We start from the raw sequence: 230,686 nt of genomic DNA on the forward strand, positions 1-230,686 counted from the left end.
AGCAGGTTCTCCAGGTCGAGCACCTGGTTCTGGTCGGTGTGGCGTTTGAGCACCACGATTTCTTCGTCGAGCTCGGTGGGGTGCAGGTCGCCACCCTCGTCTTCGGGAATCGTGACCTCCAGCTCCTTGGCGTGGGCGCGAATTCTGTCGGCCTCACCGGTGAAGTCGCCGTCGACGTCGATCGTCGAGGTCACGTAGGCGGCGAAGCCTTCTGCGAAGCCGCCGAAGTTAAACTCCTTTGACTTGATCGTCGCCTCGAGCTCGGTGGGCGTGAATCCTTCGAGGTTCAGCGTGCCGTCGGCGCGCACCCAGCTGTCACCTTCGGCCACATTGAGCTTCTTGATGGCGACTCGCTCGCGAGTGGCCTGAACATTGAGGTCGATGTCCGTAAATCGACGCCCGTAAACGGGCAGGGTCACCGCGCCATCTTCAATCAGCACGTTGCCGAGGATGCGAGGTTGCTCCCAGGTGCCGTTGATGTCGACGTCGATCTCGAGCAGACCTTCAGGGTCACTCACATACTGATCCACGAGCTCCCCGGGCACCAGCGTGGCGAGTTGAATCGGGTCGCTCTTGATTCGAGCCTGAATCTGCCCCTCGTCGAGCACGCTGGCTCCTCGGGCCAGCGCCAGGATATCGGTGGTGATCGGTACGTCCGCCTCGGCGGTCATGACTTGGTTGTACCTTCGGCATACGAAAGCATCGGCTTTGAGCCGGCCGTTTTCGGCGCTGAAGCTCACCGCGATGCTGCCCGTTTGGCCGCGCGCCATCTCCGTGTCGAAGAGCCCGGCGCGCCCGTCGATGTCGGGCTCGCTCAAGGTTCCGCTGACAGTCGCGTAACCTGCGAGCACCCCTTTGTAGCGCGCAAACGAGTAGTCGATGGCCTGCAGCTTGGAAATCGGAACTTTGTTGAGCTGCACGGTCAGGTCGATCGGCAAGTCAGCCAGCGGCTGGTCGCCCACGATGGTCTCGGTGGGCAACGGAAATTTGCCGCTGGCGACGAAGATTTCGTCGGCATCCCATTCGAAGCGGAGCTGATCGATGTGCACCATTTGGTCGCGCAAGCGCAACTCGGTGGCCACATAGATGTCGCGGTACTGCTCCCAGCCGAAGTCGTCGGCGCGAAGCTCGAGGTTGAGGCGCGGGTCCGAAAACGTGCCGGCCCCGTCGATGTCGACCACGATATCGCCCTCGGCGTCGGCCTCGGCGAAGCTCTCGAGGGGGACTTCGCCCAGGTCGAGGTTCGAAACCTCCAACGACAGCTTGAACGGGAGTTGGGCAAGCGCCTTGTCCCAGTCGGGCGTGGGGCGTGTCTCGTCGAGGGTGCGACGCACCCAGTCAGCCAGCGGCATCGGCGTCGACGCGCGCGCTTCGACCACCGGTTCGCCGCGCCACACGAGTCGGTAGCGCGCATCAATGCCGCCCCGGCCTCCGGAGGGAGGGGTGTAATCGGCTTTCAGCGAGGTGGTGACCTGCTCGATCTCCAAGTATTCCCCGCCGATATCACCTGCAAAGCCGATATTATCCCCGGACAATTGCACTTGGATACGCGGATTTTGAATGGTGCCGGCGAGGTACAAGTTTGCGAAGATGGTGCCCGCCGCGTTGTACTCCTCGAGCACGGGCAGTGGCTCGTAGAACTCCTGGAGTGTCAGCGTCGGCACACGCATCTGCAGGTCCATCTTCCGGTTGCGTGGGATGTCGACGTCGCCGCTCAGATTCAGGTCGAGCGGAAGCTCTCCGGAGGCAGCCAGTATCTTGGTGTCATACGCCGTCGCCGACAGTTCGGAGATGTTCAGCAAGCGGTTTCGGTAGGTAGCCAATAGTTTCGCCGACAGCGGTCCGTACCCCTCGTAGTACGCGTTGGTCACGTACAACTCGATATTGATGACGGGGTTGCGCGCGGTGCCTTCGATGCTCAGTTCGCCGTTCACCGTGGCCCGTACGGGAGGAATCATCTTCTCGAGGCCAAACTTCTCGCGAAGCTCGCCCACTTTGACGTTGCCGAGTTCGACGCGCAGGTCTTGCTTGCCGCGAGTGCGGAAGGTGCCCTCGACGGTCAAGAACTGATCGTCGGTCTCGAGTCGCAATTGGTCGAAGCGTACTCCGTCCTCGGTTAGCTCGACTTTGGCGCCCTCGGGGACGCTGAGCGTCGCCTCGGGCGTCTCCAGCTCGAACTGGCGCAGTTCGAATTCTTGGAAGTCGGCATCGGCCTTTCCGGCGGCCTCCAGCGAAATCGGACCCGTCTCCTTGCGTTCGGCGCGGGCGGTGATGTCGAACTGGCGATCCTCTCCGAGCTCGATCTCGGCCTGTAGGGACTCGAGTTGCTCTCCAGCCGCCTCCACTCCGGTGGCGTCGATTCCGACGCTGCCTTCGATCGAGGGCAAGTCACCGCTCAAGTCGAGACGGAGCCTCCCCTGTTGAATTTTGTTGTCACCGGCGCGCAGGTCGGTCACGTCGGCGGTCCCTTTGGCGGAGAACCTGCCGAGCTCGGGGCCTTCGGGCGTCTGGTCGACCTGCGCGGTACCCTCGAGGTCGACCTTGGCGCTGCCGACGCGGTTGTCTTGGAATCGCCCTCCGCGCAGGCTGCCTTGAATATCCCACGAGAAGGGGCTGCCGAGTCCGCGGCGGTCGAGTTCGGCCTGGATGTCGGCTGCCTGAATGTCGATTGACGGGGTGCTCAGTCGGTCGACGCGAACGTCCCAGCTGCTCGAAAGGCTTCGCAACGCACCAAGAAAGTCGTCGACCGGCAGCTGGAGCACGCCTTGGCCTTTGGCATCCACGGCGAGCGATTGCGCTGCAAAGTCGGGCAGGTCGACATTCGCGCCCCGAATATCGGCGCTGAATTCGACGAAGCGCGCATCGGGCTGGCCTTCGACAGGCCCGATGCGGGTAAAGACATCGCCGCGGCTCGAACCGATGGCGTTGTTCTCGAGCTGGAAGTCTTGCAGACGCCAGTCCGCCGTCAATTCTCCCCGCTCGACATATCCGAGGGGCGATTGGGCATCGAGGTCGAGTTTGCCTTCGCTGACGAGCCTGATTCGGGCGAATTTGGTGCTCAATTCTCCCTGTCCGAGCTGCTCGCTCAGTTGTCTCATCTCCTCGTTGGCGTCGACCTCGAGTTGGACGCGGTAGTCCCCGTCGAGCCCGAAAGAACCCGCGATCTCGGCGCGTCCATAAGGCGTAATCGTCTCGAATCGATCGACGCTGTAGGTGCCGTCTTTGGCGGCGGCCTTCAGGTACATCGCGTCGACGCGGTAGTCGTCGACCTGCGAATTCTCGAGCGCCACCCGTGCCTCGGCTGTCAGCTCCTCGGGGTTGATCCCTTCGCCGGCGGCCAAGAGCGCGCCAGTCAAGTCGACATTTCTTCCGCCCAGATCGATGCACCGAGAAGGGCGCAATTGCGAGAATACCGCCGCGGCGTCGTAGCGCGGCTGGGTGAAGTCATCGCCCGCGAATGCCGCCGTGCCCGCCAAGGTGGTCGACGGATCCGAGCCACAGCCGAAGCGCACCAGATAAACGAAGTCTTTGAGGGTGCCACCCACGCTCGCCGAGGCCGTTATCGGGCCGGTGATGGGCGCATCTGGAGCGATCGCGCCTACGAGTTCGTCGTCGACGTCGGCTCGGGCGACCTGGACGAAGAATTCGTCGATGCCCATGACGACTTTGTTGCCCAACTCGTCGGTGCGGGTCTGGAAGTCGACCGCAGCCGTGATGTCTCGAGCCGAAGCGAGCGAGCCGAGGCGGAGTGTGGCGAGTGTCGTCTCCAAGTGCCCCGCGGAACGCTGCAAGTCGAGGTTCTCGGCGACAAACTCGTGCGCCTGTTGGGTCGCGTCGGTGTGGACCTCCGCGGCGAGCCGCTCGAGTTTTCCGCTCAACGCGCTGCCGCCGTACGTGTTGAACGAGCCGCGCAGCTCCAATCCTGTCGCGGCGGCTGCGGAGAGTTGACCTTGTGTCGTCCCCGACAGAATGGACACGATTTGCTTCTGGAGATCCCCGATGCTCGCCTCGGGCTCGTCGAGGCGCTCGAGCCAGGCCTCGAGGTCGGCGCGTCGCTCCTCGGAGAGATTGGTCTCGGTCGCTTGGTCGTCGACCCAGACGAGCAGCCCGTCGTCGATGGCCGCTCGAGCAATGGAGGCCTGAAATTGCGACGGAGGCTTCTTCTCCTCGGGTTGGTCCTTGGTGAGGGTCGCCAGGTTGAGGGTGCCGTCGTCGTAGCGGCGCGCGACGACCAGCGGGCGCTCGACCGAGATTGACTCGATACGCAACTCGCTTTCGAGCAGCTGAAGCAGGTCATAATCGGCGCTGGCTTCGGGCACGCGGGCTGCGACGTTGCCTCGCGCGTCTCGCAGGATAACGCCGTAGAGCTCGGCGCCCCCCAATAGTCCACCTTCGATGCGATCGATCTCGAGTTCGCCTTCGAGTGAGCCGCGCGCCGCCGACAAAATCCGGTCTTTGAGGAAGCTCTTGCCCGCCCCGGTTTGCAAGTAAATCCAGGCACCGAGCAGCACAAGAACCAGGAGCCCGACGATGACGCCGAGTGTGATTCCTAGTCTTTTGAGCCACTTACGCATAAGGCAGAGCGTCGTCCAATAGAGTTACGGCTAGAACGAGTGGCCGATACCGATAAAGAAGCTGTAGTCGAGGTTGAGCTGTTGCTGGACGGGATCCCGCTCCACAGGCAAGAACTCACAATCACTGATCCCCGTTTGGGTCACTTCGTTTTGCACACGACTGGCTGGCCCACATGTGCGAAATCTCGGATCGTTGCTCAAGTCGTTCAAGGTCAGAGCGAAATCCGCGCGCACCGGGCCGACGGGCGTGAGCCAAAAGAATCCGCCGCCCGCAGAGGTGATCAAGGTCGAGGTCAAGTCGCCGAAGTCGGTGGTCTGCGTGCCCAACGCATCGCTGGCCGGGGTCGAATAGAAGAGCTGATCGTTGACGACGGTGGCGACGTCGTAGAACACCACACCCCACAGGGGGCCGATGTCGGCCAGGTTCTTGAACAGGCGAAACCGCGGCTCGAGGGATGCTTCTAGCAGCGTCAGTCCGCCGATGGGGATCACCTCGACCGTTTCGATGTCTCGCGGTCGCGACGGGTCGAAAGCGCCGACGCGAAACAACGACAGGTTGTTGCGCCCCAATCCTCGTAGGCTGTTGGCTCCACCGGCGTACAGTCGGTTTTCGATCGGCACCGGCTCGACACGATCGGTGTCCTCGGCCTCACCCTCGACGGGCTCACGATTGTAGATCGCTCCCACCCGAAACCGCCCCGCCAGTACCCATCTCGTAAACAGGTCGAAGGGGACATAGCCCTCGTTGCCCCACTGGACTTTCACAAATTTGAAGTCGCCGCCGAGCAAGTAGGAGCCGGCGTTCTGGATCGACAAGGCGGTGAAATAGCCTGCCTGCGGGTTGATCGGGCTGTCACGCAGATCGAGCGCGATACGCGGCTCGAGCCACTCGAGGAAGTACTCATCCTCGAAGTCCACCCCCAACTGCGGGGCGGTCAGCAGGGCGCTGCCGACGTTGGAGTACTTGTAGTAGGCGAGGTGGTAGTTCAGCCCGATGGTCAAGTCGTCGAAGAATCGTCGCTCGATCCCCAACGTGCCTTGTGGATTCCATACCGTGTAGCCGACCTCGATGGCGCGGCGGAGCCGCGCGGTTGCCCGCAGCGTGGTCTTCGGCTCGAGGAATTGCGGTTGGCGAAACTCGAGGCGGCTGTCGACGAAGATGCCCTCGTTGTCCGCCTCGGACTGACGGCCACCAAAGAGCAGCGGTCCGGCCGCGGTGGTCACATCACCTGTATTCGAGGCCCACGCATAGCCGAGGCTGTTGAAGTGCTCGAGTCGTCGCAGCCCGCCCAAGAAGTTGCGGCTCGACCAGTTGGCCTGGCCCTGAACGGCAGCGCGATTTGTCTCGATGGACACGCCGGCGCCGAGTTCGACGTTCCACATGCGAGCCTCTTTGAGGCGAATGATGATCGGGACGCTTTGTTCGAGCGCCACACGCGACTCGGCTTGCTCTTGAGCCGACGCCAGGACATCGGAGATGCCCAGTGGGCCGGGCACCTCGGCCTCGGCCTCCTGAATCTCCTCGATATCCTCTTCGACCTCGGGACCGACCTGTTCGAGGGGTTCTTCGACTTGCTGTGGACCCTCACGCGTGTCGTCGGGAATATCGGGGTAGACCTTCTCCGGCGGCTCCTCGTCTTCATCCTCGCCGAGCACGTCGAGCCCTTCGAGCTCTTCGCGGGTCACGCCCGCCTGCTCGAGCACCTCACCAGATGCCTGGTGGGCTGGCAGCACACTGACCAGGCTGAAGACCCCCATGTCGTAGATGTCTTGCTGGGCGTCTTCGAGTTGTTCGCCTGAATAGGCTTCACCCGGCTCGATTTCGATGGTGTTGCGCACGTATTCGGCGTCAATCTCATCGTTGCCGATGATGTAGATCTTGCCGAACTTCGCGCGCGGGCCCGGGTCGAGAAAGTAGAAGACCTGAGCTTCGTTGGTCTGAGGGTTGACCACGGCTCGGCCGCTGATCTCGGCGTAGGCATAACTGCGCTGGCGCAGGCGGTCGACGAGCTCTTTGCGAGTCGTCAGGTACGTCTCCTGGGTGAATACGTCGCCTTCATCGAGCGGCAATGACTTCAAGACCTGCTTTCGCGCCTTCACGTTCAACGGCTCGAGCCCCTCGATCTCGAGATCCTTGACGCGCGTGGGCTGACCTTCGGCAATCCGGATGCTGATACGCACAGCCCCCTTCTCGCGCGATTCGATAATATTCTCGCTGACGATGCGGGCGTTGAAGTAGCCGCGCATCTTATAGAACGTGCGGATGCGCTCGAGGTCGCGGCGCCATTGAATGCGGTTGAAGTACTGGGGCTCGGCCCCCAAAAGCGGCATCCACGAGATGGAAGTACGCCAGCCCGCGTCCTCCTGAGTCGCCAGGCCGTCTTTGATCGTGTCTGCGTCGAATTGCTCGGTGCCGGTGATCTCGAACGAGGCCACCCGCAGCTGAGTTCGTCCGGGGACGACCATGTCGCGCTTTGCCGCTTCGTCTCCCGCGCAACTCGTCACAAGGAGCAGCGCGCACGCAGCTAGCAGCAACCGCCTGAGCAGCGGTCGATACGGTTTGGGACCGGTTGTCACCATTAACGAAATCAATTGGTCAGTCGTGAATTGGCCGCGTCGCCCATCTATTTATCATCATCAAGAGGCAACGCTACGGCGAACCATCATGGTGGAGCCTAAGCACGATATGTCAAAAGTTCACCGACGTCACTTGTGGCTAGCAGGCGTCAAACGTATACAAAAAGGCCACCAACGTCACAGTTTCTTGTGCCGCCTCGATGGGCTATAACAGATGAAGAAGTAGACGTGATAGTGGAACTATTGCTGGAGAAACTGTGGATACTTTAAGCGCTCGTCTCATGGCCCCCTTGCGTTATCTGGCTGCACTTGTCTTGATGGTGGTGGTACTCGCCTCAGCGGCTCCGGCGTATGCCGATGGGCCGATGGGTCGGCAATTTGGACTCGGCTTGGCGTTGGGCAACCCGACGAGCTTCACCGGCAAATACCACCTGGGAGCCAAGCAAGCCTTGGATTTTCACGTGGGTGTCTTTCATGCTTATGGGCGAACCCGTTTCGACGACTCGCTCTTCTTAGGTGGTGATTACCTGTTCGAGGTGTGGAATTTTGTGGAGAACGGCACGGTCAGCGTTCCGTTCTATGCCGGACCCGGCGCGGCGCTCATCTTCGACGTCGATGACGACTATCGCTGCTACGACGAGGGACGCTGGCGCGACTGTGGGGACTACGATTTCGGTCTCGGCCCGCGCATGCCTATCGGGATCGGGGTGGAATTCCAGAAGGCGCCTTTCGAGCTCTTTTTGGAGTTGACCCCGACGATGTTGATCGTATTCCACGACCGATACCACGATGACGACGTCAGTATCGACTTGGATATCCCCAACTTCGCCCTGATCGGTCGGTTTTATTTCTAGGAACTCATGGACGGCGGCGACGACAATCCGAAGGAGCCGCGCTCTCGGACGCACCTGCGCGAGTTGGCGCAGGCGCGTGACTTTCTGACCAAAGTCATCGAGGCGAGCCCCGACGCGATCGTCGCCGCCGAGTGCACCGGCGACATCGTCCTGTTCAACGGCGCGGCCGAAGCCATTTTGGGCTGGAGCGCCGACGAAGCGGTCGGCATGCACGTTCGCAACCTCTACCCGCCGGGCGACGCCGAACGCATCATGGAGATGCTTCGCTCGCAGGAGCACGGCGGGCCCGGGCGCCTCGTGTCGCGTCGCGAGGTCGTCTGCAGCAAAGACGGCCGACAGATCCCCGTCGAGATTTCGGCGGGGATTGTCTATGAGGACGGGCGAGAGAAGGCCACCGTCGGCATCTTTACCGATCTGCGACAGCGCCTGGCGATGGAGGAGCGGCTCGAGGAGGCGACCGCCAGCCTCGAGCGTACCCGTCGCAAGGCGCTCTTGGCCGAGTTGGCCGGCGCGGCAGCTCACGAGCTCAACCAACCCTTGACCAGCTTGCTTGGCTACGCCGAGTTCGTCGCGGAGCGTCTCGCCGAAGACTCGACGCTGCAGCGGCCCGTCCAGATCATCATGCGCGAGGGGCAACGGATCGCCGAAATCGTGCGCAAGATCGGTCGAATCACCAGTTACCGCACCAAAGAGTATGTCGCCGGGGCCAAGATCGTCGACCTCGACGCTTCGCTGTTCGACAGCGATCCTGACTTCGACCCCTCCCTCTGGCTCGACTCCGAGCAAGGGGAGAGCGAAGAACCCTAATTTTCCGTCCGAGGATAACTCAACGAGAAGATGCCTACTGCCACACCCAAATCGGCTCCAGCGGACTCGACAAAGAAGAGCGCGCTGCAGACCGCCGTCGCAGTGATGATGCCTGCCCTCGATCAGGTGGCCGCCATCGTCGTGGTCCACGACGAACAAGGGTTTGTCGTGGCATGTAATCGTGCCTTCGAGCAACATACGGGTCTATCGACAGCGCAACTCGCCGGAGAGCGCCTCGAGGCGATCGGCGAGTTTTCATGCGACGAGCAAAGCCCGGGCGTTCTCGATGCGGTCCTCTTCGACGCGGACGGAGGCGAGGCCCTGGCTTTGAAACTTCGCGAGTGTTCCCTGGGGTTGGAAGCGGGGACCGCGCTCGTCGGGCATCCCGAACAGGCGTCTTTGAGCGAGCTTGAAGATCGTCTGGCTCAGGCTCAACGCTTGATGGACCTCGGACAACTCGCCACCGGAGTCGCTCACGAGCTCAAGAATCCGTTGACCAGCATTCTCAACTACGCTGACTACCTGCTCGACAAGTACCGCGGCCAGTTTTTCGAGAAGCGAGACGGTGAGCGCCTGCAGCGCATCGTCGACGGCGTCGAGCGGATGGATCGGTTCGTGCGCGACTTACTCCAACTGGCGCGTACCGACGAGACGCTGTCCTACGAGAGTGTCTCGGTCCACGAAGCTGTGCACAGTGCGGTGGGGCTCTGTGCGATCACCTTGGACTCGGCCACCATCAGCGTGACGAGCCGGCTCGAAGCCCCAGAGGCGCGTGTCTGCGGGGTGCGAAGTCAGCTCGAACAGGTATTCGTCAATCTGATTACCAACGGAGCCGACGCCATGCCTGCCGGCGGTGGCTCCATCGAAGTCGCTGTCGAAGCGTGCGATGGCACGGTGGTTTGCCGGATCACCGACGACGGGGAGGGGATGTCCGAGTCGACGCGCGAGCGTATCTTCGAGCCATTCTTCACCACCCGTGCGGAGTCTGACGGGACCGGTCTCGGGTTGGCGCTGGTCCGCACGATCGTCGACCGTCACGGCGGCGAGATTTGTGTCGAGTCGACGCCGGGGCAGGGCACCTCGTTCATCGTTACCTTACCACTGGCGGACTGAGGAGTTCTCTGTGATCGGTTGGTTGACAGCAGCAGTCATCATCTTGTTGGCGGCGCTCATCCTATGGGGGCTGCCGCGATTGGCCGCCGGCCGCAAGGTCGCCGCCCAAAGCGGGGAGCTGACCGAGGCGCTGGTCGTGCTCTCTCGAAGCCTCGGCTTGGAGCGCTGCGATCGACGCACCGTCTTTGGTGACATCGTCCATCGGCTCCGCGGGGAGTTCAACCGCCTGCGCGTCGACATGGAAGTGCAGGTGGGTCGAAGCTGTAGCTTCACCCGCATCACCATCGACTTTCCCCAGCCGCTCGACCAAGAATTGACCATCTTGAGCGACCGAAAGCCGGCGGTGCGAAACTGGCTGCTACGTCAAAAAGAGGTCGAGCTGGGCGTCGAGGAGTTCGACCGCGACTTTATCCTGCTCGCCCGTCACGAGCGGCGCCTGGAGGCAATTCTGTCGCCGGCGATCCGATTCCAGCTTCGACGGCTGATGGACAAGGTCGACAAACTCGAGGTCGGAGACCATGCGTTGCACGTGATGGTACTCGAGATGACCGAGCCAGACGCTGTCTCGGCTCTGCTCAAAAAGGCGCTGGAGACCGCCGAGCGTATTTACTCCACGGCCGTTCAGCTGGGCCCTTCGCCGTCGAAGGTCGAAGCGAGCGTCTATTCGCAGGCAGCTGCAGACATCTACAGCCGTGAAGAGGAGCCTGTCTCCGGTGAACCCTCGAGCTCCTCGTCGTCGACCGCCTCAGGCGAGACTTCATCGGGCTCCCGATCGCCCGCTTGATCGGCGTCCTCGGGGTCGTCCGCTTCCTGTGAGGTGACGGCTGCTTGTTTCGTCACTGCTTGCTTCGTCACTGATACGGCCGCCGCGCGCAGTACGCGATCTTCGTGGACGTAGCCGGGCCGGAAGCATTCGGCGACGCTGCCGGCCTCAAAGTCCTCGGTCTCCACGATGGTGACGGCTTCATGAACATTGGGGTCGAATGCGTCCCCGGGGCAGGGGCTCACAACTGCGATGCCGTGTTTTCCGAGCACGGACACGAGCTCCCGGTCGACCATCTCGAGGCCTTCACGCAGCGCGTCGATGTCAGCGGACTCACCCGATTCGGCGAGCGCTTGACCGAGCGCATCGAGGGCGGGCAGCAGATCGGCGGCAAAATCGAGGTGGCCGCGCGCTTCCACGTCGCTAAATTTTCGGCGCATGCGCTCCACGCGCTTTTCGTGCTCCGAGCGCAGTTGGCCGAGTTTTTGCTGACTCTGAGCCTGCAGGTCGGTCTGACGCCGGCGCGCCGTGACGGCGTACCAGGTGAATCCTGCGATGCCGATGGCGATGATTGCGAGCAATACTTCGATCAAGAAATCCTCCGCGGAGGCAGGTCGATGGACGGCGGTGTTTGTAGCTCAAAAAGAGCTGGCATAAAACTCTTGTTGACCTTGTTGACAGCGGTTGAGGGGCGTGCTAGATAATTCCGCCCACGGCGGCGTAGCCAAGTGGTAAGGCAAGGGCCTGCAAAGCCTTGATTCACCGGTTCGAATCCGGTCGCCGCCTCTAATATAAGCAAGTCGGAATGCGTGGTGTCGTCGACGGCATCACGCATTCTTTTTTCTTGCGAAATTCTTTGTGATCCGTCCCTGACGTAATCATTGACCCCGGGGGCGTTCGCATCTATCGTATTCTCGGCTCGCAGTTTGTCTTTACGTAAGCAGTGCAGGAGGCCAGAGCATGGAGCCGACGCGCAAGGTGATGATACTCGACGACAACATCCTCGATGTGATGGAGGTCGAGGAGTACCTTGAAGAAGGGGGATATCAAGTCGTCAAGCTGTCTTCGCCGAATGGCGTGCTGTCGAAGATCGACTACGAGCAGCCCGAGATTCTTCTGCTCGATATGCAGATGCCCCGTCTCAACATGGAAGAGCTGCTCGAAGAACTTCGCGGCTCGGTCGAGTACGAAGATTTGGTCATCGTGCTCTTCAGTGACATGGAAGCCGAGACGATGCAGCAGTACTGCATCAACAACGACATCAACGGATATTTCTGTAAGTCGATGGACGTCACCCAGATCGCTGACTTCCTCGACAACTTTTACGAGATCTGAGCCGACGCCCGGGGGCAGGCCGCCACAGCGTGGTCTGGCCGCCGAGAGCCCTCTCCACTCGCCTGCTCGGGGCTGATCGTTGCCCCGAACCGAACACTTCGCGCGGGGAGCGCTACCTACTACTCGCGTCGCGCAAAGCTCCCAACAGGGTACTTTCCATGACCGATTCTGGTGCGCAGTCCGATCAAGCCGAAAAATCAACCCAATCAGACAACGGCGCCGCCGAGAGCCCCTCGCAAGGGTCGGCCACGGTGTGGATTTTGGTCGATCGCTCGGCCTACCAGGCCGCGTTCGAAACGGTCGCCGAACACCTGCGCGATGCGGGCTGCGACGCTCAGATCGTCACGATCACCGAGGTGATCGGCTCGGTCGCCCGCGAAGCACTCGCCGGCGGCGCCGAGCGTCTGCTGCGCGGACTGAAGGTGGCCTTCCAGGGCCGCACCACCGAAGAGGACTTGCTCGGCGCGGTGCGCCGCGCGCGCCCGGACGTCATCGCGGTGACCAACCCGCGCTACGGTCGTGCGCTGAGCTTTCTCGAGTCGCTCTCGGGCATTCGCACGTTGCAGGTAGGCATTCTGCCCGATTTCAACCTGTCGACCGACTGGATCAATAGCTCCCTTCAGGCGTTCATCGTGCCGACCGACGAGCACCGCGAGCGTCTCGTCTCGAGTGGCTTTCTCGGTGACCGTGTGTTGGTCGCCGCCCCTGCCATCCAGGCCGGCTTCGCCCGCGAGGTCGAGCGCGACGAGACACGTGGCCAGTTCGGCTTCGACAAAGAAAAGGTCGTGCTCGTGAGCGCGCCCGGGTTCTCGCCGCATATCCTCGAGAAGATGGTCTTCCAGGCCACGCTCGTCGAGGCGGACGCGCGCTTCGTCTTCCATCACGAAGGTGACAGCGCTTGCGCCGCGGCGCTCCGGCGTGCTGCCGACCAATATGGGCTACGCGCGGCGATGTTCGGCAAAGTCCCCGACCTCGAACGTTTCGTGGCCGCCAGTGATCTCGTGGTCGCGCCCACGACGGAGCCCCTCTTGGCCGAGGTCCTCGCGCAGGGCCGGCCGCTGTTGCTCGTCGGCGCTGAAGAGCAGGGCGCTGCGCAGGCCGAGTTTCTCGGCGAGCGCGGCGCGGCGCATCATGTGGTCGACGTACTGCGGCTCGGCAGCGAGATCGAGCGCATGCTCGACGACGAAGAGCTCGCCAAGGCGACCGAGGCAGCCGAGGAGCTCGGGGCCATGGACGGCAGCGAACAGGTCGCGCGCGCCTTGCAATTGGCCGTCGAGAATGCCGACGACTGGCTGTCGGCGCCGACGGACGCCACCGGAGGGCCCCAGCAGGAGGCGCCGGGTGATGAGGGCGACGAAGAAGAGACCACGTTCGAGGCCGGCGGACCCTTCGAGACGATCGGCACGGGCAAACCGAAGCGTGAGACGGCCGAAGCCGAACCCGAAGGAGACAAGGCGCAGCGTACGCGGCGCGAGCAGACTTACACGGGGATCTCGGCCGCCGAGGCCAAAGAGCAACTCGCCGAGCTCATCTTGATGGAACGCGAGCTCGAGCGGAAGCTGGCCGAATGTGAAAAGCAGCAGGAGCGCTGGCGCAACCGCCTCGAGTTGGCGCGAGAGTGGAACGAGCAGGACTTGGCCGACGAAGCCAAAGAGATCTTGCGCGGCTATTTGAGCGACGCCGAAGCCCTCGAAGAGGACCTCGTCGACGTGCGCCGTCAAAAGCAAAAGCTCAAGCGCGCCGCCGGTGCATCCGGGCCGAGCTCGGATCGTCGGGCGCTCCCCTCGGGTGACGGTGAGCCCGACCGTGAGCGTCAGGTCGAGGAGCGTTTCCGGAAGATGGAGCTCGACCGCGACCTGGACGACCTCAAAGACAAGATCCGGCGCGAGCTCGGCGACTGACACGATGCTCCGATTCGCAGTCTATTTTCTACTCGCCAACGTGATCGGCGGGTTCTTCCTGTGGCTCGCCGCGCGCGATCTACCTTTCGATCAGATCGGAGGGTATCTCGAACAAGCCGACATGGCCCACCTGGGCCTATGGGCGGGCGTATTTGTGTTGATCTACGCCGTCTGCCACTGGGCACGCATTTTTCGATGGTCCTACCTGGTGCGCCCGTTGGGCGACGACATCGACACGATGACGGTCCACCGCGTGTGCACCGTCGGCTTCACGGCGATCATCTTGTTGCCGCTCCGGCTCGGAGAACTCGTAAGGCCGTACTTGCTCGCGCGGCGCACCGAGTTGCCGATGAGCGGGGTGTTGGCGACCGCGGTCGTCGAGCGAGTCCTCGACGGTTTGTTGATGACCGGCTTGCTCTTCGTGACGCTCGCTTTCTACAGCGGCGATCGCGCCACCGGGTTTGCCACCACAGCCGGGCTGATCGCCGCGGCCATTTTCGTGCCTGCCTTGTTAGTCTGTCTGCTCGCGTTTTGGCGCAAGGACTGGACCCTCGAGCTTCTACGACGCATCGGCAATCCAATCTCGGAGGGGCTCACCGAGAAAGCCACCGGCATGCTCGATGAATTTATCAAGGGCTTCCGCGGCCTGCTCGAAGCCGACGAGCTCGGTCGATACCTCTTCATCACCGCCCTTTATTGGTTCACCAACATCTTGTCGATGTGGGTGCTCGCACACTTGGGCTTCGGCCTCGACGTGACCATGTGGGAGGTGGCCACCGTGCTGCCGATTTTGGTCATCGGGATCATGATTCCGGCCGGCCCGGGGCTCGCGGGCAACTTCGAGTATTTCATGGCCAAAGGTCTGGCGCTCTTCGTGGCCGTCGAGGTCGCCGAGGTGGGCGCTAAGGTCGCCGTATTCGCCGCCGCGGTGCACGTGCTGCAATTCCTCGTGATCGTCATCCCAGGGTTCTTCGTCATGTGGAGCGACCCGGAGGCCCGCCACCTCATCCAGCTCTCCAAGCAGGCAGAAGAAGCTGTGCCGCACGAAGACGCGTGATACGAACTCCGCCGATATCTCGACATGCCCCACACAGGCGGTTAAGATGCCCGCGGGAGGAATTCCGGAGCCTGTTCAACCGCTCTTGGGATAGCAAAGCGCCTCATCTTCACGGGGCGCGTGACTAGTGGTGTGACACCGAGATTCGATTCACCTTCGCCGGACTAGCACCGCCAGCTTCGGCGCTCACTTCTCGGCGATGCGCTGCATCGCCTGCGGGGTTCGCATCCGAATCTGGCGGCGCTATCCTCGCCGAGAGGTTGAATCTCACTTCGCTGTCACACCACTAGCGATTGACACTTTTAGTTTTCGCTTGATAATCGTTGTGGACTTTTTTTGCGCGAAGTAGCGTAAGTCTGCCGCAAGGAGGCCGCGTGGTTTCCCTGACAGAGAGACAACGCAAAGTATTGTTTCGGGTGATCGACGAGTTCATCGCCACCGGAGAGCCGGTGTCTAGCGCGTCGGTAGCTCGTAGCAAGGTCGTCGACGTCAGCTCGGCGACCATCCGAAACGTCATGGCGGATCTCGAAGAGTTCGGGCTTCTGCTCCAGCCGCACACCTCGGCAGGGCGCATCCCGACCCCGGCGGGGACGCGCCGCTACGTCAACTACTTGTACGCGCAGAACGAGCACTTGCAGAACCCCTACCGCCACGAACTCGACCGCGAGTTCTGCGGGTTGGGGGATAATGTCGAGAGAGTGACCAAGCGCGCCGGTGAGCTCATTAGCCGGTTGTCGAGTCTGACGAGCATCGTCTCGATGGCCAGCCTGCAGAACGTGCGGCTTCGCGATATCAAGCTGTCGCTACTCGGCGACAGTCGAGTGCTGGTGATCTTGGTGGCCGAGGACGGGCGGGTCTACAACCGGGTCGTGCGTATGGGCGAGGCCATCGGAACCGACCTGCTGGCAAAGACCCAGAAGTATTTGACCGACCTGGTCGGCGGCCAGACCCTGGCGCAGGTGCGCCGTCGAGTCGCCGACGAGCGGCGGCTGGCCGAGGCGCGCTACCGCGACTACGTCGAAAAGGCGCTCGAAATCGGGCGCAAGGCGCTCGAAGAGACGCCCGAGCTCGACGTGCACGTCGAGGGCACGCTCAACATCTTGGACCATCGCGAGTTCTCCGACGACGTCGACAGGCTGCGTGAGCTGCTCCGTGCGCTCGAGGAGAAGGAGCGTGTGGTCCAATTGATCGACAAAGTTTGTGAAAACCGGCGCCCACAGGCGTTTATCGGCCCCGAGCTCGGCTGGGACCTGGGTGACGATCTGAGTTTGATCGTTTGCGATTATTACCGAGGTGACGAGCATATGGGCATCATAGGGGTTCTCGGGCCCATCCGCATGGATTATGCCCGGGTCATTCCTCTGGTCGATTACGCGGCCGATGTGCTATCGAGGGAGCTGGCGATCGATGATTGAGGACCGCTCCAGGGGGCACGAGTGGCGGTCGATTGTAGTTAGACCATTCTGATTTGTTATTTCCACGCAGGAGTGCGCGCGTCGCGAACACGAGGGTGACGCGCGGGCTCGTTGGGAGGCTTTAGCTTTGACTGACGAGAGGCAGAAGTTGAACGAGACACTTGCAGACAAGCCATCGAGCGCCGACGAGAACTCGCAGGCCGACCAGACTGATGACTCGCAGCTCTCGGAGTCCCCTGAAAGCAGCGACAACGACACTCCCGAGTCCGAGGAGACCTCGCAGCCCCAGAATGAAGAGGTCGGCGAGGAAGCGTCCGAAGCCTCCGAGGCGAGCGAAGTTTCCGAAGCCAGCGAGGCGTCGGAAGCCAGCGAAGCGTCCGAGGCGAGCGAAGCTTCGGAAGACGCCGAGGCAGCCGGAGCGGGCCAGCAAGATGAAGGGCAGCCGGACGAGGCCCAACAAGACGACTCCGAACAACCTGCTGCAGAAGAGGCGTCCGCGGACGAAGAAGAACTCGAGGGCTTGTTCCTGAGCCCGGACGATGACTCCGAAGACGTCATCGAAGTCGACTACTCCGAGGAGACGGCGGGCGGCGGCATGGAGGTGCGTCAAGAGGACGTCTCCGAGCTGCACGACCAGATCGCGCGTCTCGAGGAAAAGGTCGAAGAGGCCGAGCGCGAGCGCGGCGAGTTCAAGGAGCGTTGGGTGCGCGCCGCCGCCGACCTGGAGAACCTGCGCAAGCGTGCCAAGCGCGAAAAGGAAGAGCAGCGCAAGTACGGCAACGACAAGCTCGCCCTCGAACTTCTTCCGGCGGTCGACAACCTCGAGCGTGCGCTGGCACATGCCGAGAAGAGCGACGACTCGGGCTCCATCGTCGACGGCGTCAAGATGGTCTATCGCCAAATCTTGACCGCTTTCGAGAAGCACGGCATCACCGGCTTCGAGTCGAAGGGCGAGAAGTTCAACCCCGAGCAACACGAAGCGATCCAGCAAGTCGAGACCACCGAGCACGACACGGGCACGGTTGTCGAGCAGTATCAAAAGGGTTACTTCATTCACGACCGCCTGCTGCGCCCCGCGATGGTCTCTGTTGCCAAGCGCGTCGCTGGCGGAGATAATGATCAACAATCCGAGGCAAGCGAGGCTTCTGACTCGAGCGAAGCAACCGACGAAGGAACGACGGACGCCGACGAGTAAGCCGATGCCTCCAGACGCCCGCGAGGCCCACCGGTCGCTGTCATGATCTACGCGACCGACGCCGAGCGTGCGTCTGAGACGCCGCCGAATCGTGAATCAACGTAAACCGAATCAGGTCTACACCCCATGGGCAGAACGATAGGAATCGACCTTGGTACCACCAACAGTTGCGTGTGCGTCCTCGACGGTGATGACCGTGTAGTCATCCCCAACGCCGAAGGCGCGCGGACCACGCCCTCGGTCGTCGCCTTCACCGAAGACGGCGAGCGACTGGTCGGCCAACTGGCCAAGCGTCAAGCCCAGACCAATGCGGAGAACACCGTCTCGGCGGTCAAACGCCTGATCGGTAAGCGCTACGACGACGAGGACGTCCAGCAGGCCATGCGGTCGGTGCCGTACTCCATCGTCGAGTCGGACAACGGCGACGCCTGGGTGGCCGCGCGAGGCAAAGAGTACTCGCCGCCCGAAATCTCGTCGTTCGTGCTGCGCGAGATGAAGAAGGTCGCCGAAGACTTTCTGGGCGAAGAGGTCACCGACGCGGTGATCACGGTGCCCGCCTACTTCAACGATGCCCAGCGTCAGGCGACCAAAAATGCCGGAAAGATCGCCGGGCTCAACGTGCTGCGTATCGTCAACGAGCCCACCGCGGCTGCGTTGGCCTACGGGGTGGGCAAAGGCGACGCCGCCGACGACCAGACCGTGGCGGTCTACGACATGGGCGGCGGCACCTTCGATATCTCGATCCTCGAGCTTGCCTCGGGGGTCTTTAGCGTCGTGTCCACCGCCGGCGACACTTTCTTGGGCGGTGAAGACTTCGACAACGTGATCATCGACTGGCTCGCCGACGAGTTCGAAGCCGAGCATGGCATCGACCTGCGCGACGAGAAGATGGCGCTGCAGCGCCTCAAAGAGGAGGCCGAGCGCGCCAAGTGCGAGCTGTCGACCAAAGACGAAACCGACATCAGCCTGCCGTTCATCTACTCCGACGAGGAAGGGCCCAAGCACTTGGAGACGAACCTGTCGCGCCAGAAGCTCGAAGAGCTGGTCGGCGGGCTCGTCGAAGAGTCGCTCGGGCCGTGCAAGCAGGCGCTCGACGACGCCGGGCTCGACAAGAGCGACGTCGACACCATTCTGCTCGTCGGCGGCATGACGCGCATGCCGCTTATCCGTCAGAAGGTCAGCGCCTTCTTCAACAAGGAACCCGACGCCTCGGTCAACCCCGACGAGGTCGTCGCCCTGGGCGCCGCCGTGCAGGGCAGCATCGCCCGCGGTGAGCTCACCGACGTGCTCCTGCTCGACGTCACCCCGTTGACGATGGGCGTGGAGACCGCCGGTGGCGTCTTTACCCCGCTCATTCCCCGCAATACCACGGTGCCTTGCAGTCACACCGAGGTCTTCAGCACCGCGCGTGACAACCAGTCGATGGTGCGCGTGCACGTGCTGCAGGGCGAGCGCAAAATGGCCGCCGACAACAAGAGCTTGGCCAAATTCGAGCTCGTGGGAATCCCACCCGCCCCTCGAGGCGTTCCCAAGATCGAAGTGACGTTCAGCATCGACGAAAACGGCATGGTGAATGTGCGCGCCAAAGATATGGGCTCCGGTAAGGAGCAAAGCGTCAACATCGTGGCCGACGGCGGTCTGAGCGACAACCAGATCGAAGAGATGATCGAGCAGGCGGCTCAGTTCGAAGAGCAGGACCGCCTCCAGAAGGAGCTCGTCGAGATGCGCAACGAGGCCCAAGGCCTGTTGTACTCGACCGAGCGAAGCTTCAACGAGTTCGGCGACGCGCTGCCCGAAGACGAGCAGCAGGATATCGCCAATGATATCGCGACCATCAAAGATCTGGTCGAGGACGCCAACAAAGAAGAACTCGAGGCGATCATTGCAAACCTCGAAGCATCAGCCTATCGCTTGGCCGAGGCGATGTACGCCTCTGAGGCCGAAGACGAAGCATAAAAGCAGTTAAAATATGTCTATAAATCCCTACGAGGTGCTCGGCGTCTCGCGAGATGCAGAACTCTCCGAGATCAAGGCGGCGTACCGCCGTCTGGCTATCAAGCACCATCCGGACAAAAACCCCGACGACCCCGACTCCGAGGAGCGCTTCAAGGAGGTCAACGAGGCCTTCGAGATCTTGAGTGATCCGGAGAAGCGCCAGACCTACGACCGCTTTGGCACGACCAAAGGCTTTGGCGGTGGCCAGGGCTTTGGCGGCCAAGGATTTGGCGGCCAGGGCTTCGGCGACGTGTTCGACATCTTCAGCAGCATGTTCGGCGGCGCCGCCGGCGGCGGCCGCGGCCGACGAGGCCAGCGTGGCGCGGACTTCAAAATGGAGTTCGAGGTCACCTACAAAGAGGCCGCCGAAGGTGTGAGCCGTGAGGTCGAAATCCCCGCCTTCGAAGATTGCGAGACGTGCGATGCGACCGGCGCCAAGCCGGGAACGAGCGTCGAGACCTGCTCGAATTGCGGCGGCCGCGGTGCGGTGCGCGTGCAAAACGGCTTCTTCTCGATGATGCGCTCGTGTCCGCGCTGCGACGGCACCGGCGAGGTCATCCCCGAGCCGTGCCAGGACTGTGGCGGCAAGGGCATTCGCCAGACGACCGAGACGCTCGAGGTCGAAGTGCCTCCGGGCGTCGACACCGGCCAGAAGCTCCGGTGGACCGGCCGCGGTGGCCCGGGCGCCGACGGTGGCCCGCCCGGCGACCTCTACATCGTCATTCGCCTGGAGGACCACCCGCTCTTCGAGCGCGAGGGCAACAACGTCATCTGCACGGTGCCCATCAGCTTCACGCAAGCGGCGCTCGGCGGCAAGATCGAGGTCCCCACGCTCGACGGCAAGGTCAACATGACGGTGCCTGCGGGCACGCAGACGGGCAAGACCTTCCGGCTGTCCGGCAAGGGCTTCCCGTCCGTCGGTGGCCGCAGTCAGGGTGACCAACTCGTCAAGGTCGTCGTCGAGACGCCGGTCAAGTTGACCGATCGCCAAAAGGAGTTGCTCACCGAGTTTGCCGAAGAGGGCGGCGAGGATGTGCACCCGGAGCGAAAGGGCTTCTTCGACCGCATGAAGGAGCTCTTTGGATAGGACGCCCAGACAAGCTGCCATGCGAACAGGTGCAATCATTTGGGTGGGGATTCTCACCGTGCTCTGTTTGCTGGCAGCCCCTGTGGCGCACGCCCAAGACGCTTCTGCGGATCCTTCCAGCGCGGCAAAATCTAGCAAAAAACGTTTCGCGATTGGTGTCGCGTTGCCTCTCTCCGGGGAGTATGCCCCGGTGGGAAAGCAGGTGCTCGAGTCCATCGAGCTCGCCGCGCGTGACCTCGGTGTGCGCCTCGTGTCGAAGGACACCGAGGGCACGCCCGTGGGCGCCATCGAGGCGGTGCGCGAACTCGCCAAGGACGACGAGATCCTCGCGGTTTTGGGCCCCATCGGCCGACGCGAGTCGCGCGCGGCTGCTCAAATCGCCCAGCGCGAGGGCATCCCGCTCTTCTCCTATGCGAGCTCCGACGCCGTCAATCGCGCAGGCAACTGGGTCTACCGGCTGCGGCTCACCCCGGCCGAGCAGGCCCGCCAGCTCGCCGACGCGGTGCGAACTCACCTTTCAGACCAGAAGCGCGTCGGCATCCTCTTTCCCGAGTCGAATTACGGGCGCGAGGCGGCGGTCGCCTTTGCGACGCGCTTTGCCGCCCTGGGCGGCGAGGTGAGCGCGGTCGCGAGCTATCCGGAGAAGACCACCGATTTTCGAAAACCGCTCGACGAGCTCGTCGGAAAACGGGTGCACCTGGGCAAGCGCGCGCGCTACGGAAAGCGGCGCGCCGACGGCGACGGGTACGCCAAGATTCGTCGCAAGGCGTCGGTCGACTTCGACCTGCTCTTTATCCCCGACTTCCACGGGCGCATCTCGCGGCTTCTGCCCTTCTTGCCGCAAGCCGGCCTCCAAACAGGGGAGGGCGGCAAGGGGACTGCGGTGCAGATGCTCGGCCTCGCCGGCTGGCAGGGCTCGTCGATGAAGCTGACCGGCGCGCACGCCGCCGGCGCCATCTACACGGATCTATTCGTGGGTGATGCCGACGGCGGCCGCTCCGAGGACTTCGCCACGATGTTCGAGGGCAAGACCGGTCGGCGCCCCGTCGACCTCGACGCCGAGGTCTTCGACAGCGCCTGGATGGTCGCCAAACTGCTCCAGAAGGCCCAGAAGCGCCATCAGGCGGCCGCGAACAAGCCGTCGACCGCCGAATTGCGCCTCTTCTTGGCCAACCAACTGCCCCGCAAGCCAGAGTTTAGTGGCGTGAGCGGTGATCTCGGCTTCGGACAGCAGGGGGCGCCCGTTCGGCCGGTGAAGCTGTATCAGTTCGACGTGGATGGTACAGTGACCCCGTTTCGGTAATCACCAGCTTTCTGTTTTCAGAGACGAGAAGACGCTGTGGAGATTCGCTGTGACAACTGCTCGCATGTTGGCCCCGCCGCCGAGGTTCGCCCGGGCGCAGGCGGCGTGGTGCTGGTGTGTGAGAACTGCGAGCACGAGAATGTGCTGGACGTCGGCGAGACGACCACGAACGCCGGTGCGGGGCGCGACGCCGAGGCTCCCGACGCATCGAAGGCCAAAACACCCCAGACTGCAGAGCTCGATGCGCCGGACAAAGAGCCGGCCGAGGCCAGGGCGGGTAGCTTCGAGAGCAACGACCAAGTCCGCATGTGGCTGCGCGAGGACGCCCTCAAGGCGCTCATCCCCGAGCCGGGTGTGGGCCCGCGTTGCCGCAAATGTGCTCAGTTGCTCTCGCCCCACGCCGACAACTGCACCCGTTGCGGGTTGAACCGCGACGAAGCCGAGCGCCATGCCCCCGGCGAGGCCCCTTGGGAGCGCGCGCCGCAGGGTAAGGAGAGCGAAAAAGAGCAGGCCGAACTCTTGTGGGAGTCCTTCGCAGAAGACCCCGGCTCACAGAGCCTGCAGAAATTCGTCGACTTTGTGCGCGACGAGGGCCTGCTCGACCTGGGCATCCGCAAACTCCGCTTCTATCTGGTCGACCATCCCGACGACGATGAGGCCGTCGGGCACTTGCGCGATCTGGCCGAGAGTCTGCAGTCGAAGATCATCGTCGCCCAGGTCCAGGCGCGGGCGAGCGCCGACTCGTTTCAAGAGGATGTCAGCCGCTTTCGAAACCGCATGCTCATCGGCACGCTGGTCTTCTGGGGCGGGATTTTCCTTTTGTTCTTGATGTTTTTCTGGGATAACTGCGCAAGTGGTATACCTAATTTCTGACGGACGTTTGTGCACGGGTTGACGCAGCAAAGAACCCGGCCACGAGGCTGATGTACCGAGAATTCGACTTAATCGAGCGCATCTCCAAGATCTTTGGGCAACCTGAAGGGGTGACGCTCGGGATCGGCGATGATTGCGCCGTGCTCGATCCGGGTCGCTTCGACCTGGTGACGACCGATACGATGGTCGAAGGGGTGCATTTTCGTCGTGACTGGAGCTCGCCTCAGGATATCGGCTTCAAGGCGCTGGCGGTCTCGTTGAGCGACGTCGCCGCGATGGGCGGCGGCCCGGGCGCCTTCTTCTTGAATCTGACGCTTCCCAAGGACGAAGACGAGGCGTTTGTCGAGGGCTTGCTCGAAGGGCTCAAACAAGCCTGCGTCGAGCTCGGGCCTGCGGGGTTCGAGGTGTCGGCTGCAGGTGGTGACGTCACCGCCACGCGGGGTCCGGTGGTCATCACGACCACGCTGCTGGGCGAGGCGTCTCCTGCCGGCCCGCTGATGCGAAGCGGCGCCGTGCCGGGCGACCGCATCGTCATCCTCGGCCCGACGGGGCTCGCGCAGGCAGGCGTCGAGGTGCTCGAAGCCGGCCTCGACCCGGACGATTACCCGGCGCTCGTCGCTGCGCACCGGCGGCCGACGCCGCTCGTGCGCCAGGGCGCGCTGCTGGGCCTCTATGGTATCCCCTCGGCGCTCATCGACGTGACCGACGGATTGGCCCAGGACCTGGGGCATATCCTCGAGCGCAGCAAGGTCGGCGCGTCCATCGAGACGCATCACCTGCCGCGCCACGACGAATTGGTGGCGTTTTGCGAGGCCACCGACGCCGACGTGCTCGGCTACATGCTTCAAGGAGGCGAAGACCTTCAGCTTTGCTTCTGCGTGCCCCCGGCGCGCATGCCCAAGCTGTGGGAGGTCGCCCGGCGCGAGGATTGGGACGTCTTCGACATCGGCGAGGTGCGCGGATCCGACGAAGGTCTGCGCGTGCTCGGCCCCGACGGCCAACCCCTGGACATCGAAACCATCGGCTACCAACACTTTGCGGACTGATGAACGACTCGAGCGACAATTTCGAGCAGGCCGTCGCGCACAAGGCCGTCGTCGAAAAGCTTTGGAGCGAGCCGCTCTTTGAAGCCTGCCGCGACCTTCTTCCGACCCCCGAGGGGGCGACGGTGCTCGTCGCCGAGGCTCGCTGCGGATACGTGCCGCTGCAACTGGTCGAGATGCTCGAGGACGACACACGCGTCATCGCGCTCGACTCGCACGGCTCGATGCTCGACCTGGCGCGCAAGCGCGCCGAGGGCGGTGACGCCGAGGACCGCATCTATTTCGTCGCCCAGCGCGTCAACAACCTGTCGTATGCCGACGACGTCTTCCAGGCGGGCGTGTGCATGGCCGGTCTGCAGACGGGTCGCCAGGCCAAAGAGGGCATCGCCGAGTTGGCGCGAGTGACCAGCAACGGCGGCAAAGTCGTCGTCGCCGCGCCGCTGGGAACGAGCTTCCCCGAATTCTACGACCTGCTCGACGAGGCCCTTCGCTCCCACGGAATGGCCGAGGTCCTGCCGCGTATCGAGCGCATGGGGCGCTCACTGTTGAGCCCCGGCTTGCTCGGCCACATCGCCAACGAGAGCGAGCTGACCAACGTCAGCGTCGAGAAGCTTAGCTGGAAGCTCGGCTTCGACGGCGGGCGCGACTTTTTGCACTCCCCGCTGGTGCGCGAGACCTTCTTTCCGCACTGGCTCGGCCTCATCCGCTCGTCGGACCGCGAGCCCATTTTGCGCTACATCTCCGACGCGATCGACACCTACTGGCACGGAAAGCGCTTCGAGACGTCGATCGAGGCGGGCGTGGTCGTTGGAACGGCCCTGTGAATGCCCTCTGACCCGCATTCTGGGCGACTCAGACGAGTAGACGGAAAAATCTGAAATAGATGTGTTGACAGGGTCGTTTTCCTATGGCAAAACGCCTCTCCCGTCGACGAAGACGGCACATATTCCGGCATAGCTCAGTTGGTAGAGCAGGCGACTGTTAATCGCCTTGTCCCTGGTTCGAGTCCAGGTGCCGGAGCTTCCGAAAGGGCGAGATTCTCCCACGAATCTCGCCCTTTCGTCGTTCTTGCTCCCCGGATTTTTGGAGGCAGACCTTCCTGGTCTGGTCACGCCTCCCAACTCAGCCAAACACCACGAACGTCTGGAAGAGACCCACCAAAAGGCCGAGCACCGCACCCACGAGCAACAACTTCCACTCGTCCTCCTGGAAGATCGGGCGCAACAGGCCGGTAAATTGGTCGGGCGGCAGCGCTTGCAGGCGTGTGCGCAGCGTGTCTTCGAGGTCGAGGGCCTCGTTGGCGTACGGCTCGACGTCGTAGAGTGGGCCGCTGGGGACGGCCTTGACCACACCGCGGGCGACACGTTCTTTGAGGGCCTCGAGGCCGTCGCTGCCCAGCAGAAGCGTGGTGACCGGGCCGGCGGTGGCGTCGTGGCGCGCGGCGGCATCTTGGACGTGGCGGTCGATGATCTCGAGCAGCCTCGCGCTTCCAGGGCCCTCGAACATCGCCTTCATGATGTTCTCGGTGGTCACGATATTCTCGGTGATCAGCCGGGCGTAGGCCTCGCTGACTTCTTCTTGGCGCTTCAAGAACGAGCCCTGCCAGGTCAGCCCGAGGACTTTCTTGGGCGAGGCGGGCTCGAAGATCATTTTGAGGGCGGCGAAGTTGGTCAGATACCCGATGAAGAAGCCTGCGACCGGCATCAGCCAGTTGGCGTCGTAGAAATACCAGGCGACCATCAAGATCAGGCCGAACAAAAACCCGAAGTAGAGCCCCGAGCGCTCGATGAATTTGAACTCTTCGCTGCCGCACTCCAAAAAGATCTGGTTGAGGAAGGCGCGGTCGGCCAACAGCGCCGAGACGGCCATCTCCTCGAGGTCGAGCACGTCGTCGATTTCGAGGCGCAGGTCGGTGAGCGACTCGCGGATGACCTCGTCGGCGTCGGCGGCCGCCCGCGCGTAGATCTCCTGGCGGGCGGGCTCGGGGATGAGCTTCCAGATCTCGGGGTAGCGCGCCTGCATCGTCTCGTCGATGACCTGGCTGAGCATCTTCTCGACGCCCGGGGAGAGTTCTTCGACCACCCGGTCGGCGTCGAGGCGGTCGACGACCTCCTGGACGCCCACCAGCCGCGTGGTCATCAGGTCGACGGTGCGTCGGGCCATCGACTCGGCCTTGGCCGGGATGATGCCCTGCCAGCCCAGAAAGGGGCGCACGCCCACGAAGTTCAGCGGGTAGAAGGTCATCTTGAGGGCGAGCACGTTGGTGCCCCACCCGACGACCGCGCTGGTCACGGGGATGCTCAGGTAGCGCCAGATATCGCTGATGGCGAGCTCGAACATAAGGCAATCTCAATCATCGAGGAGTTTGGACCACAGCGGGCGCGTCAGGCTCAGGGCCAGGAAGACGAGCGCCGGGCCGTATTTCTCGCGGCTCCACAAAAAGCGGTACTGACCCATCAGAAACGGGGTGTCGAGGAAGGCGTCGGCGAGTTGTCGGGACTCGCGGGCGTTGATCTCTTTGAGCTCCTCGCGGGTCGAGCCTGCGCCGAACTCGCGGGGTTTGTCCGCTTCGATCCACTCCTCGGCGATGGCTTGGGCGCGGTCGAGCAGCTCGTCGTGGGCGGTGACTTCGTCGACGAGCCCGATTTCGAGGGCCTCCTCGGCGTCGGGCTGCCAGCCCTCGGGGCCGAGCATGCGCTGGGCGTTCTCTTCGCCGATGAGCCGCGGCAAGTGCACGCTCGAGCAGCCCTCGGGGGTGACGCCCAGGCGAGCGAACGGGGTCGAGAAGGTCGCCTTCTCGGAGGCGATGATCGCGTCGCACAGGGTCGCCGAGGTGACCGTGGCGCCGATGGCCGGGCCGTTGACGGCCACCAGGATCGGCTTGTCGAAGTCGATGAAGTTGTCGAACAACTCCTGGTTGTGCTTCACGATCATCTCGTGGAGCCGACGCGGATGGTCGAGCTGGATGGTCGACGAGAGGTTGACCCCGGCGCTGTAGTAGGGGTCGGTGCCGGTCAAAATGACCGCCTCGACGTCCTCGTCGGCCTCGGCGGCGTCCAGGGCCTCGAAGAGCGCCTCCATCATCGCCATGGTCCATCCGTTGAGCTTGCGCGGTAGGTTCATGCGCAGGGTGCGCACGTGGTTTTGGGTCGAACTGACGATCAAATCTTCAGACATCTCTTTGCTCGCTGCTTGATGGCGTTGTTGGACGCGACGGACTGTACACGCCTGCGGGCGTCAATGCACGTTGCGAGGTGTGTTTGTGGTGCTCGAGACGGACTTGCATTGGCGGAGGCGTTGCAGGGTTGTGGTTTGCATTGGCGGAGGCCCTGCAGGGTTGTGGCGCCCGCTACATAGGGCGCCCTGAACTGCGGGCGTTAAGGACATGAGGGCAGCCGTGGTGAGATGTTTCGGGTTGTCGAAGCCGACGTTTCGTCATCCACAACAACCAGGGCGTTACAATTCGCAGCCCCTATGTCCTTAACGCGCGTAGTTCAGCGCGCCCCACGTAGATGGCGCCACGCCCCAGCAAGGCCACCTCTACCCAAGCCACACCCCAGCAAGGCCACCTCGACGCAAGCCACCCCCCCAAAACGAATCAGAGGGTTACAGAACGCCCTTGTGCGTGTAGATCAAAGACCAGCACATCATCCCAACTCACGGAGGAATGCAGATGCCGACCTACGACCCATCCAACGCCGAATGTCTCGTCTACGTCTACCGCGAGGGCCTCGCCTCGGCGGTGGGGCACGACCTGGAGATCGAGGTGACCGACTTTCGCATCGAGGTGGGCGGCGACGGGGCAGTCGACGCCGAGTTTGCCGCCGACTCGCTGCGCGTGCGTCACGCCGTCGAGGATCGCCAGCCGCGGCCGGGCAAGTTGTCGGCCAAGGACAAAAAGAAGATCGAGCGCAATATCCAGAAGGACGTGCTGGAGACGAAGCGTTTCCCGGTGATTAACTTCAAGTCGACCGAGGTGCAGCGCACCGACGGGCGCGTGCGCGTCGACGGGGTGCTCTCGTTGCACGGCGTCGAGCGCAATCTAGGGCTCGACGGCCGGGTCGACGGCGACCAGACCGTCGCCGAGGTCGGCTTCGACCAGCGTGATTTCGACATCGCGCCGTACAAGGCGCTTCTGGGCGCGCTCAAGCTCAAGCCTCGGGTCGACGTGGTCGTTCGCGTGCCGTTCGTGCCGTCGGAGTAGGCCCGTACATCGTCTTTCGGAAGGGATAGCCTGCGTATGAATGAGACGCTGCTGATCGCCCTGAGCGGGTTCGGCATGGGTTTTATCGGCTCCATCCCGCCCACCGGGCCCGTGGCCCTGATGGTGATCAACCGCGCCTTTAAAAAGCAGCGCAAATTCGCGTTCGCCGCCGGCGTGGGCGGCGCGCTCGCCGAGATCGTCTACTCGGCGCTGGCGGTCACCGGCGTCGGGCTACTTCTCCAACACGTCAACCTCGCCGGCACGCTCATTCGGGGCCTGTCTACGGCCGTGCTCATGGGCGTGGGGCTCTACTTTTTCTTCTCGCCGGTCACCGAAGAGGATATCCAGGAGTCGAGCGATCGGCCCCAGAACCTCTCCTCGGCGCTGTCCCACCTGGCCAAAGGCTTCTCGGTCGGCATCGTCAACCCCACGCTGATCCTCAACTGGACGGTGGCCGTGGCGTTTTTCTTCTCGCTCTTCGGCCTGACCGCCGATCTGGTGGGCCAGGTGCTCTTCGTGGTCGGCGTGGGCGCGGGGATCATTAGTTGGACCGCCGTCGAGGTTTGGATCCTCGACAAGTTCCAGCAGCGCTATTCGATCGACCTGCTGGGGCGCATTCAAAAGTGGGTCAGTGTGCTGGTCATGGGCGGCGCGATTTATCTGGGTTACCAGACGGTGGTGAACTTCGGCTGAGCCCTTTGGGGCGTCGCACGCCTTCCGAGCCGCGCCGAGCCCGTCCCGCAGAAATCTCTGGGCCACCGAGCGGGTCGAAGGCAGAGCGACAGGAATCTCTGGTCGTTCGAGCCGTTCGGACGGGAAGCGAGGAAAATCTCTGGGCGTCCGAACGGCTCGGGAGCAGTTCGACAACAATCTCTGGGCCACCGAGCGTCTCGGAAGGCGAGCGAGGCTGCAAATTGTGGCGCCGGGCCTCTCGGAAGCAGCGCGAGGAAAATCTCTGGGCGTCCGAACGGCTCGGGAGGCCTCCAAGAGCGCGCCAGTGGCGTGACGCCGAAGGTGAATTCACGGAAGACTCTCGCGGTATTTGCTCGGTGCGGGGGCATCTTGCCCTCGTTTCGGTGCGGGGGCATCTTGCCCTCGTCAGCGAGAGCTAGAAGCACTCGCACCGAAAACCGAAGAGTCTTCGTGTAGTTCTTAGATAGTGACGGCTGCTGCAGAAGTGCTTACGTTCTGATCAGACCAGCTCAACGAGACACACAAGACAAGCACAGCGAATCATAAGGGGGGCTTATGCGTCGTGCGGGGGCGATTGCGACTGCGGCACGGGTGTGCGTGATATTTGTCGGCCTGACACTTGTCGGCCTGATAGGCATGACCGGGTGCTCGTCGGGAGACGCCGGGCAGGGCGACGGCTTGGATGCGGGCGTCGAGGGCGAGTGGCTCGACAGCTCGCTGCCCGAGGGCGACGCGGTGAGCCGTGGGTCCGAGCTCGAGTGCATGCGCGCCGTGGGCGGAGAAGGCACCAACGAGCTGCACCAGATGATCGTCGACGCCGACGGCAACGCCATCGTCGCCGGGCGCTTCCAAGGGACCATCGACTTTGGGCGCGGGCCGCATCGCAGCAACGGCGGCTTCGACCTGTTCGTGGCGATGTTCGACGCCTCTTGCGAGGTCGCGTGGGCCGTGACCGCCGGCGGGCCCGGCGCCGACCTGGCGCGCGATCCCTCCATCGGCCCCGACGGCCATATCCTCATCACCGGACATATCAGCGACTGGGTCGAACTCGCCGGGCGCACGCTCGACGCGGGCGACGACCGCGCGCTGCTGTTGGCCAAGATATCGCCGCAGGGCCGGGTGGTGTGGGCGCACCACGAGGCGGGCCAGGGGGCGATCAGCGGCAGCTACGCCACCCACGACGCCGACGGCAATATCCTTGCGGTGGCCGAGCTTCGCGGCGACAGCGACTTCGTCGGGGGGAAGACCGTCGAGCGCAGCACCGTCGACCGCAACCTGATCGCCTTCTCGTCGGGCGGCGAGCGGCTTTGGGAGACGCGTTGGTACGGCGAGGGGGCGAATTTCGTGACCGGGGTCGAGGTCGGCGACGACGGGCGCATCTTCGCCGTCGGCGAGTTTCGCGGCGGCCTCGACTTCGGCGACGGCGAGCGCACCTCGCGCGGCGGGGCGGACCTGTTCGTCGCGGCGGTCAGGCCGGGCGGCGAGCTCGACTGGGTGCAGACCTTCGGCGGGCCCGGCGACGACTTTGCGGCGAGCATGACCCTGGGAGACAAGGGCGACATCATCGTCGCCGGCGGGTTCAGCGACGCCATCGACATGGGCGACTACAAACTGCGCTCCAATGGCTATTTGGATGGGCTGCTCGCCCGGCTGACGCCCGATGGGCAGGTGCGCTGGGCGCGCGGATTCGGCGGGGAGGGCTACGACCGCAACTTCTTTGTGACCCGGGGCGCGCGCGGCCAGATCGTGACCGCGGCGCGCTTTCAGGAGCGGGTCGAGTGGGCCGGGCGCGCCTTCGAGAGCGGCGGGGTCGACGACGTGGTCGCCAGCGTGGTCTCGGAGGACGGCGCTCAAGTGCGCTGGGCGCGTCAATTCGGCAATGAAATGCAGGACGTGTGGTATCAGCTCGGCTCGCCCGACGACGGCTCGCTCGTCATCTCGGGCGGCTACAGAGGGAGCCTCGAGCTGTATGGAGAGTCGTTAGTCGAGCGCGACGCCGAGACGTTTTACGTGGTGCGCGTGGGGGCCGGCTCCGACGGCTGAAGGACCTCGTTGGCCGTGATCAACATGGCGATCCAGACGATCTGGGCGAGCAGAAGGTGGATGAGCTGCATCCAGCCCGGGGCAGCCAGGTAGATGTTGATCATGCCCGCGGCCACTTGTACACAAATCGAAATGAGCAGGAACGCCGCGGCGCGTTTGGCCAGCTTGGAGACCTCGGCGGTGCTGATGATCGTGGTCACGGCGACGATGAAGATCGACACCAGCACCGCGATCACCGGGTGGAAAATGCGAAGCCGGACCAGGAAGTGGTTGGCCGGGGACAAGTCGTCGCGCACTCGGTCGAAGAGCCCTTGGCCCAGGGTCGGGTCGACCGGGAAGAGGGTGTCGCCCAGGGCGGTGACCGCGCCGGTCATGCTGGTGACGATTAAGCCCAAGAGCCCGAGGCCCAACAGCCACTTGAGCGCGCCCTTCGTCGCCAGGCGAGGTGGCTTGTGGCCGCCGGCCCACCAGGCGGTCAGCGAGGCGGCGCCGGCCAGCGTGAGCGTGTTGACCAGGTGAATGGCGATGACCACGGCGCGGGCGACCGAGTCGTCGTCGGCCACGAGCTCGGCCAAGACGATGCCGGCGCCGATGAGCGCCTCGAAGATGATGAAGAGCAAGGTGACGACCGAGGCCCAGAACACCCGGTGCTTGGTGCCGTAGCGCACCCCGGCCCAGCCGACGAGCGCGAGTCCCAAAATGCCCAAAAAGCCGCTGGTCAGCCGGTGGGTATACTCGATGATCGTCTCGGTGCTGGGCTCGAAGGGGATGACCTCGCCGTGACACGTCGGCCAATGGTCGCCGCAGCCGGCGCCCGAATGGGTGATGCGCACCCAGGCGCCAAAGAGGATGACCAAGATGAGGTAGCCGACGAACGCCCACGCAAAGGCGACGAACTTGCTGCGAGTAGTCTTGTTTGCGGCGGGCTGGTTGGCGCTCATGGGTCACTACGCGTCGGTTGCAGGGCACTGGCACGGGGCTGAGGGCGGGTCGAGCCGCCAAGAATTTCTTAGGCGATCGGTTCGCCGACCTCAAGAGGCAAACGGGCGCCCGGGGGCGAAACGACGCAGAGAAAACACGCGGAAGCGGCCGATTAGTTCGACGGCAACTTTAGCAGGGTTTTAGCAAGGGTTGAGCAAATCGGCCGCGGGGATAGCTTTTACACTACGATGCACTGAACGAGCGCACAGAGGACGGTAGACCATGGCGAACGGAAAGGATGTTGCTCTTCTGGGAACAGGAATCATCGGCACGGGCGTATGCAAAAACCTGCTCGACGCCGGCCATAAGGTGACCGTCTGGAATCGGACCATCGACAAAGCCCATCCCCTCGAGCAGAACGGCGCCCGCGTGGCGTCGACGGCCGCCGAGGCCGTCGATGGCACCGAGTTTGTGCTGACGACGCTCGCCGATGGTCACGCGGTGCGCGAGGTGATGCTCACCGAGCGCGGTGCATTGGAGGGGATGGGGCGCGATAGCGTATGGATTCAAATGAGTACGGTCGGGATCGACGAGGTCGAGGAATTCGACACGCGGGCCAAGGGCCAGGGCGTCCATTTGGTGGACGCGCCGGTGCTGGGCACCAAGGGACCGGCCGAGAAAGGGCAGTTGATCGTGCTTGCGGCAGGCTCATCACGCATTGTCGACCGCTGCGACCCCATCTTCGATGCGGTCGGCCGGCGGACGATGAAGATGGACAAGCCTTGCCACGCCACCCGGCTCAAGCTGGTCATCAACGACTGGGTGCTGGGTCTTCTGGGTGTTTTGGCGGAGACCTTCGCCAGCGCCCGGGCCTTGGGCGTGCGTCCCGAGCTATTCTTGGAGGCCATCTCTGGGGGAGCCCTCGATGCGGGTTATGCCCACGTCAAGGGTCAGATGATGCTCCAAAACGAGTTCCCGCCAAGCTTCCCGCTTCGGCTGGCGCTCAAGGACGCGCGGCTTATCCAAAAAGCCGCCCACAAACACGGTTTCGAGCCCCGAATCATGGCGACGATCGCCGAGTACTTCGAGCAAGCCCTGGACGACGGCCACGGGGATGAGGATATGTCGGCCATCATTCAGGCGATGCGCGAAGCCTAGGCGCGGCGCAGTTAACACGATTCAGGGGGCTCGACGGACTGCACCTCGCGCGGTGCTGGGGAGCACTGCGCGGCAAGGCCCAACTCCATGGGTCCAACAACGGGGAGGGAGGTAGCAGATGGAGTCGAGCGAGTTTCATCCGGCCCTGGGATCGCCGCTGGCGATTCCGGCCGACGTACGAGGACTATTTCATTCGGACGGGTTCCGCGGCAAACGCCAGCCGAACCCCGGGGAGTGGTTGGCCCAGCACGAAGAAGGGGGCCAGACGCTTCACGATTTCATCAAGTCAAAGCCCAATCGGCCTAATCCACGGCGCGACGTCATCTACCTGCAGCCTTTTGGCCAATGGTGTGAGGGGCGCTGCCCGTCGCTGAAGGCGCTGGAGCGCTACGCGCGCTCGTTCTTCTTGCGCGACGTGGCCATCTTGCCGTCGATCTCGCTCGAAGAGGTCGCGGTCACCGAGCGGATCAACCCGCACGAGGGCCAGCGTCAGCTCTTGACGACCGACATCTTACGGCTGCTCGCCAGGCGGCTGCCCGACGACGCGTTTTGCCTGTTGGGCATGTCGATGATCGACCTGTATCCGGACCCGAACTGGAATTTCGTGTTCGGCCAAGCCAGCCTGCGCAATCGGGTGGGGGTCTACAGTTTCGCGCGCTATACCGCCGAGGGCGACCCGAGGCTAACACTTCGGCGAAGCATCAAGGTCATGGCCCACGAGATCGGCCACATGTACGGGATGACCCACTGCACCTTCTTCGAGTGCGGGCTCAACGGGTCGAACCATCTCGAAGAGGCCGACCGTCGCCCGATTCATCTGTGCCCGGTGTGTCTGCGAAAGATTCACTGGAGCTCGGACATCGACCCGCTCGAGCGCTACTACCACCTCGACGAGTTCTATCGGAGCATGGGCTATCGAGAACCCGCCGACTTCGTGCGCGAGCGCATCCAGCGGGTTTCAAATTGAGTTCGGGGTTTAGGGATTGAGGGGTTTGGGGGTTTAGGATTGAGGGGTTTGGGGGGCTCGGGGCTGGCCCGAGACCCGTGTGTGTCGGTCAGGGCAGGTCGAATAGTAGGATTTCGCTGTCGGACTGGGCGATGATCTCGACCTCGCGCTCGTCGTCGTCGAGCGCGACGCCGTCGCCCTCCGACAGCGGGGTGTCGTTGACGCGCACGTCGCCGCTGACCACGTGCACAAAGGCGTAGCGCCCCTCCGGGATCGCCCAGTAGGCGTCCTCACCTTCGCCGAAGCGGCCGCGGTAGATATGCACGTCCTGGTGGATGTGCAGCGGTCCGTCCTCACCGCCCGGTGAGACCAGCAGTTGCAGGCCGCCGCGTTGCTCAGACGGCTCGAAATGCTTCTCCTCGAACTCCGGCTCGACATTCTTCGTGTTCGGAGCAATCCAGATCTGCAAAAACCGCGTGTACTCGTCCTCCGACGGGTTGAATTCGCTGTGCTCGACGCCGCTGCCGGCGCTCATGCGCGCGACGGCTCCCGGCTCGAGGGTGGCGCTGTGGCCCCGGTTGTCCTCGTGGGCGAGGGTTCCCGAGAGCACATACGACACACTCTCCATATTTTGGTGGCTGTGGTTATCGATGCCGGCGCCCGGCGAGATGCGGACGTCGTTGACGGCCCTCAGGCAGCGAAAGCCGTGGCCGGTGGGGTCTTCGTAGTCGCCGAAGGAGAACGTGTGCCGGCTGTCGAGCCACGGCCGATAGGTGCGGCCGCGGTCTTCGCCGCTGCGGAGTCTAAACATGGTAACCTCCTCGCGCGGAGTAGGGTGGTTCGGATGAGTGAGCGGCAGGGCGTGCCTTCCGCTCACTCTGAAGTTGGGCGCGAGGAGGCAGAGTGCTACTCGGCAGCGTCAGCCGACATGTGCCGAAGCGCCGCGCCGATCTGCTCGGCCAGCGCCGGGGTGATGTCGATGGCGTTGGTCGGGTGCGGAATCGAGTTGCAGGTGAGCACGCGCTCGGCGCCGCCCTCGATGAGCTTGGCGTGGGCGTCGTCGGCGAACACGCCGTGGATGCCCACGCAAAGAGGGCGCGGCAGGCCAAAGCGGGTCACGCGCTCGATCGTCTCGGCCATCGTGGTGCCCGTCGAGATGATGTCGTCGAGGATCACCGGGTACTTGCCGTCAAAGGCGCTCAGGTCGGTCTCCTCGAGCTCGACGTCGCGATCGCCGTGGCGCGTCTTCTCGAAGATGACGTGCGGGCAACCCACCATGGAGGCGACGGCGCCGACCCACTGCTCGCTCTCGGCGTCGGGGCCGATGAGCACCGGGTCGATGTGCAAATCATCGAGCCATCGCGCCACGAAGGGCGCCGAATGCGCGGCGAATGTGGGGATGCGATACAGCTCGGTGAGCGTGCCGTGGCGGTGCAGGTGCGGGTCGAGCGTGACCAGCCAGTCGAAGTAGCGCGCCACAAACTCGGCAAAGTAGTGGGAAGTGACGCCTTCGCCGGGCTCGAAACGCTCGTCCTGGCGCATGTAGGCCAGATACGGCGCGACCAAGCCCACGCGCGAGGCGCCAAGATCGCGCAGCGTCTCGGCCATGAACATCAGCTGTGACATCTTCAGGTCGGGCCGGCTCAAGTTGGCCACGATCACCGCCTCTCGCCCCTTGCAATCCTCGAGGATGCGCACCCACGACTCTCCGTCGGGAAAACGACGCACGCGCGCCTTTCCGACACGCACGTCGAGCATCTGCGCGAACCGCTCGGCGAAGGCTTGGCTGTCGGGAAGTGCGAAGAAGATCGGCTCCATAATGCATCTCACCAAAAAGTGACGATTCAAAACGCCCGGCATCGCACCGGAGCGCCCGCGCGACGATTGCGCCGCGTGGCGTCGGTGACCGGTCGGTTACTTCATTTACTCGTGTCGTTGTCTACCAACGTAGTCACAGCGCCCGGTCCTCCAATGGGTGCTCGTTTCGGCTCGCCCGTCGGCATCGTTCGTTTATTAACACAGCGTTTTTTGCGCGTTATCGAGTCGTTTTGTTTGTTAAGTGCATGGAAAGGTTTTGGTTTTTGGTGTAAATGTTCGCGTGGCACGAACGCTGCATGAAAAGAGCCTGTGTTCGAAACATGACGAGAATTTAACGCACGCCCCCCCCGGCTGCGATGTGAGCCTATTTCGTGAGGACTGAGATGAAATTGTCGCGTTTATCTGCCTTTGGACTGCTGCTGGTGCTCGTGGCGGGCGCCTTTGCAGGCTGCGCCCAGGATGTGGGCGATATCGACCGCACCCAACCCAATGCTCTGAAAAAGTCGGACTTCGAGGGCGAGTGGTATATCCGACACACGATCACGGACGTGCCCCCGACACTGTCGGGTCCTTTTGTCGGCATCTCTTCGTCGATGGAGAAGATCCGCTGGGAGGTCCAACAGGACGTCCTGATCGCCTACCGCGCCTACGAGCGCATCCCCGGGCACGACCAGGATGCCGGTGAGATCGAAGACGGGCAGACTCAGTACGCCGACGGCGTCGAAGAGGGGCGTGACTCGGACGTCTACAAAGAGCAGCCCATCGCGATGTATCCCATCGTGAGCCACTTCGACATCCAGCGACAGTACAACCCGTCGACCGGCGAGCAGACGAACGTCATTGTCGAGAACATGAGCGACCGCCCGTGGCACGAGCGCCAGTACATGCGCGTCAACTGGGCGACGAACTTCATCGACACCAGTTTCCCGGCGATGTTGGGAAGCTTTTCGAACGCCGGGTTCTACGTCGAAGAAAACGAAGACACGGTCGAGAGCTACTACACCGAGCACGCTCAACTCGACGACGATGAAGACCATGAGTTGTCGTATTTCGATTTCCTGACGAAGTACCAGTTCGGCGAAAACCAAGTCGAGATTCGCAGCAGCTTCCAGCGCCTGCCCGAGTACGAGCGCGACTACCAGCCGGCGTTCTACGACGACGAGATGATGACCAAATTCGGGTATTTCCGCACCGAGCGGCTCACCTACGACCGCGGCTACGGCTACACCGACAGCGGCATCATCTACCTGGCGAACCGCCACGACATGTGGAAGAACGACTACAAGCGCGACCAAAACGGCGAGTACCTGCGCACCGAAGAGGGCCGGCGCATCCCCACGCCGATGGCCGAGCGCGAGCCCAAGCCCATCGTCTACTACCTGTCGCCGAACTACCCCGAGCGCATGCGCCCCGGCGCCGAAGCCGTCGCCGGCGACTGGGACCGCGCGTTTAGCCGCGCGGCCGCCGCCGCCAAGGGCATGAGCCTCGAAGATTTCACCGCCCAGTACGGCGAGATGTTCGTGCTGTGTGAGCCGGTGGTCGAAGAGGCCGACTCCGACCTGTGCGACCCGCGCCCCGAAGCCGCGCGCTACGACAAAAAGGGCAACTACGTGCCCTTCGAGGTTCGCCGCGGCGACCTTCGCCTGAGCACCATCGACTGGGTCCACCAGCCGCAGGCCGCAGGCCCGCTTGGTTACGGCCCGAGCTACGCCGACCCGGAGACCGGTGAGATCATCAGCGGTACGGCCTACGTCTACGGCGCCGGTGTCGACCGCTACGCCCAGCGTGGCCTCGACATCGTGCGCTTCGTCAACGGCGACCTCGACCTGGATGACCTGCACGAAGGCAACTACGTGCGTGAGTACGTCATGAGCCAGATCGACCGCGGCATCGACCCGCGCGCCTCGCACGCCGGTCTGGTCGACCGAGGCTTGGCCGACCTTCCCGTCGAGCAGGTCCACGAGCGGCTCCTCGACGAGCGCGTGCGCAACATCTTCGCCGATGTCCACGAGCACGGCATGGACCACATGAAGGTCGATCCGACCTACACCCAGCGTCGCATCCAGAAGATGAAGGACGCCGGCCTCGACCAGTGGCTCATCGACGACGAGTACGTGCGCGCCGTGGCCGGCGACGACGTCAGCCCCGCCGATCTGAGCGACGCCGACATCCAGGACATCCTGGCCAAGCAGAACCCGGTCGAGCTGCACAAGATCCACGAGGACAAGGTCTCCAAGATCGACCACGCCGCGAAGCACAACATCTACCTCGAGGAGTTCGTCGACCCGGCCGTCATCGGCACCGCGCTGCGCTACGAGGGCCGCACCGACTACGAGAATATCTTGGACGAGATCCGCAACGAGATTTACCGGGGCGTCATGGCCCACGAGGTCGGCCACACCATCGGCCTGCGCCACAACTTCCAGGGCTCGTACGACTCGGTGAACTTCTTCGACGAGTACTGGGAGATGCGCAAAGAGAACTTCCAGCTGCCCACCACGCTGTCAGATATGTACGAAGTCAGCGCCACCACGGCCCTGCAGGCCAACGGCGACATCGGCACGAAGATGTACAGCTCGATCATGGACTACCACTCGCGGTTCAACGGCGACTGGAACGGCATCGGCAAGTACGACGAAGCCGCCATTTTGTTCGCCTACACCTTCGGCACCTACGACGACCTGCCGTCGTCGCACGCCGGCTCGATTCCGGTCGAAGAGGGCTTCGTCGAGGTCTTCAACAACCTGCCGAGCAGCGTGTACCTGCCGCAGTACGACCAAAACGTCGACCCCTCGGGGCTGTTCCACTCGTACGATGACCGCTATGCGTCGAGCCAGCACCCGCTGGAGGACTTCCACTACACCACGGTGCTCGAGCTTCTGGGGGGCCCGGACAACCTGACCGACCGCAGCTTGGTGCGCTACAGCGAGCTTCGCCAGCAGCAAGAGGCGGGCGACTCGAGCCGCCCCGTCGAGGTCCAGTACATGTTCTGCTCCGACGAATGGGTCGGCGCGACCATCAGCTGCGACCGCTGGGACCTGGGCGCCGACCCCTTCGAGGTCACCCGTTCGGCCATCCAGAACTACAAGGCGTACTACCCGTTCACTCACTTCCGCCGCGATCGCTTGACCTTCAACTCGCTGTCGGGCGCCGCGTCGGCCGCGCGCAGCTTCAACAAGATGCCACAGGTCTACCAGCGCTGGTTCTTCAACCAGTACTACGGCAGCGACCCCATCCTGAGTAACTACTTCCTGTTTGGCGCTTACTCGGGCTTTAACCTGCTCGCCGAGGTCCTGTCGATGCCCGCTTACGGCGGCTACGAGTTCGACGAGGCGGCCGACGAGTACATCCAGATCGACCGCGACCCGAACTGCCAGGAGGGCGGCGACGTCGACATGTGCGTGCGCCCCGGAAACGGCCGTACCCTGTACTCGCGCTACGACTACGGCAGCGGCTACTACTACTACAGCCGCACCACCGAGAGCGGGCACTACTGGGATACGATCTTCGCCATGCAGGCGATGACCCAGTCGCGCGCCACCGCGCTCGGCGTCGACGTGCAGGGCGACATGGGCACCTACCTGCTGCCGTACTACCTGGTTTTCGAAGGTAACCTCACCGAGTACTTCAACGGTCTGATCCGCGGCGACACCACGGGCTTCGCGCCGCTCTACAGCAAGGCCGACGGCCTGCGCTTCCGCCCGGCCGCGCTGCTGGGCCTGCAGGGCGGCGGCGCCCTCGACCCGCTCACCGGCGAGGTGCTCAACTCCACGGGCGCCACCAGCGCCGAGAGCCCGGTGCAGGTGCGCACCGCCTGGGCCCAGCGCATCTACTCGCTGCTGTACGGCGTGGCCTTCTTCAACTCGAGCTACTCGCAGCACTTCGTCGACCAGGCGCGCATCTTCAAGCTTGGCAACGGCGAGCAACTCGAGGCACCCGCAGGAAGCGGCTTCGAGGTCATCACGTTCACCGACCCGCACACCGGCATCACCTACGGCGCGATCGCCGAAGAGGGCGCCGCCGACGAGGACCTGAGCCTCGCCGGCAAGCTCATCCGTGAAGGCCAGGGCCACTTGGCCGACATGGACGCGGGCGACGACAACGCCGAGTACCGCCTCAACAACCTCATCGAGGAGATGAACCGCGTGATCGGCGCGGTGGAAGTCCTCGGGCAGGAGAGGTTTTAGGCGCGGGGTTTAGGAGTTTAGGAGTGTAGGGGGTTTGGGGTTTCGGTGGGGCTCGTGGTGCGCCTTGCCGGGACCCCGAAACTCAAATGCTCGAATCTTGAAAAAATCACTTCACACGTCTTCGAACCTGTGGCATAGTCCCGATTCCCGATGGCGAATCGGGTTACATATTCCGGCATAGCTCAGTTGGTAGAGCGGGTGACTGTTAATCACTAGGTCCTTGGTTCGAGTCCAAGTGCCGGAGCTAGGAAACATGCGGGTCTGAGCCATTTTGGTTCAGGCCCGTTTTTCGTTGAGTGACCATATAGTGACCAGTTCACACTAATCGATTGGGTTGTGAGATGCCTCCCAAGAAGAAGCAGCACTGGGTTCCACAGTTCTACCTTCGGCAGTTCTCGGCCGACTCAAAGTCGGTTTCTCTCGCGCTAGTGGACCAAGAGCGGTTCATCCCTACGGCAAGCATTCCCGGTCAGTGCTACCAAGATTACTTCTACGGCAAGACGTGTGAGGTCGAGGACCGGCTTCACGAGATCGAGACAGAAATCGCTCCGCTGATTCACGAGATCTGTAGCACCCGAAGATTACCCTCGCGCGGCTCCAACGATGATGCTTTGTTGCGAAGGTATATGTGGGTACAGCATGGGCGTACACTCGAAGCAGCCGAGAATACGGAGGCCATGCAGGAGCAAACCGTAGAGGAGGTGAGTCGTTTTGGGGAGATCAGGGGCCCGTTGGCGGAACAACTGCAGCCTTCGACAGATAATCCCGTACTGTACCCGCTGAGTGCTAGCCTTAAAAACTACGTCTATCTCTTGGACCTTGATGCGGCTTTGATTGCCAACGCAACGGAATCGGAGTTCATGACGAGTGATCAGCCGGTAGTGAGATACAACAAGTACTGCGAGGCGCCACATAGCGCAGGTCGTGGGTTGATTAGAAAGGGACTCATGGTCTTTTTTCCGTTGACGCCTCGCCTCACGCTTTTCCTGTTCGATAGCGAAATCTATAAGGTCGAACGGTCCGATGGTGCTCGCATAACGCTTCGAAAGTCTGGAGATCTCCGACAACTGAATCGCCTCCAGTGGATCAATGCCACCAATGTCGTAATTGTTGGCCCTCAAACGTCGAAGGGCGCAGCTCTTCAATATGCGGAACAGGCCCGGCTCGATCGACCAGTGAAGAGCATGAGTGTTCAAAGCCTGTTTCACGCGGGGAGTGAGAGGTTCATTTCAGAAGACGAGGCAAAGCAACGAGGCTTTGAGCTCCCGCGAAGGCGTCAACTTCTCATGCACTACGACACATTTCCGTCGATTGACCTGGACTTGAGTTTCGTTCGCATGAGGATGAAGGCGCTTCGTGGAGGTAAGCGCATGGAAGAACGTATGCGCGAACGGCGTGCTGCTTGGCTGGAGGCGTAGTCTGACCAACGCCAAGTCGTTCAGACTGCCTTTTGTGACTGCCGTAACCACAATGGCCGCGGGTCGCTTCCTGGTCACTTCGGAAGGAAAGAGGGCTCAAGAAAGTACGACCCCTGAAAAGGGTCGGAGTTTCATTCGCACCCTTGGGGTCTGCGTTTTCCGCACAACCTTCGCCAACTGTGTCGATGGCCTCCACAGTTGATCAGGCTGGCACGGCGTCGGCCTGGTCGCTCCACTGGCCAGCGAACGGGAATCACATTCCCCGACGAAGCCCATTTCATGCGGGTGATCGCGTTGTTGCGCGATTGAAAATGGTAGGTTGCTGGGGCTTAGAGGCGTAGGCATTGCCGGTTCGGGGCGATGCCCCGGCGCCTTCGCGCCTGCCCCCCTGCGCGCAGCGCTAGGGGGCGAATAGTTGCCTTAGCAAGAGTGGCCGGTGGGCGAAGGGTCGACCTGCGGAGGTGGTCGGTGGGCGAAGGATCGAGAACCGACGCGTGTCTGAAGGGCAACGATTCACTCCCCACGGCCGCTGTTCAGGCCGGAGGGGTTGAGGTGACGGACCTGTAGGGCGTTGCTGTCTGGCGAACGCTAATCGTCAGCCAACGAGGACCACATTCCCCGACGAACCCCAAGCGCCGCGTCCGACACCCTGAAAACTACTCCGCGCGCTCGTTCTCGGCGTCCGAATTCATAATTGCCTTGCCGTTATCGTAGATATAGGTCGCGCGTTTGTTGCAACCCTTGGCGCCGTAGGTCAGCGTGCCCAACTCTATGACCTCGATCTGGTCTTTGGGGCAGTCGAAATCGAACGTCGCCCGGTCTTTGACGGCTTGGGAAGGGGAGACGCATGCGCTCGACACGCAGAAGGACAAGGCGGCGAGGGCCAGCACCATGGTTTTTTGCATCGTGTTACCTCGAACAGGTTGTGGGTCGTACGCGGTGACTCTATCAATCGGTCGTCGAGTTGGCGAGTCGGGCCCGGGAGCCGGCTGACCGGCCGGGGGCGTTTGTGATATGTGTTTGGCAGCGTTTCAAACTGCTGTCCCAATCGACTTGGAGCCGCGAGATGCCCAAAGACTTCGATGCCGTGTTTGCCGAGTTGCGCCCGCTGGTCGCCCGCTATGCCGACGAGGGCGTGGTGAAGTCCGACGAGGCCGATGACTACACCTTGCTCGGGCCCGAGCCCGACGAGAAGGGCCGCGACGTGTGGGTCGGGTCGGTCCAGATCAAAAAGAACTACGTCAGCTTCCACCTGATGCCCGTCTACCGGTTCCCCGAGTTGCTCGACGATATCAGCCCCGCGCTCGAGAAGCGCATGCAGGGCAAGTCGTGCTTTAACTTCAAAGAGGTCGACGAGGAACTCTTCGCCGAGCTCGACGGGCTCGTCGAGCGCTGCGTGGACAAGTACCGCGCCGAGGGGTTGTTCTAGGATGATGGAAGTAGGGATCTTTTTTGGCGTCTTGCTCGCGATCGTCGGCTCAATCGCGGCGACGAAGCACATCCAGTCCAGCACCTGGCAGAAGGTGGCCCAGAAGCTCGGCCTCGGCTTCGAGGACTCGACCTGGTTTGGCCACCCGAAGCTTTACGGGAAGTTTCGCGACACCGACGTCGACGTGACCATCGAGGTCGTCGGAAGTGGCAAGAGCAAACAGATCTATACGGTCGTCGAGGCGCCGCTGAGCGGTCTGGCGCCGTACGGGCTGAAAGTCTACCAGGAGGGGATGTGGGAGAAGATGGAGAAGCTCATCGGCGGTGATGATATCCAAGTCGGCGATCCCGAGCTCGACAAGGCTTTTATCATTCAGGGAAACGACGCCGAGAAGATCTCCGAGGTGTTGACCGCGCCGAGCGTCAAACGCTCGTTGATTGTCGGGCAGCGGCGCCACCGCACGTTGCGCATCGATTTTCCGCGCGTGCGTCTTCGCCAAGGCGGTCGGACGCTGAGTGTCAGCAAGCTCGAGAGCTATATTCGCACCGTGGTCGACCTCGCCGTGTGCATCAACGAGGCGAGTGGGGCGCGTCCGGTCGAGCAGTCGAAAAAAGACGCGCTCGAGCCGTCTATCCATCACCCGGAGCCGCCAGATTCTTCCGGGCCGCCAGCTCGTTTTGGGCCGCCGGCAGCCGGGGAGCCCGAGCCAGCTTCATCCCAAACCGGCTCCTCCGAGCCAGTGGGTGCCGCCGAGCAGGATGACGCAAACGACTGGTGGTAATCGGTGTCACCCTACTAGTCAGTCCGATTCACCGAGTAGGGCGTTAAGCTCGGTCAGGTCGGCCGGCTTGGTCATATGATGATCGAAGCCGGCTTTGGCGGCGTCTTCGAGGTTTCCAGGGCTGCCGTAGCCTGTCAGGGCAATGAGGACGACTCCGTCCCAACGGCTGTCGGCCCGAAGCTCGCGGGCGATATCGTAGCCGCTCTTCTCTCCGGGAAGCCCAATATCACATACGATCGCGTCGGGGGCGAAGCCGGCGTCGAGCAACTCGAAGAGCGTGTCGGCGCGGCCGGCGGTCTCGACCTGGTGGCCATGGAGCTTCAATGCTTCGGCGAGCAGCGTGCGGGCGTCCTCGTTGTCCTCGACCAGGGCGATAGAGTGACCTTGCTGGGTCGAAGCGGAAGGGCTGTCTTCGTGCGGCTTGCTGTCGGCGTCGAGAGCGCTCGCGGCAGGCAGACGCACCGTAAAACGGGCTCCACGTCCGTTGTTCTGGGCGCTGAGTTCACCGTGGTGCAGCTCGACGAGCCCCTTGGCAAGCGACAACCCGAGACCCAACCCACCTTGTTCGCGACTCAGCGATTGCTCGCCTTGAATAAACGGCTCGAAGAGGGTGTCGGCCACGGCGCTCTCGATGCCGTCACCTTCGTCCTGCACCGAAATGACGTAGCTGTCATCGACGCGCTCGGCGCGCAGCTCGATCGTCGCGCCCCGGGGGGAGTGATCGATGGCATTAGAGAGCAAGTTGTCGAAGACCTGAACCAGGCGAACGCGATCGCCATCGACGGGCATCGGCTCCTGGCTCGAGCGCACATCGATCGTCAGGCGGCGCTCGTCGAGGCCGGTGTGTCGCTCGACGACCTCGTCGATGACGGCGGCCAAGTCGAGGGGCGCGGTGTCGATGTCGAGCTTCTGGCGGGCGAGTCTGGAGTTGTCGAGCAGGCGGTCGACGATGCTCGACATGTGGGCGGTCTGCCGGTCGAGGACCTCGCGGGTACGCTCGACCACGGCGTTCGCCGAGTCGATCTTTTGTTGGAGCTCCACCGCGCTTCGGATGGCTGCCAGCGGGTTGCGCAATTCGTGGCCGAGCATGGCCAAAAACTGGTCCTTTTGCCGGCTGGCTCGTTGCAGCTCAGCGGCTGCTTGCTCGAGCTCGTGCTTGTGGCGACGACGCTCGCTGATGTCGTGGAACACGCAGCTGATCTGGTCGACGCAGCCGTCTTCGGTACTCGACAACGGCACGTAGCTGCACTCCCATACAAGGCTGTCCTCCGAGGGGCCCGTTGCGACGACTTCGGCGTCCATGATGGGATCGCCGTGGGCACGCACCTTCTGGAGGCTTTCGAGCACTTGGGCGCACAACTCCGGCGGCAACGCCTCGTCGAGGGGGATGCCTTCGCACTCGTCGGGGCTACAATCGGCGGCCTGGGCGAGTCGATGGTTGATCTTGAGGACGCGCGAGTCGCGATCGACGACGGCCAAGCCCACCGGTGCGGTGCGATAGATCGTATCGATCTCTCCGAGGCGCTGGCGTGATTGCTTTTCGCTTCGGCGCAGTTGCTCCTCGGCGAGCGCTCGTTCGCCGGCGACCGACAAGATGCCGGCGACGGAGCTGAGGAACTCGATCTTGTCGGCCGAGAAATCGCGCTTCTGAGTGGTAAACGCACACAAGACGCCCGGCGGCTCGCTGGTGCCCGAGACGGTCACTCCAATGGCACCCACGACGTTGAGGCCGGCGAGGCGCTCGTCGAGATTGAAGCGAAGGTCGTCGGCCAAGTTCTCGACGGCGACGGCGCGCGGCGCTCGCGAGGCGTAGGCCAAAAAGGAGTCGCGCTGCATGCCGACGTCCAGTTGGCCGACGGCGCCGTCGCCAAAACCGCGGCCGTGTTGGAGGACCATGCGATCGTCGTCGAGCGGTCGAAAGATCCCGCAAAACTCGACGTTTAGGGTCCTTCTCAGCGCGCGCACGGCACTCTCAGCCAAGGTGTCGACGGAGTTGAGAGTGAGCGCCTGCCAGCTCAATTGGGCGATGAGCTCTTGTTGGGTCTCGCGCTCGCGCAGGGTTTGCTGGGCGTTATGAAGCTTGGTGATGTCGTTGAACGCCACGACCACGCCCTGAATGCGGTTGTCCTGGGTGCGGTAGGGGAGCACGTGGCGAAGAAAATGGGAGCCGTCTTCGGCCTCGATGTGGCGCTCCTGGGGGGAGAGCTGGTCGAGGACGTGCTCGGCGTCGTCGGGCAGATCGAAGCCGAGCAATTCTCGCTTCAGATCGCGTACGCTCTGGCCGTCGTGGCTGCGATTGATATCGAGCAGTTTGGCCGCCGCAGGGGTGAACCGGCGGATGCACAGATCCTCGTCCAAGAAGACCGTCGCCAGCTTGGTGCTGGCCATGAAGTTCGACAGATCCTCGTTGGCTCGCTGGAGCTCGTCGATCTTGTCTTGGAGCTGGTCGTTGATGGTCACCAGCTCTTCATTCATCGAGCGAAGCTCTTCGCTGGTCGCCTCGAGCTCCTCGTTGGTCGACTGCAGCTCCTCGTTCATCGACAGCGCTTCTTCGTGCGACGAACGTAGCTGCTCGTTGGAGGTTTCGAGCTCCTCGACGGTGGTGCGGAGCGCCTCGCGGGTCGATTCGAGCTCACGTTCGAGTTCTCGCGAGACGCTATCGTCATCGGAGCCCACCGCGTTTGCTGTGCTGTCATCGCGAGACGAAAACGCGAGCAGCACGCTGCCTTTGGAGATGTCCTCGGTGTCCGGCGCCGGTTGGACGCGCACATCGACAAGCCCTTGGGTCGCCGAGGAGATGGTCTCGAGCTCGACGCAGGTATCCTCGCGGCGCGCCTTGTAAATCGCTGCCATGACGCGTGTGCGAAGCTCCTCGTCGAGCATTTTGCTGATATGCAAGTCGGGCTCGCCGGCGGGCAGCTTCAGAAAGGCGTTGATCTCGCCGTGGGTGTAGATGACGTGGCCGGCTTCAGAGACGACGAGCGAGGGCGGCACAAAGGCGTCGAGGAGTGCGTGCTGAGAGGCGTCGGCGACCGTTTTTCGACGCGAGGTGTCGCGGTCGGTCGAAAAGTCCATCTGGGTCGGCTTGTTAGGCTCCCTCGACAGCCGTTGGGCAAACGACGACCACTTTCGAGGGTCGGCGGGCATGCGATTCTTGCCGTAGATACGCCACTGCGAAGAAATCGTCTCGAAGGCCTCCTTTTCGACGCTGAGCGCGTCGGCGGTGCCCAAAAAGAGATGGCCGTCGTGGCGCAGCGCGAAGTGAAAGTCGCGCTGAATCTTCTGTTGGACTTCTGGCTGCAGGTAAATCAGCACGTTGCGACAACTGATGAGGTCCATGCGCGAAAACGGTGGGTCGCGCGTCAGGTCGTGGTGGGCAAAGGAGATGCAATCGCGCAGCCCTTGGCGCACCTGCATCAGGTTCTCGTCGACCGATTCGAAGTACTTGACCCGCTGGCCCTCGCTCAGGTTCTGCAGCAGCGAGCGAGGGTAGATGCCGCGTCGCGCATGCGCGACGGCATTGTCATTGGGGTCGGTCGCAAAGATCTGCAGGTCGATGTCGCGGTTGAGCCCGTCGGCGGCGTCGAGCACCAGCATCGCCAGGCTATAAGCCTCTTCACCGGTCGAGCAGCCGGCCGACCAAAATCGGATGGGCCGCTGTTGCTGGGCAGCGCGTTTGACCAAGTCGGTGACGACCTCGGCTTGGAGCGCTTTGAAAGCATCCGGGTCGCGGAAAAACTCGGTCACGCCGATGAGGATGTCGGAGACCAACGCCTTGCGCTCTTCACGGTTGTCGCGCACCAGGTCCAGGTAAGCCTGCAAACTGTCCATGCCCGCCATGCCCATACGGCGCCCAAGGCGTCTTTTGACCGTGCCTCCCTTGTACTTGTTGAGGTCGAACGACTCGCGTGACTTGAGGAGCGCGCGCAGGCGCTGGAAGGTCGCGTCGGCTCCCCCATCCTCGGAGGGGCGAGGTCCAGGCCCGTCGGCTTGCTTGTGAGCCATGGCCTGCAGTTCGCCACGCTCGGCATAGGAGTGCCGGGCGTACCGCTCGATGATGTCGGGCATTTGCGAGGTCGACACGATAAAGTCGGCCACCCCGGAGCGCGCAGCGCTTCCGGGCATGCCGCGATGGGTGGCCTCATCTTCGCTCTGCACCAGCGTCAGCCCACCGGCGGCGTGTACCTTGCGAAGCCCCAGAGTCCCGTCGTTTCCCGCTCCCGACAGCACCACGGCCACCGCTCGTTGCTCCGCTTCGTCGGCCAGGCTGCAAAAGAAGTGGTCGACGGCGCGACGCTTCGGCTGAGGACGCCGATCTTGAAGTACGAGGCGTCCGGCGGCGTACTCGACCAGCTTGTTCGACGGAATCGTGTAGACATGGTTGGGCTGCGGGGCGACGCCGTGCTCGATGCGAGACACGGGCATCTCGGTGTGGCGCTGCAGGATGTCTGGGATACGGCTCTCGCGCGATGGATCGAGGTGCTGGACGACCACAAAGGCCAACCCCGTGTCGGGGGAGACGTTGGAAAAGAAGGTCTTGAACTCGTTGAGCCCGCCCGCCGACGCTCCCAATCCAACGATAAGTTTGGGTTGTTGCATGGTTATACCTGCTCTCTATCCCCGCGTCGGCCAAAACTCGCATGAGTTCGACTCGCGTTCGCTGAACTCAGCTACCGTCCGAGTCAACTCTGTTTGTAGCTGCGCTTTCCGTGGGCCTTACCGTAGGTGAAATGAGCCCAAAAGGAAATGAGGGGTCATCTTCCGGCGAGACGCTTGTGCGCCTCGATGATGACGAATACCAGGGCGCCCACTCCGAGGGTGATTGCCAGTTCCCCGAGTGACAGCGGGACCACGCCGAAGAAGTCGTCGAGAAAGGGAAGGTAAATGGCACCGAGTTGGAGCAGAAAGGTCAAGACGACCATCCATCCAAGGGTCGGGTTCGACCGAAAATCGAGGGCGGACGTCGAGTCGTCGCCCGAGCGCGCGGCCAGCGCCTGGCCGATCTGAGCAAAGGCGATCGTGGTAAAGATCATCGTCTGCCAGGTGCGATCTTCGGGGCCTTCGGCCACAAAGGCCGCATAGCCGGTGCCCAGGGCGACCACGCCGATCAAGAGTCCGATCCATGCAATGCGGCGCCGCAATTCGGCGTCCAAGAACGGTCGTTGGGGGTCGCGCGGCGCGCGCTGCATGGTCTCTTCGTCGGCCGGCTCGAGCCCCAGACCAATGCCCAGCAGCCCGTCGGTGAGGAGGTTGAGCCACAAGAGCTGCAGCGGCTGCAAAGCCAGCGTGATGCCCAGCAGGGGGGCGAACAGCATCACGAAGACTTTGCCCACATTGCCCGCCAGGGAGAACTTCACGAAGCGGCGGATATTCTCGAAGATCGCGCGACCCTCTTCGACGGCGGTGACGATGGTGGCGAAGTTGTCGTCCAACAAGACCATCTGGGCCGCCTCCTTGGAGACGTCGGTGCCGGCGATCCCCATGGCCACACCGATATTGGCCTTTTTGAGCGCAGGTGAGTCGTTGACTCCATCGCCGGTCATCGCCACGACCTCGCCGCGCTTCTGCAAGGCTTCGACGATGCGAAGCTTGTGTTCGGGGGTCACCCGGGCATAGACCGACACTTCCCCGACGGTCTCCTCGAATTTGGCTTCGTCCATGCGCTCGAGGTCGGCGCCGGTCGCCACTCGGCCGTCGCTGCTGATTCCCAACTCCTCGGCGATGAATCGAGCGGTCAGGGGGTGGTCCCCGGTGATCATCAGCGGACGGATGCCCGCCGTCTTGCAGACTTGGATAGCCCGTTCGACCTCCGGGCGGGGCGGGTCGATCATGCCGGTCAAGCCAACGAAGGTCAGTCCCTCCTCGAGGGATTCATCAGGCGCCTCCGGGGCGGTGTCGAGCGCACGAAGAGCGACGCCGAGGACGCGCACACCGTTTGCGGCCATGTCGTCGTTGGCCCGAATGATGCGGTCTCGCCACGTGTCGTCCATGGGCTCGGGATGGTCGTCGAGCCATACGTGCGAGCAGATATCGAGCAGCCCGTCGACCGAGCCTTTGGTGAAGGCGATATAGGAGGTTTCGGCGGCTCGGATGGATGCGAGGACCGACGGAAGCTTCGAGCGGTCGTCGGGCAACTCGTGCACCGTGGTCATGCGCTTGCGCTCGGAGTCGAACGGGAGCTCGGCGGCTCGTGGCAGCCACTCTTCGAGGGCGGACTTGTCGAGGCCGGCTTGCAGCGCGGCGACCAGCAGCGCCCCTTCAGTGGGATCGCCCACGGGCACGTGGTCGCCCGTCTCCGAGTCGGCTTCGAGCGAGGCGTCGTTACACAGCGCGCCGGCGGCGAGTACCAACCCGACCGACGGCGGTTGGTTGTCCCACATGCTGGCCCGCTCGTGTTGCGCCGAAAGCGACGGAGCTGGAGGGCCTCCCGTGCCGGACAACTCCAGGAAGTGGCCGGCGACGTCGATGACCGTCACCGTCATGCGGTTTTGGGTCAACGTGCCCGTCTTGTCCGAGCAGATCGTGGTGACTGCTCCCAGGGTTTCGACGGCAGGGAGCTTTCGAATCAAAGCACGCCGGCGAAGCATGCGCTGGGCGCCCAGCGCCAGAGTCACGGTGACCACGGCCGGCAAGCCCTCGGGCACGACCGCCACGGCCATGCTCACCGCGGCGAGCACCATGTCGGTGAAGGCTTCCCCGGCGAGTACACCCACGCCCAGGAGCAGCAAGGCGACCGCGACGCCGAAGGCGCCCAGTTGTTTGCCCACGCGGTCGAGTTGTCGCTGCAGGGGCGTCTCGTCGCGGGGGACGCTTTGGATCAGCTCGGCGATGCGGCCGAGCTCGGTGGAATTGCCCGTGCCGACGACGACGCCTGCGCCGCGCCCGTAGGTCACAAAGGTGCCCATGTAGGCCATGTTGCGCCGCTCGGCGAGGGCCAACTCGGGTTGCGAGCGCGCCGCCGGGTCCTTCTCTACCGGCTCGGATTCGCCGGTCAGCGCCGCCTCTTGGATGCGTAGGTTGGCCGCTTCGATGAGCCGCAAGTCGGCGGGAACGCTGCTGCCGGCCTCGAGCATCACGATATCGCCGGGCACCAAATCGCGCGCCGAGATCTCGACGGTGCTTCCCCCTCGGCGCACGCGCACCACGGGCATGGCCAACTGCTTGAGCGCGGCCATTGCACGCTCGGCGCGGTATTCTTGGAAGAACCCCAGGATTCCGAACAGCACGACGATGGCCGAAATGGCGATTGTCTCGAGCGGCTTACCCAAAAAGGCCGACAGCACCGCCGCCGCGATCAGGATGAGCACCATCACGCTGGTGAATTGCTCCCAGAGGATGGTCAAGGGATGGGTGCCGGCGCGCTCTTCGAGTTCGTTGGGTCCACACTCGGCCAGGCGCTGCGAGGCTTCAGACGCCTCGAGGCCGTGCTCGGCGTCGGTTTCGAGGGCCGCCAAGACGTCCGTAGGAGAGATGGACCACGGTTTAGGGGGCGGCGCGGGGGCGCTCATAAGCGGCGTCTCCTCGGTGCACTGATCGGAATCCGGATAGATGCTCGAGACGGAACGCCAATGTAAGCGACACGAGTCGCGCGGCAACTAGCGCGCCTGCTTGACTCCCGAGATGCAGCAGTCTTCGTCGGTCACTTTCTCGGGGACACTGTTCTTCAAGTAGCAGTACGCTTTGTCGCCTTTGTGACCCGGGCGCACGTAGGTGAACGCCTGGCAATCCATCAGGTTCTCGCAGGCCTCCTGGCACTGGGCAGGCTCGGCGCGCTGCATTTCGAAGGAGCGAAAGTCGCCGCCGGGGCGGTTCGTGTCGAGCTCGAAGCCGCGAGACTCGAGTTGGGCGATGCGGCGCTGGGCGCGCGGATTGACGCCCGAGACGCAGCACTCCTCGCCCTCGACCTTGTCGGGGATGGAATGCTTGAGCCGGCAGCGCGGGCCTTGGTTCGCGTCGGGGCGCACATAGGTAAACGCCATGCAGCGCATCTGCTTGTTGCAAAACTCTTTGCATCGGACCGGATCGGCGACGTCCATGGCAATCTCACGATAGTCGCTGCCAGGGCGAGCGGTGTCTGACTCCAGGCCGGAGGTGTCGCGCGGCTCGGCGGTAGGCATCTGAGGGGCTTCGACCGGCTCCTCGGCATTGGGTTCGGCCGCCTCGTCAGCGCTCGTGATTGTCGAGGTGCCGCGGTCGGCGGTCTGACAGGCCACCACGAGCAAACAGAGGGCAACGGAGGCGAGCAGGGCAGTCAGGGCGCGTGGTGCGTGCATGAGGGGCCTCGTGCAAAGGGCAAAAAGGATGGGCGGCAATGGTCCAGATGCGACGAATTATTAAAAGTTAGCGTTTTGCCGTCAAAAGATCATCAAGTCTGCGGAGAGCTTCGGCAGCCCCCAGAGGCAGCGAAACGGTGTTGTTTGGCCCTTGTGATTCGCGCGGATTAATGCGAATGACCGAGGAGTCGAATGCCGTGGCCAAACGCTCACACTGCCATCTGACGGTGGGGACGGCCGTGCCTGCACCACACTCGACGATGGCTAGTTTTTTGCCACGAACTTGCGACAGCCACTGGGACATGCGCCGTTCCTGATCGTGGGTGCGCGCGCCGACAAACCGACCATCGCCAAACATCAGGATGTTCGGACGCGCCAGCGTGTTACATTTGTCACAGTGGGGCAAAGGAGCACTCGCCCGAAACGTTGTCTCGTCGATGTCAACCTGCGTGTCGGCCGCCGGCCAGATAGCCTGGCTGCAGGGGCGCACGCACTGGAAGTGGTGAATCGAGCCGTGGCATTCGACCACGTTCGCCTCGTCGAATTCCGCGGCTTGGAATTGCCCGTCGACATTGGACGTGAACACAAAGTAGCCAGCATTCTTGGCGCGGCCCCATTGTCGAAGGATGTCGAAACCCTTGTGGGGGATCGTATCGCGGTACAGGTGCAGTCGGTGGCCGTAAAAGCCCCAGGCAAGCTGCGGGTCACGCTCGAACCAGGCCGGATTGGCCAGGTCGACGAAGTTCAGCCCGAGCTTCTCGAAGGGGGGATAGGCTTGCCAAAAGCCCTTGTCACCGCGGAAATCGGGAAGGCCAGAGTCGACGCCCATGCCGGCGCCGGCGCCTACAAAAAGCGCGTCGGCCTCGTCGATGAGTCGAGCGGCTTTGTTCAATGCTTTGTCACACAAAACTTTGCTTCCCGTTGAGTTCTTGTAAGTATGATGCGACGGTTTGCCGTATGTACCCGTCGAAGCAGTCGTCACTCACTCAGACTTTAACTGCTTTTCCCAGTCTCTTGGAGCACGGGGTACTCGGATGAAATGGACAACCGGTTTATCACGAAAGCCCGAAACGACACAGGCTTTCCGCGACGCTTGCGCCGGCTTGGATGTCTCTTCGGCCGCAGAGGTCGACGTGTTGCTCGTCTTCTTCTCGGCGAGTCACACCGACGACGTCGAAGAGTTGTCGTTGGCCATGGCGCGCGACTTTCCCGACGCGGTCTGCGTGGGGTGTAATGCCAATGGCGTCATCGGCGCCGGCGATGAGGCCGAAACAGGCTCTTCCTTGGCCGTGACCGCAGGGATTCTGCCCGGGGTCGACGTCGAGCCGATTCGCTTCGAGCCCGACGTTCATGATCGCAGCGACTTCGATTGGCGTCAGCAGTTTGGCGGCGATCCCGAAGTGGCGCCCAATTTTCTCATTCTTTCAGAGCCGACGACCTTCGAGACCGAAGAGCTGTTGACCGCGCTCGACCGCGCGTTTCCGGACTCGTCGAAATTCGGCGGGCTCGTCAGCGGCGGCGGTCAGGGGCAGGGCAGCAGGCTCATTCTCGAGGGGCATGTGTACCATGGTGGTGCCATCGGACTCGCGTTTAGCGGAGACCTGCGCGTCGATACGGTTGTCGCGCAAGCCTGCCGACCCATCGGCGAGCCGCTGATCGTGACCGATCACACCCAGAATATCATTCACCGATTTGATCGCGGAAACCCGATGGAGGTGTTCCGCAATCTCGTGCACAACCTCGAGGGCAAAGAGCGAGAACTCGCACAGCACTCGATGTTCGTAGGGATCGGGGTCGAGTCGAAGCGCGGTGAATATCGCCCGGGCGATTTTGTCATTCGCAATATCGTGGGCTTCAACCCCAAGACGGGGGATTTGGCCGTGGCCGCACCGATCGAGGATCTCGACGTGCTGCAGTTCCACCTGATGGACCCGCGCACCTCATCCTACGAGTTCGAGCGTGTCGTCGAGGAACTCGCCGAGGCGTTGAACGACCCGTGCCCGTCGCGCGGGGCGTTGCTGTTCAGCGGTACTTCGAACAGCGAGGATCTCGAGCGCAAGGCCAACGAAGAGTCCCAGCTTCTTCGCGACCGCCTCGGTCAGCTTCCCATCGGCGGATTCTTGTCGGAAGGGGAGATCGGACCGGTCGGCGGCAAGACCTGCCTTCACGGTTATGCGAGTATGGTCGCGGTGTTTCGAGAGGCGGGCAGGGCGAAGTAGTCGCCTGAAGAGAGGAAAGATCGACCAGAAGGACATCAGTCGGAGGCAGACCTGAACGGTCTGCCTCCGGCTTTTTTATTGTCCCAGCGGAAGCGTGCCCTGGAGCAGGGCGTCGAAGATGATGAAGCCGTTGCGGTAGTCGACCGGGCGGTTGAGCAAGAACTCGACCTCGAGCGCGGTCAGCGTCGGAGCCAGATCGGAGATGCCCGAAAGCGAGGGGACCGGAAGCTCGAAGGAGAGCCCCTGCTTGAGCGTCTCCTCGATCTGCGGCCACACTTGGCCGAGCACCAGGCTCTTGATGGCGTTGGCGTTGAGCACCGAGCGATCGCCGGTGGTGCTCTTGACCCAGGTGGTCACCTGCGGCTCGTCGGGTACGGTGATCGAGATGGCGTTGTCGGCAAGCGACATCAGGATGCCTACCTCGAGGTTGACCGCATAGACGTCGGTCTGGTTGGCCAGGTCGGCTTCGATTTCCATTTGGCCGGCGCGCAAGATGAAATCATACGGCTCACCGGCTTTGGGGCGCGAGAGCACCGGCTGCAGCTTGACCGACAGGTTGGCCTGCTCGGTGATGCCGGCATACTGGTCGGGCATCAAGTCGGTCAGGTCGATTTCGAGAAAGCCCGTCTCCCAGAGGGTGTGCAGCAAGCCATTGAGCAGCGCCAGTCGGACCCCGACCTGCGCACGGCTCGACTCGAACAGCGGCAGCTCTTCGGTATAGGACGTGGCAAGCGGGATACCCGGGCTGGTGGTGAGCGCCGGGGGCTGGTTGGCGGTGATGTTGGTGCCAATCGTCGCCGTCATCGAGTTACGGTAGGTCGTGGCAAAATCGGAAACCTCACCGTTGAGGGTGATCGTGAGCGGATCGGTGAACTCGGTGTCGAGGTCGAAGCTCAGGTCCGTCAGTTGCTGCTCGATGGAGTTGAGCGCGTCGGTCAGCAGCGTGGGCAGTTCGTCGACGAACTGCGAGCGCAGCGTGCCGATGACCATCTCTTCGATCTTGCCGCGAAGGGCGCTCTCAGCCAGCGCGAACACCGCGTTGGCTTCGGGGCTGGCAAAGTTGCTCTCGGCGCTCTGGATGGAGATGTCGACCTCGTCGACGTTGGCCACGAACTGTTGGCCGGCGCCCGGCTTGTCGATGCTCAGCGAGGCAAAGCCTGCAATTTCGGCGTCGATGGAGCCGGTCAGGTCGAGCACCTGCTGGTCGAACGAAATGCCCCCTTGGGTGGTCAGCTCGACGTCCGGAATCCAGATGAACATCTCGGCGCCGCCGTCGGTCAGCTCGAGCATCACTTGCGGCTCTCCCAACGCCAGGTCGGTGATCCGCAGTTGGCCCGACTCCGTGTCGAGCACGGGGTCGGGGATCTGGCTCATGAAGTCGATATTCTTGACCAACAAGACCAAGATATCGACCAGGTCGTCGGTCATGTAGGTCGTCTCGTCGGGCTGTTGCGGGGCCTGGCCGTCGTCGAAGAAGCGCTGGCCGAGGTCGAGTACGAGCCCGTCGTCGAAGCCAAAGGCGGTCTCCGAGGCGGTGTTGGCCGTCGCGTAATAATTGGGGGCCCACAGCACGTCGAGCAGGGCCTGGCCGGTGGCGCTGGTGCGCCCGTCGGTGGCCACGACTTCGATATGGTTGATGCCGAACTCGGCGTCGATGGTCGTGGTGAAGTTGCCCTGATCATCGAGGTCGACGCCGCGGCCGTTGACGAAAGCGTGCACGTCGGAGTGGGTGTCGGTGACCTTTCCTTCGACAGTGATCTCGGCAGCGGTGCCGGGGTTGAGCCACTCGCCGGGGGCCGGCGAGATGACCTCGACGGTGGGCGGCGCGTCGTCGACGACGATGCGCTTTTTGCCGCAGACCGGCGCGCCTTCGACGCCGGCTTCCACGGTGCATGCTTCGAAGGTCAACTCACCTTCGGCGTCGAGTTTGTAGGCGCCGGACTCGTCGGTGACCGCGTCGGCGGGTTCGACGGTCCAAGTGACCTCGGCGCCCGGCATCGGCTCGCCGTTTCCATTGAGGACGGTGGCCTGAGGCGTCACCGTCGCGCCGACTTTGTAGACGGCGCGCGCCGGGTCGAGCTTGACGTCGACCGCGGCTGCAAGGCTAAGGTCGAAGCCCGGCTCATTGTTGGTGTCGTTGTTGGCCGCGTTATTGGTCAGCGTCCCACCCGAGCCACCCGTCTCGCTGTCTCCACAGCCGGCCATGCCGACCAGGCAGGAGAGGGCGAGGGCAGTGACGAGGCGAACTTGCTTGCTATGTGGTCGTCTCATGGTCATGGGATGACTCCAAAGGCCCCTTTGAGCACGAAGTGCGTGGTGGTGCCGCCGAGCGCCGGGTTGACGATGCCCAGGTCACTTCCGGCCGGCAGGCCGTAGGTGCCGAGCGACGTCGGAATCTCGAAGCTCGGGACGGGCAGCGCGGGAAGCGCGTTGTTGAGCGAGGTGTCGATAACGTTCTGGAGCACGTCCTGGAGGAACGACTCGAGGACGGCGCGCGAGTCGGCGTCCAGGTTGATGCCGATCGGGCTGAAGTACAGTTCGTTGAGCTGGATATTCTGGAAGCTCAGGTCCGAGCCGTTGAGCTGGACGCCCGAGCGGGCGACTGCACCAATGCGGACGTCGACCGGGTCGTCGAACAGGCCCGGGTAGACGATCGACATGCGCATCGCGCCGAGCATGAGCACGACCTTGTCGCTGCCCTGCAGGGCGGCCACCGGCGGTAGGCCGGTCTGAATGTCGAGCACGGTGCCGTCGGGGAAGGTGCCTCCGATGGCAGAGTCGCTGACGGCGGCGTCGAAGAGTCCTCCGCGCCAAAGCGCGTGCAGCACGTGGTTGAGCACGCCGATATGCACGCCCGCCGAGATGGCGCGCTGCGGGTCGGCGGTCAACAAGTTCTGACCCTGCGGCATCGGTACGCCCAGCGACGGGGTCGCGCGGGTAGTATTGGCCGGCTCGAAGACCGTGCCGAGCCCGAACAGCGCACGGGTCGCGTTGACGCCGAGCGACGAGAAGTTCACGCCGAAGTCCAGGCTCAGGCTGCCGTTGCCGTCGAGGCGCGGGATGTCGAAGCTGTTGCCGAGCCCGCTGATGTCGAGACCCGACATGAGATCGTCGAGCGTGCTGTTGACTTGGGTTTTGAGGAAGCTCTCGACTTCGTCTTCAACGGTGCTGCGCAGGGTGCCTTGTACGAGGCTGCTGAGGATATTGTCGAGCCATCCCCAGCCGGTCAGTCCGACCACGATATTGCCCGAGGTCACGCTGACCGTACTCGGGCGTACCTGCAAGCGCGGCCGGCCGTTGTGCAGGTCGAGCGTCGCGTCCATGCTCGCCGTCAAGCTGCTGACGTCGACCGACACGTCCAAGCTCAAGTTGGTCTCTTCGAGATCGATCTCGACGTTGCGAATGACCGCGCCCAGACGCAAGCCATCTTGAATCAGCGTCAAAGACGAGTCATGTGGGCCGTCGATGCGGCTGCCTCGATACATGATCTTGTAGCGATAGGTGCAAAAACCGAGCACATCGACGCAACCTTCGGTCAGCGGGTTGGCCGCCAGCATCGACTGGTGCAGTTGGTCGCGAAGGCCGTCGCTGTTGAGCACCGTATGCAGTACGTCATTGAGGCTGTCGAGCGGGTCTCCGTAGTTGCCGTCGTCGACGGCGTCTTGGTCGACCCACAGCGACACGGCGTCGCTCATGTGCTGGTCTTCGGCTCCCCACTTGTCGGCGGTGAGGAAAGCGCAGGTGGTGCTGTTTTCTTCTTTGTACTCGCCGGTCGCCGCGTCGGTGGCGCGGATGTCGACGAAGTTGATGCCGAAGCGCACGGTCACGTCGCTCTGGAAGGTGCCGTCGGAGGCGACGGTGACCAGGCTGTTGTTGACCGTGACCTCACCGATGCCCTGAGCGTCGTTGACGCGGCCCTCGAAGGTGACCGTGTCGCCAGGAGCGGCGTCGCGCATGGCGCCGTTGGTCGGCGACACGCATTCGATGCTCGGGCCTTGGCCGTTGACGACGATGTCGACGCTCTGCTCGAGGGTCATGTCGTCTTTGGTTTCACCATCGACGGTGGCGGTGACCGTGTAGGTGCCTTCCTGGTTGTAGCGGAAGCGGCCGTGGCCGAAGGTCTCGCCGGAGGGGTTGCTCACAAACGAGACGAAGGCGTCGTCCACCTGGTTGCCATACTCATCGGTGACGATGGTGGCGATGTCGACGACTTGACCGGTGTCGTAGAAGGGCAAGTCGGGGACCTTCGAGATGGCGAGTGCCGCCGGCAGCGACGGATTGACCTCGAGGGCCTGTCCACGCTCTTCGCTCGCGCCGTCAGCGGTGCAGCTGACGGTGTATACGCCGCTCTTGGTGATGGTGACGGTGTGGTCGTCGACTGCGATGCCGGCGCCGGAGGCGTCGACTTCGACGGTGGTATCAGCACCCTCGACCTCGTTGCCGTAGGCGTCGAAGACGTCGCAAGTGGCCGTCGCCGAGTCGCCCGCCGTCACGATATTGGTGTCGAGGGCGGTCACCACGGTATGCGGCGCTCCCGCTTCGATGGTCAACTCGGCGGGAGTGTCGTCGGCGAGGCTCAGGTCGGGAAACTGGCAAGAGACGGTGGCGTTGCCCGCCATCGTCGGCACCAGCGAAAGAGCGCTCTCCTCGATGAACGACTGCTCCGGAGCGTAGACCAGCGTCGGTTCGACGCCGTCGGGGATCTCCACCTCGCCGCCCTCGGCATCGAGCAGCTGGCAGTCGACCGTAATCGGGGTGCCGGCCGACACCGTCGTCGATGCGAGCACCGTCTCGACACTCGTCGGGACGGCGGGGGCTTCGAAGTCGGCGTCGGGAAGGGCGGTGTCAGTTCCCGCGTCTTCCGTTCCGGCGTCAGCCTCTCCGACGATGCCCTTGCTACGGTTTCCACCGTCGTCATCGCCACAGCCACTTGCCAGGCCGAGCGTCGCGCTCGCCAGCAACAAAACAAATGTAACGGAGCGTGTCCGCCACCGAGCAAAGGTTGCGCTGCCTTGCAGCCGTACCATAGGAGCCCTCTTGCGTATCTCAATTGGTGGTCCGGTGCATCGCTATTCGCGGAAAACACGGGGCGAATCGCTACAGACCACTTCCATATATAGAGTTTCCAGAACCTTTCTAATCGTAACGAAATCGCAATGCAACCGAAAGGCCGGACAAAAGGTAAGCTGGCAAGGGGCAGTCTTGGCGCGCGACCACCTCGGGTGAGGCGCCTTTTGGCAAGGCTGTTGTCTGTTGTTTATCGGTAACTGGTCTGGTATCCAGATCGCTGCTTCTTTACTCAACTGACTACCCCGGAACGAAGGGAGCAATAATGCGTTCGCTGTCCGCTCTGCTGTGCCTGATTGCCATGGCCGCCGCGCTTGTCGGCTGTGAGAGGGAACCGTGCCATGGTCAACCCGAAAAGAACTGGAACGCCGAGGGAACTTGGGGATTTCTGGGCGAGCTTCCTGTGGGCGAGAAGGGCGCAGTGTGCGGTGCCGACGAAGACCAGGTGGACATCGATCACGGCCTGGCCAAGGATAAGTCTGCCGAGGTTCGCAAGCAGTGGAAGGGTTGGCTGGCGGATAACGGATGGACTGCCGAGCCTGCCGGTCCGTGGAACAAGAAGGAGCGCGAGGAGGAGTTCTGGGGGGAGAGGATTGGGATTTACGGCAAGGGCAACAAGACGATTCGCGTGTCGTTGCTGCCGTCTGACGTAGGACTGAGTTCCCGGGTCGAGTGGTTGCACAGGATTCCATTTCTGCCGGTCGACGAGAATCTCTTCAAAGCGGGCGAGGCGCGTCTCGATGCAGTGCGCAAGGCAACCAGCGCATGGCAGCCTGATCAGACGACCGAGTGCAATGCAGAGTCGCTGGAGGAGGTCTCCGGAGAGAAGGGTGAGCCATTGATCATGATCGACCGCCGCCACCTCGAGTTGATGGACAAAAAGGAAGAGGAGGCATTTGGCCAATACACTATGGCTGACCGCCTCGTCCGCGCGCCGGAGCGTGTGTCCATGAAGGAGGACCATGTCGGCTGGTCGCGTTCGATCAACCAGCGCCGTCGGCGGGCGAAGGCGTTCGAAATGTCGCCGATGGTATTCGTCTTCCACGCCACGGCTGAAGACCTGCAGCCACCGAAGATCACGAGTTGGCCTGGACGCAAGACCGCGGACGGCAAGCCGCTTACGACCTTTACGAGCGGCAAACTCTCCGGTCATGCGTTGCTCGCTGACGCCGATGCCGGTCAGGTTCTCTGCCACTTTTCGATTTCGGTCGAAAACGACAAAGAGTTCGAGACGCCCCGCAAGAGCGCCATGGAAGCTCTCTGGGTCGATCTCATGGTTCAGACCCAACGGGCGATCGATGCCAAAGTTGCCCAATTTCCCGTTCTGGATGATTTCAAGCGGCGCGGCTCACTGGTCGCCGAGGCGACGCGGCGCGGGCCGTGAGGGCACCACCGAGCAGTGGGGGTGGAAAGCCTAGTTGCCAAAGGGGCGGCAACTGTAGGTTCCGATCGGAAGCTTCAGTTGCCATTTGGATCGCCGCTCACACGCGAGACTGTGGCTCGCCAAGATGAGTATAGGTTGGAGGGAGCGCTGTTGTGGGCGATGGTGATGCGCTTTCTTGGGCTGAAGACTTTTTCTTTCTTCAAAAAGGTGAGGAGGTGGCAGGTAGCTTGCAGGGACCTTACCTCGCAACCCGAGGCTCCGTTAGCTCACGCCCCTTCATCCCATCTCCCAAGAGCGTGAGCGAGAGAGCCCCGCCCGGTATGGCGCACCCAGTAGTTTCCGGGCACATTCCTGACGTCCCATCAGGAGGCCTCTCCGGCTTAACCCACCGGAGAGGCCATTTTTCTTTTCCCCTTTCACTCATGCCTCGTCGAGAGACGGCAGAATAAAATCAGGGCGCACGTCGGAGTGATCGAGGGTATTTGCCAGGTCGGTCAGTCCCGTGGCGACCAGCACCGAGTCGAGGCCGTAGTCGTTGGCGCCCTTGATGTCGGTCTCGAGTTGGTCGCCGAGTACCGCACAATTGCGCGTGCCCAAACGCTCGATGGCCTCGTCGAACATGGGGGCGAAGGGTTTGCCCAGCCGCTCGAAGCAAATATCGCAGCCGGGGTAACGCGCCCGAATCGCGTTCTCGAAGAGGTTGGCAACGCTTCCGCTTGTGAAGCCAAAACTCGTCGCCGAGCGCTGGTAGATGAGGTCGGGGTTGGGCAAGAGGAGTTCGAAGTCGTCGCCGCGGTCGAGCTTGCGAAACAGCGTCGTCAGCGTCTTGTCTGTGGTGGGCACGAAATCGTAGCCGGACTCGTCTCCGATGATGAGTACGTCGAAGTCGCCGTGGTCGACATCGACCAACTCGCCGCCGGCGCGCTCGGCGTAGCGCTTGGAGTCTGGGGGCCCTAGCACCAGGCAGCGCGCCCCGTGAAGGTTGTGCTCTTCGAAGTAATCGATGACCAAAGAGCCCGAGGTGACGATGCGTTCGGAGCGGATGTCGAGCCCGTCGCGTTGGTATTTGGCTGCGCAGGACTCGGGCAGCCGCGAGGCGTCGTTCGTGATGACGACGTAGGGCAAGGCTCGGTCGGACAAGCTTTGCATAAACGAAACGGCGCCGTCGAAGGCGCCGCTTGTATGGACCAGCACACCGTACGCGTCGATGAGCAGGCCGTCGTAGTTGTCGTAGAGGTCTCGAAGGGCGATCTGGGCAGGTCGCGACATGCTGGGCTCACTTCATCAGGTGGTGCCGGAAAAATCAGCCCGATGATGCTCGCGCACCGCGCAGAATCAAGTGTGCAGGGCACATGAGTCAGCCCAGGCGACGCACCAGATGGTTTTGCGGGCCATGGGTTCCCGGGTCTTTGGCCCGCTCCAGGAGTTCGTAAGCACGTGAAAAGCGTTCAACCGCGTACGTCACTGCCTCCGCACGCGACATGCTCGTCGAGGTGAACTTGTCGAAGAACTCACGCACCACACTGATCACCGGCTCGAAGCCTGAATTCATCGTCTGGTCGACCACCTCCCACAGGGACGGGTCGCGACGCACCAATTTGCCCACAAAGAAGGTGCCGAATTCAGTGTGACGAACGGCCGCCAGATGACGTTGATGCACCGCCTGGCGGCTGGTCGGCATGACGTCGAGGCGCTCGAGTGTCGTGTGCAGAATATGGGACGCCGTCGTGCTCAGCACCCCTTTGCACAGTGCTTCGGACAGCGTCAGCGCCTCGACCAAGCAACTCGGGGCGAGCGAGGTGCGTAGTTGATCAACTGTTTCGGGCAGGCGCTTGTCGAAGAAGGTCTCGAACTTCGTCTGGGTAAAGCGCTGGGGATCGCCGACCAGATGGAAGATGTCTTCGATGAGCAGGTTGTAGAGTTCGATTTGACGGGCCGTCTCGAAGACCAGTGACGAAAAGCATAGGCTGTCCTCGATGGAGCCGTGACGCTCGACGCCCATCATCAGGGTGGCGCTGTTGTGCATCTGAGCGCGCAGGCCGTTGGCAGAGAGCACCGTGAGCGCCATGATCGGGAGGCGGTCTGCTCCCGGTAGCTGCTCCCAGTGCGCACGATCGACGCTAAAATCGAGCTGTGCCGGATCCCAGCCCCCACTTTCCTTGGCCTCTTCGTACAGGCGCACGGGGAGCGATTCGTGACGACGGGTTCGAATTTGCGACGAGCGGGATATCATGACTTCCTATCCTTGGACTGCAAGACCGGCGGAGGTTGCTCGACGGACCGCTCCCTCGTCGACAACTCCGGCTCGATGATCCCAACGAGCTTCTCTTCTGTGATGATGCTCGCGACCAAATTTTGTGACAGCCCGGTTACTCTAACGTGACCGTAGACCTTTGTCGAGCGACTTCGCTTCTGGCGCAAATTCGGGCAGGTGGTCTGGCCGGGGCCGAGCCACTAAGGTGGCCGAGTGTGCTTCTTGACACACGCCCCACAGACGCATAACTAAGCAGGCACTAACATAGACGCCGGACGAGCAACGAGCAGGCGAGGAAGAGACAATGATGGATTGGAACGCACTGGCTGAACGAGTATTGGACGGTAAACCGATCACTCGCGACGAAGCCCTCGAGATTGTTAACGCGCCCGACGACGAGTTGCTGGCGATTCTGCATGCCGCCTTCAAGGTGCGCTCGCACCATCACGGCCGCAAGGTGCGCGTGCACGTCCTCCAGAACGCCAAGAGCGGCGTGTGCCCCGAAGACTGCAAGTTCTGCAGTCAGTCGCTCAAGTACAACACCGGCGTCGAGCGCTACAAGATGCAGGAGGTCGACGAGCTCGTCGAAGGCGCCAAGGCCGCCTACGAAAAGGGTGCGGTCACCTATTGTATGGTCACCGCGACCCGCGGGCCGAATAACCGCGAGCTCGAGACCATCTGCGAGGCGAGCCGGCGCATCAAAGAGAAGTATCCGGTCAACATCTGCGCCTCGTTGGGCATCCTCAAAGAGGGGCAGGCCGAGAAGCTTCGCGAGGCCGGCGTCGACCGGTACAACCACAACCTCGAGACCTCGTGCAACAACTTCGAGAACGTGGTGAGCACCCACAGCTTCCAGGACCGCCTCAACACCGTCAAGATGGCCAAGGCCGCGGGCATGGAAGCGTGCTGCGGGGGCATCATCGGCATGGGCGAGACCACCGATGACTGGGTCGACCTGGCGTTTACGCTGCGTGAGATCCGCGTCGAGTCGGTGCCGCTCAACTTCCTCAACCCGCGCCCGGGCACGCCCCTGGGCGACCAGGTCGACGAAGACGCCGAGTCCGGCAAGGGCGGCCAAGTCCGCCCGCAAGAGTGCCTCAAGGCGCTGGCAATGTTCCGCTTCGTCCACCCGGACGTCGACGTGCGCGTGGCCGGCGGCCGCGAGGTCGTGCTCGACCACATGCAGCCCCTGGCGCTCTACGCGGCGAACTCGCTGTTCACCGAGGGCTACCTGACCACCGGCGGGCAGGGGACGTCGAAAGACTACGACATGATTACGCAGGCTGGGTTCGAGCCGGAAGTTGTCGAGGCGTAAGATACGGGCGATTGCCCAGCAGCTTAACGGCGTAACAGCTTAACTACGGGCGCGGTCGCTGGCGCGGTCGCGGTCACGGGATGGATTGCGATGAGCGAGCAGAAGTACACGAAGGAACAGCTCGAAGAGTGGGATGACAAGTACGTGTGGCATCCCTTTACGCCGCACTCGGTCTACCGCGACGAGGAGCCGGTGACCGTGGTGGCCGGTGAGGGCAACTACCTTATCGACGCCGACGGCAATCGACTGCTCGACGGCGTCGCGTCCATCTGGTGCAACACCTTCGGGCATCGCCGCGCCGAAATCGACCAGGCCGTCAAAGACCAGATCGACCGCATCGCCCATGCCACCTTGCTGGGTAACGCCCAGGAGCAGTCGATCCTGTTGGCAAAGCGCCTCGTCGAGCTCGCCCCGGGCGACTTGAGCAAGGTCTTCTTCTCCGACAACGGCTCGACCGCCGTCGAGATCGCCGTCAAGATGGCGCTGCAGTGGTGGCAGCAGCGTGGCGCCGAGTCAGCTCGTAAGCGGCGCAAATTCCTGGGGCTCGCCAACGCCTACAACGGCGACACGATTGGCGCCGTCTCGTTGGGCGGCGTCGAGGTCTTTCACTCGCGCTTTCGTCCCTTATTGTTCGACGTGGTCCGCGCGCCGTCGCCGTACGTTTACCGGCGCCCCGAAGGGCAGACCGAAGCCGAGGCCCAGCAGGCCTTCGTCGAAGAATTCGACCGCGTCTTCCTCGAGAACGCCGACGAATTGTGCGCGGTGGTCATCGAGCCGGGGATGCAGGGCGCCGGCGGCATGATCACCTATCCCGACGGTTTCTTGAAGCACGCCCGCGAGCTCACCCGGGAGCACGACGTGCTGCTGATCCTCGACGAAGTCGCCATGGGGATGGGTCGCTCGGGCAAGATGTTCGCCTGTGAGCGCGAGGGCGTCGTGCCCGACTTTTTGTGCATCGCCAAAGGCTTGACCGGCGGCTACCTGCCGGTGTCGGCGACCATCACCAACGACCGCATCTACAAAGGGTTCTTGGCCCCGCCCGAAGAGGGCAAGACCTTCTTCCACGGCCACACCTATACCGGCAACGCGCTGGGCTGCGCCGCGGCGAACGCCACGCTCGATATCTTCGAGAATGACAACGTCCTCGACACGTTGCCCGGCAAAATCGACAAACTGCGCGCCGAACTCGAGACACTCTGGGACCTCGATTGGGTCGGCGATATCCGCCAATACGGGCTCGCCGTAGGCATCGAGTTGGTGCGCGACCGCGACACCAAAGAGGCGTTCGACGCCAAAGACCGAGTCGGCATGAAGATTTGCCGCGAGGCACGTGACAAGGGCGTCTTCTTGCGCCCGCTGGGTGATATCATCACCATGATGCCGCCGCTTTCGATCACCGACGAGGAGATCGAAACGCTGGTGGACGCGGTACGCCACGGCATCGAGATCGTTCTTCCTTCTTACGAGTAATCGCAGGCCTACGGGTAGTCATGGCTTCGAATATCGTCGTCGTTACGGGGACTGATACCGAAATTGGCAAGACGATGGTCACGGCCGGCATGGCCTGCGCGTTGCGCGAGCGCGGTGTCGACGTGGTAGCCATCAAGCCGGTCGAATCGGGCACCGAGGTCGAGCCGAGTGCTGGAGAAGACGGCGTGACCTTGGCCGAGGCCGCCGGCCAGGCCGAGCCGACGCAGGCCTTGGTGCGCCTTCGCGAGCCACTCGCGCCGCCCGTGGCCGCCGATATCGACAGCGTCGAGCTCGACATGAATGCCTGGTGCGAAGAGATCCGCGAGCACGCCCGGAGCGCCGAGCTTGTGCTCGTCGAGGGCGCCGGCGGCTTGCTCTCCCCGCTCACGTGGACCGAAACCGCCCGCGACCTCGCCCGGGAACTCGAGGCCTCCGTACTGGTGGTCGCTTCGGACAAACTGGGCACGTTGAACCACACGATGCTCGTGCTCGAAGCGCTCGAAGCCGCCGAACTCCCGGTGTGCGGCGTTGTCTTTAGCGCGCCAGCAAGTGCCGACTCGTCGACCGGACGAAACGCGCAGACCCTGCGAGATTTCCTCGACTACGACCGCGTGGCCGAACTGCCGCGGGTCGCTGATTGGCGCGAGGCTGCCGAGCACCTGCGCGCCCCCTCCGAATGGCTGTTTCCCGCCGTCTGATATCCACCTCCCGAGAGGTTTACAATGAGCGTTTGGAACGAGTGGCTCGACGCGTCGCTCGACAAGCTCGCCGAGCACGAGTTGTTGCGCACGCTCGACGCGGTGGAGCCTGTCGACGCGGTGCACGTGCGCGCCGACGGGCGCAGGCTTACCCTTTTCTCGAGCAACGATTACCTGGGACTCTCCGCTCACCCGAAGGTGCGCCAAGCTGCAGCCGATGCGGCCGAGCAGGGCGGTCTAGGACCGCGAGGCTCGGCGCTTGTGTGTGGCTATACCACCGCCCACGAGGCGCTCGAGCGCGAACTCGCCGAGCTCAAAGGCTGTGAGGCTGGACTGTTGTTCCCGACTGGGTTCGCGGCCAATTTGGCGGTGGTGTCGTCGCTCGGCGGTTCGGGCGTCGCCATCTTCAGCGATTCGCTCAACCACGCCTCGATCATCGACGGCTGCCGGCTGGCGCGTCGGCGCGGGGCGACACTCGAGGTCTACCCCCACGGCGACATGGCCGCGCTCGAAGAGATGTTGGCCAATAGCGAGGCGTCGCGAAAGCTCATCGTGACCGACTCAGTCTTCAGCATGGACGGCGACCTCGCGCCGCTCGACCGCCTCGCCGAACTCAAGGCCGAGCACGACGCGTTGCTCGTCGTCGACGAAGCCCACGGCACGCTCGTCTTCGGCGAGCATGGCGGCGGCGTCGCCGAGCATTTCGGCGTCGAGGACGCCGTTGACGTGCACGTGGGCACGCTGAGCAAGGCGGTTGGAGCGCTCGGCGGCTTCGCGGCGACGTCCCAGAAGTTTCGACAGTGGATCTTCAACCGGGGCAGGGCGTTTGTCTTCTCGACCGCCCAGGCGGTTCCGGTGGTCGAGGCGGCGCGCGCGGCGATTCGCGTGGCCCGCGACGAGCCCGAGATTCGCCGCCGCCTCTGGGAGCGCATTGCCCAGTTGGGCGACAGACTCGGGCGCGAGTTGACCAGCCCCATCGTGCCGATCGTGCTCGGCGACGAGGCGCGCGCGCTCGCTGCCAGCGACCATCTTCTTGACGAAGGCTTCCACGTGATTGCAATACGTCCACCGACAGTTCCGCCTGGTACCAGCCGACTGCGGGTGGCCCTCTCGGCGGCGCACGCCCCGGAGGACATCGATCGGCTCGCCGATACCCTCGAGGCAATCACATGAGTAGTACCTTCGAAGAGTTCAAGAAGTTCGCCAAGCGCGGCAATATCGTCGACATGTCCGTCGGTGTTGTCATCGGCGTGGCCTTCGGCGCGATCACCAAGTCGCTGGTCGACGACGTGATCATGCCGCCCATCGGCCTGCTCACCGGCGGCGTCGACTTCTCGGAGCTCTTCTGGGTGATTCAACAAGGCGAGCCGGTCGGCCCCTATGCGACCATCGCCGCGGCCAAGGCGGCCGGCGCGGTCACGGTCAATTACGGCAACTTCGTCAATACGATCATCAACTTCGTGATCATCGCCCTGGCGATGTTTTTCGTGGTGCGCTCGTACAAGCGCTTGACCGAGCGGCAGGAGGACAAGCCCGAAGACGCGCCCAAGGCGCCGGTCGACAAGGAGTGTCCGTATTGTTTCGAGGATATTCCGTTTCAGGCGGTGCGGTGTCCGAAGTGCACGTCTCACCTCGACGCAAGTGTCGAAGGCCCTGCAGAGTAGCAACGCCTGCTATTAGGCGTTGCTTGCCTGAAAGACCTCCGGTTTAAGTAACTACACGAAGATTCTGTCGGTCATCTCGGCGGCTCTCGACGCCAATCACTGCGTCGCCATCCCTCGACGATGCCGCTGGCATCGCCTGCGGGCTGTCTCCTTGTGCTTGCCGCCGATTGCTCGCCGAGCTTTCCCGCACAATCTCCGTGCAGTTACTTGGTCAACGCTTATACAATGTCACCACCGCAGCACCACCCAATCCCAGGTTATGCTGCAGCGCGACTTCGGCGTCGTCGACCTGACGGTCGTCGGCGAGTCCGCGAAGCTGCCAGTTGAGCTCGGCGCATTGCGCCAGGCCGGTGGCGCCCAGCGGGTGGCCCTTGGAGATGAGCCCGCCCGAGGGGTTGACGACCCATTTGCCGCCGTAGGTGACGTCGCCTGCGTCGATGAGCTCGCCTGCCTTTCCTTCCTCGCATAGCCCCAGGCCCTCGTAGGTGATGAGCTCGTTGGCCGAGAAGCAGTCGTGCAGCTCGATGACGTCGACGTCGTCAGCGCTCAGGCCGCTGGCCTCGTAGACCTGTTGGGCGGCCAGGCGAGTCATGTCGGCGCCGACGAGCTTGATGGCGCTGTCGCCGAAGGTGTCCGGGGTGTCGGTGACCATCGACATGGCCGCGATTTCGATCGCCTGGTCCTCGAGGCCGTGCTCCTTGACGAAATCTTCGCTGACCACGACTGCGGCGGCCGCGCCGTCGGAGGTCGGGCAGCACTGCAGCATGGTGAGCGGTTCGTGGATCATGCGCGACTCCAGGATCTCTTCGAGCGAGTACTCGTCCTGGAATTGCGAGCGCGGGTTTTTGGTCGAGTGCAGGTGGTTTTTGTGGGCGATCTTGGCGATCTGCTCGGCCGTGGTGCCGTACTTCTCCATGTGCTCGCGGCCGGCGTTCCCGAAGATCTGCGGGGCAGGGGGCGCCTTGGCGAAGCCGCGCTGCTCGGCCATCGTCTCGAAGTGGCGGCCCAGCGGGTTGAAGCGGCCCTTGCCGCTGGTGTCGAGCGAGCCCTTGGCCATCTGCTCGAAGCCCAGCGCCAGCACGCAGTCGGCGATGCCGCCCTCGACGAGCTGCTTGGCCATGAACAGGGCCGTCGAGCCGGTCGAGCAGTTGTTGTTGACGTTGTAAATCGGCACGCCCGTCAGGCCTAGCCGATACGCGGCCGCCTGGCCGGAGGTCGACTCGCCGTACACATAGCCGGCGAAGACCTGCTCGATCTCCTCGTAGCTCACACCGGCGTCCTCGAGAGCCTGCTTTCCGGCCTCTTCGGCCATGTCCGGGTAATCCCAGTCGCGGGCACCGGGCTTCTCGAACTTGGTCATGCCAACGCCTACGACGTACACTTTGCGGCTCATATCGACTCCTGTGGGGAAAATTGGGCGCGTTGAATCGTGATTCAGTTTTCGTGTGGGAGTTTAGCGGAAGCTACCCTTGCAGCAAAGGCGCCGAATCCACAACAATCTTCGGGTACAACTATCATCCATCGAGGTAGATCATGGTCGTTCAACACACGCTGCGAGTACTCGCCTGTTTTCTGGTCGCGACGTCGGTCGCCTGCTCGAAGCCCGAGCCGAAGCCCGACGAGACCCGAGAGACCCGAGAGACCAACGAGACGCAGGAGACGCAGGAGACGCAGGAGGCGCAGGAGACTGCAGAAACGGAGCAGGCCCAGGAACAGGCCGCCACGCCGCCCACCAGCGGCGAGTATGCGTGCGCCGACGCACCGCCCTCGATGGACGACGTGGAAGTCGAGGCGCCCTCGGCCGAAAAACTCGCCGCGCCCGCACCCGAGCTTCGCTTCGAGCTGCCCGAGGCGCTCGAGGGCCTCGAGCCGCCCGACGAAGCCAAGCAACCCATCGAGACGACGTGGTGCGAAAAGGCGCAGGGCGCGAGCCAGACCGAGGCGCTTCTGACCGACGGGCGCGCGTTCACCAAGTGTTGCACCGCCGAGCCGAAGGGCGCCGACTTCCAGGTGGGCTGCATGATGGCGCGGGGCTGCAGCCTCGAGCTGCCGAATACGACCGGCAAGCGCGCAATCTCGACGGCCGACGAGCTCGCCGAGGCCGTCGCGCCGGTCGACTCGGTGGCCGAGGCGATCGGACTCGTCGCCGTGCACGACCAGAATGTGTGGGTGCCTTACGGTCCGGACGCCGACAAGCTCGTGGCCGACACGAACCGGTGGTTTGGGTGGTATCCGCTGCAGGAGGGGCCGGTGAAGGTCGAAGCCGAAGAGCACGCCTGGGGTTACGTGCTTCGCGTTCCGGCGTATGCGCAGTGTGGATGCAGCCACCACCTCTACAAGGTCGCCTACCGCGTGACGAAGGATGGGACGGTGTGTCGACTCGGCGAGAAGCCGAAGGTGGTGGCCTATGCGCAGAAGAATATCTGCATCGATTGAGTGCGTCAGTCGGTGCGGGAGCATCCCTGAGTCAGTCGCAACAGCCTTTGGAGGCCGGGCATCTTGCCCTGGTGGCAGGGCCGCACGTGCAACCAACCAGCCCTGGAAGCGCTGCCTCCAAACGCCGGCGACTTTTTAGGACGGAGCCATCCTTGCACTCGCTGCGATTTACGAGGCTTTTTCAGCGCCGACGATCTTTTTGAGCATCTCGACATCGATGCCCACCTGGGCGGCGGCTTTCTCGAAGTCGCCGCCGTTTTCGATCACGGCCTTCTCCATCTGTTCTTTGAGGCTGCCGCCCCCGCCGATGGCGCCGAGCGCCTGGGTCTTCTTCTGCTGGGAGGCCTGGATATCCTTCTTTCCGGTGAGCGCTTGGTCCTGGAAGTTGCCCTCTTTGCGGTAGACGAAGACGGCGTCGCCGATGGCGATCTCGTCGCCGTCCTGCAGGCGGCGGGGCTGCTCGGGCTCGAGCTTCTCGCCGTTGAGCAGGGTGCCGTTCGAACTCCCCATGTCCTTGACCTTCACGCCCACCGGCGAGGCGTTGAACTGGGCGTGGACGCGCGAGGCGTTCTCGTCGCTGATCTGGATAAAGTTGCCGAGGCCGCGTCCGATGGTCACGGTGCGCTCGCCCAGGTGGAAATTCTGTCCGGCGACCGACTCGGACTGGCCGACGAGCCAGTTGACCTTGCTCGCTCGACTCGCCCGAGGCGGCCGGTTGCCCGCGCGGTTAGCCGTCGCCGGGCCCTTGTCCCACGATTGGCCCGAGTCATCCGATTTGCCGCGCAAAAAGACGATGACGAACGCGACGGCCACCACGGCCAATACGGCCACCAAGACGATTCCAATATCCATTGCCTGATATCCTTCGAGGCTCGAGCCAAACTTCATTTTCGAAAAAGCGCGGCCATCGTAGCGCCAATGCGCGGCCGAGGGCAACTTTTTAGTCGCGCTCGCTCAGTCGCGCTCGCTCAGCCGGTGCAGCCCGCCTTGCCACAGCGAGACGTACAGGCCCGTGTCGGTGCGTAGCAGCTTGTAAATGGGTTGCTCGAAGTCGGTGCGCCCGTCGACGAACTCTCCGGTGCTCGGGTCGAGCAGGTAGATGCCCTCGAGGGTCGCGACGACGAGCCGGTCGCCATGCTCGTCGAGGTCGACGATGGCGTTGGTGTTGGCTTGCGCGCCGAACGGGTCGAGGCCGGTGATTTCGGCGGTCTCTTGCAATTCGCTGATGTCGACCTCGCTCCACTGCCCACCTTCGAGCACCCACAGGCTGGTCGTGCTGTAGGCGTACAGCGCCTCTCCGGTCGAGTAGAGGCCGTGGACCAGCTCGAGGATGTCGGTGTTCGGGTCGTCGGGCAGACCGTCGTGCGTTCGAGTCATGCCCGAGCCGTCGAGCGCGACGTTCCAGACGCCGTCCGTCGCGCTGACGACCCAAACAGAGCCGTCGTGCTCGACCATCGATTGCACCGACAGGGGCGGCTGCTCTTCACTGCCGTCGAAGAGCGGCTGAGCTTGTCCGGTGGCTCCGTCGAGGGCGAAGACCCCGCCGCCGGAGTGCTCGAGGATGGTGCTGCCGCTGGCGCTGACGACTTCTCGAAAACTTCCCGCCGAACCGACGACGAGTCGGTCGCCGACCTCGAGCATCCGCGCCGACGGCTCGCGCCGCAGCCCGTGATAGCTTTCGGTCACAGCCTCGTCCTTCCAGAGGAGCTCGACGGTTTGGCCGTCCAAGTCGACCTTGAAGATCGACGGCGCAAGGTCCGGGGTGGTCGGGATGGCGTAGAGTTGCCCGCCGAGTCGCGTCAGGATGGCGTCGTCGATGGTGCCGCGCGAGGATGTCAGGAACTCGTCGACGGTCCACTGTGCGTCGCCTTCTTCGTCTTCGTCTGCCGGAAAGCGAAAGAACTCACCGGACCGGCCGGCAAAGAGCTCTTCGCCGAACTCGACGAGATAATCAGCGGACGCATGCGCGGGGCTCACCGGCTCCCAGCTGTCTTCTTCTTGAATGCGTCGGAGCAGTCCCGACTCGGTGAGGACGGCGAAGGAGCCGTCGCCGAATCCAAAGATGTTGCGCTTCGGCTCGGTGGCGTCGGACGCGACGAAGAGCGCCGCGTCGTCGGGCAACGTGACCGGCTGCCAGGTCGGAGGTGTGGTCGACCAGTCCGCCGGATTGCCGGTGAGCTCGCCCACTTGGCCCTCGCGGGTGCTTCCGTAGACGGTTTCGCCGGCGATGGTCACCCAGATGAGGCCTGCGTCGAGCCCCGTGACCGTATAGGAGGCGAGCTCTTCGGGGCTGTGCCAGACCCACAGTGAGGGCTGGAAGCTACGCGGGTTCGTCGCCAAGAGCGACTCGCCATGCGCAGTCCAGGTGTTGGACACTTCGGTAACTCTGGCGAGCGGCGAATTCTCATCGACGGCCTCCCAGCTCGCGCCTCCGTCGGTAGAGATTTCGAAGGAACGTCCCATCTCGGACTGTACCTCGACGACCAGACAACCGGGGCCGACCGTATAGCCTCGTCGGGCGAGGGCGTCGTGCGCGATCTCCCACGTTTGGGCGCCGTCCACGCTGCGCCACAGCTTGCGCACATAACCCGTTTCCGAGCTCTCGAAAGTCTCTTCGTACAGGTAGAGCGCCTCGCCGTCGCCTCTCAGGTCGAAGGCGTAGTCGGCCGGCATCTCCATCTCTTCCCACGTCTGGCCCGCGTCGGTCGTTCGGTACAGCGCCGTGTGGTCTTCGCCGGGGATATGCTCCAGGAAAAAGTGCGCCTCGCCGGCTCTCACGATGCGCTCGGTTGTGTCGTGGACCCGCCACGCCGTCTCGGGAAGCGTCGCTTGGCTCCATCCGCTCTCTGCAGAGTAGATGTGAGCAGGCATATGGCGCCCCGGCACGTAGTCGCGAAGCTCGCCCACAAAGACCAGCTCCCCGTCGATGCGGCCGCGGTACTCGTATGCGTTTCCGAAAGGTCCGTCGAGTGCTTCGCGGGCGAAGAAGCCCGGGTCGCGGGTCTCGTCTTGGCGTACTTCGTCCGAGCAGCCGACGAAGGCGAACAAGCTGGTGACAAGGAGGAGAACAACGAGGTGGTACGGGCGGCGCATGGGACTCTCGACTGGTGGAGCAAATGGTACGCGCTCCATATACCACAGCCGAGAATCAGTCTCGAATCGCTTCGTTCGAATCGACCATCGCGACGTTGTCGCTCGAGGTCCAGGCGGTCGAGCCGTCGGCGAAGCCGAGCTCGACCCAGCCGTCGCGCTTGTCCTCGACGGGAAGCAGCACGCCCGGCACGAGCACCGTGTCGATGCTGGCGAGCCCGGCGTGTTCGCTGGGGCCTTCGCGAAGCTGCGTGCCGTCGGCGACCACCACGGCCGGGTGGACGTCGTTGACCACGTAGTCGCGCGCGACCCATCCGCCCACGACAAGCACGATCGCCAACGCCGAAATCGAAGCGATGGCCAGCCCCGCGTCGCGCAGGGCGACGTTCGAGGAGCGTCGGCGAGCGAGGCTGCCCAGCAGCAGAAGCCAGGTGAAGCCGACGAGCAGCCAGGGGAAGAAGTGCGGCGAGACGCTCGTGGCCAGCCTCCACCAAAAGAGCCCCTCGGAGGTCGTGTTTTCGCGCACGGTCCCGGAGGCTCGCTCGATTTGGCTCAGGCGGACGATCTGGTGGACGAGGTCGCGGTTCTTCTCGATCTTCTCGTCGCCCGGATCGTGGAGCGCGGCGCGCTCGAGGGCGAGGCGGGCCAGTCCGTAGTCGCCGGTGTGGGCCAGCGCGGTGCCCAGGTTGTAGAGGACATCGGGGGCGTGCGGATGAGCCGCGTTGACCTCGCCCCAAAAGTCAGCAGCCTGCTCCCATTGGTTCTGTTGCTGGGCTTGGACGGCGCGCTCCACGAGCTTCGTCTCGTCGCCCTGGGCGACGGCGTCCGCGGGGGCGAGCATGCCCGCCGCGCCGACGGACAACGCCAGGAGTACGGCGGCGGCCGACTGGGCGGACCATTTCTTGGCGCGGCGCTCGCCCTCGAGTTCGCGCAGGCACGCTTCGCACTCGTCGCGAAGCTCGTCGGCGCGCGCGGCCTTGGCGGTCTGGTCGGGCGAGTAGCGCGCCTCGTCGAGGCCGCGCAGAAGCTCGCCCACACGCTCGGCGAGGGCCGACGAGACGCCCAAGCCCTCGAGGTGCTCGGGGAGTGTCGACTCGGAGACGGCGCCGGCGCGCACGCCGGCTCGGTCGGTCACATAGATCGTCACCGCCGCGCGCACCCCGTCGAGCTTGTCGGCGGGCGGCTTTTTGTCGGCTTCGGCGAGCTTCGCCAGCGCGGTCTTGTAGGGGTTGGCGCGTTTTCTTTTGGAGCGCTGCTTCGAGGCGAGCTTCGAGAGCGGTCCGGCGAGCCACAGCGCCAGTACGCCCAGGCCGGGCAGGGCGAGCAAGGCCCAGAAGAGCGGATTGCGCGACAGCGGTTCCTTGGAGCTGGTGAGCGCGACGTCGGCGCGGGGCGCGTCGAGCTTGGCCACCAACGCTTCGAGCACGTCGGCTTCTTCGCGCTTGTCGTCCGGCTCGGGGGTCGGAGGCGCCTGGTGGTCGAGGGCCAGCGAGCCGCCCCTGATTTCGATTTCGATGGGCTGGGTGTCGATGGTCTCGTACTTCTCCTGCTTCGGGTCGAAGTAGGAGAACTCGAGGCTCGGAATGGTCAGCGTGCCCTCGCGAGTGGGCACGAGGGTGTACTCGACGGTCTTCGTGCCGCCGACGATGCCGCGGTCGATGCTGCGATCGAGCTTCTCGTCGGTGCCGGCGACGCGCGCGCCCTCGATGGCGGGCAACTCGGGCAGGGCGGTGCGCCTGATCTGGCCGTCGCCGCGCACGGTCACGCGAATCCTGAGCGGTTGGCCCATCTTGGCGCGCGTGCGGTCGGTCGTCACCTCGAAGCGCCATTGCCCGATATTGCCCTCGTAGAACGAGTCGGGGGCGTCGGGAGGTAGAGGCTGGACGTCGAGTTCGATGGCCTCCGACTCGAGGCGCGAATGGCCCGGCTGGCGCAAGAAGCCGCGCACGCGGACGTCGACTTCGAGCGGCTCGATACGTGTGGTGCCGGCGCGCAGCGGGAAGAGGGCGTAGGCGCGAAGGTTCGCGCGCTCCATGACCTTTCCGTTGATGCGAAGCGTCTGGCGCCGCCCCGAGAACTGCTCGCTGAGGTCCTCGATCCAGAAGTCGTCGAGGCTCGGCTCGTCGGGCGGGGCGGGCTCGACGTTGGCGCGGAACGCCTGCGCGTACAGGTAGTAGGCCAGCGTGACCTGCTCGCCGACGTACGGCTTGTGGGTCGGCTCGAGTTCGTGGTCGATAAAGGCGACCCGATCTTCTTCTTTCTCTCGAGGGTTTCGCTGAGGCTGTTGCTTTGGCCCTTTGCCGCGCTGGTGCACTTGGACGGTGACCGGACGGAGGTCGAGGGGCTTCCCGTTCACCCTGATGACGGGCGGCTCGATGGTGTGCTTGCCGGGGGTGAGCGCGCGAACCTTGAAGGTGTAGCTGAGCACGTTGAACATCTTGCCCCCCTGGACCACCGGATGGGTGGTGCCGGAGGTGCCCAGCAATTGGAAGGCGCGGCCGAGCTTGGGCCGCCCGAGCAGACGCACGCGTTGGTTGCCCTCGACTTGAGCGTTGACGTTGTAGTCGAAGAGCTGGCCGACCTCGACCTCGCGCGGGGAGACCGAGGTGCGAACGTCGGTCTGCGCGAAGGCGAGCGAGGGGAGGGCGACTAGTGCGATCAGAACGAGCAGCGTCGCCGCTTGGACGAGGGGCCGGAGCGACGAGGCTTTGGGGGTGTTCATGTTCGGGTGCCGGATGCTCATCGGCTCACCAATCCTTCTCGATGTAGCGCTTGGGCATATCCTCGAGCGCCTTTTTCATCTGGAAGTTGTCGTCGGTCTCTTCGAGCGCGCGCAGGATATCCTCGGTGCGACGTTTCTCGGGGTCCTGTTCCTCGGGCTTCGGACGCTGCGCCTTGTCTTGCTGGTCCTTCTTTTCGTCTTTCTTCTCGTCCTTTTTCCCGTCTTTCGGCTCGTCCTTCTTCTTCTCTTGCTCGTCCTGCTTCTCTTGTTGGTCTTTCTTTTCGTCGTTGCTCTTATTTTCCTCGTTCTCTTCTTTGTCTTCTTTCTCTTTATCTTTGTCGTCTTGGTTCTGCTGATTCTGGTCGTTCTGGTTTTGATTCTGATTCTGCGGGTTGAGCTGCGTCAGGTGGTAGTAGGTCTGCGCGCCCTCGACGCGAAGCAAGAGTTGCTCTTTGTCCTTGTTTTCGTAGCGCACCACGCGGTCGACGCCCGGCGCCTTTTGCTGAGCCGGCTTCTGCTGAGCGGGCTTCTGGGCCTGCTGCTTGTCGACCGTCGGGCCAAACGACGGCATCTTGGCCGCGCCGGGGATGTCGCCGGCCGCGACGATCTGGTCGCCCGACAGGCTCATCAAGTCGAGCTTGGGCGGCTCGGCGTTCTCGGGTTGGTCGTCGGCCGCGCCGGTCGACTCGTCGTGGATGGCGGTCAGGCCCCAGGCGACTTCGGTGTCGTCGTCGCCCGACTTGCTGCCTTGGCCTTGCTGTCCCTGCGCTTGGCCGGGCTGACCGGGCGCTTGCCCGGCCTGCGCTTGCGGCGCCGGTAGCTTGAAGAAGTCGCGGTCGGTGTCGCACAGCCTCAAATAGCGGTGCGTCTGCGCCTGCGGGTCGAGCGGCGCGGCCTGCTGGGCGGTGTCGTTCTCCTCGTAGCGGTCGTCGCCGACCACGCACGGGGCGTATTTGTATTGGCTCAGGTGATAGGGGCCTTGCTCGTCGTCGGTCGCGCCCGTGACGTGCACCAACAGGGTGCCGGGCTCCATGACGTTTTGGACGCCGGCGGTCAGGTAGGCGCCGTCCTGGCGGCCCTTGGCGACCACCTCGCCGGTCTCTTTGCGCACGATCTCGACGGCGAGCTTCGGCGGGCGCTCGCGCTCGCGGTCGGGCTGGGCCTGCAGGTCGACGAAGAGCGTGTCGCCGAGCTCCATGTCGACGGCGAACCAATCGTCGTCGCCCGGGCAGGTGTGCAGCTTGTTGTTGGTCTTGTCGAGCGCGCGCCGTGTCGGCGGTGTCGTTCTCCTCGAAGTCGTCCTCGAGGGCGTGACACGGCGGGATGGCGGTGATCTTGAAGTCGTAGGCGAACTCGCGCCCGTCGGCCGCCGAGACCTTCATGAGCAGCGGGCCGTTCCCGCCTCCGCCCCTGTTGGCTCCGACCATATCGGGCGTGACCGTAAACTTTTGGATGCTGCGCGTGGCGCTCTTCGTGTCGGGGTCGAAGTCGTCGGGCGAGCCCTGGTCGACGGCCAGCACCTGCTCGCCGCTCGCGTCGAAGACGGCGAGTTGCAGGTCTTGGGGGCGCGGCAAGAAGACGTGCTCGGGGTCGGGCTCGTCGCGCAACACCGAGAAATTCGCCTCGATGGCCACGCTCGTGCCCACGGTGACCGGAATCGCGTACCAATCCTCGTCGAGGCCGCATAGCGCCAGCGCCTCCTGCTCGAGCTTGTCGAGCTGGGCCGGCGTCTTCGAGCCGTCGTTCTCCTCGAGCTTGTCTTCGAGCTCGGAGCAGGGCGGAAAGAGTTTGCGGAAGACGACCTCGAGGTTGTGGCGCGCCTGCTCGATGCGCTCCTTGTTCTCCGGGCGCGACGTGTCGATCTCGACCCGAAGCGCCTCCTTGTAGGTCTCGTAGGCTTCCTTCCACTCTTCTTGTTTGGAAAGCGCCGCGCCCAGGTTGAACAGCACGTCGAAGCGAAGCTCGGGATCCTTCGTCGCCAGCGCCCGCGCGAAGGTTTGACGCGCATCGTCGAACTCTTCGGAGCCGAGCAGGGCGATGCCCAGATCGTAGTGGAGCTCGGGGCTCGCGGGGACCTCGGTCTCGGCCTCGCGGTACTTCTCGAGCGCTTCTTTGTACTTGTCCTCGGCGACGAGCGCGTTGCCCTCGTCGACCGAGTCGACCGTGTCGCGGAAGGCGTCCTCGCAGCCGGTGGCGCCCGTCGCGCTGACGACGAGCACGAGCAGCACGAGCATCACCGAGCTCGAAGGGGCGCCCTTGGGGCGGCGTCGGCGCTCGCCGAGGCCGAAAGCGACGAGCAACAACAGCAGCGCCGGGGCGAGGAAGTACATGTACCGGTCTTTGTAGCGCTTGCGCAGCATCGTCTCGAGCTCGCTCTTCTCGAGCGAGTCGATGTACTTGTCGATGCCGTTGACCACCGAGTGCTCGCCCGTGTAGCGCAGGTAGGTGCCGCCGGTCTCCTCGGCGATCTCTTGGAGTGTGCTCTCGTCGAGCTTGGTGTAGACGAGCTCACCTTTTTGGTCGCGCTTGTAGCCTTTGAGGCGGCCGTCTTCCCCGTGGATGGGGATGCGGCTGCCGTCGGGGCTTCCCATGCCCACGGTGACCACGTGAATGCCGTGCTCGCGCGCCTTCTCTGCGGCCTCCATGGGCGACGACTCGTGGTCCTCGCCGTCGGTGATGAGCACGATGACCTGGTTTTTGGCCCGGCCGTCGTCGTCTTCGTCGTCGGGGGCTTTCTCTTCGAGTTGACCGTCGAGCTTCTTGCCGGTGAGCAACTCGGCGCTGTCGAGGATGGCCTGGCCAACGGACGTGCCGCCGATGGGCATCTGACCCGCCTCGAGCTTGTCCAAGTAGAAGCGAATCGCGCCGTAATCGGTCGTCAGCGGCGACTGCGCGAAGCTGATCGCCGTGAAGACGACCAGGCCCACGCGGTCGCCTGACAGGGTCTTCAGGGTCGTCTCGATCTCGTCTTTGGCGGCCTGCAGCCGGCTCGGCGGGATATCCTGGGCGCGCATGCTATTCGACAGGTCGAGCGCGAAGACCAGGTCGACACCGAAGCGCTTGATCGTGCGGTCGTCCTGGCCCCACTGGGGCTGGGCGGCGGCGACGCAAAGCAGCGCCACGGCCACCATCACGAGCACGCCGCGGGCGATCTGGCGGCGGTTGGAGTGACGCGCGGCCATCGCCTGGATGAGATGGTTGTGCCCGATCTTGTCCTGCAGGCGGCGCTTCCACCAAAAGTAGCCCGCCAGCGCCAAGATCATCGGCACCAAGAGCAGCAACAGATACAGGTTGTCGGGTCGGGCGAAGTGCATGGCGTGTTCACGGAAACTTGCGAAGCAGTGTGTACCGAAGGGTCATCTGCGCGGCGAGCAGCACCAGCGCCCAGATGACGAACGGGCGGAACAGCTCTTGTTTGTCGACGTTGGAGGCGTCCTTGATGCGCGTGCGCTCGAAGCGGTCCAGGATCGTGTGGATGCGCTCTTCGAGACCTTTGGCGTCGGTGGCCCGATAGAACTCGCCGTCGGTCTTGTCGGCGATCTTCTCGAGCAGCTCCGGGTTGATCGGGAACTTCTGCTGTCGATACGTGTTTTTGACCCCGAAGAAGCTCGGCACCCGCACGGGCACCAGCGTGGGGCCGTCTTTGCCCACCAGAATGGGGAAGACTTTGACGTCGAGGTCTTTGGCGATCTGGGCGGCCTGCATCGGCGAGATATTACCGCCGCGCCGGTCGCCGTCGGTGATCAGGATCAAGATCTTGGTCTTGGTGTCGCTGTCCTTGAGCCCGGCGACCGCGCGGCCCACCGCGTTGCCGATGGCGGTGCCGCCCGGGTCGATGTCGCCCAGCTTGAGCCGGTCGAGCATCCCGTCGATGGTGTTGTAATCGAGGGTGAGCGGGAACTGCAAAAAGGCGTTCTTGGCGAACACGACCATGCCGATGCGGTCGTATTTGCGCGAGCCGATAAACTCCTGGAGCACGTCGACGGCCGACTCGAAGCGACTCTTGGGCTTGTCGCCGCGCGCCTCCATCGCCTCGACCTCGGACATGTCTTTGTCGATGGCCTGCATCGAGCCCGACATGTCGAGGGCGAGGTAGATGTCGATGCCCTCGACCTCGACCTCTTCGGCCTCGACGGCCTGCGGGCGGGCCAGCGCGACGACCATCAGCGTGATGGCGATGAGCACGAGCAGGTCGGGCACCGGCTCGAGATAGCGCCGCCAGCCGCGGTTGAGCTTCTTGAAGGTCGCCGCCCGCGAGAACACGAAGGTGCCGACATTCTTGCGGCGAAAACGCGGCATAAAACGCCACGCCGCCAAGAGCGGGACGACCAGGAGGAGGGCCAACACCCACGGGTACGCGAATTCGAGGCTCATGCTTCGCCTCCGTCGGATGTATTCGGCGTTTTCGCAGTGTTCTGGTCAGGACGTCCGTTGTCTTCGTCTTCTAGAGTTTTGACGTCCTCGGAGCGTCCGTTGTCCTCGTCTTCGACGGGTTTGGAGTCGTCCGAACGGTCGCCGATCTCGCCTTCCCAGGTTTTGATCTCGCGTGATCGTCGGGTGTTTTCGGCTCCCACGTTCGGATTCTGCGAGATCTTCTCTCGATCCGGCGATTCCGGCTGCGAAGCGGCGAGATCATCCGATGATCTCGACTTCTCATCCTCCGAATCCGGTTGTCGGGGCTCGATCTCGGCGTCCCGTTTCTCAGATTCCGAGGGCGGCGGCTGTTCTAGTGATTCCGATTCTGGCAATTCCGATTCTGGCGATCCCGATTCTTCGGACTCGGCCTCGCCGTCGGGGGCCTCGTCTCTCGGGCGGGTCAACTCGACGATCGAGAAGCCTCGCCGGAGCGCCTGCTCGGCGCGCTCGCGCGCCGGGATGACGCCGCTGAACTTGATCAGGTCGCAGTGGAGCAGCCATTCGCGCACGTCTTCGTGCGACAGGCCCGCCGGCCACTCGACGCGCTCGAGGTGGTCGAGGATCTCGGTGGTGGTCAGCTCGGTGCCTCGGAACCCGTAGCGGCGCCCCAAGTACTCGCGCACCGCCTCGGACATGCGCACGTAGTAGAGCATGTACTCGCCGCGATCGAGCAGGTCGTCGGTGGTCAGGGCGCTGAGCTTTTCGAGGGCCACGATATGCGCCGGGCGCGGCGGCGGGCCGACCTCTTCTTCGCGGCGACGCGCGAACACAAACGTCAGCCCGGCGGCCAGAAGCGCGGTGAGCAGGCCGCCGCCCACCCAGGCGAGCGTGTAGTCGTCGGTCCACACGGCCACGGGGGCGCGGTGCGGCTTCATGTCCGGGGTTTTGTCGGCCGGAAGCACCGACACGACCTTGGCCTCGATGGGCTCGGTGGCCAATTGGGTCGAGGCGCCCTCGGAGGTCATCACGGTGACCGGAAACGAGGGCAGGGTGGTCGAGCCGGGCCGAAAGATCTGGAAGTCGAGGGTCAGCGTGGTCTTGTCGGCGCCCGCGGCGTCGCCCTTGACGGTGTCGCGACGGGTGTCGGCGAGCTCCCAGCGCGGGTTGCCGAAGGCGTCGGGCAGGTGGACGCTGGCCCCGGCGGGGTGCTCGACGTCGAGCTGCAGCTCGAGGCGTTGGCCGACGCGTGCTTGTTCGGGGGCTTCGAAGCGCTGGGTGAGCTTGGCGTCGACCGCGTCGGGCGTGTCCGACTCGCCCGCGGCCTCCGGGTTGGTCTTGGCGGCCACCGGCGCGCCGGCGTCGGGCTCGGCGGAGGTCGGCGCCGCGCCCAGCGCGAGCAGCGCGACCGCGCAGGTTGCCAATAACGTGTGTCCCAATCGTGTGCGTAACATCATCGCATCAGTACCGTTTGGAGCGGGTCCGAAAGTACTGCACCAGAGGCTCGATGTGGCTGGCGTCGGTGCGAATCGGGATATGGTCGACTTTGTGCTTGCGGAAGGTGCGCACGAGCTGCTTCTTGCGCCGCAGCGCCTCGCTTCGAAACTCCGAGCGCACCCGTTTGGACGAGGTGTCGACGGTGAAGATCTCGCCGGTCTCCGGGTCCTCGAAGGGCACCAGCCCCATGTCCGGAAGCTCGGTCTCCATCGGGTCCTCGAGGACCAGCGGGATGATCTCGTGGCGCCGGTTGGCGATGCTCAGGCTCGTCTCGAAGTCGGTGTCCTGAAAGTCGCTGATCACGAAGGTCAGCGCGCGCTTGCTGGTGATCCGACTCAGGTACTCGAGCGCGGCGGGGATGTCGGTGCCGCTGCGCTCGGGGGTGAAGTCGAGGATCTCGGTGATCACGCGCAGCACGTGCTTTCGGCCCTTCTTGGGCGGGATAAACGCCTCGATCTGGTCGGTGAACGTGATCAGGCCGACGCGGTCGTTGTTCTTGATGGCGCTAAAGGCGATGAGCGCGGCGAGCTCGGCGGCCGTCTCCTGCTTGCGCCGGTTGTAGGTGCCGAAGGTCTGGCTGCCGGAGGCGTCGACCAGAAGCAGCACGGTCAGCTCGCGCTCCTCGACGAACTGCTTGATATACAGGTCGTTCATCCGCGCCGACACGTTCCAGTCGATGACGCGAATATCGTCACCGGGCTGGTACTCGCGCACGTCGGTAAAGTCCATCCCGCGCCCTTTGAAGACGCTCTGGTACTGACCGGCGAGCTGGTCGTTGACCGCGCGGCGGGCGACCAGCTCGAGGTGCTTGACGGCTTTGATGAGTTCTTTTCGTAACATGAACTCCACTGCGTCAGACTGAGAGCGAACAAGTAAAAGAGCGAAAGAGCAAAAGAGCAAAAGCGACTCGCTTTCTTCTGGTTTTCGTTGGTCGACTCATCTGCTGTTTAGCTCTTTAGCTCTTTAGCTCATTAGCTCATTAGCTCATTTGCTGCTTCACGGGACTTCGATGGTCTCCAGAATCTGCTCGATGACTCGCTCGGAGGTGTACTCTTCGGCCTCGGCGGCAAACGTCAAGATGACGCGGTGGCGCAAGACGTCGTAGGCGATGGCCTTGATGTCCTCGGGGGTGACGTAGCCGCGGCGCCTGATGAACGCGTGGGCCTTGGCGGCCAGGTTCAGGTAGATAGTCGCGCGCGGGCTGGCGCCGAACTCGATGAAGTCCTTGAGCTCGCCCAGGCCGTGCTCCTCGGGGTTACGCGTGGCGAAGATGATGTCGACGATATAATCCTTGAGCTTGTCGTCGATGTAGATCTCGCGCACCGCCTTTTGCGACGCCAGAATCTGCTCGGGGGTGGCGACCGCCTCGAGCGCCTCGGGCATGGTGCGCTCGGTGACGCGGTCCATGATGAGCCGCTCCTCTTCGCGGGTCGGGTAGCCCACCCGGATCATGAGCATGAAGCGGTCGACCTGCGCCTCGGGCAAGGGGTAGGTGCCCTCTTGCTCGATGGGGTTTTGGGTCGCCAGCACCAAAAAGGGCGGCGGCATCTTGTAGGACGTCTCGCCGATGGTGACCTGGTGTTCCTGCATCGCCTCGAGCAGCGCCGACTGCACCTTGGCTGGCGCGCGGTTGATCTCGTCGGCCAGGAGCACGTTGGTGAACACGGGGCCCTTACGTGGGACGAACTCGCGGGTCTGCTGGTCGTAGATCATCGTGCCGATGAGGTCGGCCGGCAGCAGGTCGGGGGTGAACTGGATGCGCTGGAAGTCGAGGTCGACACACTGCGACAGCGACTTGACCGTCAGCGTCTTCGCCAGGCCGGGCACGCCCTCGAGAAGGACGTGGCCGCCGGTGAGCAGACCAATCAGGAGTCGCTCGACCATGTACTTTTGGCCGACGACCACGCGCTCGAGTTCGTGACGCATATCGTCGACGAACGCGCTGCGCTCGCGAATCATCTCATTCAAATGTCCGACTTCGGTTGTCATTTTTCGCTTCGTTCGAACGTCCGAGGTTAGTTTCGAGCGGTCGAGTGATCGACCGTCATCGTATGTTCTTGGTTCTTGGTTCTTGGTCCTTGCGAGTTGGACATCTCTGCCGGGCAGCTACGGTATCGAGTTAAACGGCAGTGGTTGCCAAAAATCATCCGCTAGCGACCGAGCTTCCAACGCCGAACTTCAAGAACCAAAAACCAAGAACCAAGAACGCGTCGATTTGCCACTGGTGTTCAACGCGTCGACACCTTGCAGGGACCGATCGCCATCGAGAGTCGCCGTTAAATGCCGTCCAGAGTCGAGGTAGCCAGATCGTCCGCGCGCTCGTTGAGCGGGTGGCCGGCGTGGCCTTTGACCTTGATGAGTTTGACGTCGTCGAATTCGCTCAACAGATCGCGGATCCCTAAGATCAATTCACGGTTCGCCTTCGCCTTCCATCCCTTGGTGAGCACGCCGATGGAGTAGGAGCTGTCGGTGTAGATGCGCACCGGGCGGCTCTTGTCCTCGACGTTCTCCAGGGCGACCTTGATGGCGGTCAGCTCGGCGATGTTGTTGGTCCCGGTGCCCAGGTACTGGTTGATCTCGCGGTAGCTGTCGCCGTCGCGCATCAGCAGCCCGTAGCCACAGGGGCCCGGGTTCCCGCTGCAGGCGCCATCGGTGTAGACCTCGACGACACCGTCCTCCGGGGGAGGATAGGAGATCAACTCGTCGGGAACCTCCGTCGACACCTTCGCAGCTTCGGTAGGTTGTATTTGATGTTGGGTCGCTTTTGTTCCCGTCGATTTCTTCGATCCGGAACTCTTTTTGCTCTTTTTGCCGGCCTTACTCGGCTGGGGCTTGCCGTCTTCGTCGAGCGGGCCGGAGACATTGCGCACGCCGGCGCGGTAGACCTTGGCGTCTTCGCCGGGGCTGTACTTCATCTGCACGCGCCCGCCGTCGACGACGAGTTCACCGTCTTCGTCGACTTCGACATAAACCTTGCTGCCCTTGAAATATCTACGATCCCACGGCACGAGCCGCCTCCAGAGTTGATGCAACGTTGTCTTGTCCGCTGGGAGCCATAGCACAATCGATCCCGAAATGTGTAGCCCTCGCGCACCAGCGCAGGGGGCGCCGATCGCTTGGAATATGCACGCCCACACAGGTGTTCCACCTGTGTTGCGTATGAGGCATGGAGCGCCAGGTGATGGGCGTGTGTTTGGTAGCACCGCTGCGACTCTGCGCGAGCCGTCTCGGCCCGGTCGACGAACACCGGATCGTGTTGAAGATTGACAGGGCTCGTTCAGGAGCGATAACCCAAGCCCACTTTGAGTAGCAGTCGACGGGGAGTTCCTTCGTGGTAGAGCATCAGCACCTAACACCGGCACTCGACCGGTCCGTAAGTTTGCGCCGACAAGTCACCTCCCAGGCGATGCACGTCTTTGCGGGGTGGGGCTATCGTGAGATCCAGGTCCCCATCTTGGACTATTTCGATTCCCTCAAAGAGGGGCTCGACGAGCGCCAAATCGCCCGAAGCTTTCGCTTCGTCGATCGCACCGGCAACCTGATGGTCCTCCAGCCCGACATCACCCCGGCTGTAGCCAAGGTCTACGCCTATCAGTTGCAGGGAACTCCGCTGCCGCTGCGGTTGAGCTACGCCAATAACGTGGTGCGCATCGAGCGGTCGCTGACCGGCGAGCAGCTCGAGAGTAACCAGTTGGGCATCGAGCTCATCGGCGCGCGCGGCTTGGTCGCCGACGTCGAAGTGCTCCTCATTGCCCTCGAGGTCCTCGAAGAGCTCGGCCTCGAACACTATCAGATCAACGTGGCCGACCACCGCACCGCCAAGCTGTTGCTCAACGCCACCGGCGCGCCCGGTCGCATCCGCGAGGAGGTGCGCCGCGCCATCATCGCGCGAGACCCCGACGCCGTGCGCGAGATCCTCACTGGGCTGGGCGCCCGCGAGATGTACGTCGAGGCCGTGGCGGTGCTCGCCGAATTGGTCGACGGCACCGAGCAACTCGAGGCGATTCGCAGCCTGATGTCGACCCACGTCAAAGTCCTCGAACGCCTCGACTACCTCAAGGCGCTCGAGCGCTCCATCGAAGATTTGGGCTACGGCGAGCACGTCAGACTCGACTTGGGTGAACTGGGGGGCGCGAGTTATTATACCGGCCTAGGCTTCAATGTTGTTGCCGAGGGCGTCGGCCGCGAGTTGGGAAGGGGAGGGCGCTACGACGATCTCGTCGGGCGCTTCGGCGCCGACACGCCCGCGGTCGGATTCTCGTTCTCGCTCGAGACCATCGTCGAGTTTTTGCATTCGTCGAGCCCCAGCAGTGGGCGGCGTTTCGACGGTGGTGACGCGATTTATGTGGACCCGTCCGACCCCATCAAAGGATTACACGTGGCGCTGGAGCGGCGTCGCAGAGACAAGCCGACACGAATTGTCAGCAGGCCCGAGAGTAGTCGATGAACCAGACCCAACCACTCAGAATCGCGCTGCCCAAAAGCGAAGAACTCGAAGCCATCTGCGCGCACTTTCGCGCCTGCGGCTTCGAGTTGCCCCAGCCGATCGGCCCCGGGCTGCATCGCCTCGATAATCCGTTGAGCGGCGAATACGACGTCGAAGTTTTCTGCATCGACTCGGCCGACGTGGGCACCTACGTCGAGCACGGCATCGCGCATATCGGCGTGATGAGCACCGATCTGATCCGCGAAAACGGCATCCAAGTCTGGCGCCCCTTCTCGTTTCCGTTTGGCAAATACCCGTTGGTGTTGGCCGCACCCAAAGGCGAGACGATCGCCTCGTTGTCGGCCCGCCCGCTGATCCGCATCGCCACGCCGCTGCCCAACTTCACCCGCGAGGTCTTCGCCTCACGCGGCATGTCGGTCAACGTCGTGCCGGTGGCCGACAGCGTGACTGCATGTTTGTTGGGATTGGCCGACGGCTACGTCGACCGCCTCGTCGAGCCCGACATGATGGTCAAGCAGGGATTCCGCGCCGTCGAGGCGCTCGGCCACGCCTCGCTCAAGCTCATCGTCAACCGCGCCTGCGGCTCGAGACGTCGCCAGACGATCCGCGCGCTCATCGACGCGCTCGAGACGCATCAGCCGCCGACGCCTGCCAAGATCGAGATTCCGTTCGACGGCGAAGAGTTCGAGCGGCCGGATACCACCGAGTTCGACCTGGCCAATTGAGTCCGCCGGCCGACTGCGAATGAGTGCGAGCACGCGCCCCCCGCGAAGCCTCGCGCTTATTTGAAATCCTCCAACGATACCTCCAACCACAACGCCTCACGGTCGTTGCCCTGCGCGCGCTCGATCTCGGCGAGGTGCTCGACGAGCTCGGTCAGTTCGCTCTGTCCGCCGTTGGCGGTCCGAAGCGAGCGTCGCACGTAGGTTTCGGCCTGGCCGAGGTCACCGTTTCGGTAATGGAGCCAGCCGAGCGTGTCGAGGTAGCTCGGATTGCGCCCGCGCCCGGTCGCGATGGCCCGGCGCACGTAGTCGAAGCCGCGCTCGAGCTGGGCGTTGGTCGTCGAGAAGGTGTAGGCCAGATTGTTCATGTAGACCGCCACCGACTGGTGGGTGGGGCTTTTGACCAGGAACTCGTCGAGCGCTGACTCGTAGAGCTCATAAGCACGCTCGTGGTCGCCGGCGGCTTCGTAGAGGCCGGACATCTGCGGTACCAGGGCTTCGCCCAAGATGCCGGTACCGGCGGCGAGCATCGGGAATCGCTCTTCGACGAAATTGATGCCTGCCTCGGCGCGCTCGGCGTCGACAAAGCATTGGATGACCAGGCGCAGCGGAGTCTCGGGATCGCGCGGCGACGGCGTCTTGGCGAGCTGCTCCAGGTACCCGGTGGCCACGGCATCTTCGCCGGCCTTCAGGGCGTTGTAGGCGGCGTGGTACAGCCCGTAGGTGCGGTTGACGCCGGCTCCGATGGACTTGTCGAGGTCGCGTTTGGCCGCCTTTGTTTCGCCTTTGCGCAGTCGTGCGGCGCCTCGGAAGAAGAACGGTTCGGGGCGCTCCGGCGATTTCTGGACCGCCAGGTCGGCGTAGCGAAGCGCGTCGTCGGTGAACTTACGCTCGAGCAATTCCTGGGCGACGTTCGTAGCGGCGACCGCTTCGTCGGAGCTCGCCTCCATGTACGCGCTAAAGCTCTTGTCCGCCTCCTCGGTGAAGTCGAGCTCGCGACTCGCCAGGCCGAGCAGCAGATGGGTCTGCGGCGCGACGGTGCGACCGTCGAGCTTCGGGGCGAGGTAACGGGCCGTCTCCACGAATAGCCCGGCGCGGTTGAGATGCCAGGCCAACCGGTACACTGCATACGGATCGTAAGCGACGAATTCGAGCGCCTCGTCGAGCTTCTCGCGCGCCGCTTCGACGTCGCCGGCTCGGTAGGCCACCACAATGTCGTTCATGCGCATGTCATAAACCACCGGATAGACCGACTCATAGTGGTTCAAGATGGGGCGCGTGAGCTCGGAGGCCTGCTGGCCCTTCCAGCGCGTGATCAGACTGTGAATGTAGCTGAGAGGCTCGCGCCCGACGCGCATATAGAGGTCGGCCATCGCTTCGAGCTGCTCCTTGTCGCCCGCTGCTTGCGCGATGAGCAGGGCGGCGGAGACGTTCTGGCGCGTGGGCATCGAGTTGGCCAGTGATACGGCCGTGGCCACGGCGCGGTCGTCGAGGCCGAGCTGTCGGAACTGTTCGGCGAGCGCCGCCTTGGCGGAAACTTTGTCCTGAGCGTCCTCGACGTACAACTTGGCCAACTCGTCGATGCGCTGCTCGTCGTTGGCGGCGACGGCATTTCTGAGCAAGAAGGTCGCCGTGCGTGCGTGCACCGAGCGGTCGGGGTTCTCGAGTCCCTTGCGCGCGAGTTCGTCAGCCAGGTCGTACAGCCCGTGGCGCTGGACCAGCTCGGCGATCTGCAGGCGTCGGTCGTTGTCCTCTTGAGACAGGCCGAAATCGGCCACCGCCGCCTTCGCCTCGTCGGCCGCGCTCTCCTTCGAGCGGGCGACGGCCAGCTTGAGCCCCAACTCTTGGACCCGCGAGTCTTCGCGTAGCTCGCCGGAGAGCTGACTGATGAATCCCCGCGCTTCTTCGACATATCCTTCGCCGGCGAGGGCTTCGAGAGTGCGCACGACCGTGTCGATGTCCTCGTCGCGGCCGGCGTCGACGACGAGTTTGATCGAAGCCTCTGCGTCGCGTTCGGGTTGCGACTGCGAAGTCGTCTCGTAGATGACGTTGGCGGCCTCGTCGAGGCGGCCGCGCTCGGCGAGCAACTCGGCCAACAGCGGGGCAGCGTCGGCGGTATAGCGCCCGTCGCTCATCAAGAGACGAAGCAGGCGAAGGTATTGCTCTTGCTGGCCGTGCACCTCGTATTGCGCGCCGATTTGGCGCAGCGTCGAGGTCAGGTCGGCTGTGCCCACCGTCTCGAGCAGCTTCTGGTAAACCCGGACGGCCTCCTGATGGTAGCCCATCGCCGCGTAGGCGTGCGCCAGGCTCGCTCGAAAGTCGATCTGGCCCTTGGCGATGGCCGAGCGCAGGTAGGGGATGCCTTTCTGGTACTCGCCCTGGCTGATGAGATACTCGCCGATCTGGGCCTGCTGCCTGGCGCCCTCGTGCGGGCGCTCGATCATCGGCTTCATCGCCTTTTCGAGCCGCTCGAAGCCGCCCAGAGTGGTCAGCAGGTCGCTGCGCTCCTGGATGATGCGGCTGGCGGTGTAGTAGTCGCCCTTGGTGACCTCGTCCTCGAGGAGCTTGGCGGCCGCCTCGCGGAACCCGTTGCGCGCGAGCATGTCCACCTTGTCGCGCAGGTTCACGCTCGACTTGATGAGCTCTTGGATCGTGCGCTGGGCCTTTTCGCGTGGCTGGGTCACCAGCGCGTAGTCGAAGACGACTCGCTGAAAGTAGTCCTTGTGCCGGCCGGCGGTCTTGAGCGCCTCCTCGGCGAGGTCGCGGCCTTCGGCGTAGCGTCCCGCCTCCAGCAGCGTCTTGACCTCGAGCTCATAGGCGTCCTCACGTTGGACCGGTGCCATCTTCTTTCGCGCGAGATCGAGGGCCTTTCGACCCTCTTCCACCTTGCCCTGCAAAATCAAGAATTGGCCGCGGGCCTGATGCGTCTTGGCGTTGTCCGCCGCAGCGGTGACCGCCTTGTCATAGGCTTTACCGGCGAGCTCGCCCGAGCCGTGGCGCGCGTAGAAATCACCGACCGTGACCCAGGCGTCGCCCGGATAGGCATTGTCGTTGGCATAGGTCGCGAACGCTGCCTGCGCTTTGTCGAATTTGCCGGCGCGATAGAGGTTCTCGGCCAATTGGAAGCCCATCACGTCGCCCTGGAAGGCGCGGATGCGCTCGATCTGCTCGGCGGCCTTGGCGTACATGCCCGCGTCTTGGAGCACCGCCAACACCTCTTGGCGCGCCTTGGTCGGGTTCTGGGCGCGCTGGAGAAAGGTGGTGATCAGCGAGTCGATTTTGTCGGAGCGCTCGGTCGCCCGATACAACTCGGCGAGCCGGCGGAACGCGCCCTGCACGTAGTTGGGCCGCTCGGAGGCGAACATCTTTTGCAGGTACGGCTCGGCGGAGTCGTAGCGATTGGCGTCGAAGAGTGCATCGGCGACGACGCGCGCGTCCTCGACGTTCTTACCTCGCTCCTCGTAATAGGTCGCGAAGAGCTTCTCGGCTTCTTCGGCACGGCCGAGGTTCAACAGCACGCCGCCGTACTTGAGCCAGAGTTGGCTTCCGCCGACTTCACCCTCGGTGAGCTTGGCGTAGACGCGCGCGGCAATGTCCCACATCTTCTGCTGGCTCATCGACGAGGCGAAGTCGATGAGTTCAGTGCGGCTGGGCGAGGCTTTTTCGAGGTAGAGCTCGTAGAAGCGACGGGCCTGCTTTTTCGGGTCACTCAGCGACACTTGCTGCTGGCTCCCCATATAGCGTCCGCGGCGCTGCGCCATCGTCAGATAGGTGTCGCCCACCAGACGGTACAAGTGAGGGTCGGCTTCGCCGTTCTCGAGCAGGCGCCGATAGATCGTCAGAATCCACTGGGGCTGGCTGCGACGCTGGAACCACTCAGAGATCGTCTCGAGGGTCTCCATGGGGCGGTCGGACTGCTCGAGGTACTTCGTCCACAGGTCGACGGCGTCCTGCTCGCGTCCTTGCTCGAAGTAAAAGCGGCTCAGCCGCTGGTAGTGCGACAGTACGCCCGGCTCGAGCGCGATGAGCTGCTCGAGGATATCGATGGCCTCGGTGTTCATGCCCGCGCTGCGATACCGCGAGAGCACCGAGCTCAGGGTGGAGGCGGTGTTCGGAGCCGCCTCGAGATACTTCTCGAGCGCCTGCTTCATGTCGATGTCGCGGCGCTGACGGCTGTAGACGTCAGCCATCTGCAGCCAAGCGTGATGTGAGCCTTTCTTGGCAGCCTTCTCCAAGTAGGGCAGGGCCTCGTTGGGCCGCGCCTGGCGCGAGAAGCGCTCGCCGACGAGTTGGTAGTCCTCGGCGGTGCCGCCGCGCGCTTGAATCCACTTTTCATAGTAGTCGTGGACTTTGCTCGGCTTTCCCCACTCGTTGTAGAGCTGCGAGAGCCGGTCGACCACGACCAGGCTCTTGGGGTCGTCTTTGCGAGCATCGAGGAGCACCTCCTCGGCTGCCTCGTAAAGGCGGTGCTTCTGGTACATCGACGCGGCGTCCAACAACTCGTAGCGGTCGTGCTCGTAGTTCTTGATGTAGGTCTTGAGCGCCGTCTCGAGCTTGTCGATCTGGCCGACGGTCGAATAGACGCGCGCCAACTCCAGCCAGGTGCCGGCCTCGACGTCGTCGTGTTCGACGGCCCGCTCGAAGAAGTGCTGCGCGAGCTCGTAATTACGCCGGTTGAGGGCCCAGCGGGCTACCTGGAGCTTGGCGTCGGAGGTGCCGCCGGCGCGCTCCACGTAGGTCTTGAGCACGCGCTCCATCTCTCCGGAGCGTGCCCGGCGCGCGTAGAGCGCGGCGAGCTTGCTCGCAAGATTCCAACTTGGTGGCGCCTTTTCGAGGGCCTGCTCCAACAGGTCGATGGCGTAGGAATGTTGGCCGTTGTCCGCCGCGGTGTCGGCGGCGGTGATATAGACCTCGGCGCTCAGCGGCAGACCGCGAAGCTGGGTCATGTCGCCCAGGTACCGGTCGATATGCTCCTTGGCCTTGTCGACCTCTTCTTGGTCGAAGTACAGCGCCGCCAGTGTCAGGTTGAGCTTAGCGCGCCGAAAACTCGCCTGGCCGGCCATCGCCTCGAGCGCGGCGTCGTAGAAGTGCACCGAGACCTTACGGGCCTTCGTGCGCTCGGCGCGGCGCGCCACCTCGAGCATGCGATCGGCACGGGCGGCCTCGTCGGCGCCGGCCACGTACGCTTCGAAGGCCTCAATGGCTTTGTCGTAGCGTTCGAGCTGGAGCAGCAGGCGGCCGCGGGCCATCGCATAGGTGCTGCGGTCGGGAAACGCCTCGCTCAACTCGGCGTAGATCTCGACCGCTTCCTCGTACTCGCCGTTTCGTTGGTAGGCCTGAGCGAGGCGCTCGCGGTTGACGCGCAGCGCCTCTTGCTTGACCTCGGGATGCTCCGGGTCGATTTCGGCGAGCTGCTGGCGCAGGTCGAGCGCGTCCTCGAATTGCTGCAGCGTCATCGCCGTGGCGATCGCAGCCTCGAGCGCGCGTTGGAAGTCGGTGTCGCCGACACTCTCCGGATCATCTTCGCGCGCCGCCTTCCACGCGGTGACCGCCTTGATCGGACGCCCCAGCTCCCAGTGAATCTTGCCGAGGGTGCGCCCGGCCTCGCTCGGGTCCTCGCCGGACTCGAACGCCTTGACCGCGTAGGGCTCGGCTCTGCGGTACTCTTCCTGGGCGACCAGAGTTTGCGCCATGAGCAGGTTGAGCTCGGGGTCGTCGGGCTCCTGGCGAAGCCCCTCCTGGGCGTGCTGTTTCGCCTCGGTGTATTGGCCCTGGGCGTACCGAGACAGACCGGTCTCGTAGGGCGTCTGACAACCGGTGGCCGCCAGCAGCAAAGCTGCGACCAAAATGCGCAATGAACGGGCGGGGCCAGCGCGTCGTGGGCTGTCCGTGGGCAAATCAGCCCGTGCGTCCGTATTTTCAACCATCCCGGGCGAACCTTTGATCTGGAAGGTGATGTCGTCGCTACACAATAGAATGTCGACGGGCGGCGCGAATGTTCCCGCCGCTGCGACGAACACTGTACCGTCGGAGGGGCGCGCGCGGCAAACGTCGCCGCGCTCGGTTAATGCTCTTGCTCCTGCTCTTCGTCTTCTGCCTCTTCTTCCTCGTCTTCGTACATGATGATCGTGATCGCGCCGCTTCGCTCCAGGTAGGCTTCTTTAATCTTGCTGAAGTCGGGCTCGGTGGCGTACGAGCGCATCGCCTCCTCGATGTCCTCTTCACTCACCCCCGTCTCGCGCATCTTGTCGGCAAAGAGTTCGCCGTCATGTCCCAATTTGGTGCGTCGGCCTTTGACGAGGTTCTCGACGATCTGGACGTGACGCGCCACGCGGGCCAAGCCGTAGTGGGCAGCCACAAGCGCGGCCGATGCGATCATCGTGGGGATGAACGGGGCGTTGCCGGTCAGCGCGCGACTGAAGTTCGACCCCAGGACCACGCCCAACACAATGTCGAGCACCGTATGCTTGCCAAACATGCGCGCGCCGCCGATGCGGATATAAGCCACCGCAAAGACCAAGACGAGCATGGCGCGGATGGTCATCTGCCACCATTCGATGGTCGACGAGCTTTGGCCGATGAGCGTGTGAAACCAGTCCATGGCTGCCTAGTGCGCAGAAGGGGCGTCGGTTGGTTCAATATCCGAGCATGCCTCCAAATGTGCGTACGAAGCTGTTTGAGGTCAAAAGTGGCCAGAGCGCGCGAGGAATGTTACTAGAGAGGCTCATGTTGAATCGCCGCAAACCGGAGTTGCCACCTTCCATCACTCCGGAATGCCCTGTGGGCTCTTTACAACCCACGAGGGTGTGCTCTAAAGATCAGCCGTCGAAGTTTTCCCCCGATCCGCAACAAGAAGAGGTTTTTAGCGTGGGTGAAGAAGAAAAGAGCTACAAGGGACTGACCATCGATCGTGGCAGCCGTCACTGTAAGATTCTCAATGAGGAGGGCGAGGTCGTCTTCCGAACGACGAATCTGCGCGACGCCGAGACCTACCTCGACATGATTGAGGAGAACGATCGGCTGCACCGGCTGCTCGAGGCGCGCGGTATCGCTCCGCACCGCATCTACCTGTTGGGCGCAGATCCCGAGCATCGCGGCAAGGTCAACGACAAGGGCTATCCCGCCAAGGAAGTCGTCATCGTGGCCAAGGCCGACGACGAAGCCGTGGTGGTGCGCCACCTCGACGACGGTCGCGAAGAGATCGTCGACCTGCTCGAGCTCGAGCCCATCGAAGGCGGTGCTTACCTGCAGGCGTCGGACATCACCGACGAGACGGTGCACGTGGTCGTGCGTTACGATCGCGAGCAAGAGTCGGCCAGCGTCATCGCGCTGCGTACCGCCGAGAAGGCCGAAGAGGTCGTCGAGGATTGGGCCGAAGCCGACGAAGCGCCGGGCAGCGAGTACTCCACGGTGCTCTACGAGACCGAGGGCGACGTCCAACTGTATCGCGCCGAAGTCTCCGTCGAGGACTGAGCGAAAGAGTAAAAGAGTAAAAAAGTAAAAGAGCGAAAGAGTAAAAGAGTAAAAGAGTAAAAGAGTAAAAGAGTAAAAGAGTAGAAAAGCGAAAGGGCCCGGTGAGTCGTGAGTGACTCGCCGGGCCCTTTCGTTTCGAGCCTTGGCTTCAAGCTCTTTTGCTTGTTCGCTCTTTGGCTCTTTTGCTTCGCCGAGGCGTTAGCCGAGAATCTCAGCCTCTTCGCCTTCCGTCAGAAAGCCGGCACGCTTCCAGGCGTAGATTCCGCCGTCGAAGTCGGCCACTTTGCGGTAGCCCATGCCTTCGAGAACGTCGGAAGCACGGTTGGAAGACTCGTCGTCGTGGTTCTTGCCGTAGACGACGATGCGCTGGTTCTTGCTAAGCTCCTGCTTGACCTGCTCAGCCAGGTTGGACAGGGGGATGTTGCGCGCACCCGGAATGTGCTCTTTGATGAAATCTTCCGGTGCGTTCACGTCGACCAGGATAAACTCCTCGTCGCCGTCCATGCGCTCTTTCAACTCAGTACTCGACATCAATCTTGCCATAAGAATCCTCTTAGTTGGGCAGGGCAACCAATGGCGCCTCAAGTTTGTCCACCGCTGCTACTGGTTCTCCCTGCCCAGATTCAGGCGCTCCGCGAAATCGACGCGGAGAGCTGTGGACGCGGTTCGTCACGACGGGCGCAATATAACGATCGTCGCTCGTTTGGCAAGCGGGGGAAGTGAGCCGGGATTTGGACGCCGCGACAGGGGGCTTGCGGGCGGGTCAATCGTCGAGCATCTCGACGTTGGCGTTGGGTTTGTCGTCCTCGAGCTTGAAGACGTTGGGGCGCACGTCTTTTTCCTGCTCCTTATCGGCCTCGGCGGACTCGTCCGGCTTGGCGGCCGTCTTCTTGTCCTTTTTGGGAGGCTTGGTCGACACGCGCGTGCGTTCGGGGCGGCGGGGTTGCGTTTTCTCGCGCTTCTTCTCGAGAATGACTTCGAAGCGCGGCGAAGGATCGTTGGCCTCGACGGTGAACGTCGCCTTTTGGGGCAGGAAGCCGGGGCGCTCGAATTCGTAGGCCAGGGTGGTGCCGGGCTCGACGTCGAGCTTGAGCGGGGTCTTGCCCACCAGCACACCTTCGTCGAACACGTGGGCGCTGCCCGGCTCGGTGACCACCTCGATCTTGACCGTGGCCGGCTCAGCTTCCTTCTCGGCGCCGGCCGTCGCTTCCTCAAAGTGCATTTCGGGCTGCTGAGTCTCGGCGGCGGCGACTTGTGCTCCTGCCTCCGCAGCGTCGGCTTGTTCGGCTTGTCCGGCGTCTTCTTGTTTCGGCCCAAAGGCCATGTAGGCGCCCAGCCCGCCCAGAAGCAACAGCACGACGCCCAGCGCCACGAGCGGCGCCTTGAGCGAGCTACCCGATGTATCTTCCGATTCGTTGACCGCCGTGGGGGCCGACTGGTGGCCGCTGGTCGGCGGCTTGAGCTTGGACAACGTCTGCGAGGAGTGCTGGGCGAGCAGATCACTCGAGTCGGTCAGCGCGTCGTTTGCTCCGGTGGCGGTAGCCGTCGCCGCCGGGTGCATCTGCGTGGGCGACTGGCCGGTTTGGGTCTGCGCGGTCAACTCCGAGATGCGCAACTCGTGGTCGGTCGCCTCGAGCGCCTCCTGGAGCTCTTCGCGGAACGCATCGATCGATGGCTGGCGCTGCGCCGGCGATTTGGACAAGGCGCGACGCACCACCTGCTCGAGCGGCCCGGGGATGCGCGACAGTGCTTGGTTGGGCAGGCGCTCCGAGAAGGTCGGCGGCGCCTGGTGGGCGTGGGCGAGCATCAGCTTGGTGGTGCTGCTGTCTTGGAAAGGCGGACTGCCGCACAGCATCTCGAAGACGATGCACGCCAGGCTGTAAATGTCGCTTCGATGGTCGACCGGCTCGGCCAGAATCTGCTCGGGCGACATATATTTGGGCGTGCCGATGATGCGACCGGTGCCCGTCAGCTCGACGTTATCCTCGCCGCGCACGATCTTGGCGATGCCAAAATCGAGCACTTTGACGAAGTTGGGGTCGTTGTCGACCTCGATCAGAAAGATGTTGTCCGGCTTGATGTCGCGGTGGACGATATCGCTCTGGTGCGCCTCGTTGAGCGAACGGCACACCTGCGAGGCGATATGAACCGCCTGGTTGGGCGACATCGGCCCGTGCTGCTCGATCAGGTCGGACAGCGTCTGGCCCGAGAGCATCTCCATGGCCAAAAACAACAGCCCCTGGTCGGTCTCACCGTAATCGAAGACGGTGACCGTGTTGGGGTGGTGCAGCTTGCTGATGGTCAGCGCCTCGCGCTTGAAGCGCGCGCTGGTGGTCGGGTCGTGAGAAGGGATGACTTTGAGCGCCACGTCGCGCTGCATATTGCGCTGCACGGCTTGATAGACCGCTCCCATGCCACCAAAGCCGAGCAGGCTGGTGATCTCGAATCGGCCGGCGATATTCTGGCCGACCATTTGCTCGTAGAGCCGCTGGCGATGTTCGCGGGAAGCTGCCATTTAGCGGGGCGTCATCAAAAGTCGAGGCTCATGCCCAATCCGGCCGAGCTGGAGGTGACCCAGGGCGTAACCACTGCCTTGGAGGCCGTCTGTTTCGGTTCGGACTCGCTGCCCGAGAAGTACAAGTACAGCCCGATGCCGGTGACTACGGCGCCGGAGACCAACAGGCCGTCGGCGACGAGCGCGTAGGTCTGCGCGTCGTCACGTGCGGCCTTGCGCTGAGCGTAAGTCTCGCCGGTTTTGACCTCGTCGGCCTTCGGTTTGGCCACGGCCAGTCCGACGACGGCTCCGGTGGCCAAAAGGGCGCCGCCGCCGACCATCGTCCAGACCGCCGCGGAGTTGTCCCTTTCGACGACCGGCTCGGCCGGCTCGACTTGTTGGTTTTGTTGGTTGCCGTTGTTCGCCTGCTGGTCAGAACCCTTCTCGGTATCTTTCTGCAGGTTCGCAATCTCGCGCAGGCTCTCGACCCGATCGAGTGCGGCCTGGCGCGCTTTGCTGTCGACATCCGGAGCGACGGCGAACTTCTGATAGAAGTCGACCGCTTGCTCGTAGTCTTCCTGTTTCTCGTGGCACTTGGCGATGTTGTAGAGCAGGTTGGGCACCGGCTCGAGCGCATAAGCCTTCTCGAACAACTCGATGGCCTTGGCGTAATCGCCGGATCGGTAGGCTTGGGCGCCCTGGGCGGCGAGTTGCTCGACCTGGCGGGCGCGCTCCTCGTCACTCATCTCGGCGGGTTGTTGGGCGTAGACGAGCCCGGGCGTCCCCGCGAGGGCAACTGTGGCGGCCAGCATGGCACAGACGGCGTATCTCATTGCGGCTTTAAATGCTCGAGTGAATCACCAGTACACTTGTTGAGCGATGATACCCTTTGCAACCGCAGGCGTCCAGAAGGTCGGCGACGAGTGGCGAGAATGTCACACACTCCCGGCGCGCCGTGGGGCGGCGGCGCCGGGAGCAGGAGGTTAGTTGGTCGGCGGGTAGCCGTCGTAGTGCTTGTCGTCGACGCTCACGGACCCTGTGGCCGCGTCGATGGTGACCGCTTCGTAGAACATGTCTGCGCCTTCGAGGCGCTCACCGGCCACCTCGTGGGCCAGCGCCCCGTCGATATAGACCCGGACGGTCGCATCACTGGGGCCGAAGCCGTAGTCGTCGTAGTAGTAGACGCCGACGGCGTATTTCAGTCGCTCGGCCTGCGGGTGGGCAATCGACTCGGGGCCGGCGCCGTCTTCATCGTCGCGAATCAACTCGGGATCATCGCGCGGGTTTCGCTCGATGCCCCAGTCGGCGGTCGGGTTGTACCAAAAGATGTCCAGCGGTTCGTAGCCCCACTCACCGTCGGGGTGTTTGTAATGCAGGTCCATGTCGGCGCCGTCGCCGTCGAGTTGGTCGGTGTCGCCAGGCGTATCCCAGACCAATTCGACGTAGATCTCGGCATCGGTCGCTACGGTCGCTTCGACGCGAGCTGTGTCGCACCCCGGCATGTTCGCCGAATCGAAAACCGTCAACTCCATCACGTAGGTGCCCAGGGTGCTCGCCACAAATGAGGCGCCGCGTCCGGAGGCGTTGAGGTTGGGTTTGAGGTGGCGCAGGTTCGAGGCGTATGGAAAGTCGATGAAACTCCATTCGTAACGAGAGATATCCCCTGTGCTTGCATTCGCATCGAGGGTGACGTTCGCACCCGGTTCGATGGTGATCGCGTTCGGACTGCTGTTGCCACCGCTCTCGATGGTGGCCACCGCGGTCAGTGCATTGTTGCAGTCGCCTGTGGAGGTGTCTTCTCCTGCATCTTCGGGAGGCAGGTCGGCGTCGGGCCTCGATGCATCCGCGGTGTAGGCGTCGGATGTGCCTGCGTCTTCGCCCGGGTTGGTTCCCGAGTCGGTGCCCGCATCTTCCAGCGCGAGCGGCGAGACACACTCTCCTTGAGGGCTGCACACACGCACGCCCTTGCACTGGTCATCACTCGAGCAACCGGCAATTTCACCTTTGGGCTCGGTGCACCCCGAAAGTGCAGCCCCCGAGGCGACGAGGGTCACGAAAGCAACGCCGATCCAATTCAAACTTCTCATCTTCAGGCCCATCCATCAGGAGCAAAGGTCTACCCACAGCATAACCGAACTCGTTTCTGCGATCAGTAGACGAAGGGAAGGGCGCAGAATTCAAAAATGAGGCAAAAGGGGATGGCCGGCGCGCAGGGGGCGCTGCGCGCGGCGTGTCGGGTAGACAGGGTCGGCTACTTGAAGAACTGATCCCACTGCAGCTCAGTGCTGCCCCACAATCTGATGCGTCGAAGCGCGAGGTCGAGGAGCAAGAAGCCGAGCGCGGCCATCAAGAAGAAGGGCCACAGTTCCTTGCGGTATTTGACCTCTTCGCCCATCGGGTCGAAGAGCGTCGCCACTTCCGGGTTGGTGCCACCGCGGGCGATGTCCGCCGAGCGTTGCAATACCTCGCGGTTGGGCTCGAGGAACAGGTACTCGCGCGGGTAAGGGTACGAGATGCTGCCGAGGCTGACTCCAATGGTGTCGCCGTCTTTGTCGTGCTTGGCCTTGAGGCTGTACGAGCCGTACTCGTCGAGCGGGATTTCGGCTTCGTAGCGGCCGGCGGCGGTCTGCTCGAGCTCGATATTCTTCTTTTTGCCCGACGGCGAGCGCAACATGACGGTCGACTTCAGGTTGTTGATGAACCGGTCGTCCAGCCCGACCGCGTCGACCACGATATGCGCCTTTCCCTGCTTGACGGAGGTGCGCATCGCCAGGTTCATGCGGTCGTCGGTGCGCATCGTGTCGCGGATGAGCTGCGCCCAGAACTTCGAGTAGCCCGGCCAGCGCACCCACTGGACCGCCCAGCGGTTCTTCAAGTCGGAGGTGAACGCGACGACCTTGCCCAACCCGTGGCGCCAGCGCGCCAGAATCGGCTCGCCATATTCGGAGACCATCAACACTTCGGCGCGGTCCTTGGCGCGCGTCGAGACGTAACCCAAAAGGTAGGGCGCGCGGTCCCACGGGATGCCGTCGAGCACCTGGGCGCGCTTGACGACCTTCGGGCGGAACGGCTCCTCGACCATCGACGAACGCGAGACCGTCGAGGTCTCCTTCATGAAGATGCGCGGGATATTGTACGGGTTGGTGGTGTGATAGTAGCGCCCCGAGCCACCCTCGGCGATACGCTTGAGCAGCGTCGAGGCCGACTGTGAGCCGATCGAGATGGTCGACACGGTGATGCCCTCGATGCGCATCGCCGGCAGGAGCTCGGAGAAGATATTCTTGGTCGGCGAGTGCCCGTCGGTCAGCAAGATGACGTGCTTGAGCTTGGCCGGCGTGAGCGCGAGCTGCTCGTAGGCGTCCTCGAGACCGCCGGCGATGTCGGTGCCGCCGCTGGCCCGCAGCCGGCTGATGTCGCTGGTGATGCGCACGCGGTTCGCCGCGCTCTGCATACGCACGAGCTTCTGCGGCGCGCCGTCGAAGGCGATGACGCCGACCTTGTCGTCCTTCTGCAAGATCTCGACGGTCGCCTTGGCCGCTTCTTTGGCCAGCTCGATGCGCTCGCCGTTCATCGAACCCGATTTGTCGATGACGAGCATCAGCGCCAGGCTCGGCGTTTCGCGCTTCTTTTTGGGCTGGAAGTCGACCGGTAAGATCTCTTCGATATCGGTGCCGTAGTAGCCGCCCGGGCCGAACGACGACTCGCCGCCGGCCATGATCAGGCCGCCGCCGAGTTCTTTGGTGTACCGGTCGAGCAGGGCCATCTGCCGGTCGGACATCTGCGTGGCCGGCAGGTCCGAGATGAGCACCAGATCGAAGCTCTCGAACTCCTTGAGGCTGTCGGGCAGACCGTACTTGCCCCGCGTCTCCACCTCGAAATTCTCGTTTCGCAGCGCGCGCTGCAGGTAGTGGCGAGCGCGCATTTCGCCCTCGATGTAGAGCACGCGCGGCTTGCCGCGCACGTTGGTGCTGTAGACGAAGTCGTTATTCGCCTCGAAGTGGTCCTGGCCGTCGACCTTCATCTCGAGCTTGAACTCTTTGAAGCCGGGCTCGGAGACGACGGTCTTGAAGGTGATCTCGTTGACGCCTTTCTCGAGCTCGACCTCTTTGGTTCCGTCTTTGAAGTCGTTCTGCCACAGGACGAAGGTCGCCTTGTCCTCGTGGTTCGAGAAGACCTTGGCCGTCAGGTTGAACGGCGCGCCGACCTTGATCTTGTCGGGCACCTCGACGTCACGAATCAGGACCTCGGGGCGCACCTCGATTTCGGTCTCTTTGTTGTAGAGCCGGATACCGAACGCACCGGCGCGGTGCGCTTCGGCCAAAAAGTCGCCGCGCGTCTCGTTGCCGTCCGAGATGATCACCGCGCGCTTGATATGGTCCTGCGGGAAGAGGCCGTAAGCCATGCGCAGCGCGCCGGCTGCGTCGGTGTAGAGTCCGTCTTTTTCGTTGGCCGGCCGCGGAATCGCCTCTAGGGGCCCCTGTTCGGGCACTTCGACCTTGTAGGGATGCTTGGCAAACGCGATGACCTGCACCTCGTCGCGCTCGCCTTTGGCGCCGCGGGCGGCATTAATGTAGTCGACCGCCTCGTCGAGCGAGGAGTCGGGAATCGACGCCGATGTGTCGACCAAAAAGATCGTCGAGATGCGCGACTCGAAGCTCGTGAGCACGACCTGCACCAAGGCGCCCACGAGCGCGATGATGAAGAGCGAGCGCATGAGCACGTTGAGCCAGCGCTGCGGCCGGGGCAGGTCGCTCAGCGTGAAGCGCTGGATGAGCCACAACAGCGGCAGCACCAGCAGCACCCCGAAGAAGAGCGGGGCGAGGATTTCGACGTTGCGGCCCTGGAACTCGAAGGCGATGACGTCGAGGCTCGGCTCGACGATGTACTGGAAGAAGCCGTAGCCCATCGCGAGCCAGGCCCCCACCAGGAGCAGCCAGAAGAAGACGTCCGCCAGTCTTTTGCGATCGATGATCATCGGTTCTCTCACACCGTGACGCGGCGGTTATAAGTCGCCCATTCGATAAGGAGCAGCAACACGAGCGCCAAGATGGCCCAGATCCACAGCTCGTTGCGCTCGAAGATCAGGCTGTCGGCGTCTTGGTCGACTTTGGCCTTGCCCAACTCCAAGTCACCCGGGGCGATGCGCGATTCGCGCAGGTTGGACAGGTTGGCGGCGATGGTCTTGGTCTCGTCGGCGGTGGCGACTGTATAGAAGCCGGTCTGATCACCGTTGAAGACGGCGCGGCCGTTGTAGACGGGCACCTCGGTCTGCTCGCCGGTCGGTGTGGTGACCGTGGCCTTGTCGGCGCCCTTGGCGACGTCGACCGCCCACGTATCACCGGTCGTGTAGTTGGGGATATAGCTGTCGTCATCGAGGGTGAAGTAGTCGACGACGTTGATCATGAAGACCGGAAACGCCACGCGCAGCGGCATGTCGCTGTTGCGAATGTCGAACGCCACGCCGATCAGGTTCAGGTTGTCGCGCTTGCGCGTGACGATGAGCGGCTTGCCGAATGAGGCGGCGACCGTCGAGTCCCACCGGCCCGTGCGCCACGAGGTCGCCGCGCCGATATTGAGGTCTTTGAGGGTGATCCAGCGCATCAACGGGTGGCTGTCTTTGACCGCGGTGATGATCGGATCGTCGATATCGCCACGTTGCTCCCACGGCGAGCCCTCGGCGGGCGGGTCGAAGAAGACGAAGTTGCCTTCCTGGGGAAGAGCGGGGGCGACGCTGTCGAAGATGGTGACGTCGAAGCCCTTCGACCTATCCGGGGTGTACTGGTCCGGCTTGATGCGCTCGACCTCGAGGTTCGGGTTGAGCAGGAGAGGGCCTTCCAAGAAGAGGTTTCCGTCAGAGACGGCGAGCACGCGTACTTTCCGGATGGACGGCAGCATGGCGAAGGCGCGGTCATCGAGCGGGAAGACGTCGCGAGCGTCGCGGCTGGTCAGCCGTACGCGCGCTTCGAGTTTCTCGCCGGAGACGGCCTGGCTCGGATAGAAGCGCTGCATCGTCTCGCCGGGCTGCAGTGACAGGGGCTTGGTGTCGACAAGGCGACCGTCGGCGTGAATCTGCAGTTCGGCCTCGACGGCGCGGTCGAAGTAGTTTTTGACCTGCACGAAGAGCTCGTAGTCGAGCTTGTTGGCCACGTAGCGACGCACGTTGAACGCAGTGACGGCGACGTTGCCCGAACTCTCGCCGATCTTCAGGTGGGTGAGCTTGGTGCCTTCGCCGAAGTCGAATTCTTCGAAGGTCTCCTCACTCAACCCGGAGCCATCGCTGATGAGTACGAGGTGGCCGTTGGAGGTGTCGCGAAGCGAGTCGGCGGCGAAGCCGAGCGCGTCTTTGTACGAGGTGCCCGTCGCCGTGGTTTTGATCTGGCGCAGGGGCTGCTCGATGATCGAAGCCTCGGCCACAAATGGGCTCAGCGGCTGGATCTGGTCGTTGAACGCCACCAGCATGATTCGGTCTTCGGCGCCGACCGTCTCGAGGATCTCGAGGGCCTTCTGGCGCGCGACGTCCATGCGGTCTGCGCCGCCGCTGACGTCGGTCGCCGCCATGCTCGCCGAGTTGTCGACCAACAGCAGGATATGGCGGCCGCGCACCTCTTCTTCTTCGAGGTGCGGGTCGGCGAGCGCGAACGCGATGAGCGCGGCCATCAGGATATGCAGCAGCCACGACAAAAAGCGGCGAAACTTACGCCAGAAGTCCGACTGGCGCCGCTTCTTCTCGAGCACGCGGCCCCACAGGTGCGAAAACGGCACCTGGATGCGCCGCTTTCGCAGCTTGAGGATATACAGCACCGTCACACCGGCGGCGACGACGCCGGCGATGGTCAAGATGGTGCTGATGGGAAGTCCGGTAAATTGCATTACTTGATGAACCCTCCAGCTCGGAAGATCCGCAGGATGAGCTCGTCAAACGGCTCTTGGATCGGCGTTCGAAAGTAGAGCACTTGCTTTTTGGTGCAGTACTCTTCGAGCTCTTCGCTGAATTCGTAGAAGGCCTGGCGGTACTCCTTGACGACCTCGGGAGTGAGCGTGATCTCGCGCACGTCACCGGTCTCGACGTCGACCAGTTGCAGCTCGCCTTGGACCGTCGGGTTGAGCTCGCGCTCGTCGTATACGTGCACCACGATCGGCTCGAACTTGTGGTAGCGAAGCTTGTTCAGCCCCTCTTCGAAGCCGCGCGGGTCGTAGAAGTCGCTCAACACCACGGCGATACCGCGGCGCTTGTTCTGGGCGACGAAGGTCGAGAACGCGTCCTCGAGGCTGGTGTGCTCGCCTGCTTCGAGGTTTCGCAGAAAGTCGAAGATTTTGTAGATCTGCGCCTTACCGCGAGAGGGCGGAAGACGGCCGTCGAGCTTGCTCGAAAAGGGGATGATGCTCACTCGGTCGAGGTTGCTCAGCCCGATATAACCCAACGCCGCGGCGACCTTTTTGGCGTAGTCCCACTTCGTCGGCTCGCCCAGGAGCATCGAGCGACTGCAGTCGAGCAGGAAGTAGATGTAGAGATCTTCTTCCTCTTCGAACAGCCGCAAGAAGAGCTTCTCGGTGCGCGCGTACACCTTCCAATCGAGTCCGCGAAAATCGTCGCCGGGGGAGTACGAGCGGTGGTCGGCGAACTCGATGCCGCTGCCGACGATGCGCGTCTTGCGCTCCGCCTGGTTCTTCCCGGCCACGATCTTCTTGGAGATGATGTAGAGGTACTCGAGCTTTTTGAGGAACTCGTCGTCGAATTGGTCGTTCTTGGCCACTCGTTGTCACTCGTCGTGAGAAAATCGACCGTCAAACCCCAGGGCAAGCCCTGGGGCTGCACCGGCGAGGGCTACGCTGGGGCCAAGGCCCCGCTCCGCGTAAACTACTTCTGATTTTCCGGCACTTTTTTGATGATCGCGTCGAGGATCTCGTCGGTCTGCACGCCTTCGGCCTCGCCCTCGAAGTTGAGGATGACGCGGTGGCGAAGCGCGGGTACGGCCGAAGCGCGCACGTCGTCGCACGAGACGTTGAAGCGTCCGTCGAATAGGGCCCGTACCTTGGCTGACAGCAAGATGGCCTGGGCGCCACGCGGCGAGGAGCCGAAGCGCACGTAGCGCTTGGTGATCTCGGGCGTGTCCGGGTTCTCGGGGTGCGTGGCCTGCAACAGGCGAAGCGCGTAGTCCTGAACGTGACGCGCCACCGGCACCTGGCGGGCGAACATCTTCATCTCGACGAGGCGCTCCTGGCCGATGACCTTCTCGACCTCCGGGTTCGACTTCTGGGTCGTCCGGTCCATGATCGTGTGGAGCTCTTCGAGGTTCGGGAACTCGATGTTGAGCTTGTAGAGAAAGCGGTCGAGCTGCGCCTCGGGCAGGGGATAGGTGCCCTCCATCTCCAGCGGGTTCTGCGTGGCGAGCACGAAGAACGGGTCCTGTAGCTTCATCGTGTTCTTGGCGATGGTTACGCTCTTTTCCTGCATCGCCTCGAGCATGGCCGCCTGCGTCTTGGGCGTGGCGCGGTTGATCTCGTCGGCGAGTACGACGTTGGCGAAGATAGGGCCCTTCTCGAACTTGAAGTGCTTCTGGCCGTCCTCGTCCTCGATGATCATCGTGGTGCCGAGGATATCGGTGGGCATCAGGTCGGGGGTGAACTGGATGCGCGAGAACATCAGGCCGAGTGTGTCGGCCAGCGTGCGCACGAGCATCGTCTTGCCCAGACCGGGCACACCCTCCAGAAGGACGTTTCCTCCCGACAGCATCGTGATGATGACGCCTTCGATGATCGGTCGGTGGCCGACGATCATCTTGCCGACTTCGTCGCGAATCTTCTCGCAGTCGCGCTTGAAGGCGGCGACCTTCTCTTCGATCTCGGCAGAAGTTGCAGCCTGTGCTTCAGTTGCCATGCGTTCAAACTCCAGATGCTTGGGAGGTTGGAAACTTGGTTGGCCGACGTCGTTTGCTCGTCGGCATCGCCCCTCAGAGCCCTTAGCGCCTATTCGCGCGGCTTGATGAGCTGGAAATAGCGTTTGATGTAGTAGCGGTAGCCTGCAGGGACTTCCTCGCGGTCCATGACCTCTTCGACGACCGACTCGTAGTCCACATAGACGTCCTTATACTCGGTGGTCGCAAAACCCTTTTCACTGGCCGCCTTGATGATTTGAGACTTGCTCGGGCCGGCGCCTTTGCGCCCGTCGACTTTGCTGTCCTTGGCTTCGGCCTTCAGGTCGGAGGCGTCCGCGAGTTTGCGGTCGCCTTTGCCTTGGCCGAATTGGTTGGACTCGCCGGGCTTTTTCCCGCCGGGTTGTTCGCCTTGTTTGCCTTGGCCTTTTTGGCCCTGGGCTTGTCCTTGACCTTTCTGACCTTTTTGGCCCTGCTGACCTTTCTGGCCTTGTTGTCCCTCTTGACCTTTCTGGCCCTTCGCGCGGCGAAGGTACTCGCGCATGTTCTGGGCGCGCTCGGAGTCCTGCTTACCGCTCTGGCCGTTGCGTTGCGAGTTGGAGCGCTTCATCGACTCCTTCATTTCTTCGAGCTGCTTGCGAGCCATGCGGCGGACCTTCTCACCTTGTTGCTGGTCAGCCCCTTTCTGCATCTCCTCGGCGGCCTTTTCGGCCATCTTGCCGGCCTCTTGCTGGCCGGTCTGCTGCTCACCTTGCTGGCCTTGCTGACCCTGTTGTTGTTTGCCGTTCTGGGCTTGCTGCTCGCCCTTCTTGCCCTTTTGACCTTTCTGAGCTTGTTGACCTTTTTGGCCCTTCTGTCCCTTCTGGCCTTTTTGGCCCTGTTGGCGAAGCTTCTTGGCCATCTCCTTCGAGGCGCGCTGCAGACGCTTGAGCTGTCGGCTCGACTTCTTGTCGCCCTGGGCGCTCTGGCGCTTCTGGAGCTCGGCGAGTTTTTTCTTCTCGCGATCGAGGCGCTGCTTCTCCTCTTTGGTCAGTTTGCCGTCCTTGTTGAACTTCTTGGAGAGCTTCTCCAGGAGCTTCTCGTGCTTCTCGGCGAGCTTCTTCAGCTCGGGGTCGTCGACGTCGATCTTGTCGGCGAATTTCTCCAAGAGTTTGGCCAGCTCTTCGGCCTCCTTTTCACTCAGCTCGTTATTCTTGAGCTTCTCGGCGAGCTTCGACAGTGACTCGGAGGCTTTCTTTAGGTCCTTCTTTTTGAGTGCCTCGACCGTCTCCTTGAGCTCTTTTTGGTTCTCGAGGTCTTTGCCGGCCTCTTTTTCCAGCTCCTCGGCCGCCTTCTTGAGCTTGTCGGCCATCTCGGCCGCCGCCTCTTCCTGCTGCTTGTCGAAGAACTTCTCCTCGATCTTCTCGATGCGCTCCAAGAATTCTTTTTCGGAGATGTCGCGCTTCTCGACGTCCTCCAAGAGCCCGTCGATATCCTCGATGAGTTCTTCGGCCTCCGGGTCGTCGATCTTTTCGAGCTCGCTCTTCATCTCTTCGAGCCGCTCGCGCTCCATGGCGACGGTGGCGGCGTCGAGGACCGGATCGTGCTTGATCTCGGGCTGCGGCGGAAGCGGTTGGACGTGGGAGGGCGGCTCGAGCACCCACAAGACGCCCACGGCCGCCAAGAAGATGGCGAACGCTGCCAAGTCGGTGGGGCGCCGGAACGGGGCGGCGCGCGATGTGTCGACGCCGTCGGCGTGACGGAGTGCGTCGCGAATCTGAGCGCGCACGAACTGGTCGTCGCGCCCCTCGTCGAGCAAGCTCAGAGCCGTCGAGAGGCGGTCATGCAAGCCGTTCGAGCGGTCGATGCGCTGGGCCAGCGAGACCCGGTCGATGCCCGCAAACCAGCCCCACAGGACCATCGCCACGGGCACCGTCGCGATCGCCAACGCTGCGGTCGTCAGCGAGTCGAACGGGATCCAGCCGGTCTTGTAGAGCACCACCACCACGGCCATGACCATCAGGTAGACCACGGCGCCGGCGGTGCCGCGCTCCATCGCGCGCTGAAAGCGCACGCGACGCTCGACCCGTTGGACGAGTTTCAAGAGTTGGCGGCGCTGCCCATTCGCGTCGGTTTGTGCCGTTTGGCTATCCATGGCGGTCGTCGGTCGAGAGGAGCCCGGCTCGTCTGTCGTCTCTGCGGCTGTGTGGCCTCACAGGTGAAATGCCTGCTCACCCACGAGCTATTCCACCAACTATTCCCACACTTGGCTATCCCAGCGCGGGGGCAGCCTCAGTTCGTGTGCTCGAAAGTTGGTAACGTACGGACGCAAAAAAGGATCGAATATTTATTCAGATCCAGCATGCGGGATGCGTCCGGCAGTTGGCAACCTGTTTATGGGGTAGCGGGGGGAGAAAGAGCCCATCCTCACCCTTCGCTTACGGCCCAAAGAGATTCTGTAGCCCCGGAATCTCGATCTTGCCGGCGTCCTCTTTGAGCTTCTCGATCTCGTCGAGCTCGTTGGGGTCGCGCTCCATGCGCATCAGCGGCTCACCGTCGGCGGGCTTGTAGAACTCGGGCTTCTGGTTCTTGGCGAGCTCGTACTCCAGCTCGGTGACCCGACCGCGGTTGTGCATGACACGTACGTAGCGCAGCATATGGCGGAACCAGGCATTACTGATGCGACCGCGTTCGTAGTAGATGTGGTATTTTTTGGGGTTGGGCACGATGCTCACCAGCCAGGCGACCTCGGTCAAGGTCAGCTTGTCGGGGCGCTTGCCAAAATAGTGCACCGCCGCGTCGTGGATGCCATAGATGCCCGGGCCGTACTCGATGACGTTGAAGTAAAGCTCGAGCAACCTCGCCTTCGGCACATCGACCACGTCTTCCATGATCCAGACCAGAAAGGCCTCCTGAATCTTGCGTGCGAGCACCTTCTTGCGGTTCAAAAAGACATTCTTGACGAGCTGCATCGAGATTGTGCTCGCCCCACGCACGTAGGCTCCCGCCTCGATATTGTCCTCGACCGAATCCTTGAGGGCGTACCAGTTGAAGCCGTGGTGCTTGAAGAAGGAGTTGTCCTCGGTGGTCATCGCAGCGCGGACCATCCACGGCGAGATGTATTGCAGCGGGACGTAGGTGTACTCGCCGTAGGGATGCTCCTTTTTCTCGTCCTTCCAGAGCACCATCGCCTTTTTCTTCGGCTTGGTGCGCACTTTCTGCACGCCTTGCTGCCGGGGCTCGGGGCGAAGCGGCTCGAACGACGGGCTGTCATTGAGGCCGAAGTCGGGCTCGACGCTCGCCGGCATCGTCTCGAGGTCGTCTTGCCAGGGCGCAGGGTGGGGCATCAGCCGGTTGGGGATGCCGTCGTTGTCCGGGTCGGGCTCGTAGTCTTTGGCGTAACGCGGCGGCCACTCGCGCTCCTTACGACGCTCCTCGAACTCCTCGGCGGTCAGCCCGCTGTGGCTGACGAGCCACTCGATGGGCACCGGGCGCATCTCGGGGATGGTGACTTTGCGCTTCCACTCGAGCGTCGGGTCGTAGATTTCGAGCTCGAACTCTTCGCGCATTTTGTGGACGTCGACCTGCTTCGGCATGCTGACGAGCTCGAAATTCTCGAGCAGGGGCTTGCTCTTCCACTTCATGTCGCCGGCGTCGTACAGCGGCACCTCGGCGTCGAGCGTCCACCCGAAGCTTCCCTTCATTTTGGTGCCGGCGACCGGCCCCTGAATGGCGACCGGCACCGCGTCGAACAAGTTCATGACGTCGGTCTTCGGCAGTCTTACCGCCAGGTCGAAGCGGGCAGGGCGCTTGGCGCCGTCGAGGCCGTAGATGGCCGGCATGAACTCCCCTTTGACCCCGTTGAGCTCGACCTCACCCTTGGAGACGACGAAGGCGCCGCGCTGCGGCGGGCGAGGCTTTTCTTCCTCGCCGGCATCTGTTCGGGCCTTCTTGGCCTGAGCTTGGTCCTTCGAGTCGTCGTCTTCGGGTTTGTTGACGTCGATGGCGCGCTCTTTGAGTAGCTTCGGCTCGGGGACCTTTTGCTTGGGGTCGTAGTGCGCCTCGAAGACATAGCTCGCCGTAAGCCCTTCGATGGGCTCTTCGGTGACTGGGGCAAAAAAGACGTGGCCGTTTTCGATGGAGAGCAAGCCCTTCAGGTCGAGGCGGCGCTTTTTGGCTTCGCGCTTCGCCTCGATGTCGGCGCGGACCACGCCGCCGCGGATCTTGTCGGCGACCTGGCCGCCGGCGAGCTGGACGAGCCAGGGGAGACTGAGCGAATCGAGGTTGGCGTCGAGCTCGAGGCTCTTGTCCCGGTAGCTCCAGCTAAAGTCGGCGTCGACCTTGCCGCGCGGCTCGTCGCCGTTGGCTTGGGCGACAAAGCCTGCCGAGAAGACCAGCTCGCCGTGGATGGCGCGGTGATTGAACTCGAAGTAGCCGTCGCGAAGGGCGATCGTCTCGTCCATCGTCGCCAACGCCAGGGGCCGCTTGTCGCTGACCTCGATGGTCGCGCCCTCGATGACGACTTGCTGAGGCGCCTGCTGGCCCAGGAACTTCGTCCAATTGACCTCACCGAGCTTGGCCATCAGGCCACCGCCTTTATCCTCGTCCTCTTCGAATTCGAGGCCCTTCTTCTCGACGATCGCTTTGACGATTCCCTTGGCCTGCCCACGCACGTGGTGGGCGAGCGGCCGGCGAAGCAGGTGGTTCAGGTCGCTCAGTCCGCTCCCGTACTGCGCGTCGTGGTCGATGGTCACGACCGGCTTTTCGATGCGCACTTCGAGGGGGCGGAGGTTTTCGAGGTTCGGCTCGAGCGAGCGCAGGGTGGCGGCGACGCGCTCGATGCTCACCAGTCGCGTCGGCTCGGCGGCGCCCTGGACCCCCAGCGAGAGCTTGTGGACGCCCACGGTGTTGTCGTCATCGAGCGAAAAGCCGCCCACGCCGAGGCGCAAAAACGGGTAGGGACCCACGTCGACCACTTCGAGCGGGGTGTCGAAGGTGACGTTGCCCGTCGACTCGAGCAGCGGCACGCGCAACGTGGCGACGATGTCGATCTTTTGGGGTAGCGTCCAGCGCGGGTTGGCGTCTCCGTGGGCCAGGGCGAGGACCGTCTCGAAGCGCGCCGACTCACCGTCGGAGTCGAGGGTGAGCGCGTCGGTGGCGATCTCGTCGACCGGCCACGGCTCGGCGCCCTCGGCGGCGGTGAGCACGATCTTGGCGTTTTTGACGTCGACGTCGGGCCATTCGCCGCCGAAGAAGCGCAGGAATGAGGCGCTCGCGCTCGACTCGTCGGTCGACGTGCCGTCGTCGGCGTCCTTGTCCTCGGTCGTCTCGTCGCCGTCCTCTCGGTCCGCGTCACCGCCGCGGCGGGCGAGGATCTGCTCGAGGTTGGTCGAGCCGTCGGCGTTTCGGTGCACGTGCAGCGTCGCGTCGCTCACGCTGATGCCCGACAACTCGCGGTTGCCGAGCAACAACTCGAACGCATCGATCGACGCCGACATGCTGCCGACTTCGACGACCGCGGCCTCGGTCTCGGGATCGACGATCTTGAAGCCGTGCAGGCTCACTCCGCTCAGGCCGCTGGTGGCCACGCGCTGCATCTCGATGTCGACGCCGAGCTTCTTCTCGGCCGCCTCGAGCTTGTTGCGCACCACGCTGTCGGCGATGCCAGGCACCACCAACCAGTAGCCCACGGCAGCCAACACCAGACACACCGCGACCACGATGCCGCTGATGATGGCAACTTTGCGAAGTTTCGAACTCTTTTTTAAAGCGCTATCGCTCATGAACGCACGCAGTGGCGACCCATTTGATTACCAGCGAATCATTATACGTCGGCTTCCAAAACTCAACACGCTATGGGCGACACCCTATGCCGACCCCGCTCAAAAAGGGAGACTCGCTGCGCGGGCCGTGGGCCCAATCCTTGACTTTCGAGGGAGCAAGAACCATCTTGTCGCCCGTCGAAAGAGGATTTCCCGCAACCTACAGGCAGGATATGGCGAGCATGAAAGACGACTTTTTGAAGCTTGCGATGAAGGCGATGCAAAACGAAACCGTGCAAAAGCTCATGGCCAACGAGAAGGTCCAGAAGGGCTTTGCCAATGCGTTCAAGGCCTCCTACGAGGTCAAGAGCAAGCTCGACGAGAAGAAGGCGGAGTTTGCCGACCAGTTCAATCTGGCCACGAAAGACGACCTTCGTACCATGAAGCGCGAGCTCGACCGCCTGCAGCGCCAGGTCTCGCGGCTCAAGAAGCAACAAAAAGAAGACGAGGAGAAGTAAGCCCTCGTGTCCCGCCCAACGATTCTGATCACAAACGACGACGGCATCAGTGCCCGCGGCCTCCAAGCGCTCGAAGAGGCGCTCTCGGAGGTGGGCGATGTCTGGGTCGTCGCGCCCGAGTCCGAGCAGAGCGCGGTCAGCCAGGCGATTACGCTTCGGCTGCCGGTGCGCGTGCGCAAGCACGGCGAGCGCCGCTACGCGATTTCGGGCACGCCGACCGACTGCGTCTATGTCGCGCTCAACCACCTCATCGACCACGTCGACGTGTGTGTGTCGGGCATCAACCACGGCGCCAACCTCGGCGACGACGTCATTTACAGCGGCACGGTGGCCGGCGCCATCGAAGCGACCCTGGTCGACGTGCCGTCGATCGCGGTGAGCCTGGCTGCCTACCGCAACCTCGACTTCGAGGCCTCGGCCCACGCCGCGCGCGTGCTCGCCGAGCAGGTCCTCGAACACGGGCTGCCCCGCGGCGTCTTCTTGAACGTCAACGTGCCTCGGCAGGCCGTGCCCGGCACCGAGATCGTGGTGTGCAAGCTCGGGCGTCGCAACTACGGGCGCGTGGTCGAGGAGAAGTTCGACCCTCGAAAGCGGCCCTACTACTGGCTCGGCGGCGCCGAACTCGGCTTTGACGACCTTCCCGGGAGTGACTGCAACGTCATCTCGGAGGGCAAAATCAGCCTCACCCCGGTCCACCTGGACCTGACCCATTACAGCTTCGCCAAGGAGCTCGAGCACTGGGACGGACTGCAGGGCTTCCACGCCGGGCCCCGGGGCGAAGAGCGCCAGGGGCGCCACGAACGCCAAGAGACCTCAACGCAGGAGACCGAGTAATATGGAGACGCTCGAAGAACGCATCAAAGCGGGGATTCGCGACGTGCCGGACTTTCCGGAAGAGGGCGTGATCTTCAAAGATATCACCCCTTTGCTCAATTGCCCGGAGCTGTTCCACGAGGTCATCGAGCATTTCCGCGCGCGCTACGAGGGCCGCGACATCGACCACGTGGTCGCCATCGAAAGCCGCGGCTTTCTGTTCGGCGCGCCGCTCGCCTACGCCATGGGCGTGGGCCTGAGCCTGGTGCGCAAGCCCAACAAGCTTCCCCACAAGACCTTCGGGGTCGACTACGCGCTCGAGTACGGCACCGACCGCGTCGAGATGCACGTCGACGGCGTCGATGACGACTCACGCGTGGTCGTGGTCGACGACGTCCTCGCCACCGGCGGCACCGCCGCGGCGACCTGTGAGCTCGTCGAGCGATGTGGAGCGAGCGTGGTGGAGTGTGCCTTTTTGATCGAACTCGACTTCCTGAACGGACGGGAGAAGCTCGAGGGGCATGAGGTGCATTCGCTGGCCGTTTATTGACGGCAGCGAAGGAGCGAAGAAGCAAGAGCGTAAGAGTGTAAAAGAGCAAAAAGAGTAAGAAAGCGAAAAAGCGAAAAAGCGAAAGGCGGCGATCCGGTGAGGGTCGCCGCCTTTACTCTTTTACTCTTTTACTCTTTTACTCTTTTACTCTTTTACTCTTTTGCTCTTTTGCTCTTTTACTCTTTTGCTCTTTTGCTCTTTTGCTCTTTTGCTCACTTACTCCCGAAGAAAGATCCGCAGCACATACCAGAACATCAGAGCCACCGCCGAGAACAGCGCGAGCGACGCCGCGACGTGCTGGTCGGTCTGGTAGTGATGCAGCACGTTGCCGGTGTAGTAGAGGATATAGCCGGCGGCGAGCCCGATCATGAAGACCGAGAACCAGACGCCGAGGGTGAAGCCGAAAATGATGCTCACCACGATGCCGCCCAGCGCCAAGAAGCCGGCCACCTGCAGGGCGATGCGCATGAACGAGAAGTCTTGCTTGCTGATGAATACCAGCGCGGTGAGTGCGGCGAAGACGACCAGCGTGACGATGGCCGCGGCCGGAATGGCGGTGGGCTGGACGTGCAGCCCCAGCGAGATGAGTGGCAAGAAGATGATCGCTTGGATGAGCACGTAAGCGCCCAGGCCGGCGTATTGCATCGGCTTGGAGCCGGGGTTCATCGCCCATTTGTTGGCAAAGTGGCCCACGACCATGAATAGGCCGAGCACGATCAGCCACGAGTACTGCGTGCTGAACATCAGCGGCACCAAGATCTGATCGATATTGGCGGCGAACAAAAGCGCCTCGATGCCCACCAGCGCGGCGATGGCGCCGGCGAGGTGCGAGTAGGTGCGTCGAATAAACTCGACGCGGGTGGTCACGTCGGCGTCGGCGACCGTCTGGTAGTGCCGAGCAGCCGTGGCGGCATAGCTGTTGTCATCGTAGTTCATGTTCTCTCTTCTCCATCGTCAATGAGTCCACGCACGTTTTAACCGTGCGCCTCCTCGGTGTGTTCCCTCAATCGTGTCCATCGGTAATTCATTCAGACACGGCCACCGTAGCGAACCCAGTCGATCGGTTCAACGCTGCCCATTGAACAACCTCGGTATCTGTCGATGTTTGGAACGGAGGGGAGCCATCCAGGGTTTGCCTCCGTTGACAGGTGGTTAAGTTGCTTGAGCTGTTTTCGTCTGAAAGCTGACCGACCAGACTAAGGACCATATCGACGATGGGCTTGTTAGACGGGCTGACGTCCAACTCCGCAGAAACCACGAATGGCAGATGGTTCAAGTCGGTGGCCAACTTGTTTGGGCACCGCTACCGACGTGTACGCAAGGCCAACGGGCGGCGGCTCCACATCGAGCTGCGCGACGTGGGTCCCGAGCGATTTGCCCACTATGCGAGCATGCTCGAGGATTCGTTCGGCAAGCTCGAAGGCGTCGAGTGGGTGCGCATCAACGGCCACCTCGCGCGAGCGGTCGTCTCGTACCGCTCGGCGTTGGTCTCCGTGGACGAGATCGAGGCGCTGGTCGACGGCATCGAGGTGCACCTGGGGCTCGACGACGAACCATTCTCGGGGCGACGCCCCGAACACCCCGCCGACATCGAGCCGATTGCGCGCAAGCTGGTCGACATGAGCGCCGACGCGCTCGCCGTCACCTTGAGCACCGCGCTGATGATGACCGGCTACGAGTCCTCCGAGATGGGGACCGACTTGGCCGCCCTGGCCAACGTGATCGACAACACCCCGAGGTTTCGCGAAGCGCTGGCGGGAACCTTTGGAGAAGAGGCGGTCGATGTGGGCTTCGGCACGATCAACTCTTTTGTCCAAGGCTTGGGCTCCGGACCTATCGGGCCGCTCATCGACCTGATCTACCAGGGAGTCAAGCTGCGCGGAGAACAAGCGCGCCAAGAGGTGTGGGGTCGGCGCGAGCCCGAGCTCTGCTACAAGCAATGGGACCGGCGACGAACCCCCGTCGACCCGGGCGCCCGGCCGCACGAGGTGCCCGAGGGGATCATCGAGGCGTACGCCAACGACGCATTCTTCGCGTCGGTGGGCGGATTCGTGGTCGGTTTGGCCGACACACATAACCTGGAGTCGTCGACCCCGCCGCTTTTTGGCGGACTCCCCAAGGCGGCGCGCTACGGTCGCGACGGGTTTATCGCCGAGGTCGTGCGCATCATGGCCGAGAAGGACATCATCCCGCTGGTGCCCTCGACGCTGCCGGTCATGGACCGCGTCGACACGGTGGTCATCGACGGCGACTTGCTCTTTACCGGCGAGCTGTTGGTGGGGCGGGTCGAGGTGGTCGACGGTGTCGATGCCGAAGAGGCGCGCAGGCGCGCTCACGAGCTCTTCGAGGTCGATTCCCCGACCCAAACGCATCGCGACGGCCGCTGGGGGTTGGGCCCCGTGGGGGCCTTCGAGAAGTCCTTGAGCAACAAGCAGCGCCAGCGCGCCCGCAAGTTGGCCTCGCCCAAAGCGCCGGTGCTCGTGTTGGTGCACGACGAGAAGCTGCAGGCGTTGGTTCAGACCCGTCCGGCCACCGATCCTGGGGCCGAGCAGCTGCTCAACAGCGCCCGACGCGCGAATCTGCATATCGTCATCGCCTGCGACGACCGCGACGCCGGCGAGTCGCTCGGGCCTGACAGGGTGGTGCCGTATAACGGCGGCCTCACCGATATTGTGCGCGACCAGCAACGCGGCGGGGCTGCCGTCGCTCTGGTCGCCTCCGGTCCGTCCACCGCGATGGCCGCGGCCGACCTGGGTATCGGCATCGACCGCGGCGCCGACGGGCCGCCCTGGGCGGCCGATATTTTGTGCGACGATGATCTCGACTCGGCCGGATTTGTGCTCGAGGCGTGCGCCGAGGCCAAGGCCGTGGCCGAGCAGAGCGTGGGGCTCGCCGGGCTGGGAGCGGCCATTGCGACTTTCTTGTCGCTCAAGGGGCTGAGCGATACCAAGCCCGGCAACGTCATGCTCGGGGTCAACGCCGTGTCGGTGGCGGCCCTGGCCAACGGGGTGCGCCGCGCGGTGCTGCTCGAGCGCAAGCCGCGCCCGCCTCGGCGCGACCCGACGCCGTGGCACAGCCTGGAGTTGGACGAGGTCTTCGAGCGCGTCGACTCGTCGACGGAGGGTTTGACAAATGATAACGCCCGCAAGCGCAGCCACGCTCCCCCGTCGGCACCCTCGAAGAGTGAGTTGATCGCCAGCGCGGTCGGCAAAGAGCTCGCCAACCCATTTACTCCGGTGCTGGCCGCCGCTGCGGGTATCTCGGCGGTGGTTGGCTCGTTGGGCGATGCCGCCATGGTCTCGGCGGCGATGGCGCTCAACGGTGTTATCGGTGGCTACGAGCGCTACAAGGCCGAAAAGGCAGTCGCCGCGCTCGAGGAGCGCGAGGCCGAGGACGTGCGCGTGCTGCGCGACGGCCGTGAGGTGATCTTGGACGTCGACGATATCGTCCAGGGCGATATCGTCGTGCTGCACGCAGGCGACGTGGTGCCTGCCGACTGCCGTCTGGTCACCGCCGAAGATCTGGAGGTCGACGAGTCGAGCTTGACCGGCGAATCGTTGCCGGTGCCCAAGAGCGTGCGTCCCTCCTACGCGGCCGCCGTCGCGGACCGCACCTCCATGCTCTACGAAGGCACCTCCATCGCGGTGGGGCGCGCCCGAGCCGTGGTGGTCGCCGTGGGCACCGAGACCGAGGCTCGCCGCGGGGTGTTGGCAGGACGTGGACGCACTCCCGAGACCGGCGTCGAGCAACGCCTGCAGGCGCTGACCGACGTGACCATGCCGGTGGCGGGGCTAAGCGGGCTCTTTTTGATTGCCTCGGGCCTGGCGCGCGGCCAGGAGGTCGAGCGGCTCGTCGACGCCGGGGTGGGCATGTCGATCGCAGCGGTGCCCGAAGGCCTGCCGCTGTTGTCGACGGTCGCCCAGTTGGCCGCTTCTCGGCGTCTGTCGGAGCACGGCGTGTTGGTGCGCAATCCACGCGCCGTCGAGGGCCTGGGCCGCGTCGACGCGGTCTGCGCCGACAAGACCGGCACCTTGACTGAAGGGCGCATCGAGCTCGACACGGTCTGCGACGCCGAGCGCTGCCTGCAGGTCGACGGAGAACCCGAGTCGTGGCAGACACAGGTGTTGGCCGCCGCGCTGCGCGCTAGCCCCGCCGAGCCCGACGAGCACGAGTTGCCTCATCCCACCGACCGCGCGGTGGTCAACGGGGCGATCGAGTCGGGCGTCGAGCCCGCGGCAGGCTACGAGCAATGGCAGCGCATGGACGAGATGCCGTTCGAGCCCGGCCGCGGTTTTCACGCGGTGCTCGGACGCACCGAAGACGGCCTGCTCATCAGCATCAAGGGGGCGCCCGAGGTCGTTATCCCGCGCTGCTCGAAGCGCGCTACGGACAACGGCCATAAGCGCTTGAACAAGCAGATGCGCCAGAAGCTCATCGACCGCGCCGAAGAGCTCGCCGGCCGCGGGCTGCGGGTGTTGGCGGTCGCCGAGCGCGCCGCTTCGGAGGAGCGCGACCTCGACGAGGATCGCATCGCCAAATTCGTCTTTCGAGGGTTCGTCGGCCTGAGCGATCCGGTGCGGCCGACCTCCAAGGGGGCGGTTCGCGAGTTGCGCCAGGCGGGCGTCGACGTGCTCATGATCACTGGCGACCATCCTCGCACCGCCCAGCGCATCGCTCAGGAGCTCGATCTGATCAACGGGGGGCGAATTCTCACCGGCCCCGAACTCGAGGAGATGTCCGACGCCGAGCTCGACGAGGCGCTGTTACACTGCACGGTCATCGCCCGGGCCACCCCGGCGCACAAGGTGCGCATCGTCGAAGCGTTGCAGCGTGACGGAAAGACGGTCGCCATGACCGGCGATGGGGCCAACGACGCCTCGGCGATTCGCTTGGCGGACGTGGGCATCGCGCTCGGCGAGGACGCCACCACGGCAGCGCGCGAGGCGGCCGACATCATCGTGGTCGACGAGCGCATCGAGACGATTGTGCGCGCGGTCGCCGAGGGCCGGGCGATGTGGGGCTCGGTACGCGACGCCGTGTCGATTCTGACTGGCGGCAATTTCGGCGAGATTGGCTTTACGGTGCTGGCGAGTCTGTTGGCCGAGCCGCCCTTGAACGCGCGCCAGTTGCTGTTGATCAACTTGCTGACCGACATCGCCCCCTCGCTTTCAATTGTGATGCGCCGGCCCACCGAGCATGATTTGCACGCTTTTTTGTCATCGGGGCCGGAGCAGGAGCTGGGCAAGGCGCTGAGCACCAAGATCTGGAACCGAGCTGCGACGACGGCCGGTGGCGCCAGCTTGGCGTATTTTATGACACGTATGATGCTTGGAGGTCGCCGAAAAGCCTCGACCGTCTCGCTCTTGTCAGCGGTCGGTACACAGCTGGGGCAGACCTTGGCGGTCGGCAAGCCGACCAGGCAGACCACCGTGGCGAGCTTGGGCTCGGCGGCCGTGTTGCTCGGGATTGTCGAGACCCCCGGTGTCAGTCAGCTCTTCGGGTGCTGCCCCGTCGGGCCCATCGGGCTCGCCACGGCGCTCGGCTCGAGCACCTTGGCCACGGGCGTGTCCGCTGCGGTGCCTCCGGTGGTACGCATCAGCAAAGAACTCGGCGAAACGCTGCGCAAGAAGCTGCGTGAGCTCGGAAATTACCCCTCGCATCCGCTCTTCGAGCGTGGGGTGGGCACCGCCGAGATTGAAGAGGACGAAAAGGCGATGGCCGCCGAATGAATCGCGCACGATCAGGTTGGCGACGTCAGCGGCGACGAGATTTGGCCGTGGTCTCTTCGACGGCCGAATTGGTCGCCAGGTTCCACAACACGAGCTCACCGTCGGCCTGACAGATGCCGAAGAGGTCGTTGTCTTCGCCGAAATACGCCGTGATGGGCGCGTAGCTCAGCCTGTCGAAGCTCGCGACAAGCTGGCCGCTATAGCCGTGGTGGAGGTGCACCGAGCTGACGGTGATGACGGCCACGAGCTGGCCGTCCGGCGACAGCGCCATGGAATGGGCGTTGGTCGAGGCGTCAAAGGTGGCCAGCACACCATGCGGCGCATCGATCTGGCGAAGCTCGACGACGCCGTTGGCGCGCAGCACACCGAGCGTCTGGGCGCCGACGGCGACGGCCACGTCTTCGACGCGCTCCTTCGAGCGCACGCGCGACCAGTCGTCGTCTTTTTCGATGGCGTCTAGCCGCCCCACGTAGACGCGCCCCGACTCTGCGGCCGCCACGACGCGGTTCCCGTCGACGCCCACCTCGACCGCGTTGATAGCCGCGCGGTCGATCGTCTCGAGCAAGGCTCGTCTCTTACCGCTGTCGCGTTCGACGGCGACGAGCCTTCCGTTGGCCTGCCCCACCAGAACGACCTCGGCGTTGGCCGCCACCGTCAATGCGGGCTCGTCGAGCGTGCCCATCGACTCGATGTCCTCGAAAGTCAGCGCTTCGCCGCTCCAAAGCTTCGCCTCCTCGTCGACGGCGACGATGCTTCCATCCGTGGCGCGCGTCGAGCAGACCACCGGAGGCAGAGACGGCCGACGCCTCTGTTGCACTCCGGGCGTCGCCGTGTTGACCCATGTGTGGTTGTCGGTGCGTTGATCGGCGGTCTGCCAAAAGGTGACCGAGCTTCGCGGGTCGAGGTCGTCCGGCAGCTCTTCGACCGACAACCGCGACTCCATCGTCTTGGAGAGCGACAAACTGCTCACCGAGCCAGTGGTGTGTTGGGGGACGGCGTCCGCCGAAAAGACCGAGGTTTGCTCCGACAGGTTGAAGTAATTCCCTGACTTGAAGAGGTCTTTGGAGTGCGGCGAGGCGGCAAAATCGTCATCGTCGGCATCCGACAACCCGTCGGCGGTGTCGTCGGCTTCGGCGATGGCGTAGAGCTCCAGGATGGGCACGACGTCGCTCAGGCTGCCTGGGCGATGCGGCGGCTTAGGGTTCAAGAGGTTGTAGACCAGCTTTTCGAGAGGCGCTGGGACTGGCGAGTCCCCACGCACCTTCGACAGGCGCGGCGCGCGATTGCGTCGCACGCCCCATGTGCCGGCGGTGTTCCACTCCGAAGACGGTGGGAGACCGGAGAGCATAAAAAAGAGTAGGGCGCCGAGGCTGTAGATATTGCTGCGCTGATCGGGCTCGCCGCCGCGTCCTTGCTCGGGACTGAAGAAATGACGCGCGTCATCTTCGTCGGCCTCTCGAACCAACCGACTCAACCCGAAGTTGAGCAGGCGGACCCGCTCGGTGCCGTCGTGCGTCTGCTCGACGATGATATTGTGGGGGATGAGTTGGCGGTGGATGAGGCCCACCGAGTGGGCTTCGCGAAGTGCTCGGGCCAACTGGGCTGCGAGTTCGCAGGCGCGGCCGACGTCGAGCGCGATGCCGGGGGCGACCAAGGTGCGCAGCGGTGGACCGTCCACGTAGTCCATGACGACTGCGGCGCAGCCGTTGGGCAGCTCCAAGAACTCGTGAATCGGCACGACGTTGGGCTGGTCGAGGCGACGCTGCGCGCCGACTTCACGCGTCATCCGTCGCAGCAGGGTGTCACGGTCGCAGTCGAACGCCTCTACCGGGCAAACCCACAGGGCGAAGTCGTGAGTCACGGTCAGACAACTGACTCGGTAGAGCGCAGCCTGCCCGAAGTGAGTGATCCGGCGGGTCACGAAAAACCGCCGGTCGACCGTGCGCCCCAAGAACTGATCGTCCGACTCCGACAGCGGAGCCCAGCCATCGGTAGGCCGCGGCGCACCGCAGTCGGCGCACGACGGCTCTCGCCAGTAGCGCACCGAAGTGCACACCGAGCAGTAATTCTCTGGCATCTCCCCAGGAGCCGCCCGCATACGAGGTGAACGGTCGCTCATGGTCTCGTCCGCCGGGCGCAACCTCGCGCCGGGCGTCATGTGTCGCTGATTGTGTAGCTAAGTAAGCTGCGACCAGTATAGGTGGGGCACGACCCGCAATCAATGACAAAGGCGCAGGCCGGCGGCTGCCTCTGAGACCGCGGCAATCAGCTTGTATGGGAAGGCCGAGCGACTGGTTCACGTTGAATGATCACGGTGCGCGTGTTAAATACTCCGCGTGTTTTGAGGCCCCGTAGCTCAGTTGGATAGAGCAACAGATTCCTAATCTGTAGGTCGTGCGTTCGAATCGCACCGGGGTCACTAAAGAAAACTTAGGTGCTGTAAGGGTTTAAGCCCTCTGGTTAACGCCGGAGGGCTTTTTTGTACCCTTTCGAAATCGCACGAAATCGGGGGTGAGGTGTAACAAGAAGTGTAACAACGTGTAACAAGCCCTTCCGGGACGCCGGGAATAGCCCTCTACCGGTAGACGCTGCATCTACATCCCACGTCGATACCGCCGCTTTGCGGAGGCGGTATGACAACCGAAGAAAGCAGCACGTTAACGCTTGCAAACATTCAGATGCGTCACGAGGGCAAGGTCTTTAGACCGGCTCCCGGCTATGCGAACTATTGGGTTTCGAAAGTAAGGCGATGTTTTAAGCACGAAAGGAAAGCGACCGAAGCGAATGAACTTGAGTGATAACGGGCAAGGATACAAGCGGCTGACGCTGTATCAGGACAAGGCACGACAAATCGGCGGTTCGTTGCAACGGTGGTACACGATTTATCTACATCAAGTGGACGCCGAAGAAGGAGCGCCGACGCCGCTGCCGGATCTTGATTCGCTGATGGTAGATATCGAAGACTAAGAGGTAAACATGACGGAACGACTAAAGAAGATAGCGGCTAGGGCCGATTTGCGGCCTACACGGGAAGAAGAGGTTTGGTACATCTTGGGATGGCTTCGATCCCGTTGGGATGGCTGGAACGGCTTTTGGGGCAACCGAAATCTGTTCTTCAAAGCCCACGAAAACAGCGAGCTTTTTGTGCGGACCGAACCCGAAGATTATGACGACCTCATTGATCATGACGAATGGCCGATAGCCGTTCTGATGGTGTCTGATCGGTACGACACGGTAACGCTCGATATCGTCGAGGTTGTAAGGTCGGAATGGCGCAAGGGGATAGCGTATTCGATGCTCAAGCCTTTCGTGGAAGCTATGGACGCCGGGGAAATCGAAGCTCTTGAGGCCGATGCCGCAACCGACGAGGGTCTAGCGTTGCTGCACAAGCTGGGGTTTACCAAGATCGAACGACGGGACAAATACGAATACCTACCTAAAGACGACCAAGCGTAGCGCATCCGACTTGCGGCCGATTCGGAGGGCTGGCCCGGTGCGGCTGGCCCTTTTGTGTTGGGTCACAGTCCGGGGAGCGCGCTGTTACAGATCGTTACGGCTGTTACAAGCTAGGGCGGGTTTGTAACAGAATTTGTAACAGCAAAAATCGGGGCGTGGAGGGCTTGCAGGGGCGAGTTTTAGGGGGCTGTTAGAAATGTTACGAAAATATTTATTAAAAATAATAACCCTTCCTCCGAGCCGTCACACACCCGGATACACCTTCATACCCTAGATGTTTTGTCTACCGTCAGATCTTGTAACATTTGTATACCCTAGATGTTTTGTCTACCGTCAGATCTTGTAACATTTGTAACAGTAAGTCGTAACTCTTTATGGATGCTAGGGAATCTGCTGTTGCAGGATCTGTAACAGATGGGCTTTTGTCCGTAACGGGGCTGTAACAGCTTCATTCATTTGGATCGCCACCTTCGATAAGCGTCAGCTCAACCTTCTTGGCTGGCAACGGCTGGAGGTCGGGGTCAATGCCGGTGAGCTGTATCATGCTTTCCCGCATCTTTTCAGCGGTATCGAATTCGGCTCGGGCTAGCTGCACACCAACCGAGCCGAACATCACCAGCGTTGCGGGGTGTTCAACTTGGATCGATGCAACTTCACTGAAATTGACGAGGATATCTTTGCCTATGTTTACCCACCCGGTCTTCTTTGCTGACGTCTCGGGTGGGTTTTCTCTGAGGTAGACGAGCGCAGCAACTTCGTTGTCTTCCGTGTAGGACTTACCCACCTTGTCGACGTAATACATCGAGTGACCGCCAACATCGGTACCAAAGAGCATGACCACCTCCCGCTCCCTTGGAAGCTCAGTGGGGTCTACGTCTCTTGTGGCGATTACGTCTCTTCCGAACAAAAACTGTACCTGCATGGTGTCTCTCCTTTTGTTTGTTGCCTTCCAGCGCAACCCCCTTAACGATCTCACGAATTGCCACGAAAGCAAGCCCCGCTTGACATGCGTTCAGTGATCTGCTCGGATCCCCCGGAACTCACGATAGTAAGGAGGGAAAAATGGCGCGTTACGTAATTACTCGGCAGGCAAATAGCGACGCAGGCGAGGTCTTCTTCGTCTACGAAGTATTCAAGGCCCACGATGGACGTTTCAATGTCGGCGAACCGTCATGGTGGAATTGGGGCAAAGTAGCCCGAACGCTTCTTGATGGTCACTGGGTGCAGACCGGCAGGGAAGAGGACTCGGCGATTAAGTTCGGGGCGGATGTTAAAGTGGTATTGCGCACCGAAACCAACGAGACGATTTCGGATAATTTGGCGAATTTGCCGGAGGGTTGAAGGGGATGCACGAGAGCCTGAAGAGCATCGGTCGCCACATGTTCGACTTTTCGAAGCACTTGATAGAGGTCGAATGGCTGGCAACAGTCCCGTGTTATGAAAGGGATCGCCTTGCAATCACGGCTGTAAGGTTTGCCCATGCTGGCGAGATCCTGATCAAGTCGTGTATTGCCAAGGAGCACCCGCTCTTGATCTTTTCGAAGTTGCCAAAGCCGCAACACGCGGAGGGGGACCTTCTGGATCTACCGGCTCTTTTCGAACAAGGGCGCACGCACAATTACAGCCAGTTGCCTAATGTTCTTTGGGCAGCAACGGGATTCGAGCTGGAACGTCGCGACGTTTACGACGACTTCGGAAAGCTGCGCAACGCTATCCAGCATTTTGGCATCCCGGACTACTCGTTTGATGAGTATATGGATTCCGTTGACGACTATTACGTGCATGTGTTGAGGCCACTAGCACGGGAGTTCTGGAACGACTCCTTTTCCTTGCCGACGCGAAAGACTACCGACTTAGATTACGTACCAGAATAGAAACCAGAACAAACCACCCGCACCCACCGGGGACCCCGCCAAAGGGTGCCCGTTTTTGATCCACGTCATTCAGCGTGTTCGAGCACCCAATCCGACCAGCGTTTTAGCTCCAAAGCCAGCATACGCCGCTGCTCGTGCGGTCGGATAAGCAGGTCGGCCCAAACTTCACGAGCATCCTCTTCGGCAAACACGGGCCGCTTCAGCACGTTTTCGGCATTGACTTCAACAATTCGGTCATCGCTGAGCACGTCCAGATACTGAAGCGCCCACGTCGACCATTTTCCGAGGGCTTCGGCCAACTGAAGCCGTTCGTCACTATCGTGAAGCGAAAGCCAATTGAAGAGCTGGTCCCATTCTTCGGCGGAGCCGGGTTCACAATCCTTAACGTCCAACATTTTACTACCGTAGTTTGGTTTGTCTGAATGTCCGTGAACTCGAATCTATCGAATTCGCGAAATTCGTCAAAAGTCCGTCGATCAAAGTTCGGTCTACCAACCAAAATCTCGGTAATCCGTTTGTGAATCTCCTTATGTAGCACGGGGCACCGGTTGCCCCTTCGCATGTCGAAAGACGCATAAGCTGACGTTGCTCTGGTTTCGCGGACACGCAGTTAGGCCTCTTCGGCCATCTCGAACTCGGCGGGTGTCATATACCCCAGCGCCGAGTGTCTTCGCTTTCGATTGTAGAAGACCTCGATGTAATCGAAAATCTCCCGTCTTGCCGCTTCTCAAGTCGCAAAATCCATCCGATGAATCGACTCGGTCTTGAGCGTCCCGAAGAAGCTCTCCATCGGCGCGTTGTCCAGGCAATCACCTTTGCGACTCATCGAAAACGCATGCCGCACTTCTCAAGCAGCTTCTGGTACTCGTAGCTGGCATACTGGCTCCCACGGTCCGAGTGATGCAACAGGCCTTCGGGCGGCTTTCGATTGAGCACTGCCATCGTGAGCGCGTCGATGCACAGCTGCTTGGTCATCCGTTGGTCCATCGACCAACCGACAATCTTGCGGCTGAACATGTCGATGACCGCCGCCAGATACAGCCATCCCTCTCGGGTGGGCACGTAGGTAATGTCCGCCAGCCACACCTGATTCGGCCTGTCGACCTCGAACTGACGCTCCAAAAGGTTGGGCGCCACCGGAAGGTCGTGACTCGAATTCGTGGTGCGCTTGTACTTACGCTTGCGGTCGGCACGGATGCCGTTCTCCCGCATGATACGCGCCACACGGTTTCGGCCGACACGCCATCCACGTGCCCGAAGCTCTTTGTGCACCCGAGGGCTTTCATAGGTGCCGCGGCTTTCCACGTGGACCTCGCAAATCTCTTCGAGCAGCTTTTCGTTTTGCTTGTCACGCCTGCTCGGCTCGCGCTTTCGCCAGTCGTAGTAGCCGCTGGTGGAAACGCCCAGGACCTCGCACATCAGCGTGACGGGGAACTCGTCGCGGTGCGACTCGATGAATTCGTACCTTACGTCCGTTCCTTGTCGGCGAAGATACTGACGGCTTTTTTAATATGGACCGCTCTTGCTCGAGCTGGCGCACCCGCTTCTTGAGACGGGCTATCTCGGCCTGCTCCGGCGTCAGGTTGCCTTGGCCGGGGAAGGCATCGTCGTCGTCCTTCTTGTACTTCTTGCGCCAGCTGTAGAGCGTCTCGACTTTGATATCGAGCTCCTCGGCTACACTGACGGCTGTGCGGTCAGGCAGTTCGGAGAGTCGAACGGCCTCGAGTTTGAATTCTTTGGGGTAGCGTTTCGCCATCTGGACACCTCGTCAAATTTACCAAAACATGGTCTTCGAAGTGTCCGCGAAAGTGAAGCAACGTCACTTTGGTTCCTACCCGCCTTCGCGGCATCTATCTGAATCCTCTGGCTCGCTCGCGCATCCGAAGGGTGTGAGTAAACCAATCCCTTGGCGTATGCGGAGGCATGTGATGGGTCTGATGGATACAGTTTTGAAGTGGATGGGCGAGGTCGACGCCGACACGTATGAGCCGCCTGCGGGGATTCCGGAGCCGGGCGGGGAGCACGATCTGGTGCTCTACAAGACGGACTTCTGTCCGTTTTGTATTCGGGTGATGCGCGTACTCGACGCGGTCGACGTGGATGTGAAGATGCGTGACGTGAGCGGCGACCCGGAGGCGAGGGCGCACCTGCTCGAGGTCACCGGGCGGCGCACGGTGCCGTGCATGTTCATCGACGGCGTGCCGATGTTCGAGTCGGCCGATATCTCCGATTGGCTGCGCGTGCACGCCGAGCGAAACGCTGCCTAACCGACTCAATCAAATAGCTTGTCCCCCTTGCGGGCGATCTCTTGGCAGGTGGTGGAGTCGTCGACCTTCACCATACGAAAGTAGCTCTGCTTTTTGTCCGGATGGGGCTTGGCCGCCTCCATTTCGCCGAAGATGCGTCCGGTCTTCTCGAGAACGATCTGGTCTGTGTGCCAGTCGATGTGGCCCGCAAATTCACCATTGGAGAGGAGCTTTCCGCGCAGGTCGTCCCAGCTTCGCTGGATGACGAAGAGCTCCCCGGAGAGCACGCCGCTCAGGCGAATGGTGACGCCTGGGTGGCCATCCTTATCTTGGTCGTAGACTGCCGAGGCGCCCTTGCTTCGCGGCAACTCGTCGGTGCCTAGCGAAGAGCGCACCCCGTAGAACTTCAGATGCTTGGGGACGTAGAGGTAGATGTCGTCGTCGCGCCGAACAAGCCTGCCGTCGCGCTCGAAGGTGCCCATATGGTCGACGAACTGATCGGGGATCGTCGTCTCGACTGCGTTTTGATCGCTGACGACCCGCACGTCGCAGGGGGTTTCAGAGATCGTGAGTTTCCCGGCGTTCTGCTCGATGGACAGCTTCTGAAAGCTGATGGTCCGCGAGGTCACCGTGCCGATGACCGGCGGGTCGGAGATCGAGGTGGTGACGAATTTTTGAGCCCAGACCCCCTCGATGCTCGGCACTTCTTGGCTCTTTGGGGGGCTCCTGTCTTTGCTGCTTTGGGCGTGGCCGTGGTCGATGCCAAGGGAGAGGCTCGTCAGAGCCAAGCAGAAGGCGGCGGCAAGTCCGAGCAAGCGTGACATACGGGACCTCGGGGCTGAACGACACGCAACTTGAGCGACGAGTGGTCGTGCCTTACTTGGTCTCAAACATGACCCCGCAGCCTATACGAGCAAGGGGGCCTAGAAGAGCTCCTTTTGCGTCTTGACGATATCCGCACAACTCGTCTGGGCAGTGACGCGCTTCATCCGAAAATAGCTCTGCTTGGGGTCGGGGTGGGGCTTGCTCTCGGGCGGGTCGCCCAGCAGCCGGCTGGTCGAGTCGAGTACGACCTGCTCGGTGCGCCACTTGATGCGTCCGACGATGCGCCCGTCTCCAAGCATCTTGCCCCACAGCCGATCCCAACTCTTTTGGAGTAGATAGAGCTCGCCGTCGATCAAGCCGCTCACGCGCACCGTCATGCCCGGGTGGCCGTCCTTGTCGCCGTCGATGACCCGCGGGTCGCTCTTCTTGCGCGGCAGCTTGTCGGCCTCGGCGTCGAGGTTGGCCCCCAGGACTTTGGAGACGGCCGTGGTGACGAGCTTCTGGGCCCAGACCCCTTCGACGTCGGGAAGAGCTGCGGGCGCGTCCGGAGTGGCCGCCAGGGTGTGGGTGCTCGTCGACGCCAGCGCAAAGATGGCCGCGGCGAATAAGAGGGCGAGTCGGTTCATAAGGGGGACCTCGTGGGAGAAACTGCAATCACGCCGACGGAGGGAACCCGCTGCGGCGCGGCTGGTCCAACATGACAACCTTCCGGTTTCATCCATGCTTCGAATGCGACGATGCCCCGGCGGCCGCTTCTGACGGTTCCTGAGGCGCTCGACGCGCCGGTGCGAATGGGCTTAACCTCATGTCGCGTTTACAATCGCGTTGAAGATGCAGCTGCACTGAACCAACGAGGTATAGTTATGGATGTCCAAGTAGCGGATTTGTGCGACGAATTCATCGACGAGATCCAGATCGCCGAGCCGATCTTCAAGAGTTATGGCGGAGAACAGGCGTTTGGCGGAGAGGTCAGCGTCGTCAAAGTGTTCGAGGACAACGTGCTCGTCAAAAGACGGCTCCAAAACGAAACCGGCGGCGGGCGCGTGTTGGTGGTCGACGGGGGCGGGTCGACCGGGTGCGCGCTGATGGGCGACAACGTGGCTAGCATTGCCCGCGACAACGGGTGGGCGGGGTTGATCATCTACGGGTGTATTCGTGACTCGGTCGAGGTGGCCGACATCCCCATTGGCGTGCTCGCGCTAAATACACGTCCGAACAAGAGCAACAAGGAAGGGAAGGGCGACTATGACGTGCAGGTCTCCTTTGCCGGGGTGACCTTCAACTCCGGGGATTACGTGTACGTGGACCCGGATGGCGTCATAGTCGCCGAGCGCGACTTGCTCGAAGCGCGCGCCCAGTAGGCTAAACTCAGTAGGCTAGACTCCGGCTACTGGCACGAGCCCACGGCGAAGTCCTCGAGCGGGTGCGTGGCGGACTCGGCGGGCATCGTCGACCCGTCGTCGCTCGAGTCGGTGCCCGTCAGCGGTGCGGGCTCGTCGTCCTGGGGCGGCAAGAGACACTGGCCGGCCGACACGGCGTGGGTGAGGTTGGCCGCGGCCGACGAGATCGTCAGGTAGCCGTCGAGCACTTCGACGCCGCTGTCGCCGATGCGTACGGCCGGAGCGGCAGCGCCGTCGAGGGTCACGCGAAGCAACTCGTCGAGCATCCAGTCGTCGAGGCCGTCGAGCTTGTCTTGGACCTGGGCGAATTTCAGCATCAGCTCGAGATCGAAGGCCGGGCTCACCGAAAACTCGGTGCCATTTTGACCGGCGACGATCGAGAAGTCGAAGTGGCGTCCGTGGTCACGGTTCAAGTCGAGGGTGGTCACACGCTTTCCGTCGATGTCGAGCGTCGAGGTGGTGTCGCCGAGCCCGGCGTTTTGTACATCGATGCGCTCCTGGCCGACAGCGTAGGTGGCCGCGAGGCTCGCTCCGGCCAAGTGTACGTCGACCTCGTAGCTCGTCTGGGTGGTCGTCTCGGCGCCGGTGGTGGTGTCCCATGTCGTTTCGGTCTCGGTGACGGGGGCGCGGACGTCGATCGCGTTAAGATCGATCGACCCATGGATCGTCTGCGCGGCGGTGTCCACGGCCAGCCGGGTGGCAGGTTGCGCCTTGCTCACACGAATGTCGTAGTCGGGCCCCGAAATGACCACGTTTTGCAGCACGCTGATGGTCGCGATTGCCTGCCCGTCGTGCGCGAACTCGGCGCGAATTCGACCCTCCATCGTCGTGGGCAGTTCGGGGAGCTCTTCGCCCAACGCGCTCGCCGCAAAGACCATCGCCCGGCGAAGTTCGGCCAGATCGGTCGTGGCCGCCAAGGCGTCTTCGTGGAACTCGAGGTCGAGCGGGTTGTGGCGGTCGGGGCCGACGAGCATCTCGATGTCAACGTCGCCTGGTCCGAAGGAGGTGACGACAAGGCGAAGCTCGAGTGTGTCGACCTCTTGGATGCAGTCCTGGTGCTCGGCCGGCTCGCCGAAGTCCTCGGCCTGACACATCGTCTGCCCGTCGAGGAGGTAGGTGACCTCGAGGTCGGACTGCTGCTCGATATTGGCCTCGACGAAGACCCGCGTGTTCAAAAAGTCGATGACCTCGGCAGTGCCTCGTTCCAGCTCGTCCTCGATGGGCTCGGGGGCCTCGCACTCGTACTCGTCGATCGGCTCCGAGGCAGTGCCGTCTTCGGCAATTCCACCATCCCCACAATCGATGCCCGCGCCGTCGAGTTCACCGACCATATCGCCTAGAAAGCTCGTCTGACGCATGAAACCGAGGGAAGCGCGAAGATCGAGCGAGGCGCTGGTGGTGTTGTTTTCGACCGCCCGGCGCGTGGTCTGGTGGTCGACGGGCTGTGGCTCGGGGCCTCCCCCTGCGTCGTCACCACAACCGACCAGCGAGGTCGTGACGAGGGTGGTTGCAGCGAGCATGGCGGTGAATCGAGAGCGGCTGTTCATGAGCGTCCTCCGGCATCAGCATTCAGATTGGCAACGGTCGAGGGGCAAGTGGGTCCACGTCAATTGATCCGGCTGCCAGCAACCGGTGCACGCGCCATGCCAACGCTGGTGTTGTTGGCCGTGGCAGGCCGTGTGCGGCTGCACAGGCGTCGGAGATGGGGGCGAGCGGTCACGCCCCTCGGTCGAGTCGGGTAAGCGTGTCATAGAGATGGAGCAGCATTTGTCCATCGACAGTGCCGCGCAGCCAACTGCTCGCTTCGCATCGGTGCTTCAGTGCGCATGTTTAAAACCTGTACTATTTGGTCAGGGGTAGCCGAGTAGTCATCTCTAAACTTTGAGGGGAGACGAATATGCCGCGTCCTACACGAGGTACGGGGCCAGGATCGTCGAATGGCGAGCCTCCGGTGCCACGGGCGGACGGCGTGGAGCGACGTGAATTAGTCGATTACGCGTTGTACTCCCTCATCGACGAACCGATCGCTATTTGGGGGAGAGATCGGCGCTTGCTGTACTTCAATCGTGCCGCCTACGACATCACATATCGTATTACTGGACTCGAGCTCTCCCGGGGGATGGAGTTCGACGAGGTCATGGTCGAGCCGACCGCGAGTGAGTTCGTGGAGTCCTTCGACCGTGCATTGGAGGGTGAGCCTGTCGACCTGACGTTCGAGCAGAGCGGGCTGGGCCAAGCTGCCGAATGGCGAGAGTACCAGTTCCGCCCGGTGGGGGGGGACGGTACTCCCGAGGCGGTATGCATCACCGGCATCGACTTGGCCCAGCAAAGGTGGGCCGACGAGCAGTTCTCGGTGATTTTCGAGGCCGCTCCGATCGCGATGGCCATGCTCGACGACCGAGGGCGATTTCGCCAGGTCAACGACGCCTTTGTCGAGCAGATGGGCTACAGTCGCGAGGAGTCGATTGGCCGGCCCATCTCGACGCTGGTGCCTCCCGAGACACGCGAGCAGGTCGCCCGAGAGTACCGCCAATTTGTCAGCGGCGAGCTCGGAGAGCGCGTCGGTAAGGGCTTTCCCCACACGCGCTGGTTTTCGCGCGAGCGGTGTTACTTGCGAGCAGACGGCGAGCGGCGTTGGGGGGACTTGGTCCGCGTGGCCATTCGAGAGCAAGACGGCACGCTCGACTACATGCTCGTGATGCTGCTCGACACCACCAAGTACAAGCGGTCACAGCAGGCGCTCGAGGAGGAGAAGTCGCGCACCCAGGCCATCTTCGATGCGGCGGTCGACGGGATTGTGACCATCGATGAAAAGGGCCTCATCCAACGGCTCAACCGGGCCGCCGAAGAGATCTACGGGTACAGTGCCGCGGAGATCGTCGGCCAGAGTGTCGAGGTGTTGATGCCCGAGCCCATGCGCGAGCTGCACGCGGCGTATCTCGCCGAACACGGCGTCACCGGCATGTCCCAGTTTGTAGGCACCGGCGGGGAGTACGAGGCGTTGCGCAAGGACGGCTCGATTGTCCCGGTCTACTTGAGCGTAGGCGAGATGAGTGTCGATCACGAGCGTGGGTTCGTCGGGGTGGTGCGCGACATCTCTCGCCAGAAGAACCTCGAAGAGCGCGTGCGGCGATCGGAGCGCATGGAGGCCCTCGGCCAGCTCGCTGCGGGCATCGCCCACGACTTCAACAATGTATTGACGATCGTCAACAGCTACGCCCACACCGGTCTCGATGAGGCCGGTCAGAGCCCGGCGGCGTTTCATTTCCACAAAATCAAATCTGCCGCCGAGCGCGGCGCGAGGTTGACCCGCCAGCTGTTGACCTTCAGCCCCGCCCAGATTGGTGAGACGGCTACCGTCGATCTCAACGCGGTGGTGCGAGGACTCGAGGGCCTGCTGCGCAGCGTCGTCGAGGAAGACATCGACCTGGAGGTCGAAACCGTCGACGGGGTGCCGCCCATCGTGGCCGATCCGGGCCAGATCGAGCAGGTGCTCATGAACCTGGTAGTGAACGCTCGCGACGCGATGCCCCACGGTGGAACGTTATGTGTCTCCACTGAGCTCACCCACGTGTCTCAGCCAGGCCGGTTCAATGGTACGCCCGCACACTTACCGCAGGGTGACTACGTGGTGCTAGTCGTGAGTGACACCGGCCACGGCATGGACCAGGCGACCCAAAAACGGATCTTCGAGCCGTTCTTTACCACCAAGCCCGAGGGGAAAGGCACCGGCTTGGGTCTGGCGACCGTCTACGGGATCGTCCGCCGCTACCACGGCGATGTGGTCGTCGACAGCGAGTTGGGCAAAGGGGCGACTTTTCGCGTCTATTTTCCGGCGGCCGAAGAGGGCGATGAAGGCACCGAGGACGAAGAGGAGCCTTCCGAACCGGTTCGACGCGCAAAGGCGACCGAGGCGGTGCTCGTGGTCGAAGACGAAGAGGATATCCGCGAGCCGCTGCGTATGGTGCTCGAGGCCGAAGGATACACGGTGCTCGAGGCTGCCAGCGGTGAGGAGGCGTTGGAGGTCGTCGAGTCGTATCCGGAGAGGATCGATCTGGTGCTGACGGACGTCGTCATGCCCGGGGTGACGGGAGTGGAGTTGAGCAAATCGCTGCGCGACGCATACCCCAGCATTCGCTCAGTGCTCGTGTCGGGCTACAGCGGAGAGGTGCTCGAGCGCAAAGACATCGACGCCCAGCAGGTTCGCCTCTCGAAACCCTACGACCTGGAAGATCTGCTCGATGTGGTTCGAGACATGCTCTCATCCTAGTTCTCTTTCATCCATCATGGCGTGGTCTGGATCATCCGGTCGTCTGGGGCTCGGAGCCCTTGGGGAAACCCGCAGAGCGCGTTCGCTCGGAGGTATCTCGCCGGACCTCGGACGGTACCTTCTCTGACAGGGAGGTCTCGTCTCCCAAGATATCTTCGATGTAGACCAGGTTGATCAACGCGACCACGAGCACGGTCACCGGTGTGGCCACGAGCACCCCGATCAGACCGAAGAGTACGCCTGCGATGAGCTGGGCGATGAGGATCAGTGCCGGCGGAAGTGACACGGTGCGCTGCTGGATGATGGGGGTGATGAAATAGCCCTCGAGGATTTGCACGCCCACGTACAGCGCGGCGGTGTAGAGCACGAAGACCGGTGAGACAAGCAGTGCCATGAGCCCGGCGGGCACAAACGAGACGATCGGTCCGATGATGGGCACGAAGGAGAGAAGGCCGCTCAGTAGCCCGAGGACCAACGGAAGAGGAACGCCCAGGAGCCAGAGACCGATGGTCGTCAGGACCGCGACGGCGAGCATCGATAGGAGTCGCCCGACCAGCCACCAACCGAGTTGGTGCGAGATAACATCGAGGACTTCTTCGGCGCGTTCGCGCCAGTGTTTGGGCACCATACGCACGATGCCGCGCTTATAGAGGGCAGGGTCGACCGCCAAGTAAATGCCGACGGCGAGGATGAAAAAGACATTGGCCGCCACGCCGATGGCGCTCGAAAAGGCTCCGCTTATCCGTTTCCAGCCAATCGTCTCGCTCAGCGAGCCCTGATCGAGGCTCGATACCTCGGCGACGATACTGCGCCCGAACGAGCTTCCCTTTGCCCACGACTCCAATTGGTCGAGCGCCTCGGGCACCTTTTGAGTGATCTGGCCGACCTGGCTGCTGACCGGCGGCGCGAGCAGCCATAGGGTGCCTGCGCTGAGCGCTAAGAGCCCGAAGATGACGGCGAAAAGGCTCCATCCATGGGATAGCGGGGTCTTCTCGGACAGAAAATTGGTCAACCCGCGCAAGAAGACGGCCAGCAGAACGCCGGCGAAGATGACAAGGAGCACCGAGAGCAGTCGCCAAAAGATGACGAGGCTGGCCACGATGACCACGGCGATGGTGATGGCGGTGATGACACGACCGGTGTACGAGGAAAACTTCGACCTGTCGGTCTTGTCGATGCCTTCGTCGTGTCGGTCCATTCGGGGTTCTTCGGTCGCCATGCGGCTACCTCGTTTGCAGGCGAAGTGCGCTTGGTCGAAAGGTAATCACTTCGGCAGCTGCGCAAACGTGGAGCCGGTGTGTGTCTGCACACACAAAAAAGCCGGCGCGCCTCGTTCGAGGTGCGCCGGCTCGACATGACCACGTCGAACTCGATTACTGCTTCAAGCCAACGTAGCTGCGCGGTCCGTAGTGGTGGATCGCCACGCCGATCATGTTGCCGGCGTTGTAGTCACTCATCAGGGTATCGATGGTCTGGTACATCGCTCCGCGACCTTCCTGCCAGAACGACTGCCAATCCTGGGCGATACTCTCCGGGCCGGTTTCGACACCGAACATCACGGGCAGACGATCCCACGAGTCCAGGTTCTCGATGACGCCGCCGGTGATCTCTTCACCTTCGGAGTCGCCGTAGAAGTACGAGGGGTCGCCGTCACGGTTGGGGCGGTTGTCGAAGTAGTTCATGATCCCGAGGTAATCGAGCGGGCCGCCCGAGCGGTTCAAGAACTCGTAGATCGGCTTGTTGTAGTAGGCGTAGTCGGTGCCCAAGTCGCTGGCAAGCACGATGCGGTGGCCCGTCTCGGCCGTGTAGGCGTCGATGGTGGCGCGGCAGGAGTTCAAGATGTCCTTCCAGCGCTCGGTCCACTCGGCATTGTAGCCGCCCGGAAGACGGTTCTCCCACCACTGGCCGCCGTACGGTCCTTCGCGCACCGTATGCGGCTCGATGTCGAGGTGGATGCCGTCGAAGCGCTCCGCAGTATCATCGGTGCCCTTGTTGAAGGCGACGATGTCGCGGCACAGCTGCTTGGGGGCTTCGGCGTTGGCGTCGGAGGCGACCCAGATGGCCTGGCCATCGAGGTATTCGACTGCCACACCCTGCGACTTGGTGCGCTTGAGGAATGCGCGCAGGCTCTCCTGCTTGCTCGGATCGGTCAGCGGGTCGTAGCTGGCCGCCCGAACTTTGGCGAAGCGGTCGACGTTCGAATACTGGCGAGCTTCGAAGAAGATGCGGTTGATCGCCCGCGAGGCGTCGCCATGCGGGGCAGCCAGGAAATCGAGGAGCTCGTCTTGAGCGCCGCCGGTATTCTCGATGATCGCTTCGGCTCCGGGGGATTCGCTCCACACCCACAGGGCGCGGGTGTCCGATTGGCTCAAGAAGGCCATCGGGTTCGACGAGGCGGGAGCGCTGTCTTGATCAGCCGCGACCGCCTCAGACTCGTCGGTTTCGACGTCCGCGGGGGGCTCGTCGGTCTGACTGACTTGGCTCGATTCGTTCGCTTCGCTGAATTCATCGTCCCACTCGGTCGCCTCGGACTCGGGCCCGGAGTCGGTGGCGCCGCCACAGGCGGCTGCCACGAAGAGAGCGTTGAGGAGGACGATGAAAATGGCAAATTGATTGCGTACTGCGCGTTGCTTCATAACTGTACCGAACTGCTTGTACTTCTCGGCACTGCCTTCGTACCGGATTGTATTGAGGGATCGGATTCACTCGCCGACCATCGGCGCTCAGTGTGATCCGAACTGCTTGTGCTTCTCGGTCGTTTTGCAGTGGCTCGAGTGCCAACTGCACCTGAGAGAACAGAAGCTTGGTGGATAAATTTCACCGGCAGCGGATTTTTTCCGTGTATATGAAAAATGCGGCGCGCCGAAAATGCAGGGTGGCGGCATTGCCGGCTTGCGCGCAAAGGGGATGGAGGTAGGGCGGAGAGAGGCTAGAAAGGGCTAGGAGGGAGAGAAGAGAGGCGCTGCTCCGGCGCCTCTCTTGTTAGACCGAGTGCCCAGCGTGACCTGCAAGTCTTAGTTGACCTTTCGGTGCTTTCTGATCCACTCGACCGCCTCGACGGCGTCCTCGAGTGAGTCGACGTGCTTGGCCATCGGTTGGATATATCGTGGCGTCTCCGTGTCGTAGACGCCCGGTCGTGCTTCTTTGGTGGTAGTGACGTGGGCTTCCTCTTCGGCCTCGAAGCCGAATTGCTTCCACTCTTCGAGTTGCGGCCCGAGTCGCTCACGTCCCTCCTTGGCGAGCTTGTCTCGGTTGTCCGCTTGACGGCCCGAGAAGAGAATGTGCGGTCCTGCACGCACTACACTCTTTTGCGGGTCAAACTCGGCGATAAACGCTCGGTCGGCGCTACGCCGTACCTGTAGTCCTTCGACCTCGAAAATCACCTCGTAGCCGTCACCCAACATTTCCTGAAACTCTCTGTGCAGCTCTTTTGCCATGGGTATCCCCTTGTGTCAGCGTCACTGTATAGGCTCGAGCGAGTTAGGAGCGGGACTGAGACTCGTCGATCTCGAGTTCATTCTTGACGTCGCGCACGCCATACACTGTGTCGCAAATATCCTCGACGATGCGTTTAGTGCGACGTGAGTCGACGCGTCCCGTCAGGTGGACGAGGCCGTTTTCGAGCACCTGAATCTTGGTCTCCGAGGCGTCGACGTAGGGGCTGAAGGTGAGTCGCTCGCAGATATCTTCGCGAATTCGCTCCGGCGAGCGCTCGTAGTCCTTGGGGCCACGGCCGATAAAGTGCTCCCCGCCGCGCTCGTAGGTCTCCTCGCGACCCAGATAGTCGGGTCCACCCGTTCTATAAGGGGGCGGCGTAGAGTAGGGGCCCGCCTTCGAAAAATCGTACGGATCACGGCGGCGTCCCGAGTCGCGGTGGCGCGACATCTTCTCGGGGGAGCGATGTAACTCTTCTCGGGGCGTCTGCCCTTCATCGTGGCGCGAGCGTTCGGATGCATCCGCTCGTCTCGCGCGATGACTGGTACCGCGTTCGTCGCCCATTGCGTTGATATCGTCGAAATCGTCGGGCGAGGCATCCGGGCCCAGATCGCTGTCGTGCCAGCCGGTCGAAGCGGGTTCTCTGAAATAGGGGACGTGATAATCGTCGGGTGATTGCTCGGCGCGACCGCCGTGAGCGCCTGCGCGCCAAGACGGGCCGTGTTCGGGTTGTCGTTCGGACTCTCTATCGTGTTGGCGTGGTGCCATGGTCGTCCTCCTTGGGAGTTCGCTAATGCAGTCGGAGGGCGTCAGTGAACGCGCACTCCGGACTTCCCAAAACATAAGCGCGGCTCACTGAGTGATGAGCGGTAGGGCTAAGGGTGACTAATACTACCTGATTACCTTCTCGCGAATCCGCATGAACACTCGCCGTCCGACATCACGAAGCTTCGATCTCGGTCGGAGCTCTGCTGACTCAGTCGGCGGCGGTGATTCATGCGGGCCATACGGTCGTCTACAGTGGATACAATGGCCTAGTCGCTCCATGAGTGCCTCTTCAAGGTTTCGCCTGACGCGGCCAATCGACGGCGCGCGCTTCAGGGGGAAAAACCTGGCGGTGAAGCGCCAGGTAGTACATCGCGGCCATGCACAGGACCAAATGATGGTGAAACCCGCGCCACATCCGGCCCTGGTAGTCCTTGAGGCCAAGCTCCTGTTTCAGGTCTTGGTAGTCACGCTCGATTCTCCAGCGCAGCATGGCCAGACGGACAAGTCGTCTGATCGAGGTACGCTGCGAGAGGTTCGAAAACCAGTAGTGGCGCGGCTCCTTTTCGCCCTCGGGCCACTCGATGAGAAGCCATTGCTCTTCTTCGAGTTCTTTCCCGAAATGGCGACCCTGAGCAGGTACGACGCGAAGAGCGGCAAAGCGCGAGCTAAGCTCGCCCTTGGTGCCCTCGCGCCAGGTGATGGTGCAAAAAGCTTTGTCAGGCAAGGCTTTGGCCACCTCAAAAAGGGACATTGCCTCCTGGTCGTGGTGACGAAGCTTATTGGGCCGCATGACCGTCACATTCTTTCGTGTGCCGCCCATGTACTCGAGGCCTCGCATCTGCAGGCTCTTTCGAAACTCCTGATTGGCCCCAAAGTCGGCATCAGCCACCACGACCTTCTGGGCGCAGCCGGCATCGAGGAGGCGGTCGATCTGGTCGACCGCCATTTGAGGCTTGGAGCGAAACTCGATGTCTTCAGGCACACCAACTTCGGCTCGCCGGTCTGGATCGAAAGCCCACTCCTCGGGCAAAAACAGGTCCATGATCAGCGGCAGGCTCAAGGTCGAGGTCGACAGATGCACGCTGACCAAGACCTGACAGTTGGCCAGTTTGCCAAGCTCGCCGCAGTACTGATGGGCCACGCCCACGCTTTTGTCGCCCTTCTTGGGAATCCCCGACGAGTCGATAATCCAGGCACTGGCATTGGGCATGATCTGGTAGGCCAGCGCCCAGAGCCGCTCAGTGACCGCCTCGGTAGGCCACTCATTGAGCGTCGAGCGGGTCAGCTTCTGGCGATAGGCATCCGCCTTGTGCGGCGCTGGTGCCAGATGAGCGCCCGAGACCTCGCTGTTTTTGCGGTCGATCGTCAGCAGGCGCGACTGGACATACAGACCCAGGTTATCTCGCGTGGTCTTGTATCCGATGCCATCGAAGGCGTAGTCGACGAAAGCATCGAAGTCGCGAAAGTCCGAAAGCGCAGGCGTGGTCGTATCCATCGGCGTCCTCCCAGAAAGAGCGGGGGTCCAACACGGAGTCGACCTGAATGTCGGCGCAATTCTCATTTCACGAAGCTAATCAGGTAGTACTAAAGGTGACTAAGGGGGCGAAGATGTTCTATACCTTCTACCGCCAAGTAACCCTAAGTAGCTCTTAGTCACCCTAAATAGCTCTTAGTCACCCTAAGTAGCCCTAAGTAACCCTAAGTAACCCTAAGTAACCCTAAGTAGCCCTAAGTCACCCTTAGCCACCCCAAAAGAAATGCCCTGGAACAAACTTCGCGAAGAACTCGCCCAGTCGGACGTCATCAGTGACTTTACCCTCGAAGAGAGCCGCGCCTTTGTCGACCTGGCCGTGCTGGTCATGATGATCGACGAGCAGGTGACCACCGATGAACTTGAGGAGCTCAGCGACCAGCTCGCTGCGCTTCCCTTCGAGGATGCCGAGGAGATCGAGCGTGAGCTGGGCGACCAGATCGCCTATGCGCGCAAGACCGTCGACGAGCTGCTCGACGACAAAGACCAGATCGACTCGTATATCGCCGAGACCGCCGCCAAGATCGACGGGGACGATCACCGCCAGCACGTGCTCGAACTGTTGGCTGTGCTCGCCTACAGCGACGAAGTCGACATCCAGGAGACCGACATCTGCCATCGCGTCGGCAAGGCCTTTGGCTTCGACGAGAAGCGTATCGAAGACGCGCTGATGGACGGAGCGTTGGGTCGCGTCGGCGCCTAACTCTCGCTGCCTAATCTTCGTCGCGCTCTTCGACGGCGGCTTTGAACCCTTCCTGCTCGGCGCGTTCTTTGAACGCCACCCCTTCGGGCGTGTGCCGAGCGATGCCGTCGAAGAGCGTGGCTAACATCTGCGTGCTCTCCATGCCCATGTTCGAGTAGGCCTGATTGACCAGCATTTTGTGCATCATGAGCTGGTTGAGCGGCACCGAGGCCATGCGCTCGGCGAGTTTTTCGACCGTGGTGTCGAGTTCGTCGGCGGGGACTGCCTCGCTGACTAGGCCGATACGCTCGGCCTCCTTTCCGTCGATCAAGTCTCCGGTCAACAGCATCCGCTTGGCGCGCTCGGCGCCCAGTCGGTAGACCCACATCGCCGTCGTCGGACACCCCCACACGCGCGCCGGCGGGTAGCCAATCTTGGCGTCCTCGGCCATCACGATGATGTCGCTGCACAGCGCGATGTCGCTGCCGCCGGCCACCGCAAAGCCGTGCACCTTGCACACCACCGGCTTGTGGCCGCGCCACAGGCTCATAAAACAACGCGTGTTCTCCGACATCAGCCGATAGTCGACCATCGGGTCCCACGGCATCTCTTGGCTGCCGGGGCAGGGCCGCGGGCTCTCGGCGAAGATCTCGAGGTCGTAGCCGCTGCAGAAGGCGCGGCCGGCGCCCGATAACACGATCACGCGCACGTCGTCGTCGCGATTGGCGCGCTCGACGGCTGCTTGCAGGGCGCGCGGCATCTCTTCGTCGATGGCGTTGAGCTTGTCGGGGCGGTTGAGGGTGATGCGGGCCAAGGGGCCGTCTTTTTCGTAGAGGATGGGCATGGAGTTGGGGCTTTGTGTTTTTGGGGTGTTGAGGTGGCCCCTCCGTCGGCTCAGCTACGCTTCGCCGACACCTCCCCGATGCCTGAACTGCGGCCCGGGGAGGGGGATTGCACGCAAGAGACGTAGTTCAGAGATGCAATCCCCCTCCCCAGCGCGCTTTCCAGCGCAAGGGGAGGTGCCGAGCGTAGTTTGCTCGGCGGAGGGGCCCTGCCAATAAGCAAGGGATCTCAATAATCCCACCTCTTCACAACCCCCAACTACCCAAGCTCTCCGCGCACCGGCCCCGAAGCCGCCCTGCGAAGCTGCCCGTCACCCACGCAGGGGCGCACCACGAGCGGGAAGTCTCGGCGCCAGTCGGGCCACGTGCCGATATCGACGTGCACCTCGACCGCCCACGCCACGGCCGCGTTGGGGCAGGAGAACGAGTAGGGCGCATCGGAGGGCATGCGGAAGCTGACGCGAAACGAGCTCTTGTGTCCGCGCTGCAGCGCGCCCTCGTCGAGGGGCTCGATCGAGATCGACTCCTCGTAGAAGCGGTGGATGTCGGCGTGGGTGTTGTCGCCGTCGTCGAAGATCACGTGCTCGAAGCCCTTGAGGAAGGCTGTCACCCCCTTGGGCGTGGTTTTGAAGTTGGGTTGCAGCTCGACGACGAAGGAGACGTGGTCGCCCGGCTCGACCTGGTAATCCTCATCGGTCGGCGCGGTCAGCGCGGTGTCGCCGTCGTCGCGGCCTCGCCGGTACAAGGCATGGGCCGACCAGGCTGCGAGCACGAGGCTTCCGATGGACGCAGCCAACGTGGCCCAACTCGCGCCGGGCAGGGCGGCGACGTTGGGGTAGAGCAGCCACAGGCCGACCGCGGCGAGCAGCACCGTTCCGAGAATCCAGAGCACGCGGTGTGCCCCGGAAAGCTCGCTGCCGGCGCCGCCGTCTGTCGATGAGGTGTCACCTACGATGAACTCGCGCTCGTCGCCGGCCGCTTCGACGTCGAACCGCTCTTCGGCTGAAGCCGCCTTGGTAGCGTCGAGTTCGACCTGGGCGCCCAGAAACCAGTCGACCCTCAGCAGGCGGCCGTGGAAGGTGTAGGGGCCCGGGGGGACGTGGAAGATAAACGGGTATTTGTAGGTGCCGGCGCTGTCCCATTCTCCTTCGAATAACAAGATTTCGTCGCGCCCGCCGCTCCGTGGCCGTGCTCGACCCGAAGTGCGCCATTCTCGGCACAGACGGACGCGCGCCTGCGGGTGGGGCTGGTCGACGCGCACGAATACCGTGCCGACGATCTTGTCGCCTGGCTCGAATTGGCGCTGATCGTCGTCAAGCTCGATCCAGAGTGTCGGGTCGCTCACTTAGGCCTCCCCAGCTACCGCTGTGACCTCGGGGCGGTGAACACTCTTGAACTTAAGGCGTGTAGGCAAAAGTGCGAGCCCCGCGCGGACATCCGCGGCAATAAGTGGTTCTGTCGACCAGTCGATTGTACTATTTTCTGTTACGATGGTAGGGCATGCGCGGCCCGCGCCATAGGCGCATGGGCGCTCGAGGAATCTTCGCGCACGGCCGGTGCTTGTAGGGAGTGCGATGTCCGCCCGAGGTTGGCCGGCCCGACAACGATCACACACGTAGTTCGAAGACAATGAACCGCATTTATCTCGACTGGAACGCCACCGCCCCCGTCTTGCCGGAGGCGCGCGAAGCAATGGTAGAGGCGCTCTCCGGGGTCCCGGGGAACGCATCGAGCGTGCATCACGAGGGGCAAATCGCCCGCACGGTCGTCGAGCGCGCTCGGCGCGCGGTCGCCAAAGCTGTCAACGCCCCCGCTCAGGCGGTGGTGCTGACCGGCGGTGCGACCGAGTCCAACAACCAGGTGCTTCGCCATCACGTGCGCGTGACCGACGAGCCGTTCGTCATCTGCACGGCCGTGGAGCACCCGTCGGTCATCGAAGTCGTGCGCGACCTGGAGCAAGAGGGCGTGCGCTGTGCGATATGGCCGGTCGACGCCAAGGGGCGGCTCGACCTGGGCTGGCTCGAGGCCAAGCTCGACGAGGGCGCCACCTTGGTGAGCGTGATGTGGGCGAATAACGAGATCGGCAACGTGTATCCTATCGCCGAGATCGCCGAGCTCGTCCACGACAAGGGCGCGACCCTCCACGTCGACGGCACGCAGGCGCTGGGGCGGATTCCGGTCGACTTCAACGGGGCCGATATCGACTACATGACGCTGTCGTTCCACAAGATGGGCGGTCCCAAGGGGATCGGCGCCATCGTGCTCCGCGAAGGGATCAAGATCGAGGCGATCTTGGCCGGCGGTCACCAAGAGCGAGGACGCAGGCCGGGAACCGAGAACGTGCCGGCTGCCGCCGGTCTCGTCGGCGCGATGGCCGCGCTGGGCGAGCAGGGCGATGCCTGGCGCGAGGCGTTGCAGCGAAAGCGCGCGCTCTTTTTGGAGGCGCTCACCGAGCAGGCCCCCGGCCTCGAGCTTCGGGGCGACTTGGAGCATACGTTGCCGAACACGCTCAACGTCGCCTTCGAGGGCATCGACGGCGAAGACTTTTTGCTGGCCGCCGATCTCGAAGGCGTGTCGGCCTCCAGCGGGTCGGCGTGCACGGCCGGTTCGCTCGAGCCGAGTCACGTGGTGCTGGCGATGGGCTTCGAGCACGACGACGCGCGTCGTTCGGTGCGCTTTAGTTTTGGGCCGGCCACCCCCGACGAGGACCTAATGGAGGCCGCGCGCCGCGTCGGTGCGATCGTCGAGCGGCTCTCGGCCTTGATGGTTTGACCCGCCCGTGCGACTGAGGAATTTCAAGGGGTATCGATGCCTTTGAGTACGAGCACGATGCTTCTTGGTGGCACGCGTGGGATTTTGCGCGGTATTTACGAAACGGCCTGCTGCAGTTAGGGTCTCCCCGCGTAGGCGTTTCGAGAGGTTTTGGAGACAGAGACAATGTCGGTAAGTGAGAAAACAGATCAGCCCGCCAACTGCGCGGTGGACATGCCCCCGCTGCTCGAAGACGACGAGCAAATTCGCGGGGCCGTCAAAGGCCGGGTGGTCGTCGCCATGAGCGGCGGCGTGGATAGCTCTGTGGCCGCCGCGCTCTTGGCGGAGGCCGGCTACGATACGGTCGGCATCTCCATGCGCCTGTATGCCACGCCCCAGGAGAACTACTCCAAGAGTTGCTGCTCGCCGGACGACTTGTTCGACGCGCGCACCGTGGCGAGTTCGCTGGGCATGCCGTTTTACGTGGCCAACTACCAGGAAGCGTTCCGCGAGCGCGTCGTCGATTATTTCATCGAGGAGTACCGCCGCGGCCGCACGCCCAACCCGTGTGTGGCGTGCAACAACCACCTGAAGTTCGACATCCTGCTCAAGCGCTCGTTGGCGCTGGGCTCGAAGTATCTGGCCACCGGCCACTACGCGCGCATCGACCGCTCCGGCGACCGCGTGGTGCTCAAGAAGGGATTGGACGACAACAAAGACCAGTCGTACTTCCTGTTCGGCATCCCGCGCGAGGCGCTGCCGCGGATCATCTTTCCGCTGGGCGGCCTCGAAAAGGATGAGGTGCGAGCCGAGGCCCATCGTCTCGAACTCGAGACCGCCGACAAGCCCGAGAGCCACGAAATTTGCTTTGTGGCCGGAGGAGACTACAAAGACTTCGTCGCCGCGCGCTTGGCCCAAGAGGAGAAGACGCCCGGAAGGATTGTGCACACCTCCGGCGAGGTGCTGGGCGAGCATGACGGCATCCACAACTTCACCATCGGCCAGCGCAAAGGCCTGGGGCTGAGCTACCACGAGCCGCTGTACGTGCAGGCGATTCGCCCCAACGACGGCACCGTTGTCGTCGGCCCCAAAGGCGAGGCGTTTAGCCGCGGACTGGTCGCCGAGGAGTGCAACTGGCTCTCCTTCGAGCGCCCCAGCGGCCCGATGGAGTGTGAGGTCAAGATTCGCTACCGCAGCGAAGCCGTGCCCGCGCTGGTGACGGTGGGCGCAGACGCCAAGACGGCGTTTGTCGAGTTCGCGGACCCGCAGCGGGCGGTCACGCCCGGGCAGGCCGCGGTCTTCTATCGTGGCGATGAAGTGTTGGGCGGCGGCTGGATCGAAGAGGCGCGCGACTAACTTATGACTGCAGAGACTCGACAGAACGCGAGCGACGAAGCCTTCGATCATACCGAGGCGCTCGAAGAGCTCGAAGAGAAGCTGGGCTATCGGTTCGAAGACCGCACCGTGCTCGAGCGTGCTCTGACCCATCGTTCGTTTGCCAACGAGGTCGAGCAGAACGCCGGGGACAACCAGCGTCTGGAGTTTCTGGGCGATGCGGTCTTGGGCCTCATCGTGGCCAACGAGCTCTTCCACCGCGACCGGGAGGTCCAGGAAGGGGCACTTTCGACGCGCCAGGCCCAGATGGTCTGCGAGCCGACGCTCGCCGATCTGGCCCGCGAGCTGGAGTTAGGGCGTTTCCTGCGCCTCGGCCGCGGCGAGTCGACCTCGGGCGGCCGCGACAAGAGTAGCCTGCTGGCCGACGCCTACGAGGCGCTGCTCGCCGCGATTTACCTCGATGGCGGGCTCGACGCGGCCCAAGAGGTCGTCATCGGCCATCTGGGCGAGGCGCTTCGCGAGGTGCACGAGACCTCGGCGCCGACCGACTACAAGAGCCGCCTGCAGACGGTTGTGCAGCGCGAGAAGTCGGTGCAGCCGCACTATCGCATCATCGACGAGTCGGGCCCTCCGCACGACAAGGTTTTTGTAGCAGAAGTATGCGTCGACGGCCGCCCCCTTGGGGCCGGTCGCGGCCGCTCCAAAAAAGAGGCAGAGCAGCACGCTGCCGAAGAAGCACTCGAAACCCTCGGCGCCGACCACGGGTCGGACTGAGGAGTGACAACTGCGCCCCTGAATGGGGCGTGTGGACGCCAAGAGTTCATCATTTCGGCGTCAGCTTAACCGCAGGAGAACCACGATGTTTGGTGGATTCGGAACAACCGAGCTCATTATCATTCTCGTCCTCGCCTTCATGATCTTCGGCGTGGGCAAGTTGCCCCAGGTCGCCAAGATGCTCGGCTCGGGCGTCAACAGCTTCCGCAAAGGCCTCAACGGCGAAGACGAGGACGAATCGGAAGAGCCCAAGAAGAAGGAGCCCGAGCTGCTCGAAGAGGACAAGTCGGCCAAGCCGGCGGCCACCGAGCAGCAGCGACAGGCTGAACGATCCGAGAGCTGGTAAGGCGGGGCTATGACCATTCGCAGTATGACCGGCTACGCGACCGCGAGCGCGCAGGCCCAGGGCTGGGTTGTGTCCGTGGAGGCGCGAAGCGTCAATCACCGCGGGCTCGACATGCGCCTTTCGGTGCCGCGTGAGTGCTCTTGGCTCGAGGCCAAGATCACCGAGCTCATCCGAAAGCGCATGCACCGCGGACGCGTGCAGGTGCGCGTCGAGCTCGACTTCGACGAGGCCGCCGAGGACGTCGAGGTCAGCTATATCGACGAGGCGCGCTTCGGCGCGGTGTGTCACGAGCTTCGTGAGCTGAGCAAGACGACGGCAACCGGCCCGATGACGTTGCGCGACGTGCTCGAGTTTCGCCACGTCTTCGAGAACAAGTCGGTCGCCGAGATCAGCGAGGACAACGCCGCGCTGATGCCTGCCGTCGAGTCGGCCATCGACGGGCTGGTCGACAGCCGCGAGCAGGAGGGCCAGGGCATCGCCGACGACCTGCAGGGTCACCTCGACAGCCTGGGCACAAACCTCGGTCGCCTCGAGGAACTCCTCCCCGAGGAGATGAAGGCCTATCGCGCCCGACTCAAAGAGCGCGTCACCGAGGCGGTCGCCGAGTTTGGCGCCGGAGACATCGACGACGAGAAGCTCGCTCAGGAGCTCGCTTATTACGCCGACAAGGCCGATGTGAGCGAAGAGCTGCAGCGGGCCAAGAGCCACGTCGAGAAGCTCGGCGGGATTTTGCGCGGCGAAGGGGGAGAGGAGGGCGTCGGCAAGACGATCGACTTCTACCTGCAGGAGCTCATCCGCGAGACGAACACGATGGGCTCGAAGAGCAACTCCGCCAAGGGCACCGACATCGTCATCGAGATGAAGTCGACCGTCGAGCGTATGCGCGAGCAGGCCGCCAATATCGAGTGAAAGAGCGAAAGAGTAAAAGAGCGAAAGAGTAAAAGAGTTAAAGAGCAAGAAGCGAGCGAGTTAGAGAGCAAATAAGCTCAGCCGAGATAGTTCATGAAGAAAGGTGTACTCTTCATCGTCTGTGGCCCGTCGGGGGTGGGCAAGACCAGTCTTTCGCGCCAGCTTCTGGAGGCGCGCCCGCAGCTCACGCTCAGCGTCAGCTACACAACTCGCGCCCCGCGCGAGGGCGAGGAAGACGGCGTCGACTACCATTTCGTCGACGAAGAGACCTTCGTCGAGATGCGCGACCGTGAGCAGTTCGCCGAGTGGGCCAAGGTCCACGGCAACTACTACGGTACGCCGGTGTCGGCGATCCTCGGCGCTTGGAAGAGCGACCAGGACGTCTTGTTCGACATCGACTACCAGGGCGCCAAGCAGCTCGAAGAGCGCTTCCCCGAAGAGGCGCGCGGCGTGCTCGTCATCCCGCCGTCGATGAAGATCCTCGAAGAGCGCCTGCGCGGGCGCGCCACCGACGCCGAAGACGTCATCACCCGCCGCCTCGACGCCGCCCGCCACGAGCTCGCCCAATTCGAGCTGTACGACTATATCCTCGAAAACGACGATTTTGATCAGGCGCTGGCCCACCTGACGGCCATCTACGACGCCTGCACCCACCTGATGCCCCTGCAGCGCGACCGCATGCTCGATTTGCTCGGGGAATGATCGGTTGGTGTGATGCAGCGCATGGGCAATTCGTAACGATCACATCTGGGCGGAGTTCAGAAATTGCACGGTTCACCCCAAGGCAAGCCTTTGGGGCTGCACCGGCGAGGCGCTCCGCGGGCAGCAAGCAGCCGCTCCGCGTGGGTGGTTGAGGCGTGTCGGTGGATTCGTATGCCCCGGGCTGCCAGACACGGTCGGCGCCCCGGAGGGAACGCCGGCGGTCAAGATGACCGCGCCCCGATCTGTGTTGTGCGCTCATCCTGGTCGGGGCGCGCGGCGTCCTCGCCCGCCCTGGGGCGTCCCCGCCCCAGCTTGCGTGGTCGACGTGCGCATGCTGCATGCACCTCGCGCGCTATTCTACATCGGGATGAGTTCGCTGTAGGAACAAGACTTGGGAGTTGATTGATGCGGCAATGGGCGACCGCAAGTGGTCCATTCTTTCAAAGGGCGATGGAAACTGCACCAGCACCAGCGAATGCAATTGCTCGTCGTCTAGATTGATCTCGAAATCTAACTGTCTGACAACAGGCTCATCAGTCTCCACATCCGAAGGTTGCGGTTCGGTCGTGGTGATGTGCGCCTGCTGTGTCAGCGGTGTCTCGTTGTCGAAGAGCAGATAGTAGTTCTGTCCCTCCTCACTCGGGTAGTTGGAGCCCCATGCATAGCCGGTCACTGAAATCTGCGAGTCGGTCGTTTCGAGTACATCCGCGAGGCGTGCCTCACTCGGGTGTCCGAGTTGATCGAGGTCCAAGAGATGTTCGGGCGGTGCCAGAAAGACCCCGTGGAGGGAGAAGAGGTAGTGCCTGGTGGTTTCATTTGGGATTGGCACCAACGGGGCATCGGGTGAATAGGGCGGCCCCGAGTCGAACTCAGCGCCCCCGTAATAGACAGTCATGGCGCGGCTTTTCACGAGAGAGTCGATCTTGGGGCGCGCCTCGCCAGACGGTGCAAACTGTTGGAGGTGCACAATTCGCAGATCATGAGCGCCGGTTCCGCCAAAAGAGTCCGGTGGTATGACGAGCGTGTAGTTGAACGGCTTGCCGGGGGTTAACTCGTAGGTCGCTTCCGTCGCGTAGGGGCCCGAAAAGCTATGGACATCTTCCATCGACGGATAACCGTCGGGCGCCTCGACTGGAACGAGGCGAAAGGGGCGGGGCTCGAAGTCGATCAAGACGACCATCGTCATCGTTCGTGTTTCTTCGTAGCCAAAAAGGCCATGCCGAGCGTCGAGCACGAAATACTCATCCGGAAACAACCAGTGTGCGGTTTGGAGTTCGGTCGAGTGCATATGGGGACGACCTTGCGAGGTCGACAATATCCCTCTTTGGACCGGCATATCTTCCGCATCGATCTCATCTTCAAAAATGTCGCGCCGTTCGCTCGAGGGAGGTGGCTTGACGAATTCACCCTCGGGTTGCGTCCACGGCTCGTCCCCATCGGCCGAGGAATCGGCGGGTTTGCATCCGGCAAGAGCCAAGAGAATGAGGAGTAGGGCTGAAAGATTGAGTGCGCCGACACAGTGCATGTTCGTATTCTCTTCGACTCAAATCGCAGCTTGATTGCCGTGCCGAATATAGCGTGCGGTCCCCGTCGGGACAAAGCTGGATGAAACAAGCAGAGCACGCTGAGGCGCGGAGGTCTCTGAAGCGTGGAGGACGCCGAAAGAGTGAGGCGCGGGACGCTGCAAAGCTGAAGATTCATCTGAACTGCGCTGCAATCGCTGCAGAGGGTCGCCTTCCCGCGCGGTGTCGGCCCGTCGACACGCGCCGTTGTCTGCAGCGCCTTCCGCGAAAACCAGATGAATCTTTAGCGCCTCCGCGTTCCGCGCCTCCAACTTCAGCGCCTCCGCGTTCAGTGATTCAGTAACCTCAAAGCAACGCAATGCGTTCGATCGTGTCGACTTCGTCGGGCGTGAGTTCGAAGTCGAGCGCGGCGAGGTCTTCCCTCATATGCTGCTCGCTGCTCGTGCCCGTTAGCGGGAGCATGCCCACCTGCATTGCGAAGCGAAAGACGACCTGCGCAACGGTGCGCTCGTGCCTTTGCGCGATGTCCTGCATCGGCGGAGTTTCGAGCTCCTTGCGGTTGGCGGTCAGCAGCGAGAAGCCCTGGTAGTGGATGCCGTGGGCCTCGCAGACAAGCCGCACCTTCAAGTCCCATCCGGTGCGCGCAAAGCAGCGGTTTTGCACATACGTCGGGGGATGCTCCGCCCAGTCGACCAGTTCTTCGAGTTGCTCGGCCGAGATATTGCTCGCCCCGATGGCGCCGACGCGGCCGTCGTCGAGCAGGCGCTCCATCGCGCGCCAGACTTCGCGGTCGGCGTCGGCCAGGCCGTCGCGGGTCGACGGGCCGTGCAGGACATACGAGTCGATGTGGTCGGTCTGCAGGTGCTCGAGCGAGCTTGCGAAGGACTGCTCGACTTGCTCGGTGAACGAGGCGTCCGGGTCGTAGGGGAGCCGGTGGTCTTGGCCGGCCAGGTACGTGAACTTCGTCTGGATGAACAACTCGTCGCGCGTGACTAAGCCTTCGTCGATTTTGGCAGCGATAGCTTCGCCGACACCGGCCTCGAAGTAGTGCTTGCGCTGGTTGGCCGTGTCGATCGCGCGAAAGCCCTGCTCGAGGGCGAGTTCGGTCAACGGGCGGGTCTGCTCTTCTTTCCAGGCGGTGCCGTAGATGAAGCGGGGGATGCTGTGCGTCTGGTCCATCGGAAAACTCTCGGGAAGACAACGGTGGTTGGGCGTCCGACGCGATATTGCACGCCGAGGCCTTGAAATCCAGAAGCACGCCACAGCGGGGTCACACCGGCGTTGCGCAATTCTTGCTGCATTTCGCTTTGTCCGTTACGATGCTCTGACGAAGTTTGGTCGTGTGCGCGAATGCATGCGACCGGCGGCTCGCCGATGCGAATGTTTGACGGCCCTTACGCGTTGAGTTTTCGAAGCGGCCCGATCGATTGAAGTGAGCCGGCAACCAGTCTGGCAGTCAGGAGAGCAGGCGAGCCTATGCAGCTCGAGAATCGCCTCAATACCATCATCAAGAAAATTCGCGCGTACCATCCCGAACCGGATATCGAGATGCTCCGAAAGGCATTCCGATACGCCGCCGAGATGCACGAGGGGCAGACGCGTAAGTCTGGCGAGCCCTACATGTCCCACCCGCTCGAGGTGATGGACATCATCGCCGACCTGCGCCTGGACGTCGCCAGTCTGGTCGCGGGCCTGCTGCACGACACCGTCGAGGATTGCGAGACGACGGTCGACGAGCTGCAGGAGATGTTCGGCGATGACGTCGCCTTTCTGGTAGATGGGGTGACCAAGCTCTCCAAATTCCAGTTCAACACGCGCGAGGAGCATCAGGCGGAGAATATCCGCAAGATGATCATCGCGATGTCGCGCGATCTGCGGGTGATTCTGCTCAAGCTGGCCGACCGCCTGCACAATATGCGCACGCTCAAGTATATGCCGCGCGGCAAGCAGGAGCGCATCGCTCAAGAGACGATGGACATCTACTCGCCCTTGGCGCACCGGCTGGGCATCCACTGGCTCAAGACCGAGCTGGAGGACCTGTCGTTTCGCTACCTGTACCCGGAGGCGTATTACGATATCGCCGAGAAGGTCGCCTCCAAAAAGCGCGAGCGTGAAAACTTCATCCGCGAGGTGATCTCGATCCTCGACGAGTTGTTGCGCGAGAACGGCATCGTCGCCGAGATCTACGGGCGGCCGAAGCACTTCTGGAGCATCTTCCGTAAGATGCGCCAGCAGCAAATCGAGTTCGAGCAGGTCTACGACGTGCTCGCCTTCCGGTCGATCGTGCCCGAAAAGGCGCAGTGCTACGAGGCTTTGGGCCTGGTGCACAACCTGTGGAAGCCGATTCCGGGCCGGTTCAAGGACTATATCGCCATCCCCAAGCCCAACGGCTACCAGTCGCTGCACACCTCGGTCATCGGGCCGTATCAGGAGCGCATCGAGATCCAGATCCGCACCGCGGATATGCACAAGATCGCCGAAGAGGGTATCGCCGCGCACTGGCTGTACAAAGAGGGCAAGGCGGTCCCCGACAAGGACGACCAGAAATTCGCCTGGCTGCACCGCCTCATGGAGGAGCACCAGGACCTCGAAGATCCGCGCGAGTTTTTGGAGCAGGTCAAGATCGACCTGTTCCACGACGAGGTCTACGTCTTCACGCCCGACGGCGACGTCATGGAGTTTCCCTCCGGGGCGACCGCAGTCGACTTCGCCTACGCCATCCACTCCGAGGTGGGCGCTCACTGCGCCGGCGCCAAGGTCAACGGCCAGATCGTGCCGCTTCGCCACGAGCTCAAAAACGGCGACATCGTCGAGATCCTGACCAACAAGAACCAAAAGCCCAACAAGGACTGGCTCGAGTTCGTCAAGACGGGCCGGGCGCAGACCAAGATCCGCAAGGCGGTGCGCGAGGAACAACGCGAGCGCAGCCGGGAGTTGGGCCGTGAGTTGCTCGACAAGGAGCTCAAAAAGTACGGCACCAATATCCGCGCGGTCGAAAAGAAGGGCCTGTTGGTCGAGACCGCCGAGAAGTCGAAGTTCTCGTCCATCGAGGAGATGCTCGCCGATATCGGCTACGGCAAGACCCAGCCGGAGAATATCGTCGAGCGCATGTTCCCGTCCGAGGAGCGCGAGGAGCGCAAAAAGGACGCCGAGAAGAAGAAAGAGTCGAAGATCGGCCAGATCTGGAATCGGATCAAAAGCCGGGGCAACCGGGCGCAAGAGCCGGGCGTGGTGCTCGACGGCATCGACGACATCATGGTCAACTACGCCAAGTGCTGCAATCCGGTGCCCGGCGACGATATCACCGGCTTTGTGACCCGCGGGCGCGGCCTGTCGGTGCACACTCGCGCCTGTCCGCGCGTCCAGCACCTGGAGAAGGCGCGCCAGATCGACGTGCGCTGGGACAGCCAGGCCGCCGGCGACGACTCGAGCGCGCGCCGCCCGGTCAAGATCAAGGTCTACTCGGCCGACAAACCCGGCCTTCTGGCCAACATGAGCCAGTCGTTCTCGGCCGCCGGCGTCAACATCAAGCAGGCGCACTGCCTGACCACCGACGACCAGCGCGCTATCAACACCTTCGAGGTGCTAGTGAGCAACGTCGACCAGCTCAATCGGGCGATGCGCAATATCGAGAAGATCAAGGGCGTCTATCGGGTCGAGCGCGCATAGTTCATGCTTTCACACCGCATCGACCAATTCCTCGAGTATATGCGCGCCGAGCGCGGCGCCAGCAAGCAGACTCTGCGCGCGTACTCCTCCGACCTCGCCCAGCTCGCCGACTACCTCGACGAGCATCACGACCTGGGCGAAGCCGACCCGGCCGACCTCGGGCTCAACCACCTGCGCGGCTTCGTCGCCGACCGCTTCGACCAAAACGCGGCGTCGTCGATCGCGCGCAAGATTTCGACGATTCGCTCGTTTTGGAAGTTCATGCTCAAGCGTGACTTCATCGAAGACGATATCGCCTCGCTGCTGTCGAGCCCCAAGGTCTCAAAGCCCCTCAAGAATTACCTGAACGTCGACGAGATCTTCCATCTGCTCGACAGCCACGCGCCCGACGACGTGCTCGGCGTGCGCAATATGGCCATCTGGGAGGTCGGTTACGGCTGCGGGCTTCGCGCCTCCGAGATCGTCGGGCTCGACGTGCCCGACGTGCACTTCGACGACGGCTGGGTGCGCGTGGTCGGCAAGGGCGACAAGGAGCGGCAGGTGCCGCTGGGTCGCAAGGCTGCAAGGGCGCTCGAGACGTATCTGAGCCGGCGCATGGAGCTTGTCTCCGGCGAGTCCGAAGAACAGGCGCTCTTTTTGAACTACAAGGGCGGACGATTGAGCACGCGCAGCCTGCGCCGCCTGCTCAAAGAGCACCTGGTGCGCGCCGGCCTCGACACCAGCATCACGCCCCACGGGCTGCGCCACTCCTACGCCACCCACCTGCTCGACTCCGGCGCCGACCTTCGCGGCATCCAAGAGCTTTTGGGCCACGCCAATCTGTCGACCACCCAGCGCTACACCCACGTGTCGGTCGATCGCCTCATGGAGGTCTACGACAAGACCCATCCGTTGGCGAAGAAGAAGAACGACGACGACTGAACCCCTGCGGCGCGCGCGTTCGCCCGCTGACGGGTGTTTCAAAATGAAATTGCCGTGATTTCGTCCGCTGACGGTTGTTTCAAAATCAAACAAGCACGAATTCGCCGCCGCGTCGCTTCCCGCGCGCCAAAAGTCGTGCGTTCGGCGTTTCGTGGCTCTCCGAGCGTCAAACGGCCACGAATCGACGAATTCGTGGTCATTTTGTTTTCAAACAGGCACAAATTCGCCGCCTGACGGTCATTTCAAAATCAAACAGGCGCAAATTCGCCGGCTGGCAGCATTTTTTGCGCCAGAAGCCGTGAGATGCGCGCGACAGGCGTCTCGGGCGGGCAAAGAGGCGTGTCGGCGCCGCGATATCCTTTCGTGGCCCGAAAAAGCTGCGTGGTGCGTGGCGCGTGGGTATTGGGTGTCGCGAGCACCGTCAACAGGGCGTGCAGGGGTTCTGGGGCGGTTGGCGGTGGGAAAACGCGTGGTACGCCGGTTTTGGAACGGGTTTTGCTGGGGGAAGTACTCGTGTGACGGGGTTTGGGTTTCGCAGAAGTGCGGGGCGGGCCCCACGTGTTGTTCCAGCCACGAGTAGTTGAGAGGTCCCAATGAGTACATCCACGTTGACCATGCGCGACGTCGTCGCCCGTCAGAGTCTCTTTTCCGGGGCGAGCCCCCAAACGCTCGACTACCTCGCCGAGCACGTCGTCGAGGTGCGCTACGCGCCAGGCTCGTGCCTGTGGCTGCCGAATTCGCCGGCGTTGCTCTTCGTCGTGGTGCTCGACGGCGAGCTCGAGGTCATTCGCACCGGCCAGGATTTCTCGGTCGATCTGTATGTCGCGGGGCCGGGCCAGGCGGCGGGCTTCGACGCCCTGCAGGCAGGGGCGCGCAACGGGTGCACGGTGATCGCGCGGCGCGAGACGTTTGTGTTGGCCACCAAAGCCGAGGTGATTCGACACGCGGTCGCCAGCGACGTGTGGCTGCGCGAGCGCGTGGCCGAGGTCTCGCGGCGCCACCACAATCGTCTGCATCAGGCTGCGCAGGCGAGTGCGGAGCGGGTACGCTCGCGCTGAGGTCCTCACACACCAGTGTCGTCCAAGTTCAGGAGCCAACGGCGCGCTCGGTTCGGGCTCGGCGCCGAAGGTGGGCATCGAGTTTCGAAGTGTCGGCCCGGAGTTGCGCGCGTACCTCACAAGAATGGCATGCGCGCGACGCGTGGCAGTCGACTGTTAGCTGCGGCGAAGCACGATATCGAAGCGTCCCTGCTGGGAGATATCTCCTTGGCCCGGCTCGAGGTCGATAATCAGGGTGGGGTCGCCCGAATTGCACCCGCTGCCGCACGGATCGTTGGGCGACAGGAACGGGTCGCCGGCAAAGTAGAGCTGGGTGGTCAACGGCACAAAGCCCGGCTTGGTGACGATAAAGTGGATATGCGCCGGGCGGGTCGAGCCTCCCAGCGGGTAGCGCCCGGGCATGATCGTCTCGAAACGGTAGCGCCCCTGGGCGTCCGTCTGCACCTGCCCGCGCAGTCGGTACTCGGTGCGGTCATCGTGGTAGTTACCCTCGACGTCGGCGTGCCACACGTCGAGGTTGGCCTGGGCGACCGGCGTTCGGCAGTCGGGGCCGAGGACCGTTCCTTCGATGACGATGCGCTCGCCGGGCTCGTCCGCGTCAGCCAACACCGTTCTTTGCGGCGCTCCGTCGAGGTGAAACGGGCCCTCGACGTCGGAGCCGGTCGGCTCGCAGGCGCCGGCATCGGCACCCGCGTCGGCGAGCGCGGTATCCGGCGCGCCTGTGTCGGACGGCGACGCGTCGGGCGACGACGTGTCCGCTCCTGTGTCGCCGGCACTTGTGTCGCCGGAAGATGCATCACGCGACGCGCCGTTCGAGGCGCTGTCGGCGCAGCCCGCCTCGAGTAGCAGAAGTGCACCGGGGGCGAGCCCCAGCCATTTCAAGAACCTTCGTCTGCTGTCGGGATGATCGCTCATCTTGCGCCTCCGGATAAACTTCGACAAGTTGTTGATGACCGGCTTCAATCGTAGGCGGAGAAAGCTCACGAATCCATCATTATCATTTTGATCGGATTATGAAGATTTGCTTCATGAAGGCTGGAAACCTGGCGTTCAGCTCACCGCAAGGGTGGTGTTCGGTCCTTGATCCTGTTAGGCAACGTGTCGCGCTAGCCAAACCGTCGACGGAAGCGGGCTTGTGAGGTGTCGTAGGTGGAACTCGTCGAACAATTCAGCTCTCCGCTGGTCATGCTATCAGCGCTGCCTTGGGTGCTCCTGTTTGCTTGGACTGCGCGCCGACTGTTGGATGCCCGTAGGCTCTCCCTCAAGACAACCTTAGTTGCAGGTGTGATCGGCTATGTGCTCGGCCTCGCGCTAGCCTTCGCGATTGTGGGCAGCGTGGAGGGGTCGGGCTTCGTGCTGGCAGGTACCAGCTTTACGGTCCTCTTTACGATGGTCGCCATCGTTGCCCTCGAGTTGCTCAGCCACGGCCGAAGTGCTCCCGGCGTGCCGCGATTGCCCGGCCTTCCCCACCCGCTGAGAAGCTTGCGACGCAGACTGACCGTGGCAAGCAGGTTCACCGAAGTGACCCGTCTGTTGGTGCGGCACGGGCTGGGTGATTATGTGGGGCTCGGGCGCGGTGCAGGGGCCAAACCTCCACCAGAGGCGCTGCGTTGGGTGCGCGAGTTTCTCGAAGAGGCCGGTGGCATGTTCGTCAAGCTCGGTCAACTTCTGTCGACGCGCGTCGACCTCATTCCACCTTCGGCAGCGCGCGAGTTCACCAGGTTGCAGGAGCACGCCTCTCCGGCCGATCCCGACGCAGTACGCCAGTTGCTCGAGGCGGAGTTGGGCCGACCGGTCGACGAGGTCTTTAGCGAGTTTGACTGGGAGCCGCTGGCGTCGGCGTCGCTCGGGCAGGTTCACGCTGCACGCCTGCCCACTGGCGAGGAGGTTGCCGTCAAAGTCCAGCGACCGGGTATTGCCGCGGCGGTCGACCGCGACTTGGCAATCATCAGCCGCCTCGCCGAGACAATCGAGACGCACACGGAGTGGGGACGAGACTTTGGCGTGAGTGAGATCGCCGACGAGTTTGCCGCGCGACTGCGTGAGGAGCTCGACTACCGTCTGGAGGCCTCCCGCGCGATCAAAGTCGCGGCGGCTCTCGAATCAACGCCGAAGATCCACGTACACCGGGTCTGGGAGGAGTTGTCGACCGCGAAGGTGCTCGTCATGGAACGTCTCGCAGGGACGAGCGTTGGAAAACTCGCGCCAGGCGAGGCTGTCCAAGACGCAGATATGGCCGCGCGCCGGCAATTGGCCGACGCATTGCTTAGCGCCGAACTCGAGTTGATGCTCTCCGGCGAGCGTTTTCACGCCGACCCGCACCCTGGCAACGTCTTCGTGTTGGACGATGGGCGGCTCGGGTTGCTCGATTTTGGCGCGGCTGGCCGTCTCGATGCCTTCGAGCGTGCCTCCATCGCAGCGATGCTCGGGGCGCTTCGGTCGGGGGACCCGGCATTGCTTCGCCAAGCGATTTTCGAAGTCGCCGATGTACGCGCCGATGTCGATACCTCGAGCTTCGATCGGGCGCTGGCTCGTTTCATGGCCGAATACATGTCCTCCGACGCGACTCCTGGTGGCGCCGCCCTCGGTGAACTCGTGAGTATCTTTGCCGCACACGGGCTGAGGCTTCCGTCGACGACGACCACGATGTTTCGGGCTCTGGTGACCTTGGAGGGGACGCTGAACATGTTGGCCCCCGGCTACGAAGTCGTCGCGGCGGCCGAGCGAGTAGGTCACCGGATGGTGCGCGAGGCCGTTCTTTCGGGCTCCTTAAAGGACGTGCTCGAGGACGAGGTGCTCCAGCTGATTCCGCTGCTGCGCCGCATGCCTCGTCATTTGGACCGGCTCGCCACGCTCGCCGAGCAAGGGGAGTTGCGCGCCCGAGTCAGCTTATTGTCCGACAGGGAGGACGTGGCTGTTGTTTCTCGGTTGGTCAACCGTGGCGTGTTGGCGCTCACCGGCTGCAGCCTTGGGGTCGCGTCGGCGCTGCTGCTTGGCATCGATGCGGGACCGGCTGTCACCGCTAGGATCAGCCTCATCGAGTTACTGGGAGGTTTCGGGCTGGCCGCCGGTGCCGTGTTGGTGTTGCGGGTGGTGCTAGCGGCGCTTCGCGAGGGGCAGAGCAGTACGCATGGCTCGCGCACATGAGGAGATGATGTTGAGTCGACTTTCCGGACATGTCTCGCAGGTGCTTAGCGTCTCCTGCTTGGCGTTATCTTTGCTGACGCTCGGGCATACCCGCGCGTTCGCCGGTACAGACGACTGGGCACCGGCGACGGTCTCCGTTGCGCTGCAGGCCGAGTCAATCGAGCTACCGTTTAGCTTCTCCGGGCTGCGCAGCGGCGTTCTGCACCCGGGGATTGAAGCCGGCGTAGAGTGGGAATTGTGGGGCCGTGGAATGTGGCATCTCGGTTGGGGCGCCCAGTTTGGCTACTACTTCCACGAGGACCTGCAACACGGCGCTTACCTCGTTCCGGCATTGGCCGGCGAGGCGCGCGCGACCGGCGGGCTGGTGGGACGGGCCGACGTGGGGCTCGGCGCGTTGCATACTTGGTCTGAGCCCGAGGCGTTCGAGCTGCAAGCGGACGGCACCTACGAGCCGAGCACCGACTGGGGCCGGGTGCGCCTGATGCCTCGCGCCGGCGTCGGTGCCGGCTGGGCCTTCGAGCAGTCGGACCGTCCTCCCGTGGAGGTCTTTCTTCGGTATACGGTCTTCTTCGAAATCCCGTTTTCACCCCCGAACGATATCCCAGCGATGTTCCATACCCTTACGCAAGTGGGCGTGCGCTTCGGGTGGCCCGGCTCCGGAGGTTGAACCGATGAGATGTGCCTTCGCACTGGTGCTGTTGTGGAGCCTTACGGCGATTGGTTGTAGCGGCTCGGACCTGCCGCAGGCGGCTCGTACGCAATGTGTGGCGCCGGAGATGACTGCCGAGTCGACATTGTCGCGCCGAGACGAGTTGCAGCAGTTTGTCGACCGAAGCGTGAGCGCCGGACTGCCTGGTATGGTGATGCTCGTCGAGACGCCCGAAGGGCTTTGGGCCGGGGCGGCCGGCCTCGCCGACATCGAACGTGGAGTGCCGTTTGGTCGATGTACACCGAGCCGTATCGGCAGCGTGACCAAAACCTTCACGGCCACGCTGGTCTTGCGGCTGGTCGAGAGGGGGCTCGTCGAGCTCGACGAGCCTGCGCACTCGTATTTGCCCAGACGCATCATGGACGGTTTGCCGAACGCCCGGCGAGTGACGGTACGCCAGCTCCTCAATCACACCAGTGGCATCCCTAGCTATACCGACGACCTCGGCTTTGGAACTGCGTTCTTGAATGAGCCGGATCGAGAGTGGACGGTGGGCGAACTGCTCGACTTCGTGCGTGGGGACGACCCGTTGTGGGCACCGGGGGCCAAGTATGAGTACTCGAACACCAATTTCGTTTTGTTGGGGCGTCTGGCCGAGTCGGTCACCGGTCGCTCCCTCCAGGAGCTAATGACCGAGGAGATCTTTGGGCCTGCGGAACTGGCCACGGCGCACTTCGACCCGGACAACATCATTCCGGCTGGGGCCGCGCGCGGCTACATCGACCTGTACGGTGGCGGCACGATCACCGAGTCGACCAATTACCTCATCGGAGGGTACGCCGACGGAGGGATTGTGGCGACGGCCTACGATCTGCTTCGTTTTAGCCGATCCTTGTTCGGCGAGGTGTTGCTGGCGCGGGCGACGCTCGATGAGATGACCACCTCGGTGGCGGTGCCCGAACCGGAGTACGGCCTGACACGCTACGGCCTCGGATTGCGGTATTGGGAGACGGATTGTGGCGGGGCCTGGGGGCACACGGGGGGATCTTGGGGATACCTAGCCGAGATGTTCTACTTTCCAACCCAGGACACGACCGTCGTGGTGTTGGTCAACGGAAGCTTGGGCGAGATCAACGAAAAATTCGACGAACAAGTCCACCAGGAGATACCCGAGCTGCTCTTCGGCTCGGGCTCGGAAAACGCAGTCGACCATTGACAGCACCGACCCTTGGCCTACTACCTTGTCGGGTACTCGTGCTTGTGAATTTGCCGATCCCGGCGCGGGTCTCGATTTCGGCGCCGGCGTGCCTACGTTATGCGAGCCATTTGAGTAACTGCATGGAGATTGTGCGGGAAAGCTTGGCGAGCAATCGGCGGCAAGCACAAGGAGACAGCCCGCAGGCGATGCCCGAGGCATCGTCGAGGGATGGCGACGCAGTGATTGGCGTCGAGAGCCGCCGAGATGACCGACAGAATCTTCGTGTAGTTACTTGAAGGCGTCGTGGGTGGACTCCACCCGGAAACCAGTTGATGCGATGGATGACAAAGATGTTTGATGCAACCACCATATTGAGCGTGCGACGCGGCAACCACGTGGTGCTGGCCGGCGATGGCCAGGTGACCATGGGCGAGAAGGTCGTGATGAAGCACACGGCCCGCAAGCTGCGCCGGCTGCACGACGGGCGCGTGTTGTGCGGTTTCGCCGGCTCGACGGCCGACGCGATGACGCTGTACGAGAAGCTCGAGGGCAAGCTCAAGAGTTATAACGGCAACCTGACGCGAGCGGCGGTCGAGTTGGCCAAAGATTGGCGCACCGACAAGATGTTGCGTCGCCTCGAGGCGCTGCTGATCGCTGCGGACACCGAGCAGACGCTGGTCATCAGCGGCACGGGCGATGTCATCGAGCCCGAAGAGGGCGTCGCCGCCATCGGGAGCGGCGGAAGCTACGCGCTGTCGGCTGCGCGCGCACTGGTGCGCCACACCGACATGGGCCCCGCCGAGATCGCCGAGGCGGCCATGCGCATCGCCGCCGAGATTTGTGTGTTCACCAATGATCAGATCAGCGTTGAAGAGCTGAGTCCGGAGGGATGAGCCATGGCCGGACTGACATGGGGCTCTCGACCCGGAATTCAAGCTGCAAGAGGTAGTGAACAAATGGACTTCGACAGCGAACAAGATCTCACCCCGCGTGAAATCGTCGCCCAGCTCGATCGCTATATCGTGGGACAGAAGGACGCCAAGCGCGCGGTCGCCGTGGCGTTGCGCAACCGTTGGCGTCGCCGCCAGATCGAAGATGATCTGCGCGACGAAATCATGCCCAAGAATATCATCATGATCGGGCCCACGGGGGTTGGTAAGACCGAGATCGCCCGGCGCCTGGCGCGCCTGGCGCGCGCGCCGTTTTTGAAGGTCGAGGCTTCCAAATTCACCGAGGTGGGCTACGTCGGCCGCGACGTCGAGAGCATGGTGCGCGACCTGCTCGAGCTGGGCATCAACCTGGTCAAGGCCGAGGCCGAGAAGAAGGTGGAGACGCGTGCTCGTGAGGCCGCCGAAGAGCGCATCATCGAGAAGCTCGAAGGGCGCATCAACCCGCGTCGCCCGCTCGACCAGAGCGACGACGACCGCAAAACGTTCATCGCCGGCGCCGACGGCGTCGTCCAGAGCGACGAGGGGCCGCTCGACGAGCGCGAGTTGCTGCTCCGCCGCCTGCGCGACGGCGATCTCGACGAAGAGTACGTCGAGGTCGAGGTGGCCGACCAGCACAACCCGATGGCCGACATGTTCGCCGGCCAGCCTGGCATGGAGGATATGGACCTGGGCAACGTGCTCGGCAATATCTTTCCGAGCCGGCGCAAGCGAAAGCGCGTCAAGGTCAAGGAGGCGATGCGCCTGCTCATCAAAGAGGAGTCGTCCCGGCTCATCGACATGGACCAGATCGTCACCGAGGCGCTCAAGCGCACCGAGCAGGGCGGCATCATCTTCCTCGACGAGCTCGACAAAATCGCGGGGCGCGAGTCCAAGCACGGCCCCGACGTCTCCCGCGAAGGAGTCCAGCGCGATCTTCTGCCCATCGTCGAGGGCTCGTCGGTGACCACCAAGTATGGCGTCGTCTCCACCGACCACATTTTGTTCATCGCTGCCGGCGCCTTTCACGTGAGCAAGCCTTCGGATCTAATCCCCGAGCTGCAGGGGCGCTTCCCGATTCGTGTCGAGCTCAACAGCCTGACGCAGGATGATTTCCGCCGCATCCTCACCGAGCCGCAGAACAGCCTGACGCGCCAATACGCCGAGTTGCTGCGCCCCGAGGGCCTCGACATTCAATTCAAAGACGACGCCATCGTCACCATCGCCGAGATGGCGTTTCGGGTGAACGAGACGCTCGAGAATATCGGCGCACGCCGGCTGCACACGATCATGGAGCGCGTCTTCGAAGAGCTGGCCTTCGACGCGCCGGACATGGACGAGGACGAGGTGGTCATCACCTCCGAGTACGTGCACGACAAGCTCGAGGGGATCCTTCAAGATGAAGACCTGTCGCGCTACATTCTGTAACTGATTGTCGACGAGCCTCCGACCCAAGACCACGAGACCCCGACCCATGAGCCGTACCACCGACGAGCTACTCTCCGCCGGCGACCGCCGGAACTCTCCCTCGTATGCCCCCGCGCGCATGATCCTCGACCATGGCGAGGGCGTGCGCCTTTACGACCGCGAAGGCAACGAATATCTCGACTTCGTGGCCGGCATCGCGGTCAACTGTCTGGGGTACAACCACCCGCGCCTCACCGAGGCGATTTGCTCGCAGGCCGAGCGTCTGTTGCACGTGTCGAACCTGTTCTACACCGCCGAGCAAATCGACCTGATGGACGCGCTGTGTGAGCGCTCGTTCGCCGACCGCGTCTTCTTCTGCAACTCGGGCGCCGAGGCCAACGAGGCGGCCATGAAGCTGGCGCGCCGCTACCAGAAGGTGGTAGCCGGCAAGCCCGAGAAGTTCCAAATCGTGACGATGAAAAAGTCGTTCCATGGGCGCACCATGGGAGCGATCACGGCGACCGGTCAGCCCAAATATCACGCCGGGTTCGAGCCGATGCTCCCCGGCTTCGACTACGCCGAGTTCAACAACTTGGAGAGCGTCGCCGCAAAGGTCGGTGAGCAGACCGCCGCGGTGGTCGTCGAGCCGGTGCAAGGCGAGGGCGGTATCCGTCCGGCCGAGCCGGCGTTTCTCGAGGGGCTTCGCGAATTATGCGACGAGCACGGCGCGCTGCTGATCTTCGACGAAGTCCAGACGGGCGTGGGCCGCACCGGTACGCTGTTTGCCTACCAGGGCTATGGGGTGACTCCCGACATCATCTGCTTGGCCAAAGCGCTGGGCGGCGGCACCCCGATCGGCGCGATGATGGCGACCGAACAAGTCTTCGAAGGTTGGACCAAGGGAAGTCACGCAAGCACCTTTGGGGGCAACCCGCTGGTCTGCCGCGCGGCGTTGACCGTGCTCGAGGAGATCGACGACCAAGAGCTTCTTGCCAATGCCCGTGAACGAGGCGATCAGCTGCGCCGGGGTCTCGTCGCACTCGCCGAACGCTTTCCGGTGATCCTCGACGTGCGCGGCCGAGGGTTGATGGTCGGCGCCGAGTGCGGGGAGGCGGCTCGCGATATCTACCTCGAATGCCGCAATCAGGGCCTGCTCATCAACACCGCGGGCGGCGATACCCTGCGATTCGTCCCGCCGTTGATTATCACCGAGGACGATGTCGAGGAGGCACTCTCGAGGCTGGAGCGTGCGCTCGAGGTTTCCCAGTCCGAGTGAGCGCCACGCGGAGCAGATTGAGTGTGGGATTTCTCTGTCACTCGAGCGTTTCTTCGGTATAATGGACGCGGCCGCCATTTCTCTAGCTTTGTTATCCGCCTGATTGAGGCGTTGTTTGCCAGGAACTGGCGCACTGCAACCGTCCTTTCGTGGACGAGTCGACTTCGTAAGATCCTCAACTGAGACGAAAGCAGTTGATCGACGAAAACGCAGCTCCAACACCCAACCCGGGCGTCGACTTTAGCTCGCTGTCCCCGTCTCCTACGCCGGAGCAGTATTTTCTGCTGTCTCGGCTCGACGGGAAGCTGACCGTGGGCGAGTTGTGCAAGATCAGCGGAATGGGCCGCCAGCGCACCTTGGAGGCTCTCGAAGCGCTTGCGACGTCCGGTGTAATCGACCTGCCGGGTTTCACCCCTCCGACGAATCCGTCGGACGCGGCGAGTTCGTCTGCCGGGGCCGACTCTTCGGTCACGGAGACTGCTCAGGCGCGCCCGTCGAACAAAAAGCGGGCGAACAAGAAAGGTCGCGCAGACAAGGGGGCGAAGTCCTCCCGCAACTCGCGGTCGAGCAAAAAGAGCTCCAAGAAGAAGAAGGTCGAGCCGAACTATCCGATTCCTCTCGAGCAATTCGAGTTCGACGAGCGTTTGCTCAGCCAAGACGTCGTTCTCGACGACGCACACCGTCGCGAGCTGATTTGCCTGCACGCGCAAATGTCTCAGATGACCTTCTATGATATCTTCGGTCTCGACTCCGATGCGTCGAAGAAGGACATCAAGAAGGCGTATTTCCGCATGTCGAAGCGCTATCACCCCGACAAGTTTTTCCGCAAAGAGATGGGCGACTTCGGACCCATGCTCGAGACGGTCTTCAAGGAGATCACGAAGGCTTATCGGACCCTGTCGAGCAAGCGAAAGCGCAAAGATTACGACAGCGAGCTTGCCGCGCAGACTAGCGAAGTGCGCCAGAGCAATCCCGGCGTAGCGGCGCAGACCAGCTCTCATGGCCAACCCGCCAGCGACGTCGACCCGGGCGAGCAAAACAAACGCAAGGCCGCGGCGGTCCTGTTGATGAGGCGCGCCGAGAAGCTGCAAGCTCAAGGCGAGTATTCGGCCGCGGCCGGCGAGTATCGCAAGGCGCTGGCGCTGAATCGCGACGGCGAGTTGGCCGTGCGCGTGGCATGCATGCTGCTCGACGAGGCCGAGATGGCCAAAGACGCTTTGTCGTTTGGACGCGCGGCTCTGAAGCTTGATGCCGATGAGGCCAGTGCTCGTTTGGTGCTGGCCCGGGCCCACGAGGCGCTCGGAGCAGAGTCGTCGGCCATCACAGAGTACGAAAAAGTGTTGCTCGTATCTCCCGAGCATCCCAGGGCGAAGGCCCGTCTACAAGAGTTAGGCGCCAACGGTTAACGATTAATCGAAAAACGCCTGCGTGCGGGCGAAGTTAGCACCACCGAATCAGCAAAAAGCTCAGAAGGAGTCAGTATAATGGAACGCGAGCGTGTAATCGGTATCGACCTGGGAACGACCAACTCGTGTGTTGCAGTCGTCGAAGCAGGAGTGCCGAAGGTCATCTCGAACAAGGGCGGCTACAAGACCACTCCGAGCATTGTAGCTATCACCGAGTCGGGCCGGCGTCTGGTCGGTCAGATGGCCAAGCGTCAAGCGATCACCAACAGTCGTCACACGGTGTATGCTTCCAAGCGACTCATTGGGCGTAAGTGGGGCTCGGCCGAGGTGCGCCACTGCATGGAGACGTGCCCCTACGACATCGTGCCGGGGCCGCACGAGGACGTGCGCATCAAGCTTCGCGGCAAGGAGTACAGCCTGCCCGAAATCTCGAGCATGATCTTGCAAGAGATGAAGCTCGTCGCCGAGGAGTATCTGGGCGAGGAGCCCGAAAAGGCCGTCGTGACTGTGCCGGCGTATTTCAACGACTCGCAGCGCCAGGCGACCAAGGACGCCGGTCGCATCGCGGGGCTCGACATCGTTCGCATCATCAACGAGCCGACGGCGGCCTCGTTGGCCTACGGGTTTGGCAAAGAGATCGACGCCACGGTCGCGATTTACGACCTGGGCGGCGGTACTTTCGATATCTCGTTGCTCGAGATCACCGAGGGGGTCTTCGACGTCTTGTCGACTGCCGGAGATACCTTCTTGGGCGGCGAGGATTTCGACGCCCGCATCATCGAGCACCTGGCGTACGATTTTGCTCGCGACCACAAGGTCGACCTCCGCAAAGACGAGATGGCGCTGCAGCGGCTGCGTGATGCCGCCGAGAAGGCGAAGATCGAGCTTTCGTCGATGAACGAAACCGAGATCAGCCTGCCGTTCATCTACACCAAAGAAGACGGCGAGGCGCTCCACCTGCAGACCACGCTGTCCCGCGACAAGTTCGAAGAGCTCGCCGCAGACCTCATCCAGCGTACCATCAAAATCTGTGAGGCAACGCTGCAAGAGGCCGAACTCGACATCGAAGACATCGACGATGTCATTTTGGTCGGCGGCATGACGCGTATGCCCAAGATTCAAGCCGAGGTGGAGGCTTATTTCGGCAAAGCGCCCTCGAAGAGCGTTCACCCCGACGAAGCGGTCGCTATCGGCGCGGCCATTCAGGGCTCGGCGCTCTACGATGACGAGGAAGACATCCTGTTGCTGGACGTGACGCCGCACAGCCTGGGCATCATGGTTCACGGCGGCGGCTTCGAGAAGCTCATCGAGGCCAACTCGACCATCCCCACCAGCCACAGCCACATCTTCACGACGGTTCGCGAAAATCAGACCTCGGTAAAAATCGTGGTCATGCAAGGCGAGAGTCCCAAAGCCGAGGAGAATGAACTTCTGGGAGAGTTCATTCTGAGCGGACTTCGGCGCGCTCCTGCCGGCGAGGTTGAAATCGAGGTCGAGTTCGAAATTAGCTCCGATGGTATCGTCAGCGTCTCGGCGACCGACCTCGACACGGGCACCGAGCAGTCGATCACAGTCACTGCCTCGAGCAGCCTGACTGAAGAAGAGATTCAGCAGATGATCGAGGAGAACCAAGATTACCTCATGGAGCTCAAGCAAGGGGAGGAGCTCGAGAAGCACCGCGCCCATATCCGCAAGACCATTCGCGACATCGAAAAGCTGATGGACCAGCTCGAAGACTCCAGCTCGCCGATGGCGAGCGGGGCGCGCGAGAAGGCCGGGGAGGCCGTTTCGCGGGCGCGCAACGCGCTCGAGAGCAACAATCTGGAGTCGATGATCGCCACGGGTGACGCGCTCGACCGAGCTTTGCAAGCCTTCCGTGGTGTTGTCGAACAGGCTTGATTTTCGCAGTAGTAGTTAAGCTCCGCGCCTGCGGCACTGGTGGATACGTATGACTGACTCGTCGCAACAAGAGTTCTTCCTGGACCAATTCCAGGAAGTGCGAGACCTGCTCGAAGGGGGCGAGGTGAAGAGCGCGCTCGGGCTGATGCTCGACGTGCGCGAGAGCGGTTTCGTCAACAAAGAGCTCGACGCGATGATCGACGCGTTGCGTGACGACCCTCCCCAAGAGACGGTCGACGAGGCGCATCGTTGGTCGCAAGTGATCATCGAGCGGTTGCAGAGCTACGGCGGCGATGTGTTTCAGCTCGTCGAGGAGTTCAGCGAGGCGTCGCTCGGCTTCTCCGAGGCCGAATGGGTCCCCGTGGACTCCAGCCAGGGCAGTCAAGCAGACGATGCGGCCGATGACATCCTGGCGATGGACTTCGATGATTTCGACGAAATGGGTTTCGATGTCGACATCGACTTCGAAGACGCCGGCGACGAGGCCGGCGACTTTGCTCTCGATTTCGATGACGAACTCGAGGATTTCGACGACTTCGAAGAATTGGATGCTTTCGGTGAGGAGAGTTCTGCAGCACAACTTGCCGAGGAAGAGGCGGACGAGGACCCTCCGTCGGTCGACTTCGCGCTGGTCGATGGTGTCAGCGAGGTGGAAGGCGACGAAGGTGAGATGCCGGCCGAGATGAGCCGTGACGAGCAAGCGACGAAGCCCAATCCCAGCGTCGACTCCGACCATCATAGCTTTGTCGAAGAGGCTACCCGGCGCACCGATCCACTCGCCGACATGTTGGCTCACCAGAGTGTGATGGAGGGGAAGGCCAAGGCGAGTGAAGCCGCGAGCGCTGACTCGTCGGAGCCTGAGGACGTGCCCGAGCCCGCAGCTGATGCCGCAGACGACGCTGACGACGAATTCGATTTCGACTTCGGCTTCGAAAACCCGGCAGCCAAGGTGGAGACGCCGCAGGCGTTCGAGCCCGAGCCGGTGCAGCCGTCGTCTGGGTTCGAAGAGGCGGAAGAAGAAGACGACGAGTTCGACTTCGACCTGGGCTTCGAGAACCCGGCAGCCAAGGTGGAGACGCCGCAAGCGTCCGAGCCGGAGCCGGCGCAGCCGACGTCTGGGTTCGAAGAGGCGGAAGAAGAAGACGACGAGTTCGACTTCGACCTAGGCTTCGAGAACCCAGCAGCCAAGGTGGAGACGCCGCAAGCGTCCGAGCCGGAGCCGGCGCAGCCGACGTCTGGGTTCGAAGAGGCGGAAGAAGAAGACGACGACGAGTTCGACTTCGACCTGGGCTTCGAGAACCCGGCAGCCAGGGTGGAGACGCCGCAAACGTCCGAGCCCGAGCCGGCCCAGCCGTCGTCTGGGTTCGACGAAGCCGACGAAGAGGAGGACGATGAGCTCGACTTCGACCTGGGCTTTTCCAATCCCGAGTCGAAGAATGAGACGCCCATTCCGGGGCGCCTTAGCGGAGGGCGTCTCGAGGACAGCCAAGAGCTGAACTTCGACCTCAGTGAGGTCGAGCAAGACGGTGGGGGCACCCCTCGACTGGCCGAACAGACGGCTGCGGGTCGCGAGTCACACCGCGATCCGGAGGTCACTCCTCCGAGTATGCCGTCCATCCCACGCTTTCGCTCGCCGGCCGACGAGGAGACCAACCCTCGCAACAAGCCGAGCGACTCGCTCGACGATGATGAGTTCTTCGAACTCGCCGAATCACTGTCGTCCGATAGCTCCGATTCTCAGTCCCAGTCGGGCCCCTATCGCGGCGAACCGTTGATGAATACCCCGGTGCCCTCGTCCAGCCAGACGCCGGTTCCCAGTGGCGTTGCAGAGCTGTCCGAGCTCTCCGAGCCGCGCGAGCGGGCCAACACGCCCAATCCGTTCGCCCACGAAGCACCCACGGGGGTGCAACAGGCGCTGGTCGATTCGCACTCGTCGTTCGTTCTCGAGGAGATTCGGGAGAGTGAGGTCAGCGACGCCAGCGACGACGACGCGGCCGTGGGGGCGTTGATGGGCGAAGCACGCCGTCTATACGAGAAAGGACGCTTCGAATCTGCCCACGACTTGCTCGAGGCGGTACTCGATCGCGAAAGCGGCGGAGATCAGGCCAACGAGCTGATGAACGCGGTAGAAGGGGAGCTCGAGCGACAGTATCAGGCTCGATTGGGCTCGCTGAGCAAGGTTCCGAGGCTCGAAGTGTCGATGGCCGACATCCCCAACATGAACTTGGACCACCGATTTGGCTACCTTCTGAGCCAAATCGACGGCATGAGCACCTTCGAAGATATCCTCGAGCTGAGCTCGATGACGCGTTTGGAGACGCTCGAGGTCCTCGCCGAGATGCTCGATCGAGACATCATCGGGGTCTCGTGAGCATCCGGCGAAGCCCTCTCGTCGAAGGTTCTGTAGAAGATTCTTAGGACAACAGGAAGACTTCCGAGGCTGCGTTGACTTCGTCGGCTTCGAGATCGATGGAGTGTGCGATCTCGATGTCGGCGAAGCGCGGCTCGGAAAGGTCGATGACCGTGGGGTTGGCGCGGTCGAGTAGGCGCACGACAGGGCGGCGTGGATCGGCCGAGGGCGCCGGGGTGCGAATGACGATGGCGTTCTCACCGCTGGTCAGCTGAATGGTCGTGCCGATGGGGTAGATGCCCAGCGTGGAGACCATCAACTCGACGAGGGTGGGGTCGAAGGACTCGCCGGCTCGGCTTTGGACGTACTGAATCGCCAGGTCCGGGCGTCGCTGCTTGTAGCCCTGCAGTCCCTGAATGAGCAGATCGTAGGTGCGCGCGAGGTCGATGATGCGCGTGACCAGGTGCAGCTTGCGCTTCGACCGGTAGAACGGGCGAGAGACCGCCGTTTTGAAGTCGCAACCGCGCTCGTAGGTCAACAGGATACGCAGCGTCGAGATCACGTCACCATGGACGCGCTCGAGCATCTTGGCGACGTCGCGCAAGTTCGACTGGAACTGTTGCTTATCACCCAGCCCGGCATCTTGGTCGCGCTGGCCCACCGAAATCCCGACCAGCCGGTCGAGGTCTTGGTAGATCACCGCCATGCCCACGTAGGTCACGATATTGGCCGGAAGACCGATACGGTCGGCCAGCAGCATCGCGTAAATCGCCGAGTTGAAGGAGTGTGAACTCAAATCCGGCGGGACCATTCGAAGCGGCAGCAAGCCTAGAATCGTGAAGTCTTCGTCGCCCAAAAGCTCCGAGATCGATTGCATGATCCGGCGGATGACGCCGGTGGGGATGTCGGCGCTCTGGCGCTCGCGCACCGTCTTGTGGGCGTTGCGCGTCTTGACCAAGCCACGAATATAGACGTGGGCGACGTACATCGACTTGTTGACGTTCGACAACGCCTCGCGAATCGAGCGATTGGGCATGCCATGCTCGATGCGAATGTTGGGGATGTCGACCCCCTCCATGTTGTCGTCAATATTCGAGACGCGCTTGAGCTCCCCGAGAAACTGGACGAGTTGGCTGGTTTGCAGCCCTTGGCGGAGCACCAAGCCGCGAATCTCGCCGGAGGCGAACAGATCGCGCATCTCGTTGAGACGCTTCTGCGCGCGGTGCCGAAGACGGAGGGTTTCGCCGTTGACGATCGCCAACTCGTCGCGAATCACCACGGAGATGTTGCCATCTTCGGTGTAGCGCACGGCGCGACCGAAGGTGGTCATGAACTCGTCGACCGCGATGCGGGTCTGGTTGTGGTCGATGTTGTAGATCGAGGCGACCTTCATGATCTTGTAGATGCTGTCGACGAACATCTTTCCGAAGACCTGCGGGTCGCTCAGATCCACCTCGGCCTCTTGGCCGCTGACGAGTTGTTGGTCGAGATCATTGCTCATGATGCTCTCTTAGCTACGGCAACAATGGCTTACATGCTCAGAAGTTCGGCGACTTCTTTGCAGTTGTTTCGAATGCGCTTGGGAACCAGCCAGTCTTTAGAGATGCTCTCGAGGAGCTTGACGACTTGAGGTTGCCGGCTGTTGACCAGCGCGCGAATGATGATGACGGCGAGTTCCTGCTCGCCCATGCCGACCATGCCGCGCTTGCGGATGAGCGACTCGAGGTGGTCGACCGCATTGCCGCGGCCGTGCTTGACGAAGAGGGTGACGATCTCTTTGACCTCTTCCTCGGGCCGCTTCTTGAGGCGGTTGTCGATCATCGGACCCATCACGCGCGGCACGTGCTGGGGGGCGGCTTCGGTGAAGTTGCGAATCGCTTCCATCTGGAGTTCGGTATTCGACGCCTCCAGATAGGGGACGAGGATGTCGCGGATCTCACGCGGGTCCTCCCAAGTGCCTCGCAGCGCCTCGAGCAGGCGGGTCTTGACGGGCGGCTCGTGATCCTTGCCGAGTAGCTCGACCAAGATGCTTCGTGATTCGGGCATTTTGTCGATCAAGATTTCGAGCACTGCTTCGACTTGGTCGGCCGGAACCTCGTCGACGGCGTCGCGCAAAAACTCGAGGCTAAAGCCTGCCTGCTTGCGAATATAGGCCATGATGTCGCCGCGGGCGTCCTCGGCCAACTCCCAGCCGAGCACCGTCACCAGGTTCATCGAAGCCTTCTCGAGATGCAGCGCGTCGAACATCTGCAGGATGGCACGGCGCTGTCGCTTGTCGCCGGTGGCGACCTGCTTGACGAGGGCGCTCATGCGCTGCTGGGTGAAGCAGTCCTTGACGATAGCCTTCAGTTCGCCGGTGACCTCGGGGGCGAAGCGGTCGCGCCAAGCGTGAATGATCTTGAGGAAGTTGAGCGCCTCCCAGGGCTCGTCGGTCTCGACGAGCGCCCCCATCACCTCGCCGATCTGATCGACGCACTCGCGTCGCAGCCCCGGCTTGGGTTTGGCTCCCAGCAGTGCCGAGAGCATCTCGCCTTCACGGTGCTCGAGTTCCCGGTGCTCGGTGAAGCCGCGCTTGAGGTCGAGCAGGTGCTGTTGCGCGCGCTCATCGAGTTGGAGGAATTGGCGCGAGCCCACCTCGAGCTTTTGCTGACGCTGGGCGCGCACCTGCATCTTGATCTGGAACTGCTCGCCCATCGTTCCCGACGCTGCGCGCGCTTGCTCTTCTTCGATGTTCTCGAAGGCATCGTTGAACATCTCCTCGATCATCTCGCGCTCTTCGGCGGTGTCGCGGTCGCGGATGTCGGCGTCGATGCCCGCAAGTGCGGCCAGCGATTCGTCGATGGCCTCGAAGGCGATGTAGCTGAAGTTGGACTCGAAGAGCAGGGTGACCGCGTCGGTCGACATATCGGTGGGATCGACGAGGATATTCAAGATCTCGACAAATCGGCGGAGCTCGGTGCGTTCGAGTCCTGCCAGAAGGTGGATCAGAAAGACGCCGTCACGACTAAGCGCGAAGCAATAGTCCTTGGGCTCGTCAGTCTCCCAGACGGCCTCGTCAGTGCCCGACAAAACGAGCTCGTGCGGGTCGACCTGCACGGTCAACCGGTCGTTGAGCTCGAAGTACTCGTACAGCGAGTCGTAGGTCTTGGCGACGGCCTGCTCGACGACCGGATGGCCGGCAGGGTAGCCGGTCAAGAGAGTGCTCATCCGGTCGATCTGGGAGAAGAATCGTCGCGCCAGGCGAAGCTCTTCTTTCATTTCGGGGGTGAGCTGAATCTCCGATTCCGCAAGGGCATCGGTACTCTGCATCGGAGTCTCCTGAAGATGCTGTCGGAAAGTCGTTGGTCCACACCTTAGTTTCGAGGGCGCGCGAGTGTCAATTGGCACCCGCGCGCCACGGGCGGCTCATTTAACGCACCACGTCGCGGTACTCGTAGATCGCCAGGTTGCGTTGCCGGTCCTTGCCGACATATTCGACGTCGAACTGCTTCGAGATTTTGATGAGCTCTGCGTTGCTCAAGTATTTGGCGCGCAGCCCCTTGGGGTCGACCAGCAGATACCAGTTGCCTTCGGGGAGGCCTGCTTGGCGCGCCTCGACGAGTTGAGAGTGGCCCATCGGCTCGCGCTTGACGTTGACGACTCGGCGCTCGACACAGTCGATGGTCTTGGCCACGCGTCCCTCGGGAGAATAGCGTGTGATGGTAAAGGTGTCGACGCCGCACGGCGAGGACGGCTCGGCTTGGGCGGGCTCACTGGTGCTGCGCACCACCTGCGAGTGTTGCTGAGTCGTCCCGTCGGTTTGCGGGGATTCTTTGAACTCGACGACCTGTGCCTTGGCCTCCGGTTCTTTCTCGACGACCACCTTTCCTTCTTCGGCTGCGTAGTTGTACGCGCACGAAGAGGAAAGGGCGACGGTGGCGGCAAGGGCAACACAGATGGAAAGAAAGGAGCGGTTTGTCAGTCGGTTTCGCATCATCAGACGACCGGTGTAGGTTAAGTGACAAGATATGCGGTGCATGGTATCCGAAGCCGCCAAGTTGCGCAAAATTCCCCAGTCGGCGCAACGTGTGGAGCGTCGCCACGACGCGCCGTCCAATAACCGCGCCGTCCAATAAAGTGGGATGACACGTGGGCAAGCTCGAAAAACGTATTGTGTGGGGCGTCATCTTGGGCGCGGTCGTCTACGCCGGCATCGCACTGTTTAGCGATGTGAGCGAGCTTCTCGACCACTTGGCCACCTTTCCGCTTGCTGTCATGGCGGCAGCCCTGGGGCTGTCGGTGCTCAACTACGGGTTTCGCTTCCTCAAGTGGCACGCCTATCTGGGCCGGTTGGGGTTTCGCATTCCGGCCGGCTCGAGCCTCAATATCTTTTTGGCGGGCATGGTCATGTCGGTCACGCCCGGAAAGGTCGGCGAGGTGCTCAAGAGCTTGCTGCTCAAGGAGCGCCACGGGCTGCCGGTGGCCAAGACGGCACCTGTGGTTCTCGCCGAGCGCATCACCGATTTGCTCGGGCTCTTTGTCATCGCCGGCATCGGCATCACGACCTTCGACTACGGCCGATGGGCGTTCGGCGTCAGCCTGGGGCTGGTCCTCGCCCTCATCCTCGTGCTGAACCGTCCCTCGCTAGTCGGCGCTCTGCTCGACCTGTGTGAGAAGCTTCCGCTGGTCGGCGGTTTGCGCCCCAAGCTCGAAGATGCCTACGCGTCGACGCGCCGACTTCTGGGGTGGAAGCTGTTGTCGTGGACCACCCTGATCAGCGTGATCGGCTGGTCGATGGAGGCGTTGGCCTTTTATCTGATCCTCGACGCGCTCGGCGCTCAGCACGCAGGTATCGAACTGGCTGCCTTTGTCTTCTCGATGACCACCATCTTGGGCGCGGTCAGCTTTCTCCCGGGCGGCCTCGGGGTGACCGAAGGCAGCATGATCGGGGTGTTGATGGTCATGGCCGTCTTCGCCGAGCAGTCCAGCGCGGCAGCCGCTACTTACCTGATACGTTTCGCCACACTCTGGTTTGGCGTCGTCGTCGGATTCGTGGCGCTGATTTGGTTTCGCGCTCGAGAGCCGGAGCCTGAATCACTCGATTCTTGACGTCACCGACCTCGTTCTGACCTTCGGCGGGTCCCGGACTGGCACATCTGCAGCATCGCTTCTTTGTATGTGTGTCCGTTTGCGACTCGCCACTCCGTCTTGGGATCGTCGCGCAGTCCTTGTGCATGGGCGAAAGAGCGTCACGAAATCCTCCAGATCGACACCCAAGGGAGACCTCCATGTTTTGCCACGTCAAGGAACTGCAGTTCGATGTTCACGTCGAAGAGCCCGATCCGCGTTTTGCCAGCCTCCTGCTCGAGCAATTCGGCGGCGGTAACGGTGAGCTCAAGGCTGCCATGCAATATTTCGTGCAGGCCTTTAGCTGCAGGAAGCCGTACCCCGAGAAATACGACCTGCTCATGGACATCGCCACCGAGGAGCTCAGCCACCTCGAGATTGTCGGGGCGACGATTACGATGCTGCTCGATGGGATCAACGGCGAGCTCAAGGACGCCGCCAACAATGTCGAGTGGGTCGACATCATGAACGACAACGCCAAGAAGGAGCAGTTCATCCATGAGGCGGTCATGGACCCGCAGTTCTTGTCACTCAGTGGCGGCGGCCCCAAACTGTCGGACAGCCAGGGCAACCCGTGGACGGCCAACTACGTGACCGCCAACGGTGACCCGACGGTCGACCTTCGCTCGAATATTGCGGCCGAATCACGGGCGAAGATCGTCTACGAATACCTCATGCAGTTTACCGACGACCCCGGTGTCAAAGACACACTGGGCTTTTTGATGACTCGCGAAATTGCGCACTTCAAGCAATTTCAGGCAGCCCTCGAAGATATTCAGCCCAACTTCCCTCCCGGGGTACTGCAGGGAGACCCGCGCTTTACCCACAAGTACTTCAATATGTCGAACGGCGAAGACGTGCGTGGGCCGTGGAACCAGGGCCAAGGCCCCTGGCAGAACGGTGAGCAGTGGGAATACATCGAAGATCCGGTCAATCAAGTCGTCAGCTCACAGGGGCAAAAGAGCGCCAAGGCCGGGGGCGACAAGAAATCGTCCAAAGAGGCCAAAAAGAAGAGCCAAGAGTTGAGCAAGCAGCGCAGCCAAGAGATCAAGCAAAGTATGTCGAAGAAGGGCAAAAACTGGTCTGACTACAGCGCTTCGCGTGCGTCCCAACCCGGCTCGCCGTCTGGCGACCGCGACAAGCCGCGCCAGCGGCCCTCCTGAGGCGGTTGGCCGGCGCCGTGTGCATCGATGACCGCAGCAATTCGCCTCGGTGCGAGTTGCTGCGGTCGAGGCTTGACCGAAACGCTTATGCTTCACTAACTTGGGCGGGCCGAACCTCACCCGTGCGCCTGCCCACACCCGGCAGGCCCGCAGTTGCAGTTTTCAGGACACGGAGAGTCAATCGATGGCTACGGCGCTCAAGGAGTGCTCGGTCTGCGATAAGCAGTTTTTGGTCAAGTTTCGCTACCAGATCGAGCGCACGAACAACGGAGTCGAGTACTTCTGCAGCCAGAAGTGCCGCCAGGACAACACCGCCGAACGCGGTGAAGTGGAGTGCTCGGCTTGCTCGAAGAGCTTCGAACCCAAGTACGCTTTCCAGCAGGCCACTCAGAACGGCAAGACCGTCTACTACTGCAGCATGGAGTGTCGGAAGCCGTCGGTCTCCGACTACCGGCGCAGAGCCGTCAAAAATGACGAAGGGGCCATGCGCATCGCCGTGCTCAACCAGAAGGGCGGCACGGGCAAGACGACCACCACCGTCAATGTCGGCGCCGGACTCGCGGAGGCAGGCTACCGGGTGCTGATTATCGACGTCGATAGTCAGGGCCACGTGGGAGTCAGCCTCGGGGTCGGCGGCAAAAAAACGCTCTATCACGTCCTTGTTGAGGAGGCTTCGCTCGACGAATGCATCGTCTCGGCGCGGCCCAACCTCGACATCCTGCCGGCTGACGACACCCTCGCCTCGGCCGAGATCTTTTTGGCCCGCCTCGACGACGGGCGCGACAAGCTGCTTCGAAAGCGCCTGCTCGACCAGCAGCAAGACTACGACTTCGTGCTGCTCGATTGCGGCCCGAGCCTGTCGCTGCTCAATATGAATGCGCTGACCTTCGCCGAACACCTGATCGTGCCGGTGGCCTGTGACTTCCTGAGTCTCGTCGGCGTCAAGCAGGTCATGAAGACCCTCAAGAATATCAACCGTGTGTTGATGCACCCCATCAGCATCTTGGGGATCCTGCCGACCTTCTACGACATGCGCAACAACATCAGCGACGAGGCGGTCAAAACCCTCAAGGGCCACTTTCACGACAAGGTGCTGCCGCCGGTGCGCGTCAATACCCGCCTCAAAGAGGCGCCCAGCGAGGAGCAGACCATCTTTGAATATGCCCCCGAGAGCCGTGGCGCCACCGATTACCGACGTCTGGTCAAGTGGCTGGTCAAGCAACAAGAGCGGCGACTGCAAGCAACCGCTTGAAAGCCGGTCAGAATTGACGAGGTATCCCTTACGGGATAACATCGGCGAACGGCTAGCGCTCCCGCATGACTGAGCCCGAGAAGGCCGTCACCAGACGTGCTTAAATCGGCCAGGAGGACGTAAATAGATGTTCCGAGCAAAGATTACGCTGACTTTCGTCATTCTGACGTCGCTTTTGTTGGGCGGCGTTTACTTGATCATGACTGGCAGTATTGCCAGCTCATTCGAGCAGGATGCCGAAATTGCTGTTCGACGCGCCGCGACCATCGAGGAGCAGTCGATGCGTCTCGACGAGTTCGCGCTTATCGAAAAAGCCGAGTTTACGGCCGTCGACAAGCAGTTGTATCGGCGTATGCTCCTCGAGGAAGATCCGCAGTTTCTCGAACAACTCGAGGCCAAGTACCCGCAGGCCAACAACGCGGTCGACGTGCGACACTTGGCCGTGTACGACGAGCCGCTGACCGTCGACAAGATTCGACTGCAGGACGTCGCCAAGACCAGCTCGGGGAAGCGTAATCTGAACCTTGGCCTTTACGAGCGCCGCCCGGCGCTCCCCGACCTGTTTCTGATCATCGACCAGAACGGCAAGGGCGTGGCGGCTTTGGGCAAGGATAACTACAAGTGGTACGGCGATAACGTCGCCGAGAAGTACCCGATTATCCTGGAAGCTATCAAAGACAACGAGACCAAGACCACCATGTGGACCTGGTCTTGGAGCGAGTCGGACGACGCGAACTTCTACCGCGTCGCCATCGTTCCCATTCGCCCGGACCCGTCGAAGCCGGCCGCCGGTGTGGTCGTGACTGGTAACCCCATCGGCGACGGCGTGGCCAAGCGCACCCAGCGCCTCATGGCGGGTATCACCACCAAGGGTGACGACATCGACACCGTCGACCGCGCCGACCTCGAAGCGGCTCCGGCCGTGGCGTTTTTCCACGGCGAGCGCATCGTCGGCTCGACATTTTCGACCCCGCAGGAAGACTCGCTGAAGCAATCGGCGTTCAAAGACGCCAAAATTCTCGAAAGTGACAACCCCGAGCAGCTCCTCGAGCTCGAAGTTGACGGCGAGCCGTACGTCGGGGTCGTTCGCTACTTTACCGGTGAATTCGAGCAGCCCGACAAAGCTAACAAGTCCGGGTTCATTGTGCTCAGCAGCCTGCAGTACGCCACCAAGCCCGTCGGGTTGGCCATGACCAACATCTGGCTTCTGGGGGGCGCCATCTTGCTGGTGGGCCTCATCGCGTTGCTCTTCTTTATCCAGAAATTCGTCAAGCCGGCCGAGACCATCGAGCAGGGCATCGGCGAGATTCTGGCGGGCAACAAGGACTACGTCTTCGAACTCCGCGACGAACACCCCATTTTCACCAGCATCGTCCAGGGCCTCAACTTGATGAGTGCCTACCTTCAGGGTAAGCCGATGCCCGACGACGCTGAGAAGCTCGAGGGCTGGGGCGAACTCATCGGCGACAGCGGCGGCTCGAGCGGTGGACCCGCCAAGGTCACCGGTGTGCAGATGCCCGGCATGGGTGGCGGCTCCAAGAAAGACGACGATCCCACCGACGGCACCACCTGAGTCGGTACGAACCCAAACGGGAAACGAACTCTTGCAACCTCGCGTTCAGACCGGTCTCGACCGCCTGCTCGCCGACCAGAAGCGCCTCGAGGCGCTCTCTGGCGCGCGGGTGGGCCTCCTCGCCAACCCCACGAGCGTCACCAGCACTCTCGAGCACGCCATCGACGCCCTGCAGAAGCGCGGCGTCGAGCTCGTGCGCCTCTTCGGACCCGAGCACGGTGTGCGCGCCGAAGCCCAGGACATGGAGGCGGTCGAAGAGAGCAGCGACCCCATCTCGGGGATTCCCACTGTCAGCCTCTACGGCTCGACCTACGACAGCCTGCGCCCAACCCAGGACCAGCTCGCCGATCTCGACATCGTCTTGGCGGATATCCAAGACATCGGCGCACGGTACTACACCTACGCCTACACCGTCGGCTTGATGATGGAAGCCTGCGGCAAAGCGGGCGTCGAGGTTTGGGTGCTCGATCGTCCCAACCCGATCAACGGCGAGGCGGTCGAGGGCAATATCGTACGCGACGAAGCACGCTCCTTCGTGGGCATGCAGCCGCTGGCCGTGCGCCATGGCATGACGCTCGGCGAGCTGGCCCACTTCTTCAATCGCTTTTGCGGATGGGAGTGTGACCTCGAAGTGGTCGAGATGCGCGGCTGGCACCGCGAGATGTGGTACGACGACACGGGCCTTCCATGGGTGATGCCCAGCCCGAATATGCCCACCCTCGACACTGCCACGGTCTACCCGGGGCAGTGTCTGCTCGAGGGCACAAACGCCAGCGAGGCGCGCGGCACGACCCGCCCATTCGAGCTGTTCGGAGCTCCCTGGGTCGACGCAGTCGAGCTTCGCGAACAGCTGCGAGGTTTCGACCTCCCGGGGTGCCGCTTTCGCCTGGCGTCGTTCCGCCCGATGTTCCAGAAGCATGCCAACACCACGTGCAGCGGGCTGCAGATCCACGTGACCAACCGCGAGACCTTCGAGAGCATCACGACCTCCTATGCCATCATGAGCGCGATGCTCCAGCAGTCCGACGAGTTCGCCTGGCGCACCGAGGCGTACGAGTTCGTCGACGAACAGCTCGCGATTGACCTGCTCTTGGGGGATCCGAAGTTGCGTGAAGCTCTCGAAGCGGGCGAAGACCCCGTCGAGGTCGCGCGCACCCACGACCCCGCGGTCGAAGAGTTCGCCGAGCGTCGCCGCAAATGCCTCCTGTACGAGTGAATCGCCGTGGCCACCCAGCGCAAGCAAATCGGCCTGTATGGCGGGAGCTTCAACCCGCCGCACGTTTGTCACACGCTCACGACGGTGTGGGCCCTGCAGACGCATCGCCTCGACGAGGTATGGTGGGTCCCCACCTATCAGCACGCCTTCGAGAAGTCGCTCGTCTCTTTCGAGCACCGCAAGGCGATGTGCCGACTCGCCCTCGATCACATCGAGGGCGTCAGCATTTCGGAGATCGAGCGTGAAATGGGCGGCGAGAGCCGCACCGTCGATACCGTGCGCGAGCTGCGTGAGCGACACCCCGACCACGACTACTCGCTCATCGTCGGCAGCGATATTCTCGAAGAAGCACATCGCTGGAAGAACTGGGAAGGCCTCATGGAGATGGTCGACCTGATCGTCATCGGCCGCAAGGGCCACCAGGTCAATACCGAGCCGGACAGCGCCGAGTTTCGTTTACCCGACATCAGCTCGACTGACACACGCAAGGCGCTGCGAGACGGCAATTACGCGCCCCTTCGCTACTGGTTGTCACGCGATGTGATCGACTACATCGCCGAGCACGAGCTCTACCTCGATGGCTGAGGCGACGGACATATCCGAGTTTTCCAGACGGCGCTGGGCCATTATCGGCGCCGGGCGCGTCGGCAAGACCCTGGGGCTGCTGGCCAGACGGCTGGGCATCGACGTCGTCGCGACGTGGAACCGCACCGAAGAGGCGGCCCGTGGCGTCGAGGAATTGCTCGCGCCGGGCCAAGCTCGCCACGAACCTCTCGGCACCGTTGCGCACGAGTTGCTCGAGCCCGCCGACGTGGTGTGGGTGACAGTGATCGACTCGGTCATCGGCGAGACCGCACGAGAGATTGCCGCTGCGATCCACCCCGAACAGTTCGTGTTGCACACGTCCGGGAGCCTCGGCTCCGGGGTTTTGACCGAGGCCGGCGTATCCTCGCCCGTCGCCTCCCTCCATCCGTTACAGGCTATCACCGATTCCCAACGCGCTGTCGACGTGCTCGCGGACGTCGCCTGGAGCGTCGAAGGCGACGCCCCTGCGGTCGCCTATGCGAAGTGGCTGATGGGCCAGATCGACGTCGAGCCCGTCGAGATCGACTCGTCGAAGAAGACGCTGTACCACGCCTCCGCGGTGACCACGGCGAATCTGCTCGTGGCGTTGATGGACGCTGCGTTTCAGATGGGGGAGGCGGCCGGCATGAGCCGCGAGGAGGCGAGGGCGATGATGCTTCCGCTGGCGCGTTCTTGCGTCGAGAATCTCGAGCGACAAACCACCGCCCAGGCATTGAGCGGGCCGGTAGCGCGCGGTGATCAGGAGACGATCGACCGCCACGTTGCCGCGCTCGACGCGCTGGGCGATGAGGAGTTGGTGCGGATTTATCAGGTGCTGACGGGCAGGGCCAAGCGCCTCAAATAGCCACGCAGACGACTTCGTCGCCGTGAATCTCCACGCGCATCGTGTCCCCACGCGATACTTCTCCCGACAAAATCAATCGAGCCACGGCTCCCTCGACCAGACGTTGGATCGTCTGGCGCATGGGGCGTGCACCCAACTCCGGGTTGAATCCGCCGTTGTCGATGAGGTGGGCAATGACGCCGTCGTCGAATTCCAGATCGATGCCGCTCTCTTCGTGCAGTCGTTCGCGACTGTCTTCGAGCTGCAGGCGCGCGATCCCGGCGACCTCTTTACGCGTGAGCGGCATAAAGACGAGCTTTTCGTCGATGCGGTTCCACAACTCGGGCGTGAAATGCTTCTGGGCCGCATCACGCACTTTGTCGGTGGTCTCCAAGCGGTTGGCTTCGTCGTCGCGGTCGCTCTTGCCAAAGCCGATGCGCCCACGTGAGGTGCGCTTGGCTTGCTCGCTGAAGACATCCGCGCCCAGGTTGCTCGTCATGACGATGACCGTGTTCGAGAAGTCGACGGTGCGGCTTCTCCCGTCGGTCAGCTGACCCTCGTCGAAGAGCTGCAACAAGATGTTGAGCACGTCGGGGTGGGCCTTCTCGATCTCGTCGAGCAACACGATCTGATACGGGCGGCGGCGTACGGCTTCGGTGAGTTGGCCGCCTTGCTCGTATCCCACATACCCGGGAGGCGCTCCGACCATGCGGCTGACGGAGTGCGCCTCCATGAACTCGGACATGTCGAGGCGGACCACTGCGTCGCGGTCATGGAACAAGAAGTCGGCGAGAACCTTGACCATCTCGGTCTTGCCCACGCCGGTCGGGCCCAAAAATAGGAGGCTTCCGATGGGGCGCCGGCCCCGGAAGCCGGCGTAATTGCGCCGGATGACGTCCGAAATGGACTGCACGATGTGCCGGTGCCCAACAATGCCGTCGGCGAGGTACGACTCCATGTTCAGGAAGCGCTCGCGGTCGGTCTGTGTGAGACGCTCGACCGGAATGCCGGCCATTTCGGCGACAATCTCGGCGACGAGGGGGCGGTCGACCTGCTTTTGACCGGTGCGCGCGGCGCGGCTGCCGGCCAGGTCGAGCACGCCAATGGCCTTATCGGGCAGTCGGCGCTGATAGATGTAGCGATGGCTCAGGCGCACGGCCGCATCGAGAGCCTCGTCGGCATAGCGCACCTCGTGGTGCTTCTCGTAGTGGCCGCGGATGCCGCCGGCAATATGACGCGCGGTGGCCACATCGGGCTCTTCGACGAAGACCATGCCGAAGCGGCGCTCGAACGCCGGATCGGACTCGACGAACTGGCGGAACTCGTCGTTGGTGGTCGCGCCAATGCACGGAAAGCGGCCGCGGGCCAGGGCGGTCTTGAGTTCGCCGGCCGCGTCGGTGCCGTCACCGCCGGCGCCGGCGGTCATCCAGGAGTGCAGCTCGTCCAAAAAGACGATCACGTCGCCTCCTGCCTGCTCGACCTCGTCTTTGATGCCGAGGAGTCGCTCGGAGAACGAGCCGCGAAGGTGCGTGCCGCTGAGGATGCGCCCCAGCTCGAGCTCGATGATCGCGCGCTTGCCTAGACGGTTGCCGGCGTTGGCGAGCTTGACGAACTCGCGCGACAGACCTTCGACAATGGCGGTTTTGCCCACGCCGGCCTCGCCGACGAGCACGGGGTTATTCGAGCGGCGTTTGCCGAGGATGTCGATGAGTTGGAGGATCTCTCGGTCGCGCCCGACCACGCGGTCGATCTGGCCACGGGCGGCTTGGGCGGTGAGGTTGCGGCCAAATTTGACCAGGTTCGGATACTGCTCCGGGTCGAGATCGTACGACTGAGCCAGCCCCTCGTCGGGCTCGAGCGGATCATCGAAGCGCACGTTGTCGACCGTCGAAGATTCTTCGGCGAGCGACGCGGCGCCGTCGGCCTCGGGAACCTCTGGGAGTTCGTCGGAGCTCGCCTCGTCGACGGCTTCACTCGCTTCGGAGTCGTCGGCAACGGCTCCCTGCGGGGCCGCGAACTCATCGCTGACCGGGCCGGCTTCGTCGCGCACCTCGTCGTTCTTGCTGAAGAGCCTCGCGGCCAGATTCTGAGCGGTCTGACGCGCATCCTCGATCGCTTCACCCGCGCTGGGCGGCGTCGTCATCGACGCTTCGTCAACGTCGTCCGAAGGCGCGTCCGGCGCTTTGGCTTGGGGTCGCTTCGTCGGCTTGCCCTTCTTGGACTTGGATTCGCTGGGCTTCGAGTTGCCCGGTTTGCTCTTGCTGCGCTTGGTGCGGCGCGGCTTGAGGCGACGCGCCTGTCGGGGGCGCGGCGGCTCGTCCGTCGGGGTGCGCCAGGAGCCGGAATCCTCGGGGCCGGCTTGCTCGGCCACCGGTTCGGTCGTCTCGACGATATTGCGTTCGATGGCCGCCTTTCTGCGGCTCGGATCGGCGATGCCCAGCGACGGGTGAAAGCCGATGGGGCTGGGGGCGTCTTCGCTTCGCCGCTGCTTCTTCTTGCTCACCGCCGGTCGGGTGGTCGTGGCGGTTGTGGTGCTCAGAGTGCGAAAACGGCGGGGCAGCGGCGTCGAGCCAGTGGCGTAGCTCATCACCGAGGCGCGAATGGCGCTCACGTTGATGCCGGCGTCCTTGAGCAGTTCGACAGCCTGGCTCGACGACTCGCGCACGAGCGCTGCCAAGAGGTGCAGGCTGCTCATCGCCTCGGCGCGCGAGCCCGACGCGATGCGCTCGCCGCGCTGGTAGATCCGGTCGAGAATCGCCGGCGCCTCGTCGGAGGCGCCCGACAGCTTTTCGAGCAACTTATCGACCGTGACGTTGCGGTCCTCTAAGAAGACCGCCGCGCGGTTGGGCACGGTAAACAGCGCGAGCAAAAGGTGCGCAGACGACAGCGTCTGCTCGACGCGATCGGCGATATCGTTGGCCTCGTCGATAACATCGCCGAGTTCACGGCTCAGAGGTAGACTCATCCTTGTCTTTGCCTCCAAATACGGCGGGAGACACCGATGCTCCAAGGAGCAATTTGGGTGAGCATCGGCAGCAATAATGACAGCAAATTTGGGCTCGCCGAAGGTAGCACAGCCGTCGAAAATTCGTAAAGCTGAGATGGCAGCAACGAGCGTGGCCGAACCTCTTAAATACGCCTTGATCCGATGGCGCAGGTGAGGCACAAGAGCGCTGACCCAGTTGTACAGCTTCAACCCATAACGCTGCGGAGAAGATCATGACCACGAAAGTGATCGTCGAGACCGACAAAGCGCCCAAAGCCATCGGACCCTACTCGCAGGCTGTCGGCTTCAATGGACTGCTGTTTTGTTCCGGGCAAATCGCCATCGACCCGGAGACTGACGAGATCATCGACGGCGGTGTCGAAGCCCAGACGGCGCGCGTCATGGCCAACCTGTCGGCGGTGCTCGATGCACGCGGACTCGATTTCAGCCACGTCATTCGCACGACCATTTATCTGAAGAACATGACCGACTTCGACAAGGTCAACGATATCTACGGTCGTTTCTTCGATTCGAACCCGCCGGCACGTGCCACTGTCGAAGTGTCGCGCCTGCCCAAAGACGTGCTCGTCGAGATCGACATGATCGCGGCGGTGCCCGAGCCCAAGAAGGAACAGGGCGACGACACCGAAGAGTGACGAAAGTAGCCTAAAGCTGCTATCGTGGCGGCACCGGGAATGAAACGGTGAGGATCAACCGTTTCGGCTACAGAAGAACCTAGCTTCTATCACATCCCCATCCGGTGTCGCCGAATGAAGTTACCTGGAGACAATCGGGTCCGACGCGTTGTGCTCGTGGTCAGCGCTGCGCTTTTTGTGGCGGCTTGTGCCAGCGTCGCGACCCAAATGAGCGTCGAGGAGCCCGACCCGACTGCGCACTCGGGAGATCTGCGAGTCGAGCGGGCGCCGCAACCGCCGCCGTTTGTGCCGCCCCCCGAGCCTGCCGGCGAGTTCTGGGCGATGCCCGACGTCGAGCAGCGACAGCCGGCTTTTCCTTTCCTGCCCGGAGAGTCGCAAGAGGCGAGCCGTTCGGTGGCCGACGTCACCCACGGCTGGCTCATCAACGCCAAGCGCATCCCCCAGCCTCACCCGCACCTGCAGACGCTATCGGTCCAATACACCCGCGGGCTCAACTACACCTCCGACCAGATGCTCGCGTTGCTCGAGAGCGCCGGGGCGCACGTGGCCAAGGAGTTTCCGGGGACCGTGCTCCATCTGGGCAATTTCAGCGCGCAAGGTGGAGGGGATATCCCCTATTCGGTGTCGCATAACTCGGGCCGCGACGGCGACCTCGGCTTCTTCGTGGTCGACGAGGCCGGCGATCCGGTAGCGCCGCCCGATCTGTTGCCGCTCGACGAAAACGGCCGCTACGAAGGTGAGGAAGGGACATTCGTGTTCGACGCGCCCCGAAACTGGGCGCTCGTCGAAGGGATGATCGAGTCGGATGCGGCACAGTTGCAGTACATCTTCATCTCCGAGCCGCTCAAGCGCATGATCTTGGACGCGGCGCACGAGCAGGGCGCTTCGAGTGACACCATCGAAAAAGCTGAAGTGCTACTTCACCAGCCCGGGGGAGCGCTTCCGCACAACGACCACTTTCATATTCGGATTTACTGCTCCGAGATCGACGTGGCTTCGGGGTGCCGAGACTACGGGCGCAAGCTCTCCGGCTACGAGTCGCACTGGAGGTCGAAGCGAAAGGCGACCAAAGCAGCGTTGGTGGCGCTCGGGGCGACCGACGCTTCGGTGCGGCTGGCAGCCGTTCGCCGGCTCGCGCTTCTGAAAGCGCGAAAGCACGCCGGAAAGATTGCTGCGCGTCTTGACGACGACAACCCACAGGTGCGTGCCGCGGCGGCGCGCGTTCTCAGTCAACTCGGTCGTGGCGACAAGGCCATTGCGGAGAGACTTGCGAAAGAAGAGGACGCCCAGGCCCTCGTCGAGATGATCGGCGCGCTGGGCGAGCTCGGCGGAAGGACGGCCATGGATGCGCTGGCGGCGCAACTCGAGTCGCCTCGGCCCATCGAGCTCCCCGGTGCTCTCGAAACGGACGCACGCGCATTTGTCGCCGAGGCGCTCGTCCACACCGAGAGCGCCAAGCCTGTACCCCATCTGATCGCTGCGCTGCAGAGCGACCACGCCGATGTGCGCCTGAGCGCCGCGCGCGCCCTTCGAATCCTGACCAACCACCGCCATGCCGAAGACGCGGAGTTTCGCGACGACGCACTCGCCGCCGAAGCCGCGACGCGCTGGCAGACGTGGTACGAGGAGAACGGCGACAAGGGCCGCGATGATTGGTTGGCGTGCGGCTTCAAGGACGCCGGCTACGAGGTCGAGCGTTTGAGCGTCAAGCACGTGTGGGACCTGTGCCGCGCGGTCGCGGACGCCGATCACCTCAGCTACAACGCTCAGCGCGTGCTGATGCGCATCTCGGGTCGTGAGCCGGCGAGTTTGAGCTGGCCCAAGCACGACGCAAACTTCTATTGGCGCCGCTGGTTCGAGCGCAGGTGGAGACGCTTCGGCGCTCCGCCGATTCCGCAGGAGCTGTCGACGCTTCGGTAGGCCGGCGTTGTCGTCAGTTGTCGCCTCCACCCAACAGGCCACTCTGCGAGGAAAGCCGCCGGTTTACATGCTCGGACGGACGGGGTAGAATTTTTCAAAGATAGCACCCTGATTATCATCATGAGCCGGGTTTAAATGTTGCATCGACACGCTTTTACCGGGCGGTTCGCGCGCGCTGCCATGGCGCTGGTGGCGGCCACGCTCGTCGCTCTCGCCGTCGGTTGTGGAGACGAACTCGACCCCACCGAGCCGGAAGGGGCCTACTACATCTTTCGAAACGCGCTCCTCAAAGGCGACGCCGAGACGGTGTGGAAACGAACCGACGACACCACCAAAGCCTATTTTCAGCAGCGCTACGAGCAGCTCGAGGAGATGGACGAGACCATCGAGCGCTACCTTCCGCAGACCGACCACAAGATCGCTCGCAAACAATCGGGCACGATCCTGTTGGATGAGGTCGATGGCGGCAAAGGGCTGTTCATGAAGGTCTTCCAGCCTAAGAACCTTCCCGACGAACAAGCCATCAAAGTCGGCTCCGATATCGACGAGCTCAAGGTCGCCGAGGACGATTCGGCTGCCAAAGTGGTCACCCGCGCCGGCCAAGAGTACGTGCTCAAAGCGGACAAAAAGACCGAGGAGTGGCACGTGATGCTGGTGCGTTCGAGCGACAAGGTCGACGGGGCGTTTGGGTGGCTCGAGGCCAACGAGTCGGCCCTGCAGCAGACCGTCGAGGATCTGATCGCCGAAGAGCGCGAGAAGCGCGAAGCGATTATCGCCGAGTTGATGAACAAAAAAGAGTAGGGCGGCGCGCTGACCGCCAACCTCGCTTCGAGCCGGAAGCACTACATGAGTGACGAAGAGCATATCCCAGATCTGACCAACGGTATCCAGCCGGTGGCCCCCGACGAAGAGACCAACGAGAACACCGGGCGATCGGTCTCGTTGTCGGCTTCGCAGGCTGCTCCGAGCGGCACCGGTACCGCCCCGCCGCAATCGACGCCGAAGAAGAAAAAGTCGGACGACCCCTTTATCGGTCGGCGGCTCAAGGGGACTTACGAGCTCGAAAAGAAGGTCGGCGAAGGCGGCATGGGTAACGTCTACGTGGCGACCCAGTACCCGCTCGAGCGTGAGGTCGCCGTCAAAATCCTCAAGCTCAGCGACAGCAACCCGGAGGGCGAGCACTACTTCATGCGGGAGGTGAAGGCGATCAATATGCTTCGCCACCCGAACATCATCAACGTCGTCGACTTCGGCAAAGATGAGCAGACCGGGACGCTGTTCCTGGTCATGGAGTTCCTGCCCGGGCAGACGCTCAAGCGGATCATCAAAAAGGAGTTTCCGCTCGACCCGGTCCGCATCTGTCAGATCGGCATTCAGACGCTCAATGCGCTCGAATCGGCTCACGAAGCGGGCATTGTCCACTGTGACCTCAAGCCGGCCAACATCATGGTCGAGCGCGTCGCCGGACAGAATGATTTCATCAAGGTCCTCGACTTCGGTATTGCCAAGGTCAAAGAGCCGGGGATGGAGGTCGGGCCGTATACCCAGCAAGGCAACATCGTCGGCACGTTCGACTACATGAGCCCCGAGCAGATCATGCGCAAAGATCTGGACGGGCGAAGTGACCTGTGGTCGCTGGGCGTCATCCTCTACGAGATGCTCACCCGCAAGCGGATCTTCCACGACAAAGACGCCGTCAGCATCATCGGCCGGGTCATGCAGATGCCGCTGCAGCCACCGTCGAGCCACGTCGACGGGGTGCCCAAGATCCTCGACCAGATCGTCATGAAGGCGATGGAGCGCAACCTCAACGAGCGCTTCAAGTCGGCCGACCACATGCGCAAGGCGCTGCAAAAAGCGGCGCGCCAGCTCGAGGAGCACGGGCCCGCCGGCGGCGGGTTCGACCTGTACGACGACACTGGCAACACGGGCGCGGGCACCGGCTCGCTGGCTGATAGCGGGCTGGTGCAGGGCCAGTCGGGTAACCTGCAGTCCTCGCAGATGCTGTCGCGCTCGGGCACGATGAACCGCACCGGTCATACGGGACCGGCCGACACCGGCGAGACAAGCGCCACGAGCGCCAGCGCGCTCTTTACTCGCTCGGGAAGCTTCGGCTCGGACACTGGCCGCATGGGCACGAGTGTGGCGGCGGGGACCTCGGTGCTCGACCAGACCTTCAGCGTCGAAGAGCTCAAGGGAAGCCTGCTCGGCGAGAAGCGTAAGGTCGCCGTGCTCGCCCTCAAGCAACGCTCGAAGAAACGCGAAGGGGTCGACGCTGAAGAGCTCGCCCGTCGAAGCCGCCAGGAGGCCGCCGTCGTCAAAGAAGTCGTCGACCATTTCGACGGCGAGATCGACAGCTTCTTGGGCGGTACGTTCACGATTTTGTTCGGTGCGCGTCGTGCGCGTGTCGGCGACAACGTGCGCGCCTTGGAATGTGCCGTCGAAATCCAGAAGCGGCTCCGCGAGCTGCCTCACGGCGCCGAGCATATCGGCATCGGCCTGGTCTACGGGGACGTCTCCATCTCGAAGGCCAAAGATGGAAATGCCTACGGCGACGCCATCGACCGCGCGATCTCCATCGCAGGCAAGTCGACGCAAGCGGCGGTCTACGCCGACGAATCGATCGCCGACGCCACGCGCTCGCAAGTCAAATTCGACGCGCCGCGAAATATCGGGGGCAAAGAGGCCGCCGAGGTTCTCAAGATCACCAAGACCGCGGCGACCATGGAGGCCGAGGATGAAGAGCTCGATGATCTCGACATCTACGTGCCTCGCCCGGGAGTCTACGACCAGCTTTCGCGCCGGGCGGCCGACGTCAAAAACAAGGTCGGCGGCGGCGTAGCCATCTTGGGCGAGATGGGCGTCGGTAAGTCGAAGTTTATCGAGAAATATGTCGAGGCCCAGGGCGACGGCAAGTGGCAGGCCTTCATGGTCGGCGAGGACGAATCGCAGCGCCAGCAAGCCCTGGCGCCGGTGCGTGTCTGGATCCGAAAGATCGCCGAGACCTACCGCGACCCATCGCGTTTGGTGCGCAAGGCCTGCGAGAGCATCGGCCTGACCCAGCACGTCGATGATGTGGTGGCGCTGTATCTCGAGAAAGACTTGAGCGGCCGTGAAATCACCGTGCCGTGGCACTCGCAGCAGGAGTTCTCGCACTTTACCGCTGCGCTGCTGCATAAAATGGTGCGCTTTGCCCTCAAGAAGGGGCCGGTGATTCTGGCTATCGACGACGTGCCGGTCGACGACGAGCCGACCGTCGAGTTTTTGGACGGGCTGATCTCGCGCATCCAGAAGATGCCGGTGATGGTGCTGGTGACGCGGCGGATCCACGCCTCGATTCGCGATCACGGACTTCCGGGGAACTTCGAGGTCTTGCAGCTCGGCGGTTTTACCGAGAGCGAGTCGAAGCAGTTCATCTCTCAGCTCTTGGGTCACACCCCGCCGATGCGCATGGTCCAGCAGCTCCATATGCGATCGAGCGGAAACCCGGTCTTCCTCAAGGAGCTCGTGCGCTCCATTCGGCGCAATTCGGGCCCCGAGGGCCTGATGGATATCGACGGACTCGACCAGGCCGGCGTGCCGCTGAGCCTGCACGAGCTTTTGGCCGAGCGAGTCGATAATCTGACCGACGAGTTACGCGACCTGTTGCGTTTGGCCTCGGTTCTGGGCGAGAGCTTCCGCGAGGAGTGGTTCTTCCAGATCACGCCGTCGCACCTCAATCCGCGACAAAACCTCGAGGAGCTCGTTGCGCATAATATGCTTTCGGCGCGCTACGACTCGGTGGGCCGCATCAATTTGGCGTTCAACCCGCGCGCTCTGCGCAAGATCGTCTACGATCGGCTGCCCGACGAGACGCGCATCGAGATTCACTCGCGTGTCATCGAGTTTTTGGAGAGTGCCCCCGAAGTGGCCGCGGTCGACCCCATTGAAGTGCCGCTGATGCTCGCCTTCCACTATCGCTCGGTCGAAGGCCTCGAAGGCGCGGCCTACTACCTGCGTCAGGGCGGCGAGATGCTGCTCGACTTTTACGATTACGCCGGCGCGATCGAGCACTTTGAAGAGGCGATTGATCTGCTCGACGAGTCCGGGACTGCGGCGACCGCCGAGGTGCGCGTCAAAGTGCAGACCCAGCTTCTGGTCGCGCTGCGCGAGTCGGGGCGCATCGAAGACGCCCAGCGCATGATCGAGGATCTTCCCGAGCTCGAGCATTTGCCCGAGGAATGCCACGACGACTTGCTCTACGAGATCGGCATGACCGGGCTCGAAGCGGGCAGCATCGACAAGAGCATCCACGCGCTGCAACGCCTCAACGAGCGCGCCGTCGAGAAGGGGGATCTGAAGTCCGAGGTCAAGGCGCTCTTGGCTATCGCTCAGGTCTTCGAGAAGCAGAACCAGCTCGGCCAAGCCGCCGACGTGCTCATCCAGGTGCCTCAAAAGGTCGAGCAGATCGGTCAACTCGACTTGAGCGACCCGGACGATCGCAAGCTGTTTTGGACCGCCTACAATCAATTGGGCACGTTGTTCATTCGCCAAAAGAACTTCCAGAAGGCCCAGCAATTCCTCAACACCGCCTTGCAGCGGGCGCAGCAAATCGAAGACCACCGCGGCCTGGTCCGCGTACTGTCGAACCTGGGCGCGCTGTGCCTGAGCATGCGTGACGTCAAACGTGCGGAAAACTACTTCGATAACGCCCGCAAGGCGGCCGAAGGTGTCGGCGATCTGCTCAACCAGAGCCGAATCTTGACCAACCAGGGCATCACCTCGATGCAGACCAACCAGCTCGAAAAGAGCAAAAAGTACTTCAAAAAGGCCCGCTCCATCGCCGAGGAGATCGGCTGGTACGAAGGCCTGGCCGAACTCTCCATCCACATCAAGCGCCTCAAGCAGGCGCTCGGCTAAACCCCAGCCTGGGCGCGCCACAACGCGCCAGCGTCCTCCCACTCCCGAGTTGCCAACACGGGCACGTGCTTAGCTTCGAGCGTGCCCGTCCCTCGAGCGACTGGCACGAGGTGCCGCCTGAACAGAGCCCTTTCGACGGGTTCACGGCGGCGTTTCGTCTACACATCCAAGAGCCGCACTGCCGACGCTGCGTCGGCACGGTTTCATTATAGATTGGAGGACCTTATGGCCTCGAAGCTTCGCATCGCACTGGTCTCACCCTTGGCCGAGAGCGTACCGCCCAACATGTACGGAGGCACCGAACGGGTGGTCTCGTATCTAGCCGAGGAATTGGTGGGGCAGGGCCACGACGTCACCCTCTTTGCGAGCGGGGACTCCGAGACGAGCGCCGAGCTGGTCGATTGCTGCCCCAAAGCGCTGCGCACCGATCCCGACTGCCAGGACCCGCTGGTCTGGCACATGATGATGCTCGAGAAGGTCTATGGGCGCATCGATGACTTCGATATCGTGCACAACCACGTGCACTACCTTCCTTATTCGGCGATGCGCCGGATGCACAAGCCGATCGTATCGACGATGCACGGGCGCATGGACCTGCCCGAGTACGGCCCGCTGTACAACGAATTCAACGACATGCCGCTGGTGTCGATCTCGTACAATCAGCGCCGCCCGCTGCCCCAGGCCAATTGGGTCCAAACGATCTACCACGGCTTACCGATCGACCTGTACGACTACGACCCGCTGGGCGGCGATTACTTGGCGTTTGTCGGTCGTGTGTCGCCCGAGAAAGGCTTGGCCGACGCCATCGAGGTGGCCAAGCAGACCGGAATGCCTCTCAAGATCGCCGCCAAGGTCGACGAGGCCGACCGCGCCTTCTTCGAGAGTCACATCGAGCCCAAGGTTGACGGCGACCTCATCGAGTTCGTCGGCGAGATCGGCGAAGATGAAAAGCGCGAGTTCTTGGGCAACGCCGCCGCGTTCATCTTCATGATCGATTGGCCCGAGCCGTTCGGACTGGCAATGATCGAGGCGATGGCCTGCGGCACCCCGGTGATCGCCCGACGCCGGGGCTCCATCCCCGAGGTGGTCGACCATGGCGTCTCCGGTTTTGTGTGCGACGGCGTCGACGACGCCATCGAGGCGGTCGAGCGTCTCGATACCCTCCAGCGCGGCACGGTGCGCGAGACCTTCGAGCGGCGCTTCTCGGCCCCGCGCATGGCTCGCGATTACGTGACCTGTTACCGCGAAGTGATGCTCAGCTACCACTCGGCGGCGCTGACCGGGGCGAGGATGCCCAGGCCGCGGGTACGCAGACAGTCGGGCGACGGCGCCTCGCCCTCCGAGCGCAGCGATCTGTTCCGCTGAATCACCGGTCCGATAACTCGACTCGAGTCGTTCATCGAAGTCCTACCAGAGGCCGTCGACGATGAAGGAAAAAGATTTCCATATCCTGACGACCAATTTGTTGAACACCGCGCGCACCCGGGTGCTCAAACACTCCAACCTGTTCGCGGTGTTCGACGAGGTCGGCGATATCATGTCTTGGGGCACCGGGGCGCACGGTCTCTACAATGACGACATGCGTCACCTGTCCAAGCTCGAGCTGCGGTTGTGGGGGCAAAAGCCGATCCTGCTCAGCTCGACGATCAAAGAGGACAACGCGCTGCTGACCGCCGACTTGACCAACCCCGAGCTCACCGAGCCGGACGCGCGCGTGCCCTCGGACACCATCCATATCCATCGCAGCAAATTCGTGACGGCGGATACCTGTCACGAGAAGATCAGGCTGCACAACTACAGTGACCAGCACATCTGCGTGCCGCTGTCGGTGCATTTTCTGGCCGACTTTGCCGACATGTTCGAGATCCGCGGCACCGAACGGGAGGCGCGCGGTGAGGTGCTCGAGCCCGAGGTGAGCGACGTCGACGTGGTTTATGCTTATGACGGTCTCGACGACGTGCGGCGCCTGACGCGCGTGACGTTCGTGCAGCGCCCCACCGACCTCAATGAAGGGCACGCCTACTTCGAGTTCGAGATCGCCCCGCACCAGCGCACCGAGTTGACCTACTCGGTGCAGTGCGCGTCGCATCCGCAAGATGATGCCAGCCAGTTCTATTTTGCGCGGCCGGCCGGCTATCGGCAGGCGCACGCCGAGTTGACCAATCGACTCGAGGACGAGCGCGTCGAGCGGTGCCGGTTGGACACCTCCAACGCCTTCTTCAACCACCTGGTCACCCGTGCCGACGCCGATCTGCAGATGCTCATCACCCAGACCGAGCACGGCGACTATCCCTACGCCGGAACCCCTTGGTTCAACACCATCTTCGGGCGCGACGGGCTGATCACGGCGTACCAGGTGCTCAACATCAACCCGCAGGTCGCCCGCGGCGTGCTCGGCTACTTGGCGGCCACGCAGGCCGACTTCTCGGACGCTGCGCGCGACGCCGAGCCGGGCAAGATCCTGCACGAGATCCGCCACGACGAGATGTCGAATACCGGCGAGGTGCCATTTCGCCACTACTACGGCAGCATCGACTCGACGCCGCTGTTCATCTCGCTGGCCGGCGCGTACTTGAGGCGCACCAACGACACCGAGTTCATCAAGGGGATCTGGCCGGCGATTCAAAACGGGATCGACTGGATCGACAACCACGGCGACCGCGATGGCGATGGCTACGTCGAGTATGGCCGTCGCACCGCCAAAGGTCTGCGGCAGCAGGGATGGAAGGATTCCGACGATTCGGTCTTCCACGCCGACGGTCGCCTGGCGGACGCGCCCATCGCCCTGTGCGAGGTGCAGGGATATGTGTACGCCGCGCGTCGTGCAGCCGCGATCGTGGCGAGCACGCTGGGTGAGGACGCCTATGCCGAGCAGCAGCACCGCGAGGCGGAGGCGTTGCGCGAGCGCTTCCAGAAAGACTTCTGGGACGAAGAGCTCGAGACGTTCGTGCTCGCCCTCGACGGCGAGAAGAACCCGTGTCGGGTGCGCTCCTCGAATGCCGGCCACTGCCTGTTGAGTGGCATCGCTTCGCCTCGGCAGGCCCAACTGATCGCGCGCCAGCTACTCAGCGACGATTTCTACACCGGCTGGGGCATTCGCACGATCCCGTCGACCGAGGCACGCTACAACCCCATCTCGTATCACAACGGATCGGTGTGGCCGCACGATAACACGATGATCGCCGCCGGCCTGGCTCGCTACGGGTTTAAAGCCGAGGCCGCGCGGGTGCTCGAGGGATTGTACGACGCGTCGCGTTACTTCGAGCTCAACCGCCTGCCCGAACTCTTCTGTGGCTTCGAGCGGCGCCCCAGCGAGGGCCCGACGCTGTATCCGGTGGCGTGTGCGCCGCAGGCGTGGGCCGCCGGCGGGGTCTCCTTGCTCATCGACTCGGTGCTGGGCCTCTTCATCGACGGGCGCGAGGGTCGCATCAAGCTGCACAACCCGCGGCTGCCGCCATTTTTGGAGACGCTTCGCATGCACCGCCTCAAGGTCGGCGACGCCGAGGTCGACTTGCTCTTCGAGCGCTACCAGGAGGACGTAGGCGTGCAGATTCTGCGACGACGTGGCAAAGTCGAAGTCATGGTGGTGAAGTAAGCTCCCGGGATGGGGAGCGTTCACGGGTGCTATGACTCGGATGGCCCATGGCCTCAGATCGTTCGCAGATGCACGAGTATTCTCCCGCGCGCCTGGTCGACTCGTTCGTCGAGCCGGGCAGCGTCGTCCTCTTTGTCGGCCGCCCCGGCAGCGGTAAGTCGACGCTGATGACGCGCATGGCGGATATCCTCGCCTCGCGCGACCAGCGCTTTCGAGCGATCTGCGCCGACCCGGGAAGCCCCGTCTTCGGGCCGCCGGGGGCCGTATCCCTGGCCGGGCGCGCCGATGAGGAGTGGTCGCTCGAGCGCCTCGAAGCGCTGGCCACGCTAAACGCCGGGCGATACCGACTGCCCGTCGTCACCGCCGTCCATAGGCTCAATCATCATCGGCTGACTGAACAGGTCGACGAGCAGACGCTGCTCGTCGACGCCCCGGGAGTCCATCGCGGCGTGGCCGCGCGCGAACTCTTACCGGCGCTCGCCGAGGCGTGCGGGGCGACGACGGCCATCGTACTCGCACCGGGCGCCGACGAGCCCGACGCGCTCGATGACCTGCGCGCGCTGGGCGTGCGCTGTGTGCACGTCCGACCTTCCCCGCATGCTTCTTCTGCCACGGGCAACCAACGCGCCGAGGCGCGCACCGCCCGCTGGGACGCCTACCTGCAAGACGCGACTACGATTCGCCTCGCCGCCGGTTTGCCTGTGACGGGCAGCCACCCGTCGCTCGACGACGCGCCCGCGTGGCCGGGTCGTCAACTCGGCCTGCTCGACGGGCAGGGCCGCACACTCGCCCTCGCCGAAATCGCCAAGTTCAACGGGGTCGAGTTCGTCTTGCGCGCGCCCCCCGTCGAGGTCGACCGCATCGCCGGCTTGGTGGCCCGTGACGCCCGCCGAAACGACCGCGGCCAGCTGCGCACCGCGTCCGACGCGACGAGCTCCGAGGCGCTGACCGCCAACGAGCCGGCCAGAGCGGTGCGCCTTGGCCCGGCCTTCGAGCAGCGCCCGCGCCCGATCATCGAAGTCGACCCGGGTGGAGCGATGTCGGCGCGCATCAGCTTTGCCGACGTCACCGTGGTCGGCGGCCTCTTCGAGGACCCCTGCGTGTATGCGCGTTTTCGGCATGGCAAGCGAGGGTTGCTCTTCGACATGGGCGAAGTGGGGCGGATGCCTCCCAAGCTTCTCCACCGCGTCTCCGACGCCTTCGTGACCCACGCTCACTTCGATCATTTCGCCGGCTTCGTCGACCTGGTGCGTCGCTGGGTGCACGTCAACGACACGTGCCGAGTTTGGGGGCCTCCGGGGCTGGCCGATCAGGTCGAGGCGATGGTGGGAGCCTTTACCTGGGACCGCATCGGCGAAGGGGAGGGCCCGACCTTTGTGGTGGGCGAGCTCGACGGCGACGAGCTTCGCCGCACCCGCATCGAGGCGGCCATCGGCGCGCGCGAGGACCTGGGCGTCGAGACGATCGAGGACGGCGAGTTGCTCGTCGAGCCGCGCTTTCGCGTGCGCGCCTGCTCGGTGGAACACGGCACGACCGTGCTCGCCTACGCGCTCGAGGAGACGAGTAACTACGCGGTGCGCTCCGACCGCCTCGAGGGGCGCTACGCGCCGGGCGATTGGCTCGGCGAGCTCAAGCAGAAGGCGGCGGTGGGCGCCGACGACGACCTCGTGGAGCTTCGCGACGGTTCGACCGAAGCGGTGGGCCGACTCGCCGAGCGACTGCTCATCGAGCGCCCGGGCGACAAGATTGTCTACGCGACCGACTTTGCAGATACCCAGACCAACCGCGAGCGCATCATATCTTTGGCGCAGGGGGCCAAGGTGCTCATCTGCGAGGCGTCCTTTCGACGCGACGACGCCGAGATCGCCGAGATGGCACGGCACCTGACGACGAAGGCCTGCGCGGAGATCGCCCGCGAGGCCAACGTCGAGCGGCTGGTGCCGTTTCATTTCTCGGCGCGCTACGAAGAGGCACCGGAGCTGCTGTACGCCGAGATTCTGGAGGTATTCCCAGACGTCATCATCCCGGCAGCCATTGCGCGGCGGTTGCGCTCTCAACTTCCTCAGACCAGCGAACGAGAGAGGACCGAACATGCCTGAACTCGCCTACCTCAACGAAATGATCGTACCCGTCGACGAGGCCAAAGTGCCCGTTCGAGACCGAGGTTTCATCTTCGGCGACGGGGTGTACGACGTCGCGCGGGTCTATGACGTCCGCCCCCACCGCCTGGGCGCGCATATCGAGCGACTGCGCCGGTGCGCCAGGCAGATCGAGCTGTGCGACATTCCCTCCGAGGCCGACCTCGAGCGTATCGTCGACGAACTCCTCGACGCGTCGGGGCTGAGCGACGCGATGCTCTACATGCAGCTCACCCGCGGTGCCGCGCCGCGCAAATCGGCCTATCCGGCCGAGACCCCTGCCACGCTCTTCGTCAGCGTCGAGCGCGTGCGCCGCGGCGCCGACAAGTTTCGCGACACGGGCGTCGAGGCAATTTTGGTCGAGGATATCCGCTGGGACCGCAACGACATCAAATCAATCAACCTGTTGCCCAAGGTCTTGATGGGGCAGCGCGCTCACAAGGCCGGGGTCTACGAGGCGCTCTACCACGACGCCGACGGGCACGTGTGGGAGGGGACGAGCACCAATCTCTTCGCCATCATCGACGGCGCGCTCCAAACGGCGCCGGAGGGGCCGAGGATTCTGTCGGGCACGACGCGACGTGACGTGCTCGAGTTGGCCGAGCGGCTCGGCTACGACTGCGAGCTTCGCCCGCTGACCGAAGAGCAACTGCGCTCGGCCGACGAACTCTTCGTCACCGGCACGCTCACCGAGGTGCAGGGCCTCGTAGCAGTCGACGGCACCGCCGTCGGCTCGGGCGAGGTCGGCTCGATCACGCGCGAGTTCCAAGAGGCGTACGACGAGTTGGTCGAGGATCGCCTGCGACAAATGTCATGACCACCGGCATGCTCATCGTGTTGGTCATCGTGGCGGTGGCCGTCGTGCTCTTCGTGTTCGAGCCGGTTCCCATCGACGTCACCGCGTTGCTGGTGCTCGTCCTGCTGGTACTGCTCGAGCCGTGGACGCAGATCGGACCCCTGGAGGCCGTCTCCGGGTTCTCCAACCCCGCCACCATCACCGTCTTGGCGATGCTGATCCTGAGCGAGGGCGTGCGCCGCACCGGCGTAGTCGAGAGCCTGGGGCGTCGACTCAGCAAAGTGGTGAACACGAGCGAGCGGCGCCACCTGGCCGCCACCATCGGCATGTCGGGGCCCATCTCCGGCTTGATGAACAACACTCCGGTCGTCGCGCTGCTGATGCCGGTGGTCAACGACATGGCCCACAAGGCCAAGATCTCGCCGTCGAAGCTGCTCCTGCCTCTGTCGTACGCCTCGATGCTCGGCGGCATGCTCACCCTCATCGGCACCTCGACGAATATCCTCGCCTCCGACCTGTCCGCGCGTCTGCTGGACCACCGCATGGGGATGTTCGAGTTCACCCATCTCGGCCTCATCGTGCTCGTCGTGGGCGCCGTGTACCTGATCTTTGCTGCGCCAAAGCTATTGCCCGAGCGCATCAAGCCCCGGGAGGATTATCTCGAGGAGTACGCCGTCGGGCCTTATCTGACGGAGGTCTGCGTAGGTGAAGACGCGCCGATGATCGGCCTGCGGGTGGGGAAGTGGCTCGAGATCCAGAAGCTGCGCGTCGACGTGCTCGCCTTGATTCGAGGCGACGAGAAATACGACCACCCGTATCGCGATAACACCCTTCAGCCGGGCGATATGCTCCTGGTGCACGCCAGCCGGCGCCGCCTCGACGAGCTGATGGCCGTCGAAGGCATCGACGCGCTCACCTCCCCGGAGCTGACGCCCGACGAAATCATCACCGCGGGCGACTTCAACAGCGTCGTCGAACTCGTCATCCCCTCCGGGTCGCGCCTCGAGGGGCAGGCGGTCGCCGAGTCGAAGATCGCCGAACGCTTCGACGCCTTTATCCTGGCCATTCGACGCGGCGGCGAGACCATCCGAGAGCGTCTCAGCCGCCAGACCTTGGCCGGCGGCGATACGCTGTTGGTGCAGACGACCCCCGAGGGCGTCGAGACGATGCAGCGAAGCCAGGACGTCGTCGTGCTCGTCAAGCAGGAGCGCGAGGCGTTCCGGCGAGAGAAGCGCCCGTGGATGTACGCTATTATCCTCGGCGTCATCGGCTTTGCAGCCGCAGACCTCGTCCCCATCGTCGTCAGCGCACTCGCCGGCGTCGTCGCCATGGTGCTGACCGGCGTGCTTCGCCCCTCCGAGATGTACGCCGCGGTCGACTGGCGCGTGATCTTCTTACTCGCCGGCATCATCCCGCTGGGCATCGCGCTCGAACAAACCGGCACCGCTTCGTACTTGGGCCAACTGCTCGCCTCCAGCGCCTATGTCCTGCCCACGATCGTCGTCCTCTGGCTCTTCTACATCGCCACCGGACTGATCACCGAGGTCATCAGCAACAACGCCAGCGTCCTGTTGATGATCCCGGTCGCCGTCGAGACCGCCGGCTATATCGACGCCAACCCCTTCGCCTTCGTCCTGGCGGTGATGTTCGCCGCGAGTACCGCATTCTTGGGGCCGGTCGGCTACCAGACCAACTTGTTCGTGTATGGGCCGGGCGGCTACCGCGTAAGCGACTTCGTGCGTTTGGGCGCGCCCCTGCAGTTGGTGATGTCGGTGGTGACCGTCGGCGGCATTGCGTTGTTTTGGGGGGTGTAAGGCCAAAACCCGGCGACCGGTTACCGGCTCCGTGACCGTGCCCGTCTCACCATCCCGCACACCTTAGTTGATGCGCCGCATTGACGGTTGGGGCGCGGTCGTCCCCGGCCGCCGGGGTCCGTCTCGGGCCCCGCATGTGTTCGAGCAAGGCATGCGCCTTGCCGAAGACACGCAAGCTGGGGCGGGGACGCCCCAGGGCGGGCGAGGACGCCGCGCGCCCCGACCCGGTAGTGCGCTTTCGCCATGGTGAGACGGCTACGGCTACGGTCACGGCTACGGTCACGGTCACGGTGTCCGGCACCCGGAGACCGGCATCCGGAGACCGTAGACCGGCATCCGGCGACCGGCATCCGGCCCCGTAACCGTGTCCGAGACCGAGGCCGAGACCGTGACCGGCTCCGTGGCCGTGACCCCGCCCGCCTCGCGCGCGCGACTTGCGAGTATGAACAGAGTTGCAAATATGATCCCTCCCCCTGGGTCCCACGGACCCACCCCCATTGACCAACCAAGACGTACCCTGGCGCTGCCTCCGCCCGCCTCGCTCCGACGCCCGCGTGGGGCGGCTCGGCAGGAGGTATGGGCCAGGCCGAAGTGTCATCTCGTCAACGGGTGCGCATCCCTGAGGGCCGAACTCGAACGCGGCGCTGGGTGAGACGACGCGTTCGGGGCCCTCAATACGGTTATCGCGAGATTTGCGGATTTGTTGCGGATTATTTTGTAGATCGGGCTTTGGTGGGTGCTGGGGGCGGGATCGCTCTTTTGGGCGCTGTTACGTTCACGGTGTCCGGCTCCGATCACGGTCACGGTTTCCGGCACGGGTCATGATCACGGTTTCCGGCACCGGTCACGGTCACGGTCACGGCGGCCGGCACCCGGCGACCGGCACCCGTGACCGGCACCCGAGACCGAGACCGTACCCGTGACCGCACCCGCCCCCCTCCTTGCCTCACCCCCACAATCTCGCACAATGGACCCACTTCGCAGCATGTAGGGACCGTTGTTCGCGCTCAAAAATGACTCCCCGGAAGCCTCCGAGTCCTATACGCTCGACCTATCTCAATTGATGCCGCCGCTGAGCGCCATCTACCAGCCCTCGCGCGATCCTGCGCCGAACTCCGACCCCGAGCCGGTCGAGGCGTTCGCTTGCGCTGGACATGAAAAACCCCGACTCGATGTGCCGAGTCGGGGATTTTTGTGTCGAGAACAGCAACCCGACACGTCCGGTTGCTGTTTCTTCGCCGTTAGAACGCCAACCGGACGTGTCGTGCCGGGGTTTTTCGACGCCAGAAGGCCAACCGGACGTGTCGTGCCGGGGTTTTTCAACGCCAGAAGGCCAACCGGACGTGTCGTGCCGGGGTTTTTCAACGCCAGAAGGCCAACCGGACGTGTCGTGCCGGGGTTTTTCAACGCCAGAGCATCAACCCGACATGTCGTGCAGCAGTTTTGGCGGCTCGAGAACCTCCACCCGACACAAGAACCACGTGAAACGACTCCACCGGCATCCGGCGACCGACACCCGGAACCGTGATCGGCACCAACTCTCCTATCCACGGCCTCACTGCCAGCGAACCACCACCGACTCGTCGACGAAATAACCCTCGTCGTCAGTGCGGATAGCCTCTTCGAGGCCGAGGCCGCGCAGTCGGCTCATTGTCGTGTAGACGCGGTTGGTGCCGGCCTCCACCGAGACCGTGTCGTCGGGCCAGCCGGCGTCGAGAAGCTCGAAGGTGGTCGAGCGGGTGCCGGGGGCGTCGAGGTGGGTGCGGGCGAGGTGCAAGAGTAGGCGTCGCATCGAGCCGCGCCGCGACAGGTCGACGCGCTCGCCGCCGTCGAAGACGAACCACCGCGCCTGCTCGTCGAGCTCGAGGACCGGTCCGGTCGTCGGGGCCGGTGCGTCGTGCCATTGGGCGATGGTGCGGCGCAGTGACAGGCGCTGTACGCGATTGCCGCCGGCCGATTCCGACAGCATCGCCTCCTCGTCGAGCCGCGCTCGGGCGCGTCGCTCGAGACGCTCGGCCTGTGCGAGCTCGCCGCCTTCGCGTGCGTGTCGGGCTTCCAAAAGCCCGACCGCCGCCGCGGCCAGCGTGTATAACCCGTTGGGCTGGTCGGGCGCGCCGCCCTCGAGTCGCTTCCTCGCCTCGGCGAAGTTCCCGCGCACCGCGTGGACGATGGCCAAGCAGCTCTGCGCGGCGCTCAACGTCGAAAAGCCGCTCATCGACTCGCCGCGCGCTGACAGCTCGAGGGCGTCGCGGCACAGAGACTGAGCCTGGCCGACCTCGCCGCGCTCGAGGGCCAAGATGCCGCGGTCGAGCAGGGCGTTGGCGCGATAGCCCGCGTAGCCCTGCGCGTCGATGAGCTCGAGTTGCTCGGCGAAGAGTTCATCGGCGCGTTCCAGCTCACCTAACTCGAAGTACAGAAAGCCCGCGCAGCCGGGCACGGTCGGCTCGACCTGGCTCGGCGGGAGCTCGCGGTTGACCCGTACGCACCGCTCGAGCTCGTCGATGGCCGCGTCGGTCTCGCCCATATCGGCCAGGGCGAGCCCATACAGCGCGCGGGCGCGATTCGTCGCGGTGTCGTTTCCGGTGGGCTCGAGCAGGTCGAGGGCGCGGCGCAACAGGCGCGAGGCGGCCACCAGGTCGCCCCCGTCTCGCTCGATGCGGCCGAGCTCGGTGCTGCACAGCCCGACGCCGTAGTCGAAGCCGAGTTCGCGGTAGGTCTGCAGTCCACGCTCGTAGGACTGTTGGGCGTCCGTCGCACGCCCGGCGACCGAGGCCAAATAGCCCTCCAGGTGCGCGAGCCACCCGGTCACGTGGCACGTGTCGACCCCGGCGAGCAGCGTCGAAGCGCGGTCTGCGAGAGCTTCGGCCTCCTCGAAGTCGCCGTCGACGATGGCCAGCGTGGCGCGAAGGTATGCGGCCTCCGCGCGGATCTCGCGGGATGCGGCGTCGCTCGCCGGAAGCTCGGACAGGACCTGGGCGGCCTCGTCGAAGGCGCGCCGGGCGATGAGCAGGTCGGCGAGTGCGACGCACAACTCGTGGCCCAGTTGGGCGTCCTCGTCGTCGCGAAAGCGCGCATGGGCGGTCTGCAAGTTGGGCAGGTCGAGCGACATCGCCCGTCGGGCGGCCAAGTCGTCGACGCCCAGGCGCGTGGTTCGGTAAGTGTGTGCCGCGTCGGCGAAGAAGGCGGCGTGGCGGCGCTCCGCCGGCCGTGCGTCGCCGGCCTCCTGCAACTGCATCTGGGCGAAGTCCCGCACGCTATTAAGGAACCTGTAGCGCACGGTATGCGACGCGGTCGGCTCGACGACCGAGAGCAAGGAGCGCTGCAGCAGGCGCTGGATCACGTCGAGCGTCGAGGGCCCCTGCGGGCCGGCGTTGACGACGTGCTCGGCGGCGTCGAGCGTAAAGCTTCCACGGAACACGCCGAGTTGAGCGGCGGTCGCCCGGGTCAGCTCGTCGAGCGTCTGCCAAGAGCCGGAGAGGGCGTCTCGGAGGCTTCGGCCGGCGTCGCTTGCGAGCAGGTCGAAGCGCCGGTCGAGGCGGTCGAGCATCTGTCGGGGCGTCAGAATGCTCGTGCGCGCCGCGGCGAGTTCGATGGCCAGCGGGAGACGGTCGAGCCCGTCGACGAGCGCGGCGATGGTGTCGAGGTTGGTGTCGTCGACGCGAAAGCCCGGGCGCCACTGCGCCGCCGCCTGCTCGAATAGGGCGATGGCCTCGTCGTGGGCGAGGACGTCGAGCGCGATGAGGTGTTGGTCGGGTGCGTGAAATCGGAAGCGGCCGGCCGTCAATACAGTCAGGCCCGGGAAGGCCTCGAGGCAGTGGGCGATATCGCCTGTGAGAGACTCGGAAGGCGCTCCGTCGATGTCGTCCAGGAACACGACTGTCTTGGTGCCGTGTGTGAGGCCGCCTTCGCTCGGCAGGCTCTCGAGCACCGTATCGAAGCCGAGCTCGTCGTCAGCGTCGAGCGCGGCCTCGGCCAGCCACGACTTCCCGACGCCCGGCGGGCCCACGAGGCTGACGAGGCGACTCGGGCCACGCAGCGCGGCGCGAAGTTCGGCGAGTTCGCCGGTTCGAATGGAGGGGCTTGTCGTGGTCGTCGGCATCGGTTCCAGAAGGGCGTGATTCCCGGCTCGGAGCGAGCACACACTCTTAGCGATACGCGCGTCGAGAAACAACTGTAAGGTGTTGCAAGGTGCTGCAAGTTGGCGCTAGAGCACGCGCTGCTAAGCTGCTCGGGTGTAGACAAGTAGTCGACCTGATTGTTGCAACTAATGGAGCTGCAAGATGTTTGAAATGAGCCGTCCCCACGCCGCCAAGCGCGGCCTCCTTGCCTTGGCGCTTGGCGCCGCCGCCCTCGTCGGCGTACCCGCTTCTGCCGACGCGACCACGATCGCGAGCGACGCCGAGGTCACCTCCGACAACGTCCACGCCGACGACGAGTTCGGCGCGGTCGTCGCCGTCGACGGAGACCTGATGGTCGTCGGCGCGCCGCACCACAGCACCCAGAAGGGCAAGGCGTATATCTTCGCCCGAGACGAAGGCGGCGCCGACGCCTGGGGGCAGGTCGCCGAGCTGACGCCCTCGCGCAACAACAACCTGTCCAACTTCGGCCAGGCGGTCGCCATCGACGGCGACACCGTCGTGTTCGGCGCGCCCCGCGAGTATGGCGCGGGCGCTCGCACCGGCGAGGTCTTCGTCTTCGCGCGCAACGAGGGCGGGGCGGACGCCTGGGGCGAGGTCACCTCGCTGGCCGCTTCCGACGCGGCCGACAACGACTTCTTCGGCCGATCACTCGCCCTCGAAGGCGACACGCTCGTCGTAGGCGCCAGCGGCGACGACGACAACGGAAGCGACTCCGGCGCGGTCTACATCTTCGAGCGCGACGCCGGCACCTGGAGCGAGACGGTCAAGCTCGCCCCCGACGACACCGGACTGAACGACCAGTTCGGAAAGCGCGTCGCCCTCGAAGGCGACACTCTCGTGGTCGCGGCCGATGACGACACGGCCAACGGCGAGAACGACGGCGCCGTCTACATCTTCGGTCGCAACGAAGGTGGCTTGGACTTCTGGGGCGACGTCGCCAAGCTGAGCGCACCCGCCACGGCGAGCAACCCCGACTTCGGCGACGCGGTCGCGATTGCGTCGGACTATCTCGTCGTCGGCGCCGATGCAGCCGAAGGCGGTGTCGCCGAGTCGGGCGCGGCCTACGTATACGGTCGCGACGAGGGCGGCGCGGACAACTGGGGCTTGGTGTCGACCCTGGTCGGCTCGGGCGGTGCGGCAGGCGACGCCTTCGGCCGCACGGTCGCCCTGTCGGCCGACGCGCTTCTCGTCGGTGCCGAGCGTGCAGACGCACGCGGCACCGACTCCGGCGTAGTCTACTTGTTCGAGATGAACGCCGGGCAGTGGACCGAGTCGCAGAAGCTCGCGTTGCCGGCGCTGGGCGACGACGACCTGTTCGGAAGCTCCGTGGCCATCGACGCCGACACCTTTGCGGTCGGCGCGACGACGATCATCTCGGAGGGCTCGGTCTATATGTTCAGGCTCATCGCCGACACGGGCGGAGACGCCGGCGTGGACGCGGGGCCTGACGCCGGCCCGGATGCTGGGGTGGACGCGGGCGCCGACATCGGCGTCGATACCGGTCCGTCGGCCGATACCGGCACGCCCGAGGACACCGGAGCCGACGTGAACTCGGATATCGGTGTGGAGGCTGACGCCGGCGACGACGCGGGCAGCCAGGCAGATGCGGGCGGCCGCGTGCCCGAGGACGACGGGGAGCCGGAAGACGAAGGCTGCGCCTGCAGCAGCGTCGGCAGTACGCCTGGCAGCGCAGCCGGCATCTTCGTGGCGCTGGTCGCGCTCATCGGCGTCCGCCGACGCCTGAGCTGACCCTCCCTGTGGAGGCAGATCTTCCAGGTCTGGTAGCAGAAGCGACCAGCGCTGGAAGCGCCGCCTCCGAAGGCATGAAGTCGGGTCTGAGTACGCACGCATTGATTTTGCCACAGATGTCCCTAGCGTTTGGGTAGTTGTAAAAGCTATCGACAAACGCAGGTGAGAGACTGTGGCCGAACCAAACGAGAGTTCCGAAAGGGCTCGTCGCGAGCGCGAACGTGCGCAAATTCGCGACTGGCTCGCCGCCCTCGACGACATCATCGAGCGCGAGGGCGTCGAGACCGCCGAGAAGATGCTGCGCCAATTGCAGCAGCGCGCGGCCGCCCGCGGCGTCGAGCTTCCCTTCCAGTTCAAGACTCCCTACCTGAACACCATCCCTCCGGGCGACGAGGCCCAGTTCGAAGGCGACCCGGAACTCGAAGAGCGCATCCTCAATATTGTGCGTTGGAATGCTATGGCCTCGGTCGTGCGCGCCAACCGGCGGCTCGAGGGCATCGGCGGCCATATCGGCAGCTACACGTCGATGAGCACGCTCTTCGAGGTGGGGTTCAACCACTTCTTCCGCGGCCAGAATCATCCCGAAGGCCCCGACAAGATCTACTTCCAGGGCCACGCTTCGACGGGCGTGTACGCGCGAGCCTTTCTGGAAGGCCGTCTCGACGAGACGCAGCTCGAGAATTTCCGGCGCGAGCTGCAGCCCGAAGGAGGTCTGTCGTCGTATCCGCACCCGTGGTTGATGCCCGACTTCTGGGAGTTTCCGACCGTTTCGATGGGGCTGTCGCCCCTGATGGGGATCTATCAGGCGCGCTTCGACCGCTACCTCGAGAACCGCGGAATGGTCGAGAACGCCGGGCGCGTCTGGGCTTTCTGCGGCGACGGGGAGTTCGACGAGCCCGAGGCGCGCGGGGCGCTGAGCATCGCGGCGCTCGAGGAGCTCGACAACCTCAACATCGTCATCGACTGCAACCTGCAGCGCCTCGACGGGCCGGTGCGCGGAAACGGCAAGCTCATCCAGGAGCTCGAGGCGGTCTTCATGGGCGCTGGCTGGCGCGTCCTCAAGCTGTTGTGGGACAGCGCGTGGGACGAGCTCTTGGAGAAGGATGTCGACGGGGTGTTGGCCGACCACATGGAGTCGACTGTCGACGGTGAATGGCAGCGCTACGCCGCCGAGGGCGGGGCGTACTTGCGAGAGCACTTCTTCGGCAAGGACCCGGCGCTCGAGCAGATGGTCGAGGGTATGTCCGAGCACGAGCTCGACGCGCTCGCTCGTGGCCGCGGCGGCCACGACATGAAGAAGGTCTTTGCCGCCTTTCGGGCGGCCGAAGAGAGCGAGCGGCCCACGGTCATTCTGGCGCACACCATCAAGGGCTACGGGCTCGGCGAGGCGGGCGAGGCCCTCAACATCGCCCACAAGACCAAGAAGCTCGACGAGGCGCACCTTCGCCAGTTTCGCGACCGATTCAACGTGCCTGTGGGCGACGACCAGCTCGCCGACGCGCCGTTCTATCGGCCGGCGAACGACAGTCGTGAGGTGAAATACGTCCAGGAGCGCCGCGAGAAGCTCGGCGGCTACGTGCCGCGCCGCAAAGTGCAGGCGCCGCCGCTCGAGATGCCCGACGATGCCATCTTCGACAAGGTCATCGAGAACGGCTCGGGCGGCCGGCCGGCGACCACCACGATGATCGCCGTGCGCATGCTCGCCGACCTGCGCAAAGACGACAAAGTCGGCGAGCTCATCGTGCCCATCGTGCCCGACGAAGCGCGCACCTTCGGCATCGAGGCGCTCTTTCCTCAGGCTGGTATCTACTCGGCGCAGGAGCAGCAATACGAGCCGGTAGACGCCAATACGTTGCAGTCCTACAAGGAGTCGACGCAGGGTCAGATCCTCGAAGAGGGCATCACCGAAGCCGGCTCGATGGGCTCGTTCATCGCCGCCGGCACGGCATATGCGACCCACGGACTCAACACGATTCCGTTTTTCTTCTTCTACTCGATCTTCGGCTTCCAGCGCATCGGCGACCTGATCTGGGCGGCCGCCGACCAGCGCGCCCGAGGCTTCCTGATCGGCGCGACCTCCGGGCGCACCACGCTCAACGGCGAGGGGTTGCAGCACGAGGACGGCCACAGTCATCTGCTCGCCTACACCAACCCGAGGGTGCGCGCCTACGACCCCTGCTTCGCCCACGAGCTGGCGGTGATCATCCGCCACGGCATGCGCGAGATGTACGTCAACGGCGAGGACGTCATGTACTACGTGACGGTCGCCAACGAGGACTTCGAGCATCCCGGTCGCGACGAATATGCCGACCAAAGAGGCGTCGACGAGGAGGGCATCATCCGCGGAATGTACCGCTACCGCGCATCGCGCAAGTCCGGCGAGGTGCGCCGCGTGCAATTGCTCGGCGGCGGTGTGCTGCTGCGCGAGGCGCTCGAGGCGCAACGCATCCTCGAAGACGACTTCGGCGTGACCGCCGACGTCTGGAGCGTGACGAGTTGGAAGGCGCTCTACGAGGACGCGCTCGACGCCGAGCGTCACAACCGGCTGCACCCGAACGACGAGGAGCAGGTACCGTATTTCACCAAAAAGCTCGGCGAGGAGCCCGGCGCGGTCGTCGCCGTGAGCGACTTCGTCAAGGCGTTGCCGTACTCGCTGGGTCGGTTCTGCCCCTGCGAGATGGTCGCCCTGGGGACGGACGGCCTCGGGCGAAGCGAAAGCCGCGAAGCGCTGCGCGACTTCTTCGAGGTCGACGCCAAGCACATCGTCCTCGCCGCGCTGCGCGCCCTCGCCGCCGAGGACCGCTTCCCCGAAGGACGCCTGGAAAAAGCAATCGAGCAACTCGGCATCGATCCGAGCAAGCCCAATCCGATGACTTCGTAAGTCCCGACCACTTCGTACGACAGGAGCAATCTGTGGCCACTGAATTCAAGCTTCCGCAACTCGGAGAGCAAGTCGAGAAGGGCATCGTGCTGTCGGTGCTCGTCTCCGAGGGCGACCACGTCGACGCCGACGACGTGGTCCTCGAGTTGGAGACCGACAAGGCGACCACCGAAGTGCCGGCGCCCAGCGCCGGAACGGTCGGTGAGCTTCGCGTCCATGAAGGGGATGAGATTCAGAGTGGCGATGTGATCATGATGTTGGAGGAGGATGGGGGCGAGGAAGAAGATGAGGAGAAGAGTAAGAAAAAGGGAGAGGACGCGGAGGAAGAGGAAGCTCAGGAGCCGGAAGCCGGAGGCCGGGAGCCGGAGCCGGAAGACGGTGACCGGGAGTCGGAGCCGGAAGCCGGTGGCCGGGAGCCGGAGCCGGAGCCGGAATCCGAGGGCCGGGAACCGGAGCCGGAAGACGGTGGCCGGGAACCGAAGCCGGAGCCGGAGGCCGAGAGACGGTCACGGTCAGGGGACCGGGAACGTCAACGCAAACAGCCGCGGGAGCGCGAACGACCCAAGATCGGTGAGCCGGTGCCGGCGTCACCGTCGGTGCGTCGTTTTGCGCGGGAGCTCGGGGTGGAGCTGAGCATGATTGCCGGCACGGGCGATGGTGGGCGCGTGACCGAAGAGGATATCAAGAGCCACGTGCGCAACCTGCTCGAGGACGTGTCGCGAGAGAAGCAAGCGCGCGAGGACGAGCTGCCCGACTTCTCGCAATGGGGCGAGGTCGAGCGCGAGCCGATGAACGCCATTCGCCGGGCGACCGCCGACAACGTGGCGCGGTCGTGGGAGAAGATTCCGCACGTCACGCAATACGACGATGCCGACGTGACCGACCTGGAGAATTTTCGTTCGCGGTTTGCCGAGGAGGCCGAAGAAGAGGGCGGGAAGCTCACCGTGACCGCCATTCTCGTCAAGGTCGCGGCCATCGCGCTGGAGCGGTTTCCCGACTTTAACGCCAGCGTCGACGTGGAGCGCGGGGAACTCGTGCGAAAGAAGTACGTCAGCATCGGCGTGGCCGTGGACACCGAGGAGGGCTTGCTCGTTCCGGTGCTCCGGGATGTCGACGACAAGGGGCTCGTCCAGATTGCCGCCGAGCTAGGCGAGAAGGCCGGAAAAGCGAGGGCGCGCAAGATGTCTCGCGAGGATATGAAGGGCGGGACGTTCAGTATCACCAATCTGGGCGGCCTCGGCACCACACGCTTTACGCCGATTGTCGGATGGCCGCAGGTGGCCATCTTGTCGGTCGGGCGCATGGAGACCAAGCCCGTGTGGAACGGCGACGAGTTCGAGCCGCGCAAGATCTTGCCGTTGGGCATCACCTACGACCACCGCGCCGTCGACGGCGCCGACGCCGCCAAGTTCCTGCGCTGGATCGCCGAAACGCTGGAGAATCCGATGCGCCTGACGATGGAGGCATAGACGATGGGCGCACAGGTCGAAAGACGCGAGTTGGTCATCATCGGCGGAGGGCCGGGAGGCTACGCGGCCGCATTCATGGCGGCCGACCTCGGCTTGCAGGTCGCGCTCGTCGACCCGGAGGCGAATCCGGGAGGCGTGTGCCTGTACCGCGGGTGCATCCCGTCGAAGGCGCTGCTGCACGTCGCCGAATTGATCGAGCAGGCCAAGGACGCCTCCGCACTCGGTGTGAGCTTCGGCGAGCCGGAGATTGACGCCGCCAAGCTGCGCGAGTGGAAGGACGGCGTCGTCAACAAGCTCACCGGCGGGCTCGGCCACCTCGCCGAGCGGCGCGACGTGGAGTACGTCCGCGGCCGGGCGCAGTTCGAGGACCACCGCACGCTTCGCATCGAGGGGGCCGACGGGCCCGGGCGCATAGAGTTCCGCCACGCGATCATCGCCACCGGCTCCGAGCCCACCGCGCTGCCGGGTCTTCCGCTCGACTCGCACGCCATCTGGTCTTCCAAAGAGGCGCTCGAACTCTCCGAGGTTCCCGAGCGCCTGCTCGTCGTGGGCGGAGGCTACATCGGCCTCGAGATGGCGACTGTCTACAACGCACTGGGGAGCGAGGTGACCGTGGTCGAGGCGACGCCGGGGCTCTTGCCCGGGGTCGACCGCGATCTTGTCGAGCCGTTGGCGAAGCGACTGAAAGCGAGGCTCCACGCGGTGCACCTCGAGACGAAGGTCAGCGACGCCTCCCAGCTAGAGCAGGGCGCCGAGGTCGTGCTCCACGGGCCGGACGTCGACGACGAGAAAGAGGGGTTCGACCGGATTCTGGTGGCCGTCGGTCGCCGCCCGCGAAGCGTCGGGCTCGGCTTGGAGCATACACGCGTCGAGGTCGGTCCCGACGGGTTCATCGTCGTCGACGAGAGCCGCCAGACGACCGAGCCCGCCATCTTCGCCATCGGCGATGTCGTCAGTCAGCCGATGCTCGCTCATAAGGCGCACCACGAGGGCCGCGTCGCCGCCGAGGTGATCGCCGGACGGAAGGCGCGCTTCGAGCCGCGCGCCATTCCGGCGGTGGTCTTCACCGACCCGGCGGTCGCCTGGTGCGGGCTGACCGAGGCCCAGGCGCAGGACGAAGGCCGGGAGGTCGAAATCGGTCGGTTCCCTTGGTCGGCCTCCGGTCGTGCACTGACCACCGGGCGCTCCGACGGACTGACCAAGGTGCTCGTCGACCCGGACTCGCAGAGGGTCCTCGGCGTCGGCATGGTCGGGCCCGGGGCCGGCGAGCTCATCGCCGAGGCAGCCTTGGCCATCGAGATGGGCGCGCGCGCCGAAGATATCGCGCTTACAATTCATCCACATCCCACGCTGTCCGAGACATTGATGGAGGCGTCGGAAGACGTCTTTGGGGAAGCCACGCACATTTGAGGTCTTGCCGATGAAAGCACACCGACTCGCCGACAGCAGTCAGTACGCCGACAACTGGACCCTCACCGACGAATTGTGGGCGATCCTCGACAGCGGACCTGATCTCCGAGGCGAGTTTCGCTTTCTGGAGGTGGGCGAAGAGCCGATGGTGATGAGTCACCGCGAACTCGTCGAGAACGCCTCGGCAGTGACGGCTGGGCTCGAGCGGCGTGGGCTGCAGAAGGGCGACTCGGTCGCCGTCATCTTGCCGGAGAATCCAGACTTTCTGCGCGGCTTCTTGGGCGCGGTGATCGGCGCGATGGTCCCGGTGCCGCTGTTTCCCCCGCTCGGCTTCGGCGGGCTCGACGCCTACGTCGAGCGCAACGCGCGCATCTTGGAGGCGAGCGGCGCGCGGGTGCTGGTGACGTCGAGGCGCCTGCAAAAGGTGATGTGGTCGCTTATCTCCGAGGTCGACACGCTCGAAGAGGTCGTCTGCATCGAGGACCTCGCCGAATCGGGCCCGGCCGATATCACGCGCCCCGGCGTCTCGCCCGACGACCTCTGCTTCTTGCAGTACACCTCCGGGAGTACCGCCGCGCCCAAAGGCGTGATGGTCACGCACCGAAGCTTGGGCGCGAATATGTATGGCATCGTCCATCAGGGGCTCCAGATCGACTTCGACACGGAGGAGGGTGTGAGCTGGCTGCCGATGTACCACGACATGGGCCTCATCGGGATGACCCTGGCGCCGCTTAGCACCGGCATGACGATGTCCTTTATCCCGACGCTCGACTTCGTGATGTATCCGGAGTGTTGGGTCGAGACGATCTCCGAATACCGCGCGGCGGCGACCTTCGCGCCGAACTTCGCCTACGCGCTGGCGACCAAGAAAATCCCCAAGGAGAAGGTCGCCGCGCTCGACCTGAGCTGCCTGCGCGTGGCCGGCTGCGGCGCCGAGCCGATTCACCCCGACACGATGCGCTCCTTCAACGAGCACTTCGCCCCGGCCGGCCTGCGTCCCGAGGCGCTGGTGCCGGCGTACGGCATGGCGGAAGCGACGTTGGCGGTGAGCTTTATCGGCGTCGAGGAGCCCGTCAAAACCGACCGTGTCTGCCCAAACGCTTACGAACAGGAGAATGTTGCTCGCCCATTGGGTGGGGTAGATACGGATATGAGCGAGCGCCAAGCGCACGAGTTCGTGAGTTGCGGGCGTGCGTTTCCCCGCCACAGCGTCAAGATCATGGACGAGGAAGGAAACGTGCTCGGCGACCGTGAGGTCGGCGAGATTGTCTTCGAGGGACCGAGCGTAGCGGCGGGTTATTATCGCGACGCTGAGAAGACCGCCGAGACCTTTACCGAGCACGGGCTTCGCACCGGCGACCTCGGCTACATGGTCGGCGACGAACTCTATGTCACCGGCCGAAAGAAGGACCTCATCATCATCAACGGGCGCAACTTCGACCCGCAGACAATCGAGTGGAAAGCTTCGGAGGTGGCCGGTGTTCGCAAGGGCAACGTCGTTGCCTTCTCGCTGCAGACTCGCGAGAGCGAAGAGCTCGTTGTGATTGCTGAGGCCAAGGGCGACGTCGACCCCGGCCGCATGGCCCGCGACATCAAGCGCGCGGTCTCCCGCGAGTTGTTCATCAAGGTCTCCCAGGTCGAAATCGTCGGGCGAGCGACGCTGCCGAAGACATCCAGCGGAAAACTGCAGCGCTCGAAGGCAAAGGAGCAATACCTGAGCGGTGAGCTCGGCAAGACGATGCGCGCCGCCAGCCGCAAGGTCGACGTCACCTCCGTGGGCAAGCACGTGGCGCGCTCGATGGTCAACCGGATGCGTCACTTCGTGAAACAACGTGTCGGCAACCTCTCGGAAACGTTGCGTTCGATCGTGTTGCCAGACTGACAACCCAACGGTTAGGCTCCGCGAGCACACTCGCTTGAAGCTTCGAGTCGACCGTGAAGTTCCTGGTTCCCATTCTGACTTTGGCGCTGCTCGCGCTGGCCGCCCCGGCCCAGGCGCAACAGGTCACCCGGCCGGTGACCATCGAGTATTACCAGGGCCCGGTGGTCTCCTCGAACCGCCTCATCGGCATGGGTGGCGCGTTTATCGGCGTCGCCGAAGGCGCCGACGCCCACCTCATCAACCCGGCCTCGTTCGCCACCCGCTATAGCTACACCGTCGACGACTGGTTCGACTACGACTGGGCGCTCTCGTGGGTGACGATGCCCGAAGGCGGCGACGCCGCGCTCAACTCCGCGCCGGTGGCCGTCGACGTCGACAGCGCGAGCTACGTCGAGCTCGGCTTCGACCTCAAGTTCGGCCGCTTCGGTCTCGGTCTGCACGCTTCCCCGCACACCTTCGACGAGCGCCTCGGCTGGACCGACCCGGAAGAAGGCGTTCGTGTCGAGGCGGTCACCTGGACGCAGATGGCCGGCGGCATGGGCCTGGGCTATGCGTTCTACGACGGCCAGCTCATCGTGGGGATGGCCTCCGAGACGATTCAGTTCGGCGTCGCCGGCGAGGAACTCGAGCGAGACGAACTCTTCCACCTGAGCACCACGCAAGTCTTATGGGGTGGCCTCGCCGCCCCGCACGGCGAGCCGTGGCGGCTGGGCATGCGCTTTCGGACGCCGGCGGATGAGGAGACCGACGTCGTCGGAAGCGCCGAGGCCTTCCAGTTGCGCCTCGAGCCCGAGCGCGTGGTCGCGCCCTGGGAAGTCGGCATCGGCGGAAGCTGGCGCTTCGGCGAGCGCGCGTACAACCCGCATTACACCTTCGACAAGAGGAGGCCGAACAGCTCCGTCGGCGACCGGCGCTACGTCCTCGTCGCTGCCGACCTCATCTTGACGGGCACCACCGACAACGCCATCGGCATCGAGTCGTTCCTCGCCCAGGAGTACGCGCGCGCCGGCGACGAACTCACGCTGAGCGCCCGCGCCGGCGTGGAGAGCGAGGTGGTGCCGAACCTGCTCCGATTGCGCGCCGGCAGCTATTTCGAGCCGAGTCGTTACTCGGGTCATCCCGGGCGCTTTCACGGGACGGCCGGAGCCGACCTACGGGTGACGCTGGGGTGGGATTGGCGGCTCAACGCGGCCATCGATGTGGCGCCCGGGTATCAGAACTTCGGCTTCGGGATTGGGTTTTGGCATTGAGCTAGGGGAATGCATTGGCGTGCCGCCTTGCAAGTTCGTTACGCCATTTACATAAGCAATTAAGGACATAGGGGTTGCGAATCGTCCAGTCGTTCAGGCTCGCAGCCCCTATGTCCTTAATTGCTTATGTAGAGTGAGCAGCGAGCCAGAACCACGCCCCAATACGCAGCCCGTATGGTCCTCCCAATTATGTCACCGCCTCCTTCGCCTTCTTGCTCAACTGCTTCACGTCCTCCACCGCCATATACGCCGCCGGGACGATCACGAGCGTGATCACCGTCACGAAGAGCACGCCGAAGCCGAGGCTGATGGCCATTGGGATCAAAAAGCGCGCCTGCACCGACGTCTCCAGGATCATCGGCATGAGGCCAAAGAAGGTCGTCAGCGACGTGAGAAGGATAGGGCGGAAGCGTCTGGCGCCGCCGGAGGCGACCGATTCGAGCGGATCTCGGCCTTCGCGCCGGTAGTCGTTGACCGCGGCGATGAGCACCAGCGAGTCGTTCACCACCACACCTGCCAGCGCGACGATGCCCAGGATGCTGATTAGGCTGAGGTCGTAGCCCATGAGCATGTGGCCGCCGAGGGCGCCGACCAGGCCGAACGGAATGGCGAAGAGCACGACGATCGGCTGGGCGTAGCTTCGAAAGGCGATGGCCATCAGCGCGAACATGACGAGCAGGGCGATGAGGAAGCCCTTGCCCAGCGCGGCCATCGTCTCGGCTTGCTCTTGCTGCTCGCCGGTCAGCTCGTACGAGAGGCCGGGGTAGTCGGCCAAGAGTTCGGGCAGGTAGTTCTGCTCGAGGCTGGCCGTGACCTCGTTGCCGCTGGTGACGTCGGTGTCGACGTCGGCGGTCACGTCGACCACGCGGCCGCCGCCCTCACGCTCGATGGACGTATAGGAGTGGCCGCGTTCGATATAGGCGGCCTGGTCGAGAGGGATTTCGCCGCCGTCACGGGTGCGTATGAGCAGATTCTCGACGGTATGCTCGGTCTCGCGTTCGCGCTCCGGGCGGCGCACGTAGACGCGAAGCTCGTGGCGGCCGCGCTGCTCGCGCTTGGCCTCGGCGCCGAAGAAGTGACTGCGCACCTGTCGGGCGAGCTCCGACTCGGTGATGCCCAGCGCGCGCGCCGCGGGCTTGAGCGTCAGGTCGAGCTGCTCCTTGCCGCGCTGGAAGCCGTCGTCGATGTCGAAGACCCCATTATAGGTCTCCAAGTGCTCGGCGAGCCGCGAAGCGGCCTCCTCCAAGATGCGTCGGTCCTCGTGGCGCAGCTCGATGGCCACAGGTTCACCGGCGCTGGCGCCGATGCTGTACTGGAAGCGAAGGCTCTCGGCGCCGGGGATTTCGCCGACACGCTCGCGCCATTGCTTGGTGAGCTGTGAGGCGGTGATGTCGCGCTGGCCGGCGTCGACCAGAGAGACTGTGACCTGTGCCAAATGTCCGCCGCTCTGTGTGGAGACCGCGTCTGGCCCGCCGCCGGCCGCGACGGTGCCGACGTCGGCGTAGATGCCGCGGCCGATCTTGTCGGCGCCGCCGGCATCGTCGAGCACCGCCCGCGCCTCCCGGATGAGCCTGTCGGTCGCCTCGCGCGTCGTCTCGACCGCCGTGCCGAAGGGCATTTCGAGGCTCACTGAGACCTCGTCGCCCTCGATCTTGGGCATGAAGTTGAAGCTGATTCGCCCGCTGTAGACATACGCGCCCGCCAAGACGAGCAGCCCGATGCTCGCGGCGAGGGTGATATACCGGTACCGCAAGAACTTCTTGGCCGATGGGTAATAGACGTTCTCGACGAAGCTCTCGAGCCAGCCTCCGATCTTCTGCTGGTACCCATGCAGCTTCGCCAAGACCCCCTCCTTGGCAGGGTCGCCGACGTGGGCGAGGTGCGCGGGAAGGATGGCCAGCGCCTCGACGAGCGAGATGAGCAGAATCGGAATGACGATCAGCGGGATATTACGAAAGAATTTACCCGATACGCCGGGCACGAAGAGCATCGGAGTGAACGCGATGATGGTGGTGAGCACCGCGAAGACGACCGGACGCGCCACCTCGCGCACACCGGCGATCGACGCCTCGAGCTTGCTTCGCCCCTCCTCACGCTGCGCATAGGCAGCCTCACCGGCGACGATGGCGTCGTCGACGACGATGCCGAGGGTGAGGATGAACGCGAACAGCGAGATCATGTTGATGGAGACGTCGAGCGCGGGCATGAACAAGAACGCGCCCAGGAACGAAATCGGGATGCCCAGGGTGACCCAGAAGGCAAGGCGCGCCTCCAGCAACAGCCCCAGCAGCACGATTACCAGCAGAAGACCGAGCGCGGCGTTTTTGATGAGCAGGTTGATACGGCTGTCGAAAATCTCGGAGCGGTCGTTCCAGATGGCCGCGTCGACGTTAGGCGGCAAGTCGACGCCGTCGAGGTACTCGTGGACCGTCTCGGAGATGTCGAGCGGCGACTGGTCGCCCACCCGGAACACCTGGACGCTCAGCGCACGCTCGCCGTCGTAATAGGCTTCACGGTCGGTCTCGCGAAACTCGTCGAAGACCATTCCGAGGTCGCCGACGGTGACCTCGGTGCCGTCGGGCTGGCTCTTGACCACGATATCCAGAAACTCTTCGCCCTGTTTGCGCCGCTCGGTCGTGCGCAGGAGAATCTCGCCTTTCTCGGTGCGCACCGCGCCGCCGGGGAGTTCGATGGACGCCTCGCGCACCGCGTCGGCGACCTCCGGAAGGGTCAGGTCGAACCGGCGCAGGTTCTCCTGAGGCACCTCGATGCTGATTTCCGGCTCGGGAATTCCGGTGATCTCGACCAGCGAGATATTCTCCTTGGCCAAGAGTTCGCTGCGCATCTGCTCGGCGAGTTGGTGGAGCTTCTTCTCACCGATGTCCCCGTGAAGGATGATGGAGAGCACCTCGCGCCGGTTGCTCGACAGGCTGATGATCGGCCGCTCGGAGTCCTCCGGAAACGAGGTGATGCGGTCGACCTCGCTCTTGATGTCGTTGAGCGCCTCCTGGTCGTTGGTGTCGAGCATCAACTCTGCGGTGACCACCCCGACGCCTTCGGCTGCCGTCGACCGCACCTCCTTGATGCCGTCGACCCCGCGAATGGCCTCTTCGACCGCCAGAACGACACCTTGCTCGACCTCCTCGGGGCCGGCGCCGGGGTAGGGCACCTGCACGGTGACGATGTCGAGATCGACCTCGGGGAAGACCTCCTGCTTGACCTGACCAGCCATCAAGAGGCCGCCCACGATGAAGACGACCATCAGCAGGTTGGCAAAGACGGTATTTTTGGCCGCCCACGCCAGCGGGCCCTTCTTGCTGACGTCCGATGCTTTGTGCGGCTTGGGACCTTGCTCGGTCGTGGGCTCAGTCATGGGAAGGCCCCCCGCCGACGGCCGGCTGCTCTTCGCCATCTGGGGAGCGCTCATCGGCACGACGCAGCTTCATCCCTTCAACCGCCGTGGCGATGGGGCTGGTCACCACCCGTTCGCCGGGGGCGACGCCCTCGCTGACGAGCACCGTCTCGGTGCGCTCCCAGGCGACCTCGACGTCGCGAATGTCGAGAGTGTCATCGTCGGCGTAGACGTAGACCTGGTTGCCTCCGTGCAGCGATTCGCGCGGCACTTCCACGAGGTCCTCGGCGGTGGGTCCCGCAATTTTAACGTCGACGAAGGCGCTCAATAGCAGCGGGATGTCGCGGTTCGACTGAGCTCCTTGGCCGGCGTCGGGCTCGTCCCCGCCGACCTCGTCTCCGGCGACGGAGCCCTCGGGTTGCTCGAGCCCGAAGGGATTGGGCACCTCGATGATAAGGCGCGCCATGCGCCCCTGCGGGTCGAGGTCACCCTGCAGCTTGGCGACCCTTCCCACACGCTCGATGGTTCGGCCGCCGACGTCCTGTTCGACCGTCGCCGGCGAGCCTTGCTGTGCGTTGACGCCCGGAATGTTGACGTAAGATATCTTATCGACTGGCACGGACGTACGTACCCAGAAGGTGTCGGTGCCGACCAATGTGGCGACCTGTGACTGCGTGCTGACCGTTTGGCCCAGATCGAGTGACTCTGTCTGCACGAACGCGTCGAAGGGTGCGTCGACCTCGGTGCGCTCGAGGGCGAGCTTTGCCTGTTCGAGGCGCGCCTGTGCGGCTTGGACGGAGACGCGCGCGCTCTTGAGCTGCGGCTTACGGAGGGCGAGCGAGGGGTCTTCGACTCCTTCATCGACTTCGTCTTTGAATAGCTCCCACTCACGCTCGGCCACCTGGACGCGGCCGCGCTCCTGTTCGAGCTGCGCCCGTGCCTGCTCGAGCTCGGTGCGCCGCTCTTCGACGGCGTTCTCGTAGTCACGAGCGTCGATGCGAAAGAGCGTCTCTCCCTGTTCGACCACACCGCCGGGCACGAGCTTGTCGTTGACCCAGACCACGCGTCCGGCGACCTGAGGGGTGACCTGGACCGTGCGCGCCGGAATCACCTCGCCGGCGGATGTGACGTTCAACTGGTGGACGCCTCCCTCGACCGGTTCTGTCTCCACGAGCACGCGGCGCTCACGTGGCTGCTCGCGCACGGGCTCCTCCTGGGTGACGACGAGCAGCACGCCGCCGCCAATCGCCGCCGCGAGGACGAGCACCGGCAAGCCAAACTTCGCCAGCTTTGTCGCAATCGGGTTCTTTGGACTCATCTTCAGGTACCTGCAACGAGCGAGTCAGCGCACACGTGCCTGAAGGTAAGTCGGATCGCTTAGAAGCCTAGCGATTATAGGTGGTTGTGGTGGGCTATTGGCAGAGGTAAGAGCCCGGTCCCGTCTGGGTGCAAGTTTGCCCGTTGGGGCACTGCTCGACGATAGGCTTGAGGCAGGCGTCGGTCGGCCCGTTGACGCACTTTTGAACTCCGTTCGAGCACCCGAAGGTCGCGTTGTGGCTGCTTCCTTGGCAGGTGGTGTCCGACTGCCAAATATGACAGCCGTCTGCGCCGGTGACGCACGTCTGGTAGGTGTCGCCGTTGCAGCGCTCTTGACCCGGCGAGCACTGGTGTTGGCACACGCAGGCTGGGCCCGCGTTGGTGCTCTGGCACCGCTGATTCGGGCTGCACTGTTGACCGGTGACCAGCTTTCGCTGGCCGGTGAGCGAGTCGGTCTGGCAACGCAGGATCGCGGCGAGGCTCGGCGAGCACTGGTCTTGGTTGCACTCGTGCACGGCGCAATACGGCGAGGTGTCGGCCACACACACGCCATCGACACACTCTTCGAGCACGAGCTCGCCGCAGCCGTCGTCCTGCTGGACGCAGCTACGGATAAAGGTCGAGTACTCTCCGATGCCGGCCGGCGTGCAGCTGGGCTCGTCGTTGAGGTTGCAGGCTTGGTTTCCGCAAAACTCGCACTCGTTGGTGATCGTGTCGCAGTAGCGCGTGCCGTCGCACTCGATCGCACGCGGCTCTTCGCACCCGTCGCCGTCGGTGTCGGCGCACACGATCTTCTGGCGTAGATCGGCGCTGCAGCCGGCTTCGCAGGGGGTACAGCCGCCGTCAGGCGTGCTCACGTCGTCGCCGGAATCCGCATCGGGCTGGCCGACGTCGGATGGTTGTGCGTCGGAGGTGTCAGTATCTCCCGTATCGGTCGGCGTGCTCGTATCCGCGGCGTCCGTAGTCGCGTCTTGGCTCGCGTCGAGCAACCCGTCGACCTCACCGGAGGGCACGCAGGCCAACTGACCGTCGACCGACACGCACTCGTAACCGCTGCTGCAGTCGCGCTGGGTCTCGCAACGAAAGTATTGGCCGGTGCGGTCGAGCTCGACCTGACACCCGACGAAGCAGACGCTCGCCAGCGCCCCCACAAGCACTGCGAGAATTCGGGTCGTGAGGAGTGATTGCATAGCCGTCAAAACGAGAGGTGGAAGGTTGCCATGGCGCCCTGCGACACCGGGCGCACGTCGAGACGCCCGACTTGTTCGCCGTCATCGTCGAGAAGCAGATAGGCTCCGACGCCGGTCAACGCCGCGCCGGCGACGCTCGCTCCGATGCCGAGGTTCAGGTACAGGCTCGCGCGCCGCTCGACCTCGGGAACCTCGCGCGCCGGGAAGTCGACCACGCGCCCGTCGGTGCGCGCGTCCTCGACCTTGGATGCCTCATTGTTGGAGAGCACGAACATCGTCACCCCGGCGCCCAAAAACGCCGCGCCAGTGCCGATGGCCGCCCATCCCCACGTCTTCTGGCCGTCGGTGCCGACTTCGGCAGGTGGCTGCGCGAGTTGCACGCCCCCTTTGCAGTCCTGCTCGTCGAGCTCGGCCAGGTACTCCTCAGTCTTCTGGAGCACCACCGTCGCCGGCGGCTCTTCGACCGCGGGCGCGGTGGCCACCTTGGCGTAGGCTTCGCGCGCCTCGGCGCACTTGTCGAGCTTCTGATAAGCACGACCCAGGTTGAGATAGGTGATATTGGCCTCGCCATACGCCAACGACTCGTTGAGCAGCGCCACAGCGCGCTCGGGCTCGCCGCGAATGATGGCGCTGACCGCTTCGTCGTTGAGTTTGGTCTGCAGCTCGCTGATCTGCGCCTTGGACTGCGAAGTCTCGACGGTCGGATTCTCTTGGGCCGTGGCTGTGCTCGCCGCCCCAAGGCAAATAAACAGCACACACAAACAGGTGAGCGTAGGTCTGGACACCGGCTCTCCGGGGTAGGAAATGCAGCACGTAATTGTTGCTCGAACGGTACAATAGCCCGCAGCCTGATTCAACGCCTGCCTTCGCACGATTAAGGAGCGCTAAGTTGCACCGATTTGCTCGCTCAGCCCAGCGGAAGAAGCAGGGACATCTTGGCGCCGCCAAGCTCGGAGTCGCCGATTTCGAAGCTGCCTCGGTGCTGGTCGGCACAGTAGGCGACCGAGAAGAGGCCCAGGCCAGTGCCGTCTTCCTTGCTGGTGACGAACGGTTCGAGCGCGGCGTCTCGCTTCTCGAGGGGGATCCCGGGGCCGTTGTCTTCGACGCGCAACTCCAACATGTCGGCCTTGCGCGCCACTGACACGCGAATCTTGCCCTCGGCGCCCGTGGCGTCGGCGGCGTTTAGCACCAGGTTGATGAGCGCGTGGGTGAGCAACTCGACGTGGACCGGGGCACGCAAGTCGCCTTCGACGTGCGTGTGCAACGTGCGCTCGGTCAGCTTCGAGTGCGTGCGAATCATCGCCAGCGTCTCGGAGACCAAGCCCGACAGGTCAACGGTCTCCATGGCGTTGGTGGTCTTCTTTTTGGCGGCTACCAGCACCTTTTGGTTCAGGCGCGTCAATCGTTCGATCGCCTCGTTGGCGTCCTCGAGGGCTTCGCGCTCCATCTGGCCGAGCTCGCCGGTGGACGCCACGAACTCGACGTTGGCCTTGATCGCCGCGACCAGATTATTCGCATCGTGGACAATGGAGGCGGCCAGGGTGCCGGCGAGTGTGCGGCGCTCGGTGTCGAGCAATTGCTCGCGCCCCTTTTGCAAGTCGAGGACCTTCTCTTCGAGGTTAGCAAGCATGCGGCTCGTCAGCGCAAAGAGACCGAGCGCCACCACGCTGACGTAGGCAATCCCCTTGAACGACTGCATCCGAGCGAGCTGCTCGGCGCTTGTGGCCGCGTGGCTCGTCAGCCAGTCCGAGGTCAGTAGGTAAACGACCGACACGAGCAGGAACGAGCCTGCAATGATCGACGCAGTCCTGATGGGACGCATTTGGCTTCTCCTTGGGCTGCACCAGGCGAGTCGCGTCTGCCGACGCCGAACGAAGATCTTCCGAGCAATAGTTAGAGACTAACCTCTGTTTTGTTGTGTGTAAACGCGCCAAACGGCGTGTAATTGGCACTATTCGTGGCTTTTTCGGCGTCTCTCGTTGGTCTTGAACCACACGGCGCCTCGGGTATCGTGTGCTGTATGAAAGTACGATTCGACAACAGCTATCTCGCGCTCCCCGAGCGCTTCTATTCGCGAGTTTCCCCTGAACCGGTCGCCTCTCCGGAGGTGGTGCGCGTCAACACGTCGCTGGCCGAGCAACTCGGCTTCGACCCCGATTGGCTCGACTCGCCCGAAGGCGCCGAATTCGCGGTCGGCAACCGCGTGTTGGACGGCTCGGAGCCCATCGCTACGGTTTACGGTGGACATCAATTCGGAAACTGGGCCGGCAGGCTCGGCGACGGGCGAGCGCTCTTGCTCGGCGAGGTCATCGACCGCGACGGCCAGCGCTTCGACGTCCAACTCAAAGGCTCGGGGCGAACGCCGTACTCTCGCCGGGGCGACGGCCGCGCCCCGCTGGGCCCGGTCTTGCGCGAGTACCTGGTCAGCGAGGCGATGGCCGCGCTGGGGATTCCGACCACGCGCTCGCTCGTGGCCGCGACGACCGGTGAGTCGGTGCGCCGCGAGACGATTTTACCCGGCGGCGTGCTCGTGCGGGTCGCCAAGAGTCATATCCGCATCGGCACCTTCGAGTGGTTCGCCTCCCGCGGGGACACGGACGCGGTCGAGCTTCTGGCCGAGCATGTCGTCGCGCGTCATTATCCCAAACTCGAAGGCGGCTCGGTCGTCGACCTGCTGCGCGCGGTCGCCGAGCGACAGGCGCGGCTGGTGGCCCAATGGATGCTCGTCGGGTTTATCCACGGGGTGATGAACACTGACAATATGCTCCTGTCCGGCGAGACTATCGACTACGGGCCGTGCGCGTTCATGAACGCTTACGACCCGTCGACGGTGTTTAGCTCCATCGACCGCCACGGACGCTATGCCTACGGCAACCAGCCCAAAATCGCGCAGTGGAACCTGTCGCGGCTGGCTCAGGCGCTGCTCGCCTCGACAGAGCGTGACGAGGCGATCGTGTCGCAGGCGCAAGACGTCGTCGACGCCTTCCCGCAGATGTTCCAGGACGCGTGGGCCGCGGGCATGGCCCAGAAACTGGGCTTGTCGGAGGTGCGCGAGGAGGATTGGGCCTTGTTCACCGACCTGCTCGAACTGATGTACGTCGACGAGTCGGACTACACGCTCACCTTCGTGCGCCTCACCGAACTGGTCGAGCCGCGCTTCGACTCCGAGTTGTCGGCGCTGCCCGACGCGTTCGGCCCGTGGGTCGAGCGATGGCAAGCGCGCCGGGACGACGACGCGGCCACGCTCCCCGAACAGGCCGAGCTGATGGTGCGTGCCAACCCGGTCTTCATCCCCCGCAATCACCTCGTCGAAGAGGCGCTCGACGCCGCGGTAGGCGAGGGCGATTTCTCGCGCTTCCACCAGCTGGTCGAGGTGCTCGCCGACCCGTACGCCTACGACGCGTCGCATAGCGAGTTCGCCCTGCCTCCCGGTCCCGACGAGCAGGTGCACGTGACGTTTTGCGGAACATGAGAGGGCAGAGGGAGAAGGCCTTGCAGACGACGGGCGCCATCTATTTGGGGCGCGCTGAACTACGAGGGCAAGATGAGGCTGGCTTTCGAAGGCAGCGACGAGGGCTGCGGCAATCCTTCGGGCAGGTTCGGAAAGCCTGGCAAAAGGGTTGCTGCAACCCTCGGTGATCGGGTTTTTAGAGTCGGAATCAGGTTATTCGAATGTGTCGGCGAGCAATTTTGCGACTCGCCGACCCATTGGAACAACCCGTAGGTTCTCGCTCAGTCGGGATATGAGACCCGCAGAAGGACCGACTCTCCCTCGGGATTAGCTCCCAGAAAATAGACTTCATCCAACGAACGACCGGCCACGGCGGACCACTGGACGTCGGCAAATCCATCGAATTCGACCAAGCTCCAAGTGCTGCCGTCATAGCTGTACATCTCGGTCGACGTCGTGGCGAAGACTCGGGAGCCTACTGCGGTGACGTAGGAAATCCGTTGGGAGGTGGGGCTTGTCAGTTCTGTTTTCTCGCCGTCCTTGACCTCGATGATCGTGCCGTTTTGCCCCACCGCAACAACGTGGCCGGGGCCGACCCAGCAGATATCGAGCAGTCCGGCGAGAGCGCCCACAGAATACTCCTCCCAGGCGCCATTGCGATAGGTGGCGATGCTGTTGTGGGACTGGAACCAGATTTCTGAGGCGCCTCCGGCGGCATGCTGCCAGCCCGGCACGTTGGAGGGGGCCCCGTCTACTTCCTGGAACTCGAGCTGTGCGCCGGTCAGCTTGCCGATCTTGCTGCTTTGGCTCGCCCATACGGTGCCGGCACCGTCGGTCGCCGCGCCTTGAAGGTATTCGGAGCTAATCTCGAACTTGTCTCCGGTCCAGACGCCGTAGTAGCCCGCCGATGTCTCGGCGACCAGTCCATCGGCGTCATCACTGCGCATACGCACGAGCCGGCCCGTGACCCCATCCACTTCACTCCATTGGCCCTGATCGAGGACGAGGTTGACCGCCTCGGAGCTGTTTTGGGCCCCGATGAATAGCCGTCCGTCGCTCAACATGGCGATGCTGGCCGCAACCGGCACCTCTCCCGAAGATGCAGGGAGGTCGACCTGCTCGATGGTCGGTGCTTCCGGCGGCTCGGGCAAGTCTACGCCTGCGGCGGCGAAATCGGCCGGTGATACCCATCTGAGGACCCGGCCATCTTCAGTGGCGAACCAGATATCGTCGTCCGCAATCACGGCAATGTCGGTCAGCCGGGGCGTATCCTCGGGCAGGTCAAATGCGCTCGGGCCCTCGTCAGTGACCTTCCAGACGCGGTTCGTCGAGGCTCCGTCTCCGGTCTGCTCCAGCACCCAGATCGAGGTGTCGGTGCTGCCCGCGAGGCGAGCACCGTCGGGTTTGAATCCGTCAATGGCGATGGGCTCGTCTGGTTGGTCTCCGCTGAACCACGTGAGCCCGGCCGGATCTGCGATGACCGCATAACCCTCGTCGGCGCCGACCATCAGCAACTGCTCCGTGACCAAGTCGGGTCGCAGTGTCGCGCTGAAGTCGGCGTTAATGCTGTATGTGCCGTTCTTCGAGCTCGCCCTTGGATTGCCGTCGGCCGGCGGGGTGGCCACGGCTTTGAATGTCTCGGCGAACTCGAACCGGTCCTCCGTATAGTTGAGCTGGTCGTAATCATTGGCAGCGTCGCTCATGATGAGTCCGCCTGAAGTGGCCATCCAAAGTGTGCCGTCGGCTTCGACGGAGATGTCCGAAATCGCGCCCACTTCCGTGGCAATGAGTGTTCCTCTCAGGTGGGCGACCCACTGTTCGCCGTCGAAGCGATAGGCGACGGTCTGGCCGTCGCGTCCACTGCTGAATGACGCCGTTGTGTAGAGGGTCTCTGCACTTCGTCCGGCGAGCAGGTTGGCGCCCATCGGCAACTCCAGTCCCACCGGCTGGAATGCCTGGCCGTCGAAGAGGTGTAGCTGCGCTGTGATTTGGTCATTAGCACGCGCTAGCGCAAAGACGCCGTCTTCGTCGGTGACGACGAGCGCCTCGATAGAGGTGCCTTGGGCCACGTCGAGCCAGTGCCACTCCGGATCATCGCTCAGAGGCTCACCGCTGTCGGTCTCCGCGTCACCGATATGACCGGCGTCGGCGTTGTTGCCGGAGCCGGAGGAACGGTCGGAACAAGCGGCAAACGCCACGGCAGCCAAAGGAATCATCAAACCGGGTAATACTCGTTTCATCGTTAGCTCACCTAACAACGTGGGTCGTAATGAAATGCAACAACCACTGAGGAGTTGGCCCGACTGCCTGTCAGCGATGTGCTGTTCGGGGACCCACAATCCACCCGACGGAGCCGCGCCTTCGGCTCGTAGACCCCGCGGCGGCCAAAAATATTCAAAATTGTCTTGGTCGACCGACAACTAAATTCTTCGGATGGTTCGACGAGGGCTGAGCGGCGAAGGGGCGGGACGCCCCAGGGCGGGCGAGGACGCCGCGCGCGCCGCCGAAATGGACGCACGAGCAGAACTCACGCGCATTTGCGAGTCGAACCTTCGGTCGCAACGTGACCACGACCGCATTCTGCGGACGGAACAGTCCAACGGAACAGAACTCATGCGCATTTGTGACGCGAACACGCCTCACGAACAGACCCGCCGACCATTTCGAATCCCGACGTGTATTGCCGAGCAGACCGCGAGGTCATTTCCAAATTGGAATTGGAATCGGGGTCTGTCTTCGAAGCCTTCTCCATTTTGGAAAATCGTCCGCGGCAGCCTCGTCGGTCACCTACAATCTCGAAACTCATCGAGAACAGACCTGCGACCCACCATCCAACGCCAAACGGCGCCAGGGTCTGCTCGGCACCGTTTTCCAATTTAGAAAAGGCCCTCGGGTCAGCTCTGACGGCCTGTTCCAAATTGGAAAAAGCGTTTGGGTCAGCCTCGCGGCCGAATTCTAAATTGGAGGAGGGGGCGGAAGGCCTTGCAGACCACGGGCGCCCTATGTAGCGGGCGCCTCTCGCCAGCAAGGCCACCGACAAAGCAACTCACTCGTACAACGCCTTGATCTTCTTCCCGAGGTTCTTGACGTCCTCGATGGCCATATAGGCCGCCGGCACGATGACCAGCGCGATGACGGTCACGAAGAGCACGCCGAAGCCGAGGCTCAGGGCCATCGGGATCAAAAAGCGCGCCTGGACCGACGTCTCGAGGATCATCGGGGTCAAGCCGAGGAAGGTCGTCAGCGAGGTGAGCAGGATGGGGCGGAAGCGTCGCGCGCCGCCCAGGGCGACTGCCTCGAGCGCGCTCTTGCCCTCCTTTCGGTAGTCGTTGACCGCCGCGATGAGCACCAGCGAGTCGTTTACGACGACGCCCGACAGCGCCACGATGCCCATCATGCTGATCAGGCTCATGTTGAAGCCCATCAACAGGTGGCCGCCCAGCGCGCCGACGAAGCCAAACGGAATGGCGAACATGATGATGACCGGCTGGATATAGCTGCGGAAGACGATGGCCATCAGGCCGAACATCACCAACAGCGCGATCATGAAGTTGCGGCCCAGGCTGCCCATCGTCTCGCGCTGCTCTTGCTGCTCACCGCTGAGTTCGTAGGTCAGGCCGGGATAGTCGGCGACCAGGTTGGGCAGAAACTCCTCCTGCAGGCTGCCGGTGACCTTGTTGCCGCTGGTCACGTTGATGTCGACGTCGGCGGTGACGTCGACGACGCGCCCGCCGCCCTCACGCTCGATGGAGGTGAACGAGTGGCCGCGGTTGATGTAGGCGGCCTGCTCGAGCGGAATCTCGCCGCCCTGCGGGGTGCGGATGAGCAGCTTCTCGATGTTGTACTCCGACTCGCGCTGGTTCTCCGGCAGGCGCACGTACACGCGCATCTCGTGGCGGCCGCGCTGCTCGCGCTTGGCCTCGGCGCCGAAGAAGTGATTGCGCACCTGGCGGGCCAGGTCGGACTCCGTGATGCCCAGGGCGCGGGCGCCCGGCTTGAGTTGCAGGTCGAGCTGCTCTTTGCCGCGGCGGAAGCCGTCGTCGATGTCGAACACGCCGTTGTAGGTCTGCAGGTGGTCGGCGAGGCGCTCGGCGGCCTCCTGCAGGATGCGCCGATCCTCGTGGCGAAGCTCGATGGCGACCGGGGCGCCGGAGTTGGCGCCGATGCTGTAGCTGAACTGCAGGCTCTCGGCGCCGGCGATATCGCCCACGCGCTGTCGCCACTGATTGACGAACTCGGCGGCGGTGATGTCGCGCTTGTCGGCCGACACGAGCGACACGGTCACCTGGGCGAGGTGCCCACCTGCTTGGCTGCCGCCTCCGCGCGGGCCTCCACCGGCGCTGATGCTGCCGACCTGGGCGAAGATTCCTCGGCCGATCTTGTCCTCGCCGCCGTTTTCGTTCAGCACGGCCTGGGCCTCGCGAATCAATCGGTCGCTGACGGCCTCGGTGTTGTCCACATCGGTTCCGAAGGGCATCTCGAGGCTCACGCTGGCCTGGTCGCCCTCGATCTTGGGCATGAAGTTGAAGGTGATGCGACCGCTGGCCACGAACGCCGCCGATACGGCCAGCAGGCCGATGGCGGCGGCGAGGGTGACGTAGCGGAAGCGCAAGAACTTCTCGGCCGACGGGTAGTAGACGTTTTCGACGAAGCTCTCGACCATGCCGCTGAACTTCTGCTGGAACCCGTGCAGCTTGCCGAAGATGCCTTTCTTGGAGGGCTCGCCGATGTGGGCCAGGTGAGCGGGCAAGACGACCAGACACTCGATGAGCGAGATGAGCAGAATCGGGATGACGATCATCGGGATATTGCGGAAGAATTTGCCCGATACCCCCGGCACGAAGAGCAGGGGGGTGAACGCCACCACGGTGGTGAGCACCGCAAACACCACGGGCGTAGCGACCTCGCGCACACCGGCGATGGCGGCCTCGAGGCCCGTGAGTCCTTTGGCTCGCTGGGCGTAAGCCGCCTCGCCGACGACGATGGCGTCGTCGACGACGATGCCGAGCGCCAGGATGAAGGCGAACAGCGAGATCATGTTGATGGAGACGTCGAGCGCCGGCATGAAGAGCATGGCGCCGAGGAACGAGATCGGGATGCCCAGGGTGACCCAGAAGGCGAGCCGGGCTTCCAAGAAGAGTCCCAAAAGCAGCAACACCAGCGCCAGGCCCATCGCCGCGTTTTTGACCAGCAGGTTGATGCGGTCGGTGTAGATCTCGGAGCTGTCGTTCCAGACGGCCGCCTCGATGCTCGGCGGCAGATCAAGCTCGTCGACGTACTCACGCACCGTCTCGGAGATGTCGTTGGGCGCCTGGTCGCCGACCCGGTAGACCTCGACTTTGAGCGCGCGCTCGCCGTTGTAGTAGGCGGACTGGTCGGTCTCGGCAAAGCCGTCGACCACGTTGGCAATGTCGCCCACGGTGACCTTGGTGCCGTCGGGTTGGCTCTTGACGGCGATGTCCAAGAACTCTTGGCCGACCTTGCGTCGCTCGGTGGTGCGCAACAGGATTTCGCCCTTGTCGGTGCGTACCGAGCCGCCGGGAAGCTCCACCGACGCGTTGCGCACGGCGCGGGCGACCTGCTCGAGGGTCAGGTTGTAGCGGCGTAGGTTCTCCTGAGGCACCTCGATGCTGATCTCGGGGTTGGGAATGCCGCTGATCTCGACCACCGAGATATTGTCTTTGGCGAGGAGATCGCCGCGCACGCTCTCGGCGACGCCGTTGAGCGTCTTCTCGTCGACGTCACCGTACAGGATGACCGACAAGACCGAGCGTCGGTTGCTCGACAGGCTGACGATGGGCCGCTCGGAGTCGGCCGGAAACGAGGTGATCCGGTCGACCTCGCTCTTGATGTCGTTGAGTGTCTTTTGCGCGTCGGCGTCGGTCATCAACTCGGCGGTGACCGTGCCGGCGCCCTCTGCGGCGGTCGAGCGGATCTCGTCGATACCCTCGACGCCGCGGATCGCCTCCTCGACGGCGAGCACGACGCCCTGTTCGACCTCTTCGGGGCTCGCGCCGGGGTAGGGCACGCGCACCGTGACGATGTCGAGGTCGACCTCGGGGAAGACCTCCTTTTTGACATTGCCGATCATCATGACGCCGCCGAGGATGAACAGCGCCATGATCAGGTTGGCGGCGACCGTGTTCTCGGCCATCCAGGCCAGGGGGCCGCGCTTTTTGACCGTGGTGTTTTGATTGGCCGGGGGGTTCTGGTTTGGCTCACTCATCGGCTCACTCATCGGAGGCCTCCTCAGCCGGCTTCTTGGCTCCCTGCGAGGCCGCATCGGCGCGCTCTTCCTTGTCGTCCTGCGCGCGAAGCTTCATGCCGTCGACGGCCGTGGCGATGGGGCTGACGATGACGCGCTCGCCATCTTTGACGCCGCTTTTGACGAGGATCGTGTCGGGCCGCTCCCAGATGACGTCGACCGGGCGGACGGCCAAGGTCTTGTCTTTGGCGAAAACGAACGCCTTGTCGCCGTCGCGAATCGCCTCACGAGGGATCTCGATGAGGTCGTCGACCGCGGGACCCTGCACCTCCACGTCGACGAACGAACTCAGCAGCAGGGGGATGCCGCGCTGTTTCGGCTCATCGGTCTCGTCGAGGTCGTTCAGCCCGAACGGGTCGGCGATCTCGACGAGCACGCGGGCCATGCGCCCCTGCGGGTCGAGGTCGCCGAGCAGACGCACCACTTTGCCCTCGCGCTCGATGGTCTCCTTGCCGGCGTCTTGCCGGACAATCGCCTTCGAGCCTTCCTGGGCGTTCACGCCGGGCACGCTGATATACGAGATCTTTTCGACCGGCACGGACATGCGCACCCAGAACTTCTCGGTGCCCACGAGGCTGGCTACCTGCGACTGCGCGCCGACGAGTTGGCCGATGTCGGCGGACTCGTTGGCGACGAAGGCGTCGAACGGGGCCTCGACCGAGGTGCGGCTCAGGTTGAGTTGGGCGCGCTTGAGACGCGCCTTGGCGGCGTCGACGGCGACCTTGGCGCTCTCGAGCTGGGGCTTGCGCAGGGCCAGCGAAGGGTCTCGATCGCGTTGGTCCTCGTCGAGCTCGTTCTTGAACAGCTCCCACTCACGCTGGGCGACCTGCACGCGGCCTCTCTCCTGGGCGAGCTGGGCTTCGGCCTGGGCGAGCTGGGTCTTCGCCTCCTCGACCGCGATGCGGTAGTCGGCCGGGTCGACGCGAAAGAGCGTCTCGCCTT

At 63.3% G+C, this 230,686-nt stretch carries 158 protein-coding genes, 4 tRNA genes and 1 pseudogene (2 of these 163 running past the window's edge); 92 read left to right on the top strand and 71 right to left on the bottom strand.

All coding sequences use genetic code 11. The annotated features are described in order from the left end of the window. Both FIV42_RS25925 and FIV42_RS25930 read right to left on the bottom strand, forming a co-directional pair. Positions 1-4,574, bottom strand: the 5' portion of a protein-coding gene (locus FIV42_RS25925) for a translocation/assembly module TamB domain-containing protein (protein WP_141200500.1). It extends 796 nt beyond the left edge of the window; only the first 4,574 of its 5,370 coding nucleotides appear in the window; the start codon lies at positions 4,572-4,574; its stop codon lies beyond the left edge, outside the window. A 30-nt stretch (positions 4,575-4,604) separates the two neighbouring features. After that, the gene (locus FIV42_RS25930; RefSeq protein WP_141200501.1) at positions 4,605-7,154 is read right to left on the bottom strand and encodes a BamA/OMP85 family outer membrane protein; all 2,550 of its coding nucleotides are present in this window, start codon (positions 7,152-7,154) and stop codon (positions 4,605-4,607) included. 254 nt (positions 7,155-7,408) lie between these two features. Between FIV42_RS25930 and FIV42_RS25935 the strand changes: the two genes are divergently transcribed. The 4 genes from FIV42_RS25935 to FIV42_RS25950 are packed head-to-tail and all read left to right on the top strand — an operon-like array spanning position 7,409 to position 10,709. Next, positions 7,409-8,005, top strand: a complete 597-nt coding sequence (locus tag FIV42_RS25935) for a hypothetical protein (protein ID WP_141200502.1) — start codon at positions 7,409-7,411, stop codon at positions 8,003-8,005. Between the two features lie 6 nt (positions 8,006-8,011). After that, a complete protein-coding gene (locus FIV42_RS25940) occupies positions 8,012-8,812 on the top strand; it encodes a PAS domain S-box protein (protein WP_141200503.1) in 801 nt (266 codons plus the stop codon). Positions 8,813-8,842: 30 nt separating this feature from the next. Further along, on the top strand, positions 8,843-9,925 hold the full coding sequence (locus FIV42_RS25945) for a PAS domain-containing sensor histidine kinase (protein WP_141200504.1): 1,083 nt from the start codon (positions 8,843-8,845) through the stop codon (positions 9,923-9,925). Positions 9,926-9,935: 10 nt separating this feature from the next. Then, a complete protein-coding gene (locus FIV42_RS25950; protein WP_141200505.1) occupies positions 9,936-10,709 on the top strand; it encodes a hypothetical protein in 774 nt (257 codons plus the stop codon). Here the strand turns inward: FIV42_RS25950 and FIV42_RS25955 are convergent. Next, positions 10,610-11,281, bottom strand: a complete 672-nt coding sequence (locus FIV42_RS25955) for a nucleotide exchange factor GrpE (RefSeq protein WP_141200506.1) — start codon at positions 11,279-11,281, stop codon at positions 10,610-10,612. The two genes, FIV42_RS25950 and FIV42_RS25955, sit on opposite strands and share 100 nt — an antisense overlap. A 121-nt stretch (positions 11,282-11,402) precedes the next feature. On the opposite strand from FIV42_RS25955, the gene FIV42_RS25960 reads away from it, so the two are divergent. From FIV42_RS25960 to FIV42_RS26020, 13 genes are all read left to right on the top strand, one after another. Beyond that, positions 11,403-11,474, top strand: a tRNA-Cys gene (locus tag FIV42_RS25960). Positions 11,475-11,648: 174 nt separating this feature from the next. Continuing rightward, complete coding sequence (locus FIV42_RS25965; RefSeq protein WP_141200507.1) at positions 11,649-12,023, top strand: response regulator; 375 nt, start codon at positions 11,649-11,651, stop codon at positions 12,021-12,023. Positions 12,024-12,181: 158 nt separating this feature from the next. Beyond that, positions 12,182-13,924, top strand: a complete 1,743-nt coding sequence (locus FIV42_RS25970; RefSeq protein ID WP_141200508.1) for a hypothetical protein — start codon at positions 12,182-12,184, stop codon at positions 13,922-13,924. Between the two features lie 4 nt (positions 13,925-13,928). Then, positions 13,929-14,981: a lysylphosphatidylglycerol synthase transmembrane domain-containing protein gene (locus FIV42_RS25975; protein ID WP_141200509.1), complete on the top strand. Its 1,053-nt coding sequence runs from the start codon at positions 13,929-13,931 to the stop codon at positions 14,979-14,981. 374 nt (positions 14,982-15,355) lie between these two features. Next, positions 15,356-16,396 carry a heat-inducible transcriptional repressor HrcA gene (gene hrcA / locus FIV42_RS25980; protein ID WP_168210958.1) on the top strand — a complete coding sequence of 347 codons (1,041 nt, stop codon included), beginning with the start codon at positions 15,356-15,358 and terminating at the stop codon, positions 16,394-16,396. Between the two features lie 148 nt (positions 16,397-16,544). Continuing rightward, entirely contained in the window at positions 16,545-17,591 is a 1,047-nt protein-coding gene (gene grpE / locus FIV42_RS25985; RefSeq protein ID WP_141200511.1) for a nucleotide exchange factor GrpE, read from the top strand. Positions 17,592-17,717: 126 nt separating this feature from the next. Then, complete coding sequence (gene dnaK, locus FIV42_RS25990) at positions 17,718-19,547, top strand: molecular chaperone DnaK (protein WP_141200512.1); 1,830 nt, start codon at positions 17,718-17,720, stop codon at positions 19,545-19,547. 13 nt (positions 19,548-19,560) lie between these two features. Then, positions 19,561-20,673 (top strand): molecular chaperone DnaJ, encoded by a 1,113-nt coding sequence (gene dnaJ / locus FIV42_RS25995; RefSeq protein WP_141200513.1) that lies wholly within the window; start codon positions 19,561-19,563, stop codon positions 20,671-20,673. Between the two features lie 19 nt (positions 20,674-20,692). Next, a complete protein-coding gene (locus FIV42_RS26000; RefSeq protein WP_141200514.1) occupies positions 20,693-21,976 on the top strand; it encodes a penicillin-binding protein activator in 1,284 nt (427 codons plus the stop codon). A 36-nt stretch (positions 21,977-22,012) separates the two neighbouring features. After that, on the top strand, positions 22,013-22,849 hold the full coding sequence (locus tag FIV42_RS26005) for a hypothetical protein (protein ID WP_141200515.1): 837 nt from the start codon (positions 22,013-22,015) through the stop codon (positions 22,847-22,849). Between the two features lie 50 nt (positions 22,850-22,899). After that, positions 22,900-23,895, top strand: a complete 996-nt coding sequence (gene thiL, locus FIV42_RS26010) for a thiamine-phosphate kinase (protein ID WP_141200516.1) — start codon at positions 22,900-22,902, stop codon at positions 23,893-23,895. Next, entirely contained in the window at positions 23,895-24,716 is an 822-nt protein-coding gene (locus FIV42_RS26015; RefSeq protein WP_141200517.1) for a class I SAM-dependent methyltransferase, read from the top strand. Before thiL ends, FIV42_RS26015 begins: the two co-directional genes overlap by 1 nt. 123 nt (positions 24,717-24,839) lie before the next feature. After that, positions 24,840-24,912 (top strand) — tRNA-Asn (locus FIV42_RS26020). A 102-nt stretch (positions 24,913-25,014) separates the two neighbouring features. Here FIV42_RS26020 and FIV42_RS26025 read toward each other — a convergent pair. Then, entirely contained in the window at positions 25,015-26,232 is a 1,218-nt protein-coding gene (locus FIV42_RS26025) for a DUF445 domain-containing protein (protein ID WP_141200518.1), read from the bottom strand. Positions 26,233-26,241: 9 nt separating this feature from the next. After that, complete coding sequence (locus FIV42_RS26030) at positions 26,242-27,069, bottom strand: enoyl-CoA hydratase/isomerase family protein (RefSeq protein WP_141200519.1); 828 nt, start codon at positions 27,067-27,069, stop codon at positions 26,242-26,244. A 496-nt stretch (positions 27,070-27,565) separates the two neighbouring features. On the opposite strand from FIV42_RS26030, the gene FIV42_RS26035 reads away from it, so the two are divergent. From FIV42_RS26035 to FIV42_RS26045, 3 genes are all read left to right on the top strand, one after another. Then, positions 27,566-28,096 (top strand): YceI family protein, encoded by a 531-nt coding sequence (locus FIV42_RS26035; protein ID WP_168210960.1) that lies wholly within the window; start codon positions 27,566-27,568, stop codon positions 28,094-28,096. Between the two features lie 36 nt (positions 28,097-28,132). After that, positions 28,133-28,789, top strand: coding sequence for a LysE family translocator (locus FIV42_RS26040; protein WP_141200521.1), 657 nt, complete (start codon positions 28,133-28,135; stop codon positions 28,787-28,789). Positions 28,790-29,386: 597 nt separating this feature from the next. Next, on the top strand, positions 29,387-30,832 hold the full coding sequence (locus FIV42_RS26045; RefSeq protein WP_141200522.1) for a hypothetical protein: 1,446 nt from the start codon (positions 29,387-29,389) through the stop codon (positions 30,830-30,832). Here FIV42_RS26045 and FIV42_RS26050 read toward each other — a convergent pair. Next, complete coding sequence (locus tag FIV42_RS26050) at positions 30,796-31,773, bottom strand: COX15/CtaA family protein (protein WP_141200523.1); 978 nt, start codon at positions 31,771-31,773, stop codon at positions 30,796-30,798. The two genes, FIV42_RS26045 and FIV42_RS26050, sit on opposite strands and share 37 nt — an antisense overlap. A gap of 262 nt (positions 31,774-32,035) precedes the next feature. Between FIV42_RS26050 and FIV42_RS26055 the strand changes: the two genes are divergently transcribed. Both FIV42_RS26055 and FIV42_RS26060 read left to right on the top strand, forming a co-directional pair. Next, positions 32,036-32,911: an NAD(P)-dependent oxidoreductase gene (locus FIV42_RS26055; RefSeq protein WP_141200524.1), complete on the top strand. Its 876-nt coding sequence runs from the start codon at positions 32,036-32,038 to the stop codon at positions 32,909-32,911. 118 nt (positions 32,912-33,029) lie between these two features. Next, positions 33,030-33,878: an archaemetzincin gene (locus tag FIV42_RS26060; protein WP_141200525.1), complete on the top strand. Its 849-nt coding sequence runs from the start codon at positions 33,030-33,032 to the stop codon at positions 33,876-33,878. An 88-nt stretch (positions 33,879-33,966) separates the two neighbouring features. Here the strand turns inward: FIV42_RS26060 and FIV42_RS26065 are convergent, their stop codons facing one another. Together FIV42_RS26065 and FIV42_RS26070 are read right to left on the bottom strand one after the other, a co-directional pair. Then, on the bottom strand, positions 33,967-34,668 hold the full coding sequence (locus FIV42_RS26065; protein WP_141200526.1) for a pirin family protein: 702 nt from the start codon (positions 34,666-34,668) through the stop codon (positions 33,967-33,969). Between the two features lie 95 nt (positions 34,669-34,763). Beyond that, a complete protein-coding gene (locus FIV42_RS26070; protein ID WP_141200527.1) occupies positions 34,764-35,675 on the bottom strand; it encodes a ribose-phosphate pyrophosphokinase in 912 nt (303 codons plus the stop codon). A 383-nt stretch (positions 35,676-36,058) separates the two neighbouring features. Between FIV42_RS26070 and FIV42_RS26075 the strand changes: the two genes are divergently transcribed. The 3 genes from FIV42_RS26075 to FIV42_RS26085 all read left to right on the top strand — a co-directional run bounded on the left by FIV42_RS26075 (position 36,059) and on the right by FIV42_RS26085 (position 41,280). Further along, positions 36,059-39,862: a zinc-dependent metalloprotease gene (locus tag FIV42_RS26075; RefSeq protein WP_141200528.1), complete on the top strand. Its 3,804-nt coding sequence runs from the start codon at positions 36,059-36,061 to the stop codon at positions 39,860-39,862. Between the two features lie 171 nt (positions 39,863-40,033). Continuing rightward, positions 40,034-40,106, top strand: a tRNA-Asn gene (locus FIV42_RS26080). Between the two features lie 97 nt (positions 40,107-40,203). After that, a complete protein-coding gene (locus tag FIV42_RS26085) occupies positions 40,204-41,280 on the top strand; it encodes a DUF4238 domain-containing protein (protein ID WP_141200529.1) in 1,077 nt (358 codons plus the stop codon). A gap of 656 nt (positions 41,281-41,936) precedes the next feature. Here the strand turns inward: FIV42_RS26085 and FIV42_RS26090 are convergent. Beyond that, positions 41,937-42,185 carry a hypothetical protein gene (locus FIV42_RS26090; RefSeq protein ID WP_141200530.1) on the bottom strand — a complete coding sequence of 83 codons (249 nt, stop codon included), beginning with the start codon at positions 42,183-42,185 and terminating at the stop codon, positions 41,937-41,939. A gap of 161 nt (positions 42,186-42,346) precedes the next feature. Here FIV42_RS26090 and FIV42_RS26095 point away from each other — a divergent pair, with 161 nt between their 5' ends. Together FIV42_RS26095 and FIV42_RS26100 are read left to right on the top strand one after the other, a co-directional pair. After that, positions 42,347-42,709, top strand: coding sequence for a hypothetical protein (locus FIV42_RS26095; RefSeq protein WP_141200531.1), 363 nt, complete (start codon positions 42,347-42,349; stop codon positions 42,707-42,709). Position 42,710: 1 nt separating this feature from the next. Then, positions 42,711-43,490 (top strand): hypothetical protein, encoded by a 780-nt coding sequence (locus FIV42_RS26100; protein WP_141200532.1) that lies wholly within the window; start codon positions 42,711-42,713, stop codon positions 43,488-43,490. An 18-nt stretch (positions 43,491-43,508) separates the two neighbouring features. On the opposite strand, the gene FIV42_RS26105 is transcribed toward FIV42_RS26100, so the two are convergent. The 4 genes from FIV42_RS26105 to FIV42_RS26120 all read right to left on the bottom strand — a co-directional run bounded on the left by FIV42_RS26105 (position 43,509) and on the right by FIV42_RS26120 (position 52,655). Continuing rightward, positions 43,509-48,089, bottom strand: coding sequence for a CheR family methyltransferase (locus tag FIV42_RS26105; RefSeq protein WP_141200533.1), 4,581 nt, complete (start codon positions 48,087-48,089; stop codon positions 43,509-43,511). 155 nt (positions 48,090-48,244) lie between these two features. Further along, positions 48,245-50,998 carry a cation-translocating P-type ATPase gene (locus FIV42_RS26110; RefSeq protein WP_141200534.1) on the bottom strand — a complete coding sequence of 918 codons (2,754 nt, stop codon included), beginning with the start codon at positions 50,996-50,998 and terminating at the stop codon, positions 48,245-48,247. Between the two features lie 87 nt (positions 50,999-51,085). Beyond that, positions 51,086-51,763 (bottom strand): PAN domain-containing protein, encoded by a 678-nt coding sequence (locus FIV42_RS26115; RefSeq protein WP_141200535.1) that lies wholly within the window; start codon positions 51,761-51,763, stop codon positions 51,086-51,088. Positions 51,764-51,830: 67 nt separating this feature from the next. Continuing rightward, the gene (locus FIV42_RS26120; protein WP_222615324.1) at positions 51,831-52,655 is read right to left on the bottom strand and encodes an SIR2 family NAD-dependent protein deacylase; all 825 of its coding nucleotides are present in this window, start codon (positions 52,653-52,655) and stop codon (positions 51,831-51,833) included. Positions 52,656-52,797: 142 nt separating this feature from the next. On the opposite strand from FIV42_RS26120, the gene FIV42_RS26125 reads away from it, so the two are divergent. Next, positions 52,798-53,982 carry an FIST signal transduction protein gene (locus tag FIV42_RS26125; protein ID WP_141200536.1) on the top strand — a complete coding sequence of 395 codons (1,185 nt, stop codon included), beginning with the start codon at positions 52,798-52,800 and terminating at the stop codon, positions 53,980-53,982. Positions 53,983-54,057: 75 nt separating this feature from the next. On the opposite strand, the gene FIV42_RS26130 is transcribed toward FIV42_RS26125, so the two are convergent. Then, the gene (locus FIV42_RS26130) at positions 54,058-56,259 is read right to left on the bottom strand and encodes a hypothetical protein (RefSeq protein WP_141200537.1); all 2,202 of its coding nucleotides are present in this window, start codon (positions 56,257-56,259) and stop codon (positions 54,058-54,060) included. After that, complete coding sequence (locus tag FIV42_RS26135; protein ID WP_146983783.1) at positions 56,256-58,946, bottom strand: hypothetical protein; 2,691 nt, start codon at positions 58,944-58,946, stop codon at positions 56,256-56,258. The genes FIV42_RS26130 and FIV42_RS26135 overlap by 4 nt, the downstream gene beginning before the upstream one ends. A 368-nt stretch (positions 58,947-59,314) precedes the next feature. Here FIV42_RS26135 and FIV42_RS26140 point away from each other — a divergent pair, with 368 nt between their 5' ends. Continuing rightward, a complete protein-coding gene (locus tag FIV42_RS26140) occupies positions 59,315-60,433 on the top strand; it encodes a hypothetical protein (protein ID WP_141200539.1) in 1,119 nt (372 codons plus the stop codon). 420 nt (positions 60,434-60,853) lie between these two features. On the opposite strand, the gene FIV42_RS26145 is transcribed toward FIV42_RS26140, so the two are convergent. Together FIV42_RS26145 and FIV42_RS26150 are read right to left on the bottom strand one after the other, a co-directional pair. Continuing rightward, complete coding sequence (locus tag FIV42_RS26145) at positions 60,854-61,702, bottom strand: HAD-IIA family hydrolase (protein WP_141200540.1); 849 nt, start codon at positions 61,700-61,702, stop codon at positions 60,854-60,856. Between the two features lie 88 nt (positions 61,703-61,790). Further along, positions 61,791-62,615, bottom strand: coding sequence for a ferritin family protein (locus FIV42_RS26150; protein WP_141200541.1), 825 nt, complete (start codon positions 62,613-62,615; stop codon positions 61,791-61,793). Between the two features lie 376 nt (positions 62,616-62,991). On the opposite strand from FIV42_RS26150, the gene bioB reads away from it, so the two are divergent. From bioB to mscL, 5 genes are all read left to right on the top strand, one after another. Beyond that, on the top strand, positions 62,992-64,002 hold the full coding sequence (bioB, locus tag FIV42_RS26155) for a biotin synthase BioB (protein ID WP_141200542.1): 1,011 nt from the start codon (positions 62,992-62,994) through the stop codon (positions 64,000-64,002). A 90-nt stretch (positions 64,003-64,092) separates the two neighbouring features. Further along, positions 64,093-65,472 carry an adenosylmethionine--8-amino-7-oxononanoate transaminase gene (gene bioA / locus FIV42_RS26160; RefSeq protein ID WP_141200543.1) on the top strand — a complete coding sequence of 460 codons (1,380 nt, stop codon included), beginning with the start codon at positions 64,093-64,095 and terminating at the stop codon, positions 65,470-65,472. A gap of 20 nt (positions 65,473-65,492) precedes the next feature. Further along, on the top strand, positions 65,493-66,170 hold the full coding sequence (bioD, locus tag FIV42_RS26165) for a dethiobiotin synthase (protein ID WP_141200544.1): 678 nt from the start codon (positions 65,493-65,495) through the stop codon (positions 66,168-66,170). Positions 66,171-66,194: 24 nt separating this feature from the next. Further along, the gene (locus tag FIV42_RS26170) at positions 66,195-67,343 is read left to right on the top strand and encodes an aminotransferase class I/II-fold pyridoxal phosphate-dependent enzyme (protein WP_141200545.1); all 1,149 of its coding nucleotides are present in this window, start codon (positions 66,195-66,197) and stop codon (positions 67,341-67,343) included. Next, positions 67,340-67,834, top strand: a complete 495-nt coding sequence (gene mscL, locus FIV42_RS26175; protein ID WP_141200546.1) for a large conductance mechanosensitive channel protein MscL — start codon at positions 67,340-67,342, stop codon at positions 67,832-67,834. Before FIV42_RS26170 ends, mscL begins: the two co-directional genes overlap by 4 nt. A 211-nt stretch (positions 67,835-68,045) precedes the next feature. On the opposite strand, the gene FIV42_RS26180 is transcribed toward mscL, so the two are convergent. Next, positions 68,046-69,227, bottom strand: coding sequence for a lipid-transfer protein (locus FIV42_RS26180; protein ID WP_141200547.1), 1,182 nt, complete (start codon positions 69,225-69,227; stop codon positions 68,046-68,048). A gap of 140 nt (positions 69,228-69,367) precedes the next feature. Between FIV42_RS26180 and FIV42_RS30810 the strand changes: the two genes are divergently transcribed. After that, the gene (locus tag FIV42_RS30810) at positions 69,368-70,270 is read left to right on the top strand and encodes a hypothetical protein (protein ID WP_141200548.1); all 903 of its coding nucleotides are present in this window, start codon (positions 69,368-69,370) and stop codon (positions 70,268-70,270) included. 168 nt (positions 70,271-70,438) lie between these two features. On the opposite strand, the gene FIV42_RS26190 is transcribed toward FIV42_RS30810, so the two are convergent. From FIV42_RS26190 to FIV42_RS26230, 10 genes are all read right to left on the bottom strand, one after another. Beyond that, entirely contained in the window at positions 70,439-71,122 is a 684-nt protein-coding gene (locus tag FIV42_RS26190; protein ID WP_168210961.1) for an FHA domain-containing protein, read from the bottom strand. A 102-nt stretch (positions 71,123-71,224) separates the two neighbouring features. Next, positions 71,225-73,363 carry a beta propeller repeat protein gene (locus tag FIV42_RS26195; RefSeq protein WP_141200550.1) on the bottom strand — a complete coding sequence of 713 codons (2,139 nt, stop codon included), beginning with the start codon at positions 73,361-73,363 and terminating at the stop codon, positions 71,225-71,227. 55 nt (positions 73,364-73,418) lie between these two features. Beyond that, positions 73,419-76,103, bottom strand: a complete 2,685-nt coding sequence (locus FIV42_RS26200; protein ID WP_141200551.1) for a BatD family protein — start codon at positions 76,101-76,103, stop codon at positions 73,419-73,421. Positions 76,104-76,107: 4 nt separating this feature from the next. Further along, positions 76,108-76,524 carry a hypothetical protein gene (locus FIV42_RS30430; protein ID WP_168210962.1) on the bottom strand — a complete coding sequence of 139 codons (417 nt, stop codon included), beginning with the start codon at positions 76,522-76,524 and terminating at the stop codon, positions 76,108-76,110. Then, positions 76,412-79,396 carry a VWA domain-containing protein gene (locus tag FIV42_RS26205; protein WP_141200552.1) on the bottom strand — a complete coding sequence of 995 codons (2,985 nt, stop codon included), beginning with the start codon at positions 79,394-79,396 and terminating at the stop codon, positions 76,412-76,414. Before FIV42_RS26205 ends, FIV42_RS30430 begins: the two co-directional genes overlap by 113 nt. Positions 79,397-79,403: 7 nt before the next feature. Further along, positions 79,404-80,456 (bottom strand): VWA domain-containing protein, encoded by a 1,053-nt coding sequence (locus tag FIV42_RS26210; RefSeq protein WP_141200553.1) that lies wholly within the window; start codon positions 80,454-80,456, stop codon positions 79,404-79,406. After that, a complete protein-coding gene (locus FIV42_RS26215; protein WP_141200554.1) occupies positions 80,453-81,889 on the bottom strand; it encodes a hypothetical protein in 1,437 nt (478 codons plus the stop codon). Before FIV42_RS26215 ends, FIV42_RS26210 begins: the two co-directional genes overlap by 4 nt. A gap of 7 nt (positions 81,890-81,896) precedes the next feature. Beyond that, positions 81,897-82,772: a DUF58 domain-containing protein gene (locus tag FIV42_RS26220; protein ID WP_141200555.1), complete on the bottom strand. Its 876-nt coding sequence runs from the start codon at positions 82,770-82,772 to the stop codon at positions 81,897-81,899. A gap of 156 nt (positions 82,773-82,928) precedes the next feature. Beyond that, on the bottom strand, positions 82,929-83,921 hold the full coding sequence (locus FIV42_RS26225) for an AAA family ATPase (protein WP_141200556.1): 993 nt from the start codon (positions 83,919-83,921) through the stop codon (positions 82,929-82,931). A 287-nt stretch (positions 83,922-84,208) separates the two neighbouring features. Next, positions 84,209-84,940, bottom strand: coding sequence for a ribonuclease HI (locus FIV42_RS26230; RefSeq protein WP_141200557.1), 732 nt, complete (start codon positions 84,938-84,940; stop codon positions 84,209-84,211). A gap of 323 nt (positions 84,941-85,263) precedes the next feature. Between FIV42_RS26230 and FIV42_RS26235 the strand changes: the two genes are divergently transcribed. Together FIV42_RS26235 and hisG are read left to right on the top strand one after the other, a co-directional pair. Further along, entirely contained in the window at positions 85,264-86,379 is a 1,116-nt protein-coding gene (locus FIV42_RS26235; protein WP_281285754.1) for an ATP phosphoribosyltransferase regulatory subunit, read from the top strand. Then, positions 86,376-87,104, top strand: coding sequence for an ATP phosphoribosyltransferase (gene hisG / locus FIV42_RS26240; RefSeq protein ID WP_141200559.1), 729 nt, complete (start codon positions 86,376-86,378; stop codon positions 87,102-87,104). The genes FIV42_RS26235 and hisG overlap by 4 nt, the downstream gene beginning before the upstream one ends. 56 nt (positions 87,105-87,160) lie before the next feature. Here hisG and FIV42_RS26245 read toward each other — a convergent pair whose 3' ends face one another. Then, the gene (locus tag FIV42_RS26245; protein WP_168210963.1) at positions 87,161-92,956 is read right to left on the bottom strand and encodes a tetratricopeptide repeat protein; all 5,796 of its coding nucleotides are present in this window, start codon (positions 92,954-92,956) and stop codon (positions 87,161-87,163) included. A gap of 209 nt (positions 92,957-93,165) precedes the next feature. Then, complete coding sequence (locus tag FIV42_RS26250) at positions 93,166-93,702, bottom strand: DUF421 domain-containing protein (protein ID WP_141200561.1); 537 nt, start codon at positions 93,700-93,702, stop codon at positions 93,166-93,168. A 266-nt stretch (positions 93,703-93,968) separates the two neighbouring features. Between FIV42_RS26250 and FIV42_RS26255 the strand changes: the two genes are divergently transcribed. After that, the gene (locus FIV42_RS26255) at positions 93,969-94,574 is read left to right on the top strand and encodes a hypothetical protein (RefSeq protein ID WP_141200562.1); all 606 of its coding nucleotides are present in this window, start codon (positions 93,969-93,971) and stop codon (positions 94,572-94,574) included. Between the two features lie 198 nt (positions 94,575-94,772). Here FIV42_RS26255 and FIV42_RS26265 read toward each other — a convergent pair whose 3' ends face one another. The 10 genes from FIV42_RS26265 to FIV42_RS26310 form a co-directional block, all read right to left on the bottom strand. Continuing rightward, positions 94,773-95,117, bottom strand: coding sequence for a rhodanese-like domain-containing protein (locus tag FIV42_RS26265; protein WP_141200564.1), 345 nt, complete (start codon positions 95,115-95,117; stop codon positions 94,773-94,775). A 220-nt stretch (positions 95,118-95,337) separates the two neighbouring features. Continuing rightward, positions 95,338-97,089, bottom strand: coding sequence for a serine/threonine protein kinase (locus tag FIV42_RS26270; RefSeq protein WP_141200565.1), 1,752 nt, complete (start codon positions 97,087-97,089; stop codon positions 95,338-95,340). A gap of 14 nt (positions 97,090-97,103) precedes the next feature. Continuing rightward, positions 97,104-97,901 (bottom strand): tetratricopeptide repeat protein, encoded by a 798-nt coding sequence (locus FIV42_RS26275; protein WP_141200566.1) that lies wholly within the window; start codon positions 97,899-97,901, stop codon positions 97,104-97,106. Between the two features lie 150 nt (positions 97,902-98,051). Further along, the gene (locus FIV42_RS26280) at positions 98,052-99,155 is read right to left on the bottom strand and encodes a PKD domain-containing protein (protein WP_168210964.1); all 1,104 of its coding nucleotides are present in this window, start codon (positions 99,153-99,155) and stop codon (positions 98,052-98,054) included. 164 nt (positions 99,156-99,319) lie between these two features. Next, positions 99,320-102,043, bottom strand: a complete 2,724-nt coding sequence (locus FIV42_RS26285) for a VWA domain-containing protein (RefSeq protein ID WP_141200568.1) — start codon at positions 102,041-102,043, stop codon at positions 99,320-99,322. 8 nt (positions 102,044-102,051) lie between these two features. Further along, positions 102,052-103,938 (bottom strand): vWA domain-containing protein, encoded by a 1,887-nt coding sequence (locus FIV42_RS26290; protein ID WP_141200569.1) that lies wholly within the window; start codon positions 103,936-103,938, stop codon positions 102,052-102,054. Beyond that, complete coding sequence (locus FIV42_RS26295) at positions 103,938-104,822, bottom strand: DUF58 domain-containing protein (RefSeq protein ID WP_141200570.1); 885 nt, start codon at positions 104,820-104,822, stop codon at positions 103,938-103,940. Before FIV42_RS26295 ends, FIV42_RS26290 begins: the two co-directional genes overlap by 1 nt. Positions 104,823-104,926: 104 nt before the next feature. Beyond that, positions 104,927-105,946: an AAA family ATPase gene (locus FIV42_RS26300; RefSeq protein WP_141200571.1), complete on the bottom strand. Its 1,020-nt coding sequence runs from the start codon at positions 105,944-105,946 to the stop codon at positions 104,927-104,929. A gap of 89 nt (positions 105,947-106,035) precedes the next feature. Continuing rightward, positions 106,036-108,075: a hypothetical protein gene (locus tag FIV42_RS26305; RefSeq protein ID WP_141200572.1), complete on the bottom strand. Its 2,040-nt coding sequence runs from the start codon at positions 108,073-108,075 to the stop codon at positions 106,036-106,038. 283 nt (positions 108,076-108,358) lie between these two features. Further along, entirely contained in the window at positions 108,359-111,703 is a 3,345-nt protein-coding gene (locus FIV42_RS26310; RefSeq protein ID WP_141200573.1) for a biosynthetic peptidoglycan transglycosylase, read from the bottom strand. Positions 111,704-111,924: 221 nt separating this feature from the next. Here FIV42_RS26310 and FIV42_RS26315 point away from each other — a divergent pair, with 221 nt between their 5' ends. Genes FIV42_RS26315 through FIV42_RS26325 form a run of 3 tightly spaced genes read left to right on the top strand, consistent with a single transcriptional unit; the run spans position 111,925 to position 113,563 of the window. Continuing rightward, a complete protein-coding gene (locus FIV42_RS26315; protein WP_141200574.1) occupies positions 111,925-112,200 on the top strand; it encodes a hypothetical protein in 276 nt (91 codons plus the stop codon). 6 nt (positions 112,201-112,206) lie between these two features. Next, positions 112,207-113,034, top strand: coding sequence for a 5'/3'-nucleotidase SurE (gene surE / locus FIV42_RS26320; protein ID WP_141200575.1), 828 nt, complete (start codon positions 112,207-112,209; stop codon positions 113,032-113,034). A 1-nt stretch (position 113,035) separates the two neighbouring features. Next, complete coding sequence (locus FIV42_RS26325) at positions 113,036-113,563, top strand: adenine phosphoribosyltransferase (protein ID WP_141200576.1); 528 nt, start codon at positions 113,036-113,038, stop codon at positions 113,561-113,563. 216 nt (positions 113,564-113,779) lie between these two features. Here FIV42_RS26325 and FIV42_RS26330 read toward each other — a convergent pair whose 3' ends face one another. Further along, positions 113,780-114,499: a Bax inhibitor-1/YccA family protein gene (locus FIV42_RS26330; RefSeq protein ID WP_141200577.1), complete on the bottom strand. Its 720-nt coding sequence runs from the start codon at positions 114,497-114,499 to the stop codon at positions 113,780-113,782. 278 nt (positions 114,500-114,777) lie between these two features. Between FIV42_RS26330 and FIV42_RS26335 the strand changes: the two genes are divergently transcribed. Beyond that, a complete protein-coding gene (locus tag FIV42_RS26335; RefSeq protein WP_141200578.1) occupies positions 114,778-119,292 on the top strand; it encodes an HAD-IC family P-type ATPase in 4,515 nt (1,504 codons plus the stop codon). Between the two features lie 25 nt (positions 119,293-119,317). Here FIV42_RS26335 and FIV42_RS26340 read toward each other — a convergent pair whose 3' ends face one another. Further along, positions 119,318-121,369, bottom strand: a complete 2,052-nt coding sequence (locus FIV42_RS26340) for a protein kinase domain-containing protein (protein WP_168210965.1) — start codon at positions 121,367-121,369, stop codon at positions 119,318-119,320. A gap of 268 nt (positions 121,370-121,637) precedes the next feature. Here FIV42_RS26340 and FIV42_RS26345 point away from each other — a divergent pair. The 3 genes from FIV42_RS26345 (at position 121,638) to FIV42_RS26355 (ending at position 122,748) form a co-directional block, all read left to right on the top strand. Continuing rightward, a tRNA-Arg gene (locus tag FIV42_RS26345) sits at positions 121,638-121,711 on the top strand. A gap of 365 nt (positions 121,712-122,076) precedes the next feature. Beyond that, on the top strand, positions 122,077-122,259 hold the full coding sequence (locus tag FIV42_RS26350; RefSeq protein WP_141200580.1) for a hypothetical protein: 183 nt from the start codon (positions 122,077-122,079) through the stop codon (positions 122,257-122,259). A 9-nt stretch (positions 122,260-122,268) separates the two neighbouring features. Beyond that, positions 122,269-122,748, top strand: a complete 480-nt coding sequence (locus FIV42_RS26355) for a hypothetical protein (protein ID WP_141200581.1) — start codon at positions 122,269-122,271, stop codon at positions 122,746-122,748. A 448-nt stretch (positions 122,749-123,196) separates the two neighbouring features. On the opposite strand, the gene FIV42_RS26360 is transcribed toward FIV42_RS26355, so the two are convergent. Further along, the gene (locus FIV42_RS26360; protein ID WP_141200582.1) at positions 123,197-123,670 is read right to left on the bottom strand and encodes a hypothetical protein; all 474 of its coding nucleotides are present in this window, start codon (positions 123,668-123,670) and stop codon (positions 123,197-123,199) included. 140 nt (positions 123,671-123,810) lie between these two features. On the opposite strand from FIV42_RS26360, the gene FIV42_RS26365 reads away from it, so the two are divergent. Then, the gene (locus FIV42_RS26365; RefSeq protein WP_141200583.1) at positions 123,811-124,089 is read left to right on the top strand and encodes a hypothetical protein; all 279 of its coding nucleotides are present in this window, start codon (positions 123,811-123,813) and stop codon (positions 124,087-124,089) included. A 5-nt stretch (positions 124,090-124,094) separates the two neighbouring features. Then, positions 124,095-124,622, top strand: a complete 528-nt coding sequence (locus tag FIV42_RS26370; protein ID WP_141200584.1) for a hypothetical protein — start codon at positions 124,095-124,097, stop codon at positions 124,620-124,622. A gap of 65 nt (positions 124,623-124,687) precedes the next feature. Here the strand turns inward: FIV42_RS26370 and FIV42_RS26375 are convergent, their stop codons facing one another. Then, positions 124,688-125,017 carry a hypothetical protein gene (locus FIV42_RS26375; RefSeq protein WP_141200585.1) on the bottom strand — a complete coding sequence of 110 codons (330 nt, stop codon included), beginning with the start codon at positions 125,015-125,017 and terminating at the stop codon, positions 124,688-124,690. Positions 125,018-125,232: 215 nt separating this feature from the next. After that, a pseudogene (locus FIV42_RS26380) lies at positions 125,233-126,378 on the bottom strand (IS3 family transposase). A gap of 181 nt (positions 126,379-126,559) precedes the next feature. On the opposite strand from FIV42_RS26380, the gene FIV42_RS26385 reads away from it, so the two are divergent. Continuing rightward, on the top strand, positions 126,560-126,889 hold the full coding sequence (locus tag FIV42_RS26385; RefSeq protein ID WP_168210966.1) for a glutaredoxin family protein: 330 nt from the start codon (positions 126,560-126,562) through the stop codon (positions 126,887-126,889). Between the two features lie 5 nt (positions 126,890-126,894). On the opposite strand, the gene FIV42_RS26390 is transcribed toward FIV42_RS26385, so the two are convergent. Then, positions 126,895-127,692, bottom strand: coding sequence for a hypothetical protein (locus tag FIV42_RS26390; protein WP_141200587.1), 798 nt, complete (start codon positions 127,690-127,692; stop codon positions 126,895-126,897). A gap of 99 nt (positions 127,693-127,791) precedes the next feature. Beyond that, positions 127,792-128,319, bottom strand: coding sequence for a hypothetical protein (locus tag FIV42_RS26395; RefSeq protein ID WP_141200588.1), 528 nt, complete (start codon positions 128,317-128,319; stop codon positions 127,792-127,794). Between the two features lie 237 nt (positions 128,320-128,556). Here FIV42_RS26395 and rraA point away from each other — a divergent pair, with 237 nt between their 5' ends. Continuing rightward, on the top strand, positions 128,557-129,054 hold the full coding sequence (rraA, locus tag FIV42_RS26400) for a ribonuclease E activity regulator RraA (protein ID WP_141200589.1): 498 nt from the start codon (positions 128,557-128,559) through the stop codon (positions 129,052-129,054). Between the two features lie 26 nt (positions 129,055-129,080). Here the strand turns inward: rraA and FIV42_RS26405 are convergent, their stop codons facing one another. Further along, the gene (locus FIV42_RS26405; RefSeq protein WP_141200590.1) at positions 129,081-130,640 is read right to left on the bottom strand and encodes a hypothetical protein; all 1,560 of its coding nucleotides are present in this window, start codon (positions 130,638-130,640) and stop codon (positions 129,081-129,083) included. A gap of 350 nt (positions 130,641-130,990) precedes the next feature. Between FIV42_RS26405 and FIV42_RS26410 the strand changes: the two genes are divergently transcribed. Further along, positions 130,991-133,363, top strand: a complete 2,373-nt coding sequence (locus FIV42_RS26410; RefSeq protein ID WP_141200591.1) for a PAS domain S-box protein — start codon at positions 130,991-130,993, stop codon at positions 133,361-133,363. 31 nt (positions 133,364-133,394) lie between these two features. Here the strand turns inward: FIV42_RS26410 and FIV42_RS26415 are convergent, their stop codons facing one another. From FIV42_RS26415 to FIV42_RS26435, 5 genes are all read right to left on the bottom strand, one after another. Further along, the gene (locus tag FIV42_RS26415) at positions 133,395-134,582 is read right to left on the bottom strand and encodes an AI-2E family transporter (RefSeq protein ID WP_141200592.1); all 1,188 of its coding nucleotides are present in this window, start codon (positions 134,580-134,582) and stop codon (positions 133,395-133,397) included. Between the two features lie 154 nt (positions 134,583-134,736). Next, entirely contained in the window at positions 134,737-135,999 is a 1,263-nt protein-coding gene (locus FIV42_RS26420; RefSeq protein WP_141200593.1) for a hypothetical protein, read from the bottom strand. Between the two features lie 378 nt (positions 136,000-136,377). Beyond that, on the bottom strand, positions 136,378-136,800 hold the full coding sequence (locus FIV42_RS26425; protein WP_141200594.1) for a hypothetical protein: 423 nt from the start codon (positions 136,798-136,800) through the stop codon (positions 136,378-136,380). Between the two features lie 43 nt (positions 136,801-136,843). Continuing rightward, on the bottom strand, positions 136,844-137,566 hold the full coding sequence (locus tag FIV42_RS26430; RefSeq protein ID WP_168210968.1) for a BON domain-containing protein: 723 nt from the start codon (positions 137,564-137,566) through the stop codon (positions 136,844-136,846). Between the two features lie 289 nt (positions 137,567-137,855). Beyond that, positions 137,856-139,061: an IS701 family transposase gene (locus FIV42_RS26435; RefSeq protein WP_168210778.1), complete on the bottom strand. Its 1,206-nt coding sequence runs from the start codon at positions 139,059-139,061 to the stop codon at positions 137,856-137,858. A gap of 262 nt (positions 139,062-139,323) precedes the next feature. Here FIV42_RS26435 and FIV42_RS26440 point away from each other — a divergent pair, with 262 nt between their 5' ends. Further along, positions 139,324-139,800, top strand: coding sequence for a TerB family tellurite resistance protein (locus tag FIV42_RS26440; RefSeq protein ID WP_141200596.1), 477 nt, complete (start codon positions 139,324-139,326; stop codon positions 139,798-139,800). 10 nt (positions 139,801-139,810) lie between these two features. On the opposite strand, the gene FIV42_RS26445 is transcribed toward FIV42_RS26440, so the two are convergent. Both FIV42_RS26445 and FIV42_RS26450 read right to left on the bottom strand, forming a co-directional pair. Then, the gene (locus FIV42_RS26445) at positions 139,811-140,623 is read right to left on the bottom strand and encodes a crotonase/enoyl-CoA hydratase family protein (protein ID WP_141200597.1); all 813 of its coding nucleotides are present in this window, start codon (positions 140,621-140,623) and stop codon (positions 139,811-139,813) included. Positions 140,624-140,880: 257 nt separating this feature from the next. Beyond that, on the bottom strand, positions 140,881-141,966 hold the full coding sequence (locus tag FIV42_RS26450) for an arrestin family protein (RefSeq protein WP_141200598.1): 1,086 nt from the start codon (positions 141,964-141,966) through the stop codon (positions 140,881-140,883). A gap of 284 nt (positions 141,967-142,250) precedes the next feature. Here FIV42_RS26450 and FIV42_RS26455 point away from each other — a divergent pair, with 284 nt between their 5' ends. From FIV42_RS26455 to gmk, 6 genes are all read left to right on the top strand, one after another. Beyond that, the gene (locus tag FIV42_RS26455; RefSeq protein ID WP_141200599.1) at positions 142,251-143,393 is read left to right on the top strand and encodes a cysteine desulfurase family protein; all 1,143 of its coding nucleotides are present in this window, start codon (positions 142,251-142,253) and stop codon (positions 143,391-143,393) included. A gap of 213 nt (positions 143,394-143,606) precedes the next feature. Beyond that, complete coding sequence (mnmA, locus tag FIV42_RS26460; protein ID WP_141201408.1) at positions 143,607-144,728, top strand: tRNA 2-thiouridine(34) synthase MnmA; 1,122 nt, start codon at positions 143,607-143,609, stop codon at positions 144,726-144,728. A gap of 3 nt (positions 144,729-144,731) precedes the next feature. Next, complete coding sequence (gene rnc, locus FIV42_RS26465; protein WP_141200600.1) at positions 144,732-145,481, top strand: ribonuclease III; 750 nt, start codon at positions 144,732-144,734, stop codon at positions 145,479-145,481. An 85-nt stretch (positions 145,482-145,566) separates the two neighbouring features. Further along, on the top strand, positions 145,567-145,827 hold the full coding sequence (locus FIV42_RS26470; RefSeq protein WP_168210969.1) for a twin-arginine translocase TatA/TatE family subunit: 261 nt from the start codon (positions 145,567-145,569) through the stop codon (positions 145,825-145,827). A gap of 9 nt (positions 145,828-145,836) precedes the next feature. Further along, positions 145,837-146,736, top strand: coding sequence for a YicC/YloC family endoribonuclease (locus FIV42_RS26475; protein ID WP_141200602.1), 900 nt, complete (start codon positions 145,837-145,839; stop codon positions 146,734-146,736). 93 nt (positions 146,737-146,829) lie between these two features. Continuing rightward, complete coding sequence (gene gmk, locus FIV42_RS26480; RefSeq protein WP_141200603.1) at positions 146,830-147,438, top strand: guanylate kinase; 609 nt, start codon at positions 146,830-146,832, stop codon at positions 147,436-147,438. A gap of 352 nt (positions 147,439-147,790) precedes the next feature. Here the strand turns inward: gmk and FIV42_RS26485 are convergent, their stop codons facing one another. Together FIV42_RS26485 and FIV42_RS26490 are read right to left on the bottom strand one after the other, a co-directional pair. Continuing rightward, a complete protein-coding gene (locus FIV42_RS26485; protein ID WP_141200604.1) occupies positions 147,791-148,963 on the bottom strand; it encodes a hypothetical protein in 1,173 nt (390 codons plus the stop codon). A gap of 343 nt (positions 148,964-149,306) precedes the next feature. Beyond that, a complete protein-coding gene (locus tag FIV42_RS26490; protein WP_141200605.1) occupies positions 149,307-150,140 on the bottom strand; it encodes an aldo/keto reductase family protein in 834 nt (277 codons plus the stop codon). Positions 150,141-150,437: 297 nt separating this feature from the next. Between FIV42_RS26490 and FIV42_RS26495 the strand changes: the two genes are divergently transcribed. The 3 genes from FIV42_RS26495 to FIV42_RS26505 all read left to right on the top strand — a co-directional run bounded on the left by FIV42_RS26495 (position 150,438) and on the right by FIV42_RS26505 (position 154,609). Further along, complete coding sequence (locus FIV42_RS26495; RefSeq protein ID WP_141200606.1) at positions 150,438-152,630, top strand: RelA/SpoT family protein; 2,193 nt, start codon at positions 150,438-150,440, stop codon at positions 152,628-152,630. Positions 152,631-152,633: 3 nt separating this feature from the next. Then, positions 152,634-153,551, top strand: coding sequence for a tyrosine recombinase XerC (locus FIV42_RS26500; protein WP_141200607.1), 918 nt, complete (start codon positions 152,634-152,636; stop codon positions 153,549-153,551). 593 nt (positions 153,552-154,144) lie between these two features. Further along, positions 154,145-154,609 (top strand): cyclic nucleotide-binding domain-containing protein, encoded by a 465-nt coding sequence (locus FIV42_RS26505; RefSeq protein ID WP_141200608.1) that lies wholly within the window; start codon positions 154,145-154,147, stop codon positions 154,607-154,609. Between the two features lie 156 nt (positions 154,610-154,765). Here FIV42_RS26505 and FIV42_RS26510 read toward each other — a convergent pair whose 3' ends face one another. Next, positions 154,766-155,524, bottom strand: coding sequence for a dioxygenase family protein (locus FIV42_RS26510; RefSeq protein WP_141200609.1), 759 nt, complete (start codon positions 155,522-155,524; stop codon positions 154,766-154,768). Positions 155,525-155,962: 438 nt separating this feature from the next. Between FIV42_RS26510 and FIV42_RS26515 the strand changes: the two genes are divergently transcribed. From FIV42_RS26515 to FIV42_RS26555, 9 genes are all read left to right on the top strand, one after another. After that, on the top strand, positions 155,963-157,756 hold the full coding sequence (locus FIV42_RS26515) for an ABC1 kinase family protein (RefSeq protein ID WP_168210970.1): 1,794 nt from the start codon (positions 155,963-155,965) through the stop codon (positions 157,754-157,756). A 10-nt stretch (positions 157,757-157,766) separates the two neighbouring features. Then, positions 157,767-158,423, top strand: coding sequence for a hypothetical protein (locus FIV42_RS26520; protein ID WP_141200611.1), 657 nt, complete (start codon positions 157,767-157,769; stop codon positions 158,421-158,423). Positions 158,424-158,427: 4 nt separating this feature from the next. Then, positions 158,428-159,621, top strand: coding sequence for a serine hydrolase domain-containing protein (locus FIV42_RS26525; RefSeq protein ID WP_141200612.1), 1,194 nt, complete (start codon positions 158,428-158,430; stop codon positions 159,619-159,621). Between the two features lie 332 nt (positions 159,622-159,953). Beyond that, positions 159,954-160,496: an ATP-dependent protease subunit HslV gene (gene hslV, locus FIV42_RS26530; protein WP_141200613.1), complete on the top strand. Its 543-nt coding sequence runs from the start codon at positions 159,954-159,956 to the stop codon at positions 160,494-160,496. Positions 160,497-160,559: 63 nt separating this feature from the next. Then, positions 160,560-161,957 carry an ATP-dependent protease ATPase subunit HslU gene (gene hslU, locus FIV42_RS26535; RefSeq protein WP_141200614.1) on the top strand — a complete coding sequence of 466 codons (1,398 nt, stop codon included), beginning with the start codon at positions 160,560-160,562 and terminating at the stop codon, positions 161,955-161,957. Between the two features lie 46 nt (positions 161,958-162,003). After that, positions 162,004-163,212, top strand: a complete 1,209-nt coding sequence (locus FIV42_RS26540; protein ID WP_141200615.1) for an acetylornithine transaminase — start codon at positions 162,004-162,006, stop codon at positions 163,210-163,212. A 194-nt stretch (positions 163,213-163,406) separates the two neighbouring features. Then, on the top strand, positions 163,407-164,618 hold the full coding sequence (locus FIV42_RS26545; RefSeq protein WP_141200616.1) for a J domain-containing protein: 1,212 nt from the start codon (positions 163,407-163,409) through the stop codon (positions 164,616-164,618). Between the two features lie 78 nt (positions 164,619-164,696). Next, positions 164,697-166,517, top strand: a complete 1,821-nt coding sequence (gene dnaK, locus FIV42_RS26550) for a molecular chaperone DnaK (protein ID WP_141200617.1) — start codon at positions 164,697-164,699, stop codon at positions 166,515-166,517. A gap of 49 nt (positions 166,518-166,566) precedes the next feature. Continuing rightward, the gene (locus tag FIV42_RS26555; RefSeq protein ID WP_141200618.1) at positions 166,567-168,888 is read left to right on the top strand and encodes a hypothetical protein; all 2,322 of its coding nucleotides are present in this window, start codon (positions 166,567-166,569) and stop codon (positions 168,886-168,888) included. A 43-nt stretch (positions 168,889-168,931) separates the two neighbouring features. Here the strand turns inward: FIV42_RS26555 and FIV42_RS26560 are convergent, their stop codons facing one another. The 3 genes from FIV42_RS26560 to FIV42_RS26570 all read right to left on the bottom strand — a co-directional run bounded on the left by FIV42_RS26560 (position 168,932) and on the right by FIV42_RS26570 (position 172,729). Continuing rightward, the gene (locus FIV42_RS26560; protein ID WP_141200619.1) at positions 168,932-170,368 is read right to left on the bottom strand and encodes an HD-GYP domain-containing protein; all 1,437 of its coding nucleotides are present in this window, start codon (positions 170,366-170,368) and stop codon (positions 168,932-168,934) included. Between the two features lie 29 nt (positions 170,369-170,397). Continuing rightward, positions 170,398-172,176: a hypothetical protein gene (locus FIV42_RS26565; RefSeq protein ID WP_141200620.1), complete on the bottom strand. Its 1,779-nt coding sequence runs from the start codon at positions 172,174-172,176 to the stop codon at positions 170,398-170,400. 100 nt (positions 172,177-172,276) lie between these two features. Then, positions 172,277-172,729, bottom strand: a complete 453-nt coding sequence (locus FIV42_RS26570; RefSeq protein ID WP_141200621.1) for a hypothetical protein — start codon at positions 172,727-172,729, stop codon at positions 172,277-172,279. Positions 172,730-172,995: 266 nt separating this feature from the next. Here FIV42_RS26570 and FIV42_RS26575 point away from each other — a divergent pair, with 266 nt between their 5' ends. The 7 genes from FIV42_RS26575 to FIV42_RS26605 all read left to right on the top strand — a co-directional run bounded on the left by FIV42_RS26575 (position 172,996) and on the right by FIV42_RS26605 (position 180,606). After that, a complete protein-coding gene (locus FIV42_RS26575) occupies positions 172,996-173,955 on the top strand; it encodes a lysylphosphatidylglycerol synthase transmembrane domain-containing protein (protein WP_141200622.1) in 960 nt (319 codons plus the stop codon). Positions 173,956-174,134: 179 nt separating this feature from the next. After that, complete coding sequence (locus FIV42_RS26580) at positions 174,135-175,136, top strand: manganese catalase family protein (RefSeq protein ID WP_141200623.1); 1,002 nt, start codon at positions 174,135-174,137, stop codon at positions 175,134-175,136. Between the two features lie 184 nt (positions 175,137-175,320). Next, positions 175,321-176,388: a ParA family protein gene (locus FIV42_RS26585; protein ID WP_222615327.1), complete on the top strand. Its 1,068-nt coding sequence runs from the start codon at positions 175,321-175,323 to the stop codon at positions 176,386-176,388. A 127-nt stretch (positions 176,389-176,515) separates the two neighbouring features. Next, positions 176,516-177,961, top strand: coding sequence for a hypothetical protein (locus FIV42_RS26590; protein WP_141200624.1), 1,446 nt, complete (start codon positions 176,516-176,518; stop codon positions 177,959-177,961). 31 nt (positions 177,962-177,992) lie between these two features. Next, positions 177,993-179,177, top strand: coding sequence for an exo-beta-N-acetylmuramidase NamZ family protein (locus FIV42_RS26595; protein WP_141200625.1), 1,185 nt, complete (start codon positions 177,993-177,995; stop codon positions 179,175-179,177). 6 nt (positions 179,178-179,183) lie between these two features. Next, positions 179,184-179,762 carry a nicotinate (nicotinamide) nucleotide adenylyltransferase gene (nadD, locus tag FIV42_RS26600; protein ID WP_168210971.1) on the top strand — a complete coding sequence of 193 codons (579 nt, stop codon included), beginning with the start codon at positions 179,184-179,186 and terminating at the stop codon, positions 179,760-179,762. Beyond that, a complete protein-coding gene (locus FIV42_RS26605) occupies positions 179,755-180,606 on the top strand; it encodes a Rossmann-like and DUF2520 domain-containing protein (RefSeq protein ID WP_141200627.1) in 852 nt (283 codons plus the stop codon). The genes nadD and FIV42_RS26605 overlap by 8 nt, the downstream gene beginning before the upstream one ends. Here the strand turns inward: FIV42_RS26605 and FIV42_RS26610 are convergent. Further along, complete coding sequence (locus tag FIV42_RS26610) at positions 180,599-183,550, bottom strand: AAA family ATPase (RefSeq protein ID WP_141200628.1); 2,952 nt, start codon at positions 183,548-183,550, stop codon at positions 180,599-180,601. The genes FIV42_RS26605 and FIV42_RS26610 overlap by 8 nt on opposite strands. Positions 183,551-183,804: 254 nt before the next feature. On the opposite strand from FIV42_RS26610, the gene FIV42_RS26615 reads away from it, so the two are divergent. From FIV42_RS26615 to FIV42_RS26655, 9 genes are all read left to right on the top strand, one after another. Next, complete coding sequence (locus tag FIV42_RS26615; RefSeq protein ID WP_141200629.1) at positions 183,805-184,227, top strand: RidA family protein; 423 nt, start codon at positions 183,805-183,807, stop codon at positions 184,225-184,227. Positions 184,228-184,341: 114 nt separating this feature from the next. After that, entirely contained in the window at positions 184,342-186,147 is a 1,806-nt protein-coding gene (locus tag FIV42_RS26620) for a HEAT repeat domain-containing protein (RefSeq protein ID WP_141200630.1), read from the top strand. Between the two features lie 135 nt (positions 186,148-186,282). Beyond that, a complete protein-coding gene (locus FIV42_RS26625) occupies positions 186,283-186,948 on the top strand; it encodes a hypothetical protein (RefSeq protein ID WP_141200631.1) in 666 nt (221 codons plus the stop codon). 45 nt (positions 186,949-186,993) lie between these two features. Beyond that, entirely contained in the window at positions 186,994-191,046 is a 4,053-nt protein-coding gene (locus FIV42_RS26630) for a protein kinase domain-containing protein (RefSeq protein ID WP_141200632.1), read from the top strand. A 225-nt stretch (positions 191,047-191,271) separates the two neighbouring features. Continuing rightward, positions 191,272-192,411 carry a glycosyltransferase family 4 protein gene (locus tag FIV42_RS26635; protein WP_141200633.1) on the top strand — a complete coding sequence of 380 codons (1,140 nt, stop codon included), beginning with the start codon at positions 191,272-191,274 and terminating at the stop codon, positions 192,409-192,411. Positions 192,412-192,472: 61 nt separating this feature from the next. Beyond that, positions 192,473-194,641, top strand: a complete 2,169-nt coding sequence (locus FIV42_RS26640) for an amylo-alpha-1,6-glucosidase (protein ID WP_141200634.1) — start codon at positions 192,473-192,475, stop codon at positions 194,639-194,641. A 47-nt stretch (positions 194,642-194,688) separates the two neighbouring features. Continuing rightward, positions 194,689-196,740, top strand: a complete 2,052-nt coding sequence (locus tag FIV42_RS26645) for an MBL fold metallo-hydrolase (RefSeq protein ID WP_141200635.1) — start codon at positions 194,689-194,691, stop codon at positions 196,738-196,740. Continuing rightward, positions 196,733-197,596: an aminotransferase class IV gene (locus tag FIV42_RS26650; RefSeq protein ID WP_141200636.1), complete on the top strand. Its 864-nt coding sequence runs from the start codon at positions 196,733-196,735 to the stop codon at positions 197,594-197,596. The genes FIV42_RS26645 and FIV42_RS26650 overlap by 8 nt, the downstream gene beginning before the upstream one ends. Then, positions 197,593-199,389 carry an SLC13 family permease gene (locus tag FIV42_RS26655; protein ID WP_141200637.1) on the top strand — a complete coding sequence of 599 codons (1,797 nt, stop codon included), beginning with the start codon at positions 197,593-197,595 and terminating at the stop codon, positions 199,387-199,389. Before FIV42_RS26650 ends, FIV42_RS26655 begins: the two co-directional genes overlap by 4 nt. Before the next feature lie 1,555 nt (positions 199,390-200,944). Here the strand turns inward: FIV42_RS26655 and FIV42_RS26665 are convergent. Then, positions 200,945-203,488, bottom strand: a complete 2,544-nt coding sequence (locus FIV42_RS26665) for a hypothetical protein (RefSeq protein ID WP_141200639.1) — start codon at positions 203,486-203,488, stop codon at positions 200,945-200,947. Positions 203,489-203,669: 181 nt separating this feature from the next. On the opposite strand from FIV42_RS26665, the gene FIV42_RS26670 reads away from it, so the two are divergent. From FIV42_RS26670 to FIV42_RS26695, 6 genes are all read left to right on the top strand, one after another. Beyond that, positions 203,670-205,277: an FG-GAP repeat protein gene (locus FIV42_RS26670; RefSeq protein ID WP_141200640.1), complete on the top strand. Its 1,608-nt coding sequence runs from the start codon at positions 203,670-203,672 to the stop codon at positions 205,275-205,277. 172 nt (positions 205,278-205,449) lie between these two features. Continuing rightward, the gene (gene aceE, locus FIV42_RS26675; RefSeq protein ID WP_141200641.1) at positions 205,450-208,158 is read left to right on the top strand and encodes a pyruvate dehydrogenase (acetyl-transferring), homodimeric type; all 2,709 of its coding nucleotides are present in this window, start codon (positions 205,450-205,452) and stop codon (positions 208,156-208,158) included. 32 nt (positions 208,159-208,190) lie between these two features. Continuing rightward, entirely contained in the window at positions 208,191-209,627 is a 1,437-nt protein-coding gene (locus FIV42_RS26680) for a dihydrolipoamide acetyltransferase family protein (protein WP_141200642.1), read from the top strand. A gap of 3 nt (positions 209,628-209,630) precedes the next feature. Further along, complete coding sequence (gene lpdA / locus FIV42_RS26685; RefSeq protein ID WP_141200643.1) at positions 209,631-211,037, top strand: dihydrolipoyl dehydrogenase; 1,407 nt, start codon at positions 209,631-209,633, stop codon at positions 211,035-211,037. Positions 211,038-211,047: 10 nt separating this feature from the next. Beyond that, a complete protein-coding gene (locus tag FIV42_RS26690; protein ID WP_141200644.1) occupies positions 211,048-212,919 on the top strand; it encodes a fatty acyl-AMP ligase in 1,872 nt (623 codons plus the stop codon). Positions 212,920-212,972: 53 nt separating this feature from the next. Next, positions 212,973-214,169 carry a hypothetical protein gene (locus tag FIV42_RS26695; protein ID WP_141200645.1) on the top strand — a complete coding sequence of 399 codons (1,197 nt, stop codon included), beginning with the start codon at positions 212,973-212,975 and terminating at the stop codon, positions 214,167-214,169. 187 nt (positions 214,170-214,356) lie between these two features. Here the strand turns inward: FIV42_RS26695 and FIV42_RS26700 are convergent, their stop codons facing one another. The 5 genes from FIV42_RS26700 to FIV42_RS26720 all read right to left on the bottom strand — a co-directional run bounded on the left by FIV42_RS26700 (position 214,357) and on the right by FIV42_RS26720 (position 221,850). Further along, positions 214,357-217,542 (bottom strand): efflux RND transporter permease subunit, encoded by a 3,186-nt coding sequence (locus tag FIV42_RS26700; protein WP_141200646.1) that lies wholly within the window; start codon positions 217,540-217,542, stop codon positions 214,357-214,359. Further along, positions 217,535-218,839 carry an efflux RND transporter periplasmic adaptor subunit gene (locus FIV42_RS26705; protein WP_141200647.1) on the bottom strand — a complete coding sequence of 435 codons (1,305 nt, stop codon included), beginning with the start codon at positions 218,837-218,839 and terminating at the stop codon, positions 217,535-217,537. The genes FIV42_RS26700 and FIV42_RS26705 overlap by 8 nt, the downstream gene beginning before the upstream one ends. Positions 218,840-218,933: 94 nt before the next feature. Next, positions 218,934-220,028 (bottom strand): hypothetical protein, encoded by a 1,095-nt coding sequence (locus tag FIV42_RS26710; RefSeq protein ID WP_141200648.1) that lies wholly within the window; start codon positions 220,026-220,028, stop codon positions 218,934-218,936. A 5-nt stretch (positions 220,029-220,033) separates the two neighbouring features. Beyond that, positions 220,034-220,813 carry a hypothetical protein gene (locus FIV42_RS26715; protein WP_141200649.1) on the bottom strand — a complete coding sequence of 260 codons (780 nt, stop codon included), beginning with the start codon at positions 220,811-220,813 and terminating at the stop codon, positions 220,034-220,036. A 122-nt stretch (positions 220,814-220,935) separates the two neighbouring features. Beyond that, complete coding sequence (locus FIV42_RS26720; protein ID WP_141200650.1) at positions 220,936-221,850, bottom strand: sensor histidine kinase; 915 nt, start codon at positions 221,848-221,850, stop codon at positions 220,936-220,938. A 198-nt stretch (positions 221,851-222,048) separates the two neighbouring features. Between FIV42_RS26720 and FIV42_RS26725 the strand changes: the two genes are divergently transcribed. Then, complete coding sequence (locus tag FIV42_RS26725; RefSeq protein WP_141200651.1) at positions 222,049-223,500, top strand: protein adenylyltransferase SelO; 1,452 nt, start codon at positions 222,049-222,051, stop codon at positions 223,498-223,500. A 260-nt stretch (positions 223,501-223,760) separates the two neighbouring features. Here FIV42_RS26725 and FIV42_RS26730 read toward each other — a convergent pair whose 3' ends face one another. From FIV42_RS26730 to FIV42_RS26740, 3 genes are all read right to left on the bottom strand, one after another. Continuing rightward, on the bottom strand, positions 223,761-225,719 hold the full coding sequence (locus FIV42_RS26730; protein WP_141200652.1) for an NHL repeat-containing protein: 1,959 nt from the start codon (positions 225,717-225,719) through the stop codon (positions 223,761-223,763). An 806-nt stretch (positions 225,720-226,525) separates the two neighbouring features. Continuing rightward, positions 226,526-229,717, bottom strand: coding sequence for an efflux RND transporter permease subunit (locus tag FIV42_RS26735; RefSeq protein WP_222615328.1), 3,192 nt, complete (start codon positions 229,715-229,717; stop codon positions 226,526-226,528). After that, positions 229,710-230,686 carry the 3' portion of an efflux RND transporter periplasmic adaptor subunit gene (locus FIV42_RS26740; RefSeq protein WP_141200653.1) on the bottom strand. 292 nt of this gene lie beyond the right edge of the window, so 977 of the gene's 1,269 nt are visible here — the last part of the coding sequence; its start codon lies beyond the right edge, outside the window; the stop codon is at positions 229,710-229,712. Before FIV42_RS26740 ends, FIV42_RS26735 begins: the two co-directional genes overlap by 8 nt.

This window comes from Persicimonas caeni (genome assembly GCF_006517175.1).
GTDB classification, from domain to species: domain Bacteria; phylum Myxococcota_A; class Bradymonadia; order Bradymonadales; family Bradymonadaceae; genus Persicimonas; species Persicimonas caeni.

Excerpts from the sequence above, each read along its gene's own strand:
- FIV42_RS26690 (WP_141200644.1), top strand. The coding sequence starts at position 211,048 with ATGAAAGCACACCGACTCGCCGACAGCAGTCAGTACGCCGACAACTGG.
- FIV42_RS26180 (WP_141200547.1), bottom strand. The coding sequence starts at position 69,227 with ATGAGCCGCAAAGTGTACGTCGTAGGCGTTGGCATGACCAAGTTCGAG.
- FIV42_RS26305 (WP_141200572.1), bottom strand. The coding sequence starts at position 108,075 with ATGGATAGCCAAACGGCACAAACCGACGCGAATGGGCAGCGCCGCCAA.
- dnaK (WP_141200617.1), top strand. The coding sequence starts at position 164,697 with ATGGAACGCGAGCGTGTAATCGGTATCGACCTGGGAACGACCAACTCG.
- FIV42_RS26100 (WP_141200532.1), top strand. The coding sequence starts at position 42,711 with ATGATGGAAGTAGGGATCTTTTTTGGCGTCTTGCTCGCGATCGTCGGC.
- FIV42_RS26610 (WP_141200628.1), bottom strand. The coding sequence starts at position 183,550 with ATGAGTCTACCTCTGAGCCGTGAACTCGGCGATGTTATCGACGAGGCC.
- FIV42_RS26210 (WP_141200553.1), bottom strand. The coding sequence starts at position 80,456 with ATGAGCCTCGAATTCGCGTACCCGTGGGTGTTGGCCCTCCTCCTGGTC.
- FIV42_RS26190 (WP_168210961.1), bottom strand. The coding sequence starts at position 71,122 with ATGGATATTGGAATCGTCTTGGTGGCCGTATTGGCCGTGGTGGCCGTC.
- FIV42_RS26370 (WP_141200584.1), top strand. The coding sequence starts at position 124,095 with ATGCACGAGAGCCTGAAGAGCATCGGTCGCCACATGTTCGACTTTTCG.
- FIV42_RS25975 (WP_141200509.1), top strand. The coding sequence starts at position 13,929 with ATGCTCCGATTCGCAGTCTATTTTCTACTCGCCAACGTGATCGGCGGG.
- FIV42_RS26355 (WP_141200581.1), top strand. The coding sequence starts at position 122,269 with ATGACGGAACGACTAAAGAAGATAGCGGCTAGGGCCGATTTGCGGCCT.
- FIV42_RS26225 (WP_141200556.1), bottom strand. The coding sequence starts at position 83,921 with ATGACAACCGAAGTCGGACATTTGAATGAGATGATTCGCGAGCGCAGC.
- FIV42_RS26670 (WP_141200640.1), top strand. The coding sequence starts at position 203,670 with ATGTTTGAAATGAGCCGTCCCCACGCCGCCAAGCGCGGCCTCCTTGCC.
- mnmA (WP_141201408.1), top strand. The coding sequence starts at position 143,607 with ATGCCCCCGCTGCTCGAAGACGACGAGCAAATTCGCGGGGCCGTCAAA.
- FIV42_RS25940 (WP_141200503.1), top strand. The coding sequence starts at position 8,012 with ATGGACGGCGGCGACGACAATCCGAAGGAGCCGCGCTCTCGGACGCAC.
- dnaK (WP_141200512.1), top strand. The coding sequence starts at position 17,718 with ATGGGCAGAACGATAGGAATCGACCTTGGTACCACCAACAGTTGCGTG.
- FIV42_RS26265 (WP_141200564.1), bottom strand. The coding sequence starts at position 95,117 with ATGGCAAGATTGATGTCGAGTACTGAGTTGAAAGAGCGCATGGACGGC.
- FIV42_RS26425 (WP_141200594.1), bottom strand. The coding sequence starts at position 136,800 with ATGGCAAAAGAGCTGCACAGAGAGTTTCAGGAAATGTTGGGTGACGGC.
- FIV42_RS26415 (WP_141200592.1), bottom strand. The coding sequence starts at position 134,582 with ATGGCGACCGAAGAACCCCGAATGGACCGACACGACGAAGGCATCGAC.
- FIV42_RS26510 (WP_141200609.1), bottom strand. The coding sequence starts at position 155,524 with ATGAGCGATCATCCCGACAGCAGACGAAGGTTCTTGAAATGGCTGGGG.
- FIV42_RS26640 (WP_141200634.1), top strand. The coding sequence starts at position 192,473 with ATGAAGGAAAAAGATTTCCATATCCTGACGACCAATTTGTTGAACACC.
- FIV42_RS26140 (WP_141200539.1), top strand. The coding sequence starts at position 59,315 with ATGCGTTCGCTGTCCGCTCTGCTGTGCCTGATTGCCATGGCCGCCGCG.
- mscL (WP_141200546.1), top strand. The coding sequence starts at position 67,340 with ATGAGTAGTACCTTCGAAGAGTTCAAGAAGTTCGCCAAGCGCGGCAAT.
- FIV42_RS26195 (WP_141200550.1), bottom strand. The coding sequence starts at position 73,363 with ATGCGCCGCCCGTACCACCTCGTTGTTCTCCTCCTTGTCACCAGCTTG.
- FIV42_RS26285 (WP_141200568.1), bottom strand. The coding sequence starts at position 102,043 with ATGATCATCGATCGCAAAAGACTGGCGGACGTCTTCTTCTGGCTGCTC.
- FIV42_RS26645 (WP_141200635.1), top strand. The coding sequence starts at position 194,689 with ATGGCCTCAGATCGTTCGCAGATGCACGAGTATTCTCCCGCGCGCCTG.
- hisG (WP_141200559.1), top strand. The coding sequence starts at position 86,376 with ATGAACCAGACCCAACCACTCAGAATCGCGCTGCCCAAAAGCGAAGAA.
- gmk (WP_141200603.1), top strand. The coding sequence starts at position 146,830 with ATGAAGAAAGGTGTACTCTTCATCGTCTGTGGCCCGTCGGGGGTGGGC.
- FIV42_RS26095 (WP_141200531.1), top strand. The coding sequence starts at position 42,347 with ATGCCCAAAGACTTCGATGCCGTGTTTGCCGAGTTGCGCCCGCTGGTC.
- FIV42_RS26275 (WP_141200566.1), bottom strand. The coding sequence starts at position 97,901 with ATGAGATACGCCGTCTGTGCCATGCTGGCCGCCACAGTTGCCCTCGCG.
- FIV42_RS26205 (WP_141200552.1), bottom strand. The coding sequence starts at position 79,396 with ATGCACTTCGCCCGACCCGACAACCTGTATCTGTTGCTGCTCTTGGTG.
- FIV42_RS26580 (WP_141200623.1), top strand. The coding sequence starts at position 174,135 with ATGTTTTGCCACGTCAAGGAACTGCAGTTCGATGTTCACGTCGAAGAG.
- thiL (WP_141200516.1), top strand. The coding sequence starts at position 22,900 with ATGTACCGAGAATTCGACTTAATCGAGCGCATCTCCAAGATCTTTGGG.
- FIV42_RS26705 (WP_141200647.1), bottom strand. The coding sequence starts at position 218,839 with ATGAGTCCAAAGAACCCGATTGCGACAAAGCTGGCGAAGTTTGGCTTG.
- FIV42_RS25965 (WP_141200507.1), top strand. The coding sequence starts at position 11,649 with ATGGAGCCGACGCGCAAGGTGATGATACTCGACGACAACATCCTCGAT.
- FIV42_RS26390 (WP_141200587.1), bottom strand. The coding sequence starts at position 127,692 with ATGTCACGCTTGCTCGGACTTGCCGCCGCCTTCTGCTTGGCTCTGACG.
- FIV42_RS26085 (WP_141200529.1), top strand. The coding sequence starts at position 40,204 with ATGCCTCCCAAGAAGAAGCAGCACTGGGTTCCACAGTTCTACCTTCGG.
- bioD (WP_141200544.1), top strand. The coding sequence starts at position 65,493 with ATGGCTTCGAATATCGTCGTCGTTACGGGGACTGATACCGAAATTGGC.
- FIV42_RS26170 (WP_141200545.1), top strand. The coding sequence starts at position 66,195 with ATGAGCGTTTGGAACGAGTGGCTCGACGCGTCGCTCGACAAGCTCGCC.
- FIV42_RS26560 (WP_141200619.1), bottom strand. The coding sequence starts at position 170,368 with ATGAGCAATGATCTCGACCAACAACTCGTCAGCGGCCAAGAGGCCGAG.
- FIV42_RS26000 (WP_141200514.1), top strand. The coding sequence starts at position 20,693 with ATGCGAACAGGTGCAATCATTTGGGTGGGGATTCTCACCGTGCTCTGT.
- FIV42_RS26505 (WP_141200608.1), top strand. The coding sequence starts at position 154,145 with ATGAGTACATCCACGTTGACCATGCGCGACGTCGTCGCCCGTCAGAGT.
- FIV42_RS26665 (WP_141200639.1), bottom strand. The coding sequence starts at position 203,488 with ATGCCGACGACCACGACAAGCCCCTCCATTCGAACCGGCGAACTCGCC.
- FIV42_RS30810 (WP_141200548.1), top strand. The coding sequence starts at position 69,368 with ATGGTCGTTCAACACACGCTGCGAGTACTCGCCTGTTTTCTGGTCGCG.
- FIV42_RS26060 (WP_141200525.1), top strand. The coding sequence starts at position 33,030 with ATGGAGTCGAGCGAGTTTCATCCGGCCCTGGGATCGCCGCTGGCGATT.
- FIV42_RS26440 (WP_141200596.1), top strand. The coding sequence starts at position 139,324 with ATGCCCTGGAACAAACTTCGCGAAGAACTCGCCCAGTCGGACGTCATC.
- FIV42_RS26710 (WP_141200648.1), bottom strand. The coding sequence starts at position 220,028 with ATGCAATCACTCCTCACGACCCGAATTCTCGCAGTGCTTGTGGGGGCG.
- FIV42_RS26315 (WP_141200574.1), top strand. The coding sequence starts at position 111,925 with ATGAAAGACGACTTTTTGAAGCTTGCGATGAAGGCGATGCAAAACGAA.
- FIV42_RS26330 (WP_141200577.1), bottom strand. The coding sequence starts at position 114,499 with ATGAACTACGATGACAACAGCTATGCCGCCACGGCTGCTCGGCACTAC.
- FIV42_RS26540 (WP_141200615.1), top strand. The coding sequence starts at position 162,004 with ATGAGCCGTACCACCGACGAGCTACTCTCCGCCGGCGACCGCCGGAAC.
- hslV (WP_141200613.1), top strand. The coding sequence starts at position 159,954 with ATGTTTGATGCAACCACCATATTGAGCGTGCGACGCGGCAACCACGTG.
- FIV42_RS26720 (WP_141200650.1), bottom strand. The coding sequence starts at position 221,850 with ATGCGTCCCATCAGGACTGCGTCGATCATTGCAGGCTCGTTCCTGCTC.
- FIV42_RS26730 (WP_141200652.1), bottom strand. The coding sequence starts at position 225,719 with ATGAAACGAGTATTACCCGGTTTGATGATTCCTTTGGCTGCCGTGGCG.
- FIV42_RS26050 (WP_141200523.1), bottom strand. The coding sequence starts at position 31,773 with ATGAGCGCCAACCAGCCCGCCGCAAACAAGACTACTCGCAGCAAGTTC.
- FIV42_RS26485 (WP_141200604.1), bottom strand. The coding sequence starts at position 148,963 with ATGCACTGTGTCGGCGCACTCAATCTTTCAGCCCTACTCCTCATTCTC.
- bioA (WP_141200543.1), top strand. The coding sequence starts at position 64,093 with ATGAGCGAGCAGAAGTACACGAAGGAACAGCTCGAAGAGTGGGATGAC.
- FIV42_RS26350 (WP_141200580.1), top strand. The coding sequence starts at position 122,077 with ATGAACTTGAGTGATAACGGGCAAGGATACAAGCGGCTGACGCTGTAT.
- FIV42_RS26125 (WP_141200536.1), top strand. The coding sequence starts at position 52,798 with ATGAAATGGACAACCGGTTTATCACGAAAGCCCGAAACGACACAGGCT.
- FIV42_RS26630 (WP_141200632.1), top strand. The coding sequence starts at position 186,994 with ATGAGTGACGAAGAGCATATCCCAGATCTGACCAACGGTATCCAGCCG.
- FIV42_RS26635 (WP_141200633.1), top strand. The coding sequence starts at position 191,272 with ATGGCCTCGAAGCTTCGCATCGCACTGGTCTCACCCTTGGCCGAGAGC.
- FIV42_RS26065 (WP_141200526.1), bottom strand. The coding sequence starts at position 34,668 with ATGTTTAGACTCCGCAGCGGCGAAGACCGCGGCCGCACCTATCGGCCG.
- FIV42_RS26035 (WP_168210960.1), top strand. The coding sequence starts at position 27,566 with ATGCCGACCTACGACCCATCCAACGCCGAATGTCTCGTCTACGTCTAC.
- FIV42_RS26735 (WP_222615328.1), bottom strand. The coding sequence starts at position 229,717 with ATGAGTGAGCCGATGAGTGAGCCAAACCAGAACCCCCCGGCCAATCAA.
- FIV42_RS26360 (WP_141200582.1), bottom strand. The coding sequence starts at position 123,670 with ATGCAGGTACAGTTTTTGTTCGGAAGAGACGTAATCGCCACAAGAGAC.
- FIV42_RS26455 (WP_141200599.1), top strand. The coding sequence starts at position 142,251 with ATGAACCGCATTTATCTCGACTGGAACGCCACCGCCCCCGTCTTGCCG.
- FIV42_RS26090 (WP_141200530.1), bottom strand. The coding sequence starts at position 42,185 with ATGCAAAAAACCATGGTGCTGGCCCTCGCCGCCTTGTCCTTCTGCGTG.
- FIV42_RS26445 (WP_141200597.1), bottom strand. The coding sequence starts at position 140,623 with ATGCCCATCCTCTACGAAAAAGACGGCCCCTTGGCCCGCATCACCCTC.
- FIV42_RS26405 (WP_141200590.1), bottom strand. The coding sequence starts at position 130,640 with ATGAACAGCCGCTCTCGATTCACCGCCATGCTCGCTGCAACCACCCTC.
- FIV42_RS25930 (WP_141200501.1), bottom strand. The coding sequence starts at position 7,154 with ATGGTGACAACCGGTCCCAAACCGTATCGACCGCTGCTCAGGCGGTTG.
- FIV42_RS26300 (WP_141200571.1), bottom strand. The coding sequence starts at position 105,946 with ATGGCAACTGAAGCACAGGCTGCAACTTCTGCCGAGATCGAAGAGAAG.
- FIV42_RS26555 (WP_141200618.1), top strand. The coding sequence starts at position 166,567 with ATGACTGACTCGTCGCAACAAGAGTTCTTCCTGGACCAATTCCAGGAA.
- FIV42_RS26130 (WP_141200537.1), bottom strand. The coding sequence starts at position 56,259 with ATGACCATGAGACGACCACATAGCAAGCAAGTTCGCCTCGTCACTGCC.
- FIV42_RS26650 (WP_141200636.1), top strand. The coding sequence starts at position 196,733 with ATGCCTGAACTCGCCTACCTCAACGAAATGATCGTACCCGTCGACGAG.
- FIV42_RS26605 (WP_141200627.1), top strand. The coding sequence starts at position 179,755 with ATGGCTGAGGCGACGGACATATCCGAGTTTTCCAGACGGCGCTGGGCC.
- FIV42_RS26500 (WP_141200607.1), top strand. The coding sequence starts at position 152,634 with ATGCTTTCACACCGCATCGACCAATTCCTCGAGTATATGCGCGCCGAG.
- FIV42_RS26435 (WP_168210778.1), bottom strand. The coding sequence starts at position 139,061 with ATGGATACGACCACGCCTGCGCTTTCGGACTTTCGCGACTTCGATGCT.
- FIV42_RS26070 (WP_141200527.1), bottom strand. The coding sequence starts at position 35,675 with ATGGAGCCGATCTTCTTCGCACTTCCCGACAGCCAAGCCTTCGCCGAG.
- FIV42_RS26375 (WP_141200585.1), bottom strand. The coding sequence starts at position 125,017 with ATGTTGGACGTTAAGGATTGTGAACCCGGCTCCGCCGAAGAATGGGAC.
- FIV42_RS25970 (WP_141200508.1), top strand. The coding sequence starts at position 12,182 with ATGACCGATTCTGGTGCGCAGTCCGATCAAGCCGAAAAATCAACCCAA.
- FIV42_RS26030 (WP_141200519.1), bottom strand. The coding sequence starts at position 27,069 with ATGTCTGAAGATTTGATCGTCAGTTCGACCCAAAACCACGTGCGCACC.
- rraA (WP_141200589.1), top strand. The coding sequence starts at position 128,557 with ATGGATGTCCAAGTAGCGGATTTGTGCGACGAATTCATCGACGAGATC.
- dnaJ (WP_141200513.1), top strand. The coding sequence starts at position 19,561 with ATGTCTATAAATCCCTACGAGGTGCTCGGCGTCTCGCGAGATGCAGAA.
- FIV42_RS26200 (WP_141200551.1), bottom strand. The coding sequence starts at position 76,103 with ATGAGCATCCGGCACCCGAACATGAACACCCCCAAAGCCTCGTCGCTC.
- FIV42_RS26625 (WP_141200631.1), top strand. The coding sequence starts at position 186,283 with ATGTTGCATCGACACGCTTTTACCGGGCGGTTCGCGCGCGCTGCCATG.
- FIV42_RS26075 (WP_141200528.1), top strand. The coding sequence starts at position 36,059 with ATGAAATTGTCGCGTTTATCTGCCTTTGGACTGCTGCTGGTGCTCGTG.
- FIV42_RS26110 (WP_141200534.1), bottom strand. The coding sequence starts at position 50,998 with ATGAGCGCCCCCGCGCCGCCCCCTAAACCGTGGTCCATCTCTCCTACG.
- FIV42_RS26250 (WP_141200561.1), bottom strand. The coding sequence starts at position 93,702 with ATGGACTGGTTTCACACGCTCATCGGCCAAAGCTCGTCGACCATCGAA.
- FIV42_RS26385 (WP_168210966.1), top strand. The coding sequence starts at position 126,560 with ATGGATACAGTTTTGAAGTGGATGGGCGAGGTCGACGCCGACACGTAT.
- FIV42_RS26615 (WP_141200629.1), top strand. The coding sequence starts at position 183,805 with ATGACCACGAAAGTGATCGTCGAGACCGACAAAGCGCCCAAAGCCATC.
- FIV42_RS26310 (WP_141200573.1), bottom strand. The coding sequence starts at position 111,703 with ATGAGCGATAGCGCTTTAAAAAAGAGTTCGAAACTTCGCAAAGTTGCC.
- FIV42_RS26145 (WP_141200540.1), bottom strand. The coding sequence starts at position 61,702 with ATGTCGCGACCTGCCCAGATCGCCCTTCGAGACCTCTACGACAACTAC.
- FIV42_RS26420 (WP_141200593.1), bottom strand. The coding sequence starts at position 135,999 with ATGAAGCAACGCGCAGTACGCAATCAATTTGCCATTTTCATCGTCCTC.
- FIV42_RS26475 (WP_141200602.1), top strand. The coding sequence starts at position 145,837 with ATGACCATTCGCAGTATGACCGGCTACGCGACCGCGAGCGCGCAGGCC.
- FIV42_RS26395 (WP_141200588.1), bottom strand. The coding sequence starts at position 128,319 with ATGAACCGACTCGCCCTCTTATTCGCCGCGGCCATCTTTGCGCTGGCG.
- bioB (WP_141200542.1), top strand. The coding sequence starts at position 62,992 with ATGATGGATTGGAACGCACTGGCTGAACGAGTATTGGACGGTAAACCG.
- FIV42_RS26290 (WP_141200569.1), bottom strand. The coding sequence starts at position 103,938 with ATGCAATTTACCGGACTTCCCATCAGCACCATCTTGACCATCGCCGGC.
- FIV42_RS26025 (WP_141200518.1), bottom strand. The coding sequence starts at position 26,232 with ATGTTCGAGCTCGCCATCAGCGATATCTGGCGCTACCTGAGCATCCCC.
- hslU (WP_141200614.1), top strand. The coding sequence starts at position 160,560 with ATGGACTTCGACAGCGAACAAGATCTCACCCCGCGTGAAATCGTCGCC.
- FIV42_RS26040 (WP_141200521.1), top strand. The coding sequence starts at position 28,133 with ATGAATGAGACGCTGCTGATCGCCCTGAGCGGGTTCGGCATGGGTTTT.
- FIV42_RS26725 (WP_141200651.1), top strand. The coding sequence starts at position 222,049 with ATGAAAGTACGATTCGACAACAGCTATCTCGCGCTCCCCGAGCGCTTC.
- FIV42_RS26430 (WP_168210968.1), bottom strand. The coding sequence starts at position 137,566 with ATGGCACCACGCCAACACGATAGAGAGTCCGAACGACAACCCGAACAC.
- FIV42_RS26115 (WP_141200535.1), bottom strand. The coding sequence starts at position 51,763 with ATGCACGCACCACGCGCCCTGACTGCCCTGCTCGCCTCCGTTGCCCTC.
- FIV42_RS26655 (WP_141200637.1), top strand. The coding sequence starts at position 197,593 with ATGACCACCGGCATGCTCATCGTGTTGGTCATCGTGGCGGTGGCCGTC.
- FIV42_RS26105 (WP_141200533.1), bottom strand. The coding sequence starts at position 48,089 with ATGCAACAACCCAAACTTATCGTTGGATTGGGAGCGTCGGCGGGCGGG.
- FIV42_RS26055 (WP_141200524.1), top strand. The coding sequence starts at position 32,036 with ATGGCGAACGGAAAGGATGTTGCTCTTCTGGGAACAGGAATCATCGGC.
- lpdA (WP_141200643.1), top strand. The coding sequence starts at position 209,631 with ATGGGCGCACAGGTCGAAAGACGCGAGTTGGTCATCATCGGCGGAGGG.
- FIV42_RS26365 (WP_141200583.1), top strand. The coding sequence starts at position 123,811 with ATGGCGCGTTACGTAATTACTCGGCAGGCAAATAGCGACGCAGGCGAG.
- FIV42_RS26700 (WP_141200646.1), bottom strand. The coding sequence starts at position 217,542 with ATGACTGAGCCCACGACCGAGCAAGGTCCCAAGCCGCACAAAGCATCG.
- FIV42_RS26335 (WP_141200578.1), top strand. The coding sequence starts at position 114,778 with ATGGGCTTGTTAGACGGGCTGACGTCCAACTCCGCAGAAACCACGAAT.
- FIV42_RS25945 (WP_141200504.1), top strand. The coding sequence starts at position 8,843 with ATGCCTACTGCCACACCCAAATCGGCTCCAGCGGACTCGACAAAGAAG.
- FIV42_RS26590 (WP_141200624.1), top strand. The coding sequence starts at position 176,516 with ATGTTCCGAGCAAAGATTACGCTGACTTTCGTCATTCTGACGTCGCTT.
- FIV42_RS26525 (WP_141200612.1), top strand. The coding sequence starts at position 158,428 with ATGAGATGTGCCTTCGCACTGGTGCTGTTGTGGAGCCTTACGGCGATT.
- FIV42_RS26410 (WP_141200591.1), top strand. The coding sequence starts at position 130,991 with ATGCCGCGTCCTACACGAGGTACGGGGCCAGGATCGTCGAATGGCGAG.
- FIV42_RS26015 (WP_141200517.1), top strand. The coding sequence starts at position 23,895 with ATGAACGACTCGAGCGACAATTTCGAGCAGGCCGTCGCGCACAAGGCC.
- FIV42_RS26620 (WP_141200630.1), top strand. The coding sequence starts at position 184,342 with ATGAAGTTACCTGGAGACAATCGGGTCCGACGCGTTGTGCTCGTGGTC.
- FIV42_RS26340 (WP_168210965.1), bottom strand. The coding sequence starts at position 121,369 with ATGCCAGAGAATTACTGCTCGGTGTGCACTTCGGTGCGCTACTGGCGA.
- FIV42_RS26220 (WP_141200555.1), bottom strand. The coding sequence starts at position 82,772 with ATGTTACGAAAAGAACTCATCAAAGCCGTCAAGCACCTCGAGCTGGTC.
- FIV42_RS26280 (WP_168210964.1), bottom strand. The coding sequence starts at position 99,155 with ATGAGAAGTTTGAATTGGATCGGCGTTGCTTTCGTGACCCTCGTCGCC.
- FIV42_RS26490 (WP_141200605.1), bottom strand. The coding sequence starts at position 150,140 with ATGGACCAGACGCACAGCATCCCCCGCTTCATCTACGGCACCGCCTGG.
- FIV42_RS26585 (WP_222615327.1), top strand. The coding sequence starts at position 175,321 with ATGGCTACGGCGCTCAAGGAGTGCTCGGTCTGCGATAAGCAGTTTTTG.
- FIV42_RS26565 (WP_141200620.1), bottom strand. The coding sequence starts at position 172,176 with ATGCAGAGTACCGATGCCCTTGCGGAATCGGAGATTCAGCTCACCCCC.
- FIV42_RS26215 (WP_141200554.1), bottom strand. The coding sequence starts at position 81,889 with ATGTTACGCACACGATTGGGACACACGTTATTGGCAACCTGCGCGGTC.
- FIV42_RS26325 (WP_141200576.1), top strand. The coding sequence starts at position 113,036 with ATGGAGACGCTCGAAGAACGCATCAAAGCGGGGATTCGCGACGTGCCG.
- rnc (WP_141200600.1), top strand. The coding sequence starts at position 144,732 with ATGACTGCAGAGACTCGACAGAACGCGAGCGACGAAGCCTTCGATCAT.
- FIV42_RS26495 (WP_141200606.1), top strand. The coding sequence starts at position 150,438 with ATGCAGCTCGAGAATCGCCTCAATACCATCATCAAGAAAATTCGCGCG.
- FIV42_RS26270 (WP_141200565.1), bottom strand. The coding sequence starts at position 97,089 with ATGGCAGCTTCCCGCGAACATCGCCAGCGGCTCTACGAGCAAATGGTC.
- FIV42_RS26470 (WP_168210969.1), top strand. The coding sequence starts at position 145,567 with ATGTTTGGTGGATTCGGAACAACCGAGCTCATTATCATTCTCGTCCTC.